We start from the raw sequence: 229214 nt of genomic DNA on the forward strand, positions 1-229214 counted from the left end.
GATCCGCCGGGCATCCCGGTCGCTCGGCGGGAGCACGACCCGGAACGACACGGTACGTGGTGACATGTCGGTGCTCGTTCGTCCGCTACGATGGTCGGGCTGCGCCTGGTGCGCAGGCGCGGGGATGTAGCTCAATGGTAGAGCCCCAGTCTTCCAAACTGGCCACGCGGGTTCGATTCCCGTCATCCCCTCCACTCCTCGCTCTCGGCCCTTCCGGGCCGTCGATCGGTGTGCAGTGAACCGAATGCAAGGAAACGTTTGCAGCGAACTGTTTGCAAACATCTCTTTGCGGTGTACGGTCGAGCCATGACCGACGAGACCCGCATCCTCGACGTCGCCGCTCTCAAGGCGCTGGCGCACCCACTCCGGGCGCGCCTGCTCGACCTGCTCTCCCAGAACGGCCCCTCGACCGCGACGTCGCTCGGCGCGAAGCTGGGCGAGTCGAGCGGCTCGACGAGCTACCACCTCCGGCAGCTCGAGCGCCACGGGTTCGTGCACGAGCTCCCCGACCGCGGCAACGCCCGCGAGCGCTGGTGGGAACGCACCGCCGGTCGGATCAGCATCGGCAGCCCCGACGAGGGCCCGGCCTCCCCCGCGCAGCAGACGGCGACGCAGCTCGCGAGCCTCGCCGTGATGGACGCCGAGAACGACCTGGTGCGCGAGTGGACCACCCGTGACTCCGACACCGTCCCGGCCGACTGGCGTGGCGTCTCGGGGTCGTCGACCTACGTGGCCCTGACGCCCGACGAGTACGGCGCGATGTGGCGGGACTTCGAGGCCGTCATCGAGCGCTACCGCGCCATCCGCGGGCAGGCCGCCGATCTGCCCGAGGGCGTCCGTCGCGTGTTCGCCCAGGTCCGCAGCGTCCCGATCATCGACGAGGAGCCGACACCGTGACCACCTACCAGCCCCGCACGCTCCCGGTCCCGCCGATCTCGCCGGTCGAGGTCCTGACCAACCGACTCGGCACCGCGCTCGTCCGCTGGAGCCTCCGGCACGCCGAACGCCGTGCCCTCCGAGCCGTCACGGCCCGCGAACGCGCTCTCCGTCGCGCGCTCGGTGAGCAGGCCCCGGCGATCACGAGCACGACGACCGACCTGGTCGCGGCCGAGCTCCGTCGGCGCTGGTGACCCGCCCGGCACAGTTCCCGCGGGATCTCGGGACTGCTAGCGAGCGCCCACCGGCTCCTCTTCGACTTCCTGCCGCAGCATCCGGTAGTGCCGCTCCCATCCGGGCGTACCTCGGCCGGCGGCGTGCAGCGCCGTCCTGACGGCGCCGAGCGCCCGATCGAGCGCACCGAACTCGCCGTCGGCGACGACACCGATCGAGAAGGTGAGGGTGCCGGTCGCGAGGTCGGCGGTCAGGTCCTGATCGTGGACGTCCTCGAGATCGAAGAGCGCTTCGGCGATGACGTCGAAGTCCGTCGGGAGCTCTGCCCGGAAGTCGTCCGATGCTCCGAGCAATGCTGCGCACTCGACGCGTACGAGGTAGTTCGTCATGACGTTCTCCTGTCCCAGCAGTCAGTTCGCGCGAGCCGATACTTCAGATGCACAACGTACCAGGGGTTCGACGGCGTCATGTGGACCGTGTGCAGGTGCACACCACACGGGCAGTACGCCTTGTAGTACTTCCGCCCCTTCACGAAGCGCCACCCGCGCGCTTCGGCGGTGCGCATCACGTGCTCGATCTCCTTCTTGGGATGTCGTGCCCGTTCGACCATCGGCACCTCCCCTCCACTGCCTGCGACGGTAGGGAGCGACGGGGAGGTGCCGAAGGTCGGCGGGAGACGTTGTGGAACTGGTCCGAGACAGCCCACGCTGTGGAGGAGTGTCAGGGACCTGCGAGCTCGAGGGTGATCGCCGGTTCGTCGCCCAGCTCGACACCCGCGCGGCGACGTTCCGCGGCCCGGAGGGGCACGAGGTACCCGCCGTCCTTCGGGAAGAGCGAGGTCGTCCAGGTCACCGACCCGATCGTCACGCGGGCGGGGATCACGCCCCAGCCGTAGGTGAGCATCGGAGCGAGGTCGTGGATCACCTCGGCGGCGTCCGGAGGCACGACGGCGTAGAAGAACGGCGCCGGACCGCGCCACTCGATGACCTCGCCGGTGAACTGGAGCTCCACGTCGCGATCGTACGGCGCGCCGCACGCGGACGGGCGGGTTCTGCCGCGTTCGTGACCGTTCCGGTTCACGATTCCCGGGTTCCGCGAACCAGGACGGTCAACGCGCACGCGTGGAGACCGTTGCAGCGACTGCGGCCAGGACCACCGTGGTGCGGGCCTCTCTTCAGCTCACTCCCGTGACATCCGGACCGTCGCGGTACTCCCGGCGATCGTGACCGGGAAACTGATCTCGCTGTCCTCGTAGGAGAAGTCCTTCGTGGCATCGGTCGATGCGAGCAGGGCCGACTCGGTGGCGGCCTCGTCGCGGGATGAGGTCCAGACGTAGGGCGACGAGTCGTCCGATGGCGGGGTGAAGCTGCCTGCCCAGAACAGGGACGTCGTGTCGCCCCCGTTGGTCACGAAGTTCGCCGTGATCGTGTTCGCGGTGATCGTGGCCGTCATCCAACCGTCAGCACTTGCGGAGTTGTTCTGCTTCCACTCCCCGGCGAGCTCGGGAGGTTTGACCGCCTCTGGCGTCGGGGAAGGTGTCGGGGAGGACGCGCCTGTCGCGCGGACCGCCTCGGGGGTCTTCTCGGACGTCGAGAGGGTCGAACAGCCGGCCAGGAGGACGACGATGGCTCCTGCAGCCGCGACGGCGACGAGCGCCTTCTTCGGGATCATGGTGATGCGGTCTCTCGTTGGTGAGCCTCTGTCGAAGCTTCGGGTTCGCTCACGATAGCGACGCCGCGCGTCCAAACCCGACCGAACCTCCCCTTCTGGGGGCGAGAGATGCGGTGATCCGCAAGGTGCGGGACGGGACGGACGCGCCCCGCGCCTCCTGGACCGTGCCGAGGAGACGCGGGGCGCGAGCCGCCGCACCGGGCGCGACGTCAGTGGTACGTCGCGGCCTGCCCGTAGAGCACCTGCGTCATCGACGACACGTACGACGAGACGTCACCGTCCGGCAGGTTGTACGTCATGAAGACGCCGTACCCGTCGGCCTTCGTGCGCTGTGCGAGCGACACCGCGGTGGACTGCGCCGTGTTCTGGATGTCGACCGCGGCGGCGGACAGCTTCGCCTTCCCGAGGCCCGGGATCGAGGGCGCCGAGTAGGTGCCGTAGTACGGGTTCCAGGCGTAGTCGAGCTTCGAGCCGATGGTGCTGCTCGACGACGAGAGCGACGAGGACGCCGGGCCGATGTCGTAGAACGAGATGAGCTTGCCGGGCATCTGGGCACGGAGCGCGGTGATGAGCCAGCCGATCGACTGCTGGTTCGGCTGCGGCGTGCCGTTCGTGCCGTAGTCCGAGTACTCGTCGTCGAGGTCGACCCCGTCGAGGCCGTACTTCGTGACCGTGGCGGTGACCTGGGACGCGAAGTCCGCGGCGGCGGCCTGGGTCGGGAAGTTGGCGATCCCGGCGCCCTGGTGGTTGCCGAGGATCGACAGCGAGACCTTGATGCCCTTGGCCTGCAGCGGCTTGATCTGCGTCGCCGCGGCGTCGAGCGTCGCCTGCACCTTGTCGTTGTTGTACAGGACGGCCTTCGAGCCGTTCCAGTTGATGTTCGCGGCGAAGATGATCGCCACGTCGAACGCGTTCGCCCCGTTCGCCAGCTGGTAGCGGCCGACGTTCGCGAGCTGGTCGTTGTTGACCTCGACGTACGCGATGCTCGTGGGCCCGGACTTCGTCGCGCTGGTCGCAGACGCGGTCGCTCGCGCCGGGTCAGCCGACGCTGCGGACGGCACGAGTGGTGCCGCCACCATCGCGGCGATGGCCGCCACGATCCCGAACGTCATCCTCTTCTTCATCACATTCCTCCTTGAATGGGTCGGTCGTTCAGTTGTGTGGGAAGCGGAAGGTGCGGACCTCGTAGGCGTCGACGGCGAACGAGGACGCGTCGACGGTCCCGGCCGAGGCCAGTGGCTCCTCGAGCAAGGTGACCTCCGCCCCCGGATCGAACGGGCCGTCGACCACGATCCCGCCGGTCCCCCGCTGCCCGGACGGCTCGTACACCCGCACGACCAGGTCGCCGGACCGGTCGTCGGCGAGCTTGACGCTCGACAGCACGACGTCCCCGGAGACCTGCACGAGCGGGTCGAACCCGTGCCCACCGGTGGTCACCCGTGCAGCGGCGTTCATGACCACGCCGGCCGCCGTCGCCCCGAGCTGGTCGGTGCCGATGACGATCCCGTACCGGTGCGTCTGCACGCCCTGGTCGGTCTCGGGGTCGGGGAACCGCGGTGCCCGCAGCAGCGAGAGCCGCACGGTGGTGGTCACGTGTCCGTCGACGGCGTCGCGCGTGGTGTCGAACCCGTGGATCGAGTCGTTCACGAGGGCGACGCCGAAGCCCGGCTCGGACACGAGCACGTAGCGGTGCATCGAGGTCTCGAACTTCGCGGCCTCCCACGAGGTGTTCGTGTGCGTCACCCGCTTCTGCGCCCCGAACTGCGTCTCGGCGACGGTGTGCTCGGCGCGGACGTCGAGCGGGAACGCGACCTTGAGGAACTTCTCGGTCTCGTGCCAGTCGGTCGTCTGGTCGAACTCCAGCGTGCGGGAGTCCGGCGCGAGCACGAGCTCCTGCCGGACCGTCGAGTCGCCGAACGCCCGCTCGACGACGACGCGCGCGACGCCGTCCGCGTCGACCGAACCGTGCAGCCCGGTGACCGACACGAGGTCCTCGACCCGGTTCCGGTAGTAGCGGTCGACGTCCCACGCGTCCCACATGTTCGGGAAGTCCTGGTGCAGCTGCAGCAGGTTCGCCGCCTGCCCGGGAGCGATCGACTCACGCCCGGTCGCCCGGTCGACGGCGCTCGTCACGAGCCCCTGCGCGTCGACGACGACCCGGACGAGGTCGTTGGCGAGCACGTACCCGCCGTCCTCCTCGGTCAGTGCCACGGCGGTCGGCTCCGGCACGTCGGTCGCCAGGACCGCGCCCTGCGCGGGTGCGCCGGCCTGGAGGAACGGGGCCGGATTCACGACGACGGCCGCGTCCCCGGTACCGGCGAGCGCCGACAGCGCCTGGTCGATGATCGCGGTCAGGGCGCGGTCCGTCTCGGCGTACTTCGCGACCGCTTCGCGGTGCACCCACGCGATCGAGGTCCCCGGCAGGATGTCGTGGAACTGCTGGAGCAGGACCTGCTGCCAGAGCGCGTCGAGCTCGTCGTACGGGTACTCGAACTCGGTCCGGGATGCGGCGGTCGTGGCCCAGAGCTCGGCCTCGATGAGGAGCTGCTCGGAACGGCGGTTGCCCTGCTTCGTGCCGTGCTGGCTGGTCAGGGTCGCACGGTGCAGCTCGAGGTAGAGCTCCCCCACCCACACCGGCGGGTCGGGCAGCTCGGACTTCGCCCGGTCGAAGAACGTGTCCGGGTGCTCCCATCGGACCTTGGCACTCCCCTCGAGGTCGGCGAGGCGCTTCGCCGTGCCGGTCATCTCGCGGGTCGTGCCACCGCCGCCGTCGCCCCAGCCGACCGGCGCGATCGACCCCGAGGCGAGCCGGTTCTCGCGGAACTGCCGGGAGGCCTTCGCGACCTCGCTGCCGGACAACCGCGAGTTGTAGGTGTCCATCGACGGGAAGTGCGAGAACACCCGCGAGCCGTCGATGCCCTCCCAGAGGAAGGTGTGGTGCGGGAACTTGTTCACCTGGTTCCACGAGATCTTCTGCGTGAAGAACCACTCGAAGCCCGCGCGACGCATGAGCTGCGGCAGCGCCGGGGAGTACCCGAAGCTGTCCGGCAGCCAGACCCCCTTCGGCCGGATCCCGAACTCGCGCTCGAAGAACCGCTGCCCCTGCGAGAACTGGCGGACGATGCTCTCGCCCGTCGGCATCACGGTGTCGGACTCGACCCACATACCGCCGATCGGCAGGAAGCGTCCGGCCGCCACGGCGGCCTTGACCCGGGCGTAGACCTCGGGCCGGTGCTCCTTGATCCACGCGTACTGCTGCGCACTCGACATGCCGTACAGGAAGTCGTCGGTCTGGTCGATGAGCTCGGTCATCGTCGAGGTGGTGCGGGCGACCTTGCGGATCGTCTCGCGGACCGGCCAGAGCCAGGCGGAGTCGATGTGCGCGTGCCCGACGGCGGAGATCGTGTGGGCGGAGGCCTCGGCGGGCGCGGCGAGGACGTCCGCGAGGGCCGCTCGGGCCTCGGGGGCGGTCGCGGCGATGTGCTGCAGGTCGAGCCGGTCGAGGGCATCGTCGAGCGCCTGCAGGATCCGCATCCGCCGCGGCCCCTCCGGGAGCTCGGCCTGCAGTTCGAGCAGGACGTCGATGTCGAGCGCGAGTTCGTGCACCTCGGACTCGAAGACGGCGAGGTCCATCCGGCGGCTCGTGTAGAGGCGCGTCGACGACGAGGTCTGGACGTCGCCCTCCTGCGTCGGGAGGAAGGGGTGGTAGTCGAGCAGGACGGGATTCGACGCCGCCTCGACGAAGAGCTCGACGGTCTCGCCGCCGACGGCTTCCTCCGCGACGAGCACCCACTGGTTCCGGGGGTTGATCGACTTCACGGGCGTGCCGTCCGCGCGGTAGACGAGTCCCTCGCACTGGAACCCGGGCATGTTCTTGTCGAAGCCGAGGTCGACGACGGCCTCCACACGGCGGCCGGCCCACTCGTCCGGCACGGTCCCGGTCAGCCGGAACCAGGTCGTCCCCCACGCGGCACCCCACGTCGTCCCCACCTCGTACGGCGTGAACTCGAGCGCGAGCCCGGCCGCGGGCGCGATCGGCTCCCCCGGCAGCTCGTGCCACGCGGTCTCGAGCGGCGTCGCGGTGGCGTGCACCGCCGGCAGGATGCGTTCGTCGAGGACGCGTCGCGCCCGGCCGGTGGTGAGGGGGATGTCGTCGTGCATGGAGACCTTCCTGTCGTGCGGTGGTGCTGGACGTGCGGGGTGTGCGGGGGGTGCGGGGTGTGCGGGGGGTGCGGGGTGTGCGGGGTGTGCGGGGTGTGCGGCTCAGGCCATCGTGGCCGGGTGGGCCACCGACAGGAGCTCGGTGGCGGTGTCCTCGGGGACGTCGACGCACCGGGTGATGCCCCGGGCGGCGAGCAGCGCGTGGCCGTCGACCCGCGAGCGCAGGACCACCTGGGGACCGCGTCCGTCCGGGGCGGCCTCGGCGAGGTCGAGCCAGGCGGCGGCGAACCGGCCTCCCGGCGCGCAGTCGGCCCGGAGCCCGCCACGTGCGGTGCCGTCCGCGAGCACGTCGTCCAGCACGAGGGCGGTGGCCGGCGGCCCGGACACGGCACCGGTCGTGTCGGCCCGGCCGCGGGTGCCGTGCTCGCGGGCGAGGGCGGCGAAGGCCTCCCCCGCCGGCTTCAGCCGACCGTCGTTCGTGAAGAGGCCGAGGTCGTACTCGAGCTCCGGGAAGTCCGCGAGCGACCGCGAGACGTCGTGCGAGCACCACCACGTGACGCCGAGCACGTGCTGCGCGTCGAGCACGTGCCGGATCGTCTGCTCGGTGAACGCGGCGGCGTCGGCGGGGTCGACCACGTTCGTCGGGGCGCCCACCTCCTGCAGCCAGTTCGGGCGCTCCGGGTCGCGGTTCCACGCGCTCGCGAGCTGCAGCAGGTACTCGCCGTGGCGGACCGAGCCGGCCCCGAGTGCGCCGTGCAGGGTCGCCGAGCCGTTGAACACCCACGAGTGCGTGACCGTCGCGTCGCCGTGGTCGGCCGCGTGTTCGGGGCCGAACGGCTGGGCGTCGTCGTACCAGGCCGCGTCGTACTGCGCGACGGTGACCAGGGGCCGTGGACGCGACCCGGTGCCGGGGCGGGCGGGCGGTGCCGAGCCGAGCCGCGCCTCCGGGCCGACCGGACTCGACAGCCCGGCCCGCGCCGCCGCGACCATCGCTGCCGCCCACGCGTGCCCCTGCTCCGCCGTGATGTCGTGCGGTGTCGGGTGCGGCGCGTGCGCGAACTGGTTCACCTCGTTGCCGATGGTGATGCCGAGCAGGTTCGGCTTGTCGGCGACGGACGCGGCGAGCGCCTCGACGTAGGCCGCCGTCGACGCGACCACGTCCGGGTCGGTGAACATGTTGCGGCGGTGCCAGCTCTCGAGCCACGAGGGCACGAAGTCGAAGCTCGACAGGTGCCCCTGCAACGCGTCGACGTTGACGTCGAGCCCGAACGAGCCCGCGATGTCGACGACCGTCGCGACGTCCCGGAGCGCCGACTGCCGGATGAGCGTCCGGTTCGGCTGCACGACCGGCCAGAGCGGGAAGATCCGCACGTGGTCCGCGCCGAGCGACGCGATCTGCTCCATGTCCCGCGCCGTGTCCGACGGCGAGAAGTCGAGCCACGAGTGGAACCAGCCGACCGAGGGGGTGTGGTTGACGCCGAAGCGCATCAGCCCTTCACCCCGCCCTCTTCGACGCCCTTGAAGAAGAACCGCTGCAGGATCGCGAAGATCACCGCGATCGGGATGAACGCGATCATCGTGCCTGCGGCGATCATGCGCTGGTCGGTCGCGAACGTGCCCTGCAGGTACTGCAGCCCGACGGTCAGCGTCAGCTTGTCCGGCGACTGCAGCACGATGAGCGGCCAGAGGAAGTCGTCCCACGCGCCGATGAACGAGAAGATCGCGATGACGGCGATGGTCCCCTGCACGGCGGGCAGCGAGATGTACCGGAGCCGCTGCAGGGCGTTCGCGCCGTCCATCACGGCTGCCTGGTCGATCTCCTCGGGGATCTGCCGGAACGCGTTGAACATGAGCAGGACGTTGAGCGCCGCGATCATGCCGGGCAGGGCGACGCCGACGAGCGAGTCGGCGAGGCCGAGGTCCTTCACGGTGACGAACTGGGAGATGATCGTCGCCTCGCCGGGGAGCACCAGGGTGGCCAGGAAGAGCCCGAGCACGGCCTTGCGGAAGCGCCACTGCAGCCGGGCGAGCGCGAAGCCCGCGAGGGTCGCGAACACGATGTTGCCGAGCACGTCGATCGCGGCGACGACGAGGGAGTTGCCGATGTACCCGAACACGGGGATCGCCTCGCCCACCCGCAGGTAGTTGCCGAAGGTCGGCTGCGTGGGGATGAAGGACGGGTTCGCCGTGTAGATGTCCTCCCCCGTGCCCTTCAGCGAGGTCGACAGCTGCCAGAGGAACGGCCCGATCGTGATGAAGAGCACCACGACGAGCAGGACGTAGCGGAGCACCTTCTCGCGGGTGGACATGACGCCCCACGCGGCGCGGCGCCGCTTGCGTCCGTTGCGTCCGTTGCGCCCGTTCGGTCGGGAGGCGCGGCTCCCGTCGGTCGCGCCGGTCACGTCCGGCGCGGGTGCGGCCGCGCCGGCGGCGCCCCCGAGGACGGGTTCGGTGGTCGAGGTCGTGTTGGTCACTTGTCCGCCTTGCTGTTCATCCGGGCGAGGGCGAGCATCGGGATGAGCGTCACGACGAAGAGCAGGAGGCTCAGGGCGGACGCGTAGCCGAGGTTGCCGGTGAAGCCGCGGGCGTACTGCTGGATGAGCATGACGAGCGAGTTGTCCTGCCCGCCCGGTCCGCCGGTGCCGTTGGTGAGGATGTAGAGCTCGCTGAACACCCGGAGCGCGCTCACGCACACGAGGATGCCGACGAGGGTCATGGTCCCCCGGACGCCGGGCATGGTCACGGACCAGAACCGGCGGACGGAGCCGGCGCCGTCGAGGGCCGCGGCTTCGTGCAGGTCCTTGCCGACGTTCCCGAGGGCCGCCAGGAAGATGATCATGTAGTACCCGAGGCCCTTCCAGACCGTCAGGCTGATCGCGCTGAAGACGAGCAGCCACCTGTCCGTGAGGAACGGGATGGAGCTCTGCACGATCCCGAGGGACTGCGCCATCTCGTTGATGACCCCGCGGTCGTCGAGGATCCAGTTCCAGATGAGCCCGACGACGACGGCACTGGCGATCACCGGCGTGTAGTACGCGGTCCGGAAGAACGCGATGCCGGGGAGCTTCCGCTCGACGAGCACCGCCATGAGCAGCGGGAGCACCGTCAGCAGCGGCAGGCACACCGCCATGTAGATGACGCTGTTGAGGAGCGCCTCCCACACCTGCGGGTCGGCGAGCAGCGTCTCGAAGTTCTTGAGGCCCACCCACTGGCTCACGCCCCCGAGCGGGCTGGCGTTCGTGAACGACAGCCGGACGGTGTTGATCGACGGCCAGAGACTGAACGCGAGCAACCAGACGAGTGCCGGCAGGACGAGCAGCCAGGGCGTGAACCAGCGGTTGGCGCGCATCAGCTGTTCGCCAGCAGGCTGTTCATCTTGGTCTGCGCGGTCTGCAGCGCCTGCTTCGGCGTCGTGCCGCCCTTCATCGCCAGCGCGATCTGCTGGTCGAGGAAGTCGGTCATCGCCGAGTTCGCCTCGACCGGGTTGAGGTTCTTCGCCGTCTTCAGGGCGTCGTTGGCGAGCACGCGGGCCTTGGCCTCGACAGTGCCGTCGTCCTTCGAGAAGTACGGGTCGGACTGCGAGGAGGTGGTCGACGGGAAGATGTTGACCAGGTGCGCGAAGGCCTCCTGGTTCTTCGCGTTCGTCATGAAGGCGGCGAGCGCCTCGGCCGTGGCGATGTGCTTGCTCTTCGCGCTGACGCTGAGGCCCTGCACGTAGAGCGGCGGGTTGTCGAGGGCCGACGACACGACGATGTTGCCCTTGAGCGACGGGTTGTTCTTCTCGAAGTCGCTGATCGCGGTGGCGCCACCGGTGGTCCAGGCGACCTTGCCCTGCGTGAACAGCGTGGAGTTGCCGAGGTAGTCGGTGTTCAGGACGGACGAGGGCATCAGGCCCTCCTTGTAGGCCTTCGCGTACTTCGCGATGAGGTCGGCCGCCTTCGACGAGTTCGCGAAGGTGAACTTCGTGCCCTGGTCGTTGATGATCTTGACGCCGGCGAGCGAGAAGTCCGACAGGCCGGGCTTGCGGCTCATCAGGTAGTCGTCCGGGCACTTCTGGTGCATGGTCTCGGCCTGCGCGAACAGCTCGTCGGTCGTCTTCGGCGGGTTCGCCGGGTCGAGGCCGCACTGCTCGAACATCGTCTTGTTCCAGTAGTCGACGTCGGTGTTGAGGTACCACGGGTAGCCGAAGGTGCCGTCGACGCCCTTGTAGTTGTAGGCAGCGAGCGCGCCCTCGACGTAGGTGCTCGAGAGCTTCGAGTCGTCCTTCGCGACGTCCTGCAGGAAGCCGCGCTTGGCGAGGGGCAGGGCGATGTCCGGCGGCAGGTTGACCACGTCAGGCAGGGAGTTCGACGACGCCTGGCTGAGGACCTTGTCGGCGTAGCCGTCGCCGGGCTGGTCGACGAGCTTCACCTTCGCGTCCGGGTACTTCGCCTCGAAGTCCTTGATCACGCCGTTGAGGTAGTCCGTGTAGGTCGGGGTCAGCGCCCAGGTCTGCAGGGTGATCGATCCGTCGACCTTGCCGCTCCCGCCGCCGCTGCCGGCGCTGCTGCCGCTCGAGCACGCGGTCAGCGCGAGGGCCGTGACGGCCGCTCCGGCGAGGATCGCGAGGGCGCGTCCCGTCGTCCTGCGTGTGGTGTTCTTCATCGCTCGTGACTCCTTCGTCGTGGTGCGCGTCGTGCTGAATCGGTTCAGTCCCCGTCACCGATCCGTGTGAATGGAGCGATGATTTCCGACTAAAGCGTTATAGTCAACCCCGTGGCCCAGAACCGTCGCACGACGATCGCCGACATCGCCGCACGAGCCGGCGTGTCCATCAGCGCGGTCTCGTTCGCGCTCAACGACCGCCCCGGCGTGTCCGACGAGACCCGCGCGCGGGTGCAGGCCATCGCCCGCGAACTCGACTGGCAGCCGCACACCGCCGCACGGGCCCTGGGCGGTGCGAAGGCCGGGTCGATCGGCTTCGTGCTGAACCGGCCGGCCCGGACGCTCGGCACCGAGTCGTTCTTCGGCGACCTCATCTCGGGCATCCAGCTCGGGCTCGCCGGCAGTCACGTCGGCATGAACCTCCTTGTCGCGCGGGACGCCGCCGAGGAGCTCCAGACCTACCGGGACTGGTGGCGCGGACACCGGGTCGACGGCGTGATCGTGATCGACCCCCGCCGCGACGACGACCGGCTCACGCTGCTCGCCGAGCTCGGGATGCCCACCGTCGTCGTCGGGTCGCACCCCTCGGCCGAGCCCGCGGCACCGACGGTCTGGATCGACGACTCCGACGCGACCGACACCGTGCTGCGGTACCTGCACGCGCTCGGGCACCGGCGGATCGCGCACGTCGCCGGACGACCGGAGTTCGAGCACACGGCGATGCGGATCGACCGTCTCCGCGAGTTCACCGCGGCCGAGGGGCTCGAGGACGCCGTGTCGATCCCGACCGACTACTCCGCCGAGGCCGGGGCGAGCGCGACCAGGTCCCTGCTCTCCCGGAGCGTCCGCCCCACCGCGATCGTGTACGACAACGACGTGCTCGCGGTCGCCGGGCTGGGCGTGGCGAGCGAGATGGGCGTTCGCGTGCCGGGCGACGTCTCGATCGTGTCGTTCGACGACTCGGCGATGGTCCGGCTCGTGCGGCCGTCGATCACCTCGCTCACGCGTGACACGGTCGAGCTCGGGCAGCGGGCAGCGACGCTCCTGCGCGAGCAGATCGACGCCGGCTCGCCGCTGCCGTCGCGCCCGGGGCCGTCGCTGACGCTCAGCGTGCGGGAGTCGACCGGCCGCGTGCACCCCTGACCCCTCCGACCCGCCGGCCCCGTCGACACGCCGATCCCGGGCGCCGCGTGCGCACGGGCAGCGCGGCCGACTTGACGCCGGTTCGAACACACGTTCGAATACTCTCGTGGGACGGCGTCGCGAGAACCGGTGGCAGCCCCCGGAACACCCGGAGGTCGAGCGTCCGCGCGCCTACTCCCTCTCCGAGGACGCCCGCGGTCCGGACGTCTGCCACGCCGTCACCCCCGTGCCGGTCTGGGCGTGGATCCAGTTCCCCACGTTCCACGTCCGCGTGAAGGCCTTCGCGAAGAGCTGGACCCGCGACGCCGTCCTCGTCGAGTGGGCACAGTTCGGGCAGCAGGCGAACGCGTGGGTGTGGCGGTCCGCGGTGAAGCACCGCACCCTGCGTGCCGACGCGGCGCGGCGCAGTCCGCAGAACGCACCACGTTGACTTCCCCCGACATCGCGAGGATCGTTTACGGAACACCGGTACAGCAAGTAACTCACTGATCGAGACATTCGGTCCGAGTGCTGACGCTGGGAGGAGGCACCATGAAGAAGAGCGAGGTGCCGTCCTGGGTCGCCCACGTGCTCACCCCGCCCGAGGTCATCGCGGCCTACGTCGAACGACGGGTCAACGACCCGGCGTTGCTGACGGGTGAACACACGGAACCCACGTACGCGGACTTCCTCCGCGACGAGTAGACGGTCTTCCCGGAGGCGCGGCACACGTTCCGGACTCACGGAACGGGATCCGCGCCTCCCGTTCGACCGCCCCGACCACGACGCGCGGACAGCGTCACGCCCACGCTCGCGGCGGTGACGCACGCGAGGGCGACGACTTCGAGCAGCGCGAGCGCTTCGTGCAGGATCAGCAGGCCCGCGAGGGCCGCGATCGCCGGCCCGAGGCTCTGCAGGACACCGAAGACACGGGTCGGCATCCGCCGGAGCGCGAGCATCTCGAGCGCGTAGGGCAGGACGCTCGACAGCACGGCGACGCCGCCGAACACGAGGAGGAGCACCGGTTCACGGACGACCCCGTCGACCGCCGACCGGAGCCCGAACGGCAGCGACACGAGCATCGCGACGAGCATCGACACGGCGAGCCCGTCCACGCCGGGGATCGCGGCGCCCACGTGCCGGTTCATGACGATGTAGCCCGCCCAGCACACCGCGGCGAGGACAGCGAACACGACTCCGCCGACCGCGGTCACCGCCGCCGGACCGACCCCGAGCAGCACGACCCCGGTGAGCGCCAGCACCGCCCAGAGCACGTCGCGCCACCGCCGGGTGTGCACGAGGGAGAGGGCGAGCGGGCCGAGGAACTCGATCGTCACCGCGACCCCGATCGGGATGCTCGCGAACGCCACGTAGATGAAGACGTTCATGCCGCCGAGCGCCAGCCCGAGACCGATCGCACCGAGCCACTGCTGCCGGGTCCAGTGCCGGACGCGCGGCCGGACCACGAGCGCGAGGACGACGGCCCCGATGACGAGCCGCAGTGTGGCGGCACCGACCGAGCCGACCTCGTCGAACCGGGTCTTCGCGATCGCGGCGCCGAGCTGCACGGACACCATCGCCGCGAGGGCGAGGAGCGGCGCCGGGACGCGGTTCACCGGTGCGCCGTCACCCGAGGTAGGCGAGCACGGCGAGGACCCGGCGGTGGTCCTCGCCCGTGTCCTCGAGCGCGAGCTTGCCGAAGATGCTCGAGACGTGCTTCTCGACCGCGCCGGTGCCGATCACGAGCGCGCGGGCGATCGCGGCGTTGGTGCGGCCCTCGGCCATCAGCCCGAGGACGTCGCGCTCGCGCGGCGTGAGCGCTGCGAGCGGGTCACGGCGGCGGCTCATGAGCTGGGTGACGACCTCGGGGTCGAGGACGGTGCCGCCGGCGGCGATGCGGCGGACGGCGTCGTCGATCTCCTCGAGCCGGGTGACGCGGTCCTTGAGCAGGTAGCCGATGCCGGTCGCGCCCGCCGCGAGGACGTCCTCGGCGTAGGTGGCCTCGACGTACTGGGACAGCAGGAGCACGCCGGTGCGCGGAGCCCGGCGCCGGGTCTCGACGGCTGCGCGGACGCCCTCGTCGGTGAAGGTCGGCGGCATCCGCACGTCCATCACCACGACGTCGGGGGCACCGTCGGGGAGCGTCGCGAGGAAGGAGTCGGCGTCGGCGTACTGCCCGATGACGTCGATGCCCGCTTCGTCGAGCACGCGCGAGAGTCCTTCGCGCAGGAGCACGGCGTCGTCGACGACGACGGCCCGGATGCGTGCTGCATCCGGGCCGTCGCTCATGCCGACCAGCCTAGTGGGAGCGCGGACGCTCCCGGGGGCTCACGAGCGCGTCGTGGGCACGCCGTTCAGGGCGCCGAGCGGGATCCGTGCCGTCGCCTCGGTCGGACCGCCCTCGGGGCTCGAGACCGTCAGCTCGCCGTCGAGGGCGCGCATCCGGCCCATCAGCCCCTCGATGCCGTGCCCCTCCTGCGGGCGGGCCCCACCGCGGCCGTCGTCGGTGACGCTGACCGTGAGGTACCAGAGTCCGGAAGCGTCGACCACGAGTCCGAGGTACACCCCGGCGGTCGAGGCACCGGCGTGCTTCGTGGTGTTCGTCAGCAGCTCGCTCACCGTGAAGTACACGTTGCGCTGGATCTCGGTCGCGAGCTCGAGCCCGTCGGGCAGGCGGACGTCGAGGCCGACGGGGATGGGGGTCCGGGCGACGAGGGCCTCGAGCGCGGCGACGAGCCCGCGGTCGAGCAGGATGGGCGGTGCGAACCCGCGGGAGAGTGCACGCAGTTCGTCGAGGGCGTCCTGGGCGTGCTCCGACGCCTCGCCGATGAGCTGCTTCGCCTTCACCGGGTCCTTGTCGAAGGCGCGCTCGGCCGCGGACAGGTCCATGCGCAGGCGGACGAGTCGCTGCTGCGGGCCGTCGTGCAGGTCGCGCTCGATCTGGCGGAGTGCCTGGCCCTCGGCGGTGACGGCGCCGGCACGGGAGGCCTGGAGCCCGGCGACCCGACGCTCGAGCTGCTCCGCACGGAACCCGCCGAGCAGACCGAAGTCGATCCAGAAGTGCGCGATCACGGAACCGCGGGCCCACAGCGGGAAGAGCACCACCGAGGCGGCCATCGACAGGAGTCCGAGGAACCCGAAGCCCACGACGGACGTCATGTCCCACCCGAAGTACTGCGCGCTCATGCCGTTCACGAACGCGACCCCGGCGAGGCCGATCGGCCAGAGGAAACCGGCGAGGAGCAGTGCGCCGGCACCCACCGTGCAGAGCGCCGCGATCGGGTACACGACCGCCGCGTGCAGCAGGTACAGCCAGTAGTGCGGGTTGGCGACGGCCGAGCCCGTGCGCGTCCACCAGTTCTGCTGCCACCGGGGCGTCCAGTCGACCGGTCGGATCGGGCGGCTGTCGGCCCACCCGATGCGGAGTTTCTCGAACTGTCCGAGCCACCGCGCGACGAACAGCGCGATGAAGAACATCAGCAGGACGAACGGGTTGAAGAGGTCGCGGAAGCCGCCGCCGAAGATCGCCGCGGGGAACGCGGCGTAGAGCGTGCAGAGCAGCACCGCCGTGAGGGCCATGTAGCCGAAGTCGCGGGGCAGGCGCTTCCACGCCTCGCGGTAGAACGCACCGGCGGTCATGCCCGTGCCCGATCCGGACCCACCGGGCGAGGTCGGGTGTGCCGGCGGGACGCTCGGGCCCTGGCCGCTCGCGGGCGGCGTCGAGGACCACGTCGGGGGCGTCTGGTTCGGCTGTGCGGGCATCGGTTCGGTGGCTCCTGGCGGGACGGAGTCGTGCAGCGGGACGGTCTCGGCCTGATCGAGGCGGGCGGTGTCGGTCATGACACCAAGCCTCGCGATCACCGGCTCGATCCCCCATCCTGCCCCCTCCCGAACCGGAGGTGGGGTTATCCCCCGCACCGGCGTACCGTGTGGCCATGGGGAACACCACGGGGGTCCGGGTCGTCTCGGCGGCTGCCACGGTCGCAGCACTCGTCTTCGGGGTCGAGGGGCTCAGCGACGCGTCGGGGGTCCTCGCCTTCGGACCACCGGCACTGCGGCTCGTCGCCACGGTGGTGGCGGGTGTCTGCGGAGCGGTCGTGCTCGTGGCCGCGCTGCGGTCCCGTGACCGCCGTGCCGTCGCGCTCGGGGTCGCCGTGCTCGCGTTCGCCCTGGCCTGGGCCGTCCCCGGGCCGATCGGCGACGGGCTGTACTGGATCGCCCGGGCGGCGCTCGTGGCGTTCGGCGTGCTGACCGTCCGTGGTCTGCGTGGACCGCAGCGCGTGCTCGGCTGGGTCGTGACGATCGCCGCGGCGGTGTGGTTCGTCGTGTCCGTCCTGACGCAGACGGTCCCGCCGCCCTCCACCGCGCAGGAGGTCCTCGTCGTGGTGTACGCGATCCCGAGTCTGCTGCAGGCGGTCGCGTTCCTCGCGGCGGCCGTCCTCGTCGCGGTGCCCCTGCTCCGCCCGGTCGGCACCGGCGCGGGGTCGCTCTGGTCCTCCGCCGAGGTCCGCTGACCCGGACCGGTCCCCCGCTCAGACCAGACCCGCGGCGACCTCCGGCGTCTCCTCCGGGATCGCCCACGGCTCCGACGTCATGCCGCCGCCGGCCCGGATCGACAGCACGGAGCCGTCGGCGTCGCGGCGGTACGTCACGTCCTCGTCGATCGACCCGAACCGGTTGCCGTGGGTCATCCGGAGCGTGTCCGCGTCGACGACCTCGAGCCGCGTCGGGGTGACGAGCGGCTCGGGTGCGGACGGGTCGACCTCGACGAGCCGGTCACCGATCCGGGCGATGTCGCTCACACCCCAGGGGTTCGCGAACCGGCCGGTGAACGTGCTCGTGTCGACGTCGGCCGGCACCGGGGTGCCCGGGGCGTCCGCGTCGGCCGCTGCGTCGAGGAACTGCACGATGGCGGTGGCGATGAGCGTCGCGGGGCCGGCCGCCGCGCTCGTCAGCACGGAGACGACGAGCCCGGACGCGGGGTCGAACAGCGACTGCGTGATGTGCCCGGGGAACCCGCCGGAGTGGCCGCGGACCTCTCGCCCGCCGATCCGGTCGACGATGAACCCGGCGCCGTACCCGCGGGCCGCCGGGTCCTCCGTGGCGCTCCACGCCTTCCGCTGGGCGAGCCGCTTCGAGTGGTCGTCGAGCAGGGTGCCGTGGCCGATGACGTGCTGCGAGAAGTACCGGACGAGGTCGGACGCCGTGCCGTGGAACCCCGTCGCCGCAGCCATCGCTCGCGTGTCGACGTGTTCGAGGCGGTGCCGGGTGCGCGCGGTGTGGACCCCGGAGTAGCCGACCACGAAGTCGTCCGCGCGGGCGGGGTCCCAGTCGGGACCGGTGTTCCGCAGCCCCAACGGCTCGGTGATCGACTCGCGGACGAAGTCGCCGTAGGACTGCCCGGAGACCGCCGCGATGACGAGTCCGAGCAGCGAGTACCCGAGGTTCGAGTAGTTGAACGACGAGCCTGCGGGGACCTTCTGGCCCCGGTCGAGGACGAGCGCGAGGAGCTCCTGTTCGTCCGGGAAGGGGCGCAGCTGCGACCAGTAGTCGCCGTCGTGGCCGTCCCGGATGACCCCGGCGCCCATCTCCATGAGCTCGCGGAGGGTCGCGTCGGCGAGGGGCGAGCCGCCGTCGACGAGTGCGGGGACGTACGTGCCGACCGTATCGTCGAGCCGGAGTGAGCCCCGCTCGGCGAGCTGCAGGAGCGCGGTCGCGGTGAAGGTCTTCGAGTGCGAGGCGATGCGGAACAGGTCCGTCGTCCTGAGGCGCCGGCCGGCCTCGACGTCGGCGTAGCCCCAGGCCTCGTCGAGGAGGACCTCGTCGTCGTAGCCGATCGCGACCTGCACGCCGGGGATCCGGAGTTGCCACACCTTGTACGCGATCCACTCGCGGACGTAGGGCAGGACGGTCTCGTACGCAGCGCGGTTCGACATGCCCTCCACCCTCGCATGTGCCACGCTGGCGGGCATGCGACACACACCGCACTTCCTGATGACCGACGTCGACGAGGTGCGACGCCTCATCGGGGGCAACCCGTGGGCGACGATCGTCTCGCACACCGAGGCCGGGCTGGTCGCGTCGCACTACCCGTTCCTGCTCGAGACGCCCGCCCCGGGCGGCGCTGCCGACCCCGACGAGCTCGTCCTGGTGTCGCACGTCGGCCGCCCGGACGAGGTGGCCCACGAACTCGGTCGACACGAGGTGCTCGTCGTGTTCCAGGGCCCGCACGGCTACGTCTCGCCCGCCTGGTACCCGCCGGAGCAGTTCGTGCCGACCTGGAACCACGTGACGGCGCACTGCTGGGGCACGCCGGAGATCCTGTCCGACGAGGAGAACTTCCGCGTCCTCGGCGAACTCGTCGACCACTTCGAGCGGGTGATGCCCGAGCCGGTCTCCCTCGAGGTCGACGAGGAGACGGCACGCCGGATGGCGAAGGGCACCGTCGGGATCCGCATCCGCGTCAGCCGGTTCGACGCCCGCGCGAAGCTCTCCCAGAACAAGGCACCGGAGGTGGTGGACCGGATCGTCGCGGGGCTGCGCGGCGACGGTCCGTACGCCTCGCCGGCACTCGCCGACGAGATGGAGCGCGCCCACGCGGCACGCGCGGCGGCCCAGGAGGCGCGGTGAAGGAGATCCTGCTCCGCACCGTCCGACGGGTGGGCACGTCCGGCGCCCCGTCCGACGTCCGGATCGTCGACGGGCTGGTCACCGCGATCGCGCCGGCCGGCACGCTCGACCCCACGGACGCCGACACCGACGTCGTCGAGACGGCCGGCGCCTGGCTCGGTCCCGGGCTCGTCGACCACCACGTGCACTTCGACCAGTGGGCCCTCGTCCGCCGTCGCGTCGACGTGTCGGCCTGCGACTCGGCGGAGGCGACCGCCGACCTGCTGGCGGAGGTGGCACGCACCGGGGTGGCGGACCGCGTCCTGATCGGCCACGGCTACCGCGACGGGATGTGGCCCCGCCCTACACGACGTGCGCTGCTCGACCGGATCGAGCCGCGCCTCCCGATCGTCGTCATCAGCGGTGACCTGCACGCCGTCTGGTGCAACGCCGCTGCGCTGGAGCACTTCTCCGGCATCGTCGGCCGCCCGCTCGTCGCCGGCGACGACGGGGTGCTCCGCGAGCAGGACGCGTTCGACGTGACCGGCGCGCTCTCCCGCGTGCCGGACGAGGTGCTCGACGGCTTCGTCGCCGACGCCGTCGAGGCGTCCGCCGCCCGCGGCGTGACCCGGGTGACCGACCTCGAGATGAGCTTCGGACTCGACCGCTGGACCCGCCGTGTGCAGGCCGGCACGGACGGCCTTCGCGTCGACTCGGGGGTCTACCCGGCCGACCTCGACGCCGCGATCCGTCGGGGACTCCGCACCGGCGACGTGGTCGAGGGCACCCGCGGGCTCGTCCGGACGGGCCCGTTCAAGGTGATCACCGACGGCTCGCTCGGCACCCGGACGGCGGCGACGGCCTCCGGCGACGGCGTGCTCGTGTGGTCGTTCGACGACCTCGTGGCGATGGTCCGTCGGGCGGTCGACGCCGGACTCGTCCCCGCGGTGCACGCGATCGGCGACCGGGCGAACACCCTCGCGCTCGACGTCTTCGAGGCGGTGGGCGCACGCGGCACGATCGAGCACGCGCAGTTGCTGGCGGACACCGACCTGGAGCGGTTCGCACGGCTCGGGGTGGCCGCGTCGGTGCAGCCCGAGCACGCGATGGACGACCGCGACATCGCCGACCGCTACTGGGCCGGGATGACCGAGCGGGCGTTCCCGTTCGCGTCCCTCGACCGTGCCGGTGCCCGGCTGCTGCTCGGCTCGGACGCGCCGGTCGCGCCGCTCGACCCGTGGGTGTCGATGGCCGCGGCCGTCGGACGCGACCGGGACGGCCGCGAGCCGTGGCACCCGGCCGAACGCCTCGGCGTGCTGACGGCCTGGCGCGGGTCGACCGAGGGCGGTCGGGTCGGGGTGGCCGTCGGCGACGTCGCGGACCTCGTGCTGCTCGAGGCGGACCCGCTCGCGGCGACCGGGTCCGGGCCGCTCCGGCGAGTACGGGTGCTGGCGACCGCGATCGCCGGACGGTTCACGTACCGCGACGTGTGACCGGCGCTACTTCTGGTCCTTCGGGCACCAGTAGAGCTTGCGGCCGGCCATGTCGGCCATCCGGATCTCGGTGCCGCACACCCGGCAGGGTTCGCCCTGACGGTGGTACACCCAGTGCCGGTCCTTCCGGGACCGGACGGCCTTCGCGTGCTCGCTCTTCGACAGGCCGTCCATGGTCAGCATGAGGCCGTCGCGGACGCCCTCGTGCAGGAGCTTCGACCAGTCGTGCCAGAGCGCCTTCGCCTGCTTGACGGTGAGCTGTTTGCCCGGCTTGTAGGGGTCGATGCGCTGCCGGAACAGCAGCTCGGCGCGGTAGATGTTGCCGATGCCGCTCACGACGGCCTGGTCCATGAGCAGCTGCCCGATCGCGACGTTCCGCTTCCGGACGTTGTCGACGAAGGTCTTCTCGGCCTCGGGGCCGTCATCGTTGATCGGGTCCGGGCCGAGCTTGTCGAGCGCCTTCTGCACGCCGGCCGGGTCCTCGACGACGCACGCCGTCGGGCCGCGCAGGTCGGCGACGGTGTCCTCGGTGAGCAGCCGCACGCGCACCTGTCCGACGGGGTCCGGCGGGAACGCCTCGATCGGGTCCTCGACCTTCTCCTGCTCGGCCATCCGGTAGCGGGCGAGACGGGGAGCGCCGATCGACGTCAGGGACTCCTCACCGTCGTCGTCCGACAGCGCCCCGGCGGTGGAGAGGTCCCCCGCGAAGTCCCACGCCCCGTAGAGGCCGAGGTGGACGCGGAGGAACCGGTCGCCCTCGAACTCGAGGAACATCTGCTTGCCGACGGCCCGGGCAGCGACCATGCGCGTGCCGTCGAGCTGGGCGGCACCGGCGGCGAACCGTCCCTGCGGACTCGACACCTCGCAGCGTTTGCCGACGAAGTGCCGGGTGAACTGGTTGGCGATGCGGTGGACGGAGTGACCCTCGGGCATTGCTCTTGTCTACTCGGCCTTACTGGTCGATCTGCTTGCCGGCGATCAGGCCGGTGGTCTCGTACTCGGCGAGCTGCGCGATGCGGCGGGCGTGACGCTCCTCGCCCGAGAACGGCTCGGCGATGAACAGGTCGACGAACCGGATCGCTTCGTCCTCGGTGTGCTGGCGGGCGCCGATCGAGATGACGTTGGCGTCGTTGTGCTGGCGGGCGAGGAGCGCGGTGGACTCGTTCCACACGAGCGCGGCGCGGACGCCCTCGACCTTGTTCGCGGCGATCTGCTCGCCGTTGCCGGATCCCCCGAACACGACACCGAGCGCCTGGACGCCCGCACGCTGGTCCTGCACCACGGCGTGCGCGGCGTTGATGCAGAACGAGGGGTAGTCGTCGAGCGCGTCGTACTCGGTCGGACCGTGGTCCACCACCTCGTGCCCGGCCTCCGTCAGGTGGGTGGCGAGGGTCTTGTTGAACTCGAGGCCGGCGTGGTCCGTTCCGAGGTGGATGCGCATGGGATCGATCCTATTCCTGCGACTACTGCCCCCGGACCACGACCACGACGTACCGCGTGGGCTCCTCGCCCGGGTTCCGGTAGACGACGTCGGCAGGGTCCCCGAGCTCGATGCGGTCCCCCGCGGCGAGCCGCGTCGGCTCGCCGCGGACGACGAGTTCGAGCACGCCGTCGACCACCCAGATGCAGTGGCGCAGGAACGCGTACGCGGACGCCGGGTAGGCCACTTCGCGGCCGGACGGGAGGCGCACCTCGGTGACGTCCGCGGGGAAGGCAGCACTCGAGACCGGTCGACGCCGGTACCCGGTCTCGGGATCGGTCCAGGAATCGGCGGTCGCGCCGCGCTGGACGCCCCGCGCGTCGTCGGGATCGGTCGCCCGGGGCACCTCGTGGTCGAGGGACTCGTCGAGGAGCTGTGAGACCGTGAGCCCGAACGCTCCCGACAGCCGCCCGAGGATGGTCGCCGTCGGGCTCGACACCCCGCGTTCGACGCGGTTGATCATGGCGCGGGAGACCCCGGACTCCTCGGCGAGCTCGGTGAGGCTCCACTTCCGCTCCGTGCGGAGGCGCCGCAGGCGCTCGCCGAGCCGTCGTTGGTCGGCGTCGTCCGCCGTTTCCGGTTCCGACTCCGGTGCGTCTACGATGTGAGACATGACGACAGCATATGCGACGAACGGGTCGGGTCCGGTCACCGTCCGGGAGTGCGAGCCGCGCGACCTCGACGTCGTCCACGCGCTGCACGTCGACGCCGTCCTGCACTCCACCGCCATCTGGCAGGAGGAGCCGCACCCGCGCTCGTACTTCGACGGTTGGCTCGCCGAGCGTCGCGCCGACGGCTACCCGGTCCTCGTCGCCGAGGTCGGCGGACAGGTCGCCGGCTACGCGACGTACTCGCAGTGGCGGCCGCACCAGGGGTACCGGCTGACGGTGGAGCACAGCGTGTACGTCGTCGAGGCGTTCCGCGGGCGGGGCATCGCGACCGTGCTCATGGACGCCCTCGTCGCACGGGCACGGGCGGAGGGGCGGCACGTCCTGATGGCGGGGATCTGCAGCGAGAACGCCGGGTCGATCGCGCTGCACACCAAGCTCGGGTTCGACACGGTGGCCGTCGTGCCCGAGGTCGGACGCAAGTTCGACCGCTGGCTCGACCTGACGCTCATGCGGCTCCCGCTCGCCTGAGCCGGACCGACGGGGCGGACGCGCGCCGCACCTCCTGGCCCCCGCGCGCAACGAAGGCGCATCCGAACCGGACGTTGTCGTGGTTCGGGTGCACTCCGGTTGTGCGGCGACCATCCGCGCCGCGTGACGGCGCCGCCGGGCCGACGTCAGTCGGTGGTGTCGAAGATCGGTCCGACGGTCCGCGAGCGCTTCAGCTCGAAGAAGCCCGGGTACTTGGCGACCGCGACGACGCCGTCCCAGAGGTCGAGCGCCTCCTGGCCCTTCGGCGCGGGCGAGATGACCGGGCCGAAGAAGGCGGCGCCTTCGACGGCGATGACCGGGGTGCCGACGTCCTGGCCGACCCGGTCGATGCCGTCCTGGTGGCTGGCGCGGACGGCCTGGTCGACCTCGTCCGTCCAGGCGTACTCGAGCAGGTCGGCGTCGAGGCCGAGCTCCGCGAGCACCGCCGGCACGACCTGCTCCGGGTCCTGCTCCTGGCGGTGGTGGATGTGCTCGCCGAGCGCGTCGTAGAGCGGCTTGACGATCTCCTGGCCGAGGCGGAGCCGTGCAGCGGTCACGATGCGCGGGTAGACCTGCCCGGCCACGAGCCGCTCGCGGTAGGTGTCCGGGACGTCCTGGTCCTCGTTGAGGACGAACAGGCTCATCACGTTCCAGGTGACGTCGAGGTCGCGGTGCCGGGCGACCTCGCCGACCCAGCGGCTCGTCATCCAGGCCCAGGGGCAGTTCGGGTCGAACCAGAACTCCACAGCGGTGCGGTCGGCGGTCGTCTTGTCCACAGTCGTGTCGGTCACGGATGCGAGCGTACGCGTGCTCGCTAGGCTGGAGGCGACCGTCCCGCCGGTGCACGACGCCGTGCCGGGACCCCCCTCACGCGGACAAGGACCGTCCGTGTGCAACCGCGAAGATGGAGCGTCCGTGCCCGGAGAGAACCTCACCCGAATCGAAGCCCAGGAACGTGCCGCGATCGTCGACGTGCAGACGTACGACGTCGAGCTCGACCTGACCCGCGGCGCCGAGACGTTCGGCAGCACCACGCGGGTGCGCTTCACCGCCACCGCCGGTGCGTCCACGTTCATCGACGCCATCACGAAGTCGGTGCACTCGATCACGCTGAACGGCACGGCGCTCGACGTCGCCGCCGTGAACGACGGGGTCCGCATCCAGCTCGACGGCCTGCAGGAGCAGAACGAGCTCGTGGTCGTCAGCGATGCGCTCTACACGAACACGGGCGAGGGCCTGCACCGCTTCGTCGACCCGGTCGACGACGAGGTGTACCTGTACTCCCAGTTCGAGGTGCCCGACTCGCGTCGCATGTTCGCCGTGTTCGAGCAGCCCGACCTCAAGGCCGAGTTCACCTTCACCGTGACGGCGCCGTCCCGGTGGCAGGTCGTCTCGAACTCCCCCACGCCCGAGCCGCACGTCGACGGCGACATCGCCACGTGGGCCTTCCCCCCGACGGCGAAGATCTCCAGCTACATCACCGCCCTCGTCGCCGGCCCGTACGAGGTCGTTCGCGACAAGCTGACGAGCCGCGACGGTCGGACCATCCCGCTCGGCGTCTTCGCGCGGAAGTCGCTGGCCGAGTACCTCGACCCCGAGTACGTCTTCGAGACCACGAAGAAGGGCTTCGCCTACTACGAGGAGAAGTTCGACGTCCCGTACCCCTTCGAGAAGTACGACCAGCTGTTCGTGCCGGAGTTCAACGCCGGCGCGATGGAGAACGCCGGGGCCGTCACCTTCACCGAGACCTACGTCTTCCGGTCGAAGGTGACCGACGCCATCAAGGAACGCCGGGTCGTCACGATCCTGCACGAGCTCGCCCACATGTGGTTCGGCGACCTCGTCACCATGAAGTGGTGGAACGACCTGTGGCTCAACGAGTCCTTCGCCGAGTGGGCCTCGACGATCGCCACGGCCGAGGCCACCGAGTGGACCGAGGCGTGGACCACGTTCCAGGCGATGGAGAAGTCCTGGGCCTACCGCCAGGACCAGCTCCCCTCGACCCACCCGATCGTCGCGACGATCAACGACCTCGAGGACGTCCAGGTCAACTTCGACGGCATCACGTACGCCAAGGGCGGTTCCGTCCTGAAGCAGCTCGTGGCGTGGGTCGGCATCGACGCGTTCTTCGCGGGCGTCTCGGCGTACTTCAAGAAGCACCACCACTCGAACACCGAACTGCGCGACCTGCTCGTCGAGCTCGAGGCCACCAGCGGCCGTGACCTCTCCGAGTGGTCGAAGGCCTGGCTCGAGACCGCCGGGGTGAACACGCTCCGCCCCGAGATCGAGGTCGACGAGTCCGGCGCGATCGCGTCGTTCGCCGTGCTGCAGGAAGCGCCGGCCGACTACCCGACGCTCCGTCCGCACCGTCTGGCGATCGGCGTCTACGCCGTCACGCAGGACTCGGACGCACCGTTCGGCGCCGACACCGCGTCCTCCGGCGGCAAGCTCGAGCGCGTGCACCGCGTCGAGATCGACGTCGACGGTGCCCGCACCGAGGTCCCGGAGCTCGTCGGCGTGCAGCGCGGCGACCTCGTGCTCCTCAACGACGACGACCTCGCCTACGCCAAGATCCGTCTCGACGAGCACTCGCGCCGGACCGCCATCGAGCACCTCGCCTCGATCGCGAACCCGCTCGCCCGCTCGATCGTGTGGGGCGCGATGTGGGACGCCACGCGTGACGCCGAGTCGCCCGCCAGCGACTACGTCCGCCTGGTGCTCGGCAACATCGCCACCGAGACCGAGTCGACCACGATCCGCACGACGCTCTCGCAGCTGCTCCTGACCGCGCGCAACTACGTCGCGCCGGCGAAGGTCGACCAGACCGTGCGCACCGTCGGTGACACGCTCTGGAACCTCGCGTCGAGCGCCGAGGCCGGTTCCGACGCGCAGTTCCAGTTCGTGAAGTTCTTCGCGCAGATCGCCTCCACGCCCGAGCACGTGGCCACCCTGAGCGGCCTGCGCGACGGTTCGGTGACGCTGAACGGGCTCGAGATCGACACCGACCTGCGCTGGGAGCTGCTCGAGGGCCTCGTGCTCGCGGGTGCCGCCTCCGGTGCCGAGGTCGACGCCGAGCTCGCTGCGGACAAGACCGCGTCGGGCGAGCAGGCCGCCGCGCGTGCCCGTGCGACGATCCCCACGGCCGAGGGCAAGCTCGCGGCGTTCTCGTCGCTCGTGGACTCGTCCGAGCTGCCCAACGCGATCGTGCGCCAGACCACGGTCGGGTACCAGCACGTGAACAGCCCGGTCGTGCTCGAGGGGCTCGTCCCGAAGTACTTCGACGTGCTCACGCGCATCTGGGCCGAGCGCAGCTACCACATGGCCGACACCATCGTCTCGGGGCTCTACCCGGCGCCGCTCGCGTCGGCCGAGCTGCGGGACGCCGCGGCCGCGTGGCTCGAGGCGCACCCGGAGACCCCGGCGCTGCGTCGCATCGTGTCCGAGAGCCTGGCGGGGACCGAGCGTGCCCTGCGGGTCCAGGCGGCGGACGCCTGAGTCTCGGATGAGGATCGGCGGGGTCCTGGCGTTCCCCAGCGGACACCAGGGCCCCGCCCTCTAGCATCGACCGGATCATGATCTTGGCTGCAGTTCCCTCCCCGACCCCGTCAGGCCCGGCAGAGGCCGTCTCGCAGACGTTCGGCGAGTTCGTCAACACCTGGCACGTCCCGATCACGATCGTCATCACGATCCTCGCCGCGCTGGTCCTGCGGATCATCCTGCGGCACTCGATCAAGGGCGTCGTCGACCGCGTCGTGAACGGCGTGAAGAAGCGTCAGGGCGCGACCGACACGCAGGCACTCATCGCCTCACCGATCCAGACCGCCCGCGTCGTCCAGCGCACCCGCACGCTCGGCAGCGTGCTCGAGAACCTCGCGACGGTGATCGTCGTCGTGCTCGCACTCGTCGTCATCATCCCGCTCGTCATCCCGAACGCGGCCGTCGGGATCGTCGGTGGCGCCTCGCTCGTCGCCGCCGGGCTCGCGGTCGGCGCACAGAGCATCGTGCGCGACCTGCTCTCCGGCGTGTTCATGATCCTCGAGGACCAGGCCGGCGTCGGCGACGTCGTCGACACCGGCCAGGCCACCGGCGTCGTCGAGAACGTCGGGCTGCGGGTCATGCAGATCCGCGACGTGAACGGCATCCTCTGGTTCGTGCCGAACGGGCAGATCCTGCGCGTCGGCAACCTCTCGCAGGGCTGGTCGCGCGTCCTCGTCGACATCACGGTCCCGTACGACACCGACATCGACGCCGTGCAGGACGCCCTCCTCAAGGCCGCGGTCACGATGTCGCAGGAGCCCCGGTGGCGCCAACGCATCGTCGAGAAGCCGGAGATCTGGGGCCTGCAGTCGATCACGGACGCCGGCATGGTGTTCCGGCTCGTCGTGAAGACGCGGGCGTCCGAGCTCGACGTCGTCGGCCGCGAGCTCCGCGTCCGACTGAAGCACGCCGTCGACGAACTCGGCGTGACCCTGCCCGCGATGGCGATGATCATGCCCGCCGGGTGGGAGAACGCGACCTCGATCAACGGTCTCCGCACCGTGCGGACCCAGCCCACGCCGGCGCCGACCAAGCCCCGACGCGGCCGCAAGAACGTCCTCGGTCAGCCGATCCGGACCGACGACCCCGACGCCGGGAAGGACCCGCGATGACCGACCCCACCCCGCCCGCACAGCCGATCACGCTGCGGGTCGGCGAGCACGGCGTCTCGGCCACCGGCTCCCTCTACGAGCGCATCGGCGGCGCACCCACCTTCGACCGGCTCGTCCGGCGCTTCTACGAGGGCGTGCAGCAGGACGACGTCATCTGGCCGATGTACCCGGCGGACGACCTCGAGGGGGCGATCTGGCGTCTCTCGGCCTTCCTGCAGCAGTACTGGGGCGGCCCGGGGACCTACAGCGAGGAACGCGGGCACCCCCGGCTGCGGATGCGGCACATGCCGTTCCGGATCACGTCCGAGGCCCGTGAGCGTTGGCTCCACCACATGCGCGAGGCGGTCGAGTCCCTCCAGCTCGCGCCCCTCGACGAGGCAGAGCTCTGGGCCTACCTCGACCGGGCGGCACACGCCATGACGAACACGTTCGACTGACGGACGTGCGCGGCTGACGGACTGGAGGCGCGGTGCCAGCTGGCGCCGCGCCTCCAGTCCGTCACCGGTCGCGTCAGCGGACGTAGGAGCCGTCGGCGAGGTCCTCGACGAGCGGGGGCCGGGTCGGGTTCCACCCGAACGCGCTGCGCGCATGGGCACCCGAGGCCTCCTGGTGGAGCAGCAGCGCGTCGGCGTACTCGGTGCCGAGGCGCTCGCGGCTGGCGTCGACGCTCTCGGCCACGATCGGCGAACCGTGCGCTCCCGCCTCCGCGATCTCGCGGACCGTCGGATTGTCCCCGGTGGCCGCGACGACGGAGCCGTCCTGCTCACCGCGGTGCAGGGCGAGGACGTAGAGCTCGCCGAGGTCGTCGGTGTGCACCGTCGTCCAGCGCTGCGAACCGTCACCGACGAGTCGGACCTCGTGCTCGCCGTCCCCGACGAACATCGCGGGGATGCCGGCGCCGCGGCCGTACACGATGCCGGGGGCGATGATCGTCGTCCGGACGCTGCTCGCCCGCACCGTCGCCTCGTTCGGCGCGCGCCAGGCGGTGAGTGCCGGCGGCGACAGCGGCGACTGCTCGGAGATGTCGGTCGAGTCGCCGAAGGTGAAGATCCCGCCGGTGTGCACGAACGGCTTCGGGGTGCCCTCGAGCGCCGTGAGCACGGTCGCGATGAAGTCCGCGTCGATGCCCTGGGCCGAGGCCGTGTGCACGACGGCGTCCGCCTCGTGTGCGAGCCGGCGGACGACGTCGGTGTCGGTGACGTCACCGACGAGGGCGCGGCCGCCCGCGTCGCGGACCGCCTGTGCCTTCTCGTCCGTGCGGACGAGGGCGGTGACCTCGTGCTCGTGGGCGACGAGTGCGCGGAGGACCGAGGAACCGATGTACCCGGACGCGCCGGTGAGGAAGACGTGCATGGAGCCAGCCAACCACGCCCGGTCCGGAACCGGCTGCCTACGAGTTGAGGGTCCAGGCGCGACGCTTGACGAGCACGTGCCCGCGCGAGGTGGTCAGGCGGCTCCACGGGCCGGTCTCGAAGAGCCGCACCGGGTCGTGGCCGAGGAAGCCGAGGCTCTCCCCCGCGAAGCCCGCGCCGGCGGGGACGTGCTCGATGCCCGCGACCGGACGGCCCCAGACCTCGGAACGGACCTTGCGGACGATGGCCTCGCCGGCGTTCGTCGGGACGGCGTCGGCGACCTCGGCGATGCCGTCGCGTGCGGCACGGCGGAGGAGCTCCGGCGAGACGTCGGGCAACGGGACCCAGCCACCGCGGGGCGGGGAGATCGCCGCCCAGGTGACGGTGTGGACCTCGAGCGGGACTTCCACCTCGATCGGGGTCGCCCGGGTGGGGTCGGCGCCGTCGGCGTGCTCGGCGTCGTGCGCCTCGGCGAGCAGCCGCAGACGTTCCTGCAGCGAGGCCAGCGGGACGACCGCGTCGACGGTCGCCGGCTGCGCGAGCGAGAACGTGCGCAGGCCGAGGACCGTCGGTAGTTCGTCGAGCAGCCCGAGCGGGTAGAGGATCGCGGTGTAGACCGCGAGGACGCCGGAGTCCGCGATGAGTCGGACGGAGCCGTCCTCGATGCGGGCGGCCCGTCCGAGGTAGGTGCGCAGGTCCCCGAGGGAGGCTGCGTCGGGAAGCGTGAACGAGGTGCCCATGTCACCCAGCAGCCTACCGGGCACGGCTCGGCGCCGGGGCGTTCGTAGACTGCTCGGTGTGAACGGCGAACCGGACTTCCTGCGGACCCTCAGACTCGAGGACACCGGCGCGAGCACGGGCGAGACCATCCTCACCGGCGCGAGCCACTGGTCCCCCGGCGGCCGGGTGTTCGGCGGGCAGGTGCTCGCGCAGTGCATCGTCGCCGCGCAGGCCACCATCGAGGACCGCGACATCCACTCGATGCACGGCTACTTCCTCCGCCCCGGCGACATCGACGTCCCGATCACCTTCGGTGTGGAACGCATCCACGACGGGCGGTCGTTCGCCGCGCGGCGGGTGCAGGCCTACCAGCGCGGTGTGCCGATCTTCTCGATGATCGCCTCGTTCCAGCGCCCGGACGTCGGCGTCGAGCACCAGGACCCGTTCCCCGTCGACGTGCCCGAACCGGAGTCCCTGCCGTCGGCCGCGTCGATCCTGTCCGCCATCGACCACCCGGTCGCTCGGGCGTGGGCCGAACGCTCCATCGACCTGCGGCACGTCGAGGGCCCGGTGTTCGTCGACGTCCAGGGCGAGCACATCGCCCACCAGGCGGTGTGGTTCCGGGTCGACGGCGACCTCCCCGCCGACCCGGCGCTGCACCGTGCCGTCCTCGCGTACGCGAGCGACCTGTCCATCCTCGAGCCGATCATGCGGCGTCACGGGGTGGCTTGGGGCACCCCCGGCGTGAAGAGCGCGAGCCTCGACCACGCGATGTGGTGGCACCGTGACGGCCGGGCCGACGAGTGGGTGCTCTACACGCAGGAGTCCCCGAGCGCGCAGGGCGGTCGGGGACTCGCGTTCGGGCGGATGTTCTCGTCGGACGGGCGGCTGCTGGCATCGGTCGCGCAGGAGGGGATGATGCGCGTCCCGCGCTGAACCGGCCGACGGTGCTGCGGTCCGTCCTACGGGCGGGAGAACTCCACCGGGGCTTCGACGTAGGCGGCGCACGCGTCCCGCTCGGCCTCGGTCAGCCGACGCGGACGGTTGCTGACGGCGTCGACCATCACGAGCGCGGTCGTCGCCCGGGTGTACAGCACCGCGGGCTCGTGCCCGACCGGCGACCAGACCTCGTACGAGACGTCGATGCTCGCGCCGCCGAGCCGCCCGATCCACATCTGGATGTCGAGCGGCTGCCGCAGGTACGGGATCGACGCGAGGTACTCGAGGCGCTGCGCCGCGATCACGGTCATGGTGCCGGAACCCGGCCGCCCGTCGATGATCGGCTCCGGGACCGACCCGTCCGGAGCGCGCTCTTCCGGGTCGGGTCCCCAGAACCCCACGATGCGCGCCTCTTCCAGGAGGCGCAGCATCGCGGAGTTGTTGACGTGACCGTAGGCGTCGATGTCGCTCCACCGCATGCGGACCGAAGCGTGCAACCGCGCCACGGTCAGTCGCGGGTGAGCTTGCGGTAGGTCGCCCGACCCGGCTTCGCCGCGTCGGCGCCGAGCCGCTCGATCTTGTTCTCCTCGTACGCCTCGAAGTTGCCCTCGAACCAGTACCAGTTCGGCGTGCCGTCCTCGTTCAGGCCTTCCCACGCGAGGATGTGTGTCGCGATGCGGTCGAGGAACCACCGGTCGTGCGTGATGACCACGGCACAACCCGGGTACTCGAGCAGCGCGTTCTCGAGGCTGCCGAGGGTCTCGACGTCGAGGTCGTTCGTCGGCTCGTCGAGGAGCAGCAGGTTGCCGCCCTGCTTGAGCGTCAGCGCCAGGTTCAGACGGTTGCGCTCACCACCGGAGAGCACCCCGGCCTTCTTCTGCTGGTCCGGACCCTTGAACCCGAACTGCGACACGTACGCACGCGACGGGATCTCGGTCTTGCCGACCTGGATGTAGTCGAGTCCGTCGGACACGACCTCCCACAGGTTCTTGTTCGGGTCGATGCCACCGCGGCTCTGGTCGACGTACGAGATGTCGACCGTCTCGCCGATCTTCAGCGTGCCGCCGTCGAGCGGTTCGAGGCCGACGATCGTCTTGAACAGCGTGGTCTTGCCGACGCCGTTCGGGCCGATCACGCCGACGATGCCGTTGCGGGGCAGCGTGAAGGACAGGTCGTCGATGATGATGCGCTCGCCGAACTGCTTGTGCAGCTTCTCGGCGTCGATGACCTGCGAGCCCAGGCGCGGGCCGACGGGGATGACGATCTCCTCGAAGTCGAGCTTGCGCGTGCGCTCGGCCTCGGTGACCATCTCCTCGTAGCGGGCGAGACGGGCCTTGGACTTCGCCTGGCGGCCCTTCGTGTTGCTGCGGACCCAGTCGAGCTCCGAGGAAAGACGCTTCGCGAGCTTGGCGTCCTTCTTGCCCTGGACCTCGAGCCGGGCGCGCTTCTTCTCGAGGTAGGTCGAGTAGTTGCCCTCGTACGGGTAGAGACGACCGCGGTCGACCTCGGCGATCCACTGCGCGACGTGGTCGAGGAAGTACCGGTCGTGGGTCACGGCCAGGACGGCACCGTGGTACTGCTGCAGGTGCTGCTCGAGCCAGAGGACGGACTCGGCGTCGAGGTGGTTGGTGGGCTCGTCGAGGAGGAGCAGGTCCGGCTTCTGGAGCAGCAGCTTGCAGAGCGCCACACGACGCTTCTCACCACCGGACAGGTGCGTGACGAGCTCGTCCCCCGGGGGGCACTGGAGCGCGGCCATGGCCTGCTCGAGCTGCGAGTCGAGGTCCCACGCGTCCGCCGCGTCGATGTCCTCCTGCAGGGTGCCCATCTCGGCGAGGAGCGCGTCGAAGTCGGCGTCCGGCTCGGCCATCTGCGCGGAGATCTCGTTGAAGCGCGTGATCTTCGCGTGGATCTCGCCGACGCCTTCCTGCACGTTCTCGAGCACCGTCTTCGACTCGTCGAGCTCGGGCTCCTGCATGAGGATGCCGACGGTGAAGCCCGGGGTGAGCTTCGCCTCGCCGTTGGACGGCTGGTCGAGACCCGCCATGATCTTCAGGATCGTCGACTTGCCCGCACCGTTCGGCCCGACGACGCCGATCTTGGCGCCGGGGAGGAACGACATCGTGACGTCGTCGAGGATCAGCTTGTCGCCGACCGCCTTGCGGGCGCGGACCATCTGGTAGATGTACTCAGCCATATCGCGCCAAGTGTACTGACAGTGCGGGGCGTCCGTCTGCCCGGTCGCCGGTTCGCCGGATCACGCACGGGGGCTGTTGCGCTCGCCGACTTCGACGTACCGTTTCCCCGCTCCGCACCGGGAGCACGGTCGATCGACCACCGGAGAGGATCAGGACATGTTCACCAAGCGTCTGCGCCGTCTCGCGCTCCCCCTCGCGGGAGCCACCGCGCTCACCGTCGCGCTGCTCGCCCCGGCGACGGCTGCCTCGGCAGCGTCGCCCGTCCCGCGCGGCAACCCCTACGTCCAGTACACCGCGCACCTCATCGAGAGCGGCTCGGGCACCGGGTACTCGTCGTACATCAACGTCCACGACGCCCACAACAACGCGTTCGCCGTGGGGATCCAGTCCGACACCGCCTCGTCCGTGAGCAAGGGGCAGCCCCGGTTCATCTGGGAGCGGGTGCAGAACGGCAAGTTCACGTACGGCTACATGGGCGGTGCCTCGCACAGCAAGACGTCGGTCGGGCTGCGCTGGTACAAGAACGACGTCGCGTCGGTCATCCTCAACAACCGCACGGTCGGCACGATCGCCCTGAACCTCGACGGGCGGCTCTTCTTCAACGCCGAGGCGAACGCCCGCCTCAACGGTGACGTCGTGCACTCGCAGGTGAACGACATCTCGATCAAGGTCGGCGACTCGTCCGGTCGGACGGGGCTCGCCGGCACGTGGAACACGAGCTTCTCGTTCCACGGGCTCAAGGCGAAGCAGACGAACAGCCCGAAGGTCCAGGGTGCGAGCTTCTCGATCGACGGACGGGTCTCGGGGCTCCCCCGCGGCGGCAACTGGGACACCACCGAGGTCGCGGGCATCGCGATGATCGCCCAGAACTGGCGGTAGGCGCCCGGGAGCGGGGACGGGGACCGGCTCAGGCCGCGGCACGCTCGTCCCCGTCCACCACCGGGTCGACGCCCACGACGACGTCGAACTCGTGACCGATCGCCGCCGCGGCGTGGCGAGCGGCCTCGGCGCCGTCGGGCAGTTCCTCGCGGACGTCCGGCTCCGTCGGGTCGGGGTCGACACCCGGTACGGGGGTGCGGTCCGTGCCCGCCGTGCCGACCTCGCCGGTGAGCGGGTCGACGTTCGGCAGGACGCCCGAGGTGCTCCCCGGAGGCGCGGTCGCCTCACCCGTGTGCCGCGGGACGCGGACCCAGTTGCTGATGCCCCAGGCGAGGTCGTGCCCGAGTGCCTCGGCGTCGATCTCGACGGAGGTGCCGCCGCGACCGTCCCGCTCCCACGTCCGGATGCGGATGCGCCCGGTGACGACGATGCGGTCGCCCTTCTTCAGGGAACGGTGCACGTTGGCCGCGAGCGATCGGAAGGCCGTGACGGTGTACCAGTTCGTGGCACCGTTGGTCCAGGTCGAGGTCGCCCGGTCCCAGCGTCGGGACGGTGAGGCGAGGCGCATGCTCGTGATGGCGATGCCGGTGTCGGTCACGAGGTGACGTGGCTCGGTGGCGATGATCCCGCAGACGGTGATGGTGTCGTTCATGCGTCGATCGTCATCGAGCCCCGGGTCGCGCAAGCGACCCGGGGCTCGATCTGTGACTGGATGACTCGATCAGGTGCGTTGTGGAGGACGAGTCCCCCGCGCCTCCTGGTCGAGACGTGGCACCGCGCGTTTAGTGCGCGCGGAACTCGGGTCGGTCCGCCAACGGGCCGAGCGCTGCGTGCACGGCGCCCTTCGCCGACTCGAGCGACGGGTACGTCCCGCCGCCCGCGCTCCGACCGTAGAGCTCGACGCGGAACCCGCCGTCTGCTCGGTGGATGCTGCCGACCGCTCCCGCTGGTCCGACCGCGACCCAGGTCCCGGTGTTGTTCGTCATCGTTCGACCACCTCCTCGTGGCCCCGACGTCCGGAGTCTCAGGACGCCAGGATGTACTGACTGTAGGCCTTGCGGACCTTGTTCACCTTGGGCAGCGCCACCGCGAGGCAGTAGCCCTGACCGGGGTTCTTCGCGAAGAAGTCCTGGTGGTACTCCTCCGCACGGTAGAAGGTACCGAGCGGTTCGATCGTCGTCACGATGCCGCCGTCCCAGATGTCCGAGGCGCGCGCGATCGCCCGCTCGAACAGGGCCTTCTGGTCGTCGTCGGCCGGGAACATCGCCGAGCGGTACTGCGTGCCGACGTCGGCGCCCTGCCGGTTCAGCTGCCGCGGGTCGTGCAGCGTGAAGAACACGTCGAGGATGACATCGGCCGGGATGACCGTCTCGTCGAAGGTGACCGCCACCGCCTCGGCGTGACCGGTCGTCCCGGTGCACACCGACTCGTACGAGGGGTTCTCGACCTCGCCGCCGACGTAGCCGGACACCACGTCCTGCACGCCCTGGAGCGTGCGGTACACGGCGTCGAGACACCAGAAACATCCACCTGCGAGCACGAAGGTCGTCATGGCCGCAACCTACCGCTCCCCGCTCGGAGCGAGCCGCGACCGGGGCACGCCTCCTCCACAACGCGCACGTCCCCGGCAACGCTCCCCGGATCGTCCGAGCGCACTCGGCGTGTCGGTGGTGGACCGTACCGTCGAAGACACACCGACGAGCAGGAGGCACCACGATGCAGACCACGAACGAACCGGTCTTCCGGATCCGTACCGCGCCCGTGGCCCGCTCGCGCGGCGACCTCCGGATCCTCGACGTCCGCGACGACCTCAGCCGCGTGACCCGGGCGAACGGCGAGATCGTCGGGTACGTGGACCGCGTCGACGTCGCCGGGGGCACCGCCTACCGGGCCCGTCGGTACGTGTCGACCGAGCGACGCTTCGTCGAGCTCCCGAACGTCTGGTCGGCCGACGACGCCGTGGACTGCCTGCGCTGGGGCTGATCCGGCCTCACCGGACGACATGATGTTCCACATTGGAATCATGTCCGGTCGGATGCGCGGAACACCGTCCGACCTCCCCGATGCCTGACCGTTTCGTGAGTAGGGTGCGCGCATGGACTGGTGGAACGACCTGACCGACTGGATCTCGTCCGACAACGGCTGGCGCGTGATCTCCGGCGCGCTCATCCCGTTCGTCGCGATCGTCGTGGCGGGCGTCATCGCGGCGCTCATCGGCCGCGGGGCGACGAAGCGGGTCGTGGCGATGCAGGAACGCGAAGCGCGGAACGCCGCCGTCGCGGGCATCGTCTCGGCTGCACGCAAGGCCGCGACCTGGGGCTCCCTCGGACACGACGAGCGCGCGTACGCCGACCACCTCGCCGAGGACGCCGACATCCGACTCCGTCTGCTCCCCGTTGCCGGTGCGCCCCTCGCAGCAAACTGGACGCAGCACGAGATCGCGGACATCAAGAAGAACTCCTCGACCTTCAGCTTCCAGGCGGAGCAGTCGCTCGCCGAGTTCCGTGATCGCATCCTCGAATGGCAGGCACGACCGAACCGGGCGCGCAAGCTCTTCAAGAGCGACCTCGAGCGCTGGAAGTTCGATTCGCCCGACCCCGACGCCGAGCTCATCACGCGGCAGCAGGACTGGAACGCCGACCAGGCCGCCCCCGCGCGACCGACGGACGCCGGCACGACCACCGCGGTCCCTGCCGAGCGCCCGACGCCGACGACGACCTCCCTCCGGCCCGCCCCGGCGAACGCGCCCGCCCCGGCTAGCACGGCCGCCGCAGCCCCCGGCGCCGGTGCCACCTCCGGCGCTGCTGGTGCAGGCTTCTCGGTCACCCGCGGCGGCGCCGCACCGGTCGACCCGAACGCGACGACGCCGATCTCGGACACCTCCAGCACGAACCGGACGACCCCGATCTCCGACACGAACGCCACGCGCACGTACGGCGACGGCGCGACGCGCACGTACGGCGACGGCGCGACCCGCGCGTACGGCGACGGCGCGACCCGCGCGTACGGCGACGGCGTCGCCGCCCCGACCCGGGCACCCCTGGGCTCACCGGCATCGCCCGCCGGCAGCCGCGGCTCGGCGACCGAGTCGACCGCGTCCGGCGCGGACACCGACAACGCCGACGCGGTCGACGACGTCCGGCCGAGCAGCCCTCGCGGCACCGACCGTCCCACCACGGACCCCCGGAGCAGCGGGCCCCGCGGGGCGAACACGACCGGTCCCGACGCGAGCGCAGCACCGCCGGTCGCCAAGCCGACCTCGGCGGACGCGCACGTCAACCGCACCACGGAGTCCGACGCCCGCGGTGTCGACACCTCGACCACCGCACACACCCGGTCGATCCCGACCCGCATCGCGGACGGCCCCGCCGAACCGGCCGACGCGAACGAGACCTCGGAAGCGCCCTACACGCAGCCCATCAGCGCGAGCGAACTCCGTCGACGCGCTGCCGACGACGACGAGTAGGCAGTCGCCGAACGACACGAAGGCCGCCGTCCCGATGGACGGCGGCCTTCGTCGTGTGTGCCCCCGGCAGGAATCGAACCCGCGGCACGGTGGGTAGAAACCACCTGCTCTATCCACTGAGCTACGGAGGCGAACGGCCCCGATTCTATCCGCGACCCTCGCCGAGGTGCTGCACGAACCGGTCGACCTCCCGCTGCGACCGGAGGTGGACGATGCGCAGGTGCGGCGCGGTCTCGACGAGCTCGGGCACCCGACGACGCGTCACGTTGCGGGTGCTGATGCCCCAGCGGAGGATGTGGCCGCGATCGGTGAAGAACGTCCACAACGACGGTTCGACGTTGCCGTTCCACATCTCGACGCGCCCGAACCGACGGTGGAGCGTCCGACGCAGCAGCCGCCACAGCGCCACGGACGTCGGCAGGTCGATCCACACGAGGGTGTCCGCCCGCTCCGCGAGCATCGCCCGGACGGAGGTGTACTGCCACTCCGTCACCCACACGGGTTCGCTCGTGTACCGCTCGACGTCGGCAACGAAGGTGTCCCGCGGGACCCAGCCGGGCCCGTGGTACAGCGCGTCGATCTCGGTGTGCGGAAGGCCGAGGACCCGGCCGATCCGCCCGGCCGTGGTGGTCTTCCCGACGCCCGTGGTGCCGGCGACGAGGACGCGACGGGGCAACGGGTCCAGGGGATCGTCGGCTCCGAGCACTCGTCGACCCTAGCCCGCGGTGAGGTCGTAGACCGTGACGCCTCCGATCGTGGACGAGGTGAAGGTCGACTCGACCCACTCGGAGATCTTCGACGCCGCATCGCTGCCGCCGTTCGACTGCCCGACGCTACCGGCGATGAAGTAGTGGATCTTCCCGGCAGCGACGTCTGCCTGGAACTCCGCGAGGGTGGGTGACGGGTCCGAGCCGTTGAAGCCGCCGATGGGCATCACCGAGGCGCCCGTGGCCAGCTGGTAGGTCGCGGCACTGTTCGAACCGATGGTGGCGGCGACCCAGGTGTAGTCGTCGGCGTCCTCCAGGAGCGCCTTCCGCAGCGTCGAGGAGACCTCGGTGGACCCGCCGAGCAGCCCACCGGCTCCGCCGACCCCGCCGCCACCCGCACGACCCGTCCCGGTCCCGCCACCGGTCCCGGTCCCGCCACCGGTCCCACCGGTCCCGCCGGCCGCGCCCGCCCCACCCGGTCCACCGGTCCCGCCGACGCCACCCGCGCCTCCAGGACCGCCGAACCCGCCGCCACCGCCACCGCGAGCCCCGCCGCCACCAAACCCGCCGCCACCGAACCCTCCGCCCGCGACGGTCGGTCCGGCCGAGGGCAGCGCCCCGGTGTGCGCGGTCGTCACCGTGTCGATCGAGTACGCCGCCGGTCCGAGCAGCGCCGTGACGACCGCACCGACGACCGCGACGCTGCTGATCGGACGGGACCACCTCGCGAGCCCGCCGCCGTGCACCGGCACCAGCACCGCCGCCGCCGTCACCACCCCGACCACGAGCACCACCCACCGGCTCCACGGCTGCCAGCCCGACGCCGCCGTCAGCAGGTGCCACTGCCACACCACCGTGACGACCACCGCGAACGCCGCCGTCCCACGCCACCACCACGACGCGCGCCGCTCCCACAGCACCCCAGCGCCGATGCCCACGAGCCCGGCGATGTACGGCGCGAGCGCGACCGTGTAGTACGGGTGGAAGATCCCGCCCATGAAGCTGAACACCAGCCCGGTCACGAGCAGCGACCCACCCAGCGCGATGACCGTGGCGAGGCGGGAGCGAGCAGACGGCGTCCGCTGCCGGAACCCGATCGCGACGAGCGCCGCCACGAGCAGGACCAGTGCGGTGGGCAGGAGCCAGGTGATCTGCCCGGCGAACTCCGACCCGAACAGCCGCAGCAGCCCGGTGGCGCCCCAGGAGCCGGCTCCGGCAGTTCCGCCGCCCCCGGTCACGCTGCCGGTCTCGTCGCCCGTGACCCGTCCGAGGCCGTTGTACCCGAAGGTCAGCTCGAGGAACGAGTTCGTCTGCGACCCGCCGATGTACGGGCGGGACGACGACGGCACGAGTTCCACCACGGCGACCCACCACCCGCCGGCGACGACCACGGCGAGGGCCGCCCACAGCAGGTGCACGACGCGCTTCACGAACGGCAGCGACGAGCAGTACAGGTACACGCCGACGAGCACGGGCAGGATGAGGAACCCCTGCAGCTGCTTCGTCAGGAAGGCGATCCCGACGGCCACGCCGGCCAGGACGACCCACCGCAGACGCCCGCTCTCGACACCGCGCAGGACGAGCCAGAGCGACAGCACCATGAGCAGAGTGAGCAGTGCGTCCGGGTTGTTGAAGCGAAACATCAGGGTCGCGACCGGGGTCGTCGCGAGAGCGGCGCCCGCGACGAGCGCGGCCCCGGCGGAGAACCGCCGCCGGACGATGACGTACAGCAGTGCCACGGTCCCGACGCCCATCAGGGCCTCCGGCACGAGGATCGCCCACGAGTTGAGGCCGAACAGGCGCACGGACAGCTCCATCACCCAGAGGAACGCCGGCGGCTTGTCCACCGTGATCGAGTTGCCCGCGTCCGAGGAGCCGTAGAAGAACGCCTCCCAGCTCTGGCTCCCCGCCTGCACGGCCGCCGAGTAGAACGCGTTCGCGTACCCGTTCACCCCGAGGTTCACCAGGTACAGGACGCCCGTCACGAGCAGCAGGCCGAAGAAGGCAGGACGTTCCCACCGTGCTCGCTGGACGGCGGGTGTGCGGGAGCTGATGCGCATGGTCCCAGCGTCACCGGATCGGCTTTCGGCATCCGTTGGCAGCGCTGTGGAAGCGCCGGGAGGCGCGGCGTGCGTCCGCCGGGTCGGGTTCCGGAACGGTTCGGCGCGCGTCTGCCTGGTGTTCGCCTCCGCGACACCGCGGCTTCGTAGCGTCCCCAGCATGCGCCCCACCGGTTCCGTCGTCGCGGTCGTCCCGGCCCGCGCGGGGTCGAAGGGCATCCCGGGCAAGAACCTCCGCCCCGTCGCCGGGCGCTCCCTGGTCCGTCGCGCGGTCGAGTCCGCCCGAGCAGCGACGACGATCGACACCGTCGTGGTCTCGACGGACGGCGACGCCATCGCGGCCGAGGCCGTGTCCGCCGGCGCCCGGGTCGTCCGGCGTCCGGCAGCGCTCGCCGGGGACGAGGCCTCGTCGGAGTCCGCGCTGCTGCACGTCCTCGACACGCTCGCGGCCGCGGGCGAGGAGCCCGAGGTCGTCGTGTTCCTGCAGGCGACCTCGCCGTTCATCGACCCGGCCGACCTCGACGCCGCCGTCAGCCGGGTCCGCGACGGCCACGCCGACTCGGTGTTCGCCGCGGCGCCCTCGCACGCGTTCCTCTGGCGCATCGGCGCCGACGGCTCCGCCCGCGCCGTGAACCACGACCAGGCCGTCCGCCCTCGGCGGCAGGACCGCGAGCCGGAGTTCCGCGAGACGGGCGCGTTCTACGCCTTCCGGGCCGCCGCCTTCCGCGAGCACCGCCACCGGTTCCACGGCCGCGTCGAACTCGTCGTCGTCGACGGTGCCGGAGCGATCGACGTCGACGACCCGGCCGACCTCGCGCTCGCGTCCGCCCTCGCACCACGGCTCGACCGTCCCGCGCACCGGTCCGACGAGCACGCACCAGACCACCGTCCGGCCACCGAGCCGCACGTCCCCGCACCGAACGGAGCACCATGACCGTCACCATCGGCACGTCCACGATCGGCGCGGGCCACCCCGCGTACCTCATCGGCGAGATCGGCCTGAACCACAACGGCGACGTCGACATCGCCAAGCGACTCATCGACGTCGCGGCCGACGCCGGGCTGCAGGCCGTGAAGTTCCAGAAGCGCACGCCGGAGATCTCCACGCCCGAGCACATGAAGCAGACGCCGCGCAGCACGCCGTGGGGCGAGATGACCTACCTCGAGTACCGGTACCGCGTCGAGTTCGACCGCGACCAGTACATCGAGATCGGCGACCACGCCACGCTCCGCGGGCTCGACTGGTTCGCCTCGCCGTGGGACGAGCCGTCGGTCGCCTTCCTCGAGGACCTCAACGTGGTGGCGTACAAGATCGCCTCGGCGTCGGTGACGGACCTCGGGCTCCTGGCCGAGGTCGCCGCGACCGGCAAGCCCGTGATCCTCTCGACGGGGATGTCGACGCTCGAGCAGATCGACCGTGCCGTGGAGGCCCTCGGTACCGAGCGACTCGTGCTCATGCACGCCACGTCGACGTACCCGCTCCCCGCCGAGGAGGCGAACCTGCGGATGATCGACACCCTCGCGAATCGCTACGCGGGCGTCCCGGTCGGGTACTCCGGCCACGAGCCCGGGCTGCAGATCTCCATCGCCGCCGTGGCGCTCGGCGCGACGGCCGTCGAGCGCCACATCACGCTCGACCGCACGATGTGGGGCTCCGACCACGCTGCGTCGCTCGAACCGCACGGGCTGCAGACGCTCGCGCGCGACGTCCGGATCATCGAGACCGCGCTCGGCGACGGCGTGAAGCGGGTCATGCCCGGCGAGCGGGCACCGCTCGCGAAGCTGCGCCGCGTCGGAGTGTGACGGGCGGCGACCTGGACGCGGCCGGCGGCGGGGGCGAGCCGAGGGACGGACGGGAGGCGCGCCTCCCGTCCGATGCCCTGCCACGCGTCCGACGCGTGGTCGGTCTGGTCGACACCGACTCGTTCGCGAAGTGGGGCGCCCACCTGCTCGCCACGGCACCCGCGTACTGGGACCTCGAACTGCTCACGGTGGCGACGCCGCGATCCGCGAGCCGCGCGCAGCTGCGGTCCGCGTTCCGGGGGCTCGACGACCGGCTCGCGCACGTGGCCGCGGCGCCGCCTGAGGCGCTCGAGGTCGACGCCATCGTCGAACGACTCCGGCAGGACCCACCGGACGCCGTGCTGGTGTCCCTGATCGGACCGGTGGCGGAGCTCGTCATCGAGGAGGTCCACCGTCGGGTGCCGCGGCGGCCCGTCCTCGTGACGGGGCTGCCCGGGATCTCCTACCCGGCGAAGTGGAAGGGCGTGTTCTTCCGGGCGCGCGCCGACCTGTTCGTGCTGCACAGCCACCGCGAGGTCCGCGCCTACGAGGAGCTCGCGACCGAGGGCGGCGTCGAGCCGCACTTCGCGCTCGCGACCCTGCCGTTCGCGCGGCCGTCCGGAGCCGCTGCGAGACGTGACGGGGTCTCACCGCGCGACTCCGTCGTCTTCGCCGCACAGCCGAGCGTCCCCGCGGAACGTGCCGAGCGGGAGCGTGTCGTCGGGTGGCTCGCCGAAACCGCCCGTCGGCACCCGGAGTGGCGCGTGGTGATCAAGGTCCGTGCTGCCGCCGGAGAGCACCAGACGCACCGCGAACAGGACCCGTACCCGGACCTCGTACCGACGGACGCGCCGGCGAACCTCGTGGTCGAGAGCGGGCCGATGTCCGCGCACCTCGACCGGGCGGTCGCCCTCGTCACGATCAGCTCGACGGCCGTGCTCGAAGCGGCGGCCCGGGGCATCCCCGCGCTCACCCTGACCGACTTCGGCATCGGGCGGCACCTCATCAACGAGGTGTTCGTGGGCAGCGGGCTCGAGGGCGACGCCGTCGACCTGGTGGACGGCCGGTTCGGGACGGTCCGGGAGGAGTGGATGCACGACAACCACTTCCACCCGGAGTCCGAGGACGACTGGGCCGAGCGGACCGAGCAGCTCATGGCGTCACGCGACGCCGGCGTCCTGCGCGACCGGCCGGCGGCACGCCGGAGTCGCGGTGGCGTGCTCCGTCGGGCCTGGGAGCGGAAGAACGCCCTCGGGCCGGACGACCGGAGTGTCCTCGGGGCCGTCGCGCTGGTGATCGGGGCGCCGGTGCGGGCGCTGAAGCGGATCGTCCGGCAGGTACGGCGGGTGGTGCGGCCGGCGGAGGCGCCGGTGCTGCTCGCGCCGACGAGTCAGCGTGCTGCGTCCGGGTCGGGCAGGGCCGCGTCCGGAGGAGCCGCGTCCGGTGGTGGCCCGTCAGATGGCCTTGGCGATCGCGAGGAGCAGTTGGTCCCGGGTCGGGACGCCGGGTGACCGGAAGACCTCGGCACCGTCGTCCCGCCGCACGATGATCGTGGGGGTCGACCGGATGCCGAGGTCCTCCGCCTGGTCGGGGTGATTCGCCACGTCGCGCTCGGTCACGTGCAGCCCGGGGACGAGCTCGGACGCCTCGGCCGACACCCGGCGGGCGGCGGCGCACGGGGCGCAGAACGAGGACGTCCAGAGGTCGAGCTGCATGTGGTCCTGCAACGCGGGCGCGGCCGGATCTACTCCCGGTGCGTGTGGCGCGGCCTGGCGCGGCGCGGCGCTGTTGCTTACTCGCGGTCGAACTCGCCGCTGCGGTCCCCGCGGTCCGCGAGGTCGTCCACCGGGTCGGACTCCCCCGGCACGTACTCGAACTCGGCCGAGGTCTGGTCGAGCACCTGGCGGGACTTCGTCAGTCGGTAGGTGAACGCGGTCTGGAGTCCCTCGACGTCGGCGAACACCGTGACCTCGTCGTCCAGCGCGTCGCTCGTGGCCGTGCGGGTGTCGGTCGTGCCGTCGAAGGGTCCGCCGTGGAAGATCGCGGTGTACTCGTCGCCTTCGTGGATGGTGATGTCGCTCATGCATCCCTTCTACCAGGCACCACCTGTTGACACATTCATAGCCTCGCTATATAGTTTTGCTATGGAATCACCGCGTGAACAGACGATCGAGACGCTCCTCGTCTCCGTCAACCGCCTGATCCGCACCGCAGCGCAGGCGACGGGGAACACCACGTCCTCCGCCGTCTGGCGCACGCTCGGCATCCTCGAGACCGACCAGCCGCTCCGCCTCGGCGAGCTCGCTGCCGCCTCCCGCGTCGCGCAGCCCACGATGACCCGACTCGTCGCGGGCATGCTCGCCGACGGGCTCGTGTCCCGCAGCGTCGACCCAGACGACTCCCGCGGGCAGCTCATCGAGCTCACCGACGCCGGCCGTGAACGCCTGGCGTCCTGGCGGGTCACCCTCACCCGGACGGTCGGCCCGCTCTTCGCCGACCTGTCCGACGACGAGTGGGACACTCTGCACGACGCCGTCGAGGTCATCGCCGCCCGAACCTCCACCGCCACCAGAACGGAGACCCACGCGTGAACGCCCACGCACCCGCCGCACAGTCCGGCAGCATCCTCAAGCAGTCATCGGCGGTCTGGGCGATCGCCTTCGCCTGCGTCGTCGCCTTCATGGGCATCGGCCTCGTCGACCCGATCCTCCCCGCGATCGCCTCGTCCCTCAAGGCCACCGCGGCGCAGACCGAGCTCCTCTTCACGAGCTACCTCGCCGTCACCGGTGTCGCGATGTTCTTCACCAGCTGGGTGTCCAGCCGCATCGGCGCGAAGAACACCCTGCTCATCGGCCTCGCGCTCATCGTGCTGTTCTCGGTGCTGGCGGCGACGTCGAACAGCGTGTGGACGATCATCGACTTCCGCGCGGGCTGGGGTCTCGGCAACGCGCTCTTCATCTCCACCGCACTCGCGACGATCGTCGGGGCAGCCTCCGGTGGCACCGCGTCCGCGATCATCCTGTACGAGGCGGCGCTCGGCCTCGGCATCGCCGTCGGCCCGCTCGTCGGCGGCTTGCTCGGCTCCGTCAGCTGGCGCGGCCCGTTCTTCGGCGTCACGACGCTCATGGCCATCGCGTTCATCGCCATCGTCACGCTCCTCAAGACGAAGAACCTCGAGAAGCCCACGCCGACCAAGCTCTCCGCACCGTTCCGCGCGCTCGGTCGCCCGGCACTCGCCGCCCTCGCCGTCACCGCGCTGTTCTACAACATCGGCTTCTTCGTCCTGCTCGCCTACACGCCCTTCCCGCTCGGCTTCGGCGCCCTCGGCATCGGCTTCACCTTCTTCGGCTGGGGCGTCGGCCTCGCGATCACCTCGGTGTGGGTCGCCCCGATGCTCACCGCACGACTCCGCCGCACCACCGTGCTGAAGATCGCGCTCCCGCTGCTCGCGCTCGACCTGTTCGCCGCCGCCGTGGTCGTGCAGTCGCAGGTGGGCCTGATCATCTGCGTCATCATCGGCGGCCTCGTGCTCGGCGTCCTCAACACCGTGCTCACCGAGTGCGTGATGGAGGCCACCGACCTCCCCCGCTCCGTCGCCTCGAGCGCCTACTCCGCGGTGCGCTTCATCGGCGGTGCGATCGCCCCGCCCGTGGCCACCCTGCTCGCCGACCAGTTCGCCCCGTCGGCCGCGTACGTGTTCGCCGGGCTGTCCGTCGCCGTCGCGTTCGTCGTCGTGGTGTGCACCACGCGCGTGCTGCGCCGGGTCGACGACGGCGCCGAGCCCGAGCCCGTCGAGGCCGAGGCCATCGCCGCCGGCGAGATGGCGTAGCCTCCGCGGCTGCGGGCGGAGCCCGCGGCCGCGGTTGGCCGCGCTTCGCGCTCCGCGCTCCGCGAGCGGGCGAAACACGTCTCGCTCACCCCCCCGCACCCAGCACCTTCCGCACGCTCTCCCGCGCGAGCGGGCGTTTTCCGTCCCGCGCACTCCGTACCCTGCGCATTCCTCCCGCTCGCGGGTCCCAGGGTGACCGCCTGGAGGCGCGGGTCGACCCCCGAGACCGGCACCGCGCCTCCAGGCACTCGCGCCCACCCCGCGAGCAGGCGAAACACGCCCCCGTCCCCGAGCCCTCCCCGCAGGTTTCGCCCGCTCGCCGCACCGGCCACGCGAGCGGGCGAAGTCGGGCTCGGTCGCGCCCCGCAGCCGTCACGCACCGCCCGCTCGCCGCGCCGCACCCGCGAGCGGGCGAGTCCTGCACGGCCCACGCCCCAGACCCCGCGCATTCCGCCCGCTCGCGCAGGTGGCACGGGCGCCGCCTGGAGGCGCGGGTCGGCCCCCGAGACCGGCGCCGCCTGTCCGGCCGCTCGCCCGCACCCCGCGCCGCGAGCGGGCAGAAGAGGTCCCGACCCCACCCCCGCAGCGTGCACATACCGCCCGCTCGCGCACCCCGCGCCGCGAGCGGGCGAAGAACGTCCGGACCGGACCCCGCAGCGCGCACATACCGCCCGCTCGCCGCGCCGCACCACGAGCGGGCGGAAAACGTCCCAGCCGCGCCCCTCAGCGCGCGCGTACCGCCCGCTCGCCGCGCCGCGGGCGCGAGCGCGCGGGCGGAAAGCGACCCCGCCCCGCCGCGGAATAGGATCGACACCATGGCAACTGCGAACGACCGCCTCGTCTGGATCGACTGCGAGATGACGGGCCTCGACCTCGAGGTCGACGAACTCGTCGAGGTGGCCGTGGTCGTCACCGACTTCGACCTCGTCCCCGTGCATCCCGGCTTCGACATCGTGATCAAGCCCGACCAGTCGGCACTCGACAACATGAACGAGTTCGTCACGAACATGCACACCACCTCGGGCCTGCTCGAGGAGATCCCGAACGGTGTGAGCCTCGCGGACGCCGAGTACCAGGTGCTCGAGTACATCCTCGAGCACGTCCCCGCCGAGGGTTCCGCTCCCCTCGCGGGCAACACCATCGGCACCGACCGATCGTTCCTGTCGAAGTACATGCCCCGCGTCGACGGGCACCTGCACTACCGCAGCGTCGACGTGTCGAGCATCAAGGAGCTCTGCCGCCGCTGGTTCCCGCGCGTGTACTTCAACGCGCCGGAGAAGCACGGTGGGCACCGTGCCCTCGCGGACATCCTCGAGTCCATCCGCGAGCTCGAGTACTACCGCCGCGCGGGCTTCGTGGCCGAGCCCGGCCCCACCTCGGACGACGTCAAGGCCGTCGCGAACGAGGTCGTCGCCAAGTGGGAGCCGCGGCTCGCGCAGTAGGACACACCGCCTGCGGCGCGTCCAGGAGGCGCGGCTCACCCCTCGTGTTCTGACCCGCCTCCGGCATGTACTACTATTGAGTGGTCGCGCCGGTCGCCCGGTGTGCACATGGTGGATATAGCTCAGTTGGTAGAGCGCCTGGTTGTGGTCTAGGAGGTCGCGGGTTCGAGACCCGTTATTCACCCCAGTGCTGATGCAGATCAGCGGAAGGCCCCGGTCCCTCGGACCGGGGCCTTCGTCGTTCGATCAGGTTGTCCTGCAACGATCGGGGACGTGATGGAGATGTCCGCCGACGCGTTCGAACAGCTCGTGACCGACGAACTCGACCTGCTGCCGGACGAGATGGTCGACGGCCTCGACAACGTGGTGTTCGTCGTCGAGGACGAACCGGAGAACGGCGAAGAGCTCTTCGGCGTGTACGACGGCATCGCGGCGACCGAGCGCGGGCAGTACGGCTTCGGCGAGCTCCCGGACCGCATCGTGGTGTTCCGGAAGCAGCACCTCGCCGAGTGCGACACGCTCGAGGAGCTCAAGGACGAGGTCCACACCACGCTCGTGCACGAGATCGGGCACTTCTACGGCATCGACGACGAGCGCCTCCACGAGCTCGGCTGGGCGTAGCCGGGGCCACGGCGCGCCCGCGCGGGTGCCGGGGCCACGACGCCCGCGCCCCGCCCCAGCACCTCAGAACCGCGTCGGCCCCACCTCGTGGTACTTCTCCCACGCGTCCACCGGCCCCCGCCCGTGCAACGCGTACTCCCCCACGAGCCGCTCCTTGTAGACCGCCGGGTTGTGCGACGCCACGACCCGGGCGTTCCGCCAGTGCCGGTCCAACGCCCGCGTGCGATCGGTCGCCGAGGCCCCACCGACCTCGAACAGCTCCGACGCCGCCCGGAGCACCCGCGGCCCGACCTCGATCTGCGCCTGGTAGACCGCGTTCTCGGCGGCGTCCAGCAGGGCACGGTCGACGCCGGCCCCGGGCTCGTTCGTCCCCACGACCCCGTCGAGCAGCCCGGCCGCGGCGACGACGAGCGACCGGGCCGTGAACGCCCCGGCCGACAACCGACCGAGCACGGCCAGCACCTGCGGGTCGTCCCCGGGCCGCGCGGCGTTCGCGTGGATGTACGTCCGGGTCCGCGGTCGCACGAACGCGACGGCGTCATCGGACACCGCCTGCCCGATCCCGGCGAGGACCGCCAGCAGGTACAGCTGGTAGAAGGCCTGGATGTGCGACAGCGGGGCGTCCTTGTACGCCGAGACCACGGAGGGGTCCACCGGCACACCATCGAAGACGGTCGTGCCGGACGCGGTCAACCGCTGCCCGAACCCGTCCCAGTCGTCGACGCTCGTCACGCCCGGCGCGTCGACCGGCACGGCGAACGTGACGCGGTCACCCGAGCGGTCCGCCGCGAGGTAGATCCAGTCCGAGTAGAGCGTCCCGGTCGAGTAGAACTTCCGGCCGTCGAGACGGACGGACCCGTCCTCGGCGACGCGCACCGTGGTGGAGATGTCGGCGAGCGTCGTCCCGGTCCGCTCCGACGTCGCGTTCCCGATGACCGCGCCGTCGACGATCCGCTGCAGCCACTCGTCCCGCCCGGTCGACGACGGCCGGAGGAGCACGAGTTCGGTGTACCCGAAGTGCCCGCGCCACAGGTGCGCGATGTTCGAGTCGGCAGCGGCGAGGTCGGCGACGAGGTGCACGAGTTCGACGAGCGTCACGCCGAACCCGCCACGGTCCTCCGGCACGCGGAGTCGTCCGAACCCCGCGTCGGCGAGCGCACGGACCTCGTCGTGCGGCAGCGGTCGGTCCCCCGGCGTCCCGGACGCCAGCTCGCGGTCGACGGCCCCCTCGCGGATGCGGTCGAACACGGGCTGGAACCGAGCGCGCAGCTCCGTCAGACGGCTGGTTCCGCTGCCGCCCTGGAGGGACGGCTCGCCCCCGGTGGTCGTCGTCGCGTCGGTCATGCGGTCACCTCCACGGCGTCGCGCGCGGCGTCCGCGCCGGTTCCGGCAGCACCGCCGGTGAACGCCCCGCGCCACCGCCGCGCCGGGTGGCTCTCGGGCAGCTGCGGGTGGCCGAAGAGCTTCTCGCGCAACGTCCCCTCGCGGTACTCGGACTGCATCAGTCCGCGTTCCTGCAGGGTCGGGGCGATGTGGTCCACGAACTCCTCGTAGGAGCCGGGCAGCGTCCAGTTGATGACGTTCACCCCGTCGACCCCGGCGCGCTGCCAATCGGCGAGCTCGTCGGCGATCTGCTCGGGCGTCCCGACCACGCGGGCCCGGAGCTTCGCGGAGAGCCGGGCGAGGTCGGCGATCGTCGGCTCCCGGTCGCCGGCGGCCTCCCGGAGCCACTGCAGGTGCGACTGGCCGGCGTGCGTGCGGACCTCGGAGAGCGGCGTCTCGGGGTCGAGGGCCTCGCCGGTGTCGGGGTCGAACCCGAGGTTCGAGTGCACGAGGAAGCCGTCGGCCGCGAGGTACTCGTCGATCTCCGCTTCCTTCGCCTTCGCCTCGGCCTCGGTGGCCCCGGTGACGAACGTCAGCCCGAGGAAGAAGGCGATGTCGTCCCGCTGCCGCCCCGCTGCCGAAGCGAGGTCACGGGTCTCGCGGATGAGCTGCTCGGTGGCGTCGCGGTTCGACGTCAGGATGAACTGGGCCTCGGCGTTCCGCGCGGCGAAGGCACGGCCGGCCGGCGAGGACCCCGCCTGGAAGAGCACGGGCGTCCGCTGCAGCGACGGTGCTGACAGGTGCGGGCCCTGCACGTCGTAGCGCTTCCCGTGGTGGTCGATGCGGTGCACCTTGTCGGGGTCGGCGTAGCCGCGCACCGGGTCCTTGAGCACGGCGCCGTCATCCCACGACCCCTCCCAGAGCTTCGCGCAGACCTCGAGGTACTCCTCGGCCCAGACGTAGCGTTCGTCGTGCTCCTCGAGCCGGTCGGCGCCGAAGTTCCGCGCGGCGCTGTCGAGGGCGCTCGTGACGACGTTCCAGCCGATCCGGCCCCGGGTGATGTGGTCGAGGGTGGAGACCTTGCGGGCGAAGTCGAACGGGTGCGACTGGATGACGCTCGACGTGAACGCGAGCCCGAGGTGCTCCGTCGACACGGCGAGCGCCGAGAGCAGGACGGACGGGTCGTTCGAGGGGATCTGCAGCCCCTCGCGCAGGTTCGTCGAGTAGTCGCCGCGTCCGGGGCCGTACGTCCCGACGACGTCCGCGAAGAACATCGCGTCGAACTTCCCACGCTCGAGGGTCTTCGCGAGGTCGGTCCACAGCGTCACGTCGTCGAAGTCGGCCTGGCGCGCGTCCGGGTGCCGCCAGAGGCCGTGCTGGATGTGCGACGTCGTGTTCATGACGAAGGCCGCGAAGCGCAGCGGGCGGTTCGGTGCATCGCTCATGCGGTCCATGTTCCCCGCCGTCGTGTCGCGGGAGGGCGTGACGTGACCTCGCGTTACGCGGGGTGTTCCCCGAGGTGCGCGACGCGACCATGCTCCTGAGGGTGCCGAACTCGACCACCGCAGCCGCGCCTCCAGTCCGTTCCACCGCACCGTCGACCGCCGCGACCCGCCGTCGCGTCGCCCTGGCATCCTTCGTCGGGACGACCGTGGAGTACTACGACTTCTACCTGTACGCGACCGCGTCCGCGCTCGTGTTCGCGCCCACGTTCTTCCCCTCCGTGACCCCCGCGGTCGGCGTGATCGCGTCGTTCGCGACCTACGGTGTCGGGTTCGTCGCCCGCCCGCTCGGCGGGATCATCGCCGGCCACCTCGGCGACCGGATCGGGCGGAAGAAGCTGCTCGTCGCGTCGCTCGTGCTGATGGGGATTGCGTCGACGCTGATCGGGGTCATCCCCTCGGCCGCGACGATCGGCGTCGGTGCCGTCGTCGCGCTCGTGGTCCTGCGGCTGCTGCAGGGTGTCGCCGCCGGCGCCGAGTGGGGCGGCTCGGCGCTGCTGTCCGTCGAGCACGCGCCCGAGCGGCACCGCGGACTGTTCGGGGCGTTCACGCAGATGGGGTCCGCGGGCGGCATGCTCCTCGCGACCGGTGTCTTCACGCTCGTCCGGGGGCTGCTCGGCACCGAGGCGTTCCTGGCGTGGGGCTGGCGGCTGCCGTTCCTGTTCTCGGCGGTGATCGTGGCCGTCGGGCTCGTCATCCGGCTCGGCGTGCAGGACGCGCCGGTCTTCCAGGAGCTGCGCGCCTCCGGGAACGTCGAACGGTTCCCGGTGTGGCAGGCGATCCGGCGGCACCCGCGGGCGATCCTCGTCACCGCGGGGCTGCGGCTCGTGCAGCCGGCGCTGTACTCGATCCTGACGACCTACTCGCTGACGTACCTCGGGTCGGTGCGGGGGCCGTCCGGCGCTTCGGCCGGGCTCCAGGCCGTGCTCGTCATCTCGGCGGTGTCGCTCGTGTCGACGCCGTTCTGGGGCTGGCTGTCCGACCGGGTCGGCCGCCGGGTGCTGACGATCTGGTCGGCGGTGGGGATCGCGGTGCTCATCTGGCCGTTCTTCGCGTTCCTCGACGCGGGGCCGCTCGTGCTGCTGCCGCTCGTGGCGCTGATCGGGATGTGCGTGTTCCACGACAGCATCTACGGGCCCCAGGCGGCGTGGTTCGCGGAGCAGTTCCCGACCGGTCGGCGCTACTCGGGGATGTCGCTCGGGTACCAGATCGGGTCGATCTTCTCGGTGGGGCTCACGCCGTTGCTCGCGGCCGTGTTCGTCGAGCTCGGTGGGGGCTCGCCGTGGATCCTGTGCGGGTACCTCGGGGTGTACGCGGTGCTCTCGATCGTCGCGGCGGTCCTCGCGGTGGACCCGGTGGCGGCGGCCCGGCGGGGTGCGCGGGGCGCGGCGGGTCGGGCGCGCGCTGAGGTTTCGGGCTGAGGTTTCGCGCTGAGCGACACATCACGGGCGCGATCGGGCGTGAAGTGTCGCCCAGCGCGTGAACTCGCCGGCCGGCCGCCCGCGCCGCGCCGCACGCCCCGCGCGCGCCGCGCCGCGCCCTACGTCCGCAGCACCACGTCCGCCAGCTCCGCCGGCCGCTCGGCAGCGATGAACGCCGCCTCCTGCGCCGCCCACCGGTCCCACTCCCGCGCGAAGGACTCGCCGTCACGTCCGATCGCCCGCTCCCACCGGGTGTCGTCGTCGGCCTCGAGCCACACCCGCAACGACGCGAGCGGCGCCGAGCTCCGGGACAGCGCACCGCACCCCTCGACCACGATCGGCCGCCCGGGGTCGACGGCGGCCCACTCTGCCGGGCACGACGTCGCCCAGTCCCACCGTCGGTAGCCGGAGCGTTCCCCGAGGACGTCGGTCACCACGGCCTCCGCGGCGGCCCGCAACCCGTCCCATCCCGGGTAGACGTCGTCGAGGTGGACGACCTGCGCGCCGAGCCGGTCCGCCAGGGAATCGCCGAGCGTCGTCTTGCCCGTGCCCGACCTGCCGTCGACGAGCACGACGAGTCGCGTTCCGGAGGCGGCCGCGACCCCGGCGGCCGCGGCGGCGAGGCCCTCGACGAGCGAGTCGTCGGGACCCGGAAGCCGGCCGACGGGCCGCCCCGACGCACCACTCGCGCCGCGCGCGCCACCCACGTCAGGTTCCCCCTCAGGCACGCCACGTCCCCGCGCCCACGGCCACCGCGATCGACACGACGCCGATCCCGACGAGCACGCCGACCATCGCCCACTCCGGCCCCGCGAACCGCACACTCCGCGCCCACGTCCGCCGCCCGGGAGCGCCGAACCCCCGCGACTCCATCGCCACCGCCAGCGTCGTCGCCCGCCGCAGCGCCAGCACGAGCAGCGCGAACGCCATCGACGCGCCGCGCCGCAGCCGTCCGGTGTCCGCGACGCCGCGGGCCCGACGAGCCATGCCGAGCTGTCGCCAGTCGTCCCCGAGGAGCGTCATCATCCGGATCGCCGCGAGCGCCCCGAGCACGAACCGTGCCGGCAGCCGCAGGAGCTGCGCGAGTCCGTCCGCGAGGTCGGTCGGGTCCACCCGCACGAACAACGCCACCGCCGGCAGCCCGATCGCCAGGACACGGAGCGCCGTCGCCAGCGCGAGTGCGAGCGACCCGTCGGTGACGTGCGCGAACCCGAGGTCGAACCAGGACCGCCCGGACGGCCGCCCGTACAACGCGATGCTCAGCGCGGTCAGCGGCACCGCGACCAGGACCGGCGAGGTCCGCAGCAGCAGGGTGCGGGGCGGGATCCGCAGGAGCGGCAGGAGCAGGAGTTCGAGACCGAGCGCGACCGCCGCGGACACGACGTCGAGGCTGAGCACGAGGCACACGCCGAGCGCGAGGACGCCCAGCAGCGAGGCCACCGGCTGGACGCCTCGGACGCCGCGTGCACGCGTGGTGCCGTCGGGTGGCCCAGGAGGCGCGGCTCGTCCGGGCAGACCGGCCGCGGCCTGGTGCTCGCTCACGGTTGCACCTCCGTGGCCGGGTCGCGCAGGTCGGCGGCCGGCCCGACGGTGCTCGCCCCCGTCGCCCCTGTCGCCCTCGTCGTCCCTGTCGCCCCGAGCACGCCTGTCGCCCCGAGCACGATCTCGTCCGCGTCGAGCGCGCGGACGAGGTCGCGGTCGTGCGTCACGGCGACGATCGCGGTGCCGGAGTCGGCGAGTTCGCCGAGCCGGTCCACCACGGCCTGCCAGGTCGCCCGGTCCTGACCGGAGGTCGGCTCGTCGAGCACGACGACGGGCGGCCGGGAGGCGATGACCGTCCCGATCGCCAACCGCCGCTGCTCGCCGCCGGACAGCGTGAAGGGGTTGGCGTCGGCGAGGTGCGCGAGGCCGAACGCGTCGAGGAGCTCGTCGACCCGGGCATCGACGTCCGCCGCTCCGAGGGCGCGGGGGCCGACGGCCAGCTCCTCACGCACGGTGCGGGCGACGAACTGGTGCTCCGGGTCCTGGAAGACCGTGCCGATCCGACCGGCCAGCTGCCGGCTCGTCCACGCGGCGGGGGCGTCACCGATGCCGTCGGCGAGTGCCGTGCCCGCGCGGAGCGACCCCGCGGCGGGGCGCAGGAGCCCGGCGAGCGTGAGGCCGAGCGTCGACTTGCCGATGCCGTTCGGCCCGGTGACCGCGAGGACCCGTCCGGCCCGGACGTCGAGGTCGATCCCGCTCCCGACCGGCTGCCGCCTGCCCCGGGCGGTCCCGAGCCCCCGCGCCGCGAGCAGCACCGGGTCCCGATCGCCGAGCGGGCGGATTCCGTCCGGTCCCCCGCGGTCGGCCCCATGCATCCCGCCCGCTCGCGGACCCGCGGCGCCGAGCGGGCGGATTCCGTCCGGTCCCCCGCGGACCGTCCCAAGCATTTCGCCCGCTCGCGGCGGCGTGCGGGTGCCCCGGCGCGCCGAACCCCGCTCGGGCTCGGACCCGGGCACCCAGACGCCGGCGGCGGTCAACGCCGGACCGTGTTCGGCGAGCACGTCCGCAGGCGCACCGTCCGCGACGACACCCCCGGCCGGCTCCAGCAGCACGAGTCGGTCGACCAGGTCCAGCCACGCGCCGATGCGGTGCTCGACGACGAGCAGTGAACACTCGGTCTCGTCGAGCAGCGCCCGCACGGCGTCGTGCACCTGCACCACCCCGGAGGGGTCGAGGTTCGCGCAGGGCTCGTCGAGCACGAGGGCACCCGGACGCATGGCGAGCACGCCCGCGAGCGCCAGCCGCTGCCGCTGCCCGCCGGAGAGCATCGTGGTGGACCGGTCGAGCGGCAGGTCGAGCCCGACGACGTCGAGGGCCGACCGGACGCGCTGCCAGATCTCGTCCCGCGGGACGCCGGCGTTCTCGCAGCCGAACGCCACGTCGTCGCCGACGCGGGACATCACCGTGTGCGCCTCGGGGTCCTGCATGACGAGGCCGACGCGCCCGCGGACCGCACGCGGTTCGGCACCGTCGACGAGGACCGAACCCTGGACGGAGGCCGCGGTGTCGTCGGTGGCGTCCGGCTCGTCCGGGAGCACGCCCGCGACCGCCCGCAGCAGCGTCGACTTGCCGGCGCCCGAGGGACCGACGATCGCGACCCGCTCCCCCGGCTCGACGGTCAGGTCGACGCCCCGGACGGCCCAGGCGTCACGTTCCGCGTACCGCCAGCCCCAGTCGGAGAAGGTGATCCGCGCGACTGCCACGGTCACGCGACGGTGCGAGGACCGCGTCTGGAGTGCTCACGGCCCGCCGCGAACGACGACAGGACGCCGGTCGCGGCGAGCGCTCGGACGAGGAACCACGAGCCGACGCCCGCGATCAGCGCACCGGAGACGATCGCCGAGACGACGTAGACGACCTTGAACGCCAGGTCGAGTCCGGGGTACCAGAGCACCGTGTCGTTCAGCCCGAGCGCCAGCCCGGCCGCGGCACCGGCGAGCACGACCACCGGCAGGCGGTACACGCGGTACAGGAAGAGCGCGAGCACCAGCTCGGCGCCGAGGCCCTGCACGAGGCCGGCCTCGAGCGTCAGCCAGCCCCACTGCGTGCCGAGGAGCGCCTCGACCGAGGCGGCCACCATCTCGGCGTAGAGGGCCGCTCCGGGCTTCCGGACGATGATCGCGACGACGGGCCCGGCGAGCAGCCACACGCCGCCGAAGAGCGCCTGCGTGCCGGGGAGCACGAGCGCGGCGACGGCGCTGATCGGCTCGTAGCCGAACTCCCAGAGCTTGAAGACGACACCGATCGCGACGGCGAGCACGCTCGCGACGACGATGTCGACGACCCGCCAGCGCAGTGAGCGCCTGACGGGGGTGGACGGAACAGCAGTGTGCGTGCTCGTGGACATGGCCCTGGACTCCTCCCTGCGCCGGCATGATCCGGATCAGGTTCGACGGTCGGAGCGCCACTCGCTCCCTCTCAGCCCGGCGATCCCGGACTCCCGTGTGTGTCCCGCCATTGTAGACGTGGTCGCGACCCGGTGACGGATCGCGACCACAGGACGTCCTGGAGGCGCGGGGCGGGCCCGCACCGCGCCTCCAGGTCCGTCAGTGGGTCACTTCTTCAGGACGCGGACCAGCTTGCGCAGGACGGTCCCGGTCACCCAGATGACCGGGACGCTCACCGCGAGGAGGGAGATCAGGTTCGGCTCGAACTCGAGGTCCTTGCCGGGGCGTCGGACGTAGGCGCCGATCGGGATGGAGACGGCACCGCCGCCTCCGCCACCGTTGTCGTCGCCGTCCCCGCCCCCACCGAAGCCGAACCAGCCGAGGGACACCGGGATGAGGGTCTGGTCGCCGACCTCGACCGGCTCCCCGTAGTTCGTGGACACGCCGACGGGGCGTACCTTCTCTGCGATCTGCGTGACGATGTTGGCCATGCGCGCGACGCTACTCGCCCGTTCCTCCACAGGCAGAGCTACCCGCGCATCCGTCCACGGCCGGAGCTTGTCTGCGGACGCGGTCGGCTCCCGCCGATATGTTGGCGGGACCCACACCTGGAGGACCGTTTGCACACCTGGCCCGGCAACCCGTACCCGCTCGGGGCGACCTACGACGGGAGCGGCACGAACTTCGCCCTCTTCAGCGAGGTCGCCGAACGCGTGGAACTCTGTCTCTTCGACGACGACGGGAACGAACAGTGCATCGACCTCGTCGAGGTCGATGCGTACGTCTGGCACGCCTACCTCCCGAACGTCGGCCCCGGCCAGCAGTACGGCTTCCGGGTGCACGGCGAGTACGCCCCCGAGAAGGGGCTCCGCGCCAACGCGAACAAGCTGCTCCTCGACCCCTACGCCAAGGCGACCAGCGGGGACATCGACTGGGACCAGGCGCTCTTCTCGTACACGTTCGGCGACCCGGACTCGACCGACGACCAGGACTCGGCGCCCCACATGATGAAGGGCGTCGTCATCAACCCGTTCTTCGACTGGCAGGGCGACCGGGCTCCTCGGATCCCCTACGGCGAGACCGTGATCTACGAGGCACACGTCAAGGGCCTCACCGAGACCCACCCCGACGTGCCCGAAGAACAGCGGGGGACCTACGCGGGGGTCGCGCACCCGGCCGTGATCGCGCACCTGCAGCGGCTCGGCGTCACCACGCTCGAACTCATGCCCGTGCACCAGTTCGTCAACGACTCGACCCTGCAGGACAAGGGGCTGTCGAACTACTGGGGCTACAACACGATCGGGTTCTTCGCGCCGCACTCGCACTACTCGTCCTCGGGCGACCACGGACAGCAGGTGCAGGAGTTCAAGGCGATGGTGCGCGAACTGCACCGTGCCGGCATCGAGGTCGTCCTCGACGTGGTGTACAACCACACGGCCGAGGGGAACCACCTCGGACCGACGCTGTCCTTCCGCGGGATCGACAACGCCGCCTACTACCGCCTCGTCGAGGACGACAAGCGGTACTACATGGACACCACGGGCACGGGCAACTCGCTCAACGTCGGGCACCCGCACTCGCTGCAGCTCATCATGGACTCGCTGCGGTACTGGGTCACCGAGATGCACGTGGACGGCTTCCGCTTCGACCTCGCGGCCGCCCTGGCGCGTGAGTTCTACGAGGTGGACCGGCTGGCGGCGTTCTTCGAACTGGTCCAGCAGGACCCGATCGTGTCCCAGGTGAAGCTCATCGCCGAGCCGTGGGACGTCGGCCCCGGTGGCTACCAGGTCGGCAACTTCCCGCCGCAGTGGTCCGAGTGGAACGGCAAGTACCGCGACACCGTCCGCGACTTCTGGCGGGGAGAGCCCTCCACCCTCGGCGAGTTCGCCTCGCGGATCTCCGGCTCGGCCGACCTCTACGAGCACGACGGCCGCACGCCGAAGGCGAGCATCAACTTCATCACGGCGCACGACGGCTTCACGCTGTACGACCTCGTCGCCTACAACGAGAAGCACAACGAGGCCAACGGCGAGGACAACAACGACGGCGAGAGCCACAACCGGTCGTGGAACTCCGGCGCCGAGGGCCCGACCGACGACGAGTCGATCAACGCCCTGCGGCTGCAGCGCCGACGGAACTTCCTCGCGACGCTGCTGCTCAGCCAGGGTGTCCCGATGATCGCCCACGGCGACGAGCTCGGGCGCACGCAGTCCGGCAACAACAACGTGTACGCCCAGGACTCCGCGCTGAGCTGGATCGACTGGGACGCCGCCGACGACGACCTCATCCAGTTCACGGCCGACGTCGTGAAGCTCCGGCACGACCACCCGACGTTCCGCCGCACGCGGTACTTCAACGGGCGTCCGGTCCGCCGCGGGCAGGACGAGCCGCTGCCGGACGTCGTGTGGCTCACGCCCTCCGGCGACGCCATGGAACCCGAGGACTGGGACTCCGGCTTCGGCAAGAGCGTCGGCATGTACCTGAACGGCAACGGGATCCGCGGGCGCGACTCCCGCGGCGAGCGTGTCACCGACGTCGCCTTCATCACGTACTTCAACGCGCACGACGACACCGTGACGTTCACGCTGCCCCCCGAGGAGTACTCGCCGGGCTGGACGGTGCGGATCGACACCGCCGAACCGGGTGCGCGTGACGAGGTCCTCGACGCCGGCACCCCGCTGGACGTCCCGGCACGCTCAATGATCGTGCTGCGGGCCGAGCCCGACCACGAGGTCACGGTGACCCCGGTGGACACCGACTCGTCACGACCGGCCACCGCAGCACCGCAGGACGCCGTCACACCGGTGAACCCCGCCGGCGCCACGGCTCCCTCCGCCACGAGCGGCGGCCAGCAGTGACCGCCCGGCGCGTCCCGACCTCGACGTACCGGCTGCAGGTCACGCCGGACTTCGACCTGTCGGCCGCACGCGACGTCGTCGACTACGTGCGCGACCTCGGCGCGGACTGGCTCTACCTCTCCCCGGTGCTGCAGGCCGAGCCCGGGTCCCAGCACGGTTACGACGTCGTCGACCACGGCCACGTCGACACCGAGCGCGGCGGTGACGAGGCGCTCCAAGCGCTCGCCGACGCCGCCCACGCCGTCGGCCTCGGTGTCCTGGTGGACGTCGTGCCGAACCACGTCGGTGTGGCCACGCCCGAGGTGAACCCGTGGTGGTGGTCCCTGCTCGAGCACGGCCAGGGCTCCCCCGTCGCCTGGGCCTTCGACGTCGACTGGGACGCCGGGGACGGCAAGCTCCGCGTCCCGGTGCTCGACGACCGGCTGCTCGACGCGGTCGAACTTCGTGACGGCCGGCTGTACCTGGGCGACACGGCCTACCCGACCGCTCCGGGCACGGTGCACGACGGCGACTCGGTGGCCGACGTCCACGCCCGGCAGCACTACGAGTTCGTGCACTGGAAGCGGGCCGACCACGAGCTGAACTACCGGCGGTTCTTCGCGGTGAACACGCTCGCGGCGATCCGGGTCGAGGAACCCGAGGTCTTCGCGGCCTCCCACGGCACGATCGGCGCGTGGTTCCGTGACGGCCTCGTCGACGGACTCCGCATCGACCACCCCGACGGACTGTACGACCCCGCCGGCTACCTGCAGGACCTCGCGGCGCTCACCGACGGCGCCTACACGCTCGTCGAGAAGATCCTCGAGCCGGGCGAGGAACTCCCCGCGAGCTGGCCGGTCGACGGCACCACCGGCTACGACGCCCTCGGGGTGCTCGACCGGGTGTTCGTCGACCCCGCCGGCGAGGACTCGCTGACCGCGGCGTCCGGGGCCGAGCCGACCGACTGGCAGCAGCTGACGCACGACACCCGTCGCGGCATCGCGGACGGCATCCTCGGCAGCGAGGTCGAGCGGCTCGCGCGGCTGCTCGGCCCCGGCACCGGCAGCGCCGCGTCCGCGCCGCTCCCCCACGATCGGATCGTCGACGCGGTCGCCGAGATCGTGGCCTCGTTCGACGTGTACCGGACGTACCTGCCCGAGGGCGCGCACCACCTCATCGACGCCCTCGAAGGTGCGGCCTCGGCGCGGCCGGACCTCGACGACGTCATCGACCGGATCGCCCCGGCGCTGGTCGACCCCGCGAACGCCGCGGCGATCCGCCTCCAGCAGACGAGCGGCATGGTGATGGCGAAGGGCGTCGAGGACACCGCGTTCTACCGGACCTCCCGCCTGACGTCCCTGAGCGAGGTCGGCGGCGACCCGAGCGTGTTCTCGGTGTCGGTCCGTGCCTTCCACCAGGCGCAGCGCGACCGGCTCGGCAGCTGGCCGCACACGATGACGACCCTCACGACGCACGACACCAAGCGCAGCGAGGACACCCGCGCGCGCATCGCCGTGCTCGCCGAGCTCGGGCACGAGTGGGCGTCGACGCTCGAACGCCTGCAGTCCCTCGCCCCGCTCGAGGACGCCGTCCTGGCCGACCTGCTCTGGCAGGCGATCGTCGGCGCGCGCCCGGCAAGCCGAGAACGCCTGCACGCCTACGCCGAGAAGGCCTCCCGCGAAGCCGGCGACAGCACCACGTGGACGGCTCCGGACGAGGACTTCGAACGCCGCATGCACGCGCTCGTCGACGCCGCGTTCGACGACCCGGCCGTGGTCGCCGTGCTCGATGCGCTCGACGAACGGATCGACGCCGCCGGGTGGTCGAACGGGCTCGGACAGAAGCTCGTGCAGCTCACCGCACCCGGGGTGCCGGACGTCTACCAGGGCACCGAGTTCTGGGACCGCTCGCTCGTCGACCCGGACAACCGTCGGCCGGTGGACTACACCGAGCGCCGGCACGTCCTGGCCGAACTCGACGGCCCGGACGACGACGGCCCCGAACGGCTCCCCGACGTCGGGCTCGACGGTGCGGCGAAGCTCCTGGTGACGAGTCGTGCGCTCCGTGTGCGGCGCGACCACCCGGAGCTCTTCACCCGGTACCTCGCGCTCGAGGCGACCGGCAGCGCGGCGGACCACGTGATCGCGTTCGACCGTGGGGGCGCGGTCACGATCGCGACGCGCCTGCCGATCGGGCTCGAGCGGGTCGGCGGATGGGGCGACACCCTCGTGCACGCCGTGCCCCAGGACCGCGTCGACCTGCTCACTGGCCGCAGCATGCCGGCCGGCCGGGGCATCGCCCTCGCCGAACTGCTCACCGACTACCCCGTCGCACTGCTCGTGCCGGCGCACGTGGCCGAGGCGACGGACCACGGCACGGAGACCCACGCCGACAGCGGGGCGACCGCCGACAGCGGCTCCGGCTCTGCCGATGAGTCCGACGCGCAGGCCGAGATCGACATCCTGGAGGGTCACGCATGACCGCACCCGACCGCTACGCCGTCTGGGCGCCGACACCGGAGCGCGTGCGCCTCGTGGTCGACGGCACCGAGTACCCGCTGACCCGCGGCACCGACGACTGGTGGACGACCGATGCGATCGTCCCCGTCGTCGGAGCCCGCTACGGCTTCCGCGTCGGCGACGACGACGCGGTGCGGCCCGATCCGCGCAGCCGCTTCCAGCCCGAGGGGGTGCACGGCCCGTCCGAGGTCGTCGACCCCGCACGGTTCTCGTGGACGGACGACGCGTGGACCGGGCGTCCGGCACGCGGCGGCGTGATCTACGAGATGCACGTCGGCACTTTCACGCCCGAGGGCACGCTCGACGCCGCGGCCGCGAAGCTCGACCACCTCGTCGAGCTCGGCGTGGAGTTCGTCGAGCTCCTGCCCGTCAACGCGGTGAACGGCGAGTGGAACTGGGGCTACGACGGCGTCGGCTGGTTCGCGGTGCACGCCCCGTACGGCGGCCCGGACGCGTACGACCGCTTCGTCGACCGTGCGCACGCACTCGGCCTCGGGGTCATCCAGGACGTCGTGTACAACCACCTCGGGCCGAGCGGCAACTACCTGCCGCTGTACGGGCCGTACCTGCTGCAGGGGCTCGGCAACACCTGGGGCGACTCGGTGAACGTCGAACACCCCGAGGTCCGTCGGTACGTGCTCGACAACGTCCGGATGTGGTTCCGCGACCACCACGTCGACGGGCTCCGGCTCGACGCCGTGCACGCCCTGCGGGACACCACCCGCCCGCACGTGCTGCAGGCGATGGCCTCCGAGACGGACGCGTACTCCGCCTTCGTCGGGCGGCCGCTCTCGCTCATCGCGGAGTCCGACCTCAACGACCCGATCATGTTCCGCCCGCAGGAGGCCTCGGGCTACGGCCTCGCCGGGCAGTGGTCGGACGACTTCCACCACGCGGTCCACGTCGCGCTGACGGGTGAGACGAACGGCTACTACGCCGACTTCGCACCGCTCTCGGCGCTGGCGAAGGTCCTCGAGCACGGGTTCTTCCACGACGGCACGTGGTCGTCGTTCCGGGGGAAGCGGCACGGGCGACCGATCGACCGCGGGACCTCGCCGACGATGGCCCTCGTCGTCGCCAACCAGAACCACGACCAGATCGGCAACCGTGCCGCGGGCGACCGTCTCGCGGCGACCGTGAGCGACGAGGGTCTCGTGATCGCCGCGGCCCTGACGCTGCTCGGCCCGTTCACGCCGATGCTCTTCATGGGCGAGGAGTTCGCCGCCTCGACCCCGTGGCAGTTCTTCACGTCGCACCCCGAACCGGAGCTCGGCAAGGCCACGGCCGAGGGTCGCATCAAGGAGTTCGCCGAGCACGGCTGGGACGAGTCTGCCGTGCCGGACCCGCAGGACCCGACGACGTTCACGAACTCGAAGCTCGACTGGTCGGACGTCGATTCCGAGCGGGGTGCGGCGATCCTCCGGGCCTACCGCGTGCTCGTCGCCCTGCGGCGGACCGACCAGGCCTTCGTCGACCAGCGGTACGAGGCGAACGCCGTGCGCTGCAGCGAGGACCGGCGCTGGCTCGTGCTCACGCGCGGCTTGCTCGGCCCGGACGCCCGGCCGGTGCACGTCGTGGTGAACTTCCTCGACGACGCGGCCGAGGTGCCCGTCCCCGGCGCCACCGGCGAGGAGCTCTACCGCTTCGGCGAGGCCGACGTCGCGACGGACTGCGTCCGCTTCACGGGGCGGGGTGTCGTCGTCCTGCGCTGACCAGCGCGAAGCAGACCAGCCCGAAGCCGACCAGCGCGAAGCCGACCAGCGCGAACCGAACGGCCCGTGGCGACTCCGCCACGGGCCGTTCGTCTGCCCGCCCGCACTCCTCCCCGGGCCCGCCTCGCCCCTCGACGGGCGCCTCCGCGAAAGCGACAGACACCCGCCGTCGCCGTCCGGGAACCTGTCGCTGTGCCGCCACGGACCGCGGACGGATCCGCACGGAGTCGCTTTCGCGCCACGCGGACGCGCCACGCGGACGCGACGCGACCGCGACCGCGACCGCGACCACGGACGCGACGCGACCACGGACGGACCGGAGGCGCGGTGCCAGCCGGCACCGCGCCTCCAGGAAGCCCGTCAGCAGCCCGTCAGGCCGCGTGGTCGGCGACCGCGTGCGCGTTCGCCCGCACCGACGGGAGTCGGCGGTGGTCCTTGACGAGGGACCGGGCCTCACGGATGCGCCGGTCGATGCCCCACTTCGTGACGAGGGTGAGGCTCTCGCGGACGATGTTGCCGCTCATCTTCGAGACGCCGAACTCCCGCTCGGTGAACGTGATCGGGGTCTCGACGACGCGCAGGCCGGCCTCGAGCGCGCGCCAGCAGAGGTCCACCTGGAAGCAGTAGCCCTTCGAGGCCACGCCGGCGAGGTCGATGCGCTCGAACGCCCGCGAGGTGAACACCCGGAACCCGCCGGTCGCGTCACGCACCGCGATGCCGAGGGCGAGGCGCGTGTAGAGGTTGCCGCCGCGGGAGAGGAGTTCGCGGTACCAGGGCCAGTTCTCCACGGCGCCGCCCTTGATCCAGCGCGAGCCGAGGACGAGGTCGTTCGTGTCGGCGAGCTCGATCATCCAGGCCAGGTACTCGGGGTGGTGGGAGCCGTCCGCGTCCATCTCGACGAGCTTGTCGTACCCGTGCTCGAGGCCCCAGGCGAACCCGGCGAGGTACGCACCGCCGAGGCCGTCCTTCACGGTGCGGTGCATCACGTGCACCCGGTCGGTCTCACGCGCGATCTGGTCGGCGATGTTGCCGGTGCCGTCCGGGGAGTTGTCGTCCACGACGAGCACGTGCACGTCGGCGTCGGTGGCCGCCAGGGTGCGCTCGACGATGGGGCGGACGTTCTCCGCCTCGTCGTAGGTCGGGATGATGACCAGTGTCGTGCTCATGGTGCTCCTTGCGCTTGACATCGAAGATATCGGCCGGTCGCTGCGTCAGTCCGACGAGAGGTCTGCGAACACGATCAGATTGTCCGTGTAATGACCTGTGGCCGTGTCGAACGTGCCGTCACACGTGATGAGGCGCAGCTGGGGTGTGGGGGCGGTGCCGTAGACGTCGCTCGTGGGGAACGCCGACTTCGCCGCCCGTTCGGACCGGTCCACCGTGAAGGTGCGGGTGGAGCCGTCGGACATGGCGACGTGGACCTCGTCACCGGGGACCAGTTCGTCGAGCCGGAAGAAGACGGCTGCGGCGGTGGGGCTGTCGACGTGCCCGGCGATGACGGCGGGGCCGACCTCACCCGGGACGATGCCGTCGCTGAACCACCCGGCGCTGTCCCAGTCCTTCGGCGGGTCGAGCTCGCCGGCGGCGCCGCGGTGGAGGTCCTCGAGCGACGATGACACCCCGATGGCGGGGATGGTCACACGGACCGGGGTGGCGTCGGACCGGGCGGCGGGGGCTGCCGGGTCCTGGAAGCCGTCGGTCGCGCTCCCGGCCGCGGGTGACGCAGTGCCCGACGATCCGGCGGTCGGCGAGGCCGACCCGGCCACCGTCGGTCCCCCGGTCCCGTTGGTGGCCGCGACCGCGACGCCGGTGACCCCGCCCACCACGAGCACCCCGGCCACGACGGCCCCGACGAGCACGCCGCGCCGCCGCGGTCCGCGCGCGCCGAGTCTCGGCTCGCCGGACACACCGCGGCCTTCGGCAGCGCGAACTTGTCCGCCCAGCCGAGTCTCGGGCGCGTCCCCGCGCGCCCCGGCCCGCCGCCGCCCGCTCACGAGGCACCCCCGGCACGCGTCGCGCACCCGCCGAGCACGTCGGACGTGAGCATCGTCGCGCCGAGCGCCGCCCACGCGTCCCCGTAGTAGGTCGGCGTCGTCGCAGCCGTCCGGTCCGCCCGGCGCAGGTCCGTCGCCGCCGCTGCCGACTGCCCGGAGGCCTGCTCCGCCGCAGCCCGCGCCACGTACGCCAGCGCGTTCGTGTCCCCCGTCACGGCCGTCCCGCCGAGGTCGAGCTGTGCCGCCAACTGCGTCTGCCGCCGGAGCGTCGGCGCGATCGACCCTGCCAGGGACCGGTCCTGCGCGGCGCAGGCCTCGGCGTACCGGAGCGGCAGCCGCATCGCGTCGTACCCGTACAGCACCCGGTCGTCGCCACCGGTCGCGGGCATCGGGTCGACCGTGCCGTCGGCGTGCACCTGGGACCAGTCACTCGGCAGGTCGGACCCGGCGAGCACGGCCCGCGTGACCGCTCGCGACCCGGAGCCGAGCGCCTCCCATCGGTCGTCGCCGGTCGCCTTCGCCAGCACGTCGTACGCCGCCGGTGACGCGTACGAGGCGTCGTACCGGTACGGCTCGGAGTCGGCCCACGGCCCGGGCAGCAGGATCGTCCCGAGCTCGGTCGTGGCGGTCTCGTGCTCGAGGATCGCGGACGCCATGGTCTTCCCCGCCGTGGTGTACCGGGACTCGTCCCACGAGGACCCGGCGAGCACGAGTGCCCTGGCGGCGTCGAGGTCGGCGTCGCTCGCGGACTGCCCGTCGGCGATGCCGTCGTCCGGCGTCCACCGCCACGCGAGCAGGTGGTCGTCGGTGAGCAGGTGCCGCTTCGTCCACGTCCAGATCTCGCCGAAGCGGTCACGGTCGCCGTTCGCGTAGGCGATCAGGAGCCCGTAGGCCTGCCCCTCGCTGACGGTGTCGCCGCCCTGGTCGGTGCGGACGACGCGGCCGTCCTGCACGTACCGGTCGAGGAAGTCCGTCCGCAGCTGCTCCGGCGAGCGCGCTGCGTCCGGCGCCGCCGAGGACGTCGGGGTCGACGCACCTCCGGCCTCGGACTGCGGGGCGCCCCACGGGCGCACCGCGACGAGCGCGATGCCGAGCGCGACGAGCACCGCGGCTGCGGCGGTCACGGGGATCCAGGTCCTGCGGGTCATGCGGCCTGCCTTCCTGACTGGGTGCGGTGTGGGACTGGGCCCACGCCGCCGGTTCCGGTCCGACGCGCCAGCGGCGGACCGGCCGTGCCGGTGGGGAGAGGCGCGGATCACGCGGGCGGATCCGCTGGAGTGATCCGCGCCTCCGGTCCGGCGTCAGCGGAACAGTGAGCGGAGCGTCGCGATCAGCTCGTGGGTGGCCTGCTCGACGGGGTCGGCGGCCGCGCCGCCACCACCGGTCTGCACCCCGCCGGACGGCGTGGACGCCGTGGCTGCCGCGTCCGTGACGGGCACGACCGTGAGGTCGCCCTTGCTGTCGTCGAGCACGAACAGCGTCGAGACGGTGTTGCCCGCGAGGTCGACCTTCGCCGTGCCCCGCTGCCCGCTGCCCGAGACGTCGAGCGTCCACTTGCCGGCGTCGACGGTGGCGTACTTCGTGGCGGTGCCGAAGGCGGCGTCCTCGGCGACGGCGGTCCCCTCGGAGGTGCTCACGTCCACTGACTTCGCGGTGGTCGCGGCCTGCACGAGCCGGAGCTTCGCCTTGCCGTCACCGGGCTGCTGGAGGTCGTCGGTGAACGCGGTCGTCTTGAGCCCGGAGTTCTTGCCGTAGGCGACGACGGTGCTCGCGTCGCCCTTGTCGACCGTGACGTCGGTGGAGATCACCGGGGTCGAGTCGGGGGCGTCGGCGGCGCGCATCGACAGGACGTAGGTGCCGACTGGGAGCTCCTGGTACGGGCTGACCTGGCCGTAGGTGACGTCGTCGAGCTCGAAGACCGTCTTGCCGCCGGCCAGGCTCGACAGCTCGACGTCGACGCCCTTCGTGTCCGGGGAGAGGTGGCCGACGCGGAGCCAGCCCTGGTCGCTCGAGGTGGCGGCGGGTGTGGCGGCGGTCGCTGCTTGCGGCGCGAGGCCGACGGCTGCGGCGACGAGGCTCGTGGCGAGGGCGCCGACGAGGAGGGTGCGACGAGGTGCGGGCATGGTGGTGCTCCTTCTGGTCGTGGTTCGGGTCTGGTGCGTGGGTGCGGCGGCGGTCACGAGGCGCTCGTCGCGGTCGTGGTCGGGTCGGCGGGGGCGTAGACGACGGTCAGGCGCGACCCGTCCCGCTCGACCGAGTCGGGTCGGAACCCGCTGGCCATGGCGTCGAGGGTGGCCTCGACGCGGGACGCCTCGGCGTTGCCGGGGGCCTCCAGGACGACCCGCCGGAAGGGCTGCCCGGTCTCGCCGGACACCGGCGTGAACCGGTCGACCTCGACGAACCCGTCGGCGAGGACCTGCCCGAGCGCGATCATCGCCCGCGAGTCCACCTGTCCGGCGCGGAACTGCGACTTGGTGCCCTCGTCGGCGAAGAGCGCCGGGTTCGAGGCGAGCTCGGTCCCCATCGTCTTCCGGAGGTCGGTCGCGCGGGTGATGGCGGCCTCGGCGGCCGTCGACCCCTCGGCGTGGATGCGTCGGACGTCGACCCGCTGGTTGCCGGTGCCGAACGCGGCGACGGTCGTCGAGTTCTCGATCGCCTGGCGGATGTCCGACGACGAGTTGCCTCCGGTGCGCATCGAGTCCGTCGTGACGACGTAGTCCGAGTCCTTCCAGCCGTTCGGCGACTGGCGTTCGACCGCGGCGTCGGTGTCGAGCTTGTAGTACCAGATGACGTTGTTCCGGGCGAAGCCGTCCTGCACGAGGTCGACCCACATGGCGTCGTCCACGAGCAGCCGCGAGGACTTCGGGACGTTGTCGCCGACCCACTGCTCGGCCTGCTGCATCGGCAGGTCGAGGTTGCCGAGCACGAACCCGCGCAGCTGCGTGCCCCAGAGCGGGAGGGCGACGAGGAGTGCCGCGGACGTCACGACCGCCCACGTGGTGCCGAGGCCCCGGCGGACGACGGCCCGCGCATCGGTCCCCGAGGTCCCGCGCAGGCGGCCGAGCACGGTGAGGACGGCACGTTCGGCGGTGTAGGCGACGAGGAGCGCGGCGAACGGGATGAGCATGATCACGTACGGCACGGGCAGGTACCCGTTCGGGCGAAACATCATGAGCAGCAGGAACACGAGCATCGCCGCGATCGGGCGCACCCGGCGGAGGAACAGCCCGACGAACGCGGCGGCCGAGCCGAGCACGATGAACACCGGGTCGAGCGCCCACCACTGCGCGGCGGCTTCGTTCGCGAGGCTCCCCGCGTCGAACACCGATCCGCTGGCCGCCCGGGAACCGAGCTGGTAGGTGATGCCCTCGAAGAGGCTGACCCGACCGGTACCGGGCAGGAGCTCGCCCTTCACCGCGGCGAGCAGCAGGTAGCCGCCACCGATCACGGCGAGCACGGCCCCGGCGACGCTGAGCGTGTACCGGCGGGTGCTCCGGTCGGCCCGGCGCACCGCGATCCAGATCAGGAACGGCAGGGCGAGCAGGTACGTCTCCTTCGAGAGCACCGCGATGCCGAGGCACGCAGCGGCACCCGCGAAGCCGGCGAGCTGCTGGCGACGGCTGAGCACGAGGACGAACGCGGCGAGGAGCCACGGCGTCGCGACGTTGTCGATGTAGACCGTGCGGTGGTACTGCAGGGCCAGGGGCGACAGCGCGAACACGAGGCCCGCGACCGCCGCGGTGGCACGGCCGGCACCGAGTCGGCGGCCGAGGACGAACAGCAGGATGCTCGACACGGCGGCGAAGAACACCATCGCCTCGCGCCCGGCCTCGACGGCGAACGGGTAGCGCGCGAACGCCCCGGTCAGCGAGGTGTACCCGGCGATCTGGATCCAGCCCAGCGGCGGGTGGTCGTACCAGTACGTGTAGTGGGTGATCTCGCCGAGGTGCGTGATCGCCCAGGCCTGGGCGGTGTACGTGCCCTCGTCGTCGATCCGCTGCGGCGTGCCGGACATGTTCCACGACTGCACGACGACCGTCATGGCGAGGACGGGGAGGAGCCAGCCGAGGCTCGCGGCGTGCCGGCGGAACCAGGCGCCGACGCCGGAGCGCTGGCGGGCGACGGCGCCCCGGATCGGGATGCCGGTGGTGTCGGTGATGCTGGCGGTCATCGGGTCCCTCCGGTGGTCGACGCGACGAGTTCACGGTCGTCCGAGCGGTCGTCCGCCCGATCGGTGGTCACGGCGTTCGCGAAGCCGACGACCTCGGCCGACTGCCCGGCCGTGCGGTGCTGCCCGGTGTGCTCGGTCTTCTCCCACCCGTTCTGCCCCTTGGCGTGCCGGACCACGGCCCGGACCGCCGCTGCGGCGAGGAAGATCTGGTAGGGCACGAGGCCGAGCACGAGCTTCACGTAGTCGCGGATCCGGACCTTCTCCTTGTAGAGCCGACCGAACTCGTTGAGGCCGACGACCTCGACGGCGAGCAGCATGAGCGTCGGGGCGACGGGCACGAACGACACGAGGGCGACCGCCGTCGGCACCTTGACGAACAGGATCATCAGGACGCTGAGCGGGATGAGCAGCCCGGTGGCCGCCTGGATGAACGGCATCGTCAGCATGTAGCGGGCGAAGAACCGCTGGCGGAACGACGGGAGCTTCTTCCACTCCCCCTTGCCGAGCACCTGCAGGAAGCCCTGGTTCCACCGGGTGCGCTGCTTGAGCAGGGAGGCGAAGGTGGGCGGGGTCTCCTCGCGGGTGACGGCCTCGGGGCTGTAGGCGACGACGACCTTGGCGCCGTCGGCGGAGAGCCGGACGCCGAGCTCGCAGTCCTCGGCGAGGCAGTGCGCGTCCCAGCCGTTCGACCAGTCCAGGCGTTCCTTCGTCACGAAGACGGTGTTGCCGCCGAGCGGGATGAACTTCGACCCGGCGTGGAAGTGCAGGCGCGAGCGGAACCAGAAGTAGTACTCGAGCACGTTCCGGAGCGACCACCAGCTCGACTTGAAGTTCATCAGCTGCACGCCGCCCTGCACGACGTCGGCGTCGGTCTCCTGGAAGCGCGAGTCGACCAGGGAGAGCAGCCGCGGGTAGACCTCGTCCTCCGCGTCGAACACCCCGACGATGTCGCCCGTCGCGTACTGGAGCGCGAGGTTCATCGCCTTCGGCTTGTTCTTCGGCGCGGTGTCGTCGACGACGACCGTGATGAGCCCGGGGTGCCGGGCCGCAGCGGCACGCACGACGGCGTCCGTCTCGGGGTCGTCCTCGCCGACGATCGCGATGATCTCGAAGTCCGGGTGGTCCTGCTTCGCGAGCATGTCGAGCGTCTCCCCCATGACGTCCTGCTCGTGGCGGCCGGGGACCAGCAGCGTGAACCGGTGCGCCGCCGGGCGCGGGGTCTGGCTGAAGCTCGTCGACTTGAGCGCGTCGCGCGAGCGCCAGGCGTGCAGCATCCACCACAGCGTGGTGAGCGCGATGATCGTGAGCAGCACGGAGATCGCGATGAGGGCCGAGTACCCGACCCACTCGCCGACCGACCAGGCGGCCTGCGGGAGCTGCCCCGAGCCTCCTGTCGGGACGTCGGTCGTGCCGCGGTTCGGGACGCTCGACGGAGCCGTCCCCTCGTTCGGCTGGAGCAGCGGCCCTGCGGCCGTCCACAGCGTGGCGGAGATGATCATTCGGCGAGCTCCTTCGCGTGAGCGTCGGTGGAACGGAAGACGAGGGCCTTGTACGCGGCGAACCGGAACGCGGTGCCGAGCACGAGACCCACCCCGTTGCCGGCGACGTTGTCGGCGAGGGTGGAGGTGAAACCGAGGACGTAGTGCGAGACGAACAGGCACGCGGCGGCGATGCCGAGCCCGATGAGGTTGGTGACCGCGAACAGGAGCCCCTCGCGGAGGGTCTCGCGGCGGCCGGTCTGCCGCTCGGCCCGGAACGTGATGAACCGGTTGCCGATCCAGGCCAAGGCCGTGGAGACGACGGCGGAGACGATCTTGGCGGCGATGGGCCCGTCGGGCATCACGGTCGCGCGGAGGAGGTTGTAGACGCCGAGGTCGATGACGAAGCAGACGGCGCCGATGCTGCCGAAGGAGACGAGTTGCCGCGCGAGCACCACCAGGCGCGCGACGGCCGCGCGCGGAGGGACGGGTACCGCGCCGGTTGCGGATGGCACCACAACGGGGGTATCGGTTCGGGTCATGCCCCCGATTCGGGGGGCTTCTCGAGGCGGTTTGGGTGGGGTACAGACTTACGGATGGGTCTGCCAGTTTCGCGACACCCGCTGTTCACATGCGGGTCGCGGTGGACGCGCCCCCACGACGGACTGGAGGCGCGGTGCCAGCTGGCACCGCGCCTCCAGGTCGGAAGGGTGGTCGCGTCTACGCGGGGCGCGACGCCGGGCTGACGGTCTTCGACGCGTCGCGCTCCGGGATGTCCCCCAGGGCTGCGTCGATCGCCGCGAGGGCGTCGGCGTCCAGGCGCACGCCCGCGGCCTTGACGTTGTCGGTGACCTGCTCCGGACGGGACGCGCCGACGATCGCACTCGCGACGTTCTCGTTCTGGAGCGTCCACGCGATGGCGAGCTGCGCCAGGGTCAGGCCGGCCTGGTCGGCGACGGGCTGGAGGCGCTGGACGGCTTCGAGGACCTCGTCGCGCATGAACCGCTTGATCATGTCGGCGCCGCCCTTCTCGTCGGTGGCGCGGGAGCCCTCGGGGAGGGGCTGACCGGGCTTGTACTTGCCGGTGAGCACGCCCTGGGCGATCGGCGACCAGACGATCTGGCTGAGGCCGAGCTGCTTCGACGCGGGGACGACCTCGCCCTCGATGACCCGCCACAGCATCGAGTACTGCGGCTGGTTCGAGATGAGCTGGAAGCCGAGCTCCTTCGCGAGCGCGGCACCGGCGCGGATCTGCTCGGCGTTCCACTCGCTGACGCCGATGTACAGCGCCTTGCCCTGGCGGACGACGTCGGCGAAGGCCTGCATCGTCTCCTCGAGGGGAGTCTCGTGGTCGTACCGGTGCGCCTGGTAGAGGTCGACGTAGTCGGTCTGGAGGCGCTCGAGCGACCCGTCGATCGACTCCATGATGTGCTTGCGGCTGAGGCCGACGTCGTTGTGCCCCTTCGGCCCGGTCGGCCAGTAGACCTTCGTGAAGATCTCCAGCGACTGGCGGCGCTCGGCCTGCAGCGCCTCGCCGAGGACGGTCTCGGCGGCGGTGTTGGCGTACGTGTCCGCGGTGTCGAACGTGGTGATGCCGGCGTCGAGCGCTGCCCGCACGCACTGGGTGGCGACGTCGTTCTCGACCTGCGAGCCGTGCGTCAGCCAGTTGCCGTAGGTGATCTCGGAGATCTTGAGTCCGGAGTTGCCCAGGTACCTGAATTCCATGCTCCCGACGCTAGCGGGCTTCCCCGCCCCGTGAGGGGCCGTGCGAGTACCTGGGTGCGGGGGCGCTGCGGGGGGGGGTGGGGTGCGGGGTGGGGTGCGCGGTGCGGGGCGGCGCGGGGGCGGGATGCGCGAGCGGGCGGAATACCCACGGGACCGCGCTGGGACCGGGGCCATTTCGCCCGCTCGCGCCGCGCCTCCCGAGCCCTTCGGATGCGCCGGCGGCCGACCTGCGCGAGCGGGCGGTATACCCACGGGACCACGCTGGAACCGGGGCCATTTCGCCCGCTCGCGCCGCGCCTCCCGAGCCGCCCTCGAGCCGGCCATCCGTCCACAGGCGGTCGCTCGCACCAGCCGTCCACAGATCAGGGCGGGCGCCACTCGCACGGTGCCACCGGCGGCCACGCTGGCCGCATGCACGTCGACGCGACCTTCCCGATGGCCCTCCGCGGCCGACCGTTCCGCGTGCGCGAAGCCCTGCACCGCGGCGTCAGCGTCGGCCGACTCCGATCACGAGCGTTCCTCCGCCCGTTCCACGGCATCCGCGCTTGGACCCGTCCGCAGACGCACGACGAGCGCGCACGAGCGGTGCAGCCGCGCCTGCGCCCGGACCAGGCGTTCAGCCACACGACCGCCGCAGCGATCCTCGGATTCCCGCTCCCGCGCCGGCTCGAGCGCGATCCCCGCGTCCACGTGACGACGATCGGGACGGACCAGGCGCTCCGTGTCCGTGGGACGATCGGGCACCGCGCCCGCCGCGGCAGACTCCAGGTGGTCCACTCGGGCACCGCGGCGCTGACCCACCCAGCGGACACGTTCGTCGCGCTCGCGACCCTCCTGAGCCGCGACGAACTCATCGTGGTCGGCGACGCGATCATCGGCTGGCTCGGCTGGTGCGACCACGCCGAACTGGTCGCCGCAGCTCGCCGCTACCGCGGAGCGAGGGGCATCCGTCGCGTCCGAGCAGCCCTCGCCGAGATGCGCCCAGGGTCACGTTCGCCCGGCGAGACCCGGCTCCGACTCGCCCTCACGCGGCGCGGTCTGCCGCAACCCGCCCTGAACCACGACGTCGTGGTGGACGGCCGGTGGATCGCGTGCGTCGATCTCGCCTACCCGGACGCCCGGGTCGCGATCGAGTACGAAAGCGACCTCCACCGCACCGACGATCGCACGTTCCGCAAGGACATCACGCGGGGTGAACACCTGAAGGACGCCGGCTGGTGGCTGCTGCGTGCCACCGCGGACGACGTGGGACCGGCGATCGAGGCGCTCGTGGCGCGCGTCCGTCGCCTCCTCGACGGCGTCTCGACCGGGAGGCACGACCCACGTCCGACACGCCGTCCAGCGTCACTGAGATGAACATTGGTTGACGCTTCAACCAAACACGTGCAGAATGGGCTAGCGTCAACTTCGATGCAGGCGCATGGAATCGTGGTTCCGCCCGACGCCTGCTCGGGAACGCAGTCCACACGCTTCGAAGGAGTCACCATGACGCTCACCGCCTCGACCATCCCCGGCTACCAGACCGGTACCTGGAAGATCGATCCCACCCACTCCGAGGTCACGTTCTCGGTCCGCCACCTCGCGATCAGCAAGGTCAAGGGCAAGTTCGAGACCTTCGACGCCACCGTCGTCACCGCCGAGAACCCGCTCGAGTCGACCGTCGAGGCGAACATCGACGTCGCGTCCATCAACACCGGCCAGGAGCAGCGCGACCAGCACCTCAAGACGAGCGACTTCTTCCTCACCGAGGAGCACCCGCAGCTCACCTTCCGCTCGACGAGCATCGAGGCGAAGGGCGACGACCTGCACATCGCCGGCGACCTGACCCTGCGTGGCGTCACCAAGCCGGTCGTCCTCAAGGCCGAGCTCGGCGGCTTCACGACCGACGGCTACGGCCAGGTCAAGTTCGGCGCCGAGGCCACGACCAAGATCGACCGCACCGAGTTCGGCGTGAACTGGAACGCTGCGCTCGAGGCCGGTGGCTTCACGCTCGGCAACGACGTGACGATCAACCTCGACGTGCAGTTCGTCCTCCAGGCGGCCTGACACCTCGTCCCTCCTGACCCGAAGGTCATCGCGTTGCGCGTGACCTGAGGGACATCGAACCGCAGGACACTGCAGTACCCGAAGCGAACGGCCCGGCTCCTCCCCCATGGAGTCGGGCCGTTCGTCGTTGCTGGGGGGGGGGGCGGGGGGCTTGGGGCTGGTCGCTCGCGCGTCCCGCCGTCGAGCGGGCGAAGTACGCGCGGTTCCTGGCAAGCGCCCGCCAGCTTCCGCCCGCTCGCCGCGACCGCGACGCGATCGGCTCCGTCGCGCGCGCCGGTGTCCCTGGTCGCGCGCGCCACACGCGCCGATCGGGCGGATTCGGCACCGACGGACGTGGCACCCCCGCACATTTCGCCCGCTCGCCCGGCGACCGCGCGCAGTAGCGTGAGACCGCAGCGTCCGCCGACCGGCACCGGGCGACCGCCGCGGGGAATCGGAACCCGAGCTGGAAGGTTGCATGGGAACACACGAGAACCCGCCTCCGGGCCGGTCGTCGAACACCCACCATTCGCAGCACCCCGCACCCGCAGGACCCACGAACAGGAGCACCACCATGGCCACCGACTGGATCGCGCTGCAGGCACTCGCGGCAGCCGAGTTCGGCCGCCGCGTCGCCGCCGTCACGGACTGGGACGCGTCGACCCCCGACTCCGAATGGACCACCCGAGACCTCGTCCGACACGTCGTCGAGGAGCAGCGGTGGATCCCGAAGCTCCTGACGGGGTGCGACTACGCCCAGGCCGAAGCGGATCTCGAAGCGGTCGGCTCCGACCTCGCGGCCGAGTGGGCGAAGTTCGCGGCCGAAGCCATCGAGGCGTGGCAGAGAACGCCCGCTGACACGCCGGTGCACCTCGCCACGGACGTCGTCCCGGCCGGGCAGTACCTCACCGAGCAGACCAGCGACATCACGATCCACACGTGGGACCTCGCGCGGGCGACCGGCAGCGACGAGACCCTGCCGGACGAACTCGTGCAGGCCGTGTGGGAGCACTTCGAGCCGCAGATCGAGGACCTCGCCGCGACCGGGCTCTACGCCGCACCGGTCGACGTCGACGAGGACGCGCCGCTGCAGGTCCGCCTCCTCGCGGTCACAGGGCGCGATGCCAGGGTGGCGGCATGACCGAAACCGCCCGCTCGGCAACCCCCGAAACCGCCCGCTCGACAAGCCCGGCAGCCCCCGAAACCGCCCGCTCGGCAGCCCCCGAAACCGCCCGCTCGACAAGCCCTGCAAGCCCGGCAAGCCCCGAAACCGCCCGCCCGGCGACCCCGACCACCCGCCTCGGCGCCTCCGGCCTCCAGATCAGCTCTGTCATCCTCGGCATGATGTCCTACGGCGACCCCGACAAGGGCGCCCACGAGTGGAGCGTCGGCATCGACGAGGCCCGCCCCTTCGTCCGCCGCGCGTACGACCAGGGCATCACCACGTTCGACACCGCGAACGTCTACTCCGCGGGCAGCTCCGAGGAGATCACCGGCACCCTCCTCAAGGAACTCGCCCCGCGCGAGGAGGTCCAGGTCTTCACCAAGGTCTTCAACCGCATGCGCCCGGGCCCCAACGGCGCCGGACTCTCGCGGGCGGCGATCATGCACGAGATCGACGCCTCGCTGACCCGCCTCGGCACGGACTACGTCGACCTGTACCAGATCCACCGTTTCGACCCGCACACCCCGGTCGAGGAGACGATGGAGGCGCTCCACGACGTCGTGAAGTCCGGCAAGGCGCGCTACATCGGCGCGAGCAGCATGTGGGCGTGGCAGTTCGCCGAGATGCAGCACGTGGCCGACCTGAACGGCTGGACGCGGTTCGTCAGCATGCAGAACCAGCACAACCTCCTCGAACGAGAGGAGGAGCGCGAGATGCACCCCTTCTGCGCCCACACCGGCGTCGGCGTGATCCCGTGGAGCCCGCTCGCCCGCGGCAAGCTCACCCGCCCCTGGGACGCGCAGGGTTCCGGCAACAGGGCCGACACCGACGAGTTCGGCAAGACGCTCTACAAGCAGGACGAGGACGCCAACCGCGCGATCGTCGACGCGGTGCAGCAGGTGGCCGAGGCCCACGACGTGAGCATGGCGCAGATCGCCCTCGCGTGGGTCATGCGGCAGCCCGCGGTCTCCGCCCCGATCGTCGGCGCGACGAAGGAGCACCACATCGACGACGCGGTCGCTGCGACGACGATCGACCTCACGGACGACGAGGTCACCCGTCTCGAATCCGCGTACACACCCCGGGTGCCGTCCGGTTTCTGACGCACCCACCGGACGGACGGGAGGCGCGGTGCCAGCTGGCACCGCGCCTCCTGGCCGTCAGACGGTCGCGTCCGGAATCCGCCGCTCGCCGCCCAGCCGCGCGATCCGCACGAGCGCCGCGCGCTCCGTCCCCGGCTGGTGCCCGAGCACGGCACCGATGCCGTCGAGCACCACGCCCGCGGTCCGACGGACCGGGAACTCCACCGGCCCGACCGCAGGCGTCCGCAACCCGAGCATCGAGCGGTGCCGCGGATCGAGGGAGACGACCGCGCCGTCGAAGAGCGCCCGGTACCCGGGGCGCAGCAGGCGTGCGAGGGGCGGGTCCTTGATGAACCGGACGACGTCGAGCGTCCGTGCGTTGGCGACGAGTTCCCCGCGGTCGAGGTACCCGTTCATCTGGGCGCGGAGCTCGGCGTCGGACTCGGGGGCGTCCTCGACGCCCATCAGCCGGCCGGCGATCGCCCACTCACGGACGTAGGCGTCGGCACCGCCGGGGATGGGTTCGCCCCACAGCTGCGCACTGCGGAGGAAGGCGTCGGTGAACGCGAGGTGCACCCACCGGGCGAGGTCCGGGTCGTTCGCGGCGTACGGCTTCGTGACCCCGTGGCCGTCGACGTACTCGCCACGGACGCGCTCGTGGAGCTTCCGGACCCAGGCGCTCGCGGACCGGGCCGCCGTGGTGTCGCCGTGCGAGACCGTGTAGATCCAGCGGATCGTGCCGGCGAGGCGGCCGAACGGGTCCTCGCGGTAGCGGGAGTGGTCGGCGACGCCGGCGAGCGCCCCCGGGTGGAGCGCCTGGACGAGCAGGGCGCGGACACCCGCGAGGATCGTCTGCTTCCCGCCGTGCACCGACCAGGTGGCGGAGCCGGGCCCGAAGAACCCGGCGTCCGTGCCCTGTTCGAGCTCGTCGATCCAGGCCGGGCGCTCCGTCGCACCACCGGTGAACGTGTCGTTGAGACGGGATCGGAAGGCATCGGCGACAGAGGGCATGACGCCATCGTCCGTCGTGCCCCTGACAACGCGCTCGGGTGGCCCGCTAGGTTGGTCGGCGTGAGCATCGACACGCCTCGTCCCTGGCTTGCCTCGTACGCCCCGGGGGTCCCGCACGACATCGACGAGCCGACCGGCTCCTTGTACGACATCGTGGAGGGGTCCGCCAGGCGCTTCCCGAAGAAGGTCGCACTCGAGTTCTTCAAGCGGACGACGACGTACGCCGAGCTCGAGGAACAGATCCTCCGGGCGGCGAACGGCCTCCGCAAGCTCGGGGTGACCGCCGGCGACCGGGTGGCGATCGTGCTGCCGAACTGCCCGCAGCACATCGTGGCCTTCTACGCCGTGCTCCGCCTCGGCGCCGTGGTCGTCGAGCACAACCCGCTGTACACGCCTCGCGAGCTCCGCCATCAGTTCGAGGACCACGGCGCGAAGGTCGCGATCGCGTGGGACAAGTCGGTGGCGACGCTGCAGGACTTCCCCTCGGACGTGAAGCTCGACGCGATCGTCTCGGTCGACCTCACCCGCGCGATGCCGCGCGGGACCCGGATCGCGCTGTCGCTGCCGGTCGCGAAGGCCCGCGAGTCCCGGGCGAAGCTGACCACCAAGGTGCGCGGCACGACGCCGTGGGACGACCTCGTGTCGAACCGGAAGCTGTCGAAGCGCCACCCCCGACCCGCCACCGACGACGTCGCCCTGATCCAGTACACGTCCGGCACGACGGGCGTGCCGAAGGGTGCGGTGCTGTCGCACGGCAACCTCATCGCGAACGCCGCACAGGCCCGGGCGTGGGTCCCGCAGATCCAGCCCGGTGACGGCAGCGTGGTCTACGCGGTCCTGCCGATGTTCCACGCCTACGGCCTGACGCTCTGCCTGACCTTCGCGATGAGCATGGCCTCGCGGCTCGTGCTGTTCCCGACGTTCGACCCGGCACTCGTGCTCGCCGCGATGAAGAAGCACCCGCCGACGTTCCTGCCGGCCGTGCCCCCGATCTACGCGCGGCTGCAGCACGCGGCGGACTCCGCGAAGGTCTCGCTCGAGGGGATCGAGATCGGCATCTCCGGGGCGATGGCGCTCTCGAAGGAGGTCGTCGAGCCGTGGGAGGCCCGCACCGGCGGCTACCTCGTCGAGGGCTACGGCCTGTCCGAGTGCTCCCCCGTCCTGCTCGCGAACCCGGTGTCCCCGGCCCGGCGCCTCGGGTCGATCGGCCTGCCGCTGTCCTCGACCGAGGCGCGGGTGGCCGACCCGGACGACCCGACGAAGGTCCTCGGGACCGACGAGCCGGGCGAGCTCCAGGTCCGCGGGCCCCAGGTGTTCCGCGGGTACTGGGGCAAGGCCGAGGCCACCGACGAGGTCTTCACGCCGGACGGCTGGTTCCGGACCGGTGACATCGTGGCGATCGACGCCGACGGCTACGTCCGGATCGTCGACCGCCTCAAGGAGCTCATCATCACCGGCGGGTTCAACGTCTCCCCGACCGAGGTCGAGGACGCCCTGCTCAAGCACCCGAGCGTGCGCGAGGTCGCGGTCGTCGGGATCACCCAGGGCGGCAACGAGCAGGTCGTCGCGGCCGTCGTGCCGAAGGACCCCGCGACGTTCGACGCCGATGCCCTGCGGGCGTGGTCGCGCGAGCACCTCGCCGCGTACAAGGTGCCCCGCCGGGTGGTCGTGGTCGAGGACCTGCCGCGCTCGATGATCGGCAAGGTGCTGCGGCGGAAGGTGCGCGACCAGATCCTCGGCGAGTAGCGGCGCACCCCTGGCGGCGCACCCGCGCCCCCGGCGGCGCGCCCCTGGCGGCGCGCCCGTAGCGCTAGGCGCGCGCCCGCTCCGGCACGGCCAGGACTGCCAGCCCGACGACCACCAGCCCGATGCCGACCCAGCCGCCGGCACCGAGGTGCTCCCCCACCACGAGCACGGCGAGCACCGCGGCCACGACGGGCTCGAACAACGACAGCAGCGTCGCCACCGAGGCGCTCACGGACCGCAGCCCGACGGCGTACAGCGAGTGCCCGAGCACCGTCGGCACGAGCGCCAGGTACAGGAACACCGGCCAGTTCGCCGCGACCCCTAGCGATGCCTGCCCGCCCACGACGGCGAGCACCACGAGCGGGACCGCCGCGAGCCCGAACACCGCACCGACGAGTCCACGCTCACCCGGCAGGGACGCGCGAGCCAGCGGGGAAGCGCGACCCGGCAGCGACGCGCGACCCGGCAGCGACGCGCGAGCCAGCAGCGCGGCACGATCCGCCACGGACACACCGCCGGGCAGCGCGACGGGAACGGACACCGCACGCATGCCCCGCGCGACCGCCCACGAGTACAGCGCGTACGTCAGACCGGCGAGCAGCGCACTCCCGAGCCCGAGCCCGAGCACGAGCGACCCGCCCCGATCGGAACCACCCGACGCGCCCGCATGCTCGGAGGACCGCGCGAGCGTCACGACGACCATCCCGACCACGCTCACCAGGGTGGCGACGACCCACCTGCGCGTGACGCGCCTCCCGTCCGCCACCCACTCGACGAGCCCCGCGAACACGGGCGACGACCCGATGGCCACCGTCGTGCCCAGCGCGACGCCCGCGTCGGCGAGGGCCGCGTAGAACGCGACCGCGTAGACGACGAGCGACGCCGCGCCGAGCAGCGCCCAGCGACGGCTCGCCGGGTCGGCGACCGCGCGGAGCGTGCCGCGACCGGCGCCGAGGGCGAGGACGATCCCGCCGAGGCCGAACGTCACGGCCCCGAACACGAACGCGGGGACCCCGGGCGCGAAGTGCGTCGCGGTGCCGGTGGTCCCCCACACGGCCGCGGCGACGAGGACCGCCGCGAGTCCACCGACGGGCCTGGAGGCGCGGCTCGCGTCCGCCCCGCCCGTCACGACACGTGGACGCTCGGTCGGCGGTTCACGTCGGGCTCCGCCTCGCGCAGCACCTCGCGCGTCACGGGCGCGACGTCACCGACGCCGGTGAACACGAAGCGGATGGCGTTGCGGATCGGGCTGCCCTCGTTCCACTCGAAGTAGATGCTCGGGACGACGCCGGCGATGTCCCGGATCGCGAGGAGCGTCGACGCGATCGTGTTCGGCACGTTGCCCGACCGGACCTTGAGCACGCGGTGCCCGTGGATGACGTGGCCCTCGACGACGAGGTCCTCCTCGAAGTCGGAGGAGTCGGCGGGCAGGACCTCGAGGAACATCGTCGGCACGCGGGCGGGGATGCCGGAGTCGCGGCGTTCCTCGCGCCCCTTCGACCGGTACGCCTCGGCCGTGCCGGCACCCGGTTCGTTCGCGATGATGCAGACCGAGCTGAACTGGTCGGTGTCGGCCTCGATGAACTGCCGGGCGGTGGCGTCGAGCTCGATCGACGACGCACGGAGCTCGAACGACCGGCGGACCCGGGAGACCAGCGAGACCACCACGATCGCGATGATGAAGATCGCGGCGATGCGGACGCCGTCCGGCCGCTCGATGACGTTCGCGACGGTCGTGTACACGAAGACCACGGCGATGATGCCGAACCCGATCGTGCGCTTCTTCTGCTGCTTCCGTCGGGCCGACAGGGTCACCGCGACCGCGGCGCTCGTGATGAGGACGAGCACGCCCGTGGCGTAGGCGCCGCCCTGCGCGTCGACGTTCGCCTGGAAGATGATCGTGATCACGAAGGCGATGAGCGTGAAGATGATGACAAGCGGCCGGGTCGCCCGCGCCCACTGCGGCGCCATGCCGTAGCGGGGCAGGAACCGGGGCACGAGGTTGAGCAGACCCGCCATCGCACTCGCACCGGCGAACCACAGGATCGCGACCGTCGAGAAGTCGTACACGGAGCCGAACACGCCGCCGAGGTACTCGTGCGCCAGGTACGCCAGCGCCCGGCCGTTCGCGCCGCCGCCCGGCTGGAACTCGTGCTGCGGGATGAGGAAGGTGGTGACGATCGACGAGGTGATGAGGAACGAGCTCATGATGACCGCGGCGACGGTGAGCAGGCGCTTCGTCCCGCGGATCCGCCCCTCGGGTCGGGCGCTCGTGTCGTCGGACGCGTCGCCGCGCACCTGCGGCATCACCGCGACGCCGGTCTCGAAGCCGGACAGGCCCAGCGCGAGCTTCGGGAAGACGATGAGGGCGATGCCGATCATCACGAGCGGGTTGCTGTGCTGCGCGGTGAGGCCGCTCCACCAGTCGCTCGCCACCATCGGGTTCTCGAACACGTGCCACAGGGACACCCCGACGACGACCGCGTTGAGCAGCAGGTACACCGCGACGAGCGCGACCGCGATGCCGATCGCCTCCTTGAAGCCGCGGAGGAACACCACCCCGAGCAGGAGCAGCAGCGCGAGCGTGAGCGGCACCGGGATCTCGGTGAACCAGTGCGGCGTGAAGGGGTTCTCCGCGATGTGCGCCGTCGCGTCCGCCGCGGACAGCGTCATCGTGATCATGAAGTCCGTCACCGCGAACCCGAGGAGCACGAGCACGAAGAGCTTGCCGGCCCACCAGGGCAGGAGCTTCTCGAGCATCATGATCGAGCCGGCGCCCCGGAAGCTGTCCTGCGCGACCCGGCGGTACACCGGCAGGGCGCCGAACAGCGTGACGAGCACGAGCACGATCGTCGCGATCGGCGACAGGAGCCCGGCGGCGAGCGCGGCGATCGCGGGCTGGTACCCGAGCGTCGAGAAGTAGTCGACGCCCGTGAGGCACATGACGCGCCACCACGAGTGGGTCTTCTCCACTTCGACCTGGTGCGGGCCCTGGTGCGAGGCGCCCTGGTCGGCCCCGTGCAGCATCCAGCGACGCACACGGGTGCTTCGGTCGAGGGGAGGCTCGGTCGCGTCGCGTTCCGCGGCCCGCTCGGCGTCTGTCGCGGTCACGGACACGATCGTAGGCCGTCCTAGCGCCGTGGTCTCGCGATCACCGCCGCGACACCGGCCACCACGAGCAGGACCCCGGCGGTCAGGCAGGCCCCGAGCAGGAGCGTCATCGGGTCGACGGTGAACCACGGCAGGGCGCTCACGGCCATCGCGGCGGCGAACACGAGGAGGACGACCCCCCAGAAGACCGTGCCGAAGCGGGGTGCACGGCGCGGGCGGCGAGCGGGTGCCGGGGCCCCGTCGAACGGGGTGCTCGAGGTGGTCGGGTCGACCGGTGTGGTCCGGTCGTCGGGGGTGGTCCGGTCGTCGGGGGTGGTCCGGTCGTCGGGGGTGGTCCGGTCGTCGGGGGTGGTCTCGTCGTTCGTCATCGTCTCGTTCCTCACTGGTCGACGGTCACGGCGCGCGGCACGTCGACGCCACCGCCGATGAGCCACACGTGCACGGTCGTGGTCTCGGCGGCGTCCGCCGATCGCGCTGCCCGGTTCTCGACGGTCGTCGTGCCGAGCGCGCCACCGAGGCTGTCGTCCGCGTCGTCGTCCGGACGGAGCTCGACGCCGTACCCGATGCCGCTCACCCGGACCCGGACGGGAGCGTCGGTCGGCAGCTGGACCTCGGCTCCCCCGGCTCCCAGCCAGAGGTTCACCGTCCCGCCGCCGTCGGCCTCGTCGAGCCCGCGGAGGTCCAGCGTCGGCCCACCGACCACCATCGCGTAGTTCCGCTCGGTGCCCGGCCGCACGTCGTCCACCCGCCAGGTGGTCCCGCCGACGACCGTGACCTGCGTGCCGGTCGGCAGCACCCCCGTCACGACGAGCGCGACGACCCCGATGGTCGAGAACAGCCCGAGACCACCGCTCTCCCGTCCGCGCACGCCGGCCACGACGGTCGCCACGGCCAGCACGGCGACCGCGGCCGCGATCCCGAGCACCGGCACGGGCAGGTCGGTCTGCTGCGCCCACACCGCGACGCCGGCTCCGACGACGAGGGCGAGGCCCAGGCTCACGGCGACGTACCCGGCACCGGGGAGCCGTTCGGCTCGCTCCGCGCGCCGTTCCGCCTGCCGCTGCCGTTCCGCGCGCATCCGCTCGGTGTGCTGACGGTGTCGGTCCGCCGCGGAGGTCGTGTCCCACTGCCAGGAGGCGCTGCTCGCCCCCGCCGCGGACCCACCGGGAGCGACGTGGTCGGGTCCACCCGCCGTCGTCTCGCCCGTCGCCGCCCACGGCGTCGGCGCGGGGTCGTCGGCACTCGTCCAGAAGTCGCGGCGCATGCCCGGCTCCGCCGGCTCACCGGCCGCAGCCGGCTCGCCGGCTGCCGGCTGCGAGCCCCGGCGCGCCAGGACCACCACGAGCCACACCGCGCACCCCACGAGGGCGATCGTCCACGCGGTCCCGAGCGTGGCCGAGAGCCAGCCCGGCATCCCCCACGCCACCGGGACACCCTGCCACCAGATGCCCTGGACGGCGGGGACGAAGGTCAGCACCACGAGGACGCCGATGGCGATGAGCGCCGGGTCGAGCACCCCGCGGACCATCCGCTCGACGTGGATGCGCCCGGACGAGTCCGGCAGCAGCGCCCACCCCGCCGCGTAGGCGAGGAACACCGGGCCGCCGAGGAGCGCCACGACGATCGCGACGCCCCGCACCACCAGGGGGTCGAGCCCGGTGCGCTCGGCGACGGCGCCGCACACGCCGGCGAGCCAGCGGTCGTCGGACCGGGTGACGTGGATGCCCCGGATCCAGTCGAAGAACCGTGTCGCCGACGCGGGGCCGCCGGTGTCCTGTTGTGTCATGGCCACCAGCATCGTGGCCGCCGACGGTCGGCACCATCGGGGTTCACCCTGATCGTCCCCTGATCCCCGCCCCCGAGCCCGCGGTCGGCGGACCCGGGGTGCCAGGATTGGCCCATGCCGACCGCCACGATGTCCCGCCCGGCCCTCCGGGTCGTCGGTGGCGTGTGCGGCGGGTTCGCTACCCACACCGGGCTGCCCGTCGGCGCGGTGCGGCTCGCGACCGCGGTGCTGGCGGTGTGCGGCGGGGCCGGTGTCCTGCTCTACGCCTGGCTCTGGGCGACGACGCCGAGCCAGGGTCCGGCGACGCCGACGTCCCTGCGGGCGGTGCTGACCCGTCCCGCAGCGGAGGCCGAGGCCGCGCCGGACGAGCACGCGCGCCGGGCGCCGGTCGTGGAGATCCTGCTCGGCATCGCCCTGCTGACGGCGGGCGGCGCGATGGTCGCCTCACGCCTGGGCGCCGACGTCCCGCTCGCGTTCATCGTGCCGGCGATCGTCGTCGCCACCGGAGCGGCACTCGCGTGGCGGCAACTCGACGCCCTCCGGAACGTCCGCGCCGCGGGGTCCTCCGCCCTCGTCGTCCGGGCCCTCGGCGCGCTCGTGCTCGTCGTGCTCGGCATCCTGCTGTTCTTCACCTCGAGCACGCACCCGAACGTCTGGACGGTCCTCACCGCCGCGACCGCGGTGCTGCTCGGCGTCGCCGTCGTGGTCGCGCCCTGGGTGGTCCGGCTCGTCCGCGACCTCGCCGAGGAGCGCGCCGCCCGTGTGCGGGACGTCGAGCGGGCCGAGATCGCGGCGCACCTGCACGACTCCGTCCTGCAGACCCTGGCGCTCATCCAGCAGCGGGCCGAGCCGGGCTCCGACGCCGCACGGCTCGCGCGGGCCCAGGAACGCGAACTCCGGTCGTGGCTGTTCGCCGAACAGGCCGAGCCGACCGCCGACCTCGGGGCCCAGCTCCGGGCGACCGCGGTCGAGATCGAGACCGAGTACCCGGCGCAGGTCGAGGTGATCGCGATCGGTCCGGCGCGCGCCGACCTGCCCGAGGGCATCGTCGCGGCCGCCCGCGAGGCGATGCTCAACGCCGCTCGGCACGCCGGCGGGACCGTCCGGGTGTACGCCGAGACCGCCCACGACCGCGTGGAGGTCACCATCGGCGACCGCGGGCCGGGCTTCGACCCCGCGGCCGTCCCGGAGGGCCGCTACGGCGTCCGCGAGTCGATCGTCGGCCGGATGCAGCGCATCGGTGGCACCGCGACGATCGCGCCGGGGCCGGGACGCACCGGCACCGAGGTCCGTCTGGTCCTCCCCCTGACCGCCCCCGACCGGCCGACCGAGGAGCACCCGTGACCGACGACCCCACCGCGCAGCCGCAGGCCGCACCGCTCACCGTCGCCATCGTGGACGACCACTCCATCTTCCGGGCCGGCGTGCGCGCCGGGCTGCCGCCGCGCCTCCTGGTCGTCGGTGAGGCCGCGACCGTCGACGAGGCCGTCGACCTCGTCGCCGCGACCCGACCGCGCGTCGTCCTGCTCGACGTCCACCTGCCCGGCGGTGCGGGCGGTGGTGGCGCCGAGGTGATCGCACGCGCCGCCCCGGGCCACCCGGACACCCGGTTCCTCGCGCTGAGCGTCTCGGACGCGGCGGACGACGTGGTGCGGGTGATCCGGGCGGGAGCGCGCGGGTACATCACCAAGAGCTCGTCGGAGGCCGACGTCGCCGAGGCGATCGACCGCGTGGCCGAGGGTGACGCGGTGTTCTCGCCGCGGCTGGCCGGTTTCGTGCTCGACGCGTTCGGCGCGGTGAGCGGCGAGACCGCGCAGGTCGACACGGAACTCGACCGCCTGTCCGCGCGCGAGCAAGAGGTGATGCGGCTCATCGCCCGCGGGTACGCCTACAAGGAGGTCGCCGCGGACCTGTTCATCTCGGTGAAGACCGTCGAGACGCACGTGTCGAAGGTCCTGCGGAAGCTGCAGCTGTCGAACCGGCACGAGCTCACGGCGTGGGCGCTCCAGCGGAAGCTCCTCTGAGCACTACTTCGAACTGATGCGCGTGTACTTGTTCACCGACCACGGCACGAACACCACCAGCATCACCGCGATCCCGATCAGCACCGTCACGATCGGGTGCTGCATCGTCCAGATGTCCGGAACCGGTGCCGAGCCGACGTTGCCGAACAGCTCGCGGGCGGCCTGCACGAGCGACGACACCGGGTTCCACTCCGCGAAGACCCGCAGCACGAGCGGCAGCGTGTCGCTCGGGACGAAGGCGTTGGAGATGAACGTCAACGGGAACAGGATCATGAACGAGGCGTTGTTGATCACCTCGGGCGTCTTGACGCTCATGCCCAGCAGCGCCATCACCCAGCTGAACGCGTAGCTGAAGAGCAGCAGCAGTGCGATGCCGGCGAGGAACTCGAGCGGCGACGAGTTCACCCGCCACCCGACCGCGAGCCCGGTGAGCATCATGATCGCCATCGAGATCCCGTTCAGCACCAGGTCGGAGTTCGTCCGGCCGACGAGCACCGCGGACGCCGACATCGGGAGCGTGCGGAACCGGTCGATCAGCCCTTCCTTGAGGTCCTGCGCCATCGCCGAGCCGGAGAACGTCGCGCCGAACACGACCGTCTGGGCGAAGATCCCCGCCATCAGGAACTGCGTGTAGTCGGTCCCCTGCACCTGGATCGCGCCGCCGTAGACCTGGCTGAAGAGCAGGACGAACATGATCGGCTGCAGCACCGCGAACACGAGCATGTCCGGCGACCGCTTGATCTTGATGAGGTTCCGCTTCGTGACCGTCCAGCCGTCCTCGAACCAGACCGCCGCGGGCGAGGTGACGACGACGGGCAGCTGCCGGCCGAGTGCCGTGGCCGGTGTGGTGGCGGTCATCGTGCCGCCTCCTTCTGCTTCGTGGCAGCCGGGTCGACCGCATCGTCGTCCGTCGCCGCGTGGCCGGTGAGCCGGAGGAACACGTCGTCGAGGGTGGGGCGTCGCATGCCGGCGTCGTGCAGCTCGATGCCGGCGTCACCGAGGTCGGCGAGCACCCGCTGGAGTGCCGAGGGTCCGGCCTCGACCGCGATGGCGTGGGTCCGGCCGTCGCCGGAGGCCTCGACCTCGCCGACGCCGTAGCGACGGAGGACGGTCGTGGCGGCGTCCGCATCGGCCTGGTCGACCAGCGTGACGACGACCCGGTGGCCGCCGACCTGGGCCTTGAGGTGGTCGGAGGTGCCCTCGGCAATGACGGTCCCACCGTCGATCACCGCGATGTCGTCGGCCAACTGGTCGGCTTCTTCGAGGTACTGCGTGGTGAGGAGCACCGTCGTGCCCTCGGCCACGAGCCCCTCGATGATGCCCCAGAGCGCGAGCCGGCTGCGCGGGTCGAGCCCGGTGGTCGGCTCGTCGAGGAACAGCACGCGGGGGTTCATCACGAGCGCGCCGGCGAGGTCGATCCGCCGCCGCATGCCGCCGGAGAAGCCCTTCACGGGGCGGTCCCCTGCTTCGGCCAGGTCGAAGACGTCGATGAGCTCGCGCGCCCGTTCCCGCGCCGTGCGACGACCGAGGTGGTAGAGCCGCCCGATCATCTCGAGGTTCTCGAACCCGGTCAGGTTCTCGTCGACCGCGGCGTACTGGCCGGAGACCCCGATGGACCGCCGGGTGGCCTGCGGGTCGGCGATGACGTCGATGCCGTCGATCGTCGCCGTGCCGCTGTCCGGCGTGATGAGCGTGGTCAGCACCTTCACCGTGGTGGTCTTGCCGGCACCGTTCGGCCCGAGCAGCGCCTTGACGGTGCCCTGCGGCACCACCAGGTCGAGCCCGGCCAGTGCGTGCACGGGACCGGACTTCGATCGGTACGTCTTGGTCAGCCCGGAGGCTTCGATGATGGCCATGTCGCTCCCTTGTCGAGCATGGAACATATCAGATGGTCGGTGCCGACCGTGACGCGCTACACGTCGAAGTCACCACCGAAGTCGCTGAAGCCACCGCCGAAGTCGGATCCGCTGTCGCCCCAGCCCGCACTCTCGAACCCGCCGCCGTCGGACGCGCCGCTGTCGGACGCGCCTCCGTCACCGGAGTCGGCACCAGTGTCCTCCGAACCACCGTCACCCGCAGCATCGGTACCGCCGTCGAACGATCCGGGGTCCGGCAGGAAGGCGCTCATGATGGCCGAACCGATCACGTAGCCGGCGACCGTCCCGAGGATCGAGGCGCCGATCATGCTGCCGAACGAAGGACCGGAGCGCTGCCCGGCACCGCCGAACATCCCGCCGCGACCGTTCCCGACACCGCCGAGCGAGCGCTCCATGAACCCGGGCTGCCGGATCTCCGAGCGCGTCGCGGCCTGGGCCAGGGAGCGCGGGTCGTCGCCGCGCGGGGCCTCGCCGGCCGGCGCAGACCGGGTGAACTCGTCGTAGACCATCCGGCGCTGCTCGTCCGTGAGCTTCGCGAAGGCCTCGGCGTGGACCTCCTCGATGCGCTCCGGCGGGGCCGTGCGGAGCAGGTAGCGGTAGCGCTCGACCGCACGCTCGTCGTCGGTCGACGCCTGCTGGCCACCGGTCGGGTCGCCGCCGCCCCACTGCGGCGTGCCGTACTGGCCGCCGGCCGCCGGCGCCCCCGTGGGCGCGGGCTGGTGGTAGGACTGCTGGCCGTAGCGGTACCCCTGCTGCTGCGGCTGCTGCGGCTGTCCCCACTGGTTCTGCTGCGCGGCGCCGTTCTGGTCGCGCTCCGGACGTCCGAGCAGGCGGTCGAGGAATCCCATGGTCGATGCTCCTTCGGGTGCGCCCCGCCGGCGGCGGAGCAGTGCGGCCCGCCGTGGAGCGGTGCCGTGGACTGCCACCCTAGGGAGCGCCGGCGACCACTGACTGAACGCCCGCACAGAGTCACCCGAGAGCCGGCGGTGCAGGATGGCATGCGTGACCGCGGACCTCGACGAACTCCGACGGCTCCGGCTCGCCCGCAGCCGGATGGACCGCGCCTACGCCGAACCCCTCGACGTCCCGTCGCTCGCCGCCGGCGCCTTCATGTCGCCCGCCCACTTCAGCCGCCGGTTCCGCGCCGCCTACGGCGAGACCCCGTACGCGTACCTTATGACCCGGCGCATCGAACGGGCACAGGCGCTCTTCCGGAGCACCGGGCTCAGCGTGACCGAGGTCTGCCTCGCCGTCGGCGCGACGAGCCTCGGATCGTTCTCGTCGCGCTTCACCGAGCTCGTCGGGATGACCCCGTCGCAGTACCGTGCCGCCGATCACGACGCCCTCGCCGGCGTGTGGAGCTGTCACGCCATGGTCGTCACCCGACCCGTTCGAGCAGGATCCGAGAAGCGCGGGGCGACCGGGCGGTCCTAGTCTCGCTGCCATGAGCATCCAGATCAGCGGCGTGCACGTGCTCGCCGACGACATCGACGCCGCCGTCGCCTTCTACGGCGACGTCCTCGGCTTCACCGTCCGAAACACCGTCGAGAACGGCGGGTTCCGGTGGGTGACCCTCGCGAGCGAGGACCACGCCGACCTCGAGCTGGTCCTGTCCGAGCCGCACGCCGGTCGGTCGCAGGAGGACGGCGACGCGATCGCCGCGCTCCTCGCCAAGGGCGGCCTCGCCATGCTGCAGCTCCGCGTGTCCGACCTCGACGCCACGTTCGACCGGATCACGGCGAGTCCCGACGCCGAGGTCCTGCAGGAGCCCACCGACCAGTTCTGGGGCGTCCGCGACGCGGCCGTCCGCGACCCCGCGGGCAACATGGTGCGGATCGCGCAGGCCTGACGGCCCGTCACGCGCCCACCTGTGGGCCGGGAGGCGCGGGTCGGGCCCGCACCGCGCCTCCAGGCCCACAGGGGTGACGCTCAGACGGCGGCGAGCGCCGCCGTCCACACGGCGTGCAGTTCGTCAGCCGCACCCGGGTGCGCCACCAGGAACGGCTCCCCCGCCGGCGGGAACCCGTCGACGGGGCCCTCCCGGGTGAGCACGACGCCGCCCGCCTCGTGCACGAGCAACACCGCAGCACCGTGGTCGATCGGGTCGAACGCCGACACGCACCCGCCGATCCCCCGCCCGGCCGCGACCTGCGCGATCGTGAGCGTGCCGGACCCCTGGATCCGCAGCGTGCACGAGCGGGCCGCGAGGGCGTCGAGGAACGCGCCGAACCCGGGCCACGGCCGGTGTCCGTCGAGCTCGGTGCCGACGACGGCGCCGGCGAGTGCTCGCGGGGCGTCGTCGAGGCGCAGCGTCCGGTCACGGAGGGTGGCGCCGCGACCGCTCCGGGCCTCGAGCACCTCACCGCGCCACGGATCGGCGACGACGCCGACGAGCGGACGACCGCCGCGGGTGAGACACAGCGACATCGAGGTCCACGGCACCCCGTTCGCGAGGTTCGTCGTGCCGTCGACCGGGTCGAGGTACCAGCGGTGCCGGTCACCGGGTGCCGCGCCGTACTCTTCGCCGGTGAACCCGTGGGTCGGGAACACCGTCCGGACGCGGGAACGGACGTGCTGTTCGACGAGTCGGTCGACGTCGGTGACGAGGTCGGCGGGGTGCGCCTTCGTGGTGACCTCGCCGACGGGGTGCTCACGGGTGAAGGCGATCACCTCGTGGGCGATCCGGTGCGCCAGTGCTTCGGCGCGTGAGGCCACCTCGGTCTCGGTCGGCTCGCGGTCGCGCTCGGGCCAGCCGTCGCGTTCCGCCTCGGCGAGCGCTGCTCGGACCGTCGCGACGTCGTTCGTGGTGATCGAGTCGACGCCCGACATAGCCGCCCACACGGCCGGCTCGGGGTCGTCCACGGTCCACACCGACACGACGAGGCCGAGGTCGTGCGCGGCCCGGACGGTGCGCGGCGTGAGGAACGCGACGTCGAGGTTCAGCGTCGAGGGCGCGAGCGGCGCGAGGTCCTCCGCGGTCGGCGCCTCGAGCGACCCCCACGCGAGCCAGACGTCGGCGTCCGGGAGGACCTCGCGGACCGCCGCCATCGCCTCGGGCGCGCCGCACCATGCGACGCCGGTGCTCCCCCGGTGCGCCGCGACGGTCCGCGCGGCGACGAGGGCGTCCTCCGGGTCGGTCAGGTCGACGAGCAGCGAGGTCCGGCAGCCGTCGAGCCGTTCGAGTGCGGCGTCGAGTCGCGGGATCCGATCGAGGCCGTTCCCGAGCCGGGCGACGTCGCACCAGTCCACGTCGCGGACGCGCCGGGCGTCGCCCCACATCCGGCCGAGGGTCTCGTCGTGGAGCAGCACGGCGACGCCGTCGGCGGTGCGGCGGACGTCGACCTCGATGGTGTCCGCACCGAGGGCCTCGGCGACGGCGATGGCCGGCAGGGTGTTCTCGCGCCGAACGCGCGGCGCGCCCCGGTGGGCGACGAGGCGTGGTGCGCGCACGGTGCGCCGGGCGTCCGGGGCTGCGTCGGTGGCGACCATCCGGCCCGTCGGTGCCTGCGCGGTCGACGTCATCCGCCGATCGTGCCGGACGCCGGCGAACCGGAGGTGACGTGCGCGTGAACGCGGCGTGCGGGTGGGCGGGCATCGCCGACTGCGAGAATGGGGTGTGACCGAACGCACCTGGGGCTGGCTCGCAGCCGTGATCGACGTCGTGCTCATCGTCCTGTTCGCCCTGATCGGGCGCTCCTCGCACGGTGAGGCGAACTCCGCACTCGCGCTGTGGACCACCGCGTACCCGTTCCTCGCCGGGTGGGCGATCGCCTACGTGACGAGCGGAGCGTGGGCGCGCCCGCTGCGCTTCTGGCCCACGGGTGTCGTCGTGTGGGTCCTCACGGTGTTCGTCGGGTTGGCGATCCGGGTGGCGACGGGCCAGGGCGACGTGGACGGCAACCCGCTACCGATCTCGTTCGTGATCGTCGCGACGATCGTGCTCGGGGTGTTCCTGCTCGGGTGGCGCGGGCTCGCTCGACTCGTCATCGGTGCCGTCGACCGACGCCGGCAGCGCGGGGCGGTGTCGGCCGAGCGCTGACCGTCAGGTGCGCCCGGCTCGACCGCACACCGGTCAGAACAGCCCGGCGCGCGGTGCCTCCGGCCCGTCGAACCCGCGGAACATGTCCGACACCAGGGCCTCGATCTGCGGCTCGACGAGTCGTTCGACCGCCTCGGCGATCCGCGGCCGGTGGTCGATGAGCGCCAGGCAGACCGCCGTGCCGGTGGAACGGGCGCACTCGTCGGAGAGGGCGATCTCGTGACGGAGCGCCGACTTCGCCTCGTCCGACAAGGGTTCGCGCGGCGCCTGCTCGTGCGCGCCCGTGCCGGTCAGCTCGCCGAGGGTGAAGAGGAACGGCTCCCCCGGTGACGGCTCGGGGTCGACGTCGAGGCCCTGGAACTCCGGCTGCAGGCCCTCGGTCGGCTGGTACCCGGCGTGACGCTTGCGTGCCGCGGCCCGCTCGAGTTCGCGCTGCAGCAGGGGCAGGTTCTTGGCGGTGTAGTCGTCGACGGCGTCCTCGATGATCGTCGAGATGCGCCCGATCAACGCATGCTGGACGGCGTGCGGCACGTCCGGTCCGAAGCCCGCGGCGGTGGCGATCGGCGAACCGGTGCACTTGCGGCAGATGCGTGTCCGGGGCCGCGCGGTGCCGATCTGCCAGCGGGGCAGCCAGCGCAGCCAGACCTCGACAGCGCTGCGCACGCGTCCGTCGATGCCGTCCATGCTCCAAGCGTAGGCCTGGAGGCGCGGATCACCCCCGGCATCCCGCGGAAGTCGACGAAACGGCCGGGTCGTCAGTCCTTCGGCTCGGTCACGAAGTCGATGAGCTCCTCGACACGACCGAGCAGCTGCGGCTCGAGGTCGGCGAAGGTGCGCACCTGCCCGAGGATCCGCTGCCAGGCCCGGGCGATGTCGGCCTGCTCGGCGGAGGGCCACCCGAGCGCCTGGCAGATGCCCTTCTTCCACTCGATCGAGCGCGGGATCGTCGGCCACGCCTGGAGTCCGACGCGGGCGGGCTTCACCGACTGCCAGACGTCGACGAACGGGTGCCCGACGACGAGCACGTGCGCACCCCACTTCCCCCGCATCACGGCGTCGGCGAAGCGGGACTCCTTCGAGCCCGGCACGAGGTGGTCCACGAGCACGCCGACACGACGGTCGCGTGAGGGCCGGAAGTCGTCGAGCACGTCGGCCAGGTTGTCGACGCCGGAGAGCTCCTCGACGACGACGCCCTCGACCCGGAGGTCGGCTCCCCAGACCTTCTCGACGAGTTCGGCGTCGTGCTTGCCCTCCACCATGATCCGGGAGGGCAGTGCCACCCGGGCGCGCTGCGACTCCACGGCGAACGATCCGGACGCGGTGCGGAGGCGACCGCCGTCGGACGCGTGCCGGACCGCCGGGGCCGAGCCGCGCCTCCCGACCGGCGGTGCAGCGGCGGCAGACCGCCCCACCGGCGCCTGCGGGCGGCCCAGCGTGACGAGCTCGCCCTCGAGCAGGAACTGCCCGGTGAAGGGGAACGACCGGGTGCGTCCCTTCCAGTCCTCGAGCTCCACGTTGCCGGCCTCGAGCCGCACCACGGCGCCGGCCCAGCCGGTCGCCGGGTCCTCGAGGACCATGTCCCGCTCGAGCGGCACCTGCCGCACCTTCTGCACCCCACGCGAGCGCCAGTCGCCCGAGAGCACGTCACTGCCGTACCGGTCGTCGTCCACCCGCACGAGGGTACTGTCGTCCCGGGCCCGGACGACGTCGACCGGCCGCACACCCCACCATCTCGACGGAAGGCACACCCTTGCGCGCTGCGATCATCCACGCCCCGAACGACATCCGTGTCGAGGACCGCGACCAGCCCGACCTCATCACGCCGAAGGACGTCGTGGTCAAGGTCGTCGCGGCGTGCGTGTGCGGGTCGGACCTCTGGCCGTACCGGGGCGTCACGCCGACGAAGCAGCCGCGTCCGATCGGCCACGAGCTCGTCGGCGAGGTCGTCGCGGTGGGCGACGCCGTCACGGACCTGCACGTCGGCGACTTCGTCATCTCCCCCTTCACCATGAACGACGGCACGTGCCAGGCCTGCCGCCACGGCATGACGACCGGCTGCGACCACCTGTCCGGCTTCGGCGGGAAGGACGCGTACGGCGACCCGGTCGGCGGCGCCCAGGCCGAGTACGTCCGCATCCCGGACGCCTCCGCGACCCTCGTCGCGGTGCCGGGCCCGGTCGACCCGGCGCTCGTCCCCTCGCTCCTCACCCTGTCGGACGTCTTCTCCACCGGGCACCACGCCGCGGTGTCCGCAGCCGTCGGCCAGGGCAAGACGGTCGTCGTGGTGGGCGACGGCGCCGTCGGGCTGTCCGCCGTCCTCGCCTCGAAGCGGCTCGGTGCCGAGCGGATCATCGCGATGAGCCGGCACGCCGACCGACAGGCGCTCGCGCGCGAGTTCGGCGCGACGGACGTCGTCGAGGCGCGTGGCGAGGAGGGCGTCGCGGCGATCCGCGAGCTGCTCGACGGCGACCTGGCCGACTGCGCGGTCGAGGCCGTCGGCACCGAGGAGAGCATGGACCAGGCACTGCACTCGGTCCGCCCGGGCGGCAACCTCGGCTTCGTCGGGGTCCCGCACGGGGTGCCGACGATCGGCACGCGGTACCTCTTCGACACGAACATCACCGTCGCGGGCGGCATGGCCCCGGCGCGCACGTACATCCCCGAGCTGCTCCCGGACGTGCTCTCGGGTGCGATCGAGCCGGGCCGCGTATTCGACCTCGAGCTCCCGCTCGACGAGGCGGCGGAGGCGTACCGCGCGATGGACGAGCGTCGCGCGATCAAGGTGCTCCTGCGTCCGTAGGGCCCGTTCCGTGCCGCGCGTTCCGCTCCGCACGTTTCGCGGAGCGGAACGCGTGTTTCGAATCGGTAAACAAACCTTTCAGTAAAGAAGGTTGTCCGTTACAGTCCTCGACATGACCACACGAGGACGCACCCCCGGCCAGCCCGGCCTCCTGCGTGTCCTCAACGACCGGGCCGCGCTCGAGCTCCTGCTCGACGACGGGCCGCTCACCCGCAACGAGATCGCCCAGCGCACCGGGCTCAGCAAGCCGACCGCGGCCGAGATCATCCGGCGGCTCGAGGCGGCGGCCCTCATCCGCGAAGCCGGCACCGCACCGCAGGCCGGTCGCCGGGGCCCGAGCGCGGTGGTGTACGAAGCGATCACCGACCGCGACCTCGGCGTGGCGGTCGACGTCCAGCTCGTGGACGTCCGGAGCACCGTGGTGGACGCCGCCGGACGCACCTTCCCGGTCGCGACCCACACGATGTCCCCGGCCGAGATGCGCGCGCCCGGTGCCGACATCGTCGCCGCCGCGATCTCCCGGGCGGCGGCGGCCGCGGGGGTCGACCCGGACCTCGTCACCGCGGTGGGCATCGGGGTCCAGGCGAGTGTCGACCACGCGACCGACACCCTCATCTTCACCGACGGCCTGCCCGGCTGGCCCCGTGACCGGGTCGCCGCGACGCTCTCCGCCGCACTCGGGGTCCGCGTCGTCATCGAGAACGACGCCAACCTCGCGGCGATCGCCGAACGGAACATGGGCGCCGGACGGACCCCCGGGTCGTTCGCGCTGTTCTGGATGGCCGAGGGCCTCGGCATGGCGCTCGACCTCGGCGGCCACCTGCACACCGGCGCGTCCGGTGCCGCCGGCGAGATCGGCTACCTCGGCGTGCCCGCAGACGCACGCTCCATCGACCCGACGGCCTCGATCGTCGCGGACCTCATCTCCGAGTCCGCGATCATCGCACTCGCCGCCGAACACGGGATCACGGCACCGGACGGCACCGCTGCCGACTGGCGCCAGGTGCTCCCGCAGCTGCCCGGGCTCCCCGAGCAGCACCCGTTCACCACCGCCCTCGGCGAGCGCGTCGGGCACAACGTGCTCCCCGCCCTCGCCGTCGCCGATCCCGAGACTGTCGTGCTGCACGGCCCGACCGGGATCGCGGGCGGACCCGCCCTGGCCGCCGCCGTGACCGCCTGGCTCCGGACCCGCACGCGCTGGTCCACCGCCGTCGTGGCCCCCGGCGTCCCCGACACCCCCGTCCTGCACGGTGCGCGGCACGTCCTCATCGACGTCGTCCGCACCGCGCTCGCGGACCGGCTCGAGCGCATCAGCGACGATGTGCCCGCACCGGACCCGGCCGAGCGCCCCTGACCAGCACCACCCCACCCGCACCACTCGAGGCACCATCACCCGGCCCTGTCCCAGGGCTCTTCGGCGCGCCCGGAAACGACGTCGCACGCCCGGATCCGTCCGGCGTGCGACACCGCGACCGCTCCGCGTCGGAGCGAGACCAGAGAGCGAGTACCGCAGTGTCCCTCCCCCAACCGAATGTCCCGCACCGCCGGACGTTCCGCCGCATCGTCACCGCCACGGCCGTCGCCGCCGTGGGCGCCCTCGTCGTCGCGGGCTGCAGCTCCGGCAGCAGCGCCGACTCGATCGAGAAGAGCGCACCGAAGGAGCTCAAGGGCACCGTGTCCCTGTGGCACTTCTTCACCGGGCGCGAAGCCGGCGTCGTGAAGAGCGCCGTCGCCGGCTTCGAGAAGGAGAACCCCGGCGTCACGGTCGACATCCACGCCGGCCAGGACGACGAGAAGCTGCAGAAGGCGATCTCGTCCGGCCAGAACATCGACGTGGGCCTGTCGTACTCGACCGCCATCGTGGGCAGCTTCTGCTCCTCGGGCGCCTTCCGCGACCTGTCGCCGTACATCAAGCGTGACGATGTCGACCTGTCGGACATCCCGAAGGCCGTGCAGTCGTACACGAAGTACAAGGGCACGCGCTGCACCCTGCCGGCCCTCGCCGACGTCAGTGCGCTGATGTACAACAAGCCGCTGCTCGCGAAGGCGGGCATCACGACCCCGCCGAAGACGCTCGACGAGCTCAAGGCCGATGCCCTGAAGCTCACCACGTACAACGCCGACGGGTCGATCAAGCAGCTCGGCTTCAACCCGCTCATCGACTTCTACGAGAACTCCCCCGAGCACTGGGCCCCGATGGTCGACGGCTCGTGGCTCGACGCGAAGGGCAACAGCGTGATCGGCACGTCCGACGCCTGGAAGAAGCTCATCACCTGGCAGAAGGGCTTCGTCGACGAGATCGGCTACGACAAGCTCAAGGCCTTCACCTCGGGGCTCGGCCAGGAGTTCGCCGCCGACAACGCGTTCCAGACCGGTCAGGTCGCGATGCAGATCGACGGCGAGTACCGGACCGCCTTCATCAAGGACCAGAAGCCGGACCTCGACTACGGCACCGCGCCGACCCCGGTGATGGACGGCCTCGGCAACTACGGATCGACCTACATCGCGGGCAACGTGGCGGGCATCGCGAAGGGGTCGAAGCACCCCGAACTGGCCTGGGCGCTGCTGAAGTACCTCTCCACGAACACCGACGCGCAGGTCACGATGGGCAACGGGCTCAAGAACATCCCGACGCTCACCTCGGCCCTCGAGTCGCCGAAGCTCGAGGTCGACGAGAACTACAAGACCTTCGTCGACGTCGCGGGCGACAAGGACACGATGACCTCGCCGGGCACCGCGGACGGCGCCGCCTACATCGGCACCTTCACGAAGTTCTGGCAGGCGTACCAGCAGAACGGCGGCGACCTCGACGCGAAGCTCAAGAAGCTCGACTCGGACATCGACAACGCCAACCAGCTGGCTGGTCCGTGACCATGACCGACGTCACCACCCCTGAGACCGGCAGCCTGGAGGCGCGGCCCACCCGCGCCTCCCGGCCGCCGGCCAGCGCCGGGTCGCGTTCGACGGCCCCCGGGAGCCGGCCACGTCGGCGCCGCTCCGCCGAGTCCCGCCGTCGCCTGGTCGCGCTGACGATGCTCGCCCCGGCCCTGGCGGGCCTCGTGATCTTCTTCGCGTACCCGCTCGTCGCGTCGATCTTCTACTCGTTCACGCGCTACAACCAGCTGCAGGAACCCGAGTTCGTCGGGCTGCTGAACTACCGGTTCCTCTTCACCCAGGACCCGCAGATCGGCCCCGCGGTCGTGAACACGCTGTGGTTCGTGGTCATCCTCGTGCCGGTCCGGATCGTCTGCGGGCTGCTCGTGGCGGGACTGCTCAGCCGCGCGAAGACGGCGACCGGGTTCTGGCGGACGCTGTTCTACCTGCCCGCCCTGGTGCCTCCCGTCGCGAGCGTCGTCGCGTTCGTCTTCCTGTTCAACCCCGGCACCGGCCCCGTGAACCAGATCCTGCGGGTGTTCGGCATCGACGGCCCGCTCTGGTTCAACGACCCCGCGTGGTCGAAGCCCTCGCTCGTGATCATGGGCGTCTGGGTGATGGGCGACATCATGATCATCTTCCTGGCGTCGCTCCTCGACGTGCCGCGCGACCTGTACGAGGCCGCGTCGCTCGACGGGGCGAACGGTGTCCAGCAGGTGCGGCACATCACGCTGCCGACGATCGCGCCGGTCATCGGGTTCGCCGCCGTCACAGGGGTGATCGCGGCCCTGCAGTACTTCACCGAGGCCGCCGTCGCGTCGGGCGTCGCCAGCGGCAAGGCCACGATCGGCGGAGGCACCGCGGCGCAGCTCGGCTACCCGGGCACCTCGCTGCTCACCTACACCGAGCTGCTCTACCAGCACGGGTTCGCGAACTTCCAGTTCGGCTACGCGTCCGCGATGGCCGTGGTGCTGTTCGTGGTCACCGCCGTGGTGCTCGTCCTCACGATGCGCCGCATCTCCGTCTTCAGACCCGAGGAGTCCTGATGACCGCCGTGTCCCAGTCCCCGCTCGCCCGGGCTCCCCGCGGTGCGGCGTCCGGCTCCGCCCGCGGTCCGCGCCGCAGCCTGCTGGTCTGGATCGCCGAGCACGCCGCACTCGTCGCGCTCGGCTTCCTGACCATCGCGCCGATCGTGTTCGTCATCCTGACGTCGCTGATGTCGAGCAACCAGGCACTCACCGCGTCGATCGTGCCGCGCCCGTTCGACTTCTCGAACTACGGCCGGGTGTTCACCGAACTGCCGCTCGTGCAGTGGTTCGGGAACTCGTCGATGTACGCCGTGCTCGCCACCGCGTTCATGCTCGTCAGCTCGGTCCCGGCGGCGTACGCGCTCGCCCAGATCAAGTTCCGTGGCGCGAACCTGATCTTCACCGTGATCATCGTCGCCATGCTCCTGCCCCCGCAGGTCACCGCGGTGCCGGTCTACGTGATGTGGTCCGAGTTGCACCTCACCGGCACGCTCTGGCCGCTCATCCTGCCGAACCTGCTCGGCGACGCGTTCAGCATCTTCCTGCTCCGTCAGTTCTTCATGACGATCCCGAAGGAGTACGGGGACGCCGCTCGCATGGACGGATGCAGCGAGTGGGGCGTGCTGTGGCGCGTGGTCGTCCCGATGGCCCGCCCGGGCATCGCGTCGGCGGCGATCTTCATGTTCTTCCACTCGTGGAACGACTACTACGGCCCGCTCCTGTACGCCTCCGAGAACCAGGCCGCCTGGCCGGTGGCGTACGGGTTGGCCACGTTCCGCGGCCAACACGGCACCGACTGGTCGATGACGATGGCGATGACCGTCGTCGTCATGGTGCCCGTCGTCATCATCTTCTTCTTCGCACAGAAGGCATTCGTCGAGGGCATCGCGCTCACCGGCGTGAAGGGATAGCACCACAGTGAAACTCGCAGTCATCGGTGGCGGATCCACCTACACCCCCGAACTCGTGGACGGCTTCGCCCGGCTCCGCGACCAGCTGCCCATCGACGAGCTGTGGCTCGTCGACCCCGATCCCGTCCGGCGCGAACTCGTCGGCGGTGTCGCGAAGCGGATGTTCGCCCACGCCGGCCACCCGGGCACGATCCACGTCACGGACGACGTCGTCGCCGGGGTCTCGGACGCCGACGCCGTCATGTTCCAGCTCCGGATCGGCGGGCAGGCCGCCCGGCACCAGGACGAGACCTGGCCGCACGAGGCCTGCTGCATCGGGCAGGAGACCACCGGGCCCGGCGGGTTCGCGAAGGCGCTCCGCACCGTGCCGGTCGTGCTCGAGTACGCGTCGCTCGTCAAGCGGTACGCCAAGCCGGACGCGTGGATCGTCGACTTCACGAACCCGGTGGGCATCGTCACCCGCGCACTGCTCGAAGCGGGGCACCGGGCCGTCGGGCTCTGCAACGTGGCGATCGGGTTCCAGCGGCGCTTCGCGAAGGAGTTCGACGTCGCTCCGTCGGCCGTCCGGCTCGACCACGTCGGTCTGAACCACCTGACGTGGGAGCGCGGCGTCCACGTGTCGGACGGCTCCGGTGAGCGCGACGTCCTGTCCGACCTGCTCCGTGCCGACACCGGTGCCCTCGACCGGATGGCGGAGAGCGTGCACATGCCGGCCGACCTCATCCGGCTGCAGCACGCCGTACCCTCGTACTACCTGCGCTACTTCTACAGCCACGACGTCGTGCTCGAGGAACAGCTGCACGCACCCACCCGTGCCGAGGCCGTCATGGAGACCGAGCGGGCCCTGCTCGCGAAGTACGCGGACGAGTCCGTCGTGACGAAGCCCGCCGAGCTCGAGCAACGGGGCGGCGCCTACTACTCCGAGGCGGCGATCGACGTGCTCTCCTCGATCCTCGGCGACCGCGGTGACGTGCAGGTCCTCAACGTGCGCAACGACGGCACGTTCCCGTTCCTCCCCGACGACCACGTGATCGAGGTCCCGGCCCGGGTCACCCGCGCGGCGATCACACCGTTGCCCGTCGCGCCACTCGACGCCGACATGGTCGGACTCGTGTCGCACGTCGCCGGGTACGAACGCCTCGCCCTCGACGCCGCCGTGCACGGAGGCCGCGACCGCGTGCTCCGCGCGATGTGGGCGCACCCGCTCGTCGGGCAGGTCGACAAGGCCGAACGGCTCACCGACCTGCTCCTGGCCGCGAACGCGGAGCACCTGCCGTGGACGCGATCGGAGCAGCTGACGTGGGCGGGCTGAACGGAGCCGGAGCGTCCGGGGGCGGCGTCGGCACCGCCCGAGCGACCCGTCCGCCCGCTCCCGTCCCGCCGGCGCCGAGCGACGTCGTCCTGGCCGTCGACGGTGGCGGCAGCAAGACGGACGTCGTCGCGATCGCACTCGACGGTTCGATCGTCGGGCACGCACGGGGCCCCGGCTCGAACCCGCAGACCCGCGGGTGGGACGTCGCCGGGCCGATCCTCGACGACGTCCGGGCGCGGGTCGTCGGCGACCTCGGCGACCGTCGGATCCGGACGACGCACGTGTACCTGGCCGGGCTCGACCTGCACGACGAACTCGTCGCGGCAACCGAGGCGCTCGCGCACTGGGAGGCCGACGGCGGCGCGCCGCACGTCCTCGACAACGACCTGTTCGCACTGCTGCGGGCGGGGACGCTGTCGCCGGACGCCGCCGCGGTCGTCTGCGGCACGGGCATCAACGCGCTCGCGGTCCGGGCCGACGGAACCACCGCCCGGTTCCCTGCCATCGGTGACGTCTCCGGCGACTGGGGCGGCGGCGCGTACCTCGGCAACCGTGCGCTGTGGCACGCAGCCCGCGCCGACGACGGTCGCGGACCGGCGACGGCCCTGGTCACGGCCGTCCCGGCGGCACTGGGTCTCCGCAGCGTCCGCGAGGTGACCGAGGCCATCCACTTCGGCCGCCTCGACCAGCGGGTGTTCAACCGGCTGTGCCCGGTGCTGTTCGAGGTCGCCGGCGCGGGTGACGCCGTGGCCGCCGGCGTCGTCGCGCGGCAGGCCGAGGAGATCGTCCTGCTCGCCGCGGTCGCGCTCGAGCGTCTCGGTCTGGGTGGCTCGGCCGCGAGCCCGGTGCCCGTGGTCCTCGGCGGCGGGGTGCTCGCGGCACGGGATCCCCTGCTCGTCGAGGGCGTCGTCGACGGCCTCGCTGCCCGGGTGCCCGGAGCGGTGCCGACGTGGGTGACCGATCCTCCCGTGCTCGGGGCGGGGTTGGCGGCGCTGGAGTCCGTCGGGGCCGACGACGCCGCGCTCGACCGCTACCGGCAGGCCGTGCGCTCCCGCGCCTTCGCGAGCACCACGGCGCTGATCCGCTGACGCGGCGCGCGCCCGCGCCCGCGCACGCGCCCGCGAAAGCGACAGTGTGCCGCACGACGATCGCGGCACACTGTCGCTTCAGCGGCAGCATCATCGCGCGGACCCTGTGCGCTGTCGCTTCCGCGGCACGACCCACACCGCGCCTGGAACGCACCCACGCACGGACGGGAGGCGCGGTGCCAGCCCGCACCGCGCCTCCCGTCCGACCGTGCTCGCGCCCATCCCGTGGTCGCGCGTCCCGAGACTCGGCCGGGCGGACGAGATGCGGGCCGCCGCGCCGCGAAACTGTCCGCCGAGCCGAGACTCGGCGAGACCGCCGCCGCGCGCCCCGCCGCGCGCGCGCCGCGCTACGCGCGCGCCAGCAGCCCCAGCATGTCGACCACCCGGTTCGAGAACCCCCACTCGTTGTCGTACCAGGCGACCACCTTCACGTGCCGCCCCTCGTCGACACGGGTGAGCAGCGAGTCGAACACGCTCGACTCCGGCCGCCCCGTGATGTCCGTCGACACGAGCGGGTCCGCCGTGAACGCCAGCACGCCCGCGAGCGGCCCGGCGGCGGCAGCACGGTAGGCCTCGTTGACCTCCTCGACGGTGACGGAACGCGACACCACGGTGTTCAGCTCGACGATCGACCCCACCGGCACCGGCACCCGGATCGCGTCACCCGACAGCTTGCCGTCGAGCCGCGGCAGCACGAGCCCGATGGCCTTGGCAGCCCCGGTCGACGTCGGCACGATGTTCACCCCGGCGGCGCGCGCCCGACGCAGGTCGCGGTGCGGACCGTCCTGCAGGTTCTGCTCCTGCGTGTAGGCGTGCACGGTCGTCATGAACCCGTGCTCGATACCCGCGAGGTCGTCGAGCACCGACGCCAGCGGCGCGAGCGCGTTCGTCGTGCACGAGGCGTTCGATACGACGGTGTGCACCGCCGGGTCGTACACGTCGGAGTTCACGCCGTACGCGATGGTGGCGTCCGCGCCGGTGGCGGGCGCGCTGATGAGGACGCGGCGGGCTCCCGCGGTCAGGTGTCCCGCCGCTGCGTCGCGCGCGGTGAACCGGCCGGTCGACTCGAGCACGACCTCGACGCCGAGGTCGCCCCACGGGAGCTCCGACGGCTCACGCGACGCGAGGACGCGGATGCGCCGTCCGTCGATGACGAGGGTGTCCCCGTCGACCTCGACGGTCCCGGCGAACGGGCCGAGCGCGGAGTCGTACCGGAACAGGTGGGCGAGCGTCTCGGGTGCGGTGAGGTCGTTGACGGCGACGACGTCGAGGTCGTCGCCTCCCCGGGCGAGGAGCGCGCGGAGGGTGTTGCGGCCGATGCGGCCGAAGCCGTTGATCGCGATGCGGGTCATGTGGACTTCCTTTCGTTCCGCGGTCCATGCTCACGGCCCGGGAGGCGCGGCTCCAGTGGCTGGGAAGCCAGCGTTCGAAAGGATGTCGCCACCACCGCGGCGACGCGGTCAGTCCTGGAAGGTCCGCCGGTACTCGGTCGGCGAGGTCCCGAGGATCCGACGGAAGTGCGTCCGCAGGTTGGCGTCCGACCCGAGCCCCGCCCGCTCGGCGACCTGGTCGACGGCGAGGTCCGAGCGCTCGAGCAGCTCCCGTGCGAGGTCGACCCGAGCCCGGAGCACCCACTGCATCGGCGTGTACCCGGTGTCCTCGACGAAGCGCCGCGAGAACGTCCGCGGCGAGACCGTCGCGTTCCGGGCGAGGACCTCGAGCGTCAGCGGGTCGGCGAGGTGCCGGAGCGCCCACTCCCGCGTCTCGGCGAAGACGTCTCCGAGGGGCTCGGGCATGCTCCGCGGGACGTACTGTGCCTGCCCGCCGCTCCGGTACGGGGCACTCACGAGCCGCCGTGCGACGTGGTTCGACAGCCCGACCCCGTGGTCCTGCCGGACGATGTGCAGGCACAGGTCGATCCCGCTCGCCGCTCCCGCGCTCGTCAGGACCGACCCGGCGTCGACGAACAGCACGTCCTCGTCCACGTCGACCTCGGGGTACCGGTCGCGGAGCACCCGCGTGTAGTGCCAGTGCGTGGTCGCACGGCGGCCGTCGAGCAGTCCTGCGGCGGCCAGGGCGAACGCCCCGGTGGAGATCGCCGCGATCCGGGCGCCCCGATCGTGCGCCTGCCCGAGCGCCGTCACCACGTCGGCGGGCGGTGGCGTGTCCGCGGGGAACCGGTACCCGGGCACGAAGACCGTCTCGGCCCACTCGAGGGCGTCCAGCCCGTGGTCGACCGCGTACGCGAGGCCGTCTCCCCCGGCGATGCGTCCCACGCGGGGGCCGCACACCCGGACCTCGTACGGCATGCTCGGGCGGTTCGAGAAGACCTGCGCCGGGATCCCGACGTCGAGCGGCTTCGCCCCGTCGAGCACGAGGACCGCGACGCGGTGCAGGTGAGGCGTGGCCATGCAGCGACGCTAGCGCCCTCCGGGGACGTCAGGCGTCGCGGATCGCGAGGACCCGGTGCGGTGCCGCCCGCTCCGCCCGCCACCCGGAGGGCAGGACGTCCTGGAGTTCCGGCAGCGTGAAGCTCCGCCGGATCGAGCGCAACCCGTCGACCCGCACGAAGGTGCCGGCCGCGACCAGCGTCGAACCGACCGCGTACGCCCGGTAGGCCGAGCGCGACCGCCGGATGTCCGAGTGCAGGCTGCGGCTCGTCGCCAGCTGCTCGGAGTCCGCGAGGAACCCGCGCCGCTCCTCGTCGCCGAGGTGGTGCAGCACGTGGTTCGACACGACGACGTCGAACCGCTCCCCCGCGGCGATGAGCTCGGCGCTCGACTGCTGCCGGAAGGTGACACCGCGCGGGGTGGACCGGGTCGCCGCGTCGATCGCCCGCGCGTCCGGGTCGGCCCCGACGACCTCGACGTCGAACCCGTCGGCGGCAGCCCACCGGACGAGCGCCCGCGCGAGGTCGCCGCCGCCGCACCCGAGGTCGAGCACGCGTCCCCGCCCGTTCGCGGGGAGTGCCGGCGCGACGTGCGTCCGCCACGCGGAGCGCCAGCCGCTCACGAGTGCGTTCACCACGGCGAAGCGTCGGAACGTCCGCGCGAGCGCGCGCGGGTCGCAGTCCGGGTCGTCCATGAGTTCGTGGAGGTCCAGTGCGCGCGTGGTCAGGTCGACGGCCGGGAGGCGCGGGTCGATCCCCTCGGTGCGGCTCACGAGACGCCCGTGGTCGCCGTCTCGACCGCGTGGTCGCGGGTCGCTGCCGTCGCCGCCTTGGCCGGTTCGTCCTGCTCGCGGGTCGGGATCGACGGTCGCGTGCTGCCGACGGCGGTCAGTCGGGCGGCCTCGACCGTCAGGCCCGGCCCGAACGCGAGCGCGATGACGGGGGCACCGTCGTCGATGCCGTCGTCGAGCACCTGGCGGAGCACGAAGAGCACGGTGGCACTCGAGACGTTCCCGTGGTCGCGCAGGACGGCACGGCTCGCCGAGAGGGCGGCGTCCGGCAGCCCGAGGGCGACCTGCGTCCGGTCGAGGATCGCGCGACCGCCCGGGTGCACGGCCCAGGTCGGAACGTCGACGGCAGCGGAGCCCACGGCGGACAGCAGCGGTGCGACGGCCTCGGCGACCGTGGCACCGACGAGCTTCGGGACGGCCGTGCTGAGCACCATCTCGAAGCCCTCGTCGCCGATGTTCCACGCCATCTCGGACGCACCCTCGGGCACGACCGTCGTCGCGAAGTCGTCCAGGCGGAGTCCGGCACCCTCGGCGGTGACCACGGCGGCCGCCGCACCGTCCCCGAAGACGCTGTTGGCGACGATCTGGTCCGGGTCGTCGCCCGCCCGGACGTGCAGCGTGCAGAGCTCGGCGCAGACGACGAGCACCACGGCGGACGGCACGGACTCGGCGAACGCCGCAGCGATGCGGAGCGCCGGGAACGCCGCGCAGCACCCCATGAACCCGATGTGCTGGCGGAAGACCGTGCGCGGGATGCCGAGTTCGGTGACGACGTCGAGGTCGGGGCCGGGCTGGGTGAACCCGGTGCACGAGACGGTCACCACGTGGGTGATCGACTCGGGTGTCACACCCGCGCGGTCCACGGCGTCGCGGGCGGCCGCCACGAACAGGGCCGGGGCGAGCTCGCGGTACCGGTCGTTCCGGGTGCCGGTCGACGGGGACCGCAGCACGCCGTGGTCGTCGCGGAAGGCGCCGGACGGCCGCGTGCTGTCGAGTTCCGCGAGCACCGTGTGCCGGTGCTCGACGGCGGAGGCGTCGAACGCGGCGGGGACGAGCCGCCTGCCGAGCCGGCCCAGGTCGGGCTGCGACGCGAAGAGGTCGCGCACCGCAGCCTGCTCGAGTGTCGTCTCGGGGACGGCGGTACCGATGGCGCGGATCGTTGCGGACACGACTCATCCTGTCACCGGGTCGCTGACGCGTCCCCAGGATCGACGGGAGCCGCGGTGCCAGCTGGCACCGTGCCTCCCGTCGATCGTTCGGTCCGGACTACGACTGCTGCGCGCGCTCCAGCACCAGCTCGCGGACGCGGGCGGCGTCCGCCTGGCCCTGCATGGCCTTCATGACGGCACCGATGATGGCGCCGGCGGCCTGGACCTTGCCGTCCTTGATCTTGGCGAGGACGTCGGGCTGTGCGGCGAGCGCCTGGTCGACCGCGGCGGTGAGCGCCGAGTCGTCCGACACGACCTTGAGCCCACGCGACTCGACGACCTGCGACGGCGACCCTTCGCCGGCGATGACGCCTTCGAGGACCTGGCGTGCCAGCCGGTCGGTCAGGTCACCGGACTCGACGAGGGCGATGAGCTCGGCGACGTGCTGCGGCGAGACGAGGTCACCGGGGGCGGCGTCCCGCGTGTTCGCGACACGGCTGATCTCACCCGTCCACCACTTGCGGGCGGCCTGCGGTGCGGCACCGGCGGCGACGGTCCCCTGGAGCTCGTCGAGCAGCCCGCCGTTCACGACGTCCTGGAACTCGAGGTCGGTGAAGCCCCAGTCGCCCTTGAGCCGACGGCGACGTGCCACCGGGGCCTCGGGCAGGGAAGCGCGGAGCTCCTCGATCACGGCCGGGTCCGGAACGACCGGGAGCAGGTCGGGCTCCGGGAAGTAGCGGTAGTCGTCGGCGTCGGACTTCGGACGACCGGCCGAGGTGCGACCGGTGTCCTCGTGCCAGTGCCGGGTCTCCTGCGTGATCGAGCCACCGGCGGCGAGGATCGCGGCCTGACGCTGGATCTCGTAGCGGATGGCCCGCTCGACGGCCCGGAACGAGTTGACGTTCTTCGTCTCCGTGCGCGTGCCGAGCTTCTCCTGCCCGCGGGGGCGCAGCGAGATGTTCGCGTCGCAGCGGAGGTTGCCGCGTTCCATGCGGGCCTCGGAGACGCCGAGCGCCCGGACGAGGTCACGGATGACCTGCACGTACGCCGCGCCGAGCTCGGGTGCGCGCTCCTCGGCACCGAAGATCGGCTTCGTGACGATCTCGACGAGCGGGACCCCGGCGCGGTTGTAGTCGACGAGCGAGTACTCGGCACCCTGGATGCGGCCCGTGGCGCCGCCGACGTGCGTCAGCTTGCCGGCGTCCTCTTCCATGTGGGCGCGCTCGATCGGCACGGTGAAGATGGTGCCGTCGGCGAGCTCGACCTCGACCTCGCCCTCGTACGCGATCGGCTCGTCGTACTGCGAGATCTGGTAGTTCTTCGGGTTGTCCGGGTAGTAGTAGTTCTTCCGGGCGAACCGCGAGGACTCGGCGATCGAGCAGCCGAGCGCGAGCCCGAGCTGGATCGAGTACCGCACGGCCTGCGCGTTGACGACCGGCAGCGACCCGGGGAGCCCGAGGTCGACCGGCGTCACGTTCGTGTTCGGCTCGCCGCCGAAGAAGTTCGGCGCGTCCGAGAACATCTTGGTCTTCGTCGCGAGCTCGACGTGGACCTCGAACCCGAGGACCGGCTCGTACAGCCGGAGTGCCTCGTCGAAGTCCATCAGCGCGTCCTTCTGCGCCATCAGATCACACCTTCCTGCGCAGCGGACTGCTGACTCTGGTCGAGGTCCGGGATGCTGTCGATGAGCGGGCGGCCCCACTGCTGCTCGAGCAGGCGTTCGAGGGCGGCGCCGTACCGGTAGAGCCGGGCGTCCTCGCGCTGCGGTGCCATGAGCTGCACGCCCGTGGGCAGCGAGTCCTCGGGCGCGAGGCCGTTCGGGATGCTCATGCCCGGGACGCCGGCGAGGTTCGCCGGGATCGTCGTCAGGTCGTTGAGGTACATCGCCAGCGGGTCGTCGATGCGCTCACCGATCGGGAACGCGGTCGTCGGGGCCGACGGGCTGACCAGCAGGTCGACCTGCTCGAACGCGGCCTGGAAGTCGCGCTGCACGAGGGTGCGGACCTTCTGCGCCGACCCGTAGTAGGCGTCGTAGTAGCCGGCGCTCAGCGCGTACGTCCCGAGGATGATGCGGCGCTTCACCTCGGGACCGAAACCGGCCTCGCGCGTGGCGGCCATGACGTCCTCGACGGTGGCACCGTTCTCGGGCGTCACGCGGAGCCCGAAGCGCACGGAGTCGAACTTCGCGAGGTTCGACGACGCCTCGGCCGGGAGGATCAGGTAGTACGCGCTGATCGCGTAGGCGAACGACGGGGCGTCGATCTCGACGACGACGGCACCGGCCGACTCGAGCAGGGCGACGGTCTCGTGGAAGCGCTGGGTGACGCCCGCCTGGAAGCCCTCGCCACCGGCGAGCTCCTTCACCACGCCGACGCGCAGGCCGCGCAGCGTGTCCGCCTGCAGGCCCTCGCGCGCAGCGGCGGCCATCGACGGCCAGGCGTCGGGGATGCTCGTGGAGTCACGCGGGTCGTGCCCGCCGATGACGTCGTGCAGCAGCGCGGCGTCGAGGACGGTGCGCGACACGGGGCCGACCTGGTCGAGGCTGGAGGCCAGGGCGATCGCGCCGTAGCGGCTCACCCCGCCGTAGGTCGGCTTCACGCCGACGGTTCCGGTGACGGCGCCCGGCTGACGGATCGAGCCGCCGGTGTCCGAGCCGAGGGCGAGCGGTGCCTCGTGCGCGGCGACCGCGGCGGCCGAGCCGCCACCAGAGCCACCGGGGATGCGGTCGAGGTCCCACGGGTTGTGCGTCGGGCCGTACGCCGAGAACTCGGTCGTCGAGCCCATGGCGAACTCGTCCATGTTCGTCTTGCCGAGCGGCACGAGGCCGGCGGCACGGAGCTTCGCGACCGGGGTGGCGTCGTACGGCGGCACCCAGCCTTCGAGGATCTTCGAGCCGGACGTCGTGGGCATGTCCTGCGTGCACAGGACGTCCTTGATCGCGATCGGCACGCCGGCGAGCGGACCGAGGTCGTCACCGGCGGCACGGCGGGAGTCGATCGACTTCGCCGCGGCGATCGCGTTCTGGTTGACGTGCAGGAAGGCGTGGACGTCGCCGTCCACCGCCTGGATGCGGTCCAGGTGCGCCTGGGTGGCCTCGACGCTCGAGACGTCGCGCGCCACGAGGGCGTCGGCGAGCGCCGCGGCGCTCAGCTTCGTGATGTCGGTCACTGCTCTTCTCCCAGGATGGCCGTCACGCGGAACCGTTCGCCGTCGGAGTCGGGGGCGCCCGAGAGCGCCTGCTCCTGCGTGAGGGTCGGACCGACCACGTCGGGTCGGGTGACGTTGCCGAGCGGCACGGGGTGGCTCGTCGCCGGGACGTCCGGGGTGGCGACCTCGGTGACCTTGGCGACGCTGTCGACGATGTGCGACAGCTCCCCCGTGAGCTTCTCGATCTCTTCGGGCGTGAGTGCGATACGTGCGAGGTTCGCCAGGTGGGCGACCTGCTCGCTCGTGATGTCAGGCATGGTGCTCCGTCGATCGGTTCGTGGATTGCGCACCAGTCTATTGGTGCCTCAGTGGCCCTTCTGCTTCCCCTGCGGCTTCTGTGGAGACTGCTGTGCCGGCTGCTGCGCTCCCGTCTGCTGACCCTGCTGCTGGCCCGGCTGCTGCGTCGCCGCCGCGTCACCCTGGGAACCGCTCGACGATCCGCTCGACGACGTGTGGCTGGCCTGACCGATCATCGCCGGGTCCGCAGCCGGCAGCGTGCCACCGCCGACGGTCTGGTCGAGGTACGACATCATCGACTTGCCGACGCCGAACTTCGCGCTGTACCCGGTGGTCCCCTGCAGGAACGGCCAGTTCGCCAGGCTCACGTTGCCCTGGACGTTGCCGATCCAGGTCGCGTTCGTGTACTTCGTGCTCGACGCGACGAGCCAGTTCTGCACGTCGCCGTCGGTGGTGCCGGTCTTCGCGAACTTCGGGGTGCTGTCGCCGGGGTTGGCGCTCGCGGCGGTGCCGGACCCGGTGAGGACGCCCTGCAACGCGTAGTCGACCGTCCCGGCCACGTCGGCAGCGACACCCTGCGTGCAGGACGACGGCGTCGGGGTGATCTTCGTGCCGTCCGACTCGGTGACGGAGTCGATGGCGGTCGGCGTGCAGACCACACCGCCGTTCGCGAAGCCCGCGTAGGCCTCGGCGAGGTCGATCGGGGACAGGTTGTTCACGCCGAGGATCGACGCCGGGGTCTGCCCGAGGGCGCCGCCGGCCGCCGGGTGGATGCCCATCGACTGGGCGAGCTGCGCGATCTTGCACAGGTCGAGCTGCTTGCCCATCGCGGCGTAGGCGGTGTTGATCGACTCCGAGGTCGCGGCCTGCACGGTCATCGACGACGGCACGTTCTCGGCGTTCGACACCGGCCAGGTCCCGCCGCTGACGTTCTGGCAGGTGTTCGTGAACTCCGAGTTCTGGAACGTGTGCTCGGTCGTCGACACGGACTGCGAGAGGGTGTGCCCGGTGGCGAGCCACTCGGCGAGCGTGAACACCTTGTACGTCGAGCCCGTCTGGAACCCGCCCGAGTTGCCGTACCCGCTGTCGGCGCTGTAGTTCACCGCGGTCGACCCGGCGGTCGAGGTGTCGCCCTGCGTGTACTGCGTGTTCTGCACCATCGAGAGGATCCGGCCGGTTCCCGGCTCCACGGTGACGTTCGAGCCGCCGACGTCGACGCCGGCCATCGTCGACGGGACGTAGGTCGACAGCGCGGTCTGCGCCTGGGACTGCAGGTCGAGGTCGAGCGAGGTGTGGATCTCGAGGCCCTTGGTGTCGAGCGTCGCGATGCGCTCGGCGGCCGTCTTGCCGAACGCCGGGTCCTGCAGCACCTGGTCGCGCACGTAGTCGCAGAAGTAGCCGGCGTCGTACCCGGTCGCGGCCGACGAGCAGCCGTTCGCGGTGGCGGTGATCTTCGGCGTGACCGGTGTCGCCTTCGCCTGCTCGAGCTCGGCCTTCGTGATGTCGTGGTGGACGTACATGCGCTGCAGCACGTAGTCGCGGCGTTCCTTGGTGGCGGCGTAGCCGTTCTTCGCACCGTTGTCGGCGTTCGACGGCTGGTCGATGCGCAGGTTCGACGGGTTGTTGAGGATCGCGACGAGGGTGGCCGACTGGACGAGCGAGAGGTCCTTCGCGTGCACGCCGAAGTAGTACTCGGCACCGGCCTCGGCGCCGTACACGCGGCCGCCGAGCCCGACGAGGTTCAGGTACCCGGTGAGGATCTGGTCCTTCGAGTACTTCTTGTTCACGGCGATCGCGTACCGCATCTCCTGGAGCTTGCGCTGCGGGGTCACCCCGGCGGCGTCCTCGTAGCACGCGGCGACCTTCTTCTCGGTGTCCGCGGCGTCCTTGCCCGTGAGCTCCTCGCACTGCTGCACGAGGACGTTCTTCACGTACTGCTGGGTGATGCTCGACCCGCCCTGCACGTCACCGCCGACGACCGTCGCCGCCGCACCGCGGAGCGTGCCGACGACGTCGATGCCGCCCTCGTCGTAGAAGCGGGGGTCCTCGGTGTCGATCGCCGCCTGCTTGAGCGTCTTCGCCATCGCCCCGGATGCCACGGTCGTGCGGTTCTCGGCGTAGAACGAGGCGATCTTGACCTGCTGTCCGCCCTTCTCCGCGTAGACGGAGGAGACCTGCTGCGGCGTCTGGATGTCGAGGTAGCTCGGCAGGTCCTCGAAGAAGGACACCGCCCCGGACGTGCTCTCGCCCGCGACGGCGACCCCCGGCGTGACCGCCACGGCGACGAGCATGCCGGCCAGCGCCGACATCGCGACGAACGTCAGGAGAGCACCAGGCCATCGCACCACACGCATGCAGGGCACCGTACGGTCACGATCTGGACTGGTTCTGCCGTGGAACGAGTCCACGCTGCACCGCCGCTCAGGTTCCCACCCAGGATCAGTCGCGGGGCTGGAGGTCCTGCGGTCGGACGAGGTACATGTCCGGCGACGCCTGCGGCAGCCCGTCGCCACCGCGCTCACCGCGCCGGACCTGCTCGCGGACGAGGTCCCCGCGGCCGACGGCGATGAGCGCCACGTCGTGCAGCGACGCCGTCCCCGGCTTGAGGTAGTCGTTGTGCCCGACCGGTCGGCGGAACACCTCGCCGGCCTCCTGCACGTCGACGCCGCCGGTCAGGTCGAGCACGGTCGAGCCGAACCCCGCCGAACCGGGATCGGTGCCGAAGTACCCGGAGCCGGCGATCGGGTCGCTGTGCGCGTCCCCGACGAACACCTGCCCGGCACTGACGGCCAGGTCGGCCGAGGTGCGCACGTCGCTCCCCGGCGAGCCCAGGACCGTCAGGGTGTCCGCGCTCATCTCCCCCGAGGCCAGTGCCATGAGCGCCGCGGTCGACCCGTACGAGTGGGCGACGATGTTCACCCGCGGTTCGTCGCCGTCGCGGATCTCCCGGAGCCCGCCGACCGTCCGGGCGAGGCGTTCCCCGCCCGTCTTGGCCATGCCGAGCGACATGATGTTCGACAGGTCCGGCGTGCGGTAGCCCATCCACGCCACGACGGCGACGCCGTTGCCCGAGCCGGGCGCCGCGAGTCCGGCCACGGTTGCCTGCTCGGTGTAGAGGTCGTTCGCGGTGTTCGTGAAGTCCGCCATCTGGCCGGTCACGGTGAAGAACATGCCGGGGACGACGACCGTGACGTCGGCGGCGGTGTCCAGGTCCCCGACGGCGATGGCCGCGCGCCCGGCCCCTCGCGTGTCGAGCGTGATGAGGTACCGGTCCGGTGCACCGACCTCGTGCACGAGTGCGTCGCGGACCTGGCCGAGCATCGCGGTCACGGCGGCAGCGGCCGAGTGGTCGGCGAGACCCGTGGCGAGGACCGCCCGGTTCGCACGGTCACGGACCGCGTAGGGCACGCCCTCGAGGTTCCCGACGACGGACGGCGCGAGGGTCGTCAGCGTGTCGCGCTCGTCGTCCGTGAGTCCGGACCACCAGGCGGTGACCTCGGCGGCGGTCGGCGGGTCGTCCTCGGCGGTCGCGAGTACGTGACGGTCCTGACCGGCACGGAGGAGGTCCGCGCCGCTGAGCGACGACAGGTCGGTGAGGAACGCCTGCCCGCGCTCGACGGTGACCCCACCCGACGCGGACGACGGCCCGGACACGGACACCGACGCGGTCAGGTGTACCCCGGTCATGACCGGTCGGGGTACTGAGGCACCCTCAGGGACCCGCGCGATCGCGTGCACGACGGCCACGGAGTGGGTGGCGGGCGCGACTGGGGCCTCGACCACTCCGAGCGAGTGCATCGAGGCGGTGAGCAGAGCCGCGGCGATGAGCAGCAATCGGGTCTCCCCCGGGAAGGCCGTCCCGTCGACTCCCTGCAGACGACGGGTGATGCTCTATCGAGTGTAAGGAGAATAGCCTTCCCGAGGACGTGCGCGTTGCAACTTGTCCCCCGAACTGGGTGGACACACAGGCGCGCCGTACCGCACCGACCGATGCCGGACGTGCTCCTGAGTCAGACTCAGTCCTCGGGGTCGTCCCCGGCGGCGTCGCCGAGCGCCGCCGGCCCCTCGGTCACGAGCAGGCGGAACTGCTCGGCGTCGATGATCCGGACCCCGAGTTGTTCGGCCTTCGTGAGCTTCGAACCGGCACCGGGACCGGCCGCGACGAAGTCCGTCTTCTTGCTCACGCTCGAGGCCGCCTTGCCGCCCGCGGCGATGATCGCCTCCTGCGCGCCCTCGCGGCTGTACCCCTCGAGGGAGCCGGTCGCCACGACGGTCAGCCCGCTGAGCACGCCGCCTTCCTCGTCCGCGGCGCCCGGTCCGGGGTGCCCGGGAGTGGTGAACTGCACGCCCGCCGCCGTCCAGCGGTCGATGATGTCGCGGTGCCAATCGACCTCGAACCAGTCGAGCAGGGCGTCGGCGATGATCCCGCCGACACCGTCCACCGCGGCGAGTTCCTCGCGCGAGGCGGCCCGGATCGCGTCGAGCGACCCGAAGTGGTTCGCGAGCGCGCGGGCAGCCACCGGCCCGACGTGCCGGATGCTCAGGCCGACCATGATCCGCCAGAGCGGCTTCGTCTTCGCGGCGTCGATGTTCGCGAGCATCTCGAACGCGTTCTTCGACGGGTACCGGCTCGGTTCGCCCGTGTAGTCCGCTCCCCGCGCGTCGGGGTCGAACGGCGGATCGGTCTTCTTGCGCGCCCGGCTGAACGGCGTCACCCGCTTCGGCGCACCGTCGTCGGTGGTCTTCTCCATGCCGGTCTCGGCGTCGCGGACGATGACCTCGATCGGGACGACGTCCTCCATCGTCAGGTCGAACAGGCCGGCCTCGGTCTCGAGCGGGGGCTGCTCGGGGTGGAGCGGCTGCGTCAGGGCCGCCGCAGCGACCTCGCCCAGCCCCTCGATGTCGAGCGAGCCACGGGAGGCGATGTGCTCGACCCGGCCGCGCACCTGCGCCGGGCAGCTCTTCGCGTTCGGGCAGCGGAGGTCGATGTCGCCTTCCTTCGCGGGGGCGAGGGGCGTGCCGCACTCGGGGCAGTTCGTCGGCATGACGAACTCGCGCTCGCTGCCGTCGCGGAGTTCGACGACCGGACCGAGCACCTCGGGGATGACGTCGCCGGCTTTCCGGAGCACCACGGTGTCCCCGATGAGGACGCCCTTCGCCTTGACGACCTGCTGGTTGTGCAGGGTCGCCTGGCGCACGACCGAACCGGCGACCTCGGCCGGGGCCATCACCGCGAAGGGCGTGGCGCGACCGGTCCGACCGACGCTGACGACCACGTCGAGGAGCGTCGTGTGGACCTCTTCCGGCGGGTACTTGTACGCGATCGCCCACCGCGGTGCGCGCGACGTCGACCCGAGTTCCTCGTGCAGGGCAAGGTCGTCGACCTTGATCACGATGCCGTCGATCTGGTGCTCGACCGACGCCCGTCGCTCGCCGTAGTCCTTGACGAAGGCCAGCACCTCGTCGATGGAGTCGAAGACCCGGTAGTGCGAACTCGTCGGCAGGCCCCACGTCTGCAGGAGCTCGTAGACCTCGGACTGCGCGCGGACGTCGGTGTCGCGTTCGAGTTCGCGGACGGGCCACGCGCCGATGCCGTGCACGAGCATGCGCAGCCGACGGAGCCGGTCCACCATGAGCTCGCGCTTCGCCTCGGACTTGCCCTCTTCCTTCTGGCGGAGGGATCCGGCTGCCGCGTTGCGCGGGTTGGCGAAGACCCGCTCTCCCGCGTCGCGCTGCTTGGCGTTCAGTTCGTCGAACTGCTCGACCGGGAAGAAGATCTCGCCACGGACCTCGACGAGGGGCGGGTGCCCGGAACCGGACAGGCGGTCCGGGATCGTGCCCATCGTGCGGACGTTGCCGGTGACGTCCTCGCCGACGACGCCGTCACCGCGCGTCGCCGCCGAGACGAGCCGACCGTTCTCGTAGCGGAGGTTGATCGCGAGCCCGTCGATCTTCAGCTCGGTGAGGAACCGGACGCGCTCGGCACCGGCATCGCGCTGGACCTTGACCGCCCAGTCGACGAGTTCGTCCGGGCTGAAGACGTTGTCGAGGCTGAGCATCCGCTCGGCGTGCTCGACCGGCGCGAACTGCACGGTCTGCGCCTGGCCGCCCACGGTCTGGGTCGGGCTGTCCTCGGTGAGGAGTTCCGGGAAACGCTGCTCGATCGCGTCGAGGCGGTGGACGAGCCCGTCGTACTCGCCGTCCGCGACCGTCGACCCGTTCTCGTCGTAGTACGCGTGCCGAAGCTCGTTGATGCTGGACCGGAGCCGGTCGACCTCACGCTGCGCCTGCGCCGCGTCGAGTGCGGCGGGGTCGATCGTCTCGAACGTCGAGTCCGCGGGCGTCGTGTCGCTCATGCCCTCAGTTCTACCGGCAACCACCGACCGGACGCGCAGCCGACCGGCAACCCGGGAGCGCCGCGCGGTCAGACGGAGGCGGGCACCGCCGACACCGTCGCGTCGATCGTGCACTGCCCGAGCACCCGGGTGCCGACGTACACGACCGCGGTCTGCCCCGGCGCGACGCCCGAGAGCGGCTCGTCGACGTCGATGACCAGCTGGCCGTCGGTGACCCGTGCGGTCGCGGGCACCGGGTCGGCGTGCGCCCGGATCTGCACGTCGCAGGCGAACGGCGTGGACGGGTCGGCGGGCGCGGTGCCGGCCCAGGTGAAGCGCGACCCGGACATCGAGGTCACGTCGAGCGCTTCCTTCGGGCCGACCACGACGGTGTTCTCCTTCGGGCGGATCTCGAGCACGAACCGCGGCTTGCCGTCCGGCGCCGGCCGACCGAGGTGCAGTCCGCGCCGCTGTCCGACCGTGTAGCCGGTCGCCCCGTCGTGCGCACCGACGACCGTGCCGTCCCGCTCGACGACGTCGCCGGGGGCCGTGCCGACGCGGTCCGCCAGCCATCCCCGGGTGTCGCCGTCCGGGATGAAGCAGATGTCGTAGGAGTCGGGCTTCTGCGCCACGGTGAGGCCTCGCGCTGCTGCCTCGGCTCGGACCTCGTCCTTCGAGGGCGTCGCTCCGAGCGGGAACATCGCGTGCTGGAGCTGCTCGGCGGTCAGGACGCCGAGGACGTACGACTGGTCCTTCGCCCACGCCGCCGAACGGTGCAGCTCGCGCGACCCGTCCGGACCGGTGACGATCGAGGCGTAGTGCCCGGTGCAGACGGCGTCGAACCCGAGGGCGAGCGCCTTCTCGAGCAGCGCCGCGAACTTGATCCGCTCGTTGCAGCGCATGCAGGGGTTCGGCGTCCGGCCGGCCTGGTACTCGGCCACGAAGTCGTCGACGACGTCCTCCTTGAACCGGGCCGAGAAGTCCCACACGTAGTACGGGATGCCGAGCGCGGACGCGGCGCGCTGGGCGTCCATCGAGTCCTCGATCGTGCAGCAGCCGCGGCTGCCGGTGCGCAGGGTCCCGGGCATCCGGCTCAGCGCCAGGTGCACACCGACCACGTCGTGCCCGGCGTCGACCGCCCGGGCTGCGGCCACCGCCGAGTCGACCCCACCGCTCATCGCCGCCAGAACTCGCATGGCTCCAGGGTAACCCGCCGACGAAGCGGTACCGCGGGCGTACCGTTGTCCGAGCGATGACCTCCGAGACCCCTGCCTTCGACTTCCGGTCGGTCCTGCTGTCCGGGTTCCTGCCCGCAGCGCTCTTCGCGATCGGCGAGGGCGCGATCATCCCGATCATCCCGATCGCGGCGAGCTCCCTCGGCGCGAGCCTGGCGTTCGCGGGCTTCGTCGCGGCGCTCATCCTCGTGGGCGAGCTCATCGGGGACGTGCCGTCCGGGGTGGTGGTCGCCCGCATCGGGGAGCGCAACGCGATGATCGGCGCGGCGGTCGTCTCGGTCGTCGGGCTCCTGGTGTGCACGGCCGCCCCGAACGCCTGGGTCCTCGCGCTCGGGGTGTTCCTCGTCGGTGTCTCCACCGCCGTCTTCGCGCTCGCCCGGCACGCCTACATGACGACCGCGATCCCCCTCCACATCCGGGCACGGGCGCTGTCGAGCCTCGGCGGCGTGTTCCGCTTCGGCTACTTCGTCGGCCCGTTCATCGCCGCGGGTGTCGTGCACCTGACGGGCACCACGCAGAGTGCGTTCTGGATCCACATCGTCTGCTGCCTCCTGGCGGCGGTGACGCTCCTCGTCCTGCGCGACCCCGCGACGGGCGCACGCGGCTTCCGCAGGCCGAGCCGCGCCTCCCGGCCCAGGACGGACGACGCGACCGTCACGACCGACGCGACCACCACGGAGCCGCCCACCGACACCGGTGCGCAGTTCGTGCAAGAGGAAGCGCACGGCCTCTTCCGCACCATCCGCGCGAACCGGGCCGTGCTCCTCCGGCTCGGCAGCGGTGCCGGCCTCATCGGCGCGCTCCGCGCCGGCCGCCAGGTCATCCTGCCGCTCTGGGCGGTCAGCGTCGGGCTCGACGACTCGACCGCAGCGCTCGTCATCGGCATCGCCGGTGCGGTCGACTTCGCGCTCTTCTACACGAGCGGGCAGATCATGGACCGGTGGGGCCGCCTGGCGAGCGCACTCCCCTGCATGGTCGGGCTCAGCATCAGCTACTTCCTGCTCGCGTGGTCCGGACACCTCGACGCCCGGGTGGGCTGGTTCGTCGCGATCGCGATGGGGATGTCGCTCGCGAACGGGGTCGGGTCGGGCATCCTCATGACGCTCGGCGCGGACCTCGCGCCGCGGGACCACCCGGCGCCGTTCCTGGGCGCCTGGAGGTTCACCGGCGACTTCGGGCAAGCCGCCGCACCGCTCCTCATCTCCGGCGTGACCGCCGTCGCGTCGATCGCCGTCGCGAGCGGCGTGATGGGGGTGCTCGGCCTGGTCGGCGCGGGCATCCTGTTGCGGTACGTGCCGCGGTACCTCCCGCGGAAGCTGCGCTGACCGTTCGCCGAACGGCCGGTCGGGGCGGCCCAGGAGGCGCGGATCACGTCCGGCGCGCGGGCGGCGCTCGGTAGACTGCCGCTGCTCGCGGGAGTGGTGGAATCGGTAGACACGCAGGATTTAGGTTCCTGTGCCCCTGGCGTGAGGGTTCGAGTCCCTCCTTCCGCACCAGAGTCTGCGTCCTCACGCATCTCATACCACCGAGGGACGTTGCCGTCATCGGCGGACGGTACCCTCGTCCTGCGGGACGCCTCCCCGTGTCCCCGCCTCCACGACCGGAAGAACAATGCACTCCGTCGCACTCGCCCTGATCCCCTGGCTGGATCCGCAGTACATCCTCGACAACTTCGGGGCCATCGCCGTGTTCGTGGTGTGCGCCATCATCTTCGCCGAGACCGGGCTGCTCGTCGGCTTCATCTTCCCGGGCGACAGCCTGCTCGTCATCACCGGCCTCTTCGCGTTCGACCGTGGTGGCGAGATCGGCGGCATCCCCGTCTGGATCGCCGCGCTCATGATCGCTGCGTCCGCGTTCCTCGGCGGCGAGCTCGGCTACTACATCGGCAAGAAGGCCGGACCGCCCATCTTCGAGCGCAAGGAGAGCGGGCTGTTCTCCAAGGCGAACGTCGACCGCACGAACGCGTTCTTCCACCGGTTCGGGCCCCTCGCGGTGATCCTCGCCAGGTTCGTCCCCGTCGTGCGGACGTTCCTGCCGATCGCCGCCGGTGTGGGCCGGATGAACTACAAGAAGTACTCGCTGTACAACGCGATCGGTGCCGTCGTGTGGGGCGTCGGGGTGACGTTCCTCGGGTACTTCATCGGGCACATCCCGTTCGTCGCGCACATCGTCCGCGAGTACATCGACATCATCCTGCTCGCGGCCGTGGTCGTGACTGTCGTGCCGATGGCGCTGACGTACTTCCGGAACGCGCGCAAGGCGAAGCGCGACGAGGCCGCGGCCGAGGCCGGGACCGAGCCGCAGCGCTGACGGTCCGTCCTGACGGACAGGAGGCGCGGTGCCGGCTGGCGCCGCGCCTCCTGTCCGTCGCGGGCGCCGGCCCGGGCCGGGCCGGGCCGGCGCCCGCTCCGCTCGGTCCGCTCGCGTCGCCGAGCGGGCGAAATACGTCCCCCTCGGCGCCCCCGCGCGGCACATTCCGCCCACTCGCCGCACACCCGCCGCACCGAGCCGCCGCCCGCTCCGCCGAGCGGGCGAAATACGTCCCCCTCGGTGCCCCCGCGCGGCACATTCCGCCCACTCGCCGCCCGCCCGCGGCGGCGCCAGGCCCTCGCCCAACCGAAGACAACCCGAGCCACGTCGCGACGTGGCTCGGGTTGTCTTCGGTTGTGCGGACGCGCAGCCGCGCAGCCGCGCGCCCGCGCGTCAGACGCCGAAGTACTCCCGCACCACCGGCGCGATCCCGCGGAACGCCTTGCTCCGGTGCGACAGCGCGTTCTTCTCCTCGCGCGTCAGCTCCGCCGACGTCCGGTCGGCGTCGTCCGGCCGGAAGACCGGGTCGTACCCGTGCCCACCGTCGCCGATGGGCTCGGTCGTGACCTCGCCGTTCCAGACCGCCTCGACCACGTGCTCGGTGCCGTCCGGCGTGACGAACGCCGCGGCGCACACGAACGCCGCCGTGCGCTCGACGACCCCGTCGAGGTTCCGCAGCAGCAGGGCGATGTTGTCCGCGTCGACCCGCGTGCCGGCGTACCGCGCCGAGTGGATGCCGGGAGCGCCGTCCAACGCGTCCACGGCGATGCCCGAGTCGTCGGCGAGCGCCGGGAGCCCCGTGTGCGCGACCGCCGCACGGGCCTTGATGAGGGCGTTCGCGGCGTAGGTGTCCCCGTCCTCGACGGGCTCCGGCCCGTCGTACCCGACGAGCTCGACGCCGTCGCCCAGCGCCGACCCGAGGATCTCGCGCAGCTCGACGACCTTGCCCTGGTTGTGCGTCGCCAGGACCACCGTGCGGGAGGTCACGCGAGCCCCAGCACGGACTTCTGGATCGCCGCGAGGGACTGGTTGCCCGCGAGCCCGAGGTCCAGCAGCACGTTGAGCTCGTCGCGGTCGAAGGGTGCGTGCTCGGCGGTCCCCTGCACCTCGATGAACTTGCCCGAGCCCGTGGTGACGATGTTCATGTCGGTGTCGGCGGCGGAGTCCTCGGTGTACGCGAGGTCGAGCATCGGCTCGCCCTTGACGATCCCGACGGAGATGGCCTGCACGCTGTCGAGCAGCGGGGTCGCCTTCTTCGCCACGAACCCGCGGTCGCGCCCCCACTCGATCGCGTCCACCATCGCGACGTACGCGCCCGTGATCGACGCCGTGCGGGTGCCGCCGTCGGCCTGGAGCACGTCGCAGTCGATGACGAGCGTGTTCTCGCCGAGACCCTTCGTGTCGACGACCGCGCGGAGCGATCGGCCGATCAGGCGGGAGATCTCGTGCGTGCGCCCGCCGACCTTGCCCTTGATCGACTCACGCTGCATGCGCTCGTTCGTCGAGCGGGGCAGCATCGAGTACTCGGCGGTGACCCAGCCGGTGCCCTTGCCGGCGAGCCACCGCGGGACGCCGTTCGTGAAGGACGCGGTGCAGAGCACCCTGGTGTTGCCGAACGAGATGAGCGCGCTGCCCTCGGCCTGCGTGCTCCACCCCCGCTCGATCGTGACGGGACGGTGGTCGGTCGCGGTGCGGCCGTCGATGCGGAGCGTGTCGCTCATGGGGTCCTTTCGATGCGGGGCAGCGTGATGGCCCCGGTCTGGAGGTGGCCGACGCTGGAGACCTCGGGGCCGAGGAAGCGTCGGGCGAGTCGGATGAAGCCGTTCTTGTCGTCGCCGGTCGCCTCGAACGAGTAGGTCGGCGGCTCGGTGGCAGTGCGTTCGAGCCCGTGCTCGACGAGTCGTCGGTACACGTCGTTGGCGGTCTCCTCGGCGCTGGAGACGAGCGTCACGTCCGGACCCATCACGTACTGGATCGCGGCGGACATGAGCGGATAGTGGGTGCACCCGAGGACGAGCGTGTCGACGTCGGCTGCGCGGATCGGTGCGAGGTAGCCCGCAGCGACCTCGCGGAGCGCTGGGGAGGAGGTGTCCCCCGCCTCGACGAACTCGACGAAGCGCGGGCATGCCGCGAGGCTCAGACTGATGTCCGACGCGACCGCGAAGGCGTCCTCGTACGAGCGCGACGCGATGGTGCCGACCGTGCCGATCACGCCGATGCGTCCGGTGCGGGTCTGCTTGACGGCGGCGCGTGCAGCGGGCTGGATGACCTCGACGACGGGGATGCCGTACGCCTGCTCGTAGCGTTCACGTGCGTCCCGGAGCACCGCCGACGAAGCGGTGTTGCACGCGATCACGAGGGCCTTCACACCCTGTTCGACGAGGTCGTCCATCACCTCGAGCGCGTAGCGACGGACGTCCGCGATGGGCTTCGGGCCGTACGGCGAGTGCACGGTGTCGCCCACGTACCGGATGCTCTCGCGTGGCAGCTGGTCGATGATGGCGCGGGCCACCGTGAGTCCGCCGACCCCACTGTCGAAGACTCCGATCGGTGCATCCGTCACGACACCAGCGTACCGAGCGTGCGAGCCCGCCCGCCCCGCGAGCGGGCGGAACACGCACCGCTCACCGCGCCGACCCGACGGAATCCGCCCGCTCGCGGTAGCCGCCGGTCCAGGAGGCGCGACCCGCCCCCGCCAGGCCGCCCCGCGCCTCCAGGCGGCCACCCACCCCGCGAGCGGGCGGAACACGCACTGCTGGCCGCGTCGACGCGGCACGTACCGCCCGCTCGCGCGCGCCGGCCGGCGGATCCGTACCTCCGAGCCCGGGCGACACTAGTGTCGGAGAGGTGACCAGCGCGCTCCTCACGGACCAGTACGAACTCACCATGGTCGACGCGGCCCTCAAGGACGGCACGGCCGACCGCCGGTGCGTGTTCGAGGTCTTCGCCCGCCGACTGCCGGACGGCCGCCGCTACGGTGTCGCCGCGGGCCTCGGCCGGTTCCTGACCGCACTGACGGACTTCCGGTTCGGCGACGACGAGATCGCGTTCCTGCGCGACCGCGGCGTCATCGATGCCGGGACGGCGTCGTACCTCGCCGACTACCGGTTCACCGGGGACATCCGGGCCTACCGCGAGGGCGAGGTCTTCTTCCCGAACTCCCCCGTCCTCCAGATCGAGGGCACCTTCGCCGAGGCCGTCGTGCTCGAGACCCTCGCGCTGAGCATCTTCAACGCCGACAGCGCGATCGCGAGCGCCGCCGCACGCATGGTCTCCGCTGCCGACGGTCGTCCGCTCGCCGAGATGGGCTCCCGGCGCACCGGCGAGTGGAACGCCGTCGCCGCCGCCCGGGCCGCGTACATCGCGGGCTTCGGGGCGACGAGCAACCTCGAGGCCGGGCGCACCTGGGGCATCCCGACGATGGGTACCGCGGCGCACGCGTTCACGCTCCTCCACGACTCGGAGGAGGACGCCTTCCGATCGCAGATCGACGCCCTCGGGACCGGCACGACGCTGCTCGTCGACACCTACGACATCGAGGCCGCGGTCGACACCGCGGTCCGGCTCACCGACGGCAAGCTCGGCGCCGTCCGCATCGACAGCGGCGACCTGCCGTCCGTCGTGGCGTCGGTCCGCGCACAGCTCGACCGGCTCGGGGCGACCGACACGAAGATCACGGTCACGAACGACCTCGACGAGTACACGATCGCGGCACTCCGCGCGGCGCCGGTCGACTCCTACGGCGTCGGGACCTCGGTGGTCTCCGGATCGGGCCACCCGGCCGCGGGCATGGTCTTCAAGCTCGTCGCACACCGCGACGCGAGCCACCGCGACCCAGCCGACGGCGGTGCGAACGACGACGGCTGGGTCCCGGTCGCGAAGAAGTCGGCCGAGAAGGCCACCGTCGGCGGACGCAAGCAGGCCGGCCGCCGCCTCCGCAACGGCATCGCCACCGCCGAGGTCGTGCTGACCACGGGTCAGGTCGGGCCGGACGAGCGCCCGCTGCTCGTCCCCGTGGTGACGAACGGCGAGGTGGACCCGGCGTTCCTCGGCGTGCAGGGCGTCGAAGCGGCCCGCGCGCACCACAAGATGGCGAAGGCCGAGCTGCCCGCCGACGCGTCGCGCATCGGTCGGGGCGACCCGGCCATCCCCACGCTCGTCATCTGAGCGTCGGCGTCACTCCGCCTTCATCTTCTCGTAGATCGCCTTGCAGTCGGGGCAGACCGGGAACTTCTCGGGGTCGCGCCCGGGGATCCACTTCTTCCCGCACAGCGCCTTGACGGGCTTGCCGGTCAAGGCCGACTGCAGGATCTTGTCCTTCTTGACGTAGTGCGAGAAGCGCTCGTGGTCGCCGGGCTCGATCGCCTCTTCCTCGAGGAGCTTCTCGAGCTCGCGGTCCATCACGTCGAGGCCGCCACCGGGTTCCGTCATGCTCATGCGTCCAGGGTACGACGACCGGGCGCGCGCCGCGACGGTCCGCGACGCGCGGGGGGCGTGGCCGACCCGTGACGGCCTGGAGGCGCGGGGCGGGGTCGACCCGCGCCTCCAGGCCGTCAGGTGGTCACCCCGGGAGGCGACCCGGCTCAGTTGCGCTGCGCTGCGGCCAGCAGGTCCGGCCCGTGGCGGTCGAAGAGGCGACCGCCGATCGCGACGCCCGCCACCAGCACGACCACGCCGACCAGGACCCCGACGACGAGGGTCAAGACCCCCCACGGCTCCGGGCCGTCGACGAACGCGAGCACCGCGAGCCAGGCCGCGGGGACGGAGCAGACCAGGATGCCTACCACCATCGACGACTGCGCGACCGAGGCGAGGACACCGGCGGCCTGCGGCTGCTGGAAGGGGTGGTCGCCCGGTCGGACGGTCGGGTACGGCAACAGGACGGACACGACGCTCGACAGTCCGAGGCCGGACAGGAGCGCGCTCGTGCTCACGCCGACCAGCAGCGGGAAGGCCGTCCAGTCGCCGAACAGCCACGCGGAGACCCACGAGCCGGCGACGAGTGCGGGGATGCCCACGGTGAGCACCGGCACGAGGCGACCGAGGCGGTCGCTCCAGCCCGGGGCTCCCGAGGCGACGTGCAGCCACACCGCGGTGTTGTCGTACGAGACGTCGTTGTGCGGCAGGAAGCCCGCGATGAGCGCCATCAGCGGCAGCGGCACCAGGGCGGTCCAGTGCCACGGCACGCCGGCCACCCCGAGCGGGATGACGACGAGCGGGACGAACACGATGATCAGGTAGGACGCGCGGTACCGCGGGTCGCGTCCCCAGTAGGTGAGGGCCCGTGCAGCCACCGCGCCGACGGGCGTGGAGCCGAGCGTGTCGAACCATCCGAGGCCCCGGTACCGACGGGTCCGCGCACGGCCGTCGACGGTCTCGAGCGCCCGGCCGACCACGGCCCACCAGGCGAGGCCGAGCAGGGCCACGACGACCACCGCGATGACGAGCTTGACGATGCCCTCGCCCACACGGCCGCTCGCGACGTCGGCCGGGACGGCCCAGGCGGCGCCCCACGGCGTCCATCCGGCGATGTCGGCGACGCGCTGCATCTCGGCGCCGGCCGGGTCGAGCCAGTCGACGCGGAGCAGGAGCGAGACGGCCGGGATCGCCAGCACGACGATCACCAGCGCGACCAACCAGCCGGCGTCCCGCGACCGGTGCGGTCCGATCAGGGACGCACCGACGGCGCTGCCGACGCGGATGAGCAGCGCGCACGTGGCGATGGCGAGGAGGGCGGCGACGACGCCGAGGACGTCGACACCCGCACCGCGCATCCACGCGACCGACTGCGCGACGGCCACGACGGCGACCGCGACGACCGGGACCCCGATGAGTCCGGCGACGCCGAGCCCGACCGCCAGGTCGCGTCGGCCGATGCCGAACACGGTGAAGCGCCGCGGATCGAACTGGTCGCCGCGCCCGACGACGAGGGGGACGACCGTGAACGCGAAGGCGATGAGCGTGCCGACCGGGACGACGACCGAACGCGCGACCTCGGGTGCGGCGTCACGGAGCCCGACGACCTCGATCGCGACGAGCACCGCGGCGACGAGTCCGGCGAGGCTGCCGAGCACGACGAGGACCGACCGGCGGGCGCTCCCGCGGACCTCGCCCGCGAGCAGGTCCGCCCTCAGCCGGAGAAGCTGTGCAACCATTCCATGCTCTCTGCCACGACGCGGCCGCCCGCGAGTTCGACGAACTTGTCCTCGAGGCTCTTGCGCCCGCGGACCTGCGCCATCGTGCCGGAGGCGAGGACCTTGCCGCCGACGATGATGGCGACGGAGTCACAAGTGCGCTGCACGAGCTCCATGGAGTGGCTGGAGAGCACCACCGTGCCGCCCCCGCGCGTGTAGCGACGGAGGATCTCGGTGATGGTCGCTGCGCTCACCGGGTCGACGGACTCGAACGGTTCGTCGAGCACGAGCACCCGGGGCGAGTGGATGAGCGTCGCCGCGAGGGCGATCTTCTTCGCCATGCCCACGGAGTAGTCGGCGACCTGACGGCCGAGCGCCTCGCCGAGACCGAACGCCTCGGCCAGGTCACTGCTGCGCTTGCGCGCGGTGGCACCGTCGAGCCCGCGGAGGGTCGCCGAGTAGTACAGCAGCTGCGCGCCGGTCAGCCGGTCGAACAGCCGGAGCCGGTCCGGCAGCACGCCGAGGTCCCGCTTGGCGGCGGTCGGGTCGGCCCACACGTCGTGGTCGAGCACGGTCACGCTGCCGGCGTCGGGGCGCAGGAGTCCGGTGACCATCGACAGGGTGGTCGTCTTGCCGGCGCCGTTCGGGCCGACGACGCCGAAGATCGAGCCCTGGCGGATCTCGAGGTCGACCTCGTCGACGGCGAGGGTCTGGCCGTAGCGCTTCACGAGGCCGTCGGCACGGAGGACGACGGGCTGCTGGGGCTGCTTGGCCGTGGGCGCGGGGCGCTTCGTGCCGCTCGGGCGCTTCTTCGCGGGCTTGGTGTCGGGCGCCGGGGTGTCCGCTGCGGTGTCGGCTGCTGCCGTGTCCGCTGCGGGGTCCGTGGCGGTTGCGGTGTCCGTCGGGGTCGCGCGGTCGGTCGGGGTCGCGCGGTCGGTCGCGTCCGTGCCGGCGGTCGCGTCCGTCTCGTCCGCCCCGTCGCGCGGGCCAGGAGGCACGGCACCGGTCGTCCCCGCCGTCTGCGTCGGGCGGGTGGCACGTCCCTTGCCGCCGCGCGCCTTGGCAGGGCGGCGACCGGTGGTCGTCGGCGCCACCGCCTGCGCGGCGACGCGGTCCGCCCCCGTCTCCGTCTCCGTCGTCTCGGTGGCCGTCGTGTCGTCGGTCATCGTGTCCTCAGCGGAGGCGTCGTGTGCATCCCCGTCCCCCATGTCGTCGTCAGCGGCGTCTCCCGCCGCGGTGGCGTCGTCGTCCTCGGCGGCCGCGTCGTCCGCGGTGTCGTCGTCGCCGTCGGCGGCCGCTTCGGCCTCGGTGTCGGCGTCCGCTTCCTCGGTCAGCCAGGCAGCGTCCGACGTGGCGTACACGTCGTCGTCGTCCCCTGCTGCTGCGGCCACCGCCCCACCGTACCAACGCTCACCGGACAGCGGGGGACGCCTCGGGTGCAGTGTCCCGAATCCCCGGCGCTGTGTCACGAATTGAGCACGAAGCGGCCGAGACCGTACCCCGGTGGAGGGTCGTTCCGTATCATTCACCGAGGCACGACGAAGTGTTCACCACTTGGAAACCTGCCCCGGCCGGTGTCCCCGTGACGATCCCTCCCTGCGAATGCGCGCAGAGACGGCGGTCTTCCCGGGCAGATCGGATCTTCCGGGAGCACACTCGACGAGGCCCGCCCGTGCCCCAGGGCGCGCGGGCGGACACCAGAAGGGACCAGCATGACCACGCAGATCGTCATCCTCGCAGCGGGGATGGGCAGCCGCCTCGGGCGCAGCCTGCCGAAGCCGCTGACCGAACTGAGCGACGGCCGCACCATCATGCAGCAGCAGTTCGACAACATCCGTGCGGCGTTCGGTTCGAGCGCACGCGTCACGATCGTCGTCGGCTACAAGTCGGAGTACATCGTCGAGGCCTTCCCCGAGGCGAACTTCGTCTACAACGAGTCCTACGACTCCACGAACACCTCGAAGAGCCTGCTCCGCGCCCTCAAGGCGACGGGCAAGGGCGGTGTGCTCTGGATGAACGGCGACGTCGTCTTCGACCCGCGTGCCCTGGTGCGTGCGGCCGACATGATCGACGAGGACCGCTCGTTCGTCAGCGTCAACACCGACAAGGTCTCCGACGAAGAGGTCAAGTACACCGTCGACGCCGAGGGCTTCATCCACAAGCTGTCGAAGCAGGTCGTCGGCGGCCTCGGCGAAGCCGTCGGCATCAACTACGTGTCCTCGAAGGACAAGCAGGCGCTCATCCGCCAGCTCGGTCGCGTCGACGACCAGGAGTACTTCGAGGGCGGCATCGAGGCTGCCATCGCCGAGGACGGGCTACTCTGGAGCCCGATCGACATCTCCGACCTCTACGCGGTCGAGATCGACTTCGCCGAGGACCTCGAGCGCGCGAACAACCTGTTCGCCTGAACCAGCGTCAAGACCCCCTCGGCGGTTCCGCCCGAAGGGAAACCGTGACCACAGCGAGTGCGCCGACCGCGCCCGCGGCTGCCGCACCAGCGGCGTCCCGGAGCGCCGGTCGGCGCTATCGTCATGCCCTCTGGCTGCTGACGATCCGAGACCTCCGCGTCCGCTACTCGACCTCGGCGCTCGGCTACTTCTGGTCGATCCTCGACCCGCTCGTGATGTCGGCGATCTACTGGTTCGTCTTCACGCAGGTGTTCCACCGCGGGTCGGTCGGCGAAGAGCCGTACATCGTGTTCCTGCTGTCGGCGCTGTTGCCGTGGATGTGGTTCACCGGTGCCGTCTCGGACTCCACGCGGGCGTTCATAAAGGAGACCAAGCTCATCCGGTCGACGACGATCCCACGCAGCATCTGGGTCGCCCGGGTCACGGCGTCGAAGGGCATCGAGTTCCTCCTCAGCCTGCCGGTGCTCGCCGTGTTCGCGATCGCGACGGGGGCGCACTGGCACTGGGAGATCGCGCTCTACCCGCTCGCGATCGTGCTGCAGTGCGCGCTCGTGTACGGGCTCGGCCTGATCGTCGCGCCGCTCGTGGTCTTCTTCCGTGACCTCGAGCGTGCGGTGAAGCTCGTGCTCCGGTTCCTCTTCTACGCATCGCCGATCATCTACGGCACGTCGGCACTGCCCGACAAGCTGCACGACCTCGCGGCCTTCAACCCGCTCAGCGGCATCTTCGGCATCTACCGCGCGGCGTTCTTCCCGTCGCAGCTGAACTGGTTCGAGGTCGGGGTGTCCGTCGTCGTCACCGTCGTCGTCCTCGCGATCGGACTCGTCGTGTTCCGCCGCAGCGAGCACCGCGTCCTGAAGGAGCTGTGATGACCGCCACCGAGCAGACCAGCCGCAGCGCGACGGTCGCCCCCGTGATCTCCGTCCGCGACGCCGGCATCCGGTTCAAGCGCAACCGTCGGGCGAGCCGGAGCTTCAAGGACCTCTTCGCCGGCAGCAACCGCCGCAAGCGCGCGGACGAGTTCTGGGCGCTCCGGGGTGTGTCGTTCGACGTCCGCCCGGGTGAGGCGATCGGGGTCGTCGGCCGCAACGGTCAGGGCAAGTCGACGCTGCTGAAGCTCGTGGCCCAGGTCATGCTCCCCGACGAGGGACGCATCCACGTCGGTGCCGGGGTCGCACCCCTGATCGAGATCACCGGTGGCTTCGTCGGAGACCTCTCGGTCCGCGACAACGTCTACCTCACGGCGGGACTGCACGGCATGTCCCGGGCCGAGATCCGCGACGCCTTCGACGAGATCATCGAGTTCGCCGAGATCGGCGACTTCGTCGACACCCCGTACAAGCACCTGTCGAGCGGCATGAAGGTGCGCATCGCGTTCGCGGTCATCTCGCGCCTCGACGAACCGGTGATCCTGGTGGACGAGGTCCTGGCGGTCGGCGACAAGGGGTTCCGCGAGAAGTGCTACAAGCGGATCGAGGAACTCCTCGCCGGTGGCCGCACGCTGTTCTTCGTCTCGCACAGCGACAAGGACCTCCGCCGCTTCTGCGAGCGTGGGCTGTACCTCGACAAGGGTCGCCTGCAGCTCGACGGCACGATCGAGGAAGCACTGCAGCGGTACTCGTCCGACTACGCCGTCTGACCACCGATCCCCGTCCACAACCAGGGTCCCCCGGGCCGCTCTCCACAGCCGCCACTCCCCCGAGCCGAACCGGCCCCCGGACGTCAGACCCTCACCCTACGGTGACGGCATGCACCACCCGACACCGGCCTACCCCGTCCCGTTCTCGATCGACCGTTCCCGCGCTCCGCGCCGCTACGACCTGCTGAACACCGGCGACGAACCCGTCGACGGCATCTCGCTCACCCACCTCGGCACCGGCTACTGCCCGCCGCTCGCCGTGCACCGGCTCGAACCGGGTCGGTCGCTCTCGATCGCCGTGTTCGGCGCCACCACCGACGACACGGGCGTGGTGATCGTCCGCTGGCGTCGACCGGACCGCTCCGAGTACCTCTGGCGGATGTCCCTCGTGGGTGACGCCCGTGCTGCCTGACCGTCCTCGTCGTGCCACCGCTGACCGGTGGGTCCGGGTCGGTCCCTCAGTCCTCGCCGCGCGCCGCCGCGACGGTCTGCCAACGGGCGAGCAGCCGTTCGACCGCGTCGTGCAGCCGCTTCGTCGCCGCACCGGGCGTCGTGTCCCCGAAGTACCGCTCGACCCAGTGCTGCAGCTTCGCGAGCTCGGCGGCGTCGTTCGCCGCGGCGTCGACCCGCGCGACGACGTCCTGCGCATCGGACGCCGTCAACCAGTTGGCGTCGCTCAGGTACCCGCGCTCGTCGACGTCCGCCTCGGGCGAGACCGGCCGGGTCACGATGAGCGGCTTGCCCACGGCGAGCCGGTCGTAGATCATCGCGCTGATGTCCGTGATCGCCACGTCCGCTCCGGCGAGCTGCCACCCCAGCTCGGCACCGTCGTCGTACACGTGGTGGGCGCCCGGGTCGGCGGCGTTGGCGCTCGCGATGGCAGCGACGATCCGCTCGTGCGCCGCCTTGTACGCGGCGTCGCGCACACCGCTGCGGGGGTGCGGCCGGTAGACGAGCCGGTGCGTCGGCGACGCGAGCACCCGTTCGGCGATCGTGGTGCCGTGGCTCGCGATCGACCCGTAGGCGGCCGCTGCGCGGTCCCCCTCCCACGTCGGCGCGTAGAGCACGACCGTGCGGTCGTCGGCCGGGTACGGCGCGGCGCCGGCGAAGTGGTCGGCCTGCGGGCGACCGATCGAGATCGTCCGGGCATCCAGGTCGTAGTCCCACAGGGCGTCCGACAGCCGTCCACGAGCGGCGTCACCGGCGATCAGGGCGTAGTCGTACGCCTTGAACTGGTTCGTCGTCATGTACATCTTGTCGCTCTCGCCGTGGTTCACGAAGACGTGCCACATGCGCCCGTACCGCATCATCTGGAAGTTGCGGGCGTTCTGGTTGACGTAGAAGACGATCTTCGGGGCCTGCTGCTCGACGAACTGCTCGAGGTCGACGACCTGGCGCGCGTAGACCACGGGCACCGGGGACTCCTCGAGCAGGGTGAGCATGGTCCCGGGGCTCCGCGCGATGATCGCGACCGGGTGGGTCGCCGCGAGTTCGGCGAGGGGGGCGTACCACTGCCGCACCTGGTACATGTTCACGGGGCCGTCGGCGAAGTAGACGGCGATCTCCACGGTGCCCGGAGCAGGGGCCGCCACCGACGGCAGTCGGCGTGCGAGTTCACGACGGCTGCGTCGCGACTTGAGCAGGCGGTCGGCGAGCCGCAGGGCCGTGCGCGCGTCGCTGATGATCGGCATGGTCTCTCCTCCTGGGTCCGGGGACGGTTCGGTGCGGGCGGGTCAGACGACGGGCGGACGGCCGGCGAGCGTCATGCGGCCGATCGTGAGCCAGCCCATCACGTGCACGGGACCGCAGTCGCTCCGCCAGCCTTCACGGACGCCACCGAACCAGGTGGCGAGCCGCTGCGGGTGTCGCCACCAGCGCGCGACCTGGATCGCCGCCCACGACCCGACGTACAGCGGTCGGAGCACCGCCGGCAGGTTGCGCCGAGCCAGCCAGACCCGGTTCCGGGCGTTCAGCCGGTAGTACTCGGTGTGGCGTGCCGGGTCGATCGCGGGGTGGTGCGCGACGAGGTCCCCGGCGTACCAGGTCCGTCGGCCGGCATCCCACACGCGCCACGCGAGCTCGATGCCCTCGTGCGCGTAGAAGTACTCCGTTCCCCAACCGCCGGTCGCGCGGTACACGTCCATCGGCAGGACGACCGCCCCTTCCCACACCGAGAACACCGGCGACGAGTGGTCGGGCTCGCCCTTGCGGATCCGCGGGATCCAGCGCGTCGGGTTCGCAGCGCCGGTGGGGTCGACGACCCGGGGTTGCACGAGACCGAGCGACGGATCGCGCTCGAACAGGTCGATCGCGTCACGCAGGAACGTCTCCGACGGCACCGAGGCGTCGTCGTCGAGGAAGAACACGTAGTCGCCGTCGACCACCTCCGCCCCGGCGTTCCGCCCGGCGGGGATGCCCACGTTCTCGGGCAGGGCCAGCGCGCGGACGCCCTCGGGCAGACCGGTCGGCTCCCATCCGTTGCCGACGCACACCACGTCGAGGTCGACGTCCTGCTGCGCGAGCACGCTCTCGAGTCCACGACGCAGGTCGTCCGGGCGGGTCCCCTGCGACAGGCTCACCACGGCGACCCGGGGCCGCTCGCGGTGCGGGACGGCGTGACGACGGAGCGTGCCCGGGGTCACCCGCGGACCCGCTTCGACGAGATGATCGCCACGAAGTGCCCGAACGTCGCCAGGATCGCCAGCGGCAGGAGCGCGCCCACCAGGATCCGGTCGGCCAGGGGATGACCGATCACGAGCGCCAGCAGCGCGAAGACGAACGCGAGGATGCTCAGCTCGACCGAGTGGTACAGGCGGTGGAACGGCAGGAACCGCGCGGCGCGACGCAGCGTGGCGAGCCGTCGTCCGGACGGGGCGGTGCCGGCGTCGCGACGGTCGACGAGCTTGTCGAGCCCGGCGTTCGCTCGTGCGACGTGCACCATGTCGTTGAGCGCCTTGTTGAGGACGATCACGAGTCCCAGCGCGCAGCCGATCGTGGTCCACATCCAGTCCGCGCCGTGGATCGGCCACGTGGCCGCACGGACGCCGAGTGCGATGGGGATGAGTCCCTCGGTCGTGTAGTGCCCGACCTTGTCGAGGAACACGCCGGCGGGCGACCGGGTCCCCCGCCACCGGGCGACCTCGCCGTCGCAGCAGTCGACGAGCATCTGCAGCTGCCCGAGCACGAGCGCGAGCGCCGCGCCCCAGATGCCCGGGATGAGCAGGGCGGCCGCGACGCTCCACCCGACGAGGATCATCAGGCCGGTCACCTGGTTCGCCGTCACGCGGGTCTTCAGCAGCACCCACGTCAGGTACGGCGAGACGTCCCGCAGGTACAGCGACGCCGTCCAGTGCTCGGCGTTCGCCCGCGAACGGACCTCGTCCGGTTGGGCGACGGCACGGAGTTCGGCGATCGAGGTGGGGCGGGCGTTCCCGCGGCCGGTCGTGTCATCGGTCAAGAGGTCAGGTCACCGTCCCGTGTGCGTGGTCAGCTCGGACGTCCGGGTCAGGAAGCCGATGATGAAGCCGAGTCCCCACCCGACGTGGATGCACGGCAGTACCACGACGAGCCAGAGGAGCGTCGGCAGCCCCGACCGCCGGGCGACCGCGACGGCCCCCAGCACGACGAAGACGATGTAGACGGCGGGCACCACGAAGCCGAGCAGCGCCCACGCCGCCCACGTCCCGAGTGCGGCGCCGATGATCCCGACGATGCCGGCGACGATGCCGAGCGCCATCGCGGCGACCATGGCCGGGGGCACGAAGTAGCGCAGGCCGTTGTTGGCGGGGAACCGGCGGGCGAGCTCGCCGCGCCACAGCCCCGTGGCGACGAACTGGCGGACCAGACGCTTCAGGCTCGGCCGCGGGCGGTACGTGACGACGAGCTCCGGGGTGAACCACACCATGCCACCGGTCTGCCGGAGGCGCCGGTTGAGCTCCCAGTCCTGGCCGCGCTTGATGCCCTCGTCGAACAGCCCGACCTCAAACAGTCGGTCGCGCCGGAACACGCCGAGGTACGCCGTCTCGGCCGGACCGGCCTGGCCGCCGACGTGGTGCGGCGTGCCACCGAGCCCGACGCGGCTGCCGTACGCCAGCGCCACGGCGCGTTCGAACGGGGTCCGCCCCTCGGCGCGCATGATCCCGCCGACGTTGTCCGCGCCCGACTCCTGCAGCACGCGCACGGCGATCCGCGTGTAGTCCTGCGGCAGCACCGAGTGCGCGTCGACACGGACCACGACGGGGTGCACGGACGCGCGGATCGCCACGTTCAGCCCGGCGGGCGTGGAGCCGGCGGGGTTCTCGATCGCGCGGATCCGGGGGTCGGCGGCGCTCATCTCGGCGACGAGTTCGTTGGTGCCGTCGATCGACGGGCCGAGAGCGAGGATGACCTCGAACGGACCGGAGTAGTCCTGCTCGAGCAGACTCTGGACGGCTGCCCGGACCTCGGTGACCTCGTTGAGGACGGGCATCACGTACGAGACGCCCGGCAGGGGCTGTCCGTCTGTCTGCATCGGTACCTCGGGGTCCTCACCTGGGTGCACGGGACGCACCGCGGACGGTGCCGCCCCGCAAGAGCGACCCTGAGCCTATCAAGTCGCCGCGGGTCGTCGGGGCGACCGGCAGACGGACGGGAGGCACGGTGCCAGCTGGCACCGCGCCTCCCGTCCGTCGCTGGTCGCGTCAGCCCTTGTAGGTGCCGAGCGTGACGTCCGCCTCGCGCGTCTGACCGCCGCGGATGAAGGTGATCGTGGTCTTCGCGCCACCGGCGAAGTACCGCACCTGTGCCGTGAGGTCGGTCGCGTCGGACACCGTCGCCGAGCCGATCTTCGTGACGACGTCGCCCTTCTGCAGGCCGGCCTTGGCAGCCGCGCCACCGGACGACACCGACTTGATGAGGCCGCCCATCTGCGTGGCGTTCGCGTCCTCGGCGGCGTCGCCCACGGTCGCACCGAGCAGCCCGTGCGTGGCGGAGCCGTTGTCCTTGATCTCGTTCGCGACCCGCTTGACGAGGTTCGACGGGATCGAGAAGCCGACGCCGATGCTGCCGGACTGGCTCGACGACGAGTCGGACGAGCTGCCCGCGCTCGCGATGGCCACGTTGATTCCGATGAGCTTGCCCTTGGAGTCGAGCAGCGCACCACCGGAGTTGCCGGGGTTGATCGACGCGTCGGTCTGGATGACCGGCAGCGAGACGGTGCTGTTCGTCGACGAGTCGCTGCCGTTGCCGCCGTTGCCCCAGAAGTCGAAGGGACCGCCGCTCGAGCCGTTCCCGCCCTCGTTCGAGTCGCCGCCCTCGGTGGGAGCGCTCGAGGTGACCTGGATGCTGCGGCTCAGGGTCGAGACGATGCCGTCCGTCACCGTGTTCGACAGGCCGAGCGGCGCGCCGATTGCCACCGCGGTGTCGCCGACGTTGAGGTCGGACGAGTCCGCGAAGCTGATCGGCTTCATGTCGGTCGCGTCGATCTTGATGACCGCGAGGTCGACCGTCGGGTCCGTGCCGACGAGCTTCGCCGGGTAGATCTTGCCGTCCGACGTCGTCACGGTGATCGTGCCGTTGGAGCTGTCGCCGTCGAGCGTCACCACGTGGGTGTTCGTGACGATGTAGCCGTCCTTGCTGAAGACGACGCCGGAACCGGTGCCGGCTTCGCTGCTCGACGAGACGTTGATCGTGACCACCGAGGGGGTCGCCTGCGCGGCCACCGCGGTGACGACCGTGGCGTTGTTGTAGTCGTTGACGGTGAGGTTGCCGCCGCCCTGCGCGCTCGAGGACCCGACGACGTTGCTGCCGCCCTGCGTGTTGGACGCGGCGAGCCAGCCAGCGCCGCCGCCGACGAGGCCGGCGATGACGACGCCGGCGATGATCGGGAGGGCGAGGCGGCCGCGACCGGTGCCGGTGCGGCGGCCGGGGGCTGCGGCTCCGGCGCCTGCTCCGGCTGCGCCTGCTGCTCCGGCGGCCCCGGCGTCGAAGTAGTGGCCGTTGCGCTGGTTCGAGCCGTCGATGTCGCCGAATGCGCTCGTGGCGGCCTGGGCGGACGGGGCTCCGGCGTACTCGGAGGCCGATGCAGGCGCCGAGGTCGGCTGGGCGTACTCGCCGTAGCGGGGCTGCTGGCCGTACTGCGCCTGCTGTCCGTACTGCGACTGGCCGTGCGGCTGCCCGTACTGCTGCTGGCCGTACTGGGTCTGGCCGTACTGCTGCTGGTCCTGGCCGTACTGCTGCTGGCCGTACTGGGACTGCTGCGCGTGGTCGGTGCCGTACGGGGTGCCGTGCGCGCCGTACCCGGCCGGAGCCCGGCCGTACTGGCTCGTCTGGCCGTACTGGTTGGGCTGGCCGTTCTGGTCCGGCTGGCCGTACTGGCTCGTCTGACCGTACTGGCTCGTCTGACCGTGCTGGCTCGTCTGGCTCGTCTGACCGTTCTGGTCCGGCTGGCCGTACTGGCTCGTCTGGCTCGTCTGGCCGGCGTCGGAGTCGTGCTCGGACAGCGTCGGGTACGGCGCTGTGTACCGGTCGGTCGGGTGGTCGTTCGAGGCCGCGATGACATCGGTGTCGCTCGCGGGAGCGATCACGTCAGTGTGGTCCGCGGAGCCGTCGTTCGGCGAACGGTCGCTCGTCGGAGCATCGCTGCTCGGAGCGTCGTCGCGGAACGCGTGGTCGAAGTGCTCGGAGTCGTTCGGCGAAGCGTCCTCGGATGCGGCCTTCGCGGCCGCGTCGTCCGGACGGATGTCGTCGCCCTGCCCGTTGGGCGTGGTGTCGGTCATGCTGGACGTGCTCCTTTCAAGCTCGTGCAGTCTGTCGCACCCACCTGAGCGGTGCTCCTGGTGACGCTGCAAGCGACCTATGGCGATCTTATGCGTGGGCTGTGCGGCCGTTCCCGAGATGCCCTCGGCCGGCCGCTAGGTTGGGGTCCGTTCAGCGCCGCGAGTGCGGTCGACACCTCGGAGGGAACCACATGCGTCACGCAGGACCCTGGTTGCGAGCAGCAGAGGGAGCGATGCTCCTCGGCCCGGACGGCGTCCCCGCGCCGACGGTGTTCGCCGAGATGAGTGCGCTCGCGGCGGCCACGGGCGCGGTCAACCTCGGGCAGGGCTTCCCGGACGAGGACGGTCCCGCCGAGGTCCTCGAGGCAGCGGTCGCAGCCATCCGCGACGGCGTCAACCAGTACCCGCCCGGACGCGGGACCCCGGACCTCCGGGCGGCCATCAGCGAGCACCAGGCCCGGTGGTACGGCCTGGAGGTCGATCCCGACCGCCAGGTGCTCGTCACCGCCGGCGCGACCGAGGCCCTCGCCGCGACGCTCCTCGCCCTGGTGGAGCCCGGCGACGAGGTCATCACCTTCGAACCGTTCTACGACGCGTACGGCGCGCTCATCGGTCTCGCCGGCGGGACCCACGTGACGGTGCCGTTGCGGGCTCCCGACTTCCTCCCGGACGAGGACGCCCTCCGCGCCGCGTTCTCCGACCGGACCCGTGCGGTGCTCGTGAACACCCCGCACAACCCGACCGGCCGTGTCCTCCCGACGGAGGTGCTCACCACGATCGTCGAACTGGCCACGAAGTACGACGCCGTGATCGTCACCGACGAGGTGTACGAGCACCTGACCTTCGACGTCCCGCACGTCCCGATCGCCACCGTGCCCGGTGCCGCCGATCGCACCGTGACCATCTCGAGCGCTGGGAAGACCTTCAGCACCACCGGCTGGAAGATCGGCTGGCTCACGGCGGCACCGGCGCTCGTCGACGCGATCACCACCGTGAAGCAGTTCCTGACGTTCGTGAACGGCGCGCCCTTCCAGCCCGCGGTGGCGACCGGGCTCCGGCTGCCGGACAGTGTGTTCGCCGGCATCGCCGCCGAGCTGTCCGCCAAGCACGACCTCCTCGCCGCCGGACTCCGAGCGGCCGGCTTCGAGGTGATGCGCCCGGACGGCGGGTACTTCGTCATCGCCGACACGGCCGCACTCGGGTACGAGGACGCCCGGGCGTTCTGCCTGCAGCTCCCCGAGCTCGCCGGGGTGGTCGGCGTCCCGGTCTCGGCGTTCGTCCGACCCGATCACGCCGACGGCTACCGGTCACTCGTGCGGTTCGCCTTCTGCAAGCGGCGCTCGGTGCTCGAGGACGCCGCCGCTCGGCTCGCCGGTCTCGCCCTGCGCGGCTGACTCCCCCGCGGTCGGGCGGGCCGGACCCGCCCGCCACCGCGAGCGGGCGGTATCAACCCGACCCGCGCCTCCAGGCCCACGCATTTCGCCCGCTCGGCGCCGGCGTGCCACCGCGCCCCCACCACGAGCGGGTGAAACAGCGCCCGATCGCCCCTGCCGAGCGGCGCATTTGGCCCGCTCGCCGCGAGCGCCGCCGCGCGCCACGGCGAGCGGGCGGAATCGACTCCGCTCGCGCCTCTAGGCCCATGCATTTCGCCCGCTCGGCACGAGCACCACCGCGCCCCCACCACGAGCGGGTGAAACAGCGCCCGGTCACCCCTGCCGAGCGGCGCGTTTCGCCCGTTCGCCACGCGCGCCACGGCGAGCGGGCGGAATCGGATCCGCTCGCGCCTCCAGAGGGGTGTATTTCGCCCGCTCGCGGGGGCGCACACGCGCACGCCTCCCCGGCGCACCGCCGCGCGGGTCAGGGGCGGGGCGTGACCTCGTAGCGGCGGAGCGCCAGCGACGGATTCGTGCGGCGCACGGCGTCCGTCACGGCAGTGTCGATCCCCGCGACGAGCATCCCCGGGACCGCCCCGGCAGCGGCGACCGCGACGCCCGAGGGGTCGAGGACGACCGAGCCTCCGATGCCGACCGGCGGCGTCTGTCCCACCCCGACCACCCACACGGTGTTCTCGATGGCACGGGCGGTGAGCAGCGTCCTCCAGTGGTGCTCCTTGCCGGGGCCACGGACCCACTCGGCGGGCAGGACCACGACGTCGGCGGCGCCGTGTTCGGGTGCGGCCAGGCGCCGGGTGACCTCGGGGAACCGCAGGTCGTAGCAGGTCTCGAGGCCGACGCGCAGCCCGCCGAGCTCGAACACCGGCAGCTGTTCGGGGTCGCCGGACTCGATGTGGTCCGACTCCTTCGAGCCGAACGCGTCGTAGAGGTGCACCTTCCGGTACGTCGCAGCGATAGACCCGTCGGGCAGGACCGCGACGAGGGTGTTCCGGAAGCGGTCCGGGACGTCAGCGGCTTCGGCGACGCCGACGATGAGGGCGATGCCGACCTCGCGGGCGACGGCCTGCAGACCGGTGACGAACGGACCGCCCAACGGTTGGGCGGCGGCCACGAACCGGTCGTCGATCTCGGCGGTGAAGTACGAGGTGTACTCCGGCGTGACGAGGAGGTCGGCGTGTCGGGCGGCGGCGTCGACTGCCGCGCCGCGGACGGTCTCGAGGTTCGCGACGGGGTCGTCCACGGGTGCGAACTGCGCCGCGGCGACGGTGAGGGTGCCCATCCGCCGAGCGTACCGGGCGGCCCGAGACTCGGCTCCGCGGACGTTCCTCGCGCAGTGCGGGCGCGAAACTGTCCGCCCGGCCGAGACTCGGCGCCGCCCACCCGCACACGCGCCCACCGGCACCGCACACGCAGGCCAGCACCGCACGCATCAGCCAGCACGCGCACACGAAGAAGGCCCCGGTCCGACTGGACCGGGGCCTTCTCTGTGACGCTTGGTTGCGGGGGCAGGATTTGAACCTACGACCTCTGGGTTATGAGCCCAGCGAGCTACCGAACTGCTCCACCCCGCGGCACGTTGAACAGCCTACACGGGGCCGTGGCGGGGCACAAATCGAGTGCCCCGCCACGGTGTGTCTAGTTCCCGCCCTCGGCCTCGGTGGCGGCCTGGATCGCGTCCTGCAGCCGCTGGTCGGCCTCGGCAGCGGCGACCAGGTCGTTGTCCGCGTAGGCGTCCTGGCGGTCCTGCAGCGCCTGCTTGGCGTCGTTCAGGGCCTTCTGCAGCGCCGCATTGTCGACCGTGCCGGAGCCGGACGAGCCCGAGGACGCACCGGAGTCGGAACCCGACGACCCGGAGTCCGACGAACCCGAGTCGGAACCCGACGACGCACCCGAGTCACCCGAGTCACCCGAGCCACCCGACGCACCGGAGTCACCGGCCGACGCACCCGAATCGCCACCGAAGAGGCTGTTGAGCGCCTCGTCGAGGGTGTCCTCGAACGCGATCTTGTCGCCGAACGCCACGAGCACCTTCTGCAGCAGCGGGTACGAGCCGCTCGACGTCGACTGCACGTACACGGGCTGCACGTAGAGGAAGCCGCCACCCACCGGGAGCGTGAGCAGGTTGCCCTGCTTCACGGTCGAGTTCCCGCGCTTCAGGATGTTCAGCTCCTGCGAGACTGTCGAGTCACCGTTGAAGAGGCTCTGCACCTGCCCGGGCCCGGGGATGTTGTCCGTCTTCGGCATCGTCAACAGCGTGAGCTTGCCGTAGCCGGACCCCTTCTTGCCCTTCCCCGCGCCTCCGGCATCGGAGTCCACCGCGAGGTACCCGGTCAGCACGTTCCGGTTGTTCGCGCCGGCCGACTGCTGCGGGATGTAGGTCGTGTACAGCGTGTACGCGGTCCCCTGCCCCGGCACCTTCATCGTGAGGTAGTACGGGTCCTGCAGGTTGCCCTTGGCCGTCGTCGTGGTGGTCGCCCCGAGCGCGTTCGTGCCCGAGTTGGTCGTGGTCGACGCGTCCGAGGTGTCGGTGTCGTTCGTCCCCGAGGTCGGTTCCTGCGGCACGTTCCAGGCGTCGTCACCCGAGTAGAACGAGTTCGCGTTCGTGACGTGGTAGGTGCCGAGGATCGACCGCTGCACCTTGAACAGGTCGGTCGGGTACCGCACGTGGTCGAGCAGCTCCGCGCTCATGCTCGACACGGGCTTCGTCGCGGTCGGGAAGATCTTCTGCCACGTCTTGAGCACCGGGTCCTTGGTGTCCCAGGCGTAGAGCGTCACCTTGCCCGTGTACGCGTCGACCGTGGCCTTCACCGAGTTCCGGATGTAGTTGACCTGGTCGGTCCGGTACGCCGAGCTCTCGGCACCCGCGATCGTGTCGGAGAGGCTCTGGCTCTGCGAGTACGGGTACGCGTCGCTCGTCGTGTAGCCGTCGACGACCCACTGGATGCGGTGGTCGACGATCGCCGGGTACGCGTCGTTGTCGAGGGTCAGGTACGGCGCGACCTTCTGCACGCGCGTGATCGGGTCGCGGTCGTAGAGGATCTGCGAGTCCTGGTTCACGGCGTTCGACAGCAGGATCTGCTCGGACTGGAACTTCGCGGCGTAGACGAGCCGGTTGAAGAAGTTGCCGATGCTCGGGCCGCCGTCGCCGGCGTACGTCGTCGTGGCGTTGCCGCCGCTGTCGTCGTTCTCGTCCGAGCCGGACGGGTAGTCGAGCTCGACGTTCTTCGAGCCCTTCGGCGCACCGACGATCGAGTACGCCGGCGAGGTCTCACCGAAGTACACGCGCTGCTGGAAGTCGCCGAGGGCACCGTTGGACGGGATCCCCGACTCGAGGAACACCGGCTTGCCGTCGCTGGCGCGCTGGTTGCCGTACGCCGCCGTCACGCCGTAGCCGTGCGTGTAGACGAAGGCGCGGTTGTACGGGGTGTTCGCCTGCGCGCTGAGTCCGTCGAGGTCGATGTCGCGGACCGCGATCACGGTGTCCTCGGTCTCGCCCTTGACGTCGTAGCGGTCGACGTCGAGCTCCTTCGGGAACTGGTAGTACTGCCGGTACTGCTGCAGCTGGCTGAAGGTGTCCGAGACGATCTTCGGGTCGATCAGGCGGATGTTCGCCGTCGTCTGGGCGTCCTGCGCGAGGGCGCCGGAGCTCGCCTCGGTCGTCGCGTCGTAGTTCTGCTCCTGGACGCCCGCGACACCGTAGGCGTCACGGGTCGCCTTGATGTTCCGCTCGATGTACGCGGACTCGAACGTCCGCTCCGAGGGCTTCACCTGCAGGCGCTGGACGATCCACGGGTAGATGCCGCCGATGACGATCGCCGCGACGAGCAGCAGCCCGGTACCGACGATCGAGATGCGCCAGCGGCCGATGACCGCGGTCACGATGAAGAGGATCGCCACGATCGCCGCGATGCCCGCCATGATCTCGCGACCCGGGATGACGGCGTTCACCTCGGTGTACTGCGCACCGGTGATGAGCGAGTTCGACTTCGTCAGCGCGGCGTACTGGTCGAGCCAGAGGCTCACGGCCTGCAGCGCGACGTAGACGGCGGCGGTGATCGCGAGCTGGATGCGCGCGGCCTTCGAGATCCGGACCTCGCGGCCGCCGAAGCGCATCGCGCCGTACAGGTAGCACGCGGCGAGCGCGGCCAGCCCGGCGATGAGCACCACGGCCGACGAGTACGCCACGATCGCGCGCCAGAACGGCAGTTCGAACACGTAGAAGCCGATGTCGAGCCCGAACTGCGGGTCGGTCTTGCCGAACGGCGTCCGGTTGAAGTACTCGAGCACCATGGTCCACCGGCCGGCGGTCGACAGCCCGGCGAAGATGCCGAGCACGACCGGGATCCCGATCATGACGGCACGGCGCAGCGGTTCGATGACCTGCTGGTACCGGTCGAGCTGCGAGTTGAGCTTCGCGTAGACCGGCCGGAACCGGAACGCGATCGCGATGCTCGCGTAGACGGGCACCGCCATCCCGAGGAACCCGGCGAGGAACATCAGGGTCCCGGCGATCCACCGCGTGGTCAGGACCTGCTGGAAGCCGAGCTGCGCGAACCACGCGTAATCGGTGTACAGGCTCGCGAAGATGAAGAAGGCGATCACCAGTGCGGCCAGCACGATGATCGTGACCACGATCGGGACCCGCGGCGAACGCCGCCCCGAGGTGGACGAGGTTGTCGTCACTTGATGTGCTCCAGACGTGTCGAACCGGCGGGCCCGGCGCGGCGGGCCGTCAGTGCATCGATCCTATGTGGCGCGAGCACCCCTGAAACTGTACGGAGACTCAGGATGGTGGGTCGCGCCTCCTGGAACACGGCTCGGGAGGCACGGATCGCGACGGCCGCGGACGTCGCCCGGAGCGCGTGGCCGGGTCTACGACGTGCAGCGCGCGAGCTTCGCGGTGCTCTTCCCGGAGGCGATCGTCTGCAGGTCGGTGACCGCCTGGTCGAGCGTGGCGACCTTGTAGACGTCGAGTCCGTCCGGGACGTGGCCGACGACCTCGCCGCAGTTGTCGGCCGGCGCGAGGAAGACGGTCGCGCCGGCGTCCTTCGCGCCGTAGAGCTTCTGCCGGATGCCGCCGATCGCGCCGACCTCGCCGTCGGCGGTGATCGTGCCGGTGCCGGCCACGTGCTTGCCGCCGTTGAGCTTGCCCGGCGTGATCTCGTCGATGATCCCGAGGGCGAACATCATCCCGGCCGACGGGCCGCCGACGTCCTGGAGCTCGATGGAGACGCGGAACGGGAAGTCGTACTGCTCGGTCACGCCCACGCCGATCAGGGCCGTGCCCTGCTCGCTCCGCGGCGTCAGCTCGACCGTCTTCTCGGCGCCGTCGCGTTCGACGACGACCGTCGCCGGGCCCGAGGTGCCGTGCTTCGCGACCAGCTCACGGAGCGAGGTCGCGTCGGCGTTCTCGGTGAGCGAGGTCCCGTCGAAGGAGCGGATGACGTCGCCCTTCTCGATGACGCCGTCGGCTGCCGAGTCCTTCTGGACCGTGCCGACCTCGAGGTCGGTGGGCAGCTCGTACCCCTGCTGGATGAGGGCCGCGGCCACGGCGGACTGCTGCGACTGCTGCATGTCGGCCGTGTCCTGCTGGTTCACCTGGTCGGTGGTGACGCCCTCGGGGTAGATCGCGGACGTCGGGATGACCGCCTCGGACTTCGTGAAGAGCGCGCGGATGACGCTCGTCCAGGAGGGGCGGTTCGTGGCGTCGCCCCGGATGCCGACGGTGAGCATGTCGAGCGCGCCGGCGGTGGGGTAGGTCGGGTGGCCGTCGACCTGGATGAGCTTGACCTGCTTCGCGTCCTTGCCCGTGCCCTGCTCCTGGGTCCCGATGGTGTTGTACACCGGGCCGGGGACCTCGATCAGGTAGGGGCTCGGCAGCAGGCTGGCGAGGAGCCCGAGGACGACGGCACCGATCACGAACGCCCAGCCGACGGTCCGGGAACGGGGACGACGACGGGGCTCGGCGGCGAAGAGGGTCACGAGAACGTCCTTCCACGGAAGCTGTTCGCCCTCGGCGCAGCGGTTCGGGCGTTCCCACGGGGGCGTCCCAGGCGCGGCCCCGTGAGCAGCGATTAGCGTAGTCGTCATGCCTGATGAACCGCAGCCGGGGCCGGACGACGACTTCCAGGAGATGCTCCGGAAGCTCCTCTCCGGCGAGGGCCAGATCGACCCGTCGCAGCTCGCCGGTGCCGCCGGACTGCCGAACGACCCGGCCTTCGTCGCGAACCTGATGAGCCAGCTGCAGCGTGCCGCGCAGTCGGGCGGTGACGGCATCGACTTCTCCGTCGCGTCCGAGCGCGCCACCGCGATCGCTCGTGAGGGCGGCCATCCGGTCGACCCCGCGACCTCGCAGGCGGCCGACCAGGCGTTCCAGGTCGCGGCGCTCTGGCTGGACGAGGCCACCTCGGTCGCCGAGCTCACCGCGACGCCGAGCCTCTACACGCGCGAGCAGTGGGCGAAGGCGACGACGCCGGTGTGGGCGCAGATCGCGGAACCCGTGGCGCTGAGCATCTCGAACGCCCTGACCGAGGCGATCGAGCAGCGTGCCCCCGAGCAGCTCAAGGCGATGCTCGGCGACGTCTCGAAGGCGATGCGCGGCGTCGGCGGCGCACTGTTCGCGATCCAGCTCGGCCAGGTCGTCGGGCAGCTCTCGAAGGAGGTCGTGTCCGGCGGCGACGTCGGCGTGCCGCTCCTCGACGAGCAGGTCGCCGCACTCCTGCCGCAGAACGTGGCCGAGTTCGCCGAGGGACTCGACGTCCCCGAGGACGAGGTCCGCATCTACCTGGCCGTCCGGGAACTCGCGCACGCACGGCTGTTCCGTTCGGCCCGCTGGCTCCGGCTGCACATCATCTCGTCGATCACCGACTACGCGCGGGGCATCCACATCCCGTTCGACCGCGTCGAGGAGCTCGCGTCCGAGATCGACCCGACGAACCAGGAGCAGCTCCGGGACGCCCTCGCGTCCGGTGCCCTGATCCCGCCGCGCACCGAGGAGCAGGAGGCCGCCCTCGCCCGCCTCGAGACGATGCTCGCGCTCGTCGAGGGCTGGGTCGACACCGTGACCGCCGCCGCCACCGAACGCCTGCCGAAGTCCGGCGCGATCGCGGAGATGGTCCGTCGTCGTCGTGCGGCCGGTGGTCCGGCCGAGTCGGCGTTCGCGACCCTCGTCGGCCTCGAACTGCGTCCCCGTCGCCTCCGCGAAGCAGCAGCGATGTGGCAGCGGGTCACCGACGAGCTCGGCACCGAGCAGCGCGACGCGCTCTGGTCGCACTTCGACGCGGTCCCGACCTCGGACGACATCGACGCGCCGGACGCCTTCGTGGCCCGGCTGCGCAACCCCGGGCGCTCCGCCGAGGACGACGAGTTCGACAAGGCGCTCGAGGACCTGCTCAACGACGCCACCGGTGACCGTCCGCGCGAGGACGAGTCCGGCAACGTCGACGAGGGCGACGCTCCGAAGTAGTTCTCCACAGATCCGCTGTCCCTGCCCCGCCCGGGCGTCACGTCCGCCAGCGTGGGGGCATGGGCATCCGCATCGATCCGACCCTCGAGTTCGTCTGGCGCGACCCGACCACCGTCCAGCTCGGGGTCGACCCACCGCGCGCCGTCGTACCGGTCCCGAGCACGGCCGAGGAACGGTTCCTGTGCGCACTCCGCCGCGAGACCGGCCGTGACGCACTCTCCGGGGTCGCCGCGGCGATCGGGTGTCCGCCTGGTCTCGCCGCGCGTGTGCTCGGGGACGCCTCGCCCGCGGTCGTCGACGTCCTGCCGGAACCGCTGGCCCGGGTCGAGGTGCACGGCACCGGGACCCTGCCGGACGCGGTCGCCGAACTGCTCTCGGGCGAGGGCGTCACGGTCGCGCGCACGACGGCGCCGCGTGGTGGACCGGTGACCGTCCCCGACCCGGATCCCCGGCTCGCCGTGGTGGTTGCCGACCACGTCGTCGACCCGGCGGTCCGCGCGGCCTGGACCCGGCGGGGCACCGCGCACCTGCCGGTCGTCGTCGGGGACGGACGCGTGCGCCTCGGGCCGTTCGTCGTCCCGGGTGCCGGGCCGTGCCTCCAGTGCGTCGAGTACGCGCACGTCGACGACGACCCGTGCTGGCCGGCCATCGCGGCGCAGGTGTGGGGCCGCCCCGCGGCACCGCTCTCGCCCTACCGGATCGCGGCGGTCGCGGCGGCGGCGACCCGGATGCTCCTCGAACGGCTGCCGTCCCGAACCCAGCACCCCGGTCCGGACCAACTGGTCTTCGACCGCGACGACCTGTCGGTCAGTCGACTCCCGGTGACGTTCCATCCGCGCTGTTCGTGCCGAGCGCTGCCAGGAACCGACTCGCCACCCGGGCTCCCCCACGCGTGGAACCCTGTCGCGACCACGTGACCGTCACCGACCGGCGGGCACGGGTCAGCCCGACGTAGAAGAGCCGGCGTTCCTCGTCGATCTCGGCGTCGGTGGTGGCGTACGAGATCGGGAGCAGCCCCTCGGCCGCACCGATCACCACGACGTGCGGCCACTCGAGGCCCTTGGACGAGTGCAGCGTGGCGAGGGTCACGGCGTCCAGCTCCGGCTCGTGGTGCGTCGCGGCACGGTCCACCAGGTCCTGCGTGAACTGCTGCATCGTCGTGCCGGCGGGAGCGTCCTCGGCGAGGCCCATGATCGCCTGCAGCGCTTCCCACTGCTCGCGCACGGCGCCGGTGCCCTCCGGTGGCGTCGGCGTCCACCCGCTCACCTGCAGCACGAGGCCGACCCGCCGGGTGAGCTCGTCGTCGGTCTGCCGGACGGCCTCGCCCCGCATGTGGTGCACCGCGAGCTTGACCTCGGGGCGGTCGAAGAAGCGGGTGCCGCCCTGGACCCGGTACGGGATGCCCGCGCGTCCGAGCGCCGACTCGACCGCGGCGGCCTGGGCGCCGAGGCGGTAGAGCACCGCGACGTCCCCGTAGGACGCGCCCGAGGCCGGGTCGGCGACCAGCGACGCGACGGTCCGGGCGACCGTCTGCGCCTCGTCGCCGTCGTGCACGCACGCGAGCACCTCGGGCCGTGGTCCGGGCTCGGTGTGCTGCGCGACGAGGTCGAGGGCGCCCGGTTGGCCGCGCATGAGCGCGTTCGCGGCGTGCACCACCTCGCGCGTGGAACGGTAGTTCCGCTCGAGCCGCAGCACGGATCCGCGGGGGAACTCCGAGCCGAAGCCGAGCAGGTAGCGACTCGACGCCCCCGCGAACGAGTAGATCGTCTGGCTGGCGTCGCCGACGACGCAGACGTCGTCCCGGCCGCCGAGCCACGCGCGCAGCAGGTCGTGCTGCACGGGCGAGACGTCCTGGTACTCGTCCACGACGAAGAAGCGGTACTGCTGCCGGACGTACGACGCCACCCGGGGTTCGGACTCCACCATGCCGAGCGTCGCGAGCAGGACGTCCTCGAAGTCGAGCTGCCGCCGGTCGTCCTTGAGCTGCTCGTACGCGCGCATGAGGTCGAGGACCCGGCGCGGCGGGGTGTCACGCGGCATGACCCGTTCGGCCGCCGCGGCCTCGTACTCGTCGTACGAGAGCATCTGGACCTTCCGCCACTCGACCTCGCCGGCCAGGTCGCGGAGCGTCGGGGTGTCCACCCGCAGGCCGACCGTGTCCGCAGCGTGCGCGATCATCCGACCCTTGGACTCGACGATCTTCGGGGCGTGGCCGCCGACGGTGTCCGGCCAGAAGTAGCTGAGCTGCGCCATCGCCGCGGCGTGGAACGTGCGGGCCTGCACCGTGCCCGCCCCGAGGGAGCGCAGCCGCGACCGCAGTTCGCCGGCCGCCCGGGTGGTGAAGGTCAGGGCGAGGACGTGGTTCGGCGCGTAGGTGCCGGTGGCGACGCCGTACGCGATGCGGTGCGTGATGGCGCGGGTCTTGCCGGTGCCGGCGCCGGCGAGGACGGCCACTGGACCGAGCAGCGTCCGGGCCACGGTGCGCTGTTCCGCGTCGAGGGCGGCGAGGAGCTCGTCCGGCGACGGTGGTCGGAGCGGCTCGGCCGGGGCCCCGGCGGCGGCGCTGCTCACGGCAGGTCCAGCGGCCCGCCGTACCACTCTTCGATGATGGCGCGGGCGATCGACGTCTTGCCCGGCAGCAGCAGGGTGTCGCCCGCACGCTCCCGGATCTCGTCGCGCGAGAACCACCGGACGTCGAGGATCTCCACGCCGTCCGGCCGGGCCGTCGTCGGGTCCCCGTCCACCGCACGGGCGCGGAAGCCGAGCATGAGCGACGCCGGGAAGGGCCACGGCTGCGAGCCGAGGTACTCGGGTTCCTCGACGCGGACGCCGGACTCCTCCCAGACCTCGCGCCGGACGGCGTCCTCGAGCGATTCCCCCGGCTCGACGAAGCCCGCGAGCAGCGAGTACCGGTCCGCGTCCCACGCCGCGTTCGACCCGAGCAGGATCCGGTCGTCGGCGTCGGTGACCCCGACGATGATCGCCGCGTCGGTGCGCGGGAAGTGCTCGTGTCCCTCGGGATCGCGACGCACCCAGCCGCCGGTGACCACATCGGTCGCGGATCCGGTGCGGGGCGAGAAGCCGTGCACGGCGTGCCAATTCGCCATCGCCACGGCCTCGACCGCGAGGCCCTGGTCGCGCGGCGACAGCTCGGTCCCGAACATCCGCAGGCTCTCCCACGCGTCGTCGGCCGGTTCGATCCGGGCAGCGGTCTCGGCGTCGAGGAACGCGGCGACGAACCGGGTGCCGGCGGGCGCATCGGGGGCGTCGGACACGGCGCGACCGAGGTACAGCGTCACCGCGTCGACCGGCACGGCATCGGCGGAGACGAAGCGGAGGGTGCCGTCGGCGTTCCGCAGCATCTCGGAGCCGCGGACCGGCAGGTACCGCGTCGACGGGTCGTCCCGCAGCACCCGGTCGAGGTCGTCCGACGTGCGGAACTCCGCGTCGCGGTCGAGGTCGTTGCGGGAGAGGGGCAGCCTCGCGGCGAACTCGACGGTCACGGCAGGGGGCTCCTCGGGTCGGATCGGGTCGGCGGTGCGGGAGCCCGGGCTGCCGCGGGCCAGCGTGGCGCACGCTCGACCACCGGCTGCGGACCTACCCTGAGGGGCATGGCGGGATCCCAGTTCACTCTAGCCGCGTTGGCGACCACGGCCGTCTCAGGCCTCGTCGTCACGGGCACGCGCACGCTCGGCTCGGCCGCGTCCGGGGACTACGAGTCGGCCGTCCTCCGCGACGCCGACGGCGCCTGGTCCGCGATCCGCCGCCCACGCAACCAGCGGGCCGAGGCCCGACAGTCCGCCGACCTCGTCGCGATCCGGGCGCTGAGCGCCGGGATCCGCACGCGCCTCCCGTTCGGCGTCGCCGAGTACCGCGGACAGGCACCGATCGGCTCGACCCGCGCCATCGTCACCTCGTACCTGCCCGGGACGCACCCGAAGCTGCAGGCCCTCGTCGAACGACCGGAGCTCGCGACCAGCGTCGGCCGGGCGATCGCCGCGATCCACCAGCTGCCGACGAGCTTCGTCACCGACGCCGGTCTGCCGTCCCTCACCCCGTTCGAGGTCCTGCGCTCCGCCGTCTCCGTGATGGACCGCGCGGTCGCCACGAAGCTCGTCCCGGCGGCGCTCAAGGAGCGGTGGGAGGGCGCGGCGCGCGACCAGCAGCTCTGGCAGTTCACGCCCACCGTCGTGCACGGATCGCTCGGCACCGAGACGATCCTGGTCTCCGGCGACGACGTCTCCGGCGTCATCGACTGGGGCGAGCTGCGGCTCGGCGACCCGGCGAAGGACCTCGCGTGGGTCCTCGCCGGCCGCAAGGACGCGTTCGACACCGTCCTCAGCGCGTACGAGGCGAACGGCGGCGGCCGGGACCGCCAGCTCGCGCAGCGCGCGCGGGTGCACCACGAGCTCGAGACCGCGCAGTGGCTGCTGCACGGCGTGCAGGTGAAGAGCACCGAGGTCGTCGACGACGCGGTCGCGATGATGCACCGGTTGGTGGACGCGGTCCAGACGCCGAGCGCGGCACCGCTGCAATCGGTCTCGCCGGAGACGATGGAGATCGGCGAGGTCGAGCAGCTGCTGTCGTCGACCGAGCGTCGGCACGGCTGACGCGCTTCGGCGCGGCTGACGCGCTCCGGCGCAGCTGACGCGCTTCGGCGCGGCGGACGCGCGTCGGCCCTGGAGGCGCGGCTCGTCCCCGCCCCGTTGCCGGCGGTCCTCCGTGCCACCGGTCCGGATCGAACCACGGTTCCGACATCGAACCAGCGTCCGCGCGTGGTTCGACGTCGGATTCGTGGTTCGACCTGCGGGCCCGCGTCAGCGCGGCTGGCCCGGCACCGAGCCGGCGCCGTGCCGGCGTCAGCGCGGCCGGCCGGCGTCAGCCGATCGCGTCCTGCCAGGCGCGCTCGAGTCCGGCGCGGTCGAGGAGTTCGCGCGGCCGGACCTCGAGGTCGTCGGCCACGAAGTAGAACACCGCGTCGACCTCGTCGATCGGGCGCCCGGTGAACTCCGCGTAGGCGACCCGGTACAGCGCGAGCTGCAACTGCCGCTTCGCCAGGTCGTCGTCGCCCGACGGGGCCTTGCCGGTCTTCCAGTCGACGACCTCGGCCCGGCCGTCGATCTCGTACACCGCATCGAGCTTGCAGACGACGCTGTGGCCGAGGAACGGGATGTGGATCTCCCGTTCGACCTCGATCGGTGTCAGCTCCGCCCACCGTGACCGGGCGAAGGTCGCCTGGAAGTCGGCGAGCCGCCGGGCGTCGTCGTCGGTGACCGCGACGTCCGCCGAGGCGTCGACCACGTCGTCCGGGTCGAGGTCGAGTTCGTCCGGCCAGGCGTCGAGCGTCTCGAGCGAACCGCCGCTGCGGGCACGCTGCTCGACCCACTGGTGGAAGAGCGTGCCGAGGCGGGTCGCACGGTAGGGCCGCTCCGGCATCGGGCGCCGCAGCCGCTCGGCCACGGCGTCCGGTTCGGCCAGGTAGTCCTTGAACCCGGAAGCCGGGACGCGGTGCGGGACGACCACCCGGTGCCGGGCCGACCGGTTCGCGGCGCGCTCGGCGAGCAACAGGTCGATGTCGGCGCTGAACCGACCGGCCGCCCCGGGGTTGGCGTTCCGCACGCGGTCGGCGGCGGCGACCACCCGGGCGGCGCGCTGCCCGAACGGCACGTGCGGCCAGGACTGCGTGGCCCCGGCGTCACCGAGGGGGTTCTCCTCGTGCTCGGTCGTCTCGGGCACGGCGGCGGCGTCCACGACACCGGCGTCGACGAGGTCCCGCAGGTACCGACTCGGCTCGGTGGGTCGGACCCCGCCCGCCCAGAACGAGCCGGAGACGAGCAGGTCGTGCTTCGCCCGGGTGAGCGCGACGTAGGTGAGGCGACGCTCCTCGTCCTCGTTGCGGGCCTTCACCTGTTCCTTGTAGACGTCGATCGCGAGCGTGACGTCCTTCTGCGTGTCGTGCCCGCGCCAGTCCAGTCGCGGCAGCTCGTCGGCGTCGCCCCGGAACTCGTACGGCAGCCGGCCGAAGCCGATCCACCCGGACGAGCCCTCCAGCGGGCGGGCCGGGAGCGCACCCTCGACCAGTCGGGGAACCGCCACGGCGTCCCACTCGAGGCCCTTCGACCCGTGGATCGTCAGGATCTGCACGGTGCCGGCCTCGGGCTCCTCGGAGCGGGGACCCATGTCGTCACGACGGGCAGCGGCGTCGATCCAGCCGAGGAACGCACCGAGGTCGGCCCGGTCGTCCGTGGTCACGAAGCCCGCGAGCTCGTCGATGAAGGCGTCGAGGAACGCCCCGCTCCCCTGCTCGTGCGCGGCGACCTCGATGTCGAGCCGCATCTCCTGCACGACGAGCGTGACGAAGTCGACGAGGTCGCCGCTGGCCCGGGACCGGAGCGCCTGGAGCTGGCGGCCGAGCTCGCGCATCCGGAGGCGTCCGGTCTCGCTGATGTCGGCGAGCGCGCCGTGCTCGTCCGGGGCGGTGGCGACGAAGTCGAGGGCGTCGACGATCGAGCCGTGCTCCCCCGCGGCGACCGATGCCCGGAAGGCTGCGGTGACGTCGTCGTCGAGTCGCTGCTGGGTGTGGTCGCGGCCGAACAGCCAGCGGGCCAGGGCGTGCAGGGCGGCGATGTCCGCGGCGCCGATCCGCCACCGGGCACCCGCGAGCAGCCGGATGAGGTCGTTGCCGGCGGCGGGGTCGTGCAGCACGCGGAGGCACGCGACGAGGTCGACGATCTCCGGCCGCTGCAGGAGTCCGCCGGTGCCGAGCACGTGGAACGGCACGCGACGGTCGCCCAGGGCGGCGGTGAACGCGGCGAGGTCCTTCCGCGAGCGGAGCAGGAGCGCCATCGACCCCGTCGGGTCGGCGGCGCGGCGCGCGGCGAACCACTCCGCCACGGCGGCGGCCTCGTCCGGGAGGGTCTCCGGGAACACGGCGTGGACGGTCCCGGCGTCCGCACCGGGTCGGGGGACGAGGCGCTCGACGTCGACCTCGGACGCCTCGGACAGGGGCGCGACGACGGCGTTGGCGCCGGCGAGGACGTCGACCGGGTTCCGCCAGCTGGTGGAGAGCGCGAAGGTGACGGGGCGTGCGGCGTCGGCGCCGTCGTCGGACGTCCCGCCGAAGTCCCGCGGGAACCGGGCGAGGTTGGCGGCACTCGCCCCGCGGAACCCGTAGATCGACTGGTGGGGGTCGCCGACCGCCATCACCGGGTGCCCGCGGAAGAGCCGGGCGAGGAACCGCGTCTGCACGACCGAGGTGTCCTGGTACTCGTCGAGGAGCACCACGCCGTACCGCTGCCGGAGGTCGGTGACGACGCGCGGTGCCGACTCGGCCGCGGCGAGGGCGAGGGCGATCTGGTCGGAGAACTCCACGAACCCGCGGTCCACCTTCTGCCGACGGAACTCCTCCACCAGGTCGACGAGGGGCTCGAGGGCACCGATCGCGGCGACGGCGTCGGTGACCGCCCTGTACGCGCCACCGCGGGCGTTCCCCGGCAGCTGGAGCAGCTCGGCGAACTCGATCGCGAACCGACGCAACCGCTCCGGTTCGACGAGGTGCTCGGACACCGCGCCGGCGAGCGAGACGACCGCGGCGGTCACGGTGTCGACGTCGCGGTCGAGCCCGGCCAGCCGGTCGTCCCGCGCCGCGACGACGACCCGGCGCGCGAGCTGCCAGGCGGACGGTTCGGTGAGCACCTGGGACTCGCCGTCGCGGCCGACGAGCAGGGCGTTCTCGCGGAAGACCGAGTTGGCGAACGCGTTGTAGGTGGACACCGTCGGCGCTTCGAACGCGTCACCGGCCTCGAGCAGCCCGACGTCCTCGAGCGCGCGGATGCGGTCGTTGATGCGGACCGACAGCTCGCCGGCGGCCTTGCGGGTGAAGGTCAGGCCGAGGATGCCGTCGGGGCGGACCATCCCGTTCGCGAGCAGCCAGACGACCCGCGACGCCATCGTCTCGGTCTTCCCGCTGCCGGCTCCCGCGACGACGAGCGCCGGGGTGAGCGGGGACTCGATGACGGCGCGCTGCTGCGCCGTGGGGCGCGGGCGTCCGAGGGCGTCGGCGATCGCGTCGGCGTCGTGCCGAGGCGGCTCGACGCGGTCGGGGTCGGCGGTGCGGGCACCGTCGGGGCCGAGCAGCTGTTCCTCGTTCACCAGGTCACCTCGCCCACGACGTGGATCCGGCACTCGACGCCGGTCCGGGCCTTCTCGCAGTGGTCGTCGACGTTCGCCAGGAAGGTCCGTCCGGCCATGCCCGTCGCCACGGTGTGCAGCCGCTGGCGGTAGGCCTCACGCGCCTCGTCGTCGAACGCCTGCTGCGTCCGCTCGGAGTAGGCACGGCCACTGCGGGCGTTCTGCACGAACACGAGCCGGGCATCGGCCATCGCCGAGCCGGCGGCGACCCCCTCGACCGCGCCGTCCTCGACCGCGAGCTGGTACGCGCCGAGCTGGGGGTGCTCGGGCATGTCGTTCTTCTCGCTCGGCATCGAGCGCCCGGTCTTGAGGTCGACGACGCTGACCCGGCCGTCCGGGTCGACCTCGATCCGGTCGATGCTGCCGCGCATCCGCGCCGGCCCGGTGACGAGCGCGAACGAGGTCTCGGCGCCGAGCAGTCGGCGTCCGGCGCTCGCGAAGGTACGGAGGTAGTCGCTCAGTCCCTCGATCATGCGACGGGTGCGGGCGCGTTCGCGATCGGCGATCCACGGCGACTCGAACGTCAGCTCGTCCCACCGGCCCTCGACGTGCTGCCACAGGGACTCCACGTCGACGGCGGTGGCGTGCTCCATGGTCTCGTGCACGATCGTCCCGATGCCCATCGCGGGGCTCGGGGCGCTGCCGCCGAAGGTCTGCACGAACCAGTGCACGGGGCACTCCTCGAAGGTGCCGATGCGGGAGGGCGAGACCGACACGGTCGGGGGCACGGGCTCGCCGCCCTCGTGCTCGGGTGCCGGCTCGGCGTCGAGGTCGACGAGGGGGTCGTCGGTCGAGGGCTCGGCGAGCCCGTACCACTCGTCCGGAGCGGCGCCGGGGACCTCGGCCTCGGCCAGGCGCGCGAGGGCGGACGCGGCCTCGTGGTCGCCCGAGGCCACCACGCGCCGACGGAGCGATCCGGCGAGGCCGCGCAGGGACAGCGGGTGCACGGTCGGCTGCCGGTCGGGCGGCACGGGCACGAGGCGGACGAACGGCGAGGGCGACTCGTCGTCGTTCGCCACCGTCCCGATGATCACCTGGGTGGTGGCGCGGGACACCGCACGGGCGAACAGGCGGAGTTCGTCGGCGATCACGGCGGCGCGGTCGTCGATCGCCTCGTGGTCGATCCCCGCGGCGGCACGGACCAGGCCGTCGGGGTCGAGCAGGCTGCCCCGTACCCGGGTGTTCGGCCAGACGCCGTCCTGCAGCCCGAGCACCACCACGACGTCGCACTCGAGCCCGATCGTGGCCGAGGGGGTGAGCACGCGGACCCGGCCGGCGGTGCGGTCGGGCCCGATCGAGTCCTCGGGCAGGTCGGCGCCGAGCAGGTCGTCGACGAACACCCGCCCGGGGGCGTCCGGCGTCCGCTCGACGAACCGCTTCGCCGCGGTGAACAGGCCGACCACGGCGTCGAGGTGCCGGTCGGCCTCGGCCGCACCGACCCCGCCGGCGGCCGACTGGCCGCCCCAGGCGCCGGCGAGCCCGCTCCGTTCCCAGAGCCCCCAGAGGATCTCCTCGATGCTCGCACCGGACTCGGCGTCGTGGTGCGCCTGCACCAGGCTCCGCGCGAGCCGCGTCGCGCGTCGGGCGAACCCGGCGTCGACGGTCGCCAGGCGCTCGGGCGCGCCGAGTGCGTCCACGAGGAGTTCGTCGGCCGTGCGGGTCCCGCCACCGGCGAGTTCTTCCCGCCGCAGGGCGAGACGGAGTCGCCGCATCGCCAGGGTGTCGAGCCCGCCGAGCGGCCCGGTCGCGAAGGACGTGGCGAGCACCGGGTCGAGCGGGAGGACCCCGAGCGCGACGGCCGCGGCGTCGAGCAGGGACCGCGCCGCGGTGTCGTCGCGGGGTCGGACGGGCGCGGCCCCGGCGGTCGCGGGGACCTCGGCCACGGAGAGCGCGCGGACGAGCTCAGGGATCGCGGCACCACTGCGGGTGACGATGGCCATCCGGTGCCACGGGACGCCGTCGAGCAACCGGTGTTCGCGGAGCCGCCGGGCGATCGCGACGACGAGCGCGGCACGGCTCGCGCCCTCGAGGTGCACGACGGCGTCGGGGCGGGCGTCGGCCGTGGTCGCCACGGCGGTGCGCTGCCGTCCGGCCGCGGCGGCACCGATGCGCGCCGTGATGCCGGAGACGAGCGCGCGGACGGGTGCCGCGTGCCGGTGCACCGTGCCGAGGACCAGCTCGTCGACGCGGTCCACACCGAGCCGGGAGGCCAGGCGACCGAGCACGTCGGGCTCGGCCCCGCGGAACGCCGACGCGGCGATGTCGGGGTCACCGAAGGCGACGATCTGCACGCCGGAGCGGGCGAGCGCCCCGAGCAGCGCGATCTCCCCCTCGACGAGCTCCTGCGTGTCGTCGACCACGACGAGGCGCAGCGCGGCGACGCTCGCCGGGACCTGCCCCCGCAGGACGGCGGCCGTGGCGTAGGCGACGAGTTCGGCGGCGTCGAGGCTGGTGGCCCGGAACGAGGTCACGGCGGCGCGGTACTCGTCGACGAAGTCCCCGACGGCCCGCCACTCCGGACGCCCGGTGTCGTCCCCGAGTTCGCGCATGTCCTCGGGTTCCACGCCCGCGGCGACCGCCCGCATCATGACGTCGCGCAGGGCGGTGCGGAAGCCGGCGCGTTCGCGGACGACGGCGGTGATCGGTGCCGGCCAGTCCGGACCCGTGCCGTCGGTCTCGTGCCCGTCGAGCAGGTCGGCGATGATGCGGTCCTGCTCGCCACCGGTCAGCAGGGTCGGGGTCTCGAGGCCCTGGACGGCGGCGGCGTGCGCGACGAGCTGGAAGGCCAGCGAGTTCACCGTGCGTGCGAGTGCACCCGGCATCACCCGGTCGACCGAGGCGGCGAGCCGGTCGCGGAGCGCGGCGGCGGCCGTGCGGGCGCTCGTCAGGGCGAGGACGGTGGCGTGACCGTCGGGCGAGATCGCGTCGTCGCGCGTGAGCCGTGCCGCCACCAGCCGCGACAGCGTGGTCGTCTTGCCGGTGCCCGGTGCGCCGATGACCGCGGCGTGCCGGCCGTCCGGCAGCGCGAGCACGGCGGCCTGCGATGGGTCGGACGCCAACGCCCGCGCGACGCCCGCGGCCTCGGGTGCGGGCGTGAGCGTCGTCTGGGGCACCCTCGTACGGTAACCGCAGCGACCGACAGTGCGCCTGCGGCGAACGCCCCATGGCCGTCGGGGCCGCTCGGATACGCTGTGCTCGTGGACATCAAGATCGGCATCACCAACAGCCCGCGCGAGATCGCGTTCGAGACCGCCCAGACCGCCGACGAGATCGAGAAGGCCGTCGCGGCCGCGCTCGACGACAAGGCGACGCACCTCTCGCTGCAGGACGACAAGGGCCGTCGGTTCATCGTCCCCGTTGCGTCCCTCGCCTACGTCGAGGTCGGCGCGGAGGAGTCCCGTCGCATCGGTTTCGTCGCCTGACGTGGAGCTGCTCTTCGCGGTCCTCGGCGGGCTGATCCTCGGAGCCGTCGCGCACGTGGTCCTGCCGTGGCGCTCGAGCCGTGGCTCCCTGCTCGGCCCCGCGGTCGGCGGCATCGTCGCCGCGGTGCTGTGGGAGGCCCTGACCTGGGCCGGCTGGCAGTACGACGCGACCTGGATCTGGGTCGTCGCCCTGGTCGGTGCCGGTGTGGTCGCCCTCGTCGCGGAGTGGGTCCTCGGCAAGCGCCGTACGGCTGCCGACGCGGCGTACTACGAGCGCGTCAAGGCCTCCGGCGCCTGACCCGGGGGCCGTCAGGCTGTCAGGCCGAGCGCGTCCATGCGCCGCGTGTGCGCAGCGATGAGCTCGGTCCAGACCGGCTCGAGCCGTTCCTGGTCCTCACGCGCGTGCGACGCGAGCGCCGACCGGGCCACGAGCAACGTGTCCCCGACGAGCCGCCGCCCCCACATCGCCAGTCGCGACCCGACCTGCGGGTCCTCGGCGATGCGTTCGGTGAGCTCCTCGACGACGGCGGCTTCCTCACGTGCGTCGAACACGGTCTTCAGGCGCTGCCGGACCTCGGCCGGGAGCGACCGGAGCAGCGAGCCGAACAGGTCGTTGAGGATCCCCGCGGTGACGTAGCCCGTGAGCATCGACTCGTACCAGTCCGCGCCGCTCGTGCGCTCGAGGAACAGGTCGATCGCCTCACGGTGGGGGGCCATCAGCGCAGCCGGGTCACCGCCGGTCCGTTCGATCTCGGCGACGATGGCGCGGTGCCGCTCGAGCGCCGTCGTCGCGAGCACGCCGGTGACGAGCCGGCCGGACAGGGTCGGCGCACCGGCCCCGGCGCGGCCCATCGTCTCGTAGAGCGAGAGTTCGAGGTACGCCGCCTGGCCCAGGTAGACGTCCAGCTCGGGGCTGACGTCGTCGAGCTGCAGACGTTCCACGGGCGAGGCGTTCCGCGGGTTCCGCGACGCGAGCCACGCGGACGCGAGCTCCGCCGCGCGCTTCCGGTTCCACCACGACACCACGGCTCCAGCATAGGGGCCTGGAGAACCGAGCCCGACCCGCCGGTAGACTGGTCGGGACTTCCACCAGAACTAAGGTGATTCTTTGACTTTCGCAGACCTCTCCATCGAGCAGGACATCGTCGACGCGCTCGCGACGAAGGGCATCCTCGAGCCCTTCCCGATCCAGCAGCAGACGATCCCGCTCGCCCTCACCGGCCAGGACATCATCGGCCAGGCCAAGACGGGTACGGGCAAGACCTTCGGCTTCGGCCTCCCCCTCATCCAGCGCCTCGGAGCCGACCCGGCGCCCGGCGTCAAGGCCCTCGTCGTCGTGCCGACCCGCGAACTCGCGGTCCAGGTGACCGAGGACCTCGAGCTCGCCACCTCGAATCGCCCGACGACCATCGCGGCGATCTACGGCGGCAAGGCGTACGAGGGGCAGATCGAGCAGCTCAAGGCGGGCGCCCAGATCGTCGTCGGCACCCCCGGGCGCCTGATCGACCTGCAGCGCCAGCGCCTGCTCGACCTGTCGCACGTGCAGGAGGTCGTCCTCGACGAGGCCGACCGCATGCTCGACCTCGGGTTCCTGTCGGACATCGAGCGCATCTTCCAGGCCATCCCCGAGGTGCGGCACACGATGCTGTTCTCGGCGACGATGCCCGCGCCGATCGTGGCGCTCGCCCGCCGCTTCATGAGCCGCCCGGTGCACATCCGCGCGACCGACCCCGACGAGGGTCTGATGCAGGCGAACATCAAGCACCTCATCTACCGCGCCCACTCGCTCGACAAGGACGAGGTCATCGCCCGCATCCTGCAGGCCGAGGGGCGCGGCAAGACCGTGATCTTCACCCGCACGAAGCGCGCCGCCGCGAAGCTCGTCGAGGAGCTCAAGGACCGCGGGTTCAACGCCGCAGCGGTGCACGGCGACCTCAACCAGGAGCAGCGCGAGCGTGCCATGGCCGCCTTCAAGGCCGGCAAGCGCGACGTGCTGATCGCCACCGACGTCGCGGCCCGCGGCATCGACGTGGACGACGTCACGCACGTGATCAACCACACCATCCCGGACGACCCGGACACCTACCTGCACCGTGCCGGGCGCACCGGCCGTGCGGGCAAGACCGGCATCGCGGTCACGTTCGTCGACTGGGACGACCTGCACAAGTGGACGCTGATCGACAAGGCGCTCGAGTTCGGCATCCCCGAGCCCGTCGAGACCTACTCGTCGTCGCCGCACCTGTTCGAGGAGCTCGACATCCCGGCCGGCACCAAGGGCCGTCTGCCCGGCGCTTCGGCGCACGCGGCATCGGCCGGTGGCCCCGCCGAGAAGCAGTCGGGCGACCGTCCGCGCAGCGGCTCGCGTCCGCCCCGCACCCGGACGCGGTCCGGCTCGGGTTCGGCATCCGGTTCCGGCAACGGCTCGGGAGGCGCGGCACGGTCCGCCTCGCAGCCTGCGGACGCCGAGTCCCCGGCCCAGTCCGGTGGTGCCGAGGGCGCACCGGCCGACGGTTCGACCGACGGCGCCGCGAAGCGTCGTCGTCGGCGTCGCCGCCGCGGGAGCGGCAGCGGCAGCGGCTCGTCCGAGGCGACCGCCTCGGCGCCGCAGGGGTCGTCGGACGGCGAGTAGCGCCTCCAGGCCGTCACACCGAAGGGTCCGTCGCCGACGCGACGGGCCCTTCGTCGTCCCCACCTGGCGGAGCGGCCGCGCTGGTCAGGCCAGGCGGGAGCCGACGCCGACGACGGGCGCGCTGCCGGTCGCCTCGGAGCGGATGGCGTCGAACGCCGCCAACGCCGTGCGGTGCTCGCCCAGCCGGTTCGGCTTGCCCGTGCCGTGGTAGTCGCTCGACCCGGTGACGAACAGGCCGTACCGCGTGGCCCAGTCGAGCAGGGTGCGCTTGCCGTGCGCGAGGTTCTCGCGGTGGTCGACCTCGAGCCCGCCGAGCCCGGCCTCGACCAGTTCGCGGAGCATCGGCTCGTCGATCACGATCCCCCGCGACGACGCGGCGGGATGGGCGATGACGGGGACGCCGCCGGCCTGTCGGATGAGCTCGACGCCCCGGAGCGGGGACGGCGCCTCGTGCGGCTCGTAGTACCCGGAGGCCGGGTGCAGGATCCCCCGGAACGCCGCGCTGCGGTCGGCCTCGAGCCCGCGGGCGACGAGGGCGTCGGCGATGTGCGGGCGGCCGATCGTGGCCCCGTCGCGGGACTGCGCGAGCACGTCGTCCCAGGTGATCGGGTGGTCGCGGCCGATGCGGTCGACCATCCGGCGGGCCCGGGCGAGGCGTCCGTCGCGGATCCGTTCGGTCTCGGCGACGAGCGCCGGGTCGGCGGGGTCGACCAGGTAGCCGAGGACGTGCACGCTGCGGTAGCCGACGCGGGTGCTCAGTTCGAGACCCGGGAGGAGCGTCACCGGCAGGTCGCGGACGGTCGCCGTGGCCTCGTCCCACCCCGCGGTCGTGTCGTGGTCCGTCAGGGCGACGGCGTCCAGTCCGGCGGCTGCTGCCGCCCGGACGAGGTCCGCGGGTCGCTCGGTGCCGTCGGAGACGCTCGAGTGCGCGTGCAGGTCGATGAACGGATCGGGCACGTCGACAATGCTATCCACAGGTGAGCGGGCGCACAGGCCGCGGAGCCACGGGCGGTGCGATGATGGGTGCATGTCCGACACCACGCCCCGCGCGACGAGCAACCGTTCCACCACCCCCGGATCCTCGACGTTCAAGGACTACATCGGCTCGCAGTGGGCCGATCGTGACCGTCCGCTGCCCGAGCCCCGCGAGCAGGCCGCCTTCGCTGCCGAACGCCGCGCGAAGCTCTCCGAGCTGCACCCGGGCCGGACGATCGTCGTACCGGCCGGCCAGGCCAAGGTGCGATCGAACGACTGCGACTACCCGTTCCGCCCGCACTCCGCGTTCGCGCACCTGACCGGCTGGGGCACCGACACCGTCGTCGGCTCCGTGCTCGTCATGACGCCGAACGGCTCCGGGCACGACGCCACGCTGTACTTCCGCGCGACCGCCGGGCGCGACTCCGAGGAGTTCTACGCCAACCCCGAGATCGGGGAGTTCTGGGTCGGCCCGCGCCCCTCGCTGGACGAGGTCGCGGCGGACCTCGGTCTCGCGACCGCCGACCTCGGCGCGTTCGACGCCGTGCGCGCCGGGCTCGACGCCTCGGCCCTCGTCGTGCGCGACGCCGACACCGGCCTCACCCGTGGTCTCGACGACCAGATCGGCAGCGCCGTCGGTGGCGCGCCCGAGGCCGACGGCGTGCCCGCGACGGACGACGCCCTCGCCCGCGACCTCTCCGAGCTGCGCCTCGTGAAGGACGCGTACGAGGTCAACGAGCTCCGCAAGGCCGTGAACGCGACCAAGGCCGGGTTCGACGACGTCATCGCCGACTTCGATGCGGTCCTGGCACACCCCCGCGGCGAGCGCATCGTCGAGGGCACGTTCAACCGCCGCGCCCGTGCCGACGGCAACACCGTGGGCTACGACACGATCGCCGCCTCCGGCCACCACGCCTGCATCCTGCACTGGACCCGCAACGACGGCGCCGTCGAGCCGGGCGACCTGATCCTCATCGACGCCGGGGTCGAGGTCGACTCGTTCTACACGGCCGACATCACCCGCACGCTCCCGGTCAGCGGCACCTTCACCGACGTGCAGCGCCTCGTGTACGAAGCCGTGCTCGAAGCGGCGGACGCGGCCTTCGCCATCGTGAAGCCCGGCATCACCTTCCGTCAGGTGCACGCCACCGCGATGGAGGTCATCGCCCGCAAGACCGCCGAGTGGGGCTTCCTGCCCGGCAGCGCCGAGGAATCGCTCCAGCAGGACAACCAGTTCCACCGGCGCTACATGGTGCACGGCACGAGCCACCACCTCGGCCTCGACGTGCACGACTGCGCGAAGGCCCGGCGTGAGATGTACATCGACGGCACCGTGCAGGCCGGCATGGTCTTCACGATCGAGCCCGGCCTGTACTTCCAGCAGGACGACCTCACCGTGCCCGAGGAGTTCCGCGGCATCGGCGTCCGCATCGAGGACGACATCCTCGTGACCGAGGACGGCGCCGAGAACCTGTCCGTCGGCATCCCCCGGACCCCCTCGGAAGTGGAGGGGTGGATCGCCCGCTCCGGCCGCTAGCCTGAGCGGGTGACGACACCGGAGGTCTCCCCCAGCCCCAGCGAGAGCGCGTTCTCGATCGACGTCGAGCACTTCGACTCCCCCGACGCCCAGCGGCTCCGCGCCGCCCAGCGCCTGGAGATCGACCGTGCGTACGGCGGCGACACCGAACCCGGCGACAAGCCGACGGCGGACTCCATCGCGGTGTTCTTCCTCGCGCGGGACGACGACGGCACGCCGCTCGGCTGCGGCGGGCTGCGGGTCGTGCAGGACGGCATCACCGAGATCAAGCGGATGTACGTCCGGCCGGAGTCCCGGGGTGCCGGTGTCGCGGCGGCGCTGCTGCGTCGGTTGGAGGATGCTGCGCTCGACCTCGGTTCGCCGGCGCTCGTGCTGGAGACCGGGAACGAGCAGAAGCGTGCGATCGGGTTCTACGAGCGCGAGGGGTTCACGCGCATCGCGAACTTCGGGCCGTACGTCGGGGTGCCGACCTCGATCTGCTACTCGAAGGTCCTCTAGCCCGAGCCCCGAGCGGGCGAAGTACGTCCCGCTCGCAGCACCTCGGCGGCCGTTCCCGCCCGCTCGACGACCTGCGCGCGGCGTGTCTCGCCCGCTCGACGACCTGCGCGCGGCGTGTCCCGCCCGCTCGACGGCCCGCGCGCGGCGTGTCCCGCCCGCTGGACGATCCGCGGGCGGGACGGCCGCGCGCCGAAGTCGCGAAAACGGCCGCTCCCCGCGACGGGGAGCGGCCGTTCGTGCGACCTCGGCGGACGTGAGCGGCGCGTCGTGCGACCTCGACCTCAGCCCCGACCCCGATCCCGACCCCGCCCCGACCGTTCCCTCTGGCTCAGCGGCCGCCAGCGACTCAGCGCGACTCGTCGTCCTTCGGGGGCGCGGACTCCGCGGACTCGGCGGAGCTCGGCGCCGGCGGCGTCGCCCCGGTCACCCGCTCCCCGTAGCGCGGCGGCTCCTCCGCACGCGGCTGCTGTGCGGACGCGGGCGCTGCAGGCGCGGGAGCGGTCGCCGGGGTCTCCCCGTAGCGCGGCCCCTCGTTCGTGCCGTAGCGCGGCGTCCCCGTCTGCGCGCCGGAGGACGGCGTGCCGGGCTGCTGCGCGCCTCCTGGCTGGTGGTGCGGTGTGGCGTGCCCACCGTAGGGCGATCCCTGCTGACCGGCGCCCCACCCGCCGCCGGACCCGGCCGACTGCCCGCCGGACCCGGGAGCACCGGAGCCGGACCCGGGACCCGGACGCCACGGCTGCTGCGGCGGCTGCCCCTGGAACCCAGTCCCCGGGCCGCTCTGCGGTCCCGGTGCACCCGGCGTACCGGGGTTCCAGTGCGTGGTGGGGGCGAGCCCGGCCTCACCGAGGATGCGACGTGCCTGACCCACGAGCTGCGGCTCGACGACGATCTGGTAGTTCGTCGCGAGGACCTGGTGCACACTCGTGAAGTCCCGCTGCCGCTTCGTGATCGCGAACGAGACGATGCCGTAGAGCATGCCGAACGCCGCACCGATGATGGCGGCGGCGAGGATGAGGCCGCCGGCACTCGGCGAGAAGAGCGTCAGCACGATGCCGAAGAAGATGCCGAGCCAGAGGCCGGACAGCGCGCCGGCGATCGCCGCACGGCCGTACGTCATCTTGCCGGTGACGCGCTCGACCGTCTTGAGGTCGTTGCCGACGATCGAGAGCTGGTTGACCGGGAAGTCGGCCTCGGCGAGCTTGGCCACCACGCGCTGGGCGTCGGGGTAGCTGTCGTAGGTGCCGAGGACGTCGCCCTTGGGCAGCGTCGGGAAGGCCTGGGCGGTCCGGCCGCCGAACGGGCTCTGATTGCTCACACAGCCATCATTCACCGCACACCTTGCAATCGCACGTGCACTCTCAGGGAAGCCGCCGACCGCCACGGCGGATCCGGCCAGACGCACCGACTACGCTGGGTCGGGTGAGCGCCACGAAGGTCTTCGTCGCCCGCCTCGCCGGGTGCTCCGTCTTCGACCCCGCGGGAGACCGCGTCGGCCGCGTCCGAGACGTCCTGGTGGTGTACCGCCGGGCCGATCCGCCGCACGTCGTCGGTCTGATCGTCGAGGTCCCGGGCAAGCGCCGGATCTTCGTGAGCATCGGCCGCATCACCTCGATCGGTGCCGGGCAGGTCATCACGACCGGCCTCGTGAACATGCGCCGCTTCGAGCAGCGCGGTGGCGAGGTCCGGGTGATCGCGGAGATGCTCGGCCGCAAGGTCCTCATCAAGAAGGAGCGCATCCGCGCCACCATCGAGGACGTCGCGATCGAGGACCGCGGGCAGGGCGACTGGGAGGTGTCGCAGCTCTTCCTCCGCAAGCCGAAGACCACGCCGTCCCCGTTCGGCAAGGGCCCGACGACGTTCGCGACGTGGAACGAGGTCACCGAGGACGAGCTCCCCGGCGAGGCCCAGTCCGCCGAACACGTGATCGCCGCCTACTCCGACCTGCTGCCGGCCGACCTGGCGTCGACGCTGCTCGACCTGCCGGAGGAACGGCGGTTCGAGGTCGCCGAGGAACTCCCCGACGACCGGCTCGCCGACGTGCTCGAGGAGATGCCCGACCAGCAGCGGATCGAGATCCTCACCCGGCTCGTCGACTCCCGTGCGGCCGACGTGCTCGACCACATGCAGCCGGACGACGCGGCCGACGTCCTCGCCCAGTTCTCCGACGAGCGCAGCGAGGCCCTCCTCCAGCTCATGGAGCCGGAAGAGGCGCAGGACGTCCGCATGCTCCTCGAGTACGAACCAGACACCGCCGGTGGTCTCATGACGACCGAGCCGGTGATCGTGTCCGCCGACGCCACCGTCGCCGAGGGGCTCGCACTCGTCCGCCGCCACGAACTCGCGCCGGTGCTCGGCGCCGCCGTCTGCGTGACGCTGCCGCCGTACGAGCCGCCGACCGGCCGGTTCCTCGGCCTCGTGCACTTCCAGCGGATGCTCCGCTACCCGCCGAACGAACGACTCGGCACGCTCATCGACCAGCAGACCGACCCGGTCCGCGTCGACGCGAGCGCGGCCGAGGTCACGCGCATCATGGCGACCTACAACCTGCTGTCCGTCCCCGTGGTCGACGATGCCCACCGTCTCGTCGGGGTGGTGACGATCGACGATGTCCTCGACCACGTCCTGCCGGACGACTGGCGAAGTCAGGGCGAGGGGGAACCCTCACCGCTTCCGCGCCAACGCCCACGCAGGACGCCCGTGACGACGGGAAGGAGGACCACCCGTGGCCCGAACGGATGACAACCGCCGCGATCGCGAGCGGACCGATGCTCGACTCGACTCCCCCAAGGGCATGCGCACCCGCGTCCTGCCGACCCGGCGCCGAGGTCGCGGTGACGCCTTCGGTCGCGCGACCGAGGGCATCGCGCGTGCGATGGGAACGCCCTGGTTCCTCGTCGGCCTGACCCTGTTCTGCGTCGTCTGGATGGGCTACAACACGCTCGCCCCGAAGCCCTGGCAGTTCGACTCCGCGGCGATCGGCTTCACGGCCCTGACGCTCGTGCTGTCCCTGCAGGCGTCGTACGCGGCACCGCTCATCCTGCTCGCCCAGAACCGGCAGGACGACCGCGACCGTGTGCAGTTCGAGCAGGACCGGCAGCGCGCCGAGCGGAACCTCGCCGACACGGAGTACCTCGCCCGCGAGGTCGTGGCGCTCCGCCTGGCGATGCGGGACATGGCGTCGAAGGACTTCATCCGCGCCGAGATCCGCTCGCTGCTCGAGGAACTCGACCGGCGTGACGCCGAGGACGCCGGCTTCGCCGACGAGTCCGGCACGACGGCCCGTGGCTGACGGCGGCCGGTCGGACGAGCAGCTGGGCAGCGCGGTCCTCGCCGCGCTCGGCCGCGTGATCGACCCCGAGATCCGCCGGCCCGTCACGGAGCTCGACATGATCCGTGGTGTCGACGTGCAGCCAGGAGGCGCGGTGCGCGTCGACCTGCAGCTCACGATCGTCGGGTGCCCGGCCGCCGACACCATCGAGCGCGACGTGCGTACGGCCGCCGGTTCCGTGGACGGCGTCTCGAGCGTGGCGGTCGACGTGTCCGTGATGGCCCCGGCGACGCGTGCCGCGCTCACCGAACGCCTCCGCGCGGGGAGACCCCGGGGCGTGCAGTTCACCCCGGACTCGCTCACCCGGGTGATCGCGGTGACGAGCGGCAAGGGCGGCGTCGGCAAGTCGACGGTCACCGTGAACCTCGCCGCCGCCCTCGCGGCCCGCGGGCAGCGCGTGGGCATCGTGGACGTCGACGTGCACGGCTTCAGCGTCCCCGGGCTGGTGGGGCTCACCGACGCCGCGGGCGTGGCCCCTCGCCCGACCCGGGTCGACAGCATGATCCTGCCGCCGGTCGCGCACGACGTGAAGGTCGTCTCGATCGGCATGTTCGTGGACGACGTCTCGACCGCGGTGTCCTGGCGCGGTCCGATGCTGCACCGTACCGTCTCGCAGTTCCTCACCGACGTGTACTTCGGCGACCTCGACGTGCTCCTGCTCGACCTGCCGCCCGGCACCGGTGACGTGGCGATCTCGGTCGGCCAGCTGCTCCCCCACGCCGAGGTCCTGGTCGTCACCACGCCCCAGGCGGCCGCTGCCGACGTGGCCGAACGGAGCGGGATCGTCGCCCGTCAGACCGGGCAGCGGGTGATCGGCGTCGTCGAGAACATGGCGGGCCTCATGCAGCCCGACGGGTCCGTGCTGCACCTCTTCGGCGAGGGCGGTGGCGCCGAGACCGCCCGCCGGCTCTCCCGCGACCAGGACACCGCCGTCCCGGTGCTCGGCAGCGTGCCGTTGTCCGTGCCGCTCCGCGAGGGCGGCGACGCCGGCGTCCCGGTGGTGCTCGGCGATCCCGAGGACCCGGCGGCGGTGGCGCTGGCGGCGATCGCGGACCGCATCGGCACGATGGGACGGGGGCTGTCCGGCCGGAAGCTCGGGCTGACGCTGTCGTAGGGTCGGGTGCATGAGCACTGATCACGTCAGCGTCGACTGGGAGCAGGCCCGCGACACCAACCGCGCGAACTGGGACGACCGGGTGCCCATCCACGAGGGCGCCTACGAGATCGACGCCCTGACCGACCCGGACCACCGCTCGACCGTCGTCCGCGACGACCTGCCCGCACTGCGACCGTGGCTGCGAGACGGCTCCCTCGCCGGCCTCGACGTCTGCCACCTGCAGTGCCACATCGGCACGGACACGGTCTCGCTCGCGCGTGAGGGCGCCCGCGTCACCGGCGTCGACTTCTCGCCCGCGGCGCTCGCCTCGGCCGCCGGGCTGTCGGCACGCCTCGGCCTCGACGTGACCTGGGTCGAGACGGACGTCCTCGACGCCCGGGCCGCGGTGGTGGGCGACTTCGACGTCGTCTACACGAGCATCGGGACGATCTGCTGGCTCGACGACCTCGACCGCTGGGCCGCCCAGGTCGCGGCACTCCTGCGACCGGGCGGTGTGTTCTTCATCCGGGACGGCCACCCCGCGCTGTACGCGCTCGACGAGGACGCCGACGGGCTCGTCACCCGCTACCGGTACTTCGCGGACGGCTCCGCCCAGCAGTGGGACGACGCGGGCACCTACGCGGGCGACGGCACGGTGTCGAACACCCGCACCTACGAGTGGCCGCACCCGCTGTCGGAGATCGTGAACGCCCTGCTCGGCGCCGGGCTCCGGCTGCGCAGACTCGACGAGGGTCGGACACTGCCGTGGCGGTTCAGCCCCCGCATGGTCGACACTGGGGACGGTTCGTGGGAGTGGCCCGGCGAGGACCGCGACCGCCTCCCCACGACCTTCACGATCGTCGCGTCGAAGGACTGATCCGCCAGCCGATCGACGCTGCCTGTACGTCCTTTCATGGACAGGTCGTTCCACCGCGGAGCAATATGCAGGGGTATTCCACAATGCTCCTGCGGAATCGGGTCCGCAGGGGCTCCACCCGTGTCCGGCAACGCCGCCGGACCGAGGACAGGAGAACCGTGTGAACAGCAGGACCAGACTCAGGATCGGACTCGTCGCGGCCCTCGCGGCTGCACTGGCGGGCGGGTCCGTCGCAGCAGCACCGGCCATGGCGGCCACACCGGCGTGCGCCACCGCGTGGAGCGCGGGCACCGCGTACAGCGGCGGCGCGACGGTGAGCGAGAGCGGCACGAACTACACCGCGAACTGGTGGACGCAGGGCGACGACCCCGCGACCCACTCCGGCGCGACCGGCAGCGGCCAGCCCTGGACGTCCACGGGAGCCTGCGCCGACACCAGCGGCGGCGGTACGACCACCCCGGGCGGCGGCACCACCACCCCGGGCACCGGCGGCAGCGGCGGGACGGCGAAGGGCCTGGTCTTCAGCCCCTACAAGGACGTCACCGTGAACCTCGACTGGAACACGAACGTGATGAACACGGCCGTCACCGGCACGCGCATCCCGGTCGTCGGGTCGAGCAACAGCCTGGTGTCCACCCGGGAGCCGGGCCTCAAGGCGATCACCCTCGCCTTCGCCACCGGCACCTGTGGCAGCGAGAACTGGGGCGGTGTCGCCGCGGACGCGTTCGCGAGCGCCAACATCCCGAAGCTCGACGCCGCGGGCGTGAACTACATCGTGAGCACCGGCGGTGCGGCGGGCTCGTTCAAGTGTTCGGGCACCGCGCTGCAGAGCTTCATCGCGCGGTACGCCACCCCGCACATGATCGGCGTCGACTTCGACATCGAGAGCGGGCAGTCCGCCGCCGACGTGCAGAACCTCGTCAACGCCGCGGCGCTCGCGCAGTCGAAGTACCCGGGGATGCGGTTCTCGTTCACGCTCGCGACCCTGGCCGCAAGCGACGGGAGCTTCGGCGGATTGAACAGCACCGGTGACGCCACGGTCAAGGCCATCACGGCGTCGAGCCTGACGAACTACACCGTCAACCTCATGACGATGGACTTCGGCCGCGCGACGACCGCGAACTGCGTCCTGTCCGGATCGACCTGCGAGATGGGCAAGTCCTCGATCCAGGCCGTCACGAACCTCGAGCACACGTACGGCATCGCACCGTCGAAGATCGAGGTCACCCCGATGATCGGCGTGAACGACGCCTCCGACGAGGTCTTCACCCTCGCCGACGTCGACACGCTGTCCGCCTACGCGAAGGCGAACGGGCTCGCCGGGGTCCACTACTGGTCGCTCGACCGTGACACCCCGTGCTCCTCGACGACGGCGATGTCCACCTGCAGCTCCGTCCCGAGCGCACCGGCCCTCGCATGGACGGACCGCTTCCTGGCCGACCTGCAGTAGTCGCCACCACCACGGACTGGAGGCGCGGTGCCAGCTGGCACCGCGCCTCCAGTCCGTCATCGGCTCACGTGACGTCGCGTCAGGTCGCTTCGGCGTCGAACGGTGCGGCCTCGCCGACGGCGAGCGGCACCACGGGTGCCGTCGCGCGCACCTTCGAGGCGGTCACCTGCGCGGTCTGCACCGCAGCGGCGCTGCTGCCGGAGTCGAGCAGCGCATCACGGATGATCCGGCGGGGGTCGTACTGCCGCGGGTCGAGTTTCTGCCAGTCGACCTCGTCGAACTCGGGGCCCATCTCGTCGCGCATCCGGTCCTTCGCGGTGTCGGCGAAGCGGCGGACGGCCTTGACGAACTCGGCGAGCTTCTGGGCGTACTGCGGGAGTCGCTGCGGACCGAGCAGGAGGACGCCGATGATCCCGATCACCAGGAACTTCTCGAAGCCGTCGAACACGGTACGAGCGTAACCCGTCCACACCCCGGAGCACCCGTAGAGTTGTCACCCGAACGGAGTGTGCGTGTCAGAGAAAGAGTCGAACTGGAAGTTCGCCGAGGACATCGTCTCGGAGTCCGAGGTGATCGCCCGAGCCAGGGAGCACTCCCTCGAACTCGGGGTCGAGGCGATCTCCCCCGCCATCGGCGCACAGATCGGGGTCGTCGCGGCCGCCTCGCGCGCCACGAGCATGATCGAGATCGGCACCGGCCTGGGGGTGTCCGGGCTGTACCTGCTCGGCGGCGCACCGTCCGCCACGCTCACCACGATCGACATCGAGGTCGACCACCAGCAGTACGCCCGTGACGCGTACATCGCCGCGGGCACCGCCCCCGCCCGGATCCGGCTCATCCCGGGTCGGGCGAACCAGGTGCTGCCGCGCATGAACGAGGCCTCGTACGACATCGTCCTCGTCGACGCCGACCCGGAGCACGTCATCGAGTACGTCGAGCACGGACTGCGGCTCGCTCGGCTCGGCGGGACCGTCCTCGTGCCGCACGCGCTCTGGCGGGGCCGGGTGGCCGACCCGGTGAAGCGGGACCGGGCGACGACCGACTTCCGGCTGCTGCTCACCGAGGTGTCGACGTCGGGCGCGGTCATCAGCGCGCTCTCCCCCGCCGGAGACGGACTGCTGCAGATGACGAAGGTCTCCGCGTAGTCAGAGGTACCTGCGCACCTCGTCGGTGAACCGCGGCACTCCCGCTCGCCGCAGCGTGCCGAGGACGTCGTCCACACTCTGCGGAGGCGCGACGTAGTCCTCGCTGAGTTCCCGGAGCACCCTGGTGATCATGCCCGGGAACAGGTCGAGCTGGTCGAGCAGGAATGCGTCGGGGTGCACCACCTCGACGTCGAACCCTTCGAGCGATCCGGCCGGGAAGTCGCGGACGTTGAAGGTCACGAGCACGTCGGCCTTCGCGCGGATCGCTGCCGCCAACACGTGGCGGTCCTTCGGATCGCAGCTCAGGCCATCGATGAGGTCGCCGTGTCCGGTCACGAGCGCGTCCGGGAAGTACGTTCGCATCATGTCCAGCCGCCGGTCGATGCCCTCCGCGGAGATCCCGCCGGCGACTGCGTTCCGGCGAACCTCGTCGAGGACCTCCTCGGACCACAACGGGCGGAAGGCTCCCTCGTCGGCGAGCCGGAGGAGGACATCCGAGAGCGTGATCCCGTAGATCGCGCAGGCATCGAAGAAGACCGGGAACGCCACGATCAGTCAGCCGCCGGCCGATCGCCCCGCGCACGTTCGAGCGCCTGCCCGTCACGAGCAGCTCGCCGGAGTGCCGTGCGGCGCCGCGTCCGGAACTGCTCCTGGAAGTCGACGAGGTCACGGAGGAGTACCCGGCGGTGGCGGCCGCGCTTCTCGAACGCGATGCTGCCGTCCTCGAGGTACTTGACCAGGGTCGGGCGCGAGACCCCCAGGAAGTCAGCGGCTTGCTGCGTGGTCATCTGGGTGTCGTTCCGAGCGACCGTGACGCCGCTGCCCTGCGCGAGCGCGTCCGCGACCTGTTCGAGCACCTCGAAGATCTCGGTCGGGATCTTCCGGACACGTCCGTCGGGTGCGCGGAGCTCGGCGAGCTGCTCGTCACGAGCTGCCTGTTCGATCTCCCGCAGGAGCTGAGCGAGTCCGGCGATGTCCTCGCGGTCATCAGTCGGGAAGTACGTTCTCGACGTGGCCCGGCGGTCAGGCAGATCGGTAGCGGTCGACATGACACCGATCCTAATCGAAAGAACCGAAAGTCCACCGGTCTCAGCCGAGGTGGCGCAGGTAGCGCTCCGGGGACTCGAGGAACGACCGCTGGTGCCGGACGAGGTCGAGGTCGGCCCACTCCGTGCGCCGCAGACCCCACTCGCCGACCTCGTGGAACGTCGCGCCGGGGAAGGCTGCGAGCACCGGTGAGTGCGTCGACATGAGCACCTGCCCGACGCCGCTCTCGACGATCGACTGCAGCAGGCCGATGAGCGCCAGGCAGCCGGAGAACGACAGCGCGGACTCGGGTTCGTCGAGGATCCACAACCCGGGCCACCGCGCACGGTCGATGACGAAGTCGAGGAAGGACTCGCCGTGGCTGCGCTCGTGGAAGACCGGCTCGGGCCGGGACAGGTTCGGGTGTTCCTCGAGGTAGGTGAAGAACCCGTGCATGGTCTCCGCGCGCAGGAAGAACCCGCCGCGCGGCGCCCCGAAGTCACGACGGACGGCGATGTGTTCGCACAGGTCGGACTCGGAGGCGCGGGTCGAGTGCTGCGATCCGGTGCCGCCGCCCTCCGGCCCCATGCCGAACTGCAGCGCGATGGCCTCGACGAGGGTGGACTTGCCGACGCCGTTCTCCCCGACGAACACCGTGACGGGGTCGAGGTCGAGCCCCTCGTCGAGGAGCTGCCGTACGGGGGCGAGGGTGGCGGGCCAGACGTCGCGGGGCATCGGGTCGGGGTCGCAGTACTCCTCGACGCGACGGATCGGCAGGTGGGTCCTCGGCACGGAGCCCATCCTGCCGTGCCACGCCGACATCAGCGCCGGGCGGGACGGGGCGGAGGGCGGGCGGACGGACGGAGGGCCCGGAGCGTACGCGCTCCGGGCCCTCCGTTCTGGTGCGTCGACGTACTAGGCCGAGACGACCTCGGCGAGTGCGTCGTGGAGTTCCTTGGCCTCGGCATCGTTGACCGAGACGACCAGGCGGCCTCCACCTTCGAGCGGAACCCGCACGATGATGAGTCGACCCTCCTTAACAGCCTCCATCGGCCCGTCACCGGTCCTCGGCTTCATGGCTGCCATCAGATGTCCCCTTTCGTGCAGTACATGCGCCCCCATTATCTCGTATCGATGGGGGAACTGCGAAACCGCCCAGGTTGGGGGTCGTGGATCGCGACGTTCTCGCGGTTCAGAGTGGTCACCTTGGCGTGTGCCGTACATCCGCTCCAAGCGCCGTCAACCGCTCGACCCCGCCGTCGAGGCCGTCCCCGTCGGCGTGCGCGTCGCGGGGGCGTTCTCGTGGCGGATGCTCGTCGTCGTCGCCGCCCTCGCCGTCGTCGTGGCACTCGTGGTCCTGCTGCAGGACATCGTGGTGCCGTTCCTGATCGGCCTCATCGTGTGCGCCCTGCTCGCGCCGTTCTCGCTGTTCCTGCAGCGCCACCGCTGGCCGAAGTGGCTCGCGGTGCTGTCGTGCTTCCTCGCCGTCGTGATCGTCATCGGCGTCCTCGCGCTGGTCGTCACGGCACAGATCCGGTACGACCTGCCGTCGCTCGAGCACCGTCTCGACCACAACGTGCAGTCGCTGCAGAGCCTGTTGGCCACCGAGCCGTTCGGCATCACGGCGTCGCAGGTCACGAAGTGGCTGTCCGACGGCACGAAGTTCCTGCAGACCCACGCGTCGTCGATCGCCTCGGGTGCGGCCGAGGCCGGGAGCGGGCTCGTGCACCTGCTCGAGGGCCTCTTCATCGTGGTGTTCACGACGATCTTCGTGCTCGTCGACGGCCCGCGCATCTGGTCGTGGGTGGTGCGGCTCTTCCCCCGCCGGGCGCGCGGTCGCATCGACGTCGCCGGGCACGCCGGCTGGAAGACCCTGACGAGCTTCATCCGCGTCCAGCTCGTCGTCGCGGTGACGGACGCGCTCGGCATCGTGATCGGCGCCCTCGCGCTGCAGGTGCCGCTCGCGATCCCGATCGGCGTCATCGTGTTCTTCGGCGCCTTCGTGCCGGTCGTCGGCGCGATCGTCGCGGGCGTCGTCGCGGTGCTCGTCGCGCTCGTGTTCAACGGCTGGGTACCCGCACTGGTCATGCTCGGCATCGTGATCGCAGTGCAGCAGCTCGAGAGCCACGTCCTGCACCCGTTCCTCACCGGGTCGGCCGTGCGTGTGCACCCGCTCGGTGTCGTGCTCGGCGTCACCGCGGGCACGACCATCGCCGGCGTCGTCGGGGCGTTCTTCGCGGTGCCGTTCATCGCGACCGCGAACGCGATGATCCACGCGGCGGCGTCAGCCGACCCCGAGGCGGTGGCGCGGGGCGCCGAGGACCGCGAGGCCGACGTCGATCACGGCGGGGTCCAGTCGTAGCCGTCGATCCACCAGCAGTAGTACATCCACACCCACTGCAGCGCGATGCAGACCACCACGACCGCCACCCGGTACACCCGTGACCGCGGCAGCGCGACGATCCCGAGCAGCGGGGCGATCGGCAGCAGGATGCGCCAGGTGCTCGACTGCGGGAAGAACACGGCCAGCAGGTACACCAGGTAGGCGACGCCCCAGAGCCGCAGCTCGAGTCCGATCCGCCGCGCGGCCGGCAGGGCAACGAACGCGGCGAACCCGACCACCACGACGGCGAGCAGGATCGCGCCGGCCGGCTGCCCGAACCACCACCCGAAGCCCTGCACCCACGGCGCGAACGGGACGAGTTCCCGCCACCCGATGTACGACGACCGCCACGCCAGTTCGGTGTCCGTGTACGCCCGGGGCACCCCGGTCACCGCCCAGGCGATCGCCGGCCACGCCAGCCCGACGATCCCGGACACGACCGCGACCACCGCGGGTGGGACGAACCGCTGCACGGTGAGCGGCGACGACGCGCGGACCCACGACGGGCGGACGAACCACGCGGCGAGGACCAGCACGATCAGCAGCGCGAAGGCCAGCCCGGTCGGCCGGGTCATCCCGAGCAGCAGGACGACCGGGAGCATCGACCACCAGCGGCGGTCCACCATGAGCAGCAGCGCGACGAGGAGCAGGAACAGACCCATCGACTCGGCGTACGCGACCTGGAACATCGCCGAGACGGGTGCGACGCAGAACAGCACGGTCGCGAAGGTCGCCCGCGCCGGGTCGAGGAACCGACCCATCAGCCGCCGGAACACGAGCGCCGCTCCCCAGCCGAACAGGAGTGAGACGGACACGGCGACGAGCTCGAAGGACGCGCCCGTCAGCGCCATCAGGCCCCGCACCAGGAAGGGGTAGGCGGGCATGAACGCCCACGCGTTCTCGGTCACGTGTCCCGTGGCGTCGATCGGCAGCGTCGAGGGGTACCCGGACGCGGCGATCACCCGGTACCAGGCGCCGTCCCAGATCGACGAGAACGACAGCAGGCCGGGGTGCTGCACCGTGAACGAGTTCGCCGCCTGCACGCTCGCGAACGCGGCGAGCATCGTGCCCGTGACGATCCGCGCGAGCACGTACACGACCGTGATCCGCAGCCACCACGGCACGACCCGGTAGCGGGCGTGCCACCGGGCGCGGGCAGGGCTCAGCCGGGTGGACCCGGCCGTGGTCAGGCCGTCAGCCACCGACGCAGACCGTGCTCGACCGCGGTGATCTGGTCGACGGGGACCTGCTCGTCGTCGTGGTGGGCGAAGACCGGCTCGCCGGGCCCGTAGTTGACCGCGGGGACGCCGAGCGCCGAGAAGCGTGCGACGTCGGTCCACCCGTACTTCGGGCGGGGCGCGGGACCGCCGACGGCGGCGACGAAGTCCTGCGCCAGCGGGGCGTCGAGTCCGGGTCGGGCACCGGCGGCGAGGTCGACGATCTGCACGTCGTAGCCGTCGAAGAGCTCGCGGATGTGGGCGACGGCCTCGTCCGCGCTGCGCGACGGGGCGAAGCGGTAGTTGACGTGCACCATGACCTCGTCGGGGATGACGTTGCCGGCGATGCCGCCCGTGATGCCGACGGCGTTGAGGCCCTCGCGGTAGTCGAGCCCGTCGACCGTGACCGTGCGCGGCTCGTAGGCGGCGAGCGTGGCCAGGATCGGCGCGGCCTTGTGGATCGCGTTGTCGCCGATCCAGCTCCGGGCGCTGTGCGAGCGCTTGCCGGAGGCGCGGACCTCGGCCCGGAGGTTGCCGTTGCACCCGCCCTCGATCTGCGCACCGGAGGGCTCGCCGAGGATCGCGAAGTCGCCCGCGAGGAGCTCGGGACGCGTCCGCGCCAGGCGTCCGAGGCCGTTCAGCGCGTCGCTCACCTCTTCGTGGTCGTAGAAGACCCAGGTGACGTCGACGTTCGGCTCGGCGAGGTCGTACGCGAGCTTGAGCTGGACCGCGCAACCGGCCTTCATGTCCACCGTGCCGCGGCCCCAGAGGATCTCGGTGCCGTCCTCGGCCGTCCGGAACTCGGTCGGCAGATTGCCGTTGAGCGGCACGGTGTCGATGTGTCCCGCGATGACGACGCGGCGGTCACGACCGAGGTTCGTCCGTGCCACGATCGCGTCGCCGTCGCGGATCACCTCGAGGTGGGGCAGCGGCGTCAGGGCGGCCTCGATCGCGTCGGCGAGCGGCCCTTCGTCACCGGACACCGACTCGATGTCGCAGATGGCACGGGTGATGTCGATGGACGAGGCGGTGAGGTCGAGCGGCTCCGGCATGCGGGAAGCCTACCGGCCGACCCTTGCAGCCCGGCGGAGCCGTCCGGACGGACGGGTGGCCCCCTCCCCTCGCTGGGTACCCTGGTCCGGTGACCGACACGACCGCTGCCACCGCCCGCCCGACCCACGCCTGGGGCCACGGCCTCGCGACGATCGCCGCCGACGGCACGACGCTCGACACCTGGTACCCGGAGACGTTCGTCGGCGCGCTGCCCGCCGACGCTGTGTTCCCCGCCGACCTGCGCGCACACGTCGGCGACGAACCGCGCCGCGGTGTCACGATCGAGGCGGTCACGACCGAGGTCACGATCGAGGCCGCACCCGCGAGCACGCCGGACGCGTACCTCCGCCTGCACCTCCTCAGCCACCTGCACGTGGCGCCGAACGAGGTCAACCTCGAGGGCGTCTTCGCGCACCTGCCGATCGTCGCGTGGACGAACGCGGGCCCGGTGCACCCCGACGACCTGACCCGCCTCCGCCCCGGCCTGCAGCGCGCCGGGATCGCCGTGCACGCGATCGACAAGTTCCCCCGGCTGGTCGACTACGTCGTGCCGGACCGCGTGCGCATCGCCGACGCGAACCGGGTCCGGCTCGGCGCCCACCTCGCCCCCGGCACGACGGTGATGCACGAGGGCTTCGTGAACTTCAACGCCGGCACCCTCGGCGACGCGATGATCGAGGGCCGTGTCTCGCAGGGCGTCGTCGTCGGGAACGGCACGGACATCGGCGGCGGCGCCTCCATCATGGGCACGCTGTCCGGCGGCGGCACCCACCGCGTCTCCCTCGGGGAGCGCGCGCTGCTCGGTGCGAACGCCGGTCTCGGCATCTCGCTCGGCGACGACTCGGTGGTCGAGGCCGGGCTGTACGTGACGGCCGGCACGAAGGTCGTCCTCGTCGGCGCGGCCCCGAACCCGGACGGCACCCCGAAGACGGTCAAGGCCGCCGAGCTCTCCGGGACGCCCAACATCCTGTTCCGCCGCAACTCGGTCTCCGGCGCGGTGGAGGCACTGCAGCGCCAGGGGCAGGGCATCCAGCTCAACACCGCGCTGCACGCGTAGGCGGTCCGTCCGTGGGGGGAACGATCGACGGACCGCACGGCCCGGTGCCGGTCCGCCGGTACGCCGCGCGTCGTGGCACGACGTCGGCCACGACGCTCGTGTGGTTGCACGGGGGTGGGTTCTTCCGCGGCAGCCTCGACCTGCCGGAGGCGCACGTCGTCGCCGGCACCCTCGCCGACCGGGGGCTCGACGTCGTCACGGTCGGGTACCGCCTCGCACCCCTGCCCGGGTTGCCCGTCGTCGGACGCCGAGGACCCCGGGGTCGACGCCGTCACCCGGTGCCGAACGACGAGGTCCGCGCCGTACTCGAGGTCGTCCGTGGCGAGACCGACGGTCCCGTCCTCCTCGGCGGGGCGAGTGCCGGCGCGTGCCTCGCAGCAGCCGTGACCCGGACGCTGCCGGACGCCGCACGGCCGGACGGGCTCGTCCTCGCGTACTGGTTCTTCCACGCCCGCACCCCGCGCGACGCGGCAGTCCTCCGATCGGTCCGCGGGCACCGGCGGACCACGCACCACCCGGCACTGCTCGACCGGGCGAACCGGAACCACGTCGGCCGCGCGGGCGACACCGCCACCGCGTTCCCCGGCGGCGAGGACCTCTCCGGCTTCCCCCGCACGCTCATGGTGGACGCCGAGCACGACACGATGCGGGCCTCGGGCGACCGGTTCGCCGACGAGCTGCGCGGTGCCGGGGTCGCGGTCGAGCGGCGCGTGCTCCCGGCAGCGCGCCACGCCTTCCTCAACCGGCCGGGGTCGCCCGACTCGGACCGGGCGCTCGACCTCGTCACCACCTGGGCGGCGCGCTCGTCCGGCGCCTGAGCGGCGCGGGCGGGCACGCGGCGGAGCCGACCGTGCGACGGACGGGAGGCGCGGTGCCAGCCCGCGCCGTGCCTCCCGTCCGTCGATCCGTCCCGTCCACCGCCGCGCCCGCGCGTGGCTGCGCGGCGCGGCGCGTCAGCGTGCGGGCAGGTCGCGCTCCGGGTGCCCGACGTAGAGCTGCTGCGGGCGCCCGATCTTGTTCAGCGGGTCGTTGTTGAGCTCGCGCCACTGCGCGATCCACCCGGGCAGACGCCCGATGGCGAACAGGACCGTGAACATCCGCGGCGGGAAGCCCATCGCCTTGTAGATGATGCCCGTGTAGAAGTCGACGTTCGGGTAGAGCTTCCGGCTGACGAAGTACTCGTCCTCGAGCGCGATGCCCTCGAGCTCCATGGCGATGTCGAGCAGGTCGTCCTGCACGCCCAGCGCTTCGAGCACCTCGTGCGCGGACTCCTTCACGAGCTTCGCCCGCGGGTCGTAGTTCTTGTAGACGCGGTGCCCGAAGCCCATGAGCTTCACGCCGCGCTCCTTGTTCTTCACCCGCTCGACGAAGCGCGTCACCGGCTCGCCCGAGTCCTTGATCTGCTGGAGCATCTCGAGCACGGCCTCGTTCGCGCCGCCGTGCAGCGGACCGTACAGCGCGTTGATGCCGGCGGAGATCGAGGCGAACATGTTCGCCTTCGTCGACCCGACCATCCGGACCGTGGCGGTGGAGGCGTTCTGCTCGTGGTCCTCGTGCAGGATCAGGAGCCGCTCGAGCGCCTTCGACAGCACCGGGTTCGGCTGGTAGGTCTCGGCCATGGTGCCGAAGTTCAGGCGCAGGAAGTTGTCGACGAAGGACAGCGAGTTGTCCGGGTAGAGGAACGCCTGCCCGATGGACTTCTTGTGCGCGTACGCGGCGATCACCGGCAGCTTCGCGAGGAGCCGGACGGTCTGGAGCTCGACCTTCTCGGGGTCGTCGACGTCCATGTCGTCCTCGTAGTAGGTCGACAGGGCGCTGACGGCGCTGGAGAGGACGGACATCGGGTGCGCCGAGTGCGGCAGGGCGTCGAACAGACGACGGAGGTCCTCGTGCAGCAGCGTGTGGCGGCGGATCCGGGCGTCGAACGACTCGAGCTCGGCGGGCGTCGGCAGTTCGCCGTAGATGAGGAGCCAGGCGACCTCGAGGAAGGTCAGGTTCGACGCGACCTGGTCGATCGGGTAACCGCGGTACCGCAGGATGCCCTGGTCGCCGTCGATGTAGGTGATGGCGCTCTTCGTCGACCCGGTGTTCACGAACCCGTAGTCGAGCGTGTTCATCCCGGTCTGCTTCTTGAACGTCGAGATGTCGATGGTGGACGCACCGTCGACGCTCGGCAGGATCGGGAACTCCGCCGTGCCGCCCGGGTACGTCAGCGTCGCGGTCGGCGCGGTCTGCTCGGCGGCGGGACTCACGGGGACGGGCGTGGTGGGCGGTGTGGCCGTCTTCTGAGCGTCATTGGCAGTGTCAGTCACGGTGACAGCCTAATCGCGCCCACTGTCGGTCGTGCACACATCGAGCCTCAGGACTTGGTGGGAACCACGGATTGCGCCGAGCGCGAAAGGCTCAGGCGGACGCCAGACGACGCCCGCTCGCCAGTCGCTGCGCGGCTGCGGCGATGCGCTCGTCGGTCGCCGTGAGCGCCACACGCACGTGCTCGGCACCCGCTGCGCCGTAGAAGGTCCCCGGTGCGACGAGGATCCCGCGCTCGGCCAGCCAGGCGACGGTGTCGAGCGCCGGTTCGCCGCGGGTGGCCCAGAGGTAGAGGCCCGCCTCGCTGTGGTCGACCCGGAAGCCGGCGCCTTCGAGTGCCCGTCGGAGCATGTTCCGTCGGGCGCGGTACAGCGCCTTCTGCGCCTGCACGTGGGACTCGTCGGCGAGGGCGACGATCATCGCTTCCTGCACCGGGAGCGGCGGCATCATGCCCGTGTGCTTGCGGACCGCGAGCACCTCGGCGAGGACCTGCGCGTCACCGGCGACGAAGGCCGCCCGGTAGCCGGCGAGGTTCGACTGCTTCGAGAGCGAGTAGACGCTGAGCACCCCGTCCACCGAGTCGCCCACGACCCGGGGGTCGAGGATCGTCGGGGTCGGTGCGGTGTCGTACGGCGGTTCCCACCCGAGTTCGGCGTAGCACTCGTCGCCGACGATGACGGCGCCGAGCTCCCGCGCCCGCTCGACCGCGGCGCGCAGCTCGTCGATCGACAGGACGCGGCCGTCGGGGTTGCCCGGGGAGTTCAGCCAGACGAGCTTCGTGGTGGACGGCCAGGCGGCCGGGTCGTCCGACGCGAGGGCGTCCGCGCCGACCAGGGCCGCACCGAGCTCGTACGTCGGGTACGCCGCGGCCGGGAACACCACCGTGTCGCCGCGGCCGATGCCGAGCCAGAGCGCGAGCCCGGCGATGAACTCCTTCGACCCGATGGTCGGGAGCACCTGGTCCGGCGTGAGGGTCACGCCCTGGCGCCGGCCGTACCAGTCCGCGATCGCCTCGCGCAGGGCCGGGGTGCCGGCGACCTGCGGGTAGGCGTGCGCGTCGGTCGCCTCGGCCAGCGCCGTGCGGACGACGGCGGGCGTCGGGTCGACGGGCGAGCCGACGCTGAGGTCGACGATGCCGCCCTCGACCGCCGCGGCCTGCTGCTTGAACGGGACGAGCTGGTCCCAGGGGAAGTCGGGGAGGTCGAGCGCCACGGGTCGGATCCGGTTCAGCCGCGGGGCGGTTCGGCCATGACGACCGGGTGGTCCTTGTGGATCACACCGACCTTCGCGGCACCGCCGGGGGAACCGACCTCTTCGAAGAACTCGACGTTGGCCTTGTAGTAGTCGGCCCACTCGTCGGGGAGGTCGTCCTCGTAGTAGATCGCCTCGACCGGGCACACCGGCTCGCACGCACCGCAGTCGACGCACTCGTCGGGGTGGATGTACAGCGACCGGTCACCCTCGTAGATGCAGTCGACCGGGCATTCGTCGATGCAGGCGCGGTCCTTGACGTCGACACATGGCTGGGCGATCACGTACGTCACGGTTGGGGTGCTCCCTTCGGACTGAGCAGATCGAGTCTACCCGCGCGACCCGGCCGCACCTGACCGCCCGGCGGACGGACCGTCAGGCCCGGTCGGCCGTCCCCGACCGCCCGGCGGCCGACGCCCGGACGCCGGACAGGTCGGGCCACGCGAGCACGAGCGCCGTGACGGCCGCCGGCCCGAACGTCCACACGTAGCCCGCGACGTTGGCGAGCACGAGCGGGGAGCTCTGCCCGCCCACCGACGACAGCACCTGCGTCGCGGCGATGATCCCGATGCCGACCGCGGCGACCATCGCCCGCGACCGGTACAGCAGCCGGATGCCGACCGTGAGCCCGATCACGATCAGCGAGGTGAGCACGATGCCGACCGGGAACGCCCCGAGGGTCTGCTGGTGCGTGACCGTGCCGAGTCCCCCGGCGACGAGTCCGAGCACGAGGGCGACCACGACGGCGGTGACCTTCCCCTGCCGCGAGAACTCGGCGAACGTCTGCGGCGCCTGCGGGACCCGGTCGGCGTCGTGACGGAACGCCTCGACCGCCGGCGTCTGGTGCCGGACGCCGTGCGGCATCACCCACGACAGCGCGGTCGGGTCACGGGGATCGACCGGGTCGACCGTCACCTGGGACCGGTACTGCTCGACGGCCGCCCGGACCTTCGCCCGCACCGGCACGACGTCGACGGTCAGGTCGGCCTGGCCGGAGTCGGGGTCCACGATCATCGAGAACGGGAGTTCCTCGGCACGGGCGGCGTACCGCGCGGCGTGGTGGACCCGCACGTGGTCGGGGTGGCCGTAGCCGCCGTCGTCGGCGTAGCTCACCACCGCGTCCGCGCCGGTGGACCGGATCGCGGCGCGGATGTCGTCGACGACCTCGCCGAGGTCCGCCGCGGTCAGCGAGTCCGCCGGGGCGTCCCCGGCGGCGACGGCACGTCCGTCGGGGCCCCACTGCATGCCGGAGTCGGTGTAGCGGCGCTCGGGCAGGTCCGTCGGACGCGCACCCGACCCGCCGAGCCAGAGGTGCGCCGGACCGCCGAGTGCGGCGAGGGCGGCGGCGATCTCGGTCTCGCGGTGCGCGGCGACCCGCGGACCGTCGCCGAAGAGCGGCGCGAGCTCGGGCGTCAGCATCTCGCCGCGCTCGCCACGGGTGGCGGTGAGCACGGTCACCTCGGCGCCGAGCTCGAGCAGGGTGGCGATCGTCCCGCCCGACGAGAGCGTCTCGTCGTCGGGGTGGGCGTGCACGAACAGGACGCGCTCGGGGCGGGTTGCGGGGGCCTTCGACATCGGGTCCAAGCGTACCCAGCGGTGGCTAGCGGGGCGTCACGATGTAGGTCGCGGTGACGCCGTCGCTGCCGTCGGAGAACGTCAGGACCACCCGGTAGCCGTCGCTCCGGAACATCCCGAAGGCGCTGGACGAGTCCGCCCGCTTCGCCGACTCGGTGAACCCGGCGTCGGTGAGCTGCTGCGCGGCGGCCTCGAAGTCGTCGACCGAGGCGGCACGGACCTGTGCCACCCACCCGGAGCCGTTCGGCCCGCTCCCGCCGCCGAGCACGGTGCCGTCGACGAGCGGGACGTCCTTCGTCGGGAAGCCGTCGGGGACCTTGCCGTCCGAGGTCACGTTCGCGCCCTTGAGCGCGGTGTCGAGTGCGCCGTCGATGCCGCCGGCGACCGAGGCCATGCCGTCCTGGACGGCCTTGCCGTCGATGCCCTGCACGCCCTCGGCGACGCTCGACGCGACCGACGAGCCGAGGTCGGTGGCCTGCTGCACGGCGTCGGACGAGCAGCCGGCCAGTCCGGCGAGGGCGATGCCGGCGGCGACGGCGGCGATCAGGGTGCGGGTCGGGGTGCGCATGCCCAGCACCCTAGGGGGCGAGACGGGAGGCGCGGCGTGAGTCCCCTGGGAACGTCACGTGCGTGGCGGGGTCGCGCCGCGCCTCCTGGCTCGGTCCTGCGGGACCGCCCGCGTCAGGCGACGTACGCGCGCGTCGCCGCCACGAGGGCGTCGACGCCCACCGGGATCGCCGTCTCGGCCTGCGGCGCGTAGAAGGGCGAGTGGTTGCTCGGGATGTCCTCGCCGCGACGGAACAGCTCCGGGTCGGTGATGCCGGTGAACCAGTACACGAGCGGCGCCCGCGCCGCGGTGGCGAGCTGGCCGACGTCCTCGGATGCCATCGCCAGGCCGATCTCGAGGTCGCGGGCTCCGGGGACCTCGGCGCGGATCGCGTCGAGCACGGTCTGGGCGGCCTCGGCGTCGTTCACGGTGACCTCGGCACCCGGCGACCGCACGATCGTCGGCTCGGGGAGCCCACCGGCCTCGCTCTCGGCGCGGACGATGCGCTCGATCGAGGCGATGATCCGCTCGCGGGTCTCCTCGTTGCGGGCCCGCGTGGAGATCTCGATGACGGCCTGGTCGGGGATGATGTTCGCGCGGGTGCCGGCGTGGAAGCTGCCGACCGTGACGACCCCGGCGTCGCTCGGCGAGACCTCGCGCGAGACCACGGTCTGCAGGCGCACGACGGCCGACGCGGCGGTGACGACCGGGTCGAGCGAGGCCTGCGGGGCGGAACCGTGCGCGCCGCGGCCGTTGAACGTGACCGTCAGCCGGTCGCTCGACGCCATCACGGGGCCGCTGCCGACCGCGACGATGCCGACCGGCGCCGGCGCGGAGTGCTGTCCGAGGACGACGTCGGGCTTCGGGAAGCGCTCGACGAGCCCGTCCTCGACCATGGCGCGGGCGCCGGAGATGACCTCTTCCGCCGGCTGGAAGACACCGACGACGGTGCCGTGCCAGTCGCCCGTGGTGGCGGCGAGGCGCTCGAGGGTCCCGAGCAGCCACGTCACGTGGATGTCGTGGCCGCAGGCGTGCATCGTCGGGACGTCGTTGCCGTCCTCGTCGGTGCCGTGGTGCTCGCTGGCGTAGGGCAGGCCGGTGCGCTCCTGGACCGGCAGCCCGTCCATGTCGGCGCGGAGCCAGACGACGGGCCCCTCGCCGTTCGACAGGACGCCCACGACACCGGTGCCGCCGACGCCCGTGGTGACCTCGATCCCGCCGATCTCCGCGAGCCGGTCGGCGACGATGCCCGCCGTGCGGTGCTCCTGGAAGCCGAGCTCGGGGTGGGCGTGGAGGTCCTGGTACAGCGAGAGGAGGTCGAGAGTCACGCGCACCACGGTACATCCGACGACGGCCCGGCCACCTCGAACGAGGTGACCGGGCCGTCGGAGGGAGGCCGTGCCTCCTGGATGACTGCTTACGCGTCCTGACGCTTCAGGCGGGCGTACGCACGCTGGCGGGCCTGCGCGTCGAGCTCGACCTTGCGGATGCGCACGGCGTCGGGGGTGACCTCGACGCACTCGTCCTCACGCGCGAACTCGAGGCACTCCTCGAGCGACAGCTGGCGCGACGGCGTCATCGACTCGAAGGTGTCAGCGTTCGCCGAACGCATGTTCGTGAGCTTCTTCTCCTTCGTGATGTTGACGTCCATGTCGTCGGCGCGCGAGTTCTCGCCGATGACCATGCCCTCGTAGACCTCTTCGGTGGGGTTGACGAAGAACGTCATCCGCTCCTGGAGGTTCGTGATGGCGAACGGCGTGACGACGCCGGAGCGGTCGGACACGATCGACCCGTTGATGCGGGTCTGGATCGGGCCGGCCCACTCGTCGTAACCGTGCGAGATCGCGTTGGCGATGCCGGTGCCGCGGGTCTCGGTGAGGAACGACGTGCGGAAGCCGATCAGGCCGCGCGACGGGACGATGAACTCCATGCGCACCCAGCCGGTGCCGTGGTTCGTCATGTTCTCCATGCGGCCCTTGCGAGCGGCCATGAGCTGCGTGATCGCGCCGAGGTACTCCTCCGGCGTGTCGATCGTCATGTGCTCGTAGGGCTCCTGGAGCTTGCCGTTCTCGTCACGCTTGGTGACGACCTGCGGCTTGCCGACCGTGAGCTCGAAGCCCTCACGACGCATCTGCTCGACGAGGATGGCCAGTGCGAGCTCGCCGCGGCCCTGGACCTCCCACGCGTCGGGACGACCGATGTCGAGGACCTTGAGCGAGACGTTGCCGATGAGCTCGCGGTCGAGGCGCTCCTTGACCATGCGGGCGGTGAGCTTGTGGCCCTTGACCTTGCCGACGAGCGGGCTGGTGTTCGTGCCGATCGTCATCGAGATCGCCGGGTCGTCGACCGTGATGGTCGGCAGCGGACGGACGTCCTCGGGGTCGGTCAGGGTCTCACCGATGGTGATCGTGTCGAAGCCGGCGACGGCGACGATGTCACCGGGGCCCGCCGACTCGGCCGGGTAGCGCTCGAGCGCCTTGGTGACGAGCAGCTCGGTGATGCGGGCGTTGACGACGCTGCCGTCGTGCTTGACCCACGCGACCGTCTGGCCCTTCTTCATGGTGCCGTGGAAGATGCGCAGGAGCGCGAGGCGACCGAGGAACGGCGACGCGTCGAGGTTCGTGACGTGCGCCTGCAGCGGGTGCTCGTCGTCGTACTTCGGGGCCGGGACGTGCTGGAGGATCGCCTCGAACAGGGGCTCGAGGTCGTCGTTGTCCGGCAGCGAGCCGTCGGCCGGCTTGTTGCGGCTGGCGGCACCCGCACGACCCGAGGCGTAGACCACGGGGACGTCGAGGATGGCGTCGAGGTCGAGGTCGTCGACCTCGTCCGACAGGTCGGAGGCGAGCCCGAGCAGGAGGTCCTGCGACTCGGACACGACCTCGTCGATGCGGGAGTCCGGGCGGTCCGTCTTGTTGACGAGCAGGATCACCGGGAGCTTCGCGGCGAGCGCCTTGCGGAGCACGAAGCGGGTCTGGGGCAGCGGACCCTCTGATGCGTCGACGAGGAGCACGACGCCGTCGACCATGGAGAGGCCGCGCTCGACCTCACCACCGAAGTCGGCGTGACCCGGGGTGTCGATGACGTTGATCGTGATGGGGCCGTCCGCGCCGAACTCGGTCGCGTGCTTGCCGTTGTAGAGCACCGACGTGTTCTTCGCGAGGATCGTGATGCCCTTCTCGCGCTCGAGGTCGTTCGAGTCCATCATGCGGTCTTCGCCCTCGAAGTGGGCGTCGAACGAGTTGGTCTGCGTGAGCATCGCGTCGACGAGGGTGGTCTTGCCGTGGTCGACGTGTGCCACGATGGCGACGTTGCGCAGGTCGGACCGGGTGGCGAGCGCCATACAGGACATCCTTTGGTGTTCGGAAGAAGATCGGGCGGCCGACTGTGGCGCTCGCGCCGCGGTGGCACTGCCCGGAGGTGGGCAGAACGCCCGACACGCCAGTCTACCGGTAGTTCGCAACCGAGAGGAGTACCCCCGATGAGCCGTCGGCGAACGTGGATCGAGATCACGATCGTGCTGATGCTCTCGCTCGGCGGCAGCGCGCTGTACTCGGTGCTGCAGATCATCGACGACCTGTCGCAGACGACGCCGCTCGGGCAACAGTCCACGGCGCTCAACACCTCGACCACGACCGTGCAGTACGTCGACCTCGCCCGGCAGCTCGTGGGCATCGCGGTCGACCTCGCGCCGGTCGCGCTCGTCTGCTTCCTGCTCTGGAGCACCACCCGCCCGCACCTCGGTCGGCTCGGCATCGACCGGTTCCGCGTCCGGCCCGACCTCGGTGGAGCGGCGCTCATCGCCCTCGGCATCGGGATCCCCGGGCTCGCGCTGTACTTCACCGGGCGGGCGCTCGGGTTCACCGTGAACGTGAACCCGGCGGCGCTCGACTCGTACTGGTGGACGATCCCCGTGCTGCTGCTCTCGGCGATCCGCTCCGGGCTGCAGGAGGAGGTGATCGTCGTCGGGTACCTCTACGAACGGCTGGGCGGCCTCGGGTGGGGGCGCTGGCAGGTCATCCTGTCCACCGCGGTCCTGCGCGGGAGCTACCACCTCTACCAGGGGTTCGGCGCGTTCGTCGGGAACGCCGTGATGGGCATCGTGTTCGGCTGGATCTACACGAAGTGGGGCCGGCTCCTCCCCCTCGTCATCACGCACTGCCTGCTCGACGCCGCGGTGTTCGTCGGGTACCCGTGGGTCGCGCACGCGTTCCCGCAGCTCTTCCGCTGACGCTGGTCGCCCGCGGCACGGCCGGCGACCGGTCCCGGGCGTCCGCCGCGCCGACCGCGCGGCATCCCCCCGTTCGGGCGTCGGCGATGCGGCGGACCCGTCCGACCCCGGCCCGACGGACCCACAGCGAACCCACAGCGCGGCGCCGCACCGGACCGTGGTCCCGCACCTACCGTGGCCGCATGAGCATCCCCGAGGTCGGCGATCCCGCACCCGGATTCACCCTGCCCGGCATGATCGTGCGCGACGGCACCCGCACCGACGACGAGTACGCCCTTTCCGCCGAGATCGGCCGGACGCTCGTGCTCGCCTTCTACCCGGGCGACGCCACCCCGGTCTGCACGGCACAGCTCTGCAGCTACCAAGAGGAACTCGACGACTTCGGCGACCTCGGCGCCGTGGTGTGGGGCGTCAGCCCGCAGGCGCTCGACTCCCACGAGGCGTTCGCCCGCGGGTCCTCGCTCACCTTCCCCCTGCTGAGCGACACCGCGGGGGACGTCATCCGCGCGTACGGCGTGCAGGCGCCGGGGATCGGGCTCCGGCGGTCCGTGTTCGTGATCGGGCCGGACGGCGTGGTCCGCTGGCGGCACGTGGGGCTCGTCGGGCTCCGGTTCCCCAAGGCGGACGCGATCCGGGCGCAGATCGAGCTCCTCGTGGCGTGACACGGCGTGTCGGTCCCCCGAAAATGCGACGGTCTGGGGTATTGACACCCGAACGGGGGCCGAGGACGATTGACGCCACGAGAGGTCCACACAGGATCTGCCTCCCCGGGGAATCGGGTCGTCCGGAGATACGCGCTGGTGTGTCACACCCGCTCCCCGGGCGTTCCCGGGGAGGCATCTCGTAACCCCTTGGCTCCCCGGGCGTTGCGTGTCACCAAGGGTCGGCAGCCCGTGACCTCTTGGCTCCCCGGGCGTTGCGTGTCACCAAGGGTCGGCAGCCCGTAACCTCTTCGGCGTGACCACGATCCTCGCCCCCGGCATGCGTCTGCTCGCCGTCGTCCTGTGGGTCGCGGCCGCCGCGCTCGTCCCCCTCGCCCTCCTGAGCGGCGGCACCGCCTGGCTCGCCCCGGTCCCGAGCATCTGCATCGCCTTCATCGCGTGGGCGGTCCTCTGGCGCCCGCGCTTCGAGCTGACCGACGAGCACCTCCGCATCGTCGACGTCCGCCGCACCAGCACCTACACCTGGCGCCGCGTCACCGAGGTCCGCACCAAGTACGGCATCGAGATCGTCACGAGCGAGGGCGTCCGCCGCACGTGGCTCGCCACCCGCAGGTCGGCCCGGCTCGCCGCCGTGGTCGACGGTCGTCCAGGAGGCGCGGATCGCCTCGACGTCGACGCTGCGGCCGAGCGCATCCGGGCGTTCGTGCCCGAGCCGCCCGCGCAGGACGGCCCGCCGCCGGCGACCGTGACGGCTGCGCCGATCACGCACCGTGTGCACGGGTGGACGATCCTCGCGATCGTGGTGCTCGCGTTCGTCGCGACCCTGGCGGCCGCGCAGCTCTGACCGCCGCGGTGCCTGCGACGAAGAACGACATCCCCGACGTCGTGCGACGTCGGGGATGTCGTTTCCAGGTGGAGTGCTGCGGACTACTTCTTGTAGCCCACGTCCTGCCACTTCACGGAGGACTGCTGGAACTGCGCCGGACCGTAGTTCACGAGGTCCTTGCGCACGCCCCAGGCGTAGGGCTCCGGGAACAGCGGGATCGTGCCCGCGACCTTGACGATCTTCTTGTCGATCGCGTCCGCGTCCTCGATGCGCTTGTCGGCGTCGAGTTCGGCGTTCGCCTTGTCCCAGGCGGCACCGAGCGAGTCGTCGGTCACGCCCGTGTAGTTCTGCCCCGCGTCGGCCGGGTAGTAGATCGACTTCAGCGACGACACCGGGAACGGCGTGCCCTGCCAGGCGAAGTACGTGGCGTCGAAGTCACGACCGTCGGTGGTGACGTACTTCGTGAAGAAGTCGTCGGTCGGGACGGTGTCGATGGTCACCTTGAAGCCGGCGAGCTTCGTCTGCTGCTGCACGAGCTGCGCGACGTTCGCCGAGTTCTGGTTGTCCGACGGGATGACGAAGCGGACGTCGAGCGTCTTGCCGCCCTTGGTCGCGTAGCCGTCCGAGCCGATCGTGTAGCCGGCGTCCTCGAGCTTCTTCTTCGCCTTGTCGGTGCTGTAGCCGTAGACCGAGGAGACGTTGTCCTGGTAGCCCTTCTGGCCGGGCAGGTAGACGAGGTTGTTGAGGACCTGCACCGGGCTCTTCACCGGCGAGAGGATCGCCTGCGCGACGACCTGGCGGTTGATCGCCTGGGCGAACGCCTGGCGGACCTCCTGGTCCTTGAAGACGTCCGACGTGCCGTTCAGGGTGATCTGACGCTGGGTCGTGCCGAGCGAGCGCTCGATCTTCGAGTCCGAGCGGCTGTTCGCGGTCTTGAAGTTGTCCGCGCTGCCGTTCAGGTTGAAGGCGTCGAACTCCTTGTTCGCGTAGGCCTGGGCGACACCGTCGCGGGACACGGTCTTGAAGACGATCGTGTCGAGCTTCGGCGCGTCACCCCACCACTTCGAGTTCTTCTCGAAGGTCACGACGCCGCCGTTGGCGTCGAAGGTCTTCAGGATGTACGGGCCGGCGGAGACGTACGTCTTGCCGTCCGCGGCGAACGGACCCTTCGCCCACGAGTTGTTGAAGTGGTCGGGGGTGTCCACGGCCCAGTAGGGGTAGATCGCGGTGAAGACGCTCGGCCAGTCGGCGTTCGTCTTCGAGAACGTCACGATGACGTCGCGCTCGTCCGAACCCTGCGTGACGGAGTCGACGTCTTCCCAGACGTTGGTGGCGAGCGGGGCGAAGGCCTTGTTCGTGCCGTTCAGCGCCTTCCAGTTCGCCTCGACGTCCTTCTCGGTGATCGGGGTGCCGTCGGACCAGACCGCCTTGGGGTTGATCTTGATCTCGACGGTCTGGGGCGAGTCCTTCGTCAGCTCGATCGAGTCGACGTAGTCCTTGTTCGCCTCCCACTCGCCGTTGGCCTTGAACTGGATGAACCCGGGCAGGTAGGTGCCCGCGATCGTGTTGTCGTCGACCGTCCCGGAGTCGAGGTTCGACAGCTGCCAGTTCGCCGGTGCGGAGTCGATCGGCAGGGTGAGCGAGCCGCCGTCCTTGATCGTGTCGCGGTCGGCGACCGTCCAACCCGTCGACTTCAGCGACGACGTGGCGACCGCCGAGCTGCTCTGTCCGGCGGACCCGCCGCCGGAGCAGCCCGCGAGCACGAGTGCCGCGGCGGCTGCTGTGGCGAGCACGGCCGTCGTCTTGATCCTCATTCGCATGGCGAGGATTCCCTTTCGTTGTGGTTCGCGCCGGAGCGCCGGGACGCGACGGCCCCCGCCGCCACGCCTGTTGGTTGAGAACCCTAGTCACATCCGAAGGTCGCACAAGGGCTGCTGTACCGAATCGAAACATGCTCGTAACGAATGTTGCATAGCGTCAACAGGGATCACCCACCCCGGCTCGGAAGCGGCTAGCCTGTCGCCACCGAACAACGCCGTCCGGACGGACGGCCGCACCCCACTGAGGTCCCAGTACATGCTTGCTTTCCTCGCGAAGCGGATCGTCAACTACGTGATCCTGACGATCGTCGCGACGACGCTCGGCTACATCCTCGCCAGCGCGACGCTCAACCCGACGTCCCGGTACCTCGGCAAGAACCCGCCGGTCCCGCAGAGTTCGATCGACGCCGCGCTCCAGAAGCTCGGCGCCGACCCGAACACCCCGCTCCTGGTCCGCACGTGGAACTGGTGGGTGAACCTGGTCACGCACGGCTCGCTCGGCATCAGCGCCCGCGGCACCGAGGTCACGGCCGACATCGTCGCCCGCTCCGGCACGAGTCTGCGACTGCTGGTGATCGGCACCCTGCTCGGTGCGATCCTCGGTGTCCTGCTCGGCGTCTGGAACGCCGTCAAGCAGTACAAGACGTCCGACCAGGTGTCGACCTACCTGTCGTTCGCGGTGCTCGCGACGCCCCCCTTCGTCATCGCGGTGGTGCTGATGATCCTCGCGACGACCCTCAACGGGGCGGTCGGGACGCAGCTGATCTCGTTCACCGGTGAGTACACCCCGGGGGTGACCGGGTTCTTCCCGGTGCTCGGCGACCGGCTGGTGCACCTGCTCTTACCGACGATCTCGCTGACGGTCGGCGCCGTCGCCTCGTACTCGCGCTACCAGCGCTCCGCGATGCTCGACGTGCTGTCGAACGACTTCATCCGGACGGCGCGCTCGAAGGGCCGGACGCGTGGATCGGCCATCATGCGGCACGGTGTCCGCGTCGCCCTCATCCCGATGTCGACGTTCTTCGCGTACTCGTTCGGCCTCATCCTGACCGGTGCGAGCATCACCGAACTGGTCTTCAGCTGGCACGGCATGGGCGAGTACTTCGTCCAGAGCATCAGCAACAACGACATCAACGCGGCAGCGGGCACAATCCTCTTCACGGCGATCCTCGTGCTCATCGCAGGCACCCTCGCGGACCTGCTCTACGCCGCGCTCGACCCGCGAGTGAGGGTGTGACCCGTGTCTGTTCTCGACCCCACGACCACGACCACCGCCGGCGACCCCGGTGACGGCAACGCCGGGCAGCCGGCGCACGTCGTCGAGGTGAAGGGTGGCCGCACCCCGCTCTGGCGCAAGGTGCTCGGCACCTGGCGTGCCCGCATCGGTGGCGGTGCACTCCTCCTCATCCTGCTCTGGGCCTTCGTCGGTCCGTACCTGTACCACTGGAACGCCGTCGACTCCGACGGGCTCGCCTTCGGCATGCCGCCGAGCGCCTCGCACTGGTTCGGCACGAACGACATCGGCCAGGACATCTACGCCCAGACCCTGGTGGGCCTGCAGAAGTCCCTCCTCATCGGGCTCATCGCCGGTCCCGCCGCGACCCTCATCGCGGGCATCGTCGGTGCGATCGCCGGGTACTTCGGCGGGTTCGTCGACCGGGCGCTCGTGTGGGGCATCGACCTGCTCCTGGTCATCCCGTCGTTCTACGCGCTCGTGCTCCTCAGCCCGCTGTTCAAGAACCTCAGCTGGCTCGCGCTCATCGTCGGCCTGGCGATCTTCGGGTGGATGATCATGGCCCGCGTGATCCGCGGACAGACGATGTCCCTCCGGGAGCGCGACTACGTCAAGGCCGCGCGGTTCATGGGCGTCCCGTCGTTCACGATCATCCGGCGGCACATCCTGCCGAACGTGGCCTCGCTGCTCATCATCGACGCCACGCTCGGCGTCGGCGCGATGATCCTCTCCGAGAGCGCCCTGAGCTTCTTCGGCTTCGGCATCCAGGTGCCGGACGTGTCGCTCGGCACCCTGCTCGCCGCCGGCAGCCAGTCCGCGGTCACCCGACCGTGGCTGTTCGTCCTGCCGGCTGCGACGCTCGTCGCCACGGTCCTCTCCACCAGCCTGCTCGGCGACGCCCTGCGCGACGCCATCGACCCCACCTCGGGAGCCAACCGTGACTGAGCCGCTGCTCTCCGTCTCCGACCTCGCCGTCACGTTCAACCCGGGCTCCAAGCCCGTGTACGCCGTGCGCGGCGTGGACTACTCCGTCAACCAGGGCGAGTTCCTCGGCATCGTCGGCGAGTCCGGATCGGGCAAGTCGGTGTCCTCGATGGCCGTGATGGGACTGCTGCCGTCGTCGGCCAAGGTCGAGGGCAGCATCCGGTTCGACGGCCGCGAGCTGCTCGGCCTGAACGACCGCGAGATGTCGAAGCTCCGTGGCGGCGACATCGCGATGGTCTTCCAGGACCCGCTCTCCGCCCTGACGCCCGTGTACACGATCGGCCAGCAGATCGTCGAGGGGCTGCGGCTGCACGACCGGAACCTCACCGCGCACGCCGCCCGGGCCCGTGCCGAGGAACTCCTGCGCGTCGTCGGCATCCCGAACCCCTCACGGCGGCTCGACGCCTTCCCGCACGAGTTCTCCGGCGGCATGCGGCAGCGCGCCATGATCGCCATCGCCATCGCGAACGACCCGAAGCTGATCATCGCCGACGAGCCGACCACGGCGCTCGACGTGACGATCCAGGCACAGATCCTCGACGTCCTGCAGACCGCCAAGGAAATGACCGGTGCCGCCGTCGTCCTCATCACGCACGACCTCGGCGTCGTCGCGGGCAACGCGGACCGGGTCGCCGTGATGTACGCCGGCCGGATCGTCGAGACGGCACCGGTCGAACCCCTCTTCCGCGAGCCGGTCATGCCGTACACGATCGGCCTGCTCCGCTCGATGCCGAACATGGCCTCGGCACGCTCGGAGCGCCTCGTCCCGCTCGACGGCCGCCCGCCGCTGCTCACCCAGAAGCCGACCGGCTGCCCGTTCGCCGACCGCTGCCCCGCGGTCCTCGACGCCTGCCGTGAGGGCGAGCCGGCCCTGATCGCCCCCTCGGTGGCACCGAGCGACGACAACCCGGTCCTGACCGGTGCGACGCCGACCATCACGAACGGAGCCTTCGACGACGAGCACACCGCCGCGTGCATCCGCCGCGACGAGATCGCCGCCGGCACCCTCGCCCGCTCCGAGATCTTCCCGCGCCCCGAGGACGTCCCCGAGTCCGAGATCGACCACGGCGACGACGTGGTCCTGCAGCTCGACGACGTCGTGAAGACCTTCCCGCTGACGAAGGGCGCCCTGTTCCGCCGGCGCATCGGCGAGGTGCACGCGGTCGACGGGATCTCCCTCACGCTGAAGCGCGGTCAGGTCCTCGGGCTCGTCGGCGAGTCCGGCTGCGGCAAGACCACGACGATCATGGAGATCCTCGAGCTCGCCGGCGCGCAGCAGGGCACCATCAAGGTGAACGGCGTCGACACCGGCACCCTGTCGAAGTCCGACCGCCGTGCGCTCCGGAGCGACATCCAGGTCGTCTTCCAGGACCCGATGGCCTCCATCGACCCCCGACTCGACATCGGGTCCGTGATCGGTGAGCCGCTCACGGTGCAGGGCGTGCCGAAGGACGAGATCCGCCGACGCGTGCGGGACTCGCTCGAGCTCGTCGGTCTCGAGCCGAGCTACATCGACCGGTACCCCCACGAGTTCTCCGGCGGCCAGCGACAGCGCATCGGCATCGCCCGCGCGCTCATCGTCGAGCCGAAGATCCTCGTGCTCGACGAGCCGGTGTCGGCGCTGGACGTGTCCGTGCAGGCCGGTGTCATCAACCTGCTCGAGGACCTCAAGCACCGCCTGGGCCTGTCCTACCTGTTCGTCGCGCACGACCTCTCGGTCGTCCGGCACATCGCCGACGACGTCGCGGTCATGTACCTCGGCCGGATCGTCGAGTACGGCGACGGCGACCGCGTGTTCGACGACCCGCAGCACCCCTACACCAGGGCCCTGCTGTCCGCGGTCCCGGTGCCGGACCCGTTCGCCGAGGCCGCCCGCGGACGCATCCTGCTCGACGGCGACCTCCCCTCCCCCACGGAACGGATCGACGGGTGCCGGTTCCGCACCCGTTGCCCGCTGTACCAGCTCCTCGACGAGGACCGGCAGCAGCAGTGCCGTTCGGTGGATCCGCGCCTGCAGGACGTGCACGGACGCGGCGTGGCCTGCATCCAGACCGACCAGAACCACCTGCTCACCGAGCGGGTGTCGGCGACGGTGTGACCGACTGACGTTCCGTGTGACGGACGGGAGGCGCGGTGCCAGCTGGCACCGCGCCTCCCGTCCGTCCTGTCGGGACGTCTCAGACGACGATCGCGACGACGCAGAGGGCGAACACGGCGATGCCGGACGCGACGGCCGGCACGTCCCAGCCCCGGACGACGGGGGCGTCGGGCGTGCGCCCGTGCCGTTCCGACCAGCGGTCGCGGACCGCGACGAACTCGTCCGGCTGCCGCAGCACGCGGGGCTCCCCGCGTCGGGTCGGCTTCGGCCGCGGCAGCGACGGACCACCCCAGCAGGTGACCCGGCGGCCGTCGGCGAGGTCGAGCACGATCTGCCAGCGCATCCGGACGTCCTCGACGGCGCCCCACGGGACCGTCGTCGACCGGAGCGGGTTCACCACCGTGATCGCGTCGTCGGTGATCCGTACGTGCGGGCGGAAGGTGAGCACCCAGAGCACCCAGACGAGCGCGGCGAGGGGACCGACGGCGTGCAGGACGACGTCCCAGCTCCCCCGCACCGCGGCGTCGCCGAGCATGAACACCGCCAGGAACGCGACGAGGCCGGACGCGACCGCGCCTCCGCGGCCTGCGCGGAGGACGACGGTGCGTCCGGCCTCGTTCGTGTCCAGCGAGATCAGCGTCCGAACTCGAACCCGGCGCCGGGGATGGCGTCCAGCAGGTCCTTCGTGTACTGCTCACGCGGGTTGGCGAAGACCTCGTCGGTGGTCGCCTTCTCGACGATCTGTCCCTTGCGCATGACGCAGACGTTGTCCGCCACGAGGCGGACGACGGCCAGGTCGTGCGTGATGAACAGGTAGGTCAGGCCCAGCTCGGACTGCAGCTCGGTGAGCAGGTCGAGGATCTGGCCCTGCACGAGCACGTCGAGCGCGGAGACCGCCTCGTCGAGCACGATGACCTCGGGCTTGAGCGCGAGGGCCCGCGCCACGGCGATGCGCTGCCGCTGCCCGCCCGAGAGCTCGTTCGGGTAGCGGTTGACCATCGACTTCGGCAGCGCGACCTGGTCGAGCAGCTCCAGCACGCGGGCCCGGCGGGACGCCTTGTCGCCCACCTTGTGTGTGTGCAGCGGCTCGGCGATCGTGTTCCCGACGTTGTACATCGGGTCCAGCGAGCCGTACGGGTCCTGGAAGACCGGCTGCACGCGGCGGCGGAAGTCGAAGAGGTCCTTGCCCTTCAGCGCGCCGATGTCGATGCCGTCGAACTGGACCGTGCCGCTCGTGATGGCCTCGAGCTGCAGGACGAGCTTCGCGACGGTCGACTTGCCCGAACCGGACTCGCCGACGAGCGCCGTGGTGGTGCCCTTCGGGATCGAGAACGAGACGTCGTCGACGGCCTTCAGCTCGCGGGAGGCGAGGTTCTTGCCGCGCAGCTTGTAGACCTTCTCGAGGTTCTTCACCACGATGAGGTCCTTCGCCGGTGCCTGCTCGCGCTCCTGGGCGCGGGCGAGGAGCTCGGCGTCGTCGCTGCCGACGTCCGCGATGTCGACACGCTGGTGCTGCACCTTGGACTGGATGCGGCGGCTCGCGAGCGAGGGTGCCGCGGCGACCAGGCGCTGCGTGTACGGGTGCCGCGGGTTCGCCAGGATCTCCTTCGAGGGCCCGGCCTCGACGACCTGGCCCTTGTACATCACGACGAGCTTCTCGGCGCGCTCGGCGGCGAGGCCGAGGTCGTGCGTGATGAACAGGACGGAGGTGCCGAAGTCGCGGGTGAGGGTCTCGAGGTGGTCGAGGATGACGCGCTGCACGGTGACGTCGAGCGCACTCGTCGGCTCGTCGGCGATGAGCAGCTTCGGGCGGCTCGACAGACCGATGCCGATGAGCACGCGCTGCCGCATGCCGCCGGAGAACTCGTGCGGGTACTGCTTCAGGCGGGTCGATGCGTCGCCGAGGCCGGCCTCCTGCAGGACCTCGACCGCACGGGCACGGATGGCGTGCTTGCCGGTCGCGATGCCGTTGGCCTTGATGGCCTCTTCGACCTGGAAGCCGATCGACCACAGCGGGTTGAGGTTCGACATCGGGTCCTGCGGGACGTAGCCGATCTCCTTCCCGCGGATCTCCGACATCTCCTTGTCGCTCAGGCCGACGAGCTCGCGCCCGTTGAACTTGATCGAACCGCCGGTGACCTGGCCGGTCCCCGGCAGGAGCTTGATGATCGCCTGGGCGCTCGTCGACTTGCCGGAGCCGGACTCGCCGACGATCGCGAGCCGCTCACCCTGCTCGAGGGTGAAGCTGGCACCGCGGACCGCCTGGACGAAGCCGTTCTGCGTCTTGAACCCGACCTCGAGGTCGGTGATCTCGAGCAGGGGCGCACCGGAGCCGCCGGTACGGCTGGCGTTCGGCTGGGTCAGTGTCTCGCTCATCGGCGGGCCCTCGCCTTCGGGTCGAGTGCGTCGCGGACCACGTCACCGAGGAGGAGGAACGCGAGCACGGTGATGGACAGGGCGGCGGACGGCCAGAAGATGGTCGACGGCGCGGTGCGGATCGACGCCTGGGCGTTGCCGATGTCGACACCCCAGCTGAGCGCCGACTGCGGCAGTCCGATACCGAGGAAGGACAGCGTGGCCTCGGCGACGATGAACGTACCGAGGGACACCGTCGCGACGACGATGACCGGTGCGAGCGAGTTCGGGACGACGTGGCGGACCAGCGTGGTGAAGCGGCTGACACCGAGCGCGGCCGAGGCCGTCACGTAGTCGGACTGCTTCGCGCTGAGCACGGCGCCGCGCATGATGCGGGCGATCTGCGGCCACGCGAACACGGCCAGCACGAGCGACACCGTCAGGGCGTTCCGCGCGGGGATCACGGACATGATCACGATCGCGCCGAGGACCGTCGGGATCGAGAAGAAGATGTCACCGATGCGGGACACGATCGTGTCGAGCCACCCGCCGAAGAAGCCGGCGAGGGCACCGATCACGATGCCGACGATCGAGACGAGGACCGTCGCGACGACACCGACGATGAGCGAGTTGCGCGTGCCCCAGATGGTGCGGGCGTAGACGTCGTTGCCCTGGCGGTTGAAGCCCAGGATGTGGCCGGCCTCGGGTCCCTCGTTGCTCTTCGCCAGGTCCGCCGCACGCGGGTCGACGTGGGCGAAGAGCCCCGGGAAGAGCGCCACGAGGACGATCAGCAGGATGAGGACCGACGACACCCAGAACATCGGACGGGTCCGCATCGAGTCCCAGGCGTCGCTCCAGGTCGAACGGGTCTTCTCGTCCTCGTTGACCTGGTCGACCGCCTGGAGCGGGGTCTCCTCGAGCGGGGCGACGTAGTGCGTCGCCGAGCGGGGTGCGGCGTTACTTGGCATAGCGGATCCTCGGGTCCAGGACGGCGTAGAGCAGGTCGACCAGGAGGTTGGCGAGCATGAAGATGATGACCATCACGGCGACGAACGACACGACGGTCGGACCCTCGCCGAGCTTGACGGCCTGGAACACCGTGCCACCCACACCGTGGATGTTGAAGATGCCCTCGGTGACGACCGCGCCGACCATCAGGTTGCCGATGTCGACACCCAGGTAGGTCACCACGGGGATGAGCGAGTTGCGGAAGATGTGCACACCTACCACGCGACGGCGCGGGAGCCCCTTGGCGGTCGCGGTGCGGACGAAGTCGGCCGACACGTTCTCGGCGACGCTCGCGCGGGTGAGGCGGACGATGTACGCGAACGACACCGACGCCAGCACGATCGCGGGCAGGACGAGCTCGGACCACGGCGCCTGACCCGACACCGTGACCCGGAACAGGCCGAGGTTGATGCCGAGGACGTACTGCAGCAGGAAGCCGACCACGAACGTCGGGACCGAGATGAGCAGGAGGCTCACGACCAGGGCGGTCGCGTCGAAGAGCTTGCCCTTGCGGAGACCGGCGATGACACCGACGACGATGCCGGCGATCGACTCGAACAGCAGGGCGAGGATCGCGAGGCGAGCCGTGATCGGGAAGGCCTGCGCGAGCTGCGAGATCACGGGCAGACCCGAGTAGGTCAGCCCGAGGTCGCCGCGGAACACGCCGCCGATCCAGAGCAGGTACTGGATGATGAACGGCTTGTCGAGGTTGTACTGCTGGCGCAGCTGCTCGATGACCTGCGGCGACGGCTGACGGTCACCGAACAAGGCGGCGATCGGGTCACCCGGCAGGGAGAACACCATGAAGTAGATGAGGAACGTGGCCCCGAAGAACACGGGGATGAGTTGCAGGAGGCGCTTGCCGAGGTACCAGGCCATCAGATCCCTGCCTGGTTCGGGACGCGCATGTCGTTCAGGTTCATGTCGTGAGGGGTGGACGGTCCGCGGGTCGGCACGGGAGTCCGGTGCGGGCGGCGGCGCCCGCTGTGGTGGGGGAAGGTGTTGCCGCCGAGGTACGGGGGCTCGGGAGCCTGGTGGGCTCCCGAACCCCCGTCCGGTGGTCGCGGAGCAGGATACCCGTCCGCGATGTGTCTCACGAGGAGACTGAGGTTACTTCTTGACCTCGACGTCGTAGTACAGCGGCACCGAGTTCCAGCCGAACTTCACGTTCGACACGGTGTCCGCGTTCCACACGCCGGTGACGTTGGAGTACCACAGCGGGATCTCCGGGAGGTCCTTGAACAGGAGCTCCTGCGCCTGGTCGAAGAACTTGTTGCCCTCTTCGACGGTCGCGGCCGAACGGCCCTTCTGGAGGAGCTCGTTGTACTCGGCCGAGTCGTAGCGCGAGTAGTTGCTCGACGAGCCGTCACCCATGGTCGGGCCGAGGAAGTTGTACAGCGACGGGTAGTCCGCCTGCCAACCGGTACGGCTGCCGCCCGTGAGCTTGTCGTCCGTCTGGACCGCGAGGGCCTCGGCGAACGTCGGGTACGCCTTGCCCTCGGCCTTGATGCCGAGCGTGCTCGAGATCGAGTTCGTGACCGCGGTCACCCACGCCTCGTGCCCGCCGTCGGCGTTGTACGAGATGGTGAGGGTGTCGTTGTACTTCGAGATCTTGTCGGCCTCGGCCCACAGCTCCTTGGCCTTCGACTTGTCGTAGGTCAGGACGTCCGAACCGTCGAGGTCGTCGTTCCAGCCGGCGATCACCGGGGAGGTGAAGTCCTTGGCCGGGGTGCGGGTGCCGTCGAAGATCTTGTCGGTGATCTGCTTGCGGTTGATCGCCATCGAGATCGCCTCGCGGCGGAGCTTGCCCTCTTCACCCTTCCAGTGGTCGAGGTAGTAGGGCAGGTAGATCGCCTGGAAGATCGCGGCGGCCTGGTTGACGTTCGAGTCCGGGAAGTCGGACTTGTAGGTCGCGAAGGCGCTGTCCGGCACGGCGTCGAGGACGTCGAGGTTGCCGCCCTGCGCGTCGGAGTACGCGGTGTCCTGCGAGGTGTAGAACGTGACCGTCAGGCCACCGTTCTTCGGCTTGCGCTTGCCCTCGTAGTCCTTGTTGGTGACGAGCTTGATCGACTGGTTGTGCGTCCACGCACCCTTGCCGTCGAGCTTGTACGGGCCGTTGCCGATCGGGTTCTCACCGAAGGCCTTGGTGTCCTTGTAGAACTCCGAGGGCAGCGGCACGAACGCCGAGTAGCCGAGCGACAGCGGGAAGTCCGACTGCGCCGACTTGAGCGTCACGGTGAACTCGTCGTCGCTGACGACCTTGAGGCCGGTGAGCTCCGAGTCCTTCGTGGCGTCGTAGCCCTCGATGTTCTCGAAGAAGTAGCTCGCGCCCTGCTTGTTCGAGAACTGGGCGGCCCAGTTCCACGCCTTCGTGAACGACTCGGCCGTGACCTTCTCGCCGTTGGTGAAGGTGTAGTCCGTGTTGAGCTTGATGTCGAACGTCTTCGAGTCATCGGTGTCGATGCTCTTCGCGACCTCGTTCACCGGCTTGCCCTTGGCGTCGTAGGACACCAGGCCTTCGAAGATCGAGTCGATGATCTTGCCGCCGCCGACCTCGGTGGTGTTCGAGGGGATGAGCGGGTTCTGGGGCTCGTTGCCGTTGGTGGTGACGATGCCGGACGCGTTCGTCGAGCCCGCCTTGTCACCTCCACTGCTGCTGTTGCTGGAGCAGCCGGCCAGGGCGATTGCTGTGGCCCCGAGCACGGCGAGGGCTGCGAGCCCAGCGCGCTTCTTGATCAAGATTCCTCCTGGTGCATGGGACGCGGCGGGCGCACGGGTGCCTGCTCGCCACGTTTGACCTTTGCACTGTAGGCAGTGTGGGGAGTGCTCACCAAGCCCAGGGGAGATCGGTTACAAATCGGAAACCAAGTTGCACGATCCTTGCGAGAGGATGCAAGATTCGGGCGGATCGCGCACGCCGGGGCGAGATTGTTGCAACCGCATCGAAATGCTTGCGTCCGTGCACAACTCTGTGCAAGCCGACTGCCTGCCCGCGCACAGCAGTGTGCCCCGCCCGGGACACCGGACGGGGCACACGCTACAGGCTCGGGATCAGGCGAACGCCTCCACCGGAGGGCAGGCGCACACGAGGTTCCGGTCGCCGTACGCCTGGTCGATCCGGCGCACCGGCGGCCAGTACTTCCGGGCGCTGATGCCCGGCAGCGGGTACACCGCCTGCTCGCGGGTGTAGGCGTGCGCCCACTCCCCCGAGATCACCGACGACGCGGTGTGCGGGGCGTGCACGAGCGGGTTGTCGTCCGCCGGCCACTCCCCGCGCTCGACCGCCGAGGCCTCGGCACGGATGGCGAGCATCGCGTCGACGAAGCGGTCGAGCTCGGCGAGGTCCTCGCTCTCGGTCGGCTCGACCATGAGCGTGCCCGCGACCGGGAACGACATCGTCGGGGCGTGGAAGCCGTAGTCGACCAGGCGCTTCGCGACGTCGTCCACCGTGATGCCCGTCGTGTCCCGGAGCGGGCGGAGGTCGAGGATGCATTCGTGCGCGACGAGCCCCGACTCCCCCGTGTAGAGCACCGGGAACGCGTCGCGCAGGCGTGCGGCGATGTAGTTCGCCCCGAGCACCGCGGCCTCGGTCGCACGGGTCAGCCCCTCGAGCCCCATCATCCGGACGTACGTCCACGTGATCGGCAGGATGCTCGGGCTGCCGTACGGCGCTGCACTGACCGGGCCACCGGCGTGCGCGTCGCGGTCGGAACCCTCGGCGCGCACGGAGCCGGTGCGACGGTCGGCGTCCTGCGCGAACGGGTGGCCCGGCAGGAACGGTGCGAGGTGCGACTTCGCCGCGACCGGACCGACCCCGGGCCCGCCGCCGCCGTGCGGGATGCAGAACGTCTTGTGCAGGTTGAGGTGCGAGACGTCCCCGCCGAAGTCGCCGAACCGGGCGTGGCCGAGCAGGGCGTTGAGGTTCGCGCCGTCGACGTAGACCTGGCCACCGGCGTCGTGCACGGCGGCGCAGATCTCGCGGATGTCGTGCTCGTAGACGCCGTGCGTGGACGGGTACGTGATCATGAGCGCGGCGAGCTGGTCGCCGTGCTGCTCGGTCTTCGCACGGAGGTCGTCGAGGTCGACGTTGCCGTTCTCGTCGCAGGCGACCACGACGACCTGCATGCCGACGAGGACGGCCGACGCGGCGTTCGTGCCGTGCGCGCTCGACGGGATGAGGCAGACCGTGCGGGACTCGTCGCCGCGGGACCGGTGGTACCCGCGGATCGCCAGGAGTCCGGCGAGTTCGCCCTGACTGCCGGCGTTCGGCTGCAGGGAGACCGTGTCGTACCCGGTGACCTCGGCCAGCCAGGACTCGAGGTCGCCGATCATGTCGAGGTAGCCCTCGACGTCGTCGCGCGGCGCGAACGGGTGGATGTTCGCGAACTCCGGCCACGTCACGGCCGCCATCTCGGTCGCCGCGTTGAGCTTCATCGTGCAGCTGCCGAGCGGGATCATGCCGCGGTCGAGCGCGTAGTCCTTGTCGGCGAGGTGCTTGAGGTACCGCATCATCCGGGTCTCGCTGCGGTGGGCGCTGAAGACCGGGTGCGTCAGGTACTCGCTGCTCCGCAGCAGGTCGGACGGGAGGCGCGTGGCCGCGTCCCGCACGGCGGTCTCCGTCGCCGGGACGGTCGCGTCGACCGCGCCGAACACGACGGCGAGGGCCGTCACGTCCTCGGGCGTCGTCGTCTCGTCGACGGACAGCTGGAAGGTGTCGGCGTCGACGAGGTGCAGCAGGCGGTCGGCATCACGGGCCGCGGCGACGAGTGCCTCGGCGCGTCCGGGCGCGCGGAGGGTGAGCGTGTCGAAGAACGCGTCGTGCACGACCTCGAGCCCGGCGTCACGGGCGGCCGCGGCGAGCGCCGACGTCGTCCGGGCGACGCGGTCCGCGATGAAGCGGAGCCCCTCGGGACCGTGGTACACGGCGTACATCGAGGCCATCACGGCGAGCAGGACCTGCGCGGTGCAGATGTTGCTCGTCGCCTTCTCGCGGCGGATGTGCTGCTCGCGGGTCTGCAGGCTGAGGCGGTAGGCCATCTGCCCGTCGGCGTCGAAGGACACCCCGACGAGGCGGCCGGGCAGCTGGCGCTCGAGGCCGGCACGGACGGCGAGGTACCCGGCGTGCGGGCCACCGAAGCCGAGCGGGACGCCGAAGCGCTGGCTCGTGCCCACGGCGACGTCGGCGCCGAGGTCGCCGGGGCTGGCGAGGAGCGTCATCGCGAGGAGGTCCGCCGCGACGACCGCGATGCCCCCACCGGCGTGCACGCACTCGATGACCGACGACGGGTCGACGATCCGACCGGAGGCACCGGGGTACTGCACGATGACGCCGAAGGCACCGTCGAGCTGCTCGTCGGTCGGTCCGGCCACGGCGTCGAACCCGCGCAGGGCGATGCCGACGGCCTCGGCCCGGTGGTCGAGCAGCGCACGGGTCTGCGGCAGCAGGTCGGCGTCGACGAGGAACGCGTCGCCCTTGACCTTGGACGCCCGGCGGGCGAGGAGCATGCCCTCGACCACGGCCGTGCCCTCGTCGAGCATCGAGGCGCCGGCGGTCGCCATGCCCGTCAGGTCCGAGACCATGGTCTGGAAGTTGATGAGCGCCTCGAGCCGGCCCTGCGAGATCTCCGGCTGGTACGGCGTGTAGGCCGTGTACCAGCTGGGGTTCTCGAGCACGTTCCGCTGGATCACCGCGGGGGTGTGGGTGCCGTGGTACCCGAGCCCGATCATGGCGCGACGGACGGTGTTGCGGGCGGCCTTGGCGCGGAGTTCGGCGAGCGCCTCGGTCTCGCCGATCGCTGCGGGGATGCCCGAGTGGACGGTCGGCTCCGCGTGGATCGCCTCGGGGATCGCGGCGCGGACGAGGGCGTCGAGGGACGGCTGGCCGACGGCGTCGAGCATCGTCCGCTGGTCGGCCGGGGTGGTGCCGATGTGGCGGTCGGCGAAGGACGTCTGGAGGTTCTGGAGGTCGCCGGTCATGCGATGGACGCCCGGTACGCGTCGTGGTCCATGAGGTCCTCGGGGAAGGAGGTGCCGTCCACCTTGATCTTGACGAGCCAGCCGTCGCCGAACGGGTCCTGGTTGACGGTGTCGGGGGCGTCGACGACCGCGTCGTTGATCGCCACGACCTCGCCCTCGATCGGGGCGAAGAGCTCGCCGACGCTCTTGGTCGACTCGATCTCGCCGATCTGCTCGCCCGCGGTGGTGGCGGTGCCGACGGCGGGGAGCTCGACGTGGACGACGTCACCGAGCTGTTCGGCGGCGTGGTCGGTGATGCCGACGGTGACGGTGTCGCCCTCGACGAGCAGCCACTCGTGGTCGGCCGTGTACTGGAGTGCGGTCTGGTCGGTCATTGCATCAGCCTTTCGAGGCGCGGCGGTAGAAGGGGAACGCGGTGACGGTGCTGGGGATGGCCGTTCCGCGGACGTCGATGTGGAGGAGCTGTCCCTCGGTGGCGAGCGCCGGGTCGACGAACGCCATCGCGACGGGGTGGCCGAGGGTCGGCGAGAGCGCACCGGAGGTGACGGTGCCGACGACGACGCCGTCCTGCACGACGTCGTACCCGGCACGCGGGGCCCGGCGGCCCTCGGCGACCAGGCCGACGAGCACGCGGGCGTCGTCCGACGGGGTGACGCCGGTGGCGCCGACGAAGTCGCCGTCTTTCGCCACGACCCGGCCGAGGCCGGCCTGGGCGGGACGGACGTCGGTGCCGAGCTCGTGCCCGTAGAGCGGCATGCCCGCCTCGAGCCGGAGGGTGTCGCGGGCGGCGAGGCCGGCGGGCACGACCCCGCGGTCGGCGCCGGCCTCGAGCAGGGCGTCCCAGAGCGCTCCGGCGACGGACGGGTCGCTGTAGACCTCGAAGCCGTCCTCGGCGGTGTAGCCGGTGCGGGCGACGAGGACCTCGGCGCCGTCGAACACCGCGTGCAGCGCCCGGTAGTACCCGAGCTCGTCGAGGGGGCTCTCCGGCTGGAGCCGGTCGGCGACGACGAGCGCGTCGAGCGTCCCGGCAGCGGCCGGGCCCTGGATCGCGACCAGTGCGGTGGTGTCCGAGTCGTCCGACACTTCGACGTCGAAGCCGTCGGCCCGTGCCGTCAGGGCGTCCACCGCGACCTGCCGGTTCGACGCGTTCGCGACGACGAGGAAGACGTCCTCGTCGGTGCGGTAGACGACGAGGTCGTCGAGGATGCCGCCGTCCTCGGTGAGGAGGAGTGAGTACTTCGCCCGGCCGACCGGCATCGCGCCGAACGACCCGGCGAGTGCGTGGTCGAGGAAGGCCACGGCCTGCGGACCGGTGACGCCGACCTCGGCCATGTGCGAGAGGTCGAAGACACCGGCGGCCTGACGCACGGCGTGGTGCTCGGCGAGGTCGGACGAGTACCGGACGGGCATCCGGTACCCGGCGAAGTCGGTGAAGGTGGCGCCGGCGGCTTCGTGGGCGGGCTCCAGCGGCGAAGAGCGCAGTGGGGACGTTGGCATGGGCGGAGTTCTCCTGGCATCGGCAGGACCCGACGACCGTCGTCGGGCGGAACTCCCCCTCTGTCATGGGCCTGAGAGTTTCACCGCGGCCCGTGAGGTCCGGCGGCTTTCACCGTGGGCGAGCCACGGACCGACCCGGTGGGGGCATCGTGGCTGCTTTTCAGAGTGGCCTGTCCGCTGCGGTGTGGGACCTGAGAGATTGTCGGGGGGATTGCTCCTTCGGTGCCGTGCTGGGTGCCCAGGGCACCGCACGACGTCTCCCGCGACGGATGAACGGCCGGTCTTCAGTTGTCGGGCCGATCATACCGACCCCGCGTTTCGGGCATGTGACGGACCCGGTGGTTCGACATCTCGTAGAATGCGGGGATGGCAGGTCAGCGATCACGCCCCCGCGGGCAGCTCGAGCAGGCGGTGCTCGACGCGCTCTGGTCGGCGGACGGCGGGCTCAGCGCGCGCCAGGTGCTCGACGCCTTCCCGGAACCCCGGCCCGCACTGACGACCGTGCTCACCGTGCTCGACCGCCTCGGTCGCAAGGGCCGGGTAGAGCGGCAGCAGCACGACGACGCTCCGCTCACCTTCCGTGCGACGAACAGCAGGGAAGAGCAGACCGCCTCCCTCATGTCGAACGCGCTCGCCGCCGCGACCGACCGCGAAGCCGCCCTGCTGCAGTTCACCGGGTCGCTCGCCTCCGACGACCTCGACGTCATCCGCCGCGCCCTCGACGCCCGAGCCCGTTCCTGACGGATCCGCCGTGGTCGTCACCGGAGTCGTCCTCATCGCGCTCGCCCTGGCGGTCGTGGTCCTCGCGCCCCGGGTCCTGACCCGCTCCGCGTGGACGATCGACCGGCCGCGAACCGCGCTGGTGTGCTGGTCGGTGGCGGTGCTGCTCGGCGTGGTCGGCTTCGTCGCGGGCATCACGTTGCTCGTCGTGGCCAACCGCCCGATCACCGACCCGATGGGCTTCGGCGGCTCCCCCACGCACGGGCTCAACGTCGGCGTCGCCCTGCTCGCCGTGCTCGCGTTCGTGATCGCGGTCCGGGTCCGCCCCGGCCCCGAGCACGAGGCCGTGCGCGAGGCGATGCGCTCCGGTGCGGCACCGCACCGCGAGATCGACGGCACGCCGGTGTCCGTCCTCGAGGCGGACCACGCGCTCGCCTGCGCCGTCCCCGGCAGGTCCGGCGGCGTGCTCGTGAGCACCGGGCTCGCGGACCGTCTGCGCACCGACGAACTGGAGGCCGTGGTCGCCCACGAACGCGCGCACCTGACCCAGCGCCACGCGGTCGCGGTCGGGATCGCCGAGTCGATCGAGCGTGCGGTCCCGTGGATCCCCGGTGCGCGCGCCATGGCGCGCTCGACGCGCGTCCTCGTGGAGTTCGCCGCCGACGACGCGGCCGCCCGACGTGTCGGACGCGACGCGCTGCGGCGAGCCGTCCTGGTGGCGGACGGGACGAGCGCGCTCGGGGCGATCCGCGCCTCCCGTCTGGGGTCCTGACGTGTGTCGGCGGTGGGGCATATGGTGATGGCACCGTGAAGCCACTGACCGAAGCAGACATCCGTTCGTCGTTCGTCAACGCCACCCCGGACGAACTCGCCCAGCTGCCCATCCCCGGCCTGCACGAGACGCTGTGGGACGAGCGCGAGTTCCTCGGGTGGCGCGACCCGCAGGCCGCCCGCCGCGGCTACATCGTGTCGTGGATCGACGACCGCCCGGTCGGGATCGTCGTGCGCTCCGCCGGTGGGTCCCTCCGCCCCGGGATCGCGGCGATGTGCTCGTTCTGCCACTCCCCGCAGCCGGCGACGCAGGTCCGCCTGTTCTCGGCCGCGCGTGCCGGAGAATCGGGGCGGAACGGCAACACCATCGGCTCCTACATCTGCGAGGACCTCGGGTGCCCGATGCTGATCCGCACCGCGCCGCCGCACCTCAACCCGCCGGCGACGATCGCGATGCGCGGCGAAGCACTCCTGCAGCGGGTGCGGAACTTCACCGAGGACGTGGCGAAGACCGCGTGAGCCGGTTCAGCACCGCCCGGTGGGCCGTCGTCGAGGAACTCGGGGACGGCCGGTGGCGCCTGACCCTTCACGACGAGGCGGACGACGAGCTCGGCGCGTTCGGGCTCGGCGTCGAGGGGCCGTGGGACCCGGACGTCGAACCGCACGTGGGCTTCGTGCTCGCGCAGCTCGGCCTGACGCTGCGCGGCACCCGACCCTGGCGGGTGGACGAGCTCGGGGACCAGCGGGCACCGGTGCTGCCGCTGGCGTGAGGGGCCCGGCGCTGCGGACTCACTCCGTCGCGGCGATGAAGTTCCGCAGGATCTCGCGGTCGTCGTCGGCGCGGGCGGCCCAGACCAGCTCGCTCCGGTGGTCGTCCGCCTCGAGCGGCAGCAGCACGACGGTGTCCGGAGCGGCGAGCGTGGCGCTCTCCGGCGCCACCGTCACCCCGAGGCCCGCGCCGACCAGGTGCAGCACCGTGGCCCAGGTGGTGGCCTCCTGCACGACCACGGGTCGCCGGGGACCGGACACCACCGGGGCGAGGTTGCGTTCGGTCGCGACCGATCCGGCCTCCGCCGGGAAGAACACGAACGGGTCGTCGAGCAGCTCCGGTCCCCGGATCGATGCCCGCGCCGCGAGCCGGTGCCCACGCGGGACCGCTGCCACGAACCGCTCGCTGCGGAACGGCAGGAAGCGCACGGCCGGGTCGGGATCGGGATCTCGTACGATCGCCAGGTCGAGCTCCCCGCGGACGATCCGCGCCAGCAGGGTCGACGAGTAGCCCTCGGTGAGTTCCACGCGGACGAGCGGGTAATGCTCCCGGAACACCTGCACGCGTTCGATCGGACCGAGCGGCAGCGCGGAGACGACGAACCCGACGTCGAGCCGACCCGCTTCGCCCCGGCCCACCCGCACGGTCTCGTCGAGGTCCCGGCGAGCCTGCTGCAGGAGCGATCGTGCCCGTCCCTGCAACACCCGTCCGGCCGGGGTGAGCGCGACGCTGCGACTCGTCCGCGCGAAGAGGTCGACGCCGAGCGCCCGTTCCGTCCGCCGGATCTGCTGCGACAGTGCCGGCTGCGCGATCCGGAGCGCCTCGGCAGCACGTCCGAAGTGCAGTTCGTCGGCCACGGCGAGGAACGCCCGGAGCTGCCGGAGGTCAACATCGAGCTCGCGATCCATGCACACAGCGTATCGATCCGCGCGAACGAGTATTGGACGGGACTCGGCACGGAGTCCGAGGATGGGTGCATGCCCGATGCGACCACCACCGACGCCGTCCTCATCACCGACATCGCCTCCGCTGCCGACGCCGAGGCGTTCCGCGTCCTCAACGAGGCCTGGATCAGCCGGTTCTTCACGGTCGAGGACGAGGACCGGAAGCTCCTCGGCGACCCACTCGGCCAGATCGTCGAGCCCGGCGGCGCCGCCTTCGTCGCACGGCTCGGATCGGACGGGCCGGTCATCGGCTGCGTCGGCATCGCGCCCGTCGGGCCCGGGGTGTTCGAGCTGGTCAAGATGGCCGTCTCGCCCGAGCACCAGGGGCACGGCACCGGCCGGAAGCTCATCGCCGCGGCGCTCGAACGTGCCCGGGCGATCGGTGCGCACCGCGTGGTGCTGGAGAGCAACGCGCAGCTGGCCAGCGCCGTGCACCTGTACGAGGCGTTCGGGTTCCGGCACCTCGGCCACGACGAGGTCGCGCCGAGCCCCTACGCCCGCGCGGACGTCCACATGACACTCGACCTCTGAGCGGAGCCGCCAGGGAGCGGTACCGACCCGGTACGCTCGCGGCATGGCGACACACGAGGTGCAGGCCGTCCGCGAACGCGGCGCGTGGCAGGTGTTCATCGACGGGTTCCTGGTGACCGAGGTCACCCGGTGGCCCTCCGTCGGGTTCGTCGCCCGCGAGTGGATCGGGCTCACCGAAGAGGTGCCCGCGCGCAAGGTCGACCTGACGATCCGCGTCGTCGGACGCAACCAGTACGTGGCCTGACGGTCCCCGTCAGCGAGCAGCTGCGACGAGCTGGCGCCCTCGCCGGGGAGACGCCACCATGGACCGCGTGAGCACCACGACCTTCGACGACCTGATCGCGATCGGCGAAGCCGCCGACGTCACCGGCTGGGACTTCTCGTGGCTCGACGGCCGCGCCACCGAGGAGCGCCCGCCGTGGGGCTACGCGAACCTGCTCGGCGAGCGACTCGGCCGCCTCGCCGAGGTCCCCGGTTCCGCCAGCCTCGACGTGCAGACCGGCGGTGGTGAGGTCCTCGCCGAGGCCACGGCGTTCCCGGCCACGGCGGTCGCCACGGAGTCCTGGGCGCCGAACGTCGCCGCCGCCACTCGGCTCCTGCATCCGCGCGGAGTGGTCGTCGTCGCTGACCCGGACGAACCACCGCTGCCCTTCGCCGACGGCGCCTTCGACCTCGTGACGAGCCGGCACCCCGCCGCGATCCACTGGGACGAGATCGCCCGAGTACTCGCCCCCGGAGGCACCTACTTCGCCCAGCACGTCGGCCCGGCGAGCGTGTTCGAGCTCATCGAGTTCTTCCTCGGCCCGAAGCCGATCGAGCGTCGGGGGCGACACCACGACGACGAGGCCGACGCCGCGCGAGCCGCCGGCCTCGAGGTCGTGGACCTCCGGACCGCTCGCACCCGCATCGAGATCCACGACGTCGCGGCGGTGGTCTACCTGCTGCGGAAGGTGATCTGGTGGGTGCCGGACTTCAGCGTCGAGCGATACCGCGACCGTCTGCGCGACCTGCACGAGCTGATCCAGCGGGACGGACCGTTCGTGGCGTCCTCAGCCCGGCACCTCATCGAGGCACGCCGACCCGAGTAGCCGACCCGTGCCTCCAGGCCGACGGCAACAGCCGACAGCCGACAAGCCGATAGCCGACAGCCGACAGCCACCGGCTGACGGCCCACACCAGCCCGCCGCTCACGCGACGTGCCAGACCAGCCCCTCTTGCGCACTCGACGGGTAGGCCGCCGCGATCCGCAGCACCGCCTCGCGCAGCGTGTCCGGCGAGCACGCCAGGTTGAGCCGCGCGAACCCGCGGCCCTGCGACCCGAACCCGAGGCCGGAGTTCAACGCGACGTAGGCGTGCTCCCGGAGCGGCACGGCGGGGTCGTCCCCGAGCCCGATGCCGCGGAAGTCGAGCCACGCCAGGTAGCCGGCGCGGGGCCGGGTGTACACGACGCCGGGCAGGTGCTCCGCGAGGAGGGAGCCGAGCAGCCGTTCGTTCGCGACGATCCGGGCGACCACGTCGTCGAGCCAGTCCGTCGCCAGGCTGAACGCCGCGAGGTTCGCGTGCAACCCGAGGATGCTCGTGCGGCAGGCGACCTCCTCCCAGAGCGTGTCGAGGAGCGCTGCGGTCCGTGTGTCCCCGGCGACGATGATCGAGCACTTCACGCCGGCGAGGTTCCAGCCCTTGCTCGCGCTCGTGACGCAGATGCTCCGCGCCCCGGCGGGCTCGGCGACCGCGGCGAACGGGGTGAAGCGGACGCCGGGGTGCGTCAGCGGTGCGTGGATCTCGTCGCTGATGACGAGGACGTCGTACCGTGCGGCCAGTTCGGCGAGCGCCACGAGGTCGTCGTGGTCGTGCACAAGGCCGACGGGGTTGTGCGGGTTGCAGAGCAGGAAGACGCGGACGCCGTCGGCGAAGGCGCGCTCGAGGCCCTCGAGGTCGAGCCGGTAGACGCCCCACTGCTCGAGCAGCGGGACCTCTTCCACCTGACATCGGGCTTCTTCGACGAGCTCGAAGAACGGCGGGTACACCGGCGGCGTGATGGCGACCCGGCCGCCGTCCGGCAGCGCGAGGCGGAGCGATTCGACGATCCCGACGCTGACGTCCGTGGCGAGGGACACCCGGGCGGGGTCGACGTCCCAGTCCCAGCGGTCCTTCGCGAACGCGGCGAACGCCGGTGCGAGCGGCCCGGGCCCGTCGAGGTACCCGAGGTCGGACTGCTGCACCCGCTCGATGAGCGCCTGCCGGATCGCCGGCGCGACCTCGTGGTCCATCTCGGCGACGAACAGGGGCAGCACGTCGGGCGCGTACCGCGTCCACTTGATGCTCGTGCGGACCCCTCGCAGGGTGCCGACCGGGTCCTCCTCGTCGTGCGCCATGCGTCCCAGCATGCATCGGACTGGAGGCGCGGCGCGAGTCCGGCCGTCATCCTGCGTCGTCCGCGGGGTCGGGCTCGACCGCGAGCCAGAGCTCGGCCTCCGCGGTACGACCGCCGGGTGCGAGCCGGACACGAGCGATCTCCGGCGCCGCCACCAGACGGTACGGGTTGGCGGGCAACCACTCCCCGAACGCCTGCGGCCACAGCGCCTGGATCGCTCCGGGCACCGGTCCCGAGCCGGAGAACACGACCCACGTCGCAGCCGGCACCTCGATGACGTCGAGGCCCGGTGCGCTCTCGACCGAGGTGGCGGCGACCACCGAGTAACGGAGGAGACTGCCGTCCGCGCGGCCCTCGGCGAACGCATCGGAGACGGACAGCACGCCCGAGGGCTCCTGGTCGGACAGTCCGGCGATGCGCTCCCGGTCCTCGGGGGTGATGCTGCGTTCGAACGCCTGGATCGCGTCGTTCGGCCCCTCGTACACGAGCGGGACACGGGTCGAGCGTCCGACGAGACGGAAGGCGGGTTTCTGGACGAGGCGGTACTGCACGGGAGTGCTCCCTTCGACGGTGAGACGGAAGGACAGCCGACCCTGCGACCGGAGGACGGCGCCGGGCTCGCGCGCCTCCTGCGGCCCGATGCCGTGCACGGCGCGGAACGCCCGCCCGAACGCATCGGCCGAGCCGTACCCGAAGCGTGCGGCGACGTCCGAGACGGTCGTCGTCCCCGAGGCGATGACGGCCGCGGCGAGCGTCATCCGGCGACGTCGGACGTACTCGGAGAGCGGCATCCCGGCGAGCGCGGAGAACACCCGCCGGAAGTGGTACTCGCTCGTCCCGGTGATGCGCGCGAGCTCGTCCACGTCGAGCACGGTGTCGTCCGGGCCGCCGTCGAGGTGTTCCTCGACCGCGGCGATCGCCTCGTTCCAACGCTCCATGTCGGTGTCCTTCCTGGTGGTGTCATCGACGCTACGGTGACGTCGCGCGACGGACACGATGATCCCTGCCCGAGCTGGTCGGCCTACTGTCTGCGTCATGAGCACGAGCACCGCCGACAAGGCGACCACCCTCAAGCAGCTGCACGAAGCATCGGAGATCCTCCGCGTCGTCAACGTCTGGGACGCGATCAGCGCGAAGGTCGTCAGCGACCTTCCGGAGACGAAGGCGATCGCCACCGCCGGGCACTCCATCGCCGCCTCGTACGGGTACGACGACGGCGGGATGCCGCTCGACCTGGCACTGTCGGGCGCCGCGATCGTCGCCGCCGCCACGGACCTGCCCGTCACGGCGGACCTCGACGACGGCTACGAGGACCCGGCCGAGACGATCCGCCGCGCGATCGCTGCGGGGATCGTGGGCGCGAACGTCGAGGACCGCCTCCGCCCGTTCGACGAGGCCGTCGCCCGGGTCGCCGCCATCACCGCCGCCGCCCAGGCCGAGGGCATCGACTTCCAGCTCAACGCCCGCACCGACGCCATCGCCCGCGGCGGGGACCGCCCGATCGAGGAGAGCATCGCCGACGCGATCGCCCGCGGCAAGGCGTTCCTCGACAACGGCGCCGCGCTGGTGTTCGTGCCGGGAGCCATCCAGCGTGACGTCGTGGAGCAGCTCGTCGCGGGCCTCGGTCGCGGCAAGCTGTCCGTGATCGGGCTGCCGGGCGCCCTGCCCGCCGCCGAGTACGAGGCCCTCGGGGTCGCCCGCATCTCGTACGGCCCGCTGACGCAGCGCGTCGCGCTCCGCGCGCTGCGCGACCTGGCGACCGACCTGTACGGCGGTGGCGTCGTGCCGGAGGACACCCCGACCCTCAACTGAACCAACAGGCGGCCTGGAGGCGCGGTGCCAGCTGGCACCGCGCCTCCCGTCCGTCGGTCGGTCGCCTCCGATACCTTCTTGCCATGACCCTGGACGTCGACGCGCTGCTCGCACCGCCCTCCCCCGTGGCCGCGCGGGCGCTCGATGTCGTGCGTGCGTGGTCCTCGCCGGCGCTGGTGCACCACTGCCTGCGCTCGTGGGCGTGGGCGTCGCTCCTCGCACCGACCATCGAGCTCGAACCAGACCGTGAGCTGCTGTTCGTCGCGACGATGCTGCACGACCTCGGCGTGACGCCGTCCTTCGACGCCCACGCCGTGCCGTTCGAGGACGCCGGCGGTGCGGTCGGCAGCGTGTTCGCCATCGGTGCCGGGTGGGATGCCGCCCGTGCCCGTCGGGTCGGTGAGGTGATCGAGCGCCACATGTGGACGTCGGTCGACCCCGCGTTCGACGTCGAGGGCCACCTGCTCGAGGTCGCGACCTCGCTCGACGTCTCCGGGGCCGGGTTCGCCCTGTGGAAGACGTCAGACCTGCTCGCCGTCACCGCGGCAGTCCCCCGCCTCGACTTCTCCGAGGCGTTCGACGGGCTGATCCACGAGCAGGCCGGTCGCAAGCCGTCCTCCTCCGCCGCCAGACTCGACGGTTCGGGCAACGTCGCCGCCGGTGGGATCCGCTGGACATCGTTCCTGGACAATCCGGGCATCGTCGAGTAGAGTCTTCTTTTGGTGCACTGCAGCGAACCCATCTGACTCGCGCACACCGAACCGTCTCGAAGCCGACTCACCCGAGTCGCATTCCCACGAGACCACCGCTCGATCCGAACGGACGAGCTGCACGTCGAAGCTCGACGTGCGCGCCCCGCACTCGATGCGTCGCGCCGGACTCAGCCGTCCGCCGACACCGAGTCGCCCTGGGCGCCGAACGACCAGGAAGTACCGCAACACCATGACCAGCAACGAACGAATCACCATCACCGGCACCGCCCTCGCGGCGCCGACCGTCTCCCCCGACCGCATCGCCGAGTTCGGTGTGCGCGACGAGCGCTCGCAGCGCGAGTACCTCGTCCGCATCCCGGCCGACGACCTCGGTCTCTTCATCACCCGTGGCGCCCGCGTCGACATCGACGGCGAGGCCGGCTGGACCGTGCCCGGTCGCTCGTGGCGCGGTGAGTCGAGCCGCACGCTCGTGCAGGCGCAGTCCGTCCGCGTGGGCGAGCTGGCACTCGCAGCCTGAGCCCAGCACGCCACACACGAAGGCCGCCGAGCACTGCTCGGCGGCCTTCGTCGTGTGTGGGGTCAGTCGGTCTTGTCCGCGGCCGCCGTGTCTGCGTCCGCCGTGTTCGCTTCGTCGGCGTCGGCGAAGCGGTGCCCGCCGTCGACGTTCACCGGCCGTTCGGTCCCCGCTCGCTCCGCAGCGTCCCGCAGCCGCCGGATGAACGCGTGGTCCTCGGGCTCGAGTTCGTCGTCGGGCGCCGCGCTCACGGTCAACTCGCTCGCGGGGCCGATCAGCACCGTCGTCCGGGTCACCGAGCCGTCGTCGGCCACCGCGGGGATCGCAACGGTGTCGGTCCTGCCGTTGGCACCGAGGATCGCCGCGTAGTCCGCGACCGCATCGGCGATCGCGTCCCCCGTGAGGATCTGGCTGCCGTCGTAGTGGATGTACTTCACGTTGCCTCCTAGCCTCTCGACGGTAGGTGGGCGTGATGCGCGTGGGCCGAGCAAGCGCGTTCTGTGGCCAAACCGGTCGACGATCGGCTCAGCGCGGACGACGCGACGTCAGTACTCGCCCTTGACGACGAAGTACGAACCGCGAATCGTCCCCGCCAGCTTCGACTTCTGCCGCGCGAACTTGAACGTGTCCGCCAGCTCCTCCGGCACCTCCATGCCGTCCGAGAGCTTGAACCCGACCGCGCGCTTGCCGCCCGGCTCCAGCGTGTAGAGGACGTTGACCGCGAGTCCGGACTCGTAGAAGACGTGGGTCCAGCGGATGCCGTCGACGAAGGCCTCGGTGGCTTCGAGCGGCTTCGAGGCGATGACCAGACCCCGCTCCTCCTGGAGGACTTTCGTGACGTAGTCGACCAGGTCGGGCACGTCCTCGGCGGGGTGGGTGGTGAAGACGTGGTCGTACTTGTTCTTGAAGTAGCGGGCCTCGTTCGCCCGGAGCCCGGCGAGGGCGTCGGCGACCGGCGATGACTCCAACCCGACGGTGGACACGTGCTCGAAGTCGACGACGTACGACATGGGGCCTCCTCGGCGATGGACTCAGCGCCAACCTAGCGCGGCGATGCGAACAGACGCCAAGCCGGCCGGTCCGACGCACGCATCCGCGGTTGCGGTCAGACGAGCTTCTCGAAGACCATCGTCGCCTGGATCCGGTCGCCGCCGCCGAAGCCTGTGCTGCCCGAGGACGACGTGGTGATCGTGTGCAGCCGGTACCCGAGCGCCGCCTGCGCGTTGATCGCCCGCTCGAGCTCCGTGAGGTTGCCGGACCCGGTACCGAAGAACTTCTCCTTGAGCACCACCTGCAGGACGACGTAGCTCATACCGGCTGGAGCAGGGCGCGGCTGCCCACCGGCGGAGGCCTCGGCCTGGATCCGGTCGATCACCCCGCCGAGTCCCGGTAACGGCGCTGCCGCGGGCTGCACCTGCTCCGTCCACGCGGAGCCGTCCCACCACCGCATCGTCCCGGAACCGTCGTCGTACCAGCCCGCCTGCGCGTTCGTCATGTAGCCATCCTGGCGGCGTGCGATCGATTCCGGCGACGGCACTGCAAATCCCCCAGCACCGTCACCGGCGAAGCCGCGCGTTGGTCACGCTCACCAACATCGTGCCCTAGCCTCTTTGAGTAAACATCAACAACTCGGGGGAAGAACCATGGCAGTGCAGACCGCGATCGACCCAAGCGTGCAGCAGCAGGTAGCGAACGAGCTTGGACTCTACGTCTACATGCTCGTCGATCCCGCGACGGGTGTGCCCTTCTACGTCGGGAAGGGAAAGGGCGAACGTTTCGCCTCCCACGGGAGGGAAGCGCTGCTCACGGACAGCGCCGAGACCCCGAGCAACAAGATCGCCAAGATCAAGGCGATCCGGGAACTCGGCGCTGAACCGGAGATCTGGATCGTCCGCTACGGCATGCGATCCGAGGTCGAGTACACGTCTGTCGAGGCTGCGTGCATCGACCTGCTCCGCTCGATGCCGGTCCTCGCACGGGCCACAGGAACCGTGCGGCTTCCCGGAGGCCAAGCCGCCCAGCTCACGAACGCGCGACGAGAGTCGGCCAAGGGGCACGGCATCATGCGACTCCAGGACCTTCTCGACGAGATGTCAGCGCCGCCGCTCGAGACGGACGAACCCCTGCTCATCGTTTCCCTCGGCGCGTGGACCAGCAGTCGCGAGGAGGCGCTCGACGGCTCCGAACTGGACGGCTACGGGTACAAGGCGGACTGGCTCCCGCGAGCGGAGCGCGAGAAGCACTCCCAGGAGATCGGGCAATCGGCGTCGAAGTGGTTCAAGTTCTCCGAAGCCACGGTCGAGCGCCACGGGATCGAGTACGCCGTCGCAGCGAATCGCGGCGTGACTCGCGCACTCCTCCGGATCGTCCCGGGCTCGTGGCAGCACCGAGGGTCGGGCACTCATCGCCGGAGCGGCTTCCGCTTCGAGGTCGTGAGCGACGGAGCACTGTTCGAGGAGACGGTCGGCGCGTACGGCCACCGCCTGCCGGAGAAGAGGCGTGGCGAGCAGTCGACGTTCCGCTACTGGCCCTACGCCCGCTGAAGACGGACCGAGGCGCACAACCCGGACGACGGGTCAGTTGTTGAAGCGGAACTCCACCACGTCGCCGTCCTGCATGACGTAGTCCTTGCCCTCGATCCGGGCCTTGCCGTGCGCACGGGCCTCGGCGATGGAGCCGGCGGCCATGAGGTCCTCGAACGAGATCACCTCGGCCTTGATGAAGCCCTTCTCGAAGTCCGTGTGGATCACGCCGGCAGCTTGGGGTGCCTTCCACCCCTTGCCGATCGTCCACGCGCGGGCTTCCTTCGGACCGGCCGTCAGGTAGGTCTGCAGCCCGAGGGTGTCGAAGCCGATCCGGGCGAGCTGGTCGAGGCCGGACTCGGTCTGCCCGGTCGATTCGAGGAGCTCGGCGGCGTCGGCCGGGTCGAGCTCGATCAGCTCGGACTCGACCTGCGCGTCGAGGAACACGGCCTGGGCGGGCGCGACGAGCGCGGCCAGTTCGGCCTTGCGGGACTCGTCGGTGAGGATCGCCTCATCGACGTTGAAGACGAAGATGAACGGCTTGGCCGACAGGAGCCCGAGCTCGGCGATCGGTGCGAGGTCGATCGAGGTGGCGGACAGGAGCGTGCCCTGCTCGAGCGCCGCCTTGGCCTCACGGGCGGTCTCGAGCACGATCGGCTCCGCCTGCTTCAGCTTCACGGTCTTCTCGTACCGCGGCAGCGCCTTCTCGATGGTCTCGAGGTCGGCGAGGATCAGCTCGGTGTTGATGACCTCGAGGTCGTCCTTCGGCGACACCTTGTTCGCGACGTGCACGACGTCGTCGTCGGTGAAGCCGCGGACGACCTGGGCGATGGCGTCGGCCTCGCGGATGTTGGCGAGGAACTTGTTGCCGAGCCCCTCGCCCTCGCTCGCGCCCTTGACGATGCCAGCGATGTCGACGAACGACACGGGTGCCGGCACGGTCTTCTCGGAGTTGAAGAGCGTCGCGAGCTGGTCCAGCCGCGGGTCGGGGAGGTTCACCACGCCGACGTTCGGCTCGATCGTCGCGAACGGGTAGTTCGCGGCGAGGACCTGGTTCTTGGTCAGGGCGTTGAACAGGGTCGACTTGCCGACGTTCGGGAGACCGACGATTCCGATGGTGAGTGCCACGGGAGGACAGCCTACCGGCGGCCGCCCGCCGGGGCCGACCCGCGCCTCCAGTCCGACAGTCCGACAGTCCGACAGTCCGACAGTCCGACGCGGACGGCCGACCGTCCGCTGCCGCCCACCGTACGGCCGGGACGGCCGGCCCGGCCGCAACGCCGAGGGGCTCGGCGGCGATGTCGGCGCCGCGTGCGACGATCGGGACCGTGCCGTTGAACTTCACCGCGATCGACTTCGAGACCGCGAACAGCTCGCCCGCCAGCGCCTGCTCGGTCGGACTCGTCAAGGTCCGCGCGGGCAGGGTCGTCGAGCGGGCGTCGTGGTTCATCCGGCCGCCGCTCGGGCACGACGCCTTCCTCGAGTGGAACACCCGCATCCACGGCATCGTCGCGTCGGACGTCGTCGGGGCGAAGTCGTGGGAGCAGCAGTACCCGGACATCGTGGCGTTCGCCGACGGGGACGTCCTCGTGGCGCACAACGCCCGCTTCGACATGGGCGTGATCGCCGGCGGGTGCTCGGCGACGGGGATCGACCTCGCGGAACACCACTCGCTGTGTTCGCTGCAGGTCGCCCGCAAGACCTACACGCTCGACTCCTACCGCCTGCCGATGGCGGCGCGGGCCGCCGGGTACGAGGGCTTCCAGCACCACGACGCGGCCGCCGATGCCGAGGCGTGCGCGGCGATCGTCGTGCACGCGGCCGGGCACCACGGGACGGACACGGTCGAGGCGCTCGGCGCGGCCGTCCGGGTCGCCATCGCTCCGGTGCGGGCCCGAGCGGAGAAGCCGCGGACGGCTGCGCAGCCCCGGCTGTCGAACCGCCCGATGATCTTCGCCGACTGACGTCGGCCCCTCGGCCGCGCTGGCCAGTCTGCCTCGGGCCCGGTGGTATTGTCACGACAATCCCTACTGCTGAAGGACCGCGATGACCAACGAAGGCCAGCTGCCGTCCGACCTGTTCATGGACTTGGACCGGTCGGGTCCGATGCCCCTGTACTTCCAGGTCGCCTCGCGCATCGAGGAGTCGATCCGCTCCGGCGCGATGCCCCCGGGTGCCCGCCTCGAGAACGAGATCGCCCTCGGTGAGCGGCTCGGGCTGTCCCGGCCGACGATCCGCCGAGCGATCCAGGACCTCGTCGACAAGGGCCTGCTCGTGCGCCGGCGCGGGATCGGCACCCAGGTCGTGCACGGCCCGGTGACCCGCAAGGTCGAGCTGACCAGCCTCTACGACGACCTCGCACAGGGGTCGCAGGCGCCGGCGACGAAGCTCCTGGAACGCAACGACGTGCCCGCCCCGGACGCCGTCGCCGAGGCGCTCGGCATCGCACCGGGCACCACGGTCGCCCACATCCGTCGCGTGCGCTTCGCCGAGGACGTCCCGATGGCGATCCTCGAGAACTACCTGCCGCCGGAGTTCCTCGAGATCACCGACGACGACCTGCAGACCCACGGCCTGTACCAGCTCCTGCGCGGCCGCGGCGTGACCATGCGGGTCGCGAAGCAGCGCATCGGCGCCCGTGCGGTCACCGACGAGGAGGCCGGCCTGCTCGAGATCGAGGACGGCGACCCGGTGCTCACGATGAGCCGCACCGCATACGACGCCTCGGGCCGCGCGGTCGAGTACGGCGTGCACTGCTACCGCCCCGACCGCTACTCGTTCGAGGTCACGCTCGTCGACAAGTAGGCCGCCCGCTCAGGCGAACGAGGGGACCCCGAGTTCGCCCGTCACGTACTGCGCCCGGCCGAAGCCGAAGGACCAGTCCTCCGGCCCGTTCTCGACGTACCCGATGAAGACATCCTCGGACGCGACACCGACCCCCGCGAGCCCGTCGTGGATCGCGCGGTAGAGCTCCTGCTTCGCGGCCTGGTCGCGCCCGCGCTGTGTGAAGACCTGGATCATCACGACGCCGTCGGTGCGCTCGAACCCGAGTCCGGCGTCCTCGGCGATGATCTGCTGCGCCGGGTGCTCGGTGACGATCTGGAACCGGTCGCGTGCGGGGATGCCGTACACGTCGACGATGGCGGTGTGGATCGCGTCGGCGACGGCACGCACGGCCTCGGGCGTGCGGCCGGTGGCGAGGTCGATACGGACGAGCGGCATGGTGCCTCCTGCAGGTCGATGCTTTGTCCTGACAACCTAACATGGATTGCGAGCGCGGGACAGAACGGACGGGAGGCGCGGTGCCAGCTGGCACCGCGCCTCCCGTCCGTCGGGTCGTGTGTCTAGAGCACAGGGGTCGCCGCCGCGTAGGTGAGCGGTCCGTCGACGCGCGCCACCTCGTGCCACGCCCCGTCGGCGAGCGACGCCTCCGCCGCTTCCACGATCGACGCAGCCGCCAGGCCGTCGGCGACCGACGGCGCGAGCTGCTCCCCGCGCCGGACGCTCGCGATGAACTGCGCGGCCTCGACGGTCTTCAGGTCGTCGTACCCCATGGCGGTACCGGCGCCCGGCTGGAAGCGGGCGAACTCGCCGTCCCCCGCGGCCACGTAGTGGGTGGCGTATCCGTCGACCTCTTGCCCGTCGAGGTAGACCTCGAGCTCGTTGAGGCGCTGGAAGTCCCACCGCACCGAGCCCTTCGTGCCGTACACCTCGAGCGTGTACTCGGCGTGCGGCCCTCGCATGACGCGGCTGGAGTCCATCGTGCCGACGGCGCCGTCCTCGAAGCGGAAGAGCAGGGCCGCGTAGTCCTCGTTCTCGACCGGCTTCCGCTCCCCCGTCGCGGCGGCGCTGCGGTCGACGATGCCAGCGCCGGGGAGTGGGCGGTCGACGATGAAGGTCTCCGCGAGCGCCGTCACGGACGAGATCCGGCCGACGACGTACTGCGCCAGGTCGAGCCCGTGCGAGAGCAGGTCGCCGAGGACGCCCGAGCCGGCACGCTCCCGCTCGAAGCGCCAGGTCAGCGGCGCCGCGGGGTCGGACGAGTAGTCGGCGAGGAGCGACCCGCGGACGTTCGTGATCCGGCCGAGGCGCCCGCTGCGGACGAGTTCGCGCGCCCGTTCGATCGCCGGGGCGTGCCGGTAGTTGAAGCCGACGCTCGTGATGACACCGGCGCGCTGCACGGCCTCGTGGATCTGTCGGGAGTCGCTGGCGTACCGGCCCATCGGCTTCTCGATCCAGAACGGCTTGCCCGCCTCGGCAGCGGCGACCGCCATCTCGCGGTGCAGGAAGTTCGGCGAGCAGATCGAGACGACGTCGACCTCGGGATCGGCCAGGACCTCGTGGTAGTCGGCGACGGCCCGCTCGTAGCCCAGGCGGGTCACGGCCTGGTCGCGTGCCGCCTCGATCGGGTCGGCGGCGACGACGAGCCGGGGGTGCACGCCGAGCTCCGGGAAGTGGTCGGGCAGGGCGCGGTAGGCACGGGAGTGCAACCGGCCCATCCAGCCGACCGAGATGAGGCCGACACCGATGGTGGCGACGTCGGCGGACGCGGCTGCGCTCATGCTGCCGGCACGATGATGTCGCGGACCAGGGCGTCGAGCTTCGCGTCGGCGTCGAGGAACTGGCGCAGCGTGGTCACCGTGGCGCCGAAGCGGTCGAACTCGTCGATCGTCATGCCGTCGACGTCGTAGCCCCGGGCGAACTCCGGCGTGGCCGCACGCAGCGCGTCGATGACGTGCGCGGGGACCTCGTCGTCGATGGCGTCCGGACGGAACGGGAACGCGTTGTCGTTGATGTCCTTCGACCACTGGAACGGCGGCGACACGACGAGGTCACCGCCCTGGAACTCCGACCACTGCATCGCGTTCCGGAAGGCGGCGACGAGCACGCGCGACCGGAAGCCGCGTTCCTGGAAGACCCGGTACGCGTGCTTCACCGCAGCGACACCGGCCCACTCGAGGATGCCGGGGTCGACCATCACGTGGTCGCGCTTGACGACGGTCTTCAGCCAGTCGTCGAAGCGGCCGGCCATCAGCGTGACGACGTGGCCGAACTCCTGCTCGGGCAGACCCTCGGCGGCACGGCGGTCGAGGGCGCGCTCGATGGCCTCGCCCACGGCGACGACCTGCGGCACGGTGAACGACACGGTCGCGTTGATCGAGACACCGCGGTACGCGGCCTCCTCGATGGCGGCGATGCCGACCTTGGTGGCGGGGATCTTCACGATGATGTTCGGCGCGAGCTGCGAGAACCGCACGGCCTGTTCGACGAGGGCGTCCTGGTCGCGGTGGAGACGCGGGTCGGTCTGCATGCTCAGCCGGCCGTTGCGGCCACCCGACGCCTCGAAGGCGGGCAACAGCTGCGCGGCCGCGGCGATCGAGAGCTCCTCGACGGCCTTCCACCCGATCCAGGACTCCCCCGCGGTGGGGTGCTCGGCGGCGATCTCACGGATGCGCGGGACCCACGTGTCGGGATCCTGCTGGATGCAGGTGTACGCGATCACGGGGTTGCAGGTCGCCCCGACCGCGCCGTACTCGTGGATCGCGGTGGACAGCTCGCGCGGATCGGCGGAGTCGTTCCACAGGGCGGTCACGGTCTGCGACGCGGCCTGCAGGGTGACGGGTCGGACGTCGGTGCCGGTGGGCGTCGGGGTCTCGATGGTGGTCGTCATCGGTTCAGTCCCTTCGTGATCGTGTCGAGCTGGAAGCGGGAGACCTCGTCGGCGTTCTCGTCCTCGGCGAAGACGCTCGACACCGCGACGGTGTCCTCGCGCGCCGTGAAGCCGACTCGGTCGAGGGCGGCCCAGAAGGCGTCGAAGTCGACGTCCGCCTGCCCGACGGGGAGGTGCTGGTGCACGCGCACGGGGTTGCCCGGCGGGTTCGTGATGTAACGGAGGCCGTGCGACCGTCGGTGGTCGTAGGCGTCGGCGACGTGGATGAGTTGCAGCGAGTCGCCCGCGGCGTCGATGATCTCGTCCATGTTGCCGCCGTAGTGGAAGGTGTGGCAGGCGACGTAGACGAACCCGACGTGCTTCGAGTTGAGGCCGCGGATGACCCGGAGGGCCTCGAGGCCGTCCTCGACGAAGTCGTCCGGGTGCGGGTCGATGAGCACGCGGAGTCCGGCGTCCTCGATGATCGGCAGGAGCTCCTCCATCGAGCGGTAGAAGGCATCCTCGGACTCCTCGGGGAGTTCGGGGCGGCCGGAGAACTCGGTGTTGATCGTGTCCACGCCGAGACGCTTCGTGATCTCGATGACCCGCTTCCACTTCGTCACCGCGGCCTCACGGGCGTCACGGTCGGGCCCGGACCACCGGAGGACCGGCAGGACCGACGCGACCCGCACCCCGGCCTTCCGGCACGCTGCAGCGAACGCGTCGACGAGGTCGTCGTCGGCCTTCGGGTGCCGGTAGAAGGGGATGAAGTCCTGGTGCGGGGTGAGCTGCAGGTACTCGTAGCCGAGGTCCGCGACCTTCTGCGGGAACTCCAGCAGCGACAGGTCGTGGTGGAACGGCGTGGGGTCGAGCGCGATCTTCGGCATCGATCAGGCCGTCTCGTAGAACGCCGGCTTCGCGGTGGCGTAGGCGACCTGCTCCAGCGCACCGGTCTGCTGCGCACGCACGGCCACCTCGGCGACGACGGAAGCCGTGTAGCCGTCCCAGGCGCTCGGCCCGTCGATGCCGCCGGTCTTGGCGGCGTCGACCCAGCGCTGGACCTCCTCGTCGTAGGCGGCGCCGAAGCGCTCCACGAACGACGGGGTGACGCCCTGGCCGGACACGCCCTGCGACACGAGGTTCAGCGAGGTCTCGCGGCCGATGTAGGCGACACCCGACTCGAACACCGCGTCGGTCGTGACCTGGTAGCCGAACTGGGCGTTGACGTTGATCTCGACGATCGCCATCGTGCCCGACTCGGTGGTGAACAGGACGAACTGCGGCTCGGGCAGGTCGGCCGGTGCGAGGGAGTTCTTGCGCGGCTTCTTCACCTCGACGGCGACGATCGGCTCCCCCGTGATGAACGGGATGATGTCGATCTCGTGGATCACCGAGTCGTGGATGAGCATCGACTCGCTGAAGTTCGGCGGGGTCGTCGGGTTGCGGTGCGCGTGGTGCAGCGCGAGCAGGGCACCGTTCGACCCGGACTCGCGAAGCGCACGGAGCTCCTGGTAGCCCTTGTCGAACCGGCGCATGAAGCCGACCTGGATCTTCGGGCGCTCGGACGTCGCCTGCTCGAGCTCGACGATCCGCAGGGAGTCCGCGGCCGACGTCGTGAGCGGCTTCTCGCAGAGGACGGCGAGGCCACGCTCGATGGCGGGCACGAGGACGGGCTCGTGCAGGAAGCCCGGGGTCGCGACGATGACCGCGTCGATCGGGGTGGCCTCGAGTGCGTCCTCGAACGACGACGCGGTGATCGCACCCGGGGCCTTCGCCGCGGCCGCGGTGGCCCGGGCTGTGTCGGGGTCGACGATCGCGACGACGTCGGCGCCGGCGATGGTCGACGTGATGCGACGCACGTGGTCGCTGCCCATCGCGCCCGCTCCGACGACGGCGACGCGGAGGTTCTCGGTGGTGCTCATGCTGGGTTCTCCTGGGGGTGTCAGAGGGCGCGGGCGGCGGCGGTCGAGCCGAAGATGTGCTGGAACGTGCGCTCGGCGATCGGGCCGGGAGCGTCGACGGAGCAGCCGTACATGTCCTGCTCGACGATGCCGAAGATGTCCGGGTTGATCTTCGCGACGGCCTCGATGATGGGCGCGAGCTCCGGCGTGCCGTGCGGCGGCTCGGTCATGATTCCCTGCGCCACCGCGGTGGCGAACGGGACGTCGTTCTTCAGGACGTCGGGGAGCAGGTCGGTGTCGACCTGCTTGAGGTGCAGGTAGCCGACGCGCTCGGGGTGCTCGGCGATGAGCTTCAGGTTGTCGCCGCCGTAGTAGGCGAAGTGACCGGTGTCGAGGCAGAGGTTCGTGTAGGCCGGGTCCGTCTCGGACAGGAAGCGCACGGTCTCCGTGTAGGTGCCGACGTGGCTGTCCGCGTGCGTGTGGAACTGCTGGTGCACGCCGAACTCCTCGAGCAGCGCCTTGCCGAGCTGGTCGTGGCCCTTGCCGAGGCGCTCCCACTGCTCATCCGTCAGCGTGCGCGACTCGAGCACCTCTTCCGTGGCGTCCGAGCGCCAGAGGTCCGGGATGGTCACGAGGTGCTCGGCGCCGAGCGCGGCGGCGAGACCGGCGACCTTGACGGCCTGGTCCCAGGCGCGCTGGAACTGGTCGTCGCCCTTGTGGAACCCGGTGAAGACGGTGCCGGCTGACAGCTGGAGCCCGCGGGACTCCAGTTCGTCGCGCAGCCGCGAGGGGTCGGTGGGCAGGTACCCGTACGGCCCGAGCTCGATCCACTTGTAGCCGGCCGCGGTCGCCTCGTCGAGGAAGCGCTGCCACGGGACCTGCTTCGGGTCGTCGGGGAACCAGACGCCCCACGAGTCGGGGGCGGTGCCGATCCGGATGGCGTCGGTGGCGGTGGCGGTGTCGGTCATGACGTCGTCGTCTGCTTTCTGCGTGTGGTGGAAGGTGTTCAGCCGAGCAGGGGACGCTGCGCGGCGACCTGCTGCTCGTACGCGGTGCGGGCTTGCTGGGTGCTCGGCAGCGTGGAGGTCTGGGCGACCGGGACGTCCCACCAGCCGTCACCCTCGGGGGCGTAGACGAGCGGGTCCGAGTGGACGTGCACGAGCGTGGTGTGGTCGTTCGCCTTCGCCTGACGCACCGCGGACGTGAGGTCCTCGATCGCGTTCGGCCCGGGCTGCACCTCGATGACGTCGACGCCGTACGAGCGTGCGTTGGCGGCGAGGTCGACGGGGAGCACGTCGTCGCCCTCGAACGAGCCGGTCTCGTCGAGGTAGCGGTACTTCGTGCCGTACCGCTCGGACCCGACCGTCTCGGACAGGTGCCCGATGGACGCGTACCCGTTGTTCTGGATGAGGACGACCACGATCTTGATGCCCTCGGCCACGGCCGTGACGAGCTCGGTGTGCAGCATGAGGTAGCTGCCGTCGCCGACCATGACGATCGCGTCGCGGTCCGGCGCGGCACGGCGGACGCCGATGCCCCCGGCGATCTCGTAGCCCATGCACGAGAACGCGTACTCGACGTGGTAGCCGAGCGCGTCCCGCACCCGCCAGAGCTTGTGCAGGTCGCCCGGCAGCGATCCGGCAGCCTGGATGACGACGTCGCGCGGATCGGTGGCGGACTGCACGGCGCCGATGATCTCGGACTGACCGGGCACGGCCAGGCCGGACGGTGCGAAGGCCTGGTCGACCACGGCGTCCCACTCGTGCTTCCGCTGCGCGATCTCGGCCGCGTACCCGGCGTCCACCGAGAACGCGGCGAGGTGCTCGGCGAGCGCGACGAGCGTCTCGCGCGCATCCGCGACGATCGGCAACTGCGACCCGTGCTTGTAGGCGTCGAACGCGGCGACGTTGACGTTGACGAACGTGACGTCCGGGTTCTGGAACGCCGTCCGGGAGGCCGTCGTGAAGTCGCTGTACCGCGTGCCGATCCCGATGACGACGTCGGCCTGCGCGGCGATCGCGTTCGCCGCGGCGGTACCGGTCGCGCCGATGCCACCGAGGTACTGCGGGTGGTCCCAGACGAGCGACCCGCCGCCGGCCTGCGACGTGCCGACCGGGATGCCGGTGGCCTCGACGAACGCCGCGAGTTCCTGCTCCGCACCGGAGTACAGCACGCCACCGCCGGCGACGATGACGGGACGCTTCGCCGCCCGGATCGCCGCGACCGCACGCGCCAGCGGCCCGTGCTCGGGCAGCGGCCGGCGGATGTGCCACTCACGCGGCTGCAGGAAGGCGACGGGGACATCGAGCTGCTCGGCCTGGACGTCCTCGGGCAGGGCGATGGTCACGGCGCCGGTCTCGGCCGGGTCGGTGAGCACCCGCATCGCCGCGAGCGCGATCGAGAACAGCTGCTCCGGACGCTCGACGCGGTCGAAGTACCGGGACAGCGGACGGAACGCGTCGGTCACCTGCAGCGAGGTGTCGTGCGGCAGCTCGATCTGCTGGAGCACCGGGTCGGTCGTGCGCGTGGCGAAGGTGTCCGACGGCAGCAGCAGTGCGGGCAGCCGGTTGGTCGTCGCGAGCGCCGCGGCGGTGAGCATGTTCGCGGCACCCGGGCCGACCGACGCCGTCGCGGCGAAGGTGGCACGGCGGCGGTGCATGCGGGCGAAGCCGACGGCCTCGTGCACCATCGCCTGCTCGTTGCGGGCCTGGTGGTACGGCAGCAGGCCGGGCTGCTCGACGTGGAGCTGCTTGATGGCCTGGCCGACGCCGGCGACGTTGCCGTGCCCGAAGATGCCGAAGATCCCCGGGATGGTGCGTTCGCGGACGTCACCGTCGACGGTCCACTGGTTGGCCAGGAACTCGACGAGTGCCTGGCCGACGGTCATCCTCCGCGTGTTGGTGGTCACGCGAGCTTCCTTTCGTAGGGCAGGCGCGGGTCGATCGACTCGGATTCCCACACCTGGCGGACCCAGCCGTGCGCCGGGTCGTCGGTGATGTTCCAGACGCGTTCCGGGTCGGGCCCGGCCATCACGTTGAGGTAGTACATGTCGTAGCCCGGCGCCGCGACGGCGGGACCGTGCCAGCCGTACGGCACGAGGGCGATGTCGCCGGTGCGCACCTGCCGGAACTCGTCGATCGCGCGGTCGTCGGACGCGTAGGTCCGGTGCAGTGCGAACGGGTCGGCGGTGCTCGGTGCGGAGACCCCGCGCGCGACGGCGGACTCGTAGTAGTAGATCTCCTCGAGGTTCGACTCCTCGCCGGGCACGGACGTGTCGTGCTTGTGCGGCGGGTACGACGACCAGTTGCCGGCCGGCGTGATCACCTCGCACACGATGAACCTGTCCGCGTCGAGCGCCGCCGGGGTGCCGAAGTTGTGCACCTGCCGGCTGGACTGTCCGGCACCGCGGAGCTCGACCGGCACGTCCTGCCGGGCCACGTACGTCGTCGGCTTGACGGTGTCGGTGGGTGCTTCGGCGACCGCGAGCCGACCGGTGCCGGTGATCCGCGCCTCCGTTCCCGAACCGAGGTACAGGACGTCGGTCGGTCCGTCGAACACGCTCGAACGCCCGTCGAGGGCCTGGTCGCCGTTCCCGGCGGCACCCGCGTACGTGACGCGGAACGATCCGGCGAGCGGCACGACGATGCGCTCCACGGCGTCGGCCTGGAGGCGCAGCTCGCCCCCGTCGGTCAGCGCGCCGGTCCGCAGACCGGTGTGCGCCCACCCCGCGAC

Annotated in this window: 213 protein-coding genes, 5 tRNA genes and 2 riboswitches (2 of these 220 cut by a window edge); of the genes, 91 read left to right on the forward strand and 127 right to left on the reverse strand. The window is 71.5% G+C overall.

Going from position 1 to position 229214, the window contains the following annotated elements; all coding sequences use genetic code 11:
• On the reverse strand, positions 1–66 hold the 5' end (the start) of the coding sequence (locus tag BJK06_RS02575; RefSeq protein ID WP_156794737.1) for a hypothetical protein. The gene continues 261 nt to the left of window position 1, outside the view; the window shows 66 of its 327 coding nt (coding positions 1–66); its start codon is at positions 64–66; its stop codon lies off the left edge, out of view.
• Positions 67–120: 54 nt separating this feature from the next.
• Here BJK06_RS02575 and BJK06_RS02580 point away from each other — a divergent pair.
• The 3 genes from BJK06_RS02580 to BJK06_RS02590 all read left to right on the forward strand — a co-directional run bounded on the left by BJK06_RS02580 (position 121) and on the right by BJK06_RS02590 (position 1130).
• Positions 121–194: transfer RNA gene (locus tag BJK06_RS02580), tRNA-Gly, on the forward strand.
• Between the two features lie 112 nt (positions 195–306).
• A complete protein-coding gene (locus BJK06_RS02585; protein ID WP_070416576.1) occupies positions 307–897 on the forward strand; it encodes a transcriptional regulator in 591 nt (196 codons plus the stop codon).
• Positions 894–1130, forward strand: a complete 237-nt coding sequence (locus BJK06_RS02590) for a hypothetical protein (protein ID WP_070416577.1) — start codon at positions 894–896, stop codon at positions 1128–1130. The genes BJK06_RS02585 and BJK06_RS02590 overlap by 4 nt, the downstream gene beginning before the upstream one ends.
• Before the next feature lie 36 nt (positions 1131–1166).
• On the opposite strand, the gene BJK06_RS02595 is transcribed toward BJK06_RS02590, so the two are convergent.
• The 9 genes from BJK06_RS02595 to BJK06_RS02635 form a co-directional block, all read right to left on the reverse strand.
• A complete protein-coding gene (locus BJK06_RS02595) occupies positions 1167–1499 on the reverse strand; it encodes a hypothetical protein (protein WP_070416578.1) in 333 nt (110 codons plus the stop codon).
• A gap of 331 nt (positions 1500–1830) precedes the next feature.
• Positions 1831–2121, reverse strand: a complete 291-nt coding sequence (locus BJK06_RS02600) for a DUF1905 domain-containing protein (protein ID WP_070416579.1) — start codon at positions 2119–2121, stop codon at positions 1831–1833.
• Between the two features lie 168 nt (positions 2122–2289).
• The gene (locus BJK06_RS02605) at positions 2290–2781 is read right to left on the reverse strand and encodes a hypothetical protein (RefSeq protein WP_070416580.1); all 492 of its coding nucleotides are present in this window, start codon (positions 2779–2781) and stop codon (positions 2290–2292) included.
• Positions 2782–2990: 209 nt separating this feature from the next.
• Positions 2991–3905, reverse strand: a complete 915-nt coding sequence (locus BJK06_RS02610) for an endo-beta-N-acetylglucosaminidase H (protein WP_070416581.1) — start codon at positions 3903–3905, stop codon at positions 2991–2993.
• 28 nt (positions 3906–3933) lie between these two features.
• Positions 3934–6942, reverse strand: coding sequence for a glycoside hydrolase family 38 C-terminal domain-containing protein (locus tag BJK06_RS02615; protein WP_070416582.1), 3009 nt, complete (start codon positions 6940–6942; stop codon positions 3934–3936).
• 102 nt (positions 6943–7044) lie between these two features.
• A complete protein-coding gene (locus BJK06_RS02620) occupies positions 7045–8430 on the reverse strand; it encodes a cellulase family glycosylhydrolase (protein WP_070416583.1) in 1386 nt (461 codons plus the stop codon).
• Positions 8430–9416 carry a carbohydrate ABC transporter permease gene (locus tag BJK06_RS02625; RefSeq protein ID WP_139199164.1) on the reverse strand — a complete coding sequence of 329 codons (987 nt, stop codon included), beginning with the start codon at positions 9414–9416 and terminating at the stop codon, positions 8430–8432. The genes BJK06_RS02620 and BJK06_RS02625 overlap by 1 nt, the downstream gene beginning before the upstream one ends.
• Positions 9413–10291 carry a carbohydrate ABC transporter permease gene (locus tag BJK06_RS02630; protein WP_070416584.1) on the reverse strand — a complete coding sequence of 293 codons (879 nt, stop codon included), beginning with the start codon at positions 10289–10291 and terminating at the stop codon, positions 9413–9415. Before BJK06_RS02630 ends, BJK06_RS02625 begins: the two co-directional genes overlap by 4 nt.
• Positions 10291–11586, reverse strand: coding sequence for a sugar ABC transporter substrate-binding protein (locus BJK06_RS02635; protein WP_070416585.1), 1296 nt, complete (start codon positions 11584–11586; stop codon positions 10291–10293). The genes BJK06_RS02630 and BJK06_RS02635 overlap by 1 nt, the downstream gene beginning before the upstream one ends.
• 111 nt (positions 11587–11697) lie before the next feature.
• On the opposite strand from BJK06_RS02635, the gene BJK06_RS02640 reads away from it, so the two are divergent.
• From BJK06_RS02640 to BJK06_RS18430, 3 genes are all read left to right on the forward strand, one after another.
• Positions 11698–12729, forward strand: coding sequence for a LacI family DNA-binding transcriptional regulator (locus tag BJK06_RS02640; RefSeq protein WP_083295002.1), 1032 nt, complete (start codon positions 11698–11700; stop codon positions 12727–12729).
• Positions 12730–12835: 106 nt separating this feature from the next.
• Positions 12836–13159, forward strand: coding sequence for a hypothetical protein (locus tag BJK06_RS02645; protein ID WP_070416587.1), 324 nt, complete (start codon positions 12836–12838; stop codon positions 13157–13159).
• A 101-nt stretch (positions 13160–13260) separates the two neighbouring features.
• Positions 13261–13413: a hypothetical protein gene (locus BJK06_RS18430; RefSeq protein WP_156794738.1), complete on the forward strand. Its 153-nt coding sequence runs from the start codon at positions 13261–13263 to the stop codon at positions 13411–13413.
• 35 nt (positions 13414–13448) lie between these two features.
• Here the strand turns inward: BJK06_RS18430 and BJK06_RS02650 are convergent, their stop codons facing one another.
• The 3 genes from BJK06_RS02650 to BJK06_RS02660 are packed head-to-tail and all read right to left on the reverse strand — an operon-like array spanning position 13449 to position 16548.
• On the reverse strand, positions 13449–14324 hold the full coding sequence (locus BJK06_RS02650) for a DMT family transporter (RefSeq protein ID WP_083295003.1): 876 nt from the start codon (positions 14322–14324) through the stop codon (positions 13449–13451).
• A 10-nt stretch (positions 14325–14334) separates the two neighbouring features.
• Complete coding sequence (locus tag BJK06_RS02655; RefSeq protein ID WP_070416588.1) at positions 14335–14997, reverse strand: response regulator transcription factor; 663 nt, start codon at positions 14995–14997, stop codon at positions 14335–14337.
• A 39-nt stretch (positions 14998–15036) separates the two neighbouring features.
• Positions 15037–16548, reverse strand: coding sequence for a sensor histidine kinase (locus tag BJK06_RS02660; protein WP_070416589.1), 1512 nt, complete (start codon positions 16546–16548; stop codon positions 15037–15039).
• Between the two features lie 95 nt (positions 16549–16643).
• Between BJK06_RS02660 and BJK06_RS02665 the strand changes: the two genes are divergently transcribed.
• On the forward strand, positions 16644–17222 hold the full coding sequence (locus BJK06_RS02665) for a hypothetical protein (protein ID WP_070416590.1): 579 nt from the start codon (positions 16644–16646) through the stop codon (positions 17220–17222).
• Between the two features lie 18 nt (positions 17223–17240).
• On the opposite strand, the gene BJK06_RS02670 is transcribed toward BJK06_RS02665, so the two are convergent.
• Positions 17241–18644 (reverse strand): serine hydrolase, encoded by a 1404-nt coding sequence (locus BJK06_RS02670; protein WP_070416591.1) that lies wholly within the window; start codon positions 18642–18644, stop codon positions 17241–17243.
• A 34-nt stretch (positions 18645–18678) separates the two neighbouring features.
• Here BJK06_RS02670 and BJK06_RS02675 point away from each other — a divergent pair, with 34 nt between their 5' ends.
• On the forward strand, positions 18679–19338 hold the full coding sequence (locus BJK06_RS02675) for an FMN-binding negative transcriptional regulator (RefSeq protein ID WP_070419154.1): 660 nt from the start codon (positions 18679–18681) through the stop codon (positions 19336–19338).
• The gene (locus tag BJK06_RS02680; protein WP_070416592.1) at positions 19335–20810 is read left to right on the forward strand and encodes an amidohydrolase; all 1476 of its coding nucleotides are present in this window, start codon (positions 19335–19337) and stop codon (positions 20808–20810) included. The genes BJK06_RS02675 and BJK06_RS02680 overlap by 4 nt, the downstream gene beginning before the upstream one ends.
• A 6-nt stretch (positions 20811–20816) precedes the next feature.
• On the opposite strand, the gene BJK06_RS02685 is transcribed toward BJK06_RS02680, so the two are convergent.
• Genes BJK06_RS02685 through BJK06_RS02695 form a run of 3 tightly spaced genes read right to left on the reverse strand, consistent with a single transcriptional unit; the run spans position 20817 to position 22903 of the window.
• Positions 20817–21743, reverse strand: a complete 927-nt coding sequence (locus BJK06_RS02685) for an Fpg/Nei family DNA glycosylase (protein ID WP_070416593.1) — start codon at positions 21741–21743, stop codon at positions 20817–20819.
• 19 nt (positions 21744–21762) lie between these two features.
• Positions 21763–22251 carry a ribose-5-phosphate isomerase gene (locus BJK06_RS02690; RefSeq protein WP_070416594.1) on the reverse strand — a complete coding sequence of 163 codons (489 nt, stop codon included), beginning with the start codon at positions 22249–22251 and terminating at the stop codon, positions 21763–21765.
• A 22-nt stretch (positions 22252–22273) separates the two neighbouring features.
• Positions 22274–22903, reverse strand: coding sequence for a helix-turn-helix domain-containing protein (locus BJK06_RS02695; protein ID WP_083295004.1), 630 nt, complete (start codon positions 22901–22903; stop codon positions 22274–22276).
• Between BJK06_RS02695 and BJK06_RS02700 the strand changes: the two genes are divergently transcribed.
• Positions 22902–23429 (forward strand): GNAT family N-acetyltransferase, encoded by a 528-nt coding sequence (locus tag BJK06_RS02700; protein WP_070416595.1) that lies wholly within the window; start codon positions 22902–22904, stop codon positions 23427–23429. The genes BJK06_RS02695 and BJK06_RS02700 overlap by 2 nt on opposite strands.
• Positions 23430–23575: 146 nt before the next feature.
• On the opposite strand, the gene BJK06_RS02705 is transcribed toward BJK06_RS02700, so the two are convergent.
• Positions 23576–24136 carry a disulfide bond formation protein DsbA gene (locus BJK06_RS02705; RefSeq protein WP_219810670.1) on the reverse strand — a complete coding sequence of 187 codons (561 nt, stop codon included), beginning with the start codon at positions 24134–24136 and terminating at the stop codon, positions 23576–23578.
• Positions 24137–24344: 208 nt separating this feature from the next.
• Here BJK06_RS02705 and pepN point away from each other — a divergent pair, with 208 nt between their 5' ends.
• The 3 genes from pepN to BJK06_RS02720 all read left to right on the forward strand — a co-directional run bounded on the left by pepN (position 24345) and on the right by BJK06_RS02720 (position 28515).
• The gene (gene pepN, locus BJK06_RS02710) at positions 24345–26924 is read left to right on the forward strand and encodes an aminopeptidase N (RefSeq protein WP_070416597.1); all 2580 of its coding nucleotides are present in this window, start codon (positions 24345–24347) and stop codon (positions 26922–26924) included.
• Between the two features lie 77 nt (positions 26925–27001).
• On the forward strand, positions 27002–28078 hold the full coding sequence (locus BJK06_RS02715) for a mechanosensitive ion channel family protein (RefSeq protein WP_070416598.1): 1077 nt from the start codon (positions 27002–27004) through the stop codon (positions 28076–28078).
• Positions 28075–28515, forward strand: coding sequence for a globin (locus tag BJK06_RS02720; RefSeq protein WP_258027684.1), 441 nt, complete (start codon positions 28075–28077; stop codon positions 28513–28515). Before BJK06_RS02715 ends, BJK06_RS02720 begins: the two co-directional genes overlap by 4 nt.
• A 73-nt stretch (positions 28516–28588) precedes the next feature.
• Here BJK06_RS02720 and BJK06_RS02725 read toward each other — a convergent pair whose 3' ends face one another.
• The gene (locus tag BJK06_RS02725; RefSeq protein ID WP_070416599.1) at positions 28589–29431 is read right to left on the reverse strand and encodes an NAD(P)H-binding protein; all 843 of its coding nucleotides are present in this window, start codon (positions 29429–29431) and stop codon (positions 28589–28591) included.
• Positions 29432–29468: 37 nt separating this feature from the next.
• Positions 29469–30170 carry a hypothetical protein gene (locus BJK06_RS02730; RefSeq protein ID WP_070416600.1) on the reverse strand — a complete coding sequence of 234 codons (702 nt, stop codon included), beginning with the start codon at positions 30168–30170 and terminating at the stop codon, positions 29469–29471.
• 58 nt (positions 30171–30228) lie between these two features.
• Between BJK06_RS02730 and BJK06_RS02735 the strand changes: the two genes are divergently transcribed.
• Entirely contained in the window at positions 30229–31086 is an 858-nt protein-coding gene (locus BJK06_RS02735) for an acyl-CoA thioesterase II (RefSeq protein WP_070416601.1), read from the forward strand.
• Between the two features lie 26 nt (positions 31087–31112).
• Here BJK06_RS02735 and BJK06_RS02740 read toward each other — a convergent pair whose 3' ends face one another.
• Entirely contained in the window at positions 31113–31568 is a 456-nt protein-coding gene (locus tag BJK06_RS02740) for a thioesterase family protein (RefSeq protein ID WP_070416602.1), read from the reverse strand.
• A 29-nt stretch (positions 31569–31597) separates the two neighbouring features.
• Positions 31598–33283 carry an energy-dependent translational throttle protein EttA gene (gene ettA / locus BJK06_RS02745; protein WP_070416603.1) on the reverse strand — a complete coding sequence of 562 codons (1686 nt, stop codon included), beginning with the start codon at positions 33281–33283 and terminating at the stop codon, positions 31598–31600.
• Between the two features lie 157 nt (positions 33284–33440).
• On the opposite strand from ettA, the gene BJK06_RS02750 reads away from it, so the two are divergent.
• On the forward strand, positions 33441–34163 hold the full coding sequence (locus BJK06_RS02750; RefSeq protein WP_070416604.1) for a hypothetical protein: 723 nt from the start codon (positions 33441–33443) through the stop codon (positions 34161–34163).
• Positions 34164–34191: 28 nt separating this feature from the next.
• Here the strand turns inward: BJK06_RS02750 and BJK06_RS02755 are convergent, their stop codons facing one another.
• From BJK06_RS02755 to msrA, 3 genes are all read right to left on the reverse strand, one after another.
• Positions 34192–34815 carry a single-stranded DNA-binding protein gene (locus BJK06_RS02755; protein WP_070416605.1) on the reverse strand — a complete coding sequence of 208 codons (624 nt, stop codon included), beginning with the start codon at positions 34813–34815 and terminating at the stop codon, positions 34192–34194.
• A 130-nt stretch (positions 34816–34945) separates the two neighbouring features.
• Positions 34946–35149, reverse strand: coding sequence for a hypothetical protein (locus BJK06_RS02760; protein ID WP_070416606.1), 204 nt, complete (start codon positions 35147–35149; stop codon positions 34946–34948).
• A 38-nt stretch (positions 35150–35187) separates the two neighbouring features.
• Positions 35188–35715: a peptide-methionine (S)-S-oxide reductase MsrA gene (gene msrA, locus BJK06_RS02765; RefSeq protein ID WP_070416607.1), complete on the reverse strand. Its 528-nt coding sequence runs from the start codon at positions 35713–35715 to the stop codon at positions 35188–35190.
• A gap of 164 nt (positions 35716–35879) precedes the next feature.
• On the opposite strand from msrA, the gene BJK06_RS02770 reads away from it, so the two are divergent.
• The gene (locus BJK06_RS02770; protein WP_070416608.1) at positions 35880–36146 is read left to right on the forward strand and encodes a hypothetical protein; all 267 of its coding nucleotides are present in this window, start codon (positions 35880–35882) and stop codon (positions 36144–36146) included.
• A gap of 112 nt (positions 36147–36258) precedes the next feature.
• On the forward strand, positions 36259–37629 hold the full coding sequence (locus BJK06_RS02775) for a hypothetical protein (RefSeq protein WP_070416609.1): 1371 nt from the start codon (positions 36259–36261) through the stop codon (positions 37627–37629).
• Positions 37630–37687: 58 nt separating this feature from the next.
• Here the strand turns inward: BJK06_RS02775 and BJK06_RS02780 are convergent.
• From BJK06_RS02780 to BJK06_RS02790, 3 genes are all read right to left on the reverse strand, one after another.
• Positions 37688–37760, reverse strand: a tRNA-Arg gene (locus tag BJK06_RS02780).
• A gap of 14 nt (positions 37761–37774) precedes the next feature.
• Positions 37775–38335 carry an AAA family ATPase gene (locus tag BJK06_RS02785; protein ID WP_070416610.1) on the reverse strand — a complete coding sequence of 187 codons (561 nt, stop codon included), beginning with the start codon at positions 38333–38335 and terminating at the stop codon, positions 37775–37777.
• A gap of 9 nt (positions 38336–38344) precedes the next feature.
• A complete protein-coding gene (locus tag BJK06_RS02790) occupies positions 38345–40396 on the reverse strand; it encodes a glycosyltransferase family 39 protein (protein WP_070416611.1) in 2052 nt (683 codons plus the stop codon).
• Positions 40397–40556: 160 nt separating this feature from the next.
• Here BJK06_RS02790 and BJK06_RS02795 point away from each other — a divergent pair, with 160 nt between their 5' ends.
• The 3 genes from BJK06_RS02795 to BJK06_RS02805 all read left to right on the forward strand — a co-directional run bounded on the left by BJK06_RS02795 (position 40557) and on the right by BJK06_RS02805 (position 43689).
• Positions 40557–41330 (forward strand): cytidylyltransferase domain-containing protein, encoded by a 774-nt coding sequence (locus BJK06_RS02795; RefSeq protein ID WP_070416612.1) that lies wholly within the window; start codon positions 40557–40559, stop codon positions 41328–41330.
• On the forward strand, positions 41327–42199 hold the full coding sequence (locus BJK06_RS02800) for an N-acetylneuraminate synthase family protein (RefSeq protein WP_070416613.1): 873 nt from the start codon (positions 41327–41329) through the stop codon (positions 42197–42199). Before BJK06_RS02795 ends, BJK06_RS02800 begins: the two co-directional genes overlap by 4 nt.
• Before the next feature lie 95 nt (positions 42200–42294).
• Positions 42295–43689: a DUF6716 putative glycosyltransferase gene (locus tag BJK06_RS02805; RefSeq protein WP_156794740.1), complete on the forward strand. Its 1395-nt coding sequence runs from the start codon at positions 42295–42297 to the stop codon at positions 43687–43689.
• Here the strand turns inward: BJK06_RS02805 and BJK06_RS02810 are convergent.
• Both BJK06_RS02810 and BJK06_RS02815 read right to left on the reverse strand, forming a co-directional pair.
• Entirely contained in the window at positions 43633–43893 is a 261-nt protein-coding gene (locus tag BJK06_RS02810; protein WP_022907438.1) for a thioredoxin family protein, read from the reverse strand. The two genes, BJK06_RS02805 and BJK06_RS02810, sit on opposite strands and share 57 nt — an antisense overlap.
• Positions 43894–43970: 77 nt before the next feature.
• Complete coding sequence (locus BJK06_RS02815; RefSeq protein ID WP_070416615.1) at positions 43971–44261, reverse strand: hypothetical protein; 291 nt, start codon at positions 44259–44261, stop codon at positions 43971–43973.
• A gap of 61 nt (positions 44262–44322) precedes the next feature.
• Between BJK06_RS02815 and BJK06_RS02820 the strand changes: the two genes are divergently transcribed.
• From BJK06_RS02820 to BJK06_RS02840, 5 genes are all read left to right on the forward strand, one after another.
• Entirely contained in the window at positions 44323–44769 is a 447-nt protein-coding gene (locus BJK06_RS02820; RefSeq protein WP_070416616.1) for a MarR family winged helix-turn-helix transcriptional regulator, read from the forward strand.
• Positions 44766–46007 carry an MFS transporter gene (locus BJK06_RS02825; RefSeq protein ID WP_070416617.1) on the forward strand — a complete coding sequence of 414 codons (1242 nt, stop codon included), beginning with the start codon at positions 44766–44768 and terminating at the stop codon, positions 46005–46007. Before BJK06_RS02820 ends, BJK06_RS02825 begins: the two co-directional genes overlap by 4 nt.
• Before the next feature lie 815 nt (positions 46008–46822).
• The gene (gene orn, locus BJK06_RS02830) at positions 46823–47449 is read left to right on the forward strand and encodes an oligoribonuclease (protein WP_070416618.1); all 627 of its coding nucleotides are present in this window, start codon (positions 46823–46825) and stop codon (positions 47447–47449) included.
• Between the two features lie 111 nt (positions 47450–47560).
• Positions 47561–47636, forward strand: a tRNA-His gene (locus BJK06_RS02835).
• A gap of 89 nt (positions 47637–47725) precedes the next feature.
• Positions 47726–48070 carry a metallopeptidase family protein gene (locus BJK06_RS02840; protein ID WP_070416619.1) on the forward strand — a complete coding sequence of 115 codons (345 nt, stop codon included), beginning with the start codon at positions 47726–47728 and terminating at the stop codon, positions 48068–48070.
• A gap of 63 nt (positions 48071–48133) precedes the next feature.
• Here BJK06_RS02840 and BJK06_RS02845 read toward each other — a convergent pair whose 3' ends face one another.
• Together BJK06_RS02845 and BJK06_RS02850 are read right to left on the reverse strand one after the other, a co-directional pair.
• Entirely contained in the window at positions 48134–49414 is a 1281-nt protein-coding gene (locus BJK06_RS02845) for an acyl-CoA dehydrogenase family protein (RefSeq protein WP_070416620.1), read from the reverse strand.
• A complete protein-coding gene (locus tag BJK06_RS02850) occupies positions 49411–50838 on the reverse strand; it encodes an LLM class flavin-dependent oxidoreductase (RefSeq protein WP_070419157.1) in 1428 nt (475 codons plus the stop codon). The genes BJK06_RS02845 and BJK06_RS02850 overlap by 4 nt, the downstream gene beginning before the upstream one ends.
• An 89-nt stretch (positions 50839–50927) precedes the next feature.
• On the opposite strand from BJK06_RS02850, the gene BJK06_RS02855 reads away from it, so the two are divergent.
• Positions 50928–52316: an MFS transporter gene (locus BJK06_RS02855; RefSeq protein ID WP_156794741.1), complete on the forward strand. Its 1389-nt coding sequence runs from the start codon at positions 50928–50930 to the stop codon at positions 52314–52316.
• Between the two features lie 119 nt (positions 52317–52435).
• Here the strand turns inward: BJK06_RS02855 and BJK06_RS02860 are convergent, their stop codons facing one another.
• The 5 genes from BJK06_RS02860 to BJK06_RS02880 all read right to left on the reverse strand — a co-directional run bounded on the left by BJK06_RS02860 (position 52436) and on the right by BJK06_RS02880 (position 56736).
• On the reverse strand, positions 52436–53023 hold the full coding sequence (locus BJK06_RS02860; protein ID WP_083295006.1) for an AAA family ATPase: 588 nt from the start codon (positions 53021–53023) through the stop codon (positions 52436–52438).
• Between the two features lie 13 nt (positions 53024–53036).
• A complete protein-coding gene (locus BJK06_RS02865) occupies positions 53037–53858 on the reverse strand; it encodes an energy-coupling factor transporter transmembrane protein EcfT (protein ID WP_258027685.1) in 822 nt (273 codons plus the stop codon).
• On the reverse strand, positions 53855–55567 hold the full coding sequence (locus BJK06_RS02870) for an ABC transporter ATP-binding protein (RefSeq protein WP_070416622.1): 1713 nt from the start codon (positions 55565–55567) through the stop codon (positions 53855–53857). The genes BJK06_RS02865 and BJK06_RS02870 overlap by 4 nt, the downstream gene beginning before the upstream one ends.
• Positions 55564–56205 (reverse strand): ECF transporter S component, encoded by a 642-nt coding sequence (locus tag BJK06_RS02875; protein WP_070416623.1) that lies wholly within the window; start codon positions 56203–56205, stop codon positions 55564–55566. Before BJK06_RS02875 ends, BJK06_RS02870 begins: the two co-directional genes overlap by 4 nt.
• Positions 56202–56311, reverse strand: a riboswitch (TPP riboswitch). (Overlaps the previous gene by 4 nt.)
• A 101-nt stretch (positions 56312–56412) precedes the next feature.
• Positions 56413–56736 carry a hypothetical protein gene (locus tag BJK06_RS02880; RefSeq protein WP_070416624.1) on the reverse strand — a complete coding sequence of 108 codons (324 nt, stop codon included), beginning with the start codon at positions 56734–56736 and terminating at the stop codon, positions 56413–56415.
• A 129-nt stretch (positions 56737–56865) separates the two neighbouring features.
• Here BJK06_RS02880 and glgX point away from each other — a divergent pair, with 129 nt between their 5' ends.
• From glgX to treZ, 3 genes are read left to right on the forward strand one after another with little or no spacing between them, the layout of a single operon-like run.
• The gene (gene glgX / locus BJK06_RS02885) at positions 56866–59103 is read left to right on the forward strand and encodes a glycogen debranching protein GlgX (protein WP_070416625.1); all 2238 of its coding nucleotides are present in this window, start codon (positions 56866–56868) and stop codon (positions 59101–59103) included.
• A complete protein-coding gene (gene treY, locus BJK06_RS02890; protein WP_070416626.1) occupies positions 59100–61562 on the forward strand; it encodes a malto-oligosyltrehalose synthase in 2463 nt (820 codons plus the stop codon). Before glgX ends, treY begins: the two co-directional genes overlap by 4 nt.
• Positions 61559–63313: a malto-oligosyltrehalose trehalohydrolase gene (treZ, locus tag BJK06_RS02895; protein ID WP_070416627.1), complete on the forward strand. Its 1755-nt coding sequence runs from the start codon at positions 61559–61561 to the stop codon at positions 63311–63313. The genes treY and treZ overlap by 4 nt, the downstream gene beginning before the upstream one ends.
• Before the next feature lie 371 nt (positions 63314–63684).
• On the opposite strand, the gene BJK06_RS02900 is transcribed toward treZ, so the two are convergent.
• The 8 genes from BJK06_RS02900 to BJK06_RS02935 form a co-directional block, all read right to left on the reverse strand.
• Positions 63685–64479, reverse strand: coding sequence for a polyprenol monophosphomannose synthase (locus tag BJK06_RS02900; protein WP_070416628.1), 795 nt, complete (start codon positions 64477–64479; stop codon positions 63685–63687).
• Between the two features lie 45 nt (positions 64480–64524).
• Positions 64525–65172 (reverse strand): class F sortase, encoded by a 648-nt coding sequence (locus BJK06_RS02905; protein ID WP_219810651.1) that lies wholly within the window; start codon positions 65170–65172, stop codon positions 64525–64527.
• Between the two features lie 131 nt (positions 65173–65303).
• Positions 65304–66455, reverse strand: coding sequence for a glycosyl hydrolase family 8 (locus BJK06_RS02910; RefSeq protein ID WP_070416630.1), 1152 nt, complete (start codon positions 66453–66455; stop codon positions 65304–65306).
• A gap of 153 nt (positions 66456–66608) precedes the next feature.
• Positions 66609–67430, reverse strand: coding sequence for a DUF4397 domain-containing protein (locus BJK06_RS02915; RefSeq protein ID WP_083295008.1), 822 nt, complete (start codon positions 67428–67430; stop codon positions 66609–66611).
• A 53-nt stretch (positions 67431–67483) separates the two neighbouring features.
• Positions 67484–69478, reverse strand: a complete 1995-nt coding sequence (locus BJK06_RS02920) for a glycosyltransferase family 39 protein (RefSeq protein ID WP_070416631.1) — start codon at positions 69476–69478, stop codon at positions 67484–67486.
• A complete protein-coding gene (locus BJK06_RS02925) occupies positions 69475–70977 on the reverse strand; it encodes a glycosyltransferase (protein ID WP_070416632.1) in 1503 nt (500 codons plus the stop codon). The genes BJK06_RS02920 and BJK06_RS02925 overlap by 4 nt, the downstream gene beginning before the upstream one ends.
• Positions 70974–71471, reverse strand: a complete 498-nt coding sequence (locus BJK06_RS02930) for a GtrA family protein (protein WP_070419160.1) — start codon at positions 71469–71471, stop codon at positions 70974–70976. The genes BJK06_RS02925 and BJK06_RS02930 overlap by 4 nt, the downstream gene beginning before the upstream one ends.
• 205 nt (positions 71472–71676) lie before the next feature.
• Positions 71677–72681, reverse strand: coding sequence for an aldo/keto reductase family protein (locus BJK06_RS02935; protein WP_070416633.1), 1005 nt, complete (start codon positions 72679–72681; stop codon positions 71677–71679).
• A gap of 411 nt (positions 72682–73092) precedes the next feature.
• Here BJK06_RS02935 and BJK06_RS02940 point away from each other — a divergent pair, with 411 nt between their 5' ends.
• From BJK06_RS02940 to BJK06_RS02955, 4 genes are all read left to right on the forward strand, one after another.
• Positions 73093–74037: a hypothetical protein gene (locus BJK06_RS02940; RefSeq protein ID WP_070416634.1), complete on the forward strand. Its 945-nt coding sequence runs from the start codon at positions 73093–73095 to the stop codon at positions 74035–74037.
• A 129-nt stretch (positions 74038–74166) separates the two neighbouring features.
• Positions 74167–74727 (forward strand): YceI family protein, encoded by a 561-nt coding sequence (locus tag BJK06_RS02945; RefSeq protein ID WP_070416635.1) that lies wholly within the window; start codon positions 74167–74169, stop codon positions 74725–74727.
• Positions 74728–75280: 553 nt separating this feature from the next.
• Positions 75281–75847 (forward strand): TIGR03086 family metal-binding protein, encoded by a 567-nt coding sequence (locus tag BJK06_RS02950; RefSeq protein WP_070416636.1) that lies wholly within the window; start codon positions 75281–75283, stop codon positions 75845–75847.
• Between the two features lie 200 nt (positions 75848–76047).
• Entirely contained in the window at positions 76048–76974 is a 927-nt protein-coding gene (locus BJK06_RS02955) for an aldo/keto reductase (protein ID WP_070416637.1), read from the forward strand.
• A 57-nt stretch (positions 76975–77031) separates the two neighbouring features.
• Here BJK06_RS02955 and BJK06_RS02960 read toward each other — a convergent pair whose 3' ends face one another.
• Positions 77032–77964: an oxygenase MpaB family protein gene (locus BJK06_RS02960; protein ID WP_070416638.1), complete on the reverse strand. Its 933-nt coding sequence runs from the start codon at positions 77962–77964 to the stop codon at positions 77032–77034.
• A 60-nt stretch (positions 77965–78024) separates the two neighbouring features.
• Here BJK06_RS02960 and BJK06_RS02965 point away from each other — a divergent pair, with 60 nt between their 5' ends.
• The gene (locus BJK06_RS02965; protein WP_070416639.1) at positions 78025–79710 is read left to right on the forward strand and encodes a long-chain-fatty-acid--CoA ligase; all 1686 of its coding nucleotides are present in this window, start codon (positions 78025–78027) and stop codon (positions 79708–79710) included.
• 64 nt (positions 79711–79774) lie between these two features.
• On the opposite strand, the gene BJK06_RS02970 is transcribed toward BJK06_RS02965, so the two are convergent.
• The 4 genes from BJK06_RS02970 to BJK06_RS02985 all read right to left on the reverse strand — a co-directional run bounded on the left by BJK06_RS02970 (position 79775) and on the right by BJK06_RS02985 (position 84607).
• Entirely contained in the window at positions 79775–80839 is a 1065-nt protein-coding gene (locus BJK06_RS02970) for an EamA family transporter (protein ID WP_070416640.1), read from the reverse strand.
• Positions 80836–82737 (reverse strand): amino acid transporter, encoded by a 1902-nt coding sequence (locus tag BJK06_RS02975; protein ID WP_374930694.1) that lies wholly within the window; start codon positions 82735–82737, stop codon positions 80836–80838. Before BJK06_RS02975 ends, BJK06_RS02970 begins: the two co-directional genes overlap by 4 nt.
• Before the next feature lie 104 nt (positions 82738–82841).
• Positions 82842–83189, reverse strand: a complete 348-nt coding sequence (locus tag BJK06_RS18955) for a hypothetical protein (protein ID WP_070416641.1) — start codon at positions 83187–83189, stop codon at positions 82842–82844.
• An 11-nt stretch (positions 83190–83200) separates the two neighbouring features.
• Positions 83201–84607, reverse strand: coding sequence for a PspC domain-containing protein (locus tag BJK06_RS02985; protein ID WP_181015135.1), 1407 nt, complete (start codon positions 84605–84607; stop codon positions 83201–83203).
• 114 nt (positions 84608–84721) lie between these two features.
• Here BJK06_RS02985 and BJK06_RS02990 point away from each other — a divergent pair, with 114 nt between their 5' ends.
• Positions 84722–85951: an ATP-binding protein gene (locus BJK06_RS02990; protein WP_070416643.1), complete on the forward strand. Its 1230-nt coding sequence runs from the start codon at positions 84722–84724 to the stop codon at positions 85949–85951.
• A complete protein-coding gene (locus tag BJK06_RS02995) occupies positions 85948–86631 on the forward strand; it encodes a response regulator transcription factor (RefSeq protein WP_070416644.1) in 684 nt (227 codons plus the stop codon). The genes BJK06_RS02990 and BJK06_RS02995 overlap by 4 nt, the downstream gene beginning before the upstream one ends.
• A gap of 3 nt (positions 86632–86634) precedes the next feature.
• Here BJK06_RS02995 and BJK06_RS03000 read toward each other — a convergent pair whose 3' ends face one another.
• Genes BJK06_RS03000 through BJK06_RS03010 form a run of 3 tightly spaced genes read right to left on the reverse strand, consistent with a single transcriptional unit; the run spans position 86635 to position 89356 of the window.
• A complete protein-coding gene (locus BJK06_RS03000; RefSeq protein ID WP_070416645.1) occupies positions 86635–87489 on the reverse strand; it encodes an ABC transporter permease in 855 nt (284 codons plus the stop codon).
• The gene (locus BJK06_RS03005) at positions 87486–88487 is read right to left on the reverse strand and encodes an ATP-binding cassette domain-containing protein (RefSeq protein WP_070416646.1); all 1002 of its coding nucleotides are present in this window, start codon (positions 88485–88487) and stop codon (positions 87486–87488) included. The genes BJK06_RS03000 and BJK06_RS03005 overlap by 4 nt, the downstream gene beginning before the upstream one ends.
• Positions 88488–88543: 56 nt before the next feature.
• The gene (locus BJK06_RS03010) at positions 88544–89356 is read right to left on the reverse strand and encodes a hypothetical protein (RefSeq protein ID WP_083295011.1); all 813 of its coding nucleotides are present in this window, start codon (positions 89354–89356) and stop codon (positions 88544–88546) included.
• 205 nt (positions 89357–89561) lie between these two features.
• On the opposite strand from BJK06_RS03010, the gene BJK06_RS03015 reads away from it, so the two are divergent.
• Positions 89562–89942 (forward strand): helix-turn-helix transcriptional regulator, encoded by a 381-nt coding sequence (locus BJK06_RS03015; RefSeq protein ID WP_258027738.1) that lies wholly within the window; start codon positions 89562–89564, stop codon positions 89940–89942.
• A gap of 10 nt (positions 89943–89952) precedes the next feature.
• Positions 89953–90357 carry a VOC family protein gene (locus tag BJK06_RS03020; protein WP_070416648.1) on the forward strand — a complete coding sequence of 135 codons (405 nt, stop codon included), beginning with the start codon at positions 89953–89955 and terminating at the stop codon, positions 90355–90357.
• 80 nt (positions 90358–90437) lie between these two features.
• Here the strand turns inward: BJK06_RS03020 and BJK06_RS18090 are convergent, their stop codons facing one another.
• Complete coding sequence (locus tag BJK06_RS18090) at positions 90438–92030, reverse strand: inositol monophosphatase family protein (protein WP_181015136.1); 1593 nt, start codon at positions 92028–92030, stop codon at positions 90438–90440.
• 94 nt (positions 92031–92124) lie between these two features.
• Between BJK06_RS18090 and BJK06_RS03030 the strand changes: the two genes are divergently transcribed.
• A complete protein-coding gene (locus BJK06_RS03030; protein ID WP_070416649.1) occupies positions 92125–92547 on the forward strand; it encodes a DUF3054 domain-containing protein in 423 nt (140 codons plus the stop codon).
• Between the two features lie 33 nt (positions 92548–92580).
• Here BJK06_RS03030 and BJK06_RS03035 read toward each other — a convergent pair whose 3' ends face one another.
• Positions 92581–93231, reverse strand: a complete 651-nt coding sequence (locus BJK06_RS03035; RefSeq protein ID WP_070416650.1) for a spermidine/putrescine ABC transporter substrate-binding protein — start codon at positions 93229–93231, stop codon at positions 92581–92583.
• A gap of 71 nt (positions 93232–93302) precedes the next feature.
• A complete protein-coding gene (locus BJK06_RS03040; protein ID WP_070419164.1) occupies positions 93303–94217 on the reverse strand; it encodes a DUF3097 domain-containing protein in 915 nt (304 codons plus the stop codon).
• A gap of 80 nt (positions 94218–94297) precedes the next feature.
• On the opposite strand from BJK06_RS03040, the gene BJK06_RS03045 reads away from it, so the two are divergent.
• The 7 genes from BJK06_RS03045 (at position 94298) to BJK06_RS03075 (ending at position 102560) form a co-directional block, all read left to right on the forward strand.
• Positions 94298–95347 carry a zinc-binding dehydrogenase gene (locus BJK06_RS03045; RefSeq protein WP_070416651.1) on the forward strand — a complete coding sequence of 350 codons (1050 nt, stop codon included), beginning with the start codon at positions 94298–94300 and terminating at the stop codon, positions 95345–95347.
• A 112-nt stretch (positions 95348–95459) separates the two neighbouring features.
• Positions 95460–96701, forward strand: coding sequence for an ROK family transcriptional regulator (locus tag BJK06_RS03050; protein ID WP_070416652.1), 1242 nt, complete (start codon positions 95460–95462; stop codon positions 96699–96701).
• A 158-nt stretch (positions 96702–96859) separates the two neighbouring features.
• Entirely contained in the window at positions 96860–98218 is a 1359-nt protein-coding gene (locus BJK06_RS03055) for an extracellular solute-binding protein (RefSeq protein WP_083295013.1), read from the forward strand.
• A 2-nt stretch (positions 98219–98220) separates the two neighbouring features.
• Positions 98221–99267: a carbohydrate ABC transporter permease gene (locus tag BJK06_RS03060; protein ID WP_217637349.1), complete on the forward strand. Its 1047-nt coding sequence runs from the start codon at positions 98221–98223 to the stop codon at positions 99265–99267.
• Complete coding sequence (locus BJK06_RS03065) at positions 99267–100160, forward strand: carbohydrate ABC transporter permease (protein ID WP_070416653.1); 894 nt, start codon at positions 99267–99269, stop codon at positions 100158–100160. The genes BJK06_RS03060 and BJK06_RS03065 overlap by 1 nt, the downstream gene beginning before the upstream one ends.
• 7 nt (positions 100161–100167) lie before the next feature.
• Positions 100168–101472 carry a 6-phospho-beta-glucosidase gene (locus BJK06_RS03070; RefSeq protein ID WP_070416654.1) on the forward strand — a complete coding sequence of 435 codons (1305 nt, stop codon included), beginning with the start codon at positions 100168–100170 and terminating at the stop codon, positions 101470–101472.
• Complete coding sequence (locus tag BJK06_RS03075; RefSeq protein ID WP_258027686.1) at positions 101460–102560, forward strand: N-acetylglucosamine kinase; 1101 nt, start codon at positions 101460–101462, stop codon at positions 102558–102560. Before BJK06_RS03070 ends, BJK06_RS03075 begins: the two co-directional genes overlap by 13 nt.
• A gap of 347 nt (positions 102561–102907) precedes the next feature.
• Here the strand turns inward: BJK06_RS03075 and gap are convergent, their stop codons facing one another.
• The 11 genes from gap to mnmA form a co-directional block, all read right to left on the reverse strand.
• Positions 102908–103912: a type I glyceraldehyde-3-phosphate dehydrogenase gene (gene gap, locus BJK06_RS03080; RefSeq protein WP_070416655.1), complete on the reverse strand. Its 1005-nt coding sequence runs from the start codon at positions 103910–103912 to the stop codon at positions 102908–102910.
• Between the two features lie 108 nt (positions 103913–104020).
• Positions 104021–104971, reverse strand: coding sequence for a GlxA family transcriptional regulator (locus BJK06_RS03085; RefSeq protein ID WP_070416656.1), 951 nt, complete (start codon positions 104969–104971; stop codon positions 104021–104023).
• Positions 104972–104999: 28 nt separating this feature from the next.
• Positions 105000–105722, reverse strand: a complete 723-nt coding sequence (locus BJK06_RS03090; RefSeq protein WP_083295014.1) for a methyltransferase domain-containing protein — start codon at positions 105720–105722, stop codon at positions 105000–105002.
• Entirely contained in the window at positions 105719–106909 is a 1191-nt protein-coding gene (locus BJK06_RS03095; protein WP_070416657.1) for a type III polyketide synthase, read from the reverse strand. Before BJK06_RS03095 ends, BJK06_RS03090 begins: the two co-directional genes overlap by 4 nt.
• A gap of 97 nt (positions 106910–107006) precedes the next feature.
• On the reverse strand, positions 107007–108512 hold the full coding sequence (gatB, locus tag BJK06_RS03100) for an Asp-tRNA(Asn)/Glu-tRNA(Gln) amidotransferase subunit GatB (protein ID WP_070416658.1): 1506 nt from the start codon (positions 108510–108512) through the stop codon (positions 107007–107009).
• Positions 108512–110056, reverse strand: a complete 1545-nt coding sequence (gene gatA / locus BJK06_RS03105) for an Asp-tRNA(Asn)/Glu-tRNA(Gln) amidotransferase subunit GatA (protein ID WP_070416659.1) — start codon at positions 110054–110056, stop codon at positions 108512–108514. Before gatA ends, gatB begins: the two co-directional genes overlap by 1 nt.
• Positions 110053–110352 carry an Asp-tRNA(Asn)/Glu-tRNA(Gln) amidotransferase subunit GatC gene (gatC, locus tag BJK06_RS03110; RefSeq protein WP_070416660.1) on the reverse strand — a complete coding sequence of 100 codons (300 nt, stop codon included), beginning with the start codon at positions 110350–110352 and terminating at the stop codon, positions 110053–110055. The genes gatA and gatC overlap by 4 nt, the downstream gene beginning before the upstream one ends.
• A gap of 48 nt (positions 110353–110400) precedes the next feature.
• Positions 110401–112686, reverse strand: a complete 2286-nt coding sequence (locus tag BJK06_RS03115) for a transglycosylase domain-containing protein (RefSeq protein ID WP_070416661.1) — start codon at positions 112684–112686, stop codon at positions 110401–110403.
• 85 nt (positions 112687–112771) lie between these two features.
• Entirely contained in the window at positions 112772–114019 is a 1248-nt protein-coding gene (locus tag BJK06_RS03120; protein ID WP_181015137.1) for an alpha/beta hydrolase, read from the reverse strand.
• Between the two features lie 329 nt (positions 114020–114348).
• Positions 114349–116688: an NAD-dependent DNA ligase LigA gene (ligA, locus tag BJK06_RS03125; protein ID WP_181015138.1), complete on the reverse strand. Its 2340-nt coding sequence runs from the start codon at positions 116686–116688 to the stop codon at positions 114349–114351.
• Positions 116689–116756: 68 nt separating this feature from the next.
• Entirely contained in the window at positions 116757–117863 is a 1107-nt protein-coding gene (gene mnmA / locus BJK06_RS03130; protein ID WP_083295015.1) for a tRNA 2-thiouridine(34) synthase MnmA, read from the reverse strand.
• 56 nt (positions 117864–117919) lie between these two features.
• Between mnmA and BJK06_RS03135 the strand changes: the two genes are divergently transcribed.
• The 3 genes from BJK06_RS03135 (at position 117920) to BJK06_RS03145 (ending at position 120212) form a co-directional block, all read left to right on the forward strand.
• The gene (locus tag BJK06_RS03135; protein WP_070416664.1) at positions 117920–119227 is read left to right on the forward strand and encodes an MFS transporter; all 1308 of its coding nucleotides are present in this window, start codon (positions 117920–117922) and stop codon (positions 119225–119227) included.
• A gap of 87 nt (positions 119228–119314) precedes the next feature.
• Positions 119315–119398, forward strand: a tRNA-Leu gene (locus tag BJK06_RS03140).
• A 115-nt stretch (positions 119399–119513) separates the two neighbouring features.
• A complete protein-coding gene (locus BJK06_RS03145; RefSeq protein WP_070416665.1) occupies positions 119514–120212 on the forward strand; it encodes a DedA family protein in 699 nt (232 codons plus the stop codon).
• Between the two features lie 393 nt (positions 120213–120605).
• Here BJK06_RS03145 and rdgB read toward each other — a convergent pair whose 3' ends face one another.
• Genes rdgB through murI form a run of 3 tightly spaced genes read right to left on the reverse strand, consistent with a single transcriptional unit; the run spans position 120606 to position 122775 of the window.
• Positions 120606–121199, reverse strand: a complete 594-nt coding sequence (gene rdgB, locus BJK06_RS03150; protein ID WP_070416666.1) for an RdgB/HAM1 family non-canonical purine NTP pyrophosphatase — start codon at positions 121197–121199, stop codon at positions 120606–120608.
• Positions 121196–121933, reverse strand: coding sequence for a ribonuclease PH (rph, locus tag BJK06_RS03155; protein ID WP_070416667.1), 738 nt, complete (start codon positions 121931–121933; stop codon positions 121196–121198). The genes rdgB and rph overlap by 4 nt, the downstream gene beginning before the upstream one ends.
• Positions 121930–122775, reverse strand: a complete 846-nt coding sequence (gene murI, locus BJK06_RS03160) for a glutamate racemase (RefSeq protein WP_070419170.1) — start codon at positions 122773–122775, stop codon at positions 121930–121932. The genes rph and murI overlap by 4 nt, the downstream gene beginning before the upstream one ends.
• 323 nt (positions 122776–123098) lie before the next feature.
• On the opposite strand from murI, the gene BJK06_RS03165 reads away from it, so the two are divergent.
• Positions 123099–124379 carry a nicotinate phosphoribosyltransferase gene (locus tag BJK06_RS03165; RefSeq protein WP_070419171.1) on the forward strand — a complete coding sequence of 427 codons (1281 nt, stop codon included), beginning with the start codon at positions 123099–123101 and terminating at the stop codon, positions 124377–124379.
• A 9-nt stretch (positions 124380–124388) separates the two neighbouring features.
• Here the strand turns inward: BJK06_RS03165 and BJK06_RS03170 are convergent, their stop codons facing one another.
• The 3 genes from BJK06_RS03170 to BJK06_RS18095 all read right to left on the reverse strand — a co-directional run bounded on the left by BJK06_RS03170 (position 124389) and on the right by BJK06_RS18095 (position 127737).
• Positions 124389–124649 carry a DUF3039 domain-containing protein gene (locus BJK06_RS03170; RefSeq protein ID WP_092384164.1) on the reverse strand — a complete coding sequence of 87 codons (261 nt, stop codon included), beginning with the start codon at positions 124647–124649 and terminating at the stop codon, positions 124389–124391.
• Positions 124650–124795: 146 nt separating this feature from the next.
• Positions 124796–126367, reverse strand: a complete 1572-nt coding sequence (locus tag BJK06_RS03175; RefSeq protein WP_070416668.1) for a hypothetical protein — start codon at positions 126365–126367, stop codon at positions 124796–124798.
• Positions 126343–127737 carry an ABC transporter ATP-binding protein gene (locus BJK06_RS18095; RefSeq protein ID WP_258027687.1) on the reverse strand — a complete coding sequence of 465 codons (1395 nt, stop codon included), beginning with the start codon at positions 127735–127737 and terminating at the stop codon, positions 126343–126345. Before BJK06_RS18095 ends, BJK06_RS03175 begins: the two co-directional genes overlap by 25 nt.
• A 321-nt stretch (positions 127738–128058) precedes the next feature.
• On the opposite strand from BJK06_RS18095, the gene BJK06_RS03185 reads away from it, so the two are divergent.
• From BJK06_RS03185 to BJK06_RS03200, 4 genes are all read left to right on the forward strand, one after another.
• The gene (locus BJK06_RS03185) at positions 128059–128754 is read left to right on the forward strand and encodes an NTP transferase domain-containing protein (RefSeq protein ID WP_070416669.1); all 696 of its coding nucleotides are present in this window, start codon (positions 128059–128061) and stop codon (positions 128752–128754) included.
• Positions 128755–128798: 44 nt separating this feature from the next.
• Positions 128799–129623, forward strand: coding sequence for an ABC transporter permease (locus tag BJK06_RS03190; protein ID WP_070416670.1), 825 nt, complete (start codon positions 128799–128801; stop codon positions 129621–129623).
• Positions 129623–130393: an ABC transporter ATP-binding protein gene (locus BJK06_RS03195; RefSeq protein ID WP_070416671.1), complete on the forward strand. Its 771-nt coding sequence runs from the start codon at positions 129623–129625 to the stop codon at positions 130391–130393. Before BJK06_RS03190 ends, BJK06_RS03195 begins: the two co-directional genes overlap by 1 nt.
• Before the next feature lie 109 nt (positions 130394–130502).
• Entirely contained in the window at positions 130503–130805 is a 303-nt protein-coding gene (locus BJK06_RS03200) for a hypothetical protein (protein WP_070416672.1), read from the forward strand.
• 46 nt (positions 130806–130851) lie between these two features.
• Here the strand turns inward: BJK06_RS03200 and BJK06_RS03205 are convergent, their stop codons facing one another.
• From BJK06_RS03205 to BJK06_RS18890, 5 genes are all read right to left on the reverse strand, one after another.
• A complete protein-coding gene (locus BJK06_RS03205; protein WP_070416673.1) occupies positions 130852–132084 on the reverse strand; it encodes a CDP-glycerol glycerophosphotransferase family protein in 1233 nt (410 codons plus the stop codon).
• A gap of 42 nt (positions 132085–132126) precedes the next feature.
• Positions 132127–133035, reverse strand: coding sequence for a glycosyltransferase family 2 protein (locus tag BJK06_RS03210; RefSeq protein WP_070416674.1), 909 nt, complete (start codon positions 133033–133035; stop codon positions 132127–132129).
• A complete protein-coding gene (locus BJK06_RS03215) occupies positions 133032–133850 on the reverse strand; it encodes a CDP-alcohol phosphatidyltransferase family protein (RefSeq protein ID WP_070416675.1) in 819 nt (272 codons plus the stop codon). Before BJK06_RS03215 ends, BJK06_RS03210 begins: the two co-directional genes overlap by 4 nt.
• A gap of 9 nt (positions 133851–133859) precedes the next feature.
• Positions 133860–134903, reverse strand: a complete 1044-nt coding sequence (locus BJK06_RS03220; protein ID WP_070416676.1) for a glycosyltransferase family 2 protein — start codon at positions 134901–134903, stop codon at positions 133860–133862.
• Between the two features lie 169 nt (positions 134904–135072).
• On the reverse strand, positions 135073–137148 hold the full coding sequence (locus BJK06_RS18890; protein WP_083295017.1) for a S1C family serine protease: 2076 nt from the start codon (positions 137146–137148) through the stop codon (positions 135073–135075).
• 191 nt (positions 137149–137339) lie between these two features.
• Between BJK06_RS18890 and BJK06_RS03230 the strand changes: the two genes are divergently transcribed.
• Positions 137340–138542, forward strand: coding sequence for an aminotransferase class I/II-fold pyridoxal phosphate-dependent enzyme (locus BJK06_RS03230; protein WP_070416677.1), 1203 nt, complete (start codon positions 137340–137342; stop codon positions 138540–138542).
• A 463-nt stretch (positions 138543–139005) separates the two neighbouring features.
• Here BJK06_RS03230 and BJK06_RS03235 read toward each other — a convergent pair whose 3' ends face one another.
• The 4 genes from BJK06_RS03235 to BJK06_RS03250 all read right to left on the reverse strand — a co-directional run bounded on the left by BJK06_RS03235 (position 139006) and on the right by BJK06_RS03250 (position 144524).
• Positions 139006–139821 carry a carbon-nitrogen hydrolase family protein gene (locus tag BJK06_RS03235; RefSeq protein WP_070416678.1) on the reverse strand — a complete coding sequence of 272 codons (816 nt, stop codon included), beginning with the start codon at positions 139819–139821 and terminating at the stop codon, positions 139006–139008.
• Positions 139822–140036: 215 nt separating this feature from the next.
• A tRNA-Met gene (locus tag BJK06_RS03240) sits at positions 140037–140113 on the reverse strand.
• Positions 140114–140177: 64 nt separating this feature from the next.
• A complete protein-coding gene (locus BJK06_RS03245) occupies positions 140178–143174 on the reverse strand; it encodes a UPF0182 family protein (RefSeq protein ID WP_181015139.1) in 2997 nt (998 codons plus the stop codon).
• Positions 143175–143414: 240 nt separating this feature from the next.
• Positions 143415–144524: a PDZ domain-containing protein gene (locus BJK06_RS03250; protein ID WP_070416679.1), complete on the reverse strand. Its 1110-nt coding sequence runs from the start codon at positions 144522–144524 to the stop codon at positions 143415–143417.
• Positions 144525–144630: 106 nt separating this feature from the next.
• Here BJK06_RS03250 and BJK06_RS03255 point away from each other — a divergent pair, with 106 nt between their 5' ends.
• Positions 144631–146007 (forward strand): zinc-dependent metalloprotease, encoded by a 1377-nt coding sequence (locus BJK06_RS03255; protein ID WP_070416680.1) that lies wholly within the window; start codon positions 144631–144633, stop codon positions 146005–146007.
• A 59-nt stretch (positions 146008–146066) separates the two neighbouring features.
• Complete coding sequence (locus BJK06_RS03260) at positions 146067–146924, forward strand: hypothetical protein (RefSeq protein WP_070416681.1); 858 nt, start codon at positions 146067–146069, stop codon at positions 146922–146924.
• Here BJK06_RS03260 and BJK06_RS03265 read toward each other — a convergent pair.
• Positions 146815–148578 carry an ATP-dependent helicase gene (locus BJK06_RS03265; protein WP_070416682.1) on the reverse strand — a complete coding sequence of 588 codons (1764 nt, stop codon included), beginning with the start codon at positions 148576–148578 and terminating at the stop codon, positions 146815–146817. The genes BJK06_RS03260 and BJK06_RS03265 overlap by 110 nt on opposite strands.
• Positions 148575–149510: an NAD(+) diphosphatase gene (gene nudC, locus BJK06_RS03270; RefSeq protein ID WP_070416683.1), complete on the reverse strand. Its 936-nt coding sequence runs from the start codon at positions 149508–149510 to the stop codon at positions 148575–148577. The genes BJK06_RS03265 and nudC overlap by 4 nt, the downstream gene beginning before the upstream one ends.
• A 108-nt stretch (positions 149511–149618) precedes the next feature.
• Between nudC and BJK06_RS03275 the strand changes: the two genes are divergently transcribed.
• On the forward strand, positions 149619–150617 hold the full coding sequence (locus tag BJK06_RS03275; RefSeq protein WP_070416684.1) for a phosphotransferase: 999 nt from the start codon (positions 149619–149621) through the stop codon (positions 150615–150617).
• A gap of 268 nt (positions 150618–150885) precedes the next feature.
• Here BJK06_RS03275 and BJK06_RS03280 read toward each other — a convergent pair whose 3' ends face one another.
• Both BJK06_RS03280 and BJK06_RS03285 read right to left on the reverse strand, forming a co-directional pair.
• Positions 150886–154158, reverse strand: coding sequence for an ATP-dependent DNA helicase (locus BJK06_RS03280; RefSeq protein ID WP_258027688.1), 3273 nt, complete (start codon positions 154156–154158; stop codon positions 150886–150888).
• The gene (locus BJK06_RS03285) at positions 154155–157310 is read right to left on the reverse strand and encodes a UrvD/REP family ATP-dependent DNA helicase (RefSeq protein WP_181015140.1); all 3156 of its coding nucleotides are present in this window, start codon (positions 157308–157310) and stop codon (positions 154155–154157) included. Before BJK06_RS03285 ends, BJK06_RS03280 begins: the two co-directional genes overlap by 4 nt.
• Before the next feature lie 84 nt (positions 157311–157394).
• Between BJK06_RS03285 and BJK06_RS03290 the strand changes: the two genes are divergently transcribed.
• Together BJK06_RS03290 and BJK06_RS03295 are read left to right on the forward strand one after the other, a co-directional pair.
• Positions 157395–157619 (forward strand): DUF3107 domain-containing protein, encoded by a 225-nt coding sequence (locus BJK06_RS03290; RefSeq protein WP_070419176.1) that lies wholly within the window; start codon positions 157395–157397, stop codon positions 157617–157619.
• Between the two features lies 1 nt (position 157620).
• Positions 157621–157917 carry a hypothetical protein gene (locus BJK06_RS03295; RefSeq protein ID WP_070416685.1) on the forward strand — a complete coding sequence of 99 codons (297 nt, stop codon included), beginning with the start codon at positions 157621–157623 and terminating at the stop codon, positions 157915–157917.
• Between the two features lie 11 nt (positions 157918–157928).
• Here the strand turns inward: BJK06_RS03295 and BJK06_RS03300 are convergent, their stop codons facing one another.
• On the reverse strand, positions 157929–158645 hold the full coding sequence (locus tag BJK06_RS03300) for a ferritin-like fold-containing protein (protein ID WP_070416686.1): 717 nt from the start codon (positions 158643–158645) through the stop codon (positions 157929–157931).
• An 82-nt stretch (positions 158646–158727) separates the two neighbouring features.
• Here BJK06_RS03300 and BJK06_RS03305 point away from each other — a divergent pair, with 82 nt between their 5' ends.
• Positions 158728–160248, forward strand: a complete 1521-nt coding sequence (locus BJK06_RS03305) for a DEAD/DEAH box helicase (protein ID WP_070416687.1) — start codon at positions 158728–158730, stop codon at positions 160246–160248.
• A gap of 84 nt (positions 160249–160332) precedes the next feature.
• On the opposite strand, the gene BJK06_RS03310 is transcribed toward BJK06_RS03305, so the two are convergent.
• A complete protein-coding gene (locus BJK06_RS03310; protein WP_083295020.1) occupies positions 160333–161205 on the reverse strand; it encodes a PHP domain-containing protein in 873 nt (290 codons plus the stop codon).
• A 70-nt stretch (positions 161206–161275) separates the two neighbouring features.
• On the opposite strand from BJK06_RS03310, the gene BJK06_RS03315 reads away from it, so the two are divergent.
• Complete coding sequence (locus BJK06_RS03315) at positions 161276–162760, forward strand: aminopeptidase P family protein (RefSeq protein ID WP_070416688.1); 1485 nt, start codon at positions 161276–161278, stop codon at positions 162758–162760.
• 9 nt (positions 162761–162769) lie between these two features.
• The gene (locus BJK06_RS03320) at positions 162770–163258 is read left to right on the forward strand and encodes a GNAT family N-acetyltransferase (protein WP_092384196.1); all 489 of its coding nucleotides are present in this window, start codon (positions 162770–162772) and stop codon (positions 163256–163258) included.
• Positions 163259–163604: 346 nt separating this feature from the next.
• Here the strand turns inward: BJK06_RS03320 and BJK06_RS03325 are convergent, their stop codons facing one another.
• The gene (locus tag BJK06_RS03325) at positions 163605–164573 is read right to left on the reverse strand and encodes a general stress protein (RefSeq protein ID WP_070416689.1); all 969 of its coding nucleotides are present in this window, start codon (positions 164571–164573) and stop codon (positions 163605–163607) included.
• 104 nt (positions 164574–164677) lie between these two features.
• Here BJK06_RS03325 and BJK06_RS03330 point away from each other — a divergent pair, with 104 nt between their 5' ends.
• From BJK06_RS03330 to BJK06_RS03350, 5 genes are all read left to right on the forward strand, one after another.
• Positions 164678–165997 (forward strand): magnesium transporter MgtE N-terminal domain-containing protein, encoded by a 1320-nt coding sequence (locus BJK06_RS03330; protein ID WP_070416690.1) that lies wholly within the window; start codon positions 164678–164680, stop codon positions 165995–165997.
• Complete coding sequence (locus tag BJK06_RS03335) at positions 165981–166547, forward strand: DUF1003 domain-containing protein (protein ID WP_374115141.1); 567 nt, start codon at positions 165981–165983, stop codon at positions 166545–166547. The genes BJK06_RS03330 and BJK06_RS03335 overlap by 17 nt, the downstream gene beginning before the upstream one ends.
• On the forward strand, positions 166540–167700 hold the full coding sequence (locus BJK06_RS03340) for an Mrp/NBP35 family ATP-binding protein (RefSeq protein ID WP_070416692.1): 1161 nt from the start codon (positions 166540–166542) through the stop codon (positions 167698–167700). Before BJK06_RS03335 ends, BJK06_RS03340 begins: the two co-directional genes overlap by 8 nt.
• 10 nt (positions 167701–167710) lie before the next feature.
• The gene (locus tag BJK06_RS03345; RefSeq protein ID WP_070416693.1) at positions 167711–168559 is read left to right on the forward strand and encodes a bifunctional 2-polyprenyl-6-hydroxyphenol methylase/3-demethylubiquinol 3-O-methyltransferase UbiG; all 849 of its coding nucleotides are present in this window, start codon (positions 167711–167713) and stop codon (positions 168557–168559) included.
• Between the two features lie 160 nt (positions 168560–168719).
• Entirely contained in the window at positions 168720–170009 is a 1290-nt protein-coding gene (locus BJK06_RS03350; protein ID WP_070416694.1) for a carbohydrate-binding protein, read from the forward strand.
• Between the two features lie 79 nt (positions 170010–170088).
• Here the strand turns inward: BJK06_RS03350 and BJK06_RS03355 are convergent, their stop codons facing one another.
• Positions 170089–170457 (reverse strand): twin-arginine translocase TatA/TatE family subunit, encoded by a 369-nt coding sequence (locus tag BJK06_RS03355; RefSeq protein WP_070416695.1) that lies wholly within the window; start codon positions 170455–170457, stop codon positions 170089–170091.
• Positions 170458–170521: 64 nt separating this feature from the next.
• On the opposite strand from BJK06_RS03355, the gene BJK06_RS03360 reads away from it, so the two are divergent.
• The gene (locus tag BJK06_RS03360; RefSeq protein WP_070416696.1) at positions 170522–171154 is read left to right on the forward strand and encodes an O-methyltransferase; all 633 of its coding nucleotides are present in this window, start codon (positions 170522–170524) and stop codon (positions 171152–171154) included.
• Here BJK06_RS03360 and BJK06_RS03365 read toward each other — a convergent pair whose 3' ends face one another.
• The 4 genes from BJK06_RS03365 to BJK06_RS03380 all read right to left on the reverse strand — a co-directional run bounded on the left by BJK06_RS03365 (position 171155) and on the right by BJK06_RS03380 (position 173266).
• Positions 171155–171703, reverse strand: coding sequence for a putative toxin-antitoxin system toxin component, PIN family (locus tag BJK06_RS03365; protein WP_070416697.1), 549 nt, complete (start codon positions 171701–171703; stop codon positions 171155–171157).
• A 2-nt stretch (positions 171704–171705) separates the two neighbouring features.
• Entirely contained in the window at positions 171706–172203 is a 498-nt protein-coding gene (locus BJK06_RS03370; RefSeq protein WP_070416698.1) for a helix-turn-helix domain-containing protein, read from the reverse strand.
• Positions 172204–172243: 40 nt separating this feature from the next.
• On the reverse strand, positions 172244–172972 hold the full coding sequence (locus tag BJK06_RS03375; protein ID WP_083295021.1) for an AAA family ATPase: 729 nt from the start codon (positions 172970–172972) through the stop codon (positions 172244–172246).
• Positions 172973–173095: 123 nt separating this feature from the next.
• Positions 173096–173266, reverse strand: coding sequence for a DUF3117 domain-containing protein (locus BJK06_RS03380; protein ID WP_017887054.1), 171 nt, complete (start codon positions 173264–173266; stop codon positions 173096–173098).
• A gap of 127 nt (positions 173267–173393) precedes the next feature.
• Between BJK06_RS03380 and BJK06_RS03385 the strand changes: the two genes are divergently transcribed.
• Positions 173394–174542 (forward strand): AI-2E family transporter, encoded by a 1149-nt coding sequence (locus BJK06_RS03385; protein WP_070416699.1) that lies wholly within the window; start codon positions 173394–173396, stop codon positions 174540–174542.
• Here the strand turns inward: BJK06_RS03385 and BJK06_RS03390 are convergent.
• Both BJK06_RS03390 and dapE read right to left on the reverse strand, forming a co-directional pair.
• Positions 174521–175765, reverse strand: a complete 1245-nt coding sequence (locus BJK06_RS03390; RefSeq protein WP_070416700.1) for a hypothetical protein — start codon at positions 175763–175765, stop codon at positions 174521–174523. The genes BJK06_RS03385 and BJK06_RS03390 overlap by 22 nt on opposite strands.
• Complete coding sequence (dapE, locus tag BJK06_RS03395; protein WP_070416701.1) at positions 175750–176832, reverse strand: succinyl-diaminopimelate desuccinylase; 1083 nt, start codon at positions 176830–176832, stop codon at positions 175750–175752. Before dapE ends, BJK06_RS03390 begins: the two co-directional genes overlap by 16 nt.
• Positions 176833–176921: 89 nt before the next feature.
• Between dapE and dapD the strand changes: the two genes are divergently transcribed.
• Positions 176922–177890, forward strand: coding sequence for a 2,3,4,5-tetrahydropyridine-2,6-dicarboxylate N-succinyltransferase (gene dapD, locus BJK06_RS03400; protein ID WP_070416702.1), 969 nt, complete (start codon positions 176922–176924; stop codon positions 177888–177890).
• Between the two features lie 11 nt (positions 177891–177901).
• Positions 177902–178708 (forward strand): alpha/beta hydrolase, encoded by an 807-nt coding sequence (locus tag BJK06_RS03405; RefSeq protein ID WP_070416703.1) that lies wholly within the window; start codon positions 177902–177904, stop codon positions 178706–178708.
• Between the two features lie 135 nt (positions 178709–178843).
• Here BJK06_RS03405 and BJK06_RS03410 read toward each other — a convergent pair whose 3' ends face one another.
• The 7 genes from BJK06_RS03410 to typA form a co-directional block, all read right to left on the reverse strand.
• Positions 178844–180142 (reverse strand): citrate synthase, encoded by a 1299-nt coding sequence (locus BJK06_RS03410; RefSeq protein ID WP_083295023.1) that lies wholly within the window; start codon positions 180140–180142, stop codon positions 178844–178846.
• 151 nt (positions 180143–180293) lie between these two features.
• Positions 180294–181412 carry a succinyldiaminopimelate transaminase gene (gene dapC, locus BJK06_RS03415; protein ID WP_070416704.1) on the reverse strand — a complete coding sequence of 373 codons (1119 nt, stop codon included), beginning with the start codon at positions 181410–181412 and terminating at the stop codon, positions 180294–180296.
• Positions 181413–181426: 14 nt separating this feature from the next.
• A complete protein-coding gene (gene fdxA / locus BJK06_RS03420) occupies positions 181427–181744 on the reverse strand; it encodes a ferredoxin (RefSeq protein ID WP_058728223.1) in 318 nt (105 codons plus the stop codon).
• A gap of 82 nt (positions 181745–181826) precedes the next feature.
• The gene (locus BJK06_RS03425) at positions 181827–183026 is read right to left on the reverse strand and encodes a PIG-L family deacetylase (protein WP_070416705.1); all 1200 of its coding nucleotides are present in this window, start codon (positions 183024–183026) and stop codon (positions 181827–181829) included.
• A gap of 25 nt (positions 183027–183051) precedes the next feature.
• Positions 183052–183594 carry a hypothetical protein gene (locus BJK06_RS03430; RefSeq protein ID WP_070416706.1) on the reverse strand — a complete coding sequence of 181 codons (543 nt, stop codon included), beginning with the start codon at positions 183592–183594 and terminating at the stop codon, positions 183052–183054.
• Positions 183595–183707: 113 nt separating this feature from the next.
• On the reverse strand, positions 183708–184901 hold the full coding sequence (locus BJK06_RS03435) for an amidohydrolase (RefSeq protein ID WP_070419181.1): 1194 nt from the start codon (positions 184899–184901) through the stop codon (positions 183708–183710).
• Between the two features lie 89 nt (positions 184902–184990).
• Positions 184991–186913, reverse strand: a complete 1923-nt coding sequence (typA, locus tag BJK06_RS03440; protein ID WP_070416707.1) for a translational GTPase TypA — start codon at positions 186911–186913, stop codon at positions 184991–184993.
• 138 nt (positions 186914–187051) lie between these two features.
• Here typA and BJK06_RS03445 point away from each other — a divergent pair, with 138 nt between their 5' ends.
• The 3 genes from BJK06_RS03445 to BJK06_RS03455 all read left to right on the forward strand — a co-directional run bounded on the left by BJK06_RS03445 (position 187052) and on the right by BJK06_RS03455 (position 189307).
• Positions 187052–187801, forward strand: a complete 750-nt coding sequence (locus tag BJK06_RS03445; protein ID WP_070416708.1) for a CPBP family intramembrane glutamic endopeptidase — start codon at positions 187052–187054, stop codon at positions 187799–187801.
• 182 nt (positions 187802–187983) lie between these two features.
• Positions 187984–188463, forward strand: a complete 480-nt coding sequence (locus BJK06_RS03450; protein WP_070416709.1) for a peroxiredoxin — start codon at positions 187984–187986, stop codon at positions 188461–188463.
• A 295-nt stretch (positions 188464–188758) separates the two neighbouring features.
• Complete coding sequence (locus tag BJK06_RS03455; RefSeq protein ID WP_070416710.1) at positions 188759–189307, forward strand: hypothetical protein; 549 nt, start codon at positions 188759–188761, stop codon at positions 189305–189307.
• Between the two features lie 83 nt (positions 189308–189390).
• On the opposite strand, the gene BJK06_RS03460 is transcribed toward BJK06_RS03455, so the two are convergent.
• The gene (locus tag BJK06_RS03460; protein WP_070416711.1) at positions 189391–191103 is read right to left on the reverse strand and encodes an ABC transporter family substrate-binding protein; all 1713 of its coding nucleotides are present in this window, start codon (positions 191101–191103) and stop codon (positions 189391–189393) included.
• Between the two features lie 262 nt (positions 191104–191365).
• Here BJK06_RS03460 and BJK06_RS03465 point away from each other — a divergent pair, with 262 nt between their 5' ends.
• Genes BJK06_RS03465 through BJK06_RS03475 form a run of 3 tightly spaced genes read left to right on the forward strand, consistent with a single transcriptional unit; the run spans position 191366 to position 195425 of the window.
• Positions 191366–192346 carry an ABC transporter permease gene (locus BJK06_RS03465; RefSeq protein WP_070416712.1) on the forward strand — a complete coding sequence of 327 codons (981 nt, stop codon included), beginning with the start codon at positions 191366–191368 and terminating at the stop codon, positions 192344–192346.
• A 3-nt stretch (positions 192347–192349) separates the two neighbouring features.
• Positions 192350–193288, forward strand: coding sequence for an ABC transporter permease (locus tag BJK06_RS03470; protein WP_083295025.1), 939 nt, complete (start codon positions 192350–192352; stop codon positions 193286–193288).
• Entirely contained in the window at positions 193281–195425 is a 2145-nt protein-coding gene (locus BJK06_RS03475) for a dipeptide ABC transporter ATP-binding protein (protein WP_083295026.1), read from the forward strand. The genes BJK06_RS03470 and BJK06_RS03475 overlap by 8 nt, the downstream gene beginning before the upstream one ends.
• Positions 195426–195504: 79 nt before the next feature.
• On the opposite strand, the gene BJK06_RS03480 is transcribed toward BJK06_RS03475, so the two are convergent.
• From BJK06_RS03480 to gcvT, 8 genes are all read right to left on the reverse strand, one after another.
• Positions 195505–195960 (reverse strand): PH domain-containing protein, encoded by a 456-nt coding sequence (locus tag BJK06_RS03480; RefSeq protein ID WP_156794744.1) that lies wholly within the window; start codon positions 195958–195960, stop codon positions 195505–195507.
• A 98-nt stretch (positions 195961–196058) separates the two neighbouring features.
• Entirely contained in the window at positions 196059–197801 is a 1743-nt protein-coding gene (locus tag BJK06_RS03485) for an ABC transporter ATP-binding protein (protein ID WP_070416715.1), read from the reverse strand.
• Complete coding sequence (locus BJK06_RS03490; protein WP_070416716.1) at positions 197798–198748, reverse strand: ABC transporter permease; 951 nt, start codon at positions 198746–198748, stop codon at positions 197798–197800. The genes BJK06_RS03485 and BJK06_RS03490 overlap by 4 nt, the downstream gene beginning before the upstream one ends.
• Positions 198738–199667: an ABC transporter permease gene (locus BJK06_RS03495; protein WP_070416717.1), complete on the reverse strand. Its 930-nt coding sequence runs from the start codon at positions 199665–199667 to the stop codon at positions 198738–198740. Before BJK06_RS03495 ends, BJK06_RS03490 begins: the two co-directional genes overlap by 11 nt.
• 231 nt (positions 199668–199898) lie before the next feature.
• Positions 199899–201527, reverse strand: coding sequence for an ABC transporter substrate-binding protein (locus BJK06_RS03500; RefSeq protein WP_070416718.1), 1629 nt, complete (start codon positions 201525–201527; stop codon positions 199899–199901).
• A 312-nt stretch (positions 201528–201839) separates the two neighbouring features.
• The gene (gene gcvP / locus BJK06_RS03505; protein WP_070416719.1) at positions 201840–204764 is read right to left on the reverse strand and encodes an aminomethyl-transferring glycine dehydrogenase; all 2925 of its coding nucleotides are present in this window, start codon (positions 204762–204764) and stop codon (positions 201840–201842) included.
• Positions 204761–205138 carry a glycine cleavage system protein GcvH gene (gcvH, locus tag BJK06_RS03510; RefSeq protein WP_070416720.1) on the reverse strand — a complete coding sequence of 126 codons (378 nt, stop codon included), beginning with the start codon at positions 205136–205138 and terminating at the stop codon, positions 204761–204763. Before gcvH ends, gcvP begins: the two co-directional genes overlap by 4 nt.
• Before the next feature lie 4 nt (positions 205139–205142).
• The gene (gene gcvT / locus BJK06_RS03515; RefSeq protein ID WP_070416721.1) at positions 205143–206261 is read right to left on the reverse strand and encodes a glycine cleavage system aminomethyltransferase GcvT; all 1119 of its coding nucleotides are present in this window, start codon (positions 206259–206261) and stop codon (positions 205143–205145) included.
• Between the two features lie 170 nt (positions 206262–206431).
• Positions 206432–206534: riboswitch (glycine riboswitch) on the reverse strand.
• A 93-nt stretch (positions 206535–206627) separates the two neighbouring features.
• Between gcvT and BJK06_RS03520 the strand changes: the two genes are divergently transcribed.
• From BJK06_RS03520 to BJK06_RS03535, 4 genes are read left to right on the forward strand one after another with little or no spacing between them, the layout of a single operon-like run.
• A complete protein-coding gene (locus BJK06_RS03520; protein ID WP_070416722.1) occupies positions 206628–207002 on the forward strand; it encodes a BlaI/MecI/CopY family transcriptional regulator in 375 nt (124 codons plus the stop codon).
• A 10-nt stretch (positions 207003–207012) separates the two neighbouring features.
• The gene (locus tag BJK06_RS03525) at positions 207013–207753 is read left to right on the forward strand and encodes a M56 family metallopeptidase (RefSeq protein WP_070416723.1); all 741 of its coding nucleotides are present in this window, start codon (positions 207013–207015) and stop codon (positions 207751–207753) included.
• Between the two features lie 35 nt (positions 207754–207788).
• Complete coding sequence (locus tag BJK06_RS03530) at positions 207789–208271, forward strand: FBP domain-containing protein (protein WP_070416724.1); 483 nt, start codon at positions 207789–207791, stop codon at positions 208269–208271.
• Entirely contained in the window at positions 208268–208522 is a 255-nt protein-coding gene (locus tag BJK06_RS03535; RefSeq protein WP_070416725.1) for a hypothetical protein, read from the forward strand. The genes BJK06_RS03530 and BJK06_RS03535 overlap by 4 nt, the downstream gene beginning before the upstream one ends.
• 19 nt (positions 208523–208541) lie before the next feature.
• Here BJK06_RS03535 and BJK06_RS03540 read toward each other — a convergent pair whose 3' ends face one another.
• Positions 208542–209429 (reverse strand): LysR substrate-binding domain-containing protein, encoded by an 888-nt coding sequence (locus BJK06_RS03540; RefSeq protein ID WP_070416726.1) that lies wholly within the window; start codon positions 209427–209429, stop codon positions 208542–208544.
• 69 nt (positions 209430–209498) lie between these two features.
• Between BJK06_RS03540 and BJK06_RS03545 the strand changes: the two genes are divergently transcribed.
• Genes BJK06_RS03545 through BJK06_RS03555 form a run of 3 tightly spaced genes read left to right on the forward strand, consistent with a single transcriptional unit; the run spans position 209499 to position 211084 of the window.
• Positions 209499–209996 carry a GNAT family N-acetyltransferase gene (locus BJK06_RS03545; protein WP_070416727.1) on the forward strand — a complete coding sequence of 166 codons (498 nt, stop codon included), beginning with the start codon at positions 209499–209501 and terminating at the stop codon, positions 209994–209996.
• A 43-nt stretch (positions 209997–210039) separates the two neighbouring features.
• Positions 210040–210240, forward strand: coding sequence for a hypothetical protein (locus BJK06_RS03550; RefSeq protein WP_070416728.1), 201 nt, complete (start codon positions 210040–210042; stop codon positions 210238–210240).
• A gap of 58 nt (positions 210241–210298) precedes the next feature.
• On the forward strand, positions 210299–211084 hold the full coding sequence (locus tag BJK06_RS03555; protein WP_070416729.1) for a class I SAM-dependent methyltransferase: 786 nt from the start codon (positions 210299–210301) through the stop codon (positions 211082–211084).
• A gap of 99 nt (positions 211085–211183) precedes the next feature.
• Here the strand turns inward: BJK06_RS03555 and BJK06_RS03560 are convergent, their stop codons facing one another.
• Positions 211184–212371 (reverse strand): MalY/PatB family protein, encoded by a 1188-nt coding sequence (locus BJK06_RS03560; protein ID WP_258027689.1) that lies wholly within the window; start codon positions 212369–212371, stop codon positions 211184–211186.
• A gap of 46 nt (positions 212372–212417) precedes the next feature.
• Positions 212418–213308, reverse strand: coding sequence for a helix-turn-helix domain-containing protein (locus BJK06_RS03565; RefSeq protein WP_070416731.1), 891 nt, complete (start codon positions 213306–213308; stop codon positions 212418–212420).
• A 97-nt stretch (positions 213309–213405) separates the two neighbouring features.
• Here BJK06_RS03565 and BJK06_RS03570 point away from each other — a divergent pair, with 97 nt between their 5' ends.
• From BJK06_RS03570 to BJK06_RS03580, 3 genes are all read left to right on the forward strand, one after another.
• Positions 213406–214182, forward strand: coding sequence for an isocitrate lyase/phosphoenolpyruvate mutase family protein (locus tag BJK06_RS03570; protein WP_070416732.1), 777 nt, complete (start codon positions 213406–213408; stop codon positions 214180–214182).
• Positions 214183–214265: 83 nt separating this feature from the next.
• Positions 214266–214892, forward strand: a complete 627-nt coding sequence (locus tag BJK06_RS03575) for an HD domain-containing protein (protein ID WP_070416733.1) — start codon at positions 214266–214268, stop codon at positions 214890–214892.
• 232 nt (positions 214893–215124) lie between these two features.
• The gene (locus tag BJK06_RS03580; RefSeq protein WP_070416734.1) at positions 215125–215412 is read left to right on the forward strand and encodes a hypothetical protein; all 288 of its coding nucleotides are present in this window, start codon (positions 215125–215127) and stop codon (positions 215410–215412) included.
• Positions 215413–215474: 62 nt separating this feature from the next.
• Here the strand turns inward: BJK06_RS03580 and BJK06_RS03585 are convergent, their stop codons facing one another.
• The 3 genes from BJK06_RS03585 to BJK06_RS18100 form a co-directional block, all read right to left on the reverse strand.
• Positions 215475–215846 carry a hypothetical protein gene (locus BJK06_RS03585; protein WP_070416735.1) on the reverse strand — a complete coding sequence of 124 codons (372 nt, stop codon included), beginning with the start codon at positions 215844–215846 and terminating at the stop codon, positions 215475–215477.
• Between the two features lie 108 nt (positions 215847–215954).
• Entirely contained in the window at positions 215955–216419 is a 465-nt protein-coding gene (locus tag BJK06_RS03590; protein ID WP_070416736.1) for a phage tail protein, read from the reverse strand.
• 95 nt (positions 216420–216514) lie between these two features.
• Positions 216515–216904 (reverse strand): DUF2510 domain-containing protein, encoded by a 390-nt coding sequence (locus BJK06_RS18100; protein ID WP_083295027.1) that lies wholly within the window; start codon positions 216902–216904, stop codon positions 216515–216517.
• Positions 216905–217058: 154 nt separating this feature from the next.
• Between BJK06_RS18100 and BJK06_RS03600 the strand changes: the two genes are divergently transcribed.
• Positions 217059–217952 carry a GIY-YIG nuclease family protein gene (locus tag BJK06_RS03600; RefSeq protein ID WP_156794746.1) on the forward strand — a complete coding sequence of 298 codons (894 nt, stop codon included), beginning with the start codon at positions 217059–217061 and terminating at the stop codon, positions 217950–217952.
• Positions 217953–217985: 33 nt separating this feature from the next.
• Here the strand turns inward: BJK06_RS03600 and ychF are convergent, their stop codons facing one another.
• The gene (gene ychF, locus BJK06_RS03605) at positions 217986–219059 is read right to left on the reverse strand and encodes a redox-regulated ATPase YchF (protein WP_070416738.1); all 1074 of its coding nucleotides are present in this window, start codon (positions 219057–219059) and stop codon (positions 217986–217988) included.
• A gap of 200 nt (positions 219060–219259) precedes the next feature.
• Here ychF and BJK06_RS03610 point away from each other — a divergent pair, with 200 nt between their 5' ends.
• Positions 219260–219895 (forward strand): exonuclease domain-containing protein, encoded by a 636-nt coding sequence (locus BJK06_RS03610; RefSeq protein WP_083295392.1) that lies wholly within the window; start codon positions 219260–219262, stop codon positions 219893–219895.
• A gap of 82 nt (positions 219896–219977) precedes the next feature.
• A complete protein-coding gene (locus tag BJK06_RS03615; protein ID WP_070416740.1) occupies positions 219978–220736 on the forward strand; it encodes a GntR family transcriptional regulator in 759 nt (252 codons plus the stop codon).
• A gap of 9 nt (positions 220737–220745) precedes the next feature.
• Here the strand turns inward: BJK06_RS03615 and BJK06_RS03620 are convergent, their stop codons facing one another.
• The 8 genes from BJK06_RS03620 to iolB form a co-directional block, all read right to left on the reverse strand.
• On the reverse strand, positions 220746–221153 hold the full coding sequence (locus BJK06_RS03620; RefSeq protein WP_070416741.1) for a tautomerase family protein: 408 nt from the start codon (positions 221151–221153) through the stop codon (positions 220746–220748).
• A 122-nt stretch (positions 221154–221275) separates the two neighbouring features.
• A complete protein-coding gene (locus BJK06_RS03625; protein WP_070416742.1) occupies positions 221276–222493 on the reverse strand; it encodes a Gfo/Idh/MocA family protein in 1218 nt (405 codons plus the stop codon).
• The gene (locus BJK06_RS03630) at positions 222490–223602 is read right to left on the reverse strand and encodes a transaldolase family protein (RefSeq protein ID WP_070416743.1); all 1113 of its coding nucleotides are present in this window, start codon (positions 223600–223602) and stop codon (positions 222490–222492) included. The genes BJK06_RS03625 and BJK06_RS03630 overlap by 4 nt, the downstream gene beginning before the upstream one ends.
• The gene (locus BJK06_RS03635; RefSeq protein WP_070416744.1) at positions 223599–224468 is read right to left on the reverse strand and encodes a sugar phosphate isomerase/epimerase family protein; all 870 of its coding nucleotides are present in this window, start codon (positions 224466–224468) and stop codon (positions 223599–223601) included. Before BJK06_RS03635 ends, BJK06_RS03630 begins: the two co-directional genes overlap by 4 nt.
• Before the next feature lie 3 nt (positions 224469–224471).
• Positions 224472–225503, reverse strand: coding sequence for a Gfo/Idh/MocA family protein (locus tag BJK06_RS03640; RefSeq protein WP_070416745.1), 1032 nt, complete (start codon positions 225501–225503; stop codon positions 224472–224474).
• Positions 225504–225523: 20 nt separating this feature from the next.
• Positions 225524–226450, reverse strand: a complete 927-nt coding sequence (locus BJK06_RS03645) for a sugar phosphate isomerase/epimerase (protein ID WP_070416746.1) — start codon at positions 226448–226450, stop codon at positions 225524–225526.
• A 38-nt stretch (positions 226451–226488) separates the two neighbouring features.
• Complete coding sequence (gene iolD / locus BJK06_RS03650; RefSeq protein WP_070419183.1) at positions 226489–228369, reverse strand: 3D-(3,5/4)-trihydroxycyclohexane-1,2-dione acylhydrolase (decyclizing); 1881 nt, start codon at positions 228367–228369, stop codon at positions 226489–226491.
• 17 nt (positions 228370–228386) lie between these two features.
• Positions 228387–229214, reverse strand: the 3' portion of a protein-coding gene (iolB, locus tag BJK06_RS03655; protein WP_070416747.1) for a 5-deoxy-glucuronate isomerase. Its footprint extends 75 nt past the window's final position; only the last 828 of its 903 coding nucleotides appear in the window; its start codon lies off the right edge, out of view — the gene reads right to left on this strand; the stop codon is at positions 228387–228389.

The organism is Curtobacterium sp. BH-2-1-1 (assembly GCF_001806325.1).
Taxonomy (GTDB): domain Bacteria; phylum Actinomycetota; class Actinomycetes; order Actinomycetales; family Microbacteriaceae; genus Curtobacterium.

Coding starts and splice junctions, on each gene's coding strand:
- BJK06_RS02585 (WP_070416576.1), top strand. CDS start 307: ATGACCGACGAGACCCGCATCCTCGACGTCGCCGCTCTCAAGGCGCTG.
- BJK06_RS02595 (WP_070416578.1), bottom strand. CDS start 1,499: ATGACGAACTACCTCGTACGCGTCGAGTGCGCAGCATTGCTCGGAGCA.
- BJK06_RS02605 (WP_070416580.1), bottom strand. CDS start 2,781: ATGATCCCGAAGAAGGCGCTCGTCGCCGTCGCGGCTGCAGGAGCCATC.
- BJK06_RS02610 (WP_070416581.1), bottom strand. CDS start 3,905: ATGAAGAAGAGGATGACGTTCGGGATCGTGGCGGCCATCGCCGCGATG.
- BJK06_RS02615 (WP_070416582.1), bottom strand. CDS start 6,942: ATGCACGACGACATCCCCCTCACCACCGGCCGGGCGCGACGCGTCCTC.
- BJK06_RS02620 (WP_070416583.1), bottom strand. CDS start 8,430: ATGCGCTTCGGCGTCAACCACACCCCCTCGGTCGGCTGGTTCCACTCG.
- BJK06_RS02630 (WP_070416584.1), bottom strand. CDS start 10,291: ATGCGCGCCAACCGCTGGTTCACGCCCTGGCTGCTCGTCCTGCCGGCA.
- BJK06_RS02635 (WP_070416585.1), bottom strand. CDS start 11,586: ATGAAGAACACCACACGCAGGACGACGGGACGCGCCCTCGCGATCCTC.
- BJK06_RS18430 (WP_156794738.1), top strand. CDS start 13,261: ATGAAGAAGAGCGAGGTGCCGTCCTGGGTCGCCCACGTGCTCACCCCG.
- BJK06_RS02655 (WP_070416588.1), bottom strand. CDS start 14,997: ATGAGCGACGGCCCGGATGCAGCACGCATCCGGGCCGTCGTCGTCGAC.
- BJK06_RS02660 (WP_070416589.1), bottom strand. CDS start 16,548: ATGACCGACACCGCCCGCCTCGATCAGGCCGAGACCGTCCCGCTGCAC.
- BJK06_RS02665 (WP_070416590.1), top strand. CDS start 16,644: ATGGGGAACACCACGGGGGTCCGGGTCGTCTCGGCGGCTGCCACGGTC.
- BJK06_RS02670 (WP_070416591.1), bottom strand. CDS start 18,644: ATGTCGAACCGCGCTGCGTACGAGACCGTCCTGCCCTACGTCCGCGAG.
- BJK06_RS02675 (WP_070419154.1), top strand. CDS start 18,679: ATGCGACACACACCGCACTTCCTGATGACCGACGTCGACGAGGTGCGA.
- BJK06_RS02685 (WP_070416593.1), bottom strand. CDS start 21,743: ATGCCCGAGGGTCACTCCGTCCACCGCATCGCCAACCAGTTCACCCGG.
- BJK06_RS02690 (WP_070416594.1), bottom strand. CDS start 22,251: ATGCGCATCCACCTCGGAACGGACCACGCCGGCCTCGAGTTCAACAAG.
- BJK06_RS02700 (WP_070416595.1), top strand. CDS start 22,902: ATGACGACAGCATATGCGACGAACGGGTCGGGTCCGGTCACCGTCCGG.
- BJK06_RS02695 (WP_083295004.1), bottom strand. CDS start 22,903: ATGTCTCACATCGTAGACGCACCGGAGTCGGAACCGGAAACGGCGGAC.
- BJK06_RS02705 (WP_219810670.1), bottom strand. CDS start 24,136: ATGACGAGCCGCTGGGTCGGCGAGGTCGCCCGGCACCGCGACCTCGAC.
- BJK06_RS02715 (WP_070416598.1), top strand. CDS start 27,002: ATGATCTTGGCTGCAGTTCCCTCCCCGACCCCGTCAGGCCCGGCAGAG.
- BJK06_RS02720 (WP_258027684.1), top strand. CDS start 28,075: ATGACCGACCCCACCCCGCCCGCACAGCCGATCACGCTGCGGGTCGGC.
- BJK06_RS02725 (WP_070416599.1), bottom strand. CDS start 29,431: ATGCACGTCTTCCTCACCGGCGCGTCCGGGTACATCGGTTCCTCGGTC.
- BJK06_RS02730 (WP_070416600.1), bottom strand. CDS start 30,170: ATGGGCACCTCGTTCACGCTTCCCGACGCAGCCTCCCTCGGGGACCTG.
- BJK06_RS02740 (WP_070416602.1), bottom strand. CDS start 31,568: ATGCGGTGGAGCGACATCGACGCCTACGGTCACGTCAACAACTCCGCG.
- ettA (WP_070416603.1), bottom strand. CDS start 33,283: ATGGCTGAGTACATCTACCAGATGGTCCGCGCCCGCAAGGCGGTCGGC.
- BJK06_RS02750 (WP_070416604.1), top strand. CDS start 33,441: ATGTTCACCAAGCGTCTGCGCCGTCTCGCGCTCCCCCTCGCGGGAGCC.
- BJK06_RS02755 (WP_070416605.1), bottom strand. CDS start 34,815: ATGAACGACACCATCACCGTCTGCGGGATCATCGCCACCGAGCCACGT.
- BJK06_RS02760 (WP_070416606.1), bottom strand. CDS start 35,149: ATGACGAACAACACCGGGACCTGGGTCGCGGTCGGACCAGCGGGAGCG.
- msrA (WP_070416607.1), bottom strand. CDS start 35,715: ATGACGACCTTCGTGCTCGCAGGTGGATGTTTCTGGTGTCTCGACGCC.
- BJK06_RS02770 (WP_070416608.1), top strand. CDS start 35,880: ATGCAGACCACGAACGAACCGGTCTTCCGGATCCGTACCGCGCCCGTG.
- BJK06_RS02775 (WP_070416609.1), top strand. CDS start 36,259: ATGGACTGGTGGAACGACCTGACCGACTGGATCTCGTCCGACAACGGC.
- BJK06_RS02790 (WP_070416611.1), bottom strand. CDS start 40,396: ATGCGCATCAGCTCCCGCACACCCGCCGTCCAGCGAGCACGGTGGGAA.
- BJK06_RS02795 (WP_070416612.1), top strand. CDS start 40,557: ATGCGCCCCACCGGTTCCGTCGTCGCGGTCGTCCCGGCCCGCGCGGGG.
- BJK06_RS02800 (WP_070416613.1), top strand. CDS start 41,327: ATGACCGTCACCATCGGCACGTCCACGATCGGCGCGGGCCACCCCGCG.
- BJK06_RS02810 (WP_022907438.1), bottom strand. CDS start 43,893: ATGCAGCTCGACCTCTGGACGTCCTCGTTCTGCGCCCCGTGCGCCGCC.
- BJK06_RS02815 (WP_070416615.1), bottom strand. CDS start 44,261: ATGAGCGACATCACCATCCACGAAGGCGACGAGTACACCGCGATCTTC.
- BJK06_RS02820 (WP_070416616.1), top strand. CDS start 44,323: ATGGAATCACCGCGTGAACAGACGATCGAGACGCTCCTCGTCTCCGTC.
- orn (WP_070416618.1), top strand. CDS start 46,823: ATGGCAACTGCGAACGACCGCCTCGTCTGGATCGACTGCGAGATGACG.
- BJK06_RS02840 (WP_070416619.1), top strand. CDS start 47,726: ATGGAGATGTCCGCCGACGCGTTCGAACAGCTCGTGACCGACGAACTC.
- BJK06_RS02845 (WP_070416620.1), bottom strand. CDS start 49,414: ATGACCGACGCGACGACGACCACCGGGGGCGAGCCGTCCCTCCAGGGC.
- BJK06_RS02850 (WP_070419157.1), bottom strand. CDS start 50,838: ATGAGCGATGCACCGAACCGCCCGCTGCGCTTCGCGGCCTTCGTCATG.
- BJK06_RS02855 (WP_156794741.1), top strand. CDS start 50,928: ATGCTCCTGAGGGTGCCGAACTCGACCACCGCAGCCGCGCCTCCAGTC.
- BJK06_RS02875 (WP_070416623.1), bottom strand. CDS start 56,205: ATGTCCACGAGCACGCACACTGCTGTTCCGTCCACCCCCGTCAGGCGC.
- BJK06_RS02880 (WP_070416624.1), bottom strand. CDS start 56,736: ATGGCCAACATCGTCACGCAGATCGCAGAGAAGGTACGCCCCGTCGGC.
- treZ (WP_070416627.1), top strand. CDS start 61,559: ATGACCGCACCCGACCGCTACGCCGTCTGGGCGCCGACACCGGAGCGC.
- BJK06_RS02900 (WP_070416628.1), bottom strand. CDS start 64,479: ATGAGCACGACACTGGTCATCATCCCGACCTACGACGAGGCGGAGAAC.
- BJK06_RS02910 (WP_070416630.1), bottom strand. CDS start 66,455: ATGACCCGCAGGACCTGGATCCCCGTGACCGCCGCAGCCGCGGTGCTC.
- BJK06_RS02915 (WP_083295008.1), bottom strand. CDS start 67,430: ATGCCCGCACCTCGTCGCACCCTCCTCGTCGGCGCCCTCGCCACGAGC.
- BJK06_RS02920 (WP_070416631.1), bottom strand. CDS start 69,478: ATGACCGCCAGCATCACCGACACCACCGGCATCCCGATCCGGGGCGCC.
- BJK06_RS02925 (WP_070416632.1), bottom strand. CDS start 70,977: ATGATCATCTCCGCCACGCTGTGGACGGCCGCAGGGCCGCTGCTCCAG.
- BJK06_RS02935 (WP_070416633.1), bottom strand. CDS start 72,681: ATGGAATTCAGGTACCTGGGCAACTCCGGACTCAAGATCTCCGAGATC.
- BJK06_RS02940 (WP_070416634.1), top strand. CDS start 73,093: ATGCACGTCGACGCGACCTTCCCGATGGCCCTCCGCGGCCGACCGTTC.
- BJK06_RS02945 (WP_070416635.1), top strand. CDS start 74,167: ATGACGCTCACCGCCTCGACCATCCCCGGCTACCAGACCGGTACCTGG.
- BJK06_RS02950 (WP_070416636.1), top strand. CDS start 75,281: ATGGCCACCGACTGGATCGCGCTGCAGGCACTCGCGGCAGCCGAGTTC.
- BJK06_RS02955 (WP_070416637.1), top strand. CDS start 76,048: ATGATGTCCTACGGCGACCCCGACAAGGGCGCCCACGAGTGGAGCGTC.
- BJK06_RS02960 (WP_070416638.1), bottom strand. CDS start 77,964: ATGCCCTCTGTCGCCGATGCCTTCCGATCCCGTCTCAACGACACGTTC.
- BJK06_RS02975 (WP_374930694.1), bottom strand. CDS start 82,737: ATGCTGCACGGGGCCGACCAGGGCGCCTCGCACCAGGGCCCGCACCAG.
- BJK06_RS18955 (WP_070416641.1), bottom strand. CDS start 83,189: ATGACGAACGACGAGACCACCCCCGACGACCGGACCACCCCCGACGAC.
- BJK06_RS02985 (WP_181015135.1), bottom strand. CDS start 84,607: ATGACACAACAGGACACCGGCGGCCCCGCGTCGGCGACACGGTTCTTC.
- BJK06_RS02990 (WP_070416643.1), top strand. CDS start 84,722: ATGCCGACCGCCACGATGTCCCGCCCGGCCCTCCGGGTCGTCGGTGGC.
- BJK06_RS03000 (WP_070416645.1), bottom strand. CDS start 87,489: ATGACCGCCACCACACCGGCCACGGCACTCGGCCGGCAGCTGCCCGTC.
- BJK06_RS03005 (WP_070416646.1), bottom strand. CDS start 88,487: ATGGCCATCATCGAAGCCTCCGGGCTGACCAAGACGTACCGATCGAAG.
- BJK06_RS03010 (WP_083295011.1), bottom strand. CDS start 89,356: ATGGGATTCCTCGACCGCCTGCTCGGACGTCCGGAGCGCGACCAGAAC.
- BJK06_RS03015 (WP_258027738.1), top strand. CDS start 89,562: ATGGACCGCGCCTACGCCGAACCCCTCGACGTCCCGTCGCTCGCCGCC.
- BJK06_RS03020 (WP_070416648.1), top strand. CDS start 89,953: ATGAGCATCCAGATCAGCGGCGTGCACGTGCTCGCCGACGACATCGAC.
- BJK06_RS18090 (WP_181015136.1), bottom strand. CDS start 92,030: ATGACGTCGACCGCGCAGGCACCGACGGGCCGGATGGTCGCCACCGAC.
- BJK06_RS03035 (WP_070416650.1), bottom strand. CDS start 93,231: ATGGACGGCATCGACGGACGCGTGCGCAGCGCTGTCGAGGTCTGGCTG.
- BJK06_RS03050 (WP_070416652.1), top strand. CDS start 95,460: ATGACCACACGAGGACGCACCCCCGGCCAGCCCGGCCTCCTGCGTGTC.
- BJK06_RS03060 (WP_217637349.1), top strand. CDS start 98,221: ATGACCGACGTCACCACCCCTGAGACCGGCAGCCTGGAGGCGCGGCCC.
- BJK06_RS03065 (WP_070416653.1), top strand. CDS start 99,267: ATGACCGCCGTGTCCCAGTCCCCGCTCGCCCGGGCTCCCCGCGGTGCG.
- gap (WP_070416655.1), bottom strand. CDS start 103,912: ATGACCCGCATCGCGATCAACGGCTTCGGCCGCATCGGCCGCAACACC.
- BJK06_RS03085 (WP_070416656.1), bottom strand. CDS start 104,971: ATGGCCACGCCTCACCTGCACCGCGTCGCGGTCCTCGTGCTCGACGGG.
- gatB (WP_070416658.1), bottom strand. CDS start 108,512: ATGGCGCAGAAGGACGCGCTGATGGACTTCGACGAGGCACTCCGGCTG.
- gatC (WP_070416660.1), bottom strand. CDS start 110,352: ATGCCTGACATCACGAGCGAGCAGGTCGCCCACCTGGCGAACCTCGCA.
- BJK06_RS03115 (WP_070416661.1), bottom strand. CDS start 112,686: ATGCGTGTGGTGCGATGGCCTGGTGCTCTCCTGACGTTCGTCGCGATG.
- BJK06_RS03120 (WP_181015137.1), bottom strand. CDS start 114,019: ATGACCGGGGTACACCTGACCGCGTCGGTGTCCGTGTCCGGGCCGTCG.
- ligA (WP_181015138.1), bottom strand. CDS start 116,688: ATGAGCGACACGACGCCCGCGGACTCGACGTTCGAGACGATCGACCCC.
- mnmA (WP_083295015.1), bottom strand. CDS start 117,863: ATGCGAGTTCTGGCGGCGATGAGCGGTGGGGTCGACTCGGCGGTGGCC.
- BJK06_RS03135 (WP_070416664.1), top strand. CDS start 117,920: ATGACCTCCGAGACCCCTGCCTTCGACTTCCGGTCGGTCCTGCTGTCC.
- BJK06_RS03145 (WP_070416665.1), top strand. CDS start 119,514: ATGCACTCCGTCGCACTCGCCCTGATCCCCTGGCTGGATCCGCAGTAC.
- rph (WP_070416667.1), bottom strand. CDS start 121,933: ATGAGCGACACGCTCCGCATCGACGGCCGCACCGCGACCGACCACCGT.
- BJK06_RS03165 (WP_070419171.1), top strand. CDS start 123,099: ATGGTCGACGCGGCCCTCAAGGACGGCACGGCCGACCGCCGGTGCGTG.
- BJK06_RS03170 (WP_092384164.1), bottom strand. CDS start 124,649: ATGAGCATGACGGAACCCGGTGGCGGCCTCGACGTGATGGACCGCGAG.
- BJK06_RS03175 (WP_070416668.1), bottom strand. CDS start 126,367: ATGGTTGCACAGCTTCTCCGGCTGAGGGCGGACCTGCTCGCGGGCGAG.
- BJK06_RS03185 (WP_070416669.1), top strand. CDS start 128,059: ATGACCACGCAGATCGTCATCCTCGCAGCGGGGATGGGCAGCCGCCTC.
- BJK06_RS03195 (WP_070416671.1), top strand. CDS start 129,623: ATGACCGCCACCGAGCAGACCAGCCGCAGCGCGACGGTCGCCCCCGTG.
- BJK06_RS03200 (WP_070416672.1), top strand. CDS start 130,503: ATGCACCACCCGACACCGGCCTACCCCGTCCCGTTCTCGATCGACCGT.
- BJK06_RS03205 (WP_070416673.1), bottom strand. CDS start 132,084: ATGCCGATCATCAGCGACGCGCGCACGGCCCTGCGGCTCGCCGACCGC.
- BJK06_RS03220 (WP_070416676.1), bottom strand. CDS start 134,903: ATGCAGACAGACGGACAGCCCCTGCCGGGCGTCTCGTACGTGATGCCC.
- BJK06_RS18890 (WP_083295017.1), bottom strand. CDS start 137,148: ATGACCGACACCACGCCCAACGGGCAGGGCGACGACATCCGTCCGGAC.
- BJK06_RS03230 (WP_070416677.1), top strand. CDS start 137,340: ATGCGTCACGCAGGACCCTGGTTGCGAGCAGCAGAGGGAGCGATGCTC.
- BJK06_RS03235 (WP_070416678.1), bottom strand. CDS start 139,821: ATGGGCACCCTCACCGTCGCCGCGGCGCAGTTCGCACCCGTGGACGAC.
- BJK06_RS03255 (WP_070416680.1), top strand. CDS start 144,631: ATGCCTGATGAACCGCAGCCGGGGCCGGACGACGACTTCCAGGAGATG.
- BJK06_RS03260 (WP_070416681.1), top strand. CDS start 146,067: ATGGGCATCCGCATCGATCCGACCCTCGAGTTCGTCTGGCGCGACCCG.
- BJK06_RS03275 (WP_070416684.1), top strand. CDS start 149,619: ATGGCGGGATCCCAGTTCACTCTAGCCGCGTTGGCGACCACGGCCGTC.
- BJK06_RS03315 (WP_070416688.1), top strand. CDS start 161,276: ATGTCCGACACCACGCCCCGCGCGACGAGCAACCGTTCCACCACCCCC.
- BJK06_RS03345 (WP_070416693.1), top strand. CDS start 167,711: ATGAGCACTGATCACGTCAGCGTCGACTGGGAGCAGGCCCGCGACACC.
- BJK06_RS03370 (WP_070416698.1), bottom strand. CDS start 172,203: ATGTCGACCGCTACCGATCTGCCTGACCGCCGGGCCACGTCGAGAACG.
- BJK06_RS03380 (WP_017887054.1), bottom strand. CDS start 173,266: ATGGCAGCCATGAAGCCGAGGACCGGTGACGGGCCGATGGAGGCTGTT.
- dapE (WP_070416701.1), bottom strand. CDS start 176,832: ATGCCGGAGCCGCTCGACCTCACCGCCTCGTCCATCGACATCACCCGT.
- BJK06_RS03425 (WP_070416705.1), bottom strand. CDS start 183,026: ATGTCGAAGGCCCCCGCAACCCGCCCCGAGCGCGTCCTGTTCGTGCAC.
- BJK06_RS03430 (WP_070416706.1), bottom strand. CDS start 183,594: ATGCGCACCCCGACCCGCACCCTGATCGCCGCCGTCGCCGCCGGCATC.
- typA (WP_070416707.1), bottom strand. CDS start 186,913: ATGGCGCTCGCCACCCGGTCCGACCTGCGCAACGTCGCCATCGTGGCA.
- BJK06_RS03445 (WP_070416708.1), top strand. CDS start 187,052: ATGAGCCGTCGGCGAACGTGGATCGAGATCACGATCGTGCTGATGCTC.
- BJK06_RS03450 (WP_070416709.1), top strand. CDS start 187,984: ATGAGCATCCCCGAGGTCGGCGATCCCGCACCCGGATTCACCCTGCCC.
- BJK06_RS03460 (WP_070416711.1), bottom strand. CDS start 191,103: ATGAGGATCAAGACGACGGCCGTGCTCGCCACAGCAGCCGCCGCGGCA.
- BJK06_RS03465 (WP_070416712.1), top strand. CDS start 191,366: ATGCTTGCTTTCCTCGCGAAGCGGATCGTCAACTACGTGATCCTGACG.
- BJK06_RS03480 (WP_156794744.1), bottom strand. CDS start 195,960: ATGCTCGGCGACGCCGCGGTGCGGGGGAGCTGGGACGTCGTCCTGCAC.
- BJK06_RS03485 (WP_070416715.1), bottom strand. CDS start 197,801: ATGAGCGAGACACTGACCCAGCCGAACGCCAGCCGTACCGGCGGCTCC.
- BJK06_RS03490 (WP_070416716.1), bottom strand. CDS start 198,748: ATGCCAAGTAACGCCGCACCCCGCTCGGCGACGCACTACGTCGCCCCG.
- BJK06_RS03495 (WP_070416717.1), bottom strand. CDS start 199,667: ATGGCCTGGTACCTCGGCAAGCGCCTCCTGCAACTCATCCCCGTGTTC.
- gcvP (WP_070416719.1), bottom strand. CDS start 204,764: ATGACCGGCGACCTCCAGAACCTCCAGACGTCCTTCGCCGACCGCCAC.
- gcvH (WP_070416720.1), bottom strand. CDS start 205,138: ATGACCGACCAGACCGCACTCCAGTACACGGCCGACCACGAGTGGCTG.
- gcvT (WP_070416721.1), bottom strand. CDS start 206,261: ATGCCAACGTCCCCACTGCGCTCTTCGCCGCTGGAGCCCGCCCACGAA.
- BJK06_RS03520 (WP_070416722.1), top strand. CDS start 206,628: ATGGCAGGTCAGCGATCACGCCCCCGCGGGCAGCTCGAGCAGGCGGTG.
- BJK06_RS03540 (WP_070416726.1), bottom strand. CDS start 209,429: ATGGATCGCGAGCTCGATGTTGACCTCCGGCAGCTCCGGGCGTTCCTC.
- BJK06_RS03545 (WP_070416727.1), top strand. CDS start 209,499: ATGCCCGATGCGACCACCACCGACGCCGTCCTCATCACCGACATCGCC.
- BJK06_RS03550 (WP_070416728.1), top strand. CDS start 210,040: ATGGCGACACACGAGGTGCAGGCCGTCCGCGAACGCGGCGCGTGGCAG.
- BJK06_RS03555 (WP_070416729.1), top strand. CDS start 210,299: ATGGACCGCGTGAGCACCACGACCTTCGACGACCTGATCGCGATCGGC.
- BJK06_RS03560 (WP_258027689.1), bottom strand. CDS start 212,371: ATGGCGCACGACGAGGAGGACCCGGTCGGCACCCTGCGAGGGGTCCGC.
- BJK06_RS03565 (WP_070416731.1), bottom strand. CDS start 213,308: ATGGAGCGTTGGAACGAGGCGATCGCCGCGGTCGAGGAACACCTCGAC.
- BJK06_RS03570 (WP_070416732.1), top strand. CDS start 213,406: ATGAGCACGAGCACCGCCGACAAGGCGACCACCCTCAAGCAGCTGCAC.
- BJK06_RS03575 (WP_070416733.1), top strand. CDS start 214,266: ATGACCCTGGACGTCGACGCGCTGCTCGCACCGCCCTCCCCCGTGGCC.
- BJK06_RS03580 (WP_070416734.1), top strand. CDS start 215,125: ATGACCAGCAACGAACGAATCACCATCACCGGCACCGCCCTCGCGGCG.
- BJK06_RS03590 (WP_070416736.1), bottom strand. CDS start 216,419: ATGTCGTACGTCGTCGACTTCGAGCACGTGTCCACCGTCGGGTTGGAG.
- BJK06_RS18100 (WP_083295027.1), bottom strand. CDS start 216,904: ATGACGAACGCGCAGGCGGGCTGGTACGACGACGGTTCCGGGACGATG.
- BJK06_RS03615 (WP_070416740.1), top strand. CDS start 219,978: ATGACCAACGAAGGCCAGCTGCCGTCCGACCTGTTCATGGACTTGGAC.
- BJK06_RS03620 (WP_070416741.1), bottom strand. CDS start 221,153: ATGCCGCTCGTCCGTATCGACCTCGCCACCGGCCGCACGCCCGAGGCC.
- BJK06_RS03625 (WP_070416742.1), bottom strand. CDS start 222,493: ATGAGCGCAGCCGCGTCCGCCGACGTCGCCACCATCGGTGTCGGCCTC.
- BJK06_RS03630 (WP_070416743.1), bottom strand. CDS start 223,602: ATGACGACCACCATCGAGACCCCGACGCCCACCGGCACCGACGTCCGA.
- BJK06_RS03635 (WP_070416744.1), bottom strand. CDS start 224,468: ATGCCGAAGATCGCGCTCGACCCCACGCCGTTCCACCACGACCTGTCG.
- BJK06_RS03640 (WP_070416745.1), bottom strand. CDS start 225,503: ATGAGCACCACCGAGAACCTCCGCGTCGCCGTCGTCGGAGCGGGCGCG.
- BJK06_RS03645 (WP_070416746.1), bottom strand. CDS start 226,450: ATGACCGACACCGCCACCGCCACCGACGCCATCCGGATCGGCACCGCC.
- iolD (WP_070419183.1), bottom strand. CDS start 228,369: ATGACCGTCGGCCAGGCACTCGTCGAGTTCCTGGCCAACCAGTGGACC.